The sequence below is a fragment of the Agromyces sp. NSFZ genome, assembly GCF_056156205.1.
In genome coordinates, this window is sequence record NZ_CM149585.1 from 3485395 (window position 1) to 3712453 (window position 227059).

At 70.5% G+C, this 227059-nt stretch carries 202 protein-coding genes (2 of these 202 running past the window's edge); 101 read left to right on the forward strand and 101 right to left on the reverse strand.

What is annotated here, in order from left to right; translation table 11 throughout:
• The 5 genes from ACVFI9_RS16585 to ACVFI9_RS16605 form a co-directional block, all read right to left on the reverse strand.
• Positions 1–554: the start of an acyl-CoA dehydrogenase family protein gene (locus tag ACVFI9_RS16585; protein ID WP_474763279.1), read on the reverse strand. It extends 1576 nt beyond the left edge of the window; only the first 554 of its 2130 coding nucleotides appear in the window; it begins with the start codon at positions 552–554; the stop codon falls past the left edge of the window.
• A gap of 207 nt (positions 555–761) precedes the next feature.
• Entirely contained in the window at positions 762–1157 is a 396-nt protein-coding gene (locus ACVFI9_RS16590; protein ID WP_474763280.1) for a DUF7144 family membrane protein, read from the reverse strand.
• Between the two features lie 46 nt (positions 1158–1203).
• Positions 1204–1623, reverse strand: a complete 420-nt coding sequence (locus ACVFI9_RS16595) for a hypothetical protein (RefSeq protein WP_474763281.1) — start codon at positions 1621–1623, stop codon at positions 1204–1206.
• A gap of 144 nt (positions 1624–1767) precedes the next feature.
• Entirely contained in the window at positions 1768–3771 is a 2004-nt protein-coding gene (gene recQ, locus ACVFI9_RS16600; protein WP_474763282.1) for a DNA helicase RecQ, read from the reverse strand.
• A 145-nt stretch (positions 3772–3916) separates the two neighbouring features.
• Positions 3917–5917 carry a bifunctional metallophosphatase/5'-nucleotidase gene (locus ACVFI9_RS16605; protein WP_474763283.1) on the reverse strand — a complete coding sequence of 667 codons (2001 nt, stop codon included), beginning with the start codon at positions 5915–5917 and terminating at the stop codon, positions 3917–3919.
• A gap of 170 nt (positions 5918–6087) precedes the next feature.
• On the opposite strand from ACVFI9_RS16605, the gene ACVFI9_RS16610 reads away from it, so the two are divergent.
• Positions 6088–7047, forward strand: a complete 960-nt coding sequence (locus ACVFI9_RS16610; RefSeq protein WP_474763284.1) for a DMT family transporter — start codon at positions 6088–6090, stop codon at positions 7045–7047.
• A 42-nt stretch (positions 7048–7089) separates the two neighbouring features.
• Here the strand turns inward: ACVFI9_RS16610 and ACVFI9_RS16615 are convergent, their stop codons facing one another.
• The 3 genes from ACVFI9_RS16615 to ACVFI9_RS16625 all read right to left on the reverse strand — a co-directional run bounded on the left by ACVFI9_RS16615 (position 7090) and on the right by ACVFI9_RS16625 (position 11242).
• Positions 7090–9636, reverse strand: a complete 2547-nt coding sequence (locus ACVFI9_RS16615) for a DEAD/DEAH box helicase (protein ID WP_474763285.1) — start codon at positions 9634–9636, stop codon at positions 7090–7092.
• Between the two features lie 52 nt (positions 9637–9688).
• On the reverse strand, positions 9689–10420 hold the full coding sequence (locus tag ACVFI9_RS16620; protein ID WP_474763286.1) for an LGFP repeat-containing protein: 732 nt from the start codon (positions 10418–10420) through the stop codon (positions 9689–9691).
• 231 nt (positions 10421–10651) lie between these two features.
• Entirely contained in the window at positions 10652–11242 is a 591-nt protein-coding gene (locus ACVFI9_RS16625) for a TetR/AcrR family transcriptional regulator (protein WP_474763287.1), read from the reverse strand.
• A 159-nt stretch (positions 11243–11401) separates the two neighbouring features.
• Here ACVFI9_RS16625 and ACVFI9_RS16630 point away from each other — a divergent pair, with 159 nt between their 5' ends.
• Both ACVFI9_RS16630 and ACVFI9_RS16635 read left to right on the forward strand, forming a co-directional pair.
• Complete coding sequence (locus ACVFI9_RS16630; protein ID WP_474763288.1) at positions 11402–11668, forward strand: hypothetical protein; 267 nt, start codon at positions 11402–11404, stop codon at positions 11666–11668.
• Positions 11669–11742: 74 nt separating this feature from the next.
• Positions 11743–13863: a hypothetical protein gene (locus tag ACVFI9_RS16635; RefSeq protein WP_474763289.1), complete on the forward strand. Its 2121-nt coding sequence runs from the start codon at positions 11743–11745 to the stop codon at positions 13861–13863.
• A 48-nt stretch (positions 13864–13911) separates the two neighbouring features.
• Here the strand turns inward: ACVFI9_RS16635 and ACVFI9_RS16640 are convergent, their stop codons facing one another.
• Positions 13912–14625 (reverse strand): DUF1353 domain-containing protein, encoded by a 714-nt coding sequence (locus tag ACVFI9_RS16640; protein ID WP_474763290.1) that lies wholly within the window; start codon positions 14623–14625, stop codon positions 13912–13914.
• A gap of 152 nt (positions 14626–14777) precedes the next feature.
• Here ACVFI9_RS16640 and ACVFI9_RS16645 point away from each other — a divergent pair, with 152 nt between their 5' ends.
• Positions 14778–17216 (forward strand): phosphoketolase family protein, encoded by a 2439-nt coding sequence (locus tag ACVFI9_RS16645; protein WP_474763291.1) that lies wholly within the window; start codon positions 14778–14780, stop codon positions 17214–17216.
• Positions 17217–17222: 6 nt separating this feature from the next.
• Here ACVFI9_RS16645 and ACVFI9_RS16650 read toward each other — a convergent pair whose 3' ends face one another.
• The 6 genes from ACVFI9_RS16650 to ACVFI9_RS16675 form a co-directional block, all read right to left on the reverse strand.
• Entirely contained in the window at positions 17223–18212 is a 990-nt protein-coding gene (locus tag ACVFI9_RS16650; RefSeq protein ID WP_474763292.1) for an aldo/keto reductase, read from the reverse strand.
• Positions 18213–18222: 10 nt separating this feature from the next.
• Positions 18223–19089, reverse strand: coding sequence for a PhzF family phenazine biosynthesis protein (locus ACVFI9_RS16655; protein WP_474763293.1), 867 nt, complete (start codon positions 19087–19089; stop codon positions 18223–18225).
• Between the two features lie 4 nt (positions 19090–19093).
• Positions 19094–19696, reverse strand: coding sequence for a hypothetical protein (locus ACVFI9_RS16660; protein WP_474763294.1), 603 nt, complete (start codon positions 19694–19696; stop codon positions 19094–19096).
• Positions 19697–19875: 179 nt separating this feature from the next.
• Positions 19876–20316: a VOC family protein gene (locus ACVFI9_RS16665; protein WP_474763295.1), complete on the reverse strand. Its 441-nt coding sequence runs from the start codon at positions 20314–20316 to the stop codon at positions 19876–19878.
• Positions 20317–20346: 30 nt separating this feature from the next.
• Positions 20347–20829 (reverse strand): SRPBCC family protein, encoded by a 483-nt coding sequence (locus ACVFI9_RS16670; protein ID WP_474763296.1) that lies wholly within the window; start codon positions 20827–20829, stop codon positions 20347–20349.
• Positions 20826–21224 (reverse strand): ArsR/SmtB family transcription factor, encoded by a 399-nt coding sequence (locus ACVFI9_RS16675; protein WP_474763297.1) that lies wholly within the window; start codon positions 21222–21224, stop codon positions 20826–20828. Before ACVFI9_RS16675 ends, ACVFI9_RS16670 begins: the two co-directional genes overlap by 4 nt.
• 166 nt (positions 21225–21390) lie before the next feature.
• Between ACVFI9_RS16675 and ACVFI9_RS16680 the strand changes: the two genes are divergently transcribed.
• The 3 genes from ACVFI9_RS16680 (at position 21391) to ACVFI9_RS16690 (ending at position 25093) form a co-directional block, all read left to right on the forward strand.
• Positions 21391–21807, forward strand: coding sequence for a VOC family protein (locus ACVFI9_RS16680; RefSeq protein ID WP_474763298.1), 417 nt, complete (start codon positions 21391–21393; stop codon positions 21805–21807).
• 101 nt (positions 21808–21908) lie between these two features.
• Positions 21909–24053: an amylo-alpha-1,6-glucosidase gene (locus tag ACVFI9_RS16685; RefSeq protein ID WP_474763299.1), complete on the forward strand. Its 2145-nt coding sequence runs from the start codon at positions 21909–21911 to the stop codon at positions 24051–24053.
• Positions 24050–25093 (forward strand): glycosyltransferase family 4 protein, encoded by a 1044-nt coding sequence (locus tag ACVFI9_RS16690; protein WP_474763300.1) that lies wholly within the window; start codon positions 24050–24052, stop codon positions 25091–25093. The genes ACVFI9_RS16685 and ACVFI9_RS16690 overlap by 4 nt, the downstream gene beginning before the upstream one ends.
• 13 nt (positions 25094–25106) lie before the next feature.
• On the opposite strand, the gene ACVFI9_RS16695 is transcribed toward ACVFI9_RS16690, so the two are convergent.
• The 4 genes from ACVFI9_RS16695 to ACVFI9_RS16710 all read right to left on the reverse strand — a co-directional run bounded on the left by ACVFI9_RS16695 (position 25107) and on the right by ACVFI9_RS16710 (position 27813).
• Positions 25107–25430 (reverse strand): TFIIB-type zinc ribbon-containing protein, encoded by a 324-nt coding sequence (locus tag ACVFI9_RS16695; protein ID WP_474763301.1) that lies wholly within the window; start codon positions 25428–25430, stop codon positions 25107–25109.
• A gap of 169 nt (positions 25431–25599) precedes the next feature.
• Entirely contained in the window at positions 25600–25806 is a 207-nt protein-coding gene (locus tag ACVFI9_RS16700; RefSeq protein WP_142138881.1) for a cold-shock protein, read from the reverse strand.
• 141 nt (positions 25807–25947) lie between these two features.
• A complete protein-coding gene (locus ACVFI9_RS16705; protein ID WP_474766293.1) occupies positions 25948–27042 on the reverse strand; it encodes a fatty acid desaturase family protein in 1095 nt (364 codons plus the stop codon).
• 114 nt (positions 27043–27156) lie between these two features.
• On the reverse strand, positions 27157–27813 hold the full coding sequence (locus tag ACVFI9_RS16710) for a UdgX family uracil-DNA binding protein (RefSeq protein ID WP_474763302.1): 657 nt from the start codon (positions 27811–27813) through the stop codon (positions 27157–27159).
• A 130-nt stretch (positions 27814–27943) separates the two neighbouring features.
• Here ACVFI9_RS16710 and ACVFI9_RS16715 point away from each other — a divergent pair, with 130 nt between their 5' ends.
• Positions 27944–28798, forward strand: coding sequence for an NAD-dependent epimerase/dehydratase family protein (locus tag ACVFI9_RS16715; protein ID WP_474763303.1), 855 nt, complete (start codon positions 27944–27946; stop codon positions 28796–28798).
• 103 nt (positions 28799–28901) lie between these two features.
• Here the strand turns inward: ACVFI9_RS16715 and ACVFI9_RS16720 are convergent, their stop codons facing one another.
• Positions 28902–29105, reverse strand: a complete 204-nt coding sequence (locus ACVFI9_RS16720) for a cold-shock protein (protein WP_136709507.1) — start codon at positions 29103–29105, stop codon at positions 28902–28904.
• Positions 29106–29502: 397 nt separating this feature from the next.
• Between ACVFI9_RS16720 and ACVFI9_RS16725 the strand changes: the two genes are divergently transcribed.
• The 3 genes from ACVFI9_RS16725 to ACVFI9_RS16735 are packed head-to-tail and all read left to right on the forward strand — an operon-like array spanning position 29503 to position 31225.
• Positions 29503–30075 (forward strand): VanZ family protein, encoded by a 573-nt coding sequence (locus ACVFI9_RS16725; RefSeq protein ID WP_474763304.1) that lies wholly within the window; start codon positions 29503–29505, stop codon positions 30073–30075.
• A 36-nt stretch (positions 30076–30111) separates the two neighbouring features.
• Positions 30112–30939: a sulfite exporter TauE/SafE family protein gene (locus ACVFI9_RS16730; RefSeq protein ID WP_474763305.1), complete on the forward strand. Its 828-nt coding sequence runs from the start codon at positions 30112–30114 to the stop codon at positions 30937–30939.
• The gene (locus ACVFI9_RS16735) at positions 30929–31225 is read left to right on the forward strand and encodes a DUF2510 domain-containing protein (protein ID WP_474763306.1); all 297 of its coding nucleotides are present in this window, start codon (positions 30929–30931) and stop codon (positions 31223–31225) included. Before ACVFI9_RS16730 ends, ACVFI9_RS16735 begins: the two co-directional genes overlap by 11 nt.
• A 44-nt stretch (positions 31226–31269) precedes the next feature.
• On the opposite strand, the gene ACVFI9_RS16740 is transcribed toward ACVFI9_RS16735, so the two are convergent.
• Genes ACVFI9_RS16740 through ACVFI9_RS16750 form a run of 3 tightly spaced genes read right to left on the reverse strand, consistent with a single transcriptional unit; the run spans position 31270 to position 34481 of the window.
• Positions 31270–32712: a hypothetical protein gene (locus tag ACVFI9_RS16740; protein WP_474763307.1), complete on the reverse strand. Its 1443-nt coding sequence runs from the start codon at positions 32710–32712 to the stop codon at positions 31270–31272.
• A 1-nt stretch (position 32713) separates the two neighbouring features.
• On the reverse strand, positions 32714–33454 hold the full coding sequence (locus ACVFI9_RS16745) for a TIGR03943 family putative permease subunit (RefSeq protein WP_474763308.1): 741 nt from the start codon (positions 33452–33454) through the stop codon (positions 32714–32716).
• Complete coding sequence (locus ACVFI9_RS16750) at positions 33447–34481, reverse strand: permease (protein ID WP_474763309.1); 1035 nt, start codon at positions 34479–34481, stop codon at positions 33447–33449. The genes ACVFI9_RS16745 and ACVFI9_RS16750 overlap by 8 nt, the downstream gene beginning before the upstream one ends.
• Positions 34482–34553: 72 nt before the next feature.
• Here ACVFI9_RS16750 and ACVFI9_RS16755 point away from each other — a divergent pair, with 72 nt between their 5' ends.
• Both ACVFI9_RS16755 and ACVFI9_RS16760 read left to right on the forward strand, forming a co-directional pair.
• Positions 34554–34847: a DUF1905 domain-containing protein gene (locus tag ACVFI9_RS16755; protein ID WP_474763310.1), complete on the forward strand. Its 294-nt coding sequence runs from the start codon at positions 34554–34556 to the stop codon at positions 34845–34847.
• A gap of 131 nt (positions 34848–34978) precedes the next feature.
• The gene (locus ACVFI9_RS16760) at positions 34979–36118 is read left to right on the forward strand and encodes a carboxylate-amine ligase (RefSeq protein WP_474763311.1); all 1140 of its coding nucleotides are present in this window, start codon (positions 34979–34981) and stop codon (positions 36116–36118) included.
• A gap of 150 nt (positions 36119–36268) precedes the next feature.
• Here the strand turns inward: ACVFI9_RS16760 and ACVFI9_RS16765 are convergent, their stop codons facing one another.
• The 4 genes from ACVFI9_RS16765 to ACVFI9_RS16780 all read right to left on the reverse strand — a co-directional run bounded on the left by ACVFI9_RS16765 (position 36269) and on the right by ACVFI9_RS16780 (position 41267).
• Complete coding sequence (locus ACVFI9_RS16765) at positions 36269–39406, reverse strand: M14 family metallopeptidase (protein WP_474763312.1); 3138 nt, start codon at positions 39404–39406, stop codon at positions 36269–36271.
• Between the two features lie 158 nt (positions 39407–39564).
• On the reverse strand, positions 39565–40047 hold the full coding sequence (locus ACVFI9_RS16770; RefSeq protein WP_474763313.1) for a PKD domain-containing protein: 483 nt from the start codon (positions 40045–40047) through the stop codon (positions 39565–39567).
• A gap of 359 nt (positions 40048–40406) precedes the next feature.
• Complete coding sequence (locus ACVFI9_RS16775; RefSeq protein WP_474763314.1) at positions 40407–40976, reverse strand: hypothetical protein; 570 nt, start codon at positions 40974–40976, stop codon at positions 40407–40409.
• Positions 40977–41039: 63 nt separating this feature from the next.
• Positions 41040–41267 carry a hypothetical protein gene (locus tag ACVFI9_RS16780; RefSeq protein WP_474763315.1) on the reverse strand — a complete coding sequence of 76 codons (228 nt, stop codon included), beginning with the start codon at positions 41265–41267 and terminating at the stop codon, positions 41040–41042.
• Between the two features lie 264 nt (positions 41268–41531).
• Between ACVFI9_RS16780 and ACVFI9_RS16785 the strand changes: the two genes are divergently transcribed.
• Both ACVFI9_RS16785 and ACVFI9_RS16790 read left to right on the forward strand, forming a co-directional pair.
• Positions 41532–42539: a BadF/BadG/BcrA/BcrD ATPase family protein gene (locus ACVFI9_RS16785; RefSeq protein ID WP_474763316.1), complete on the forward strand. Its 1008-nt coding sequence runs from the start codon at positions 41532–41534 to the stop codon at positions 42537–42539.
• Positions 42532–42990 carry an NUDIX hydrolase gene (locus tag ACVFI9_RS16790; RefSeq protein WP_474763317.1) on the forward strand — a complete coding sequence of 153 codons (459 nt, stop codon included), beginning with the start codon at positions 42532–42534 and terminating at the stop codon, positions 42988–42990. Before ACVFI9_RS16785 ends, ACVFI9_RS16790 begins: the two co-directional genes overlap by 8 nt.
• Positions 42991–43024: 34 nt before the next feature.
• On the opposite strand, the gene ACVFI9_RS16795 is transcribed toward ACVFI9_RS16790, so the two are convergent.
• The gene (locus tag ACVFI9_RS16795) at positions 43025–44746 is read right to left on the reverse strand and encodes an acyl-CoA dehydrogenase family protein (protein WP_474763318.1); all 1722 of its coding nucleotides are present in this window, start codon (positions 44744–44746) and stop codon (positions 43025–43027) included.
• A gap of 205 nt (positions 44747–44951) precedes the next feature.
• Between ACVFI9_RS16795 and ACVFI9_RS16800 the strand changes: the two genes are divergently transcribed.
• The 3 genes from ACVFI9_RS16800 to ACVFI9_RS16810 all read left to right on the forward strand — a co-directional run bounded on the left by ACVFI9_RS16800 (position 44952) and on the right by ACVFI9_RS16810 (position 50343).
• Positions 44952–46685, forward strand: coding sequence for an ABC transporter ATP-binding protein (locus ACVFI9_RS16800; protein WP_474763319.1), 1734 nt, complete (start codon positions 44952–44954; stop codon positions 46683–46685).
• Positions 46686–46804: 119 nt separating this feature from the next.
• Positions 46805–48859, forward strand: coding sequence for an ABC transporter ATP-binding protein (locus ACVFI9_RS16805; protein ID WP_474766295.1), 2055 nt, complete (start codon positions 46805–46807; stop codon positions 48857–48859).
• 140 nt (positions 48860–48999) lie between these two features.
• A complete protein-coding gene (locus ACVFI9_RS16810; RefSeq protein ID WP_474763320.1) occupies positions 49000–50343 on the forward strand; it encodes an MFS transporter in 1344 nt (447 codons plus the stop codon).
• A 401-nt stretch (positions 50344–50744) separates the two neighbouring features.
• On the opposite strand, the gene ACVFI9_RS16815 is transcribed toward ACVFI9_RS16810, so the two are convergent.
• From ACVFI9_RS16815 to ACVFI9_RS16835, 5 genes are all read right to left on the reverse strand, one after another.
• Positions 50745–53720 (reverse strand): DEAD/DEAH box helicase, encoded by a 2976-nt coding sequence (locus ACVFI9_RS16815; RefSeq protein ID WP_474763321.1) that lies wholly within the window; start codon positions 53718–53720, stop codon positions 50745–50747.
• 93 nt (positions 53721–53813) lie between these two features.
• Entirely contained in the window at positions 53814–55331 is a 1518-nt protein-coding gene (locus ACVFI9_RS16820) for a DUF3482 domain-containing protein (RefSeq protein WP_474763322.1), read from the reverse strand.
• The gene (locus ACVFI9_RS16825) at positions 55328–56845 is read right to left on the reverse strand and encodes a DUF2868 domain-containing protein (protein WP_474763323.1); all 1518 of its coding nucleotides are present in this window, start codon (positions 56843–56845) and stop codon (positions 55328–55330) included. Before ACVFI9_RS16825 ends, ACVFI9_RS16820 begins: the two co-directional genes overlap by 4 nt.
• Before the next feature lie 132 nt (positions 56846–56977).
• On the reverse strand, positions 56978–58387 hold the full coding sequence (locus ACVFI9_RS16830; RefSeq protein WP_474763324.1) for an HNH endonuclease signature motif containing protein: 1410 nt from the start codon (positions 58385–58387) through the stop codon (positions 56978–56980).
• Between the two features lie 200 nt (positions 58388–58587).
• Positions 58588–62514 (reverse strand): S8 family serine peptidase, encoded by a 3927-nt coding sequence (locus tag ACVFI9_RS16835; RefSeq protein WP_474763325.1) that lies wholly within the window; start codon positions 62512–62514, stop codon positions 58588–58590.
• 83 nt (positions 62515–62597) lie between these two features.
• On the opposite strand from ACVFI9_RS16835, the gene ACVFI9_RS16840 reads away from it, so the two are divergent.
• Positions 62598–63623, forward strand: a complete 1026-nt coding sequence (locus ACVFI9_RS16840; RefSeq protein WP_474763326.1) for a TrmB family transcriptional regulator — start codon at positions 62598–62600, stop codon at positions 63621–63623.
• Positions 63624–63672: 49 nt separating this feature from the next.
• Here ACVFI9_RS16840 and ACVFI9_RS16845 read toward each other — a convergent pair whose 3' ends face one another.
• Complete coding sequence (locus ACVFI9_RS16845) at positions 63673–64146, reverse strand: GyrI-like domain-containing protein (RefSeq protein WP_474763327.1); 474 nt, start codon at positions 64144–64146, stop codon at positions 63673–63675.
• 109 nt (positions 64147–64255) lie between these two features.
• Between ACVFI9_RS16845 and ACVFI9_RS16850 the strand changes: the two genes are divergently transcribed.
• A complete protein-coding gene (locus ACVFI9_RS16850; RefSeq protein ID WP_474763328.1) occupies positions 64256–65662 on the forward strand; it encodes a maltokinase N-terminal cap-like domain-containing protein in 1407 nt (468 codons plus the stop codon).
• A 33-nt stretch (positions 65663–65695) separates the two neighbouring features.
• Entirely contained in the window at positions 65696–66091 is a 396-nt protein-coding gene (locus ACVFI9_RS16855) for a nitroreductase family deazaflavin-dependent oxidoreductase (protein ID WP_474763329.1), read from the forward strand.
• Between the two features lie 6 nt (positions 66092–66097).
• Here the strand turns inward: ACVFI9_RS16855 and ACVFI9_RS16860 are convergent, their stop codons facing one another.
• Positions 66098–66574 (reverse strand): methyltransferase family protein, encoded by a 477-nt coding sequence (locus ACVFI9_RS16860; protein ID WP_474763330.1) that lies wholly within the window; start codon positions 66572–66574, stop codon positions 66098–66100.
• A 391-nt stretch (positions 66575–66965) separates the two neighbouring features.
• Here ACVFI9_RS16860 and ACVFI9_RS16865 point away from each other — a divergent pair, with 391 nt between their 5' ends.
• Positions 66966–67589 (forward strand): TetR/AcrR family transcriptional regulator, encoded by a 624-nt coding sequence (locus ACVFI9_RS16865; protein WP_474763331.1) that lies wholly within the window; start codon positions 66966–66968, stop codon positions 67587–67589.
• Positions 67590–67661: 72 nt separating this feature from the next.
• Positions 67662–68264: a DUF4232 domain-containing protein gene (locus tag ACVFI9_RS16870; protein ID WP_474763332.1), complete on the forward strand. Its 603-nt coding sequence runs from the start codon at positions 67662–67664 to the stop codon at positions 68262–68264.
• 29 nt (positions 68265–68293) lie between these two features.
• Here the strand turns inward: ACVFI9_RS16870 and ACVFI9_RS16875 are convergent, their stop codons facing one another.
• Together ACVFI9_RS16875 and ACVFI9_RS16880 are read right to left on the reverse strand one after the other, a co-directional pair.
• Positions 68294–69001: a hemerythrin domain-containing protein gene (locus ACVFI9_RS16875; RefSeq protein ID WP_474763333.1), complete on the reverse strand. Its 708-nt coding sequence runs from the start codon at positions 68999–69001 to the stop codon at positions 68294–68296.
• 166 nt (positions 69002–69167) lie between these two features.
• Positions 69168–69383, reverse strand: a complete 216-nt coding sequence (locus ACVFI9_RS16880) for a hypothetical protein (RefSeq protein WP_474763334.1) — start codon at positions 69381–69383, stop codon at positions 69168–69170.
• Positions 69384–69553: 170 nt separating this feature from the next.
• On the opposite strand from ACVFI9_RS16880, the gene ACVFI9_RS16885 reads away from it, so the two are divergent.
• Together ACVFI9_RS16885 and ACVFI9_RS16890 are read left to right on the forward strand one after the other, a co-directional pair.
• Positions 69554–71128, forward strand: coding sequence for an ATP-binding protein (locus tag ACVFI9_RS16885; RefSeq protein ID WP_474763335.1), 1575 nt, complete (start codon positions 69554–69556; stop codon positions 71126–71128).
• Between the two features lie 1063 nt (positions 71129–72191).
• Positions 72192–72539 (forward strand): response regulator transcription factor, encoded by a 348-nt coding sequence (locus ACVFI9_RS16890; protein ID WP_474766297.1) that lies wholly within the window; start codon positions 72192–72194, stop codon positions 72537–72539.
• A gap of 51 nt (positions 72540–72590) precedes the next feature.
• Here ACVFI9_RS16890 and ACVFI9_RS16895 read toward each other — a convergent pair whose 3' ends face one another.
• The gene (locus ACVFI9_RS16895; protein WP_474763336.1) at positions 72591–72863 is read right to left on the reverse strand and encodes a DUF4242 domain-containing protein; all 273 of its coding nucleotides are present in this window, start codon (positions 72861–72863) and stop codon (positions 72591–72593) included.
• A gap of 23 nt (positions 72864–72886) precedes the next feature.
• Complete coding sequence (locus tag ACVFI9_RS16900) at positions 72887–73597, reverse strand: nucleoside/nucleotide kinase family protein (protein WP_474763337.1); 711 nt, start codon at positions 73595–73597, stop codon at positions 72887–72889.
• A gap of 85 nt (positions 73598–73682) precedes the next feature.
• Between ACVFI9_RS16900 and ACVFI9_RS16905 the strand changes: the two genes are divergently transcribed.
• The 5 genes from ACVFI9_RS16905 (at position 73683) to ACVFI9_RS16925 (ending at position 79207) form a co-directional block, all read left to right on the forward strand.
• On the forward strand, positions 73683–73886 hold the full coding sequence (locus tag ACVFI9_RS16905) for a hypothetical protein (protein ID WP_474763338.1): 204 nt from the start codon (positions 73683–73685) through the stop codon (positions 73884–73886).
• A 216-nt stretch (positions 73887–74102) separates the two neighbouring features.
• Entirely contained in the window at positions 74103–76394 is a 2292-nt protein-coding gene (locus tag ACVFI9_RS16910) for an immune inhibitor A domain-containing protein (protein WP_474763339.1), read from the forward strand.
• A gap of 117 nt (positions 76395–76511) precedes the next feature.
• A complete protein-coding gene (locus ACVFI9_RS16915) occupies positions 76512–77456 on the forward strand; it encodes a DUF1254 domain-containing protein (RefSeq protein WP_474763340.1) in 945 nt (314 codons plus the stop codon).
• A gap of 69 nt (positions 77457–77525) precedes the next feature.
• Positions 77526–78638, forward strand: a complete 1113-nt coding sequence (locus ACVFI9_RS16920) for an epoxide hydrolase family protein (RefSeq protein WP_474763341.1) — start codon at positions 77526–77528, stop codon at positions 78636–78638.
• 152 nt (positions 78639–78790) lie between these two features.
• The gene (locus tag ACVFI9_RS16925; protein ID WP_474763342.1) at positions 78791–79207 is read left to right on the forward strand and encodes a CBS domain-containing protein; all 417 of its coding nucleotides are present in this window, start codon (positions 78791–78793) and stop codon (positions 79205–79207) included.
• A gap of 211 nt (positions 79208–79418) precedes the next feature.
• Here the strand turns inward: ACVFI9_RS16925 and ACVFI9_RS16930 are convergent, their stop codons facing one another.
• A complete protein-coding gene (locus ACVFI9_RS16930) occupies positions 79419–80843 on the reverse strand; it encodes an HNH endonuclease signature motif containing protein (RefSeq protein ID WP_474763343.1) in 1425 nt (474 codons plus the stop codon).
• Between the two features lie 414 nt (positions 80844–81257).
• On the opposite strand from ACVFI9_RS16930, the gene ACVFI9_RS16935 reads away from it, so the two are divergent.
• The 5 genes from ACVFI9_RS16935 to ACVFI9_RS16955 all read left to right on the forward strand — a co-directional run bounded on the left by ACVFI9_RS16935 (position 81258) and on the right by ACVFI9_RS16955 (position 86495).
• Complete coding sequence (locus tag ACVFI9_RS16935) at positions 81258–82853, forward strand: glycosyltransferase family 39 protein (protein WP_474763344.1); 1596 nt, start codon at positions 81258–81260, stop codon at positions 82851–82853.
• Positions 82854–82924: 71 nt separating this feature from the next.
• Complete coding sequence (locus ACVFI9_RS16940; protein ID WP_474763345.1) at positions 82925–84925, forward strand: esterase/lipase family protein; 2001 nt, start codon at positions 82925–82927, stop codon at positions 84923–84925.
• 307 nt (positions 84926–85232) lie between these two features.
• The gene (locus ACVFI9_RS16945) at positions 85233–85394 is read left to right on the forward strand and encodes a YciI family protein (RefSeq protein ID WP_474763346.1); all 162 of its coding nucleotides are present in this window, start codon (positions 85233–85235) and stop codon (positions 85392–85394) included.
• 139 nt (positions 85395–85533) lie between these two features.
• A complete protein-coding gene (locus ACVFI9_RS16950; protein ID WP_474763347.1) occupies positions 85534–85803 on the forward strand; it encodes a DUF1876 domain-containing protein in 270 nt (89 codons plus the stop codon).
• 203 nt (positions 85804–86006) lie between these two features.
• Positions 86007–86495 (forward strand): GNAT family N-acetyltransferase, encoded by a 489-nt coding sequence (locus ACVFI9_RS16955; RefSeq protein WP_474763348.1) that lies wholly within the window; start codon positions 86007–86009, stop codon positions 86493–86495.
• 154 nt (positions 86496–86649) lie between these two features.
• On the opposite strand, the gene ACVFI9_RS16960 is transcribed toward ACVFI9_RS16955, so the two are convergent.
• The 15 genes from ACVFI9_RS16960 to ACVFI9_RS17030 form a co-directional block, all read right to left on the reverse strand.
• Positions 86650–89262, reverse strand: a complete 2613-nt coding sequence (locus ACVFI9_RS16960; RefSeq protein ID WP_474763349.1) for a choice-of-anchor Q domain-containing protein — start codon at positions 89260–89262, stop codon at positions 86650–86652.
• A 261-nt stretch (positions 89263–89523) separates the two neighbouring features.
• Positions 89524–89853 (reverse strand): ribbon-helix-helix protein, CopG family, encoded by a 330-nt coding sequence (locus tag ACVFI9_RS16965; RefSeq protein ID WP_474763350.1) that lies wholly within the window; start codon positions 89851–89853, stop codon positions 89524–89526.
• Positions 89850–90023, reverse strand: coding sequence for a hypothetical protein (locus tag ACVFI9_RS16970; RefSeq protein ID WP_474763351.1), 174 nt, complete (start codon positions 90021–90023; stop codon positions 89850–89852). The genes ACVFI9_RS16965 and ACVFI9_RS16970 overlap by 4 nt, the downstream gene beginning before the upstream one ends.
• 361 nt (positions 90024–90384) lie before the next feature.
• Entirely contained in the window at positions 90385–91419 is a 1035-nt protein-coding gene (locus tag ACVFI9_RS16975) for a hypothetical protein (protein ID WP_474763352.1), read from the reverse strand.
• 117 nt (positions 91420–91536) lie between these two features.
• Entirely contained in the window at positions 91537–91761 is a 225-nt protein-coding gene (locus tag ACVFI9_RS16980) for a hypothetical protein (protein WP_474763353.1), read from the reverse strand.
• 772 nt (positions 91762–92533) lie between these two features.
• Positions 92534–93187, reverse strand: a complete 654-nt coding sequence (locus tag ACVFI9_RS16985; RefSeq protein WP_474763354.1) for a DUF6998 domain-containing protein — start codon at positions 93185–93187, stop codon at positions 92534–92536.
• Positions 93184–94224 (reverse strand): restriction endonuclease, encoded by a 1041-nt coding sequence (locus ACVFI9_RS16990; protein WP_474763355.1) that lies wholly within the window; start codon positions 94222–94224, stop codon positions 93184–93186. Before ACVFI9_RS16990 ends, ACVFI9_RS16985 begins: the two co-directional genes overlap by 4 nt.
• A gap of 105 nt (positions 94225–94329) precedes the next feature.
• A complete protein-coding gene (locus ACVFI9_RS16995) occupies positions 94330–94707 on the reverse strand; it encodes a hypothetical protein (RefSeq protein WP_474763356.1) in 378 nt (125 codons plus the stop codon).
• A complete protein-coding gene (locus ACVFI9_RS17000; protein WP_474763357.1) occupies positions 94704–97895 on the reverse strand; it encodes a type I restriction endonuclease subunit R in 3192 nt (1063 codons plus the stop codon). The genes ACVFI9_RS16995 and ACVFI9_RS17000 overlap by 4 nt, the downstream gene beginning before the upstream one ends.
• An 85-nt stretch (positions 97896–97980) precedes the next feature.
• The gene (locus tag ACVFI9_RS17005) at positions 97981–98580 is read right to left on the reverse strand and encodes a DUF4230 domain-containing protein (RefSeq protein WP_474763358.1); all 600 of its coding nucleotides are present in this window, start codon (positions 98578–98580) and stop codon (positions 97981–97983) included.
• On the reverse strand, positions 98577–99830 hold the full coding sequence (locus ACVFI9_RS17010) for a hypothetical protein (RefSeq protein WP_474763359.1): 1254 nt from the start codon (positions 99828–99830) through the stop codon (positions 98577–98579). Before ACVFI9_RS17010 ends, ACVFI9_RS17005 begins: the two co-directional genes overlap by 4 nt.
• Positions 99831–100054: 224 nt before the next feature.
• Positions 100055–101404 (reverse strand): ApeA N-terminal domain 1-containing protein, encoded by a 1350-nt coding sequence (locus ACVFI9_RS17015; RefSeq protein WP_474763360.1) that lies wholly within the window; start codon positions 101402–101404, stop codon positions 100055–100057.
• 36 nt (positions 101405–101440) lie between these two features.
• Positions 101441–102622 carry a restriction endonuclease subunit S gene (locus tag ACVFI9_RS17020; protein WP_474763361.1) on the reverse strand — a complete coding sequence of 394 codons (1182 nt, stop codon included), beginning with the start codon at positions 102620–102622 and terminating at the stop codon, positions 101441–101443.
• Positions 102615–104240, reverse strand: coding sequence for a class I SAM-dependent DNA methyltransferase (locus ACVFI9_RS17025; protein WP_474763362.1), 1626 nt, complete (start codon positions 104238–104240; stop codon positions 102615–102617). Before ACVFI9_RS17025 ends, ACVFI9_RS17020 begins: the two co-directional genes overlap by 8 nt.
• Positions 104224–106233, reverse strand: a complete 2010-nt coding sequence (locus tag ACVFI9_RS17030; protein ID WP_474763363.1) for a hypothetical protein — start codon at positions 106231–106233, stop codon at positions 104224–104226. The genes ACVFI9_RS17025 and ACVFI9_RS17030 overlap by 17 nt, the downstream gene beginning before the upstream one ends.
• Before the next feature lie 233 nt (positions 106234–106466).
• Here ACVFI9_RS17030 and ACVFI9_RS17035 point away from each other — a divergent pair, with 233 nt between their 5' ends.
• The 8 genes from ACVFI9_RS17035 to ACVFI9_RS17070 all read left to right on the forward strand — a co-directional run bounded on the left by ACVFI9_RS17035 (position 106467) and on the right by ACVFI9_RS17070 (position 115933).
• Entirely contained in the window at positions 106467–106748 is a 282-nt protein-coding gene (locus ACVFI9_RS17035) for a DUF3892 domain-containing protein (RefSeq protein ID WP_474763364.1), read from the forward strand.
• Between the two features lie 7 nt (positions 106749–106755).
• Complete coding sequence (locus ACVFI9_RS17040) at positions 106756–107262, forward strand: hypothetical protein (protein ID WP_474763365.1); 507 nt, start codon at positions 106756–106758, stop codon at positions 107260–107262.
• Positions 107263–107568: 306 nt separating this feature from the next.
• Entirely contained in the window at positions 107569–107850 is a 282-nt protein-coding gene (locus tag ACVFI9_RS17045; RefSeq protein WP_474763366.1) for a hypothetical protein, read from the forward strand.
• Between the two features lie 255 nt (positions 107851–108105).
• A complete protein-coding gene (locus tag ACVFI9_RS17050) occupies positions 108106–109515 on the forward strand; it encodes an ATP-binding protein (RefSeq protein WP_474763367.1) in 1410 nt (469 codons plus the stop codon).
• A 71-nt stretch (positions 109516–109586) separates the two neighbouring features.
• Positions 109587–112028: an AAA family ATPase gene (locus ACVFI9_RS17055; protein WP_474763368.1), complete on the forward strand. Its 2442-nt coding sequence runs from the start codon at positions 109587–109589 to the stop codon at positions 112026–112028.
• Positions 112025–112423, forward strand: coding sequence for a hypothetical protein (locus tag ACVFI9_RS17060; protein WP_474763369.1), 399 nt, complete (start codon positions 112025–112027; stop codon positions 112421–112423). The genes ACVFI9_RS17055 and ACVFI9_RS17060 overlap by 4 nt, the downstream gene beginning before the upstream one ends.
• Positions 112420–112848 (forward strand): (deoxy)nucleoside triphosphate pyrophosphohydrolase, encoded by a 429-nt coding sequence (locus tag ACVFI9_RS17065; RefSeq protein ID WP_474763370.1) that lies wholly within the window; start codon positions 112420–112422, stop codon positions 112846–112848. Before ACVFI9_RS17060 ends, ACVFI9_RS17065 begins: the two co-directional genes overlap by 4 nt.
• The gene (locus ACVFI9_RS17070; RefSeq protein ID WP_474763371.1) at positions 112841–115933 is read left to right on the forward strand and encodes a DEAD/DEAH box helicase; all 3093 of its coding nucleotides are present in this window, start codon (positions 112841–112843) and stop codon (positions 115931–115933) included. The genes ACVFI9_RS17065 and ACVFI9_RS17070 overlap by 8 nt, the downstream gene beginning before the upstream one ends.
• Positions 115934–116060: 127 nt before the next feature.
• Here ACVFI9_RS17070 and ACVFI9_RS17075 read toward each other — a convergent pair whose 3' ends face one another.
• Positions 116061–116549, reverse strand: a complete 489-nt coding sequence (locus tag ACVFI9_RS17075; RefSeq protein ID WP_474763372.1) for a hypothetical protein — start codon at positions 116547–116549, stop codon at positions 116061–116063.
• 266 nt (positions 116550–116815) lie between these two features.
• Between ACVFI9_RS17075 and ACVFI9_RS17080 the strand changes: the two genes are divergently transcribed.
• The 5 genes from ACVFI9_RS17080 (at position 116816) to ACVFI9_RS17100 (ending at position 120334) form a co-directional block, all read left to right on the forward strand.
• Positions 116816–117553, forward strand: coding sequence for a nuclease-related domain-containing protein (locus ACVFI9_RS17080; RefSeq protein ID WP_474763373.1), 738 nt, complete (start codon positions 116816–116818; stop codon positions 117551–117553).
• A gap of 222 nt (positions 117554–117775) precedes the next feature.
• Positions 117776–119026, forward strand: coding sequence for a DDE-type integrase/transposase/recombinase (locus ACVFI9_RS17085; protein WP_474763374.1), 1251 nt, complete (start codon positions 117776–117778; stop codon positions 119024–119026).
• 124 nt (positions 119027–119150) lie between these two features.
• A complete protein-coding gene (locus ACVFI9_RS17090) occupies positions 119151–119390 on the forward strand; it encodes a type II toxin-antitoxin system Phd/YefM family antitoxin (RefSeq protein ID WP_474763375.1) in 240 nt (79 codons plus the stop codon).
• The gene (locus ACVFI9_RS17095; RefSeq protein ID WP_474763376.1) at positions 119387–119788 is read left to right on the forward strand and encodes a type II toxin-antitoxin system VapC family toxin; all 402 of its coding nucleotides are present in this window, start codon (positions 119387–119389) and stop codon (positions 119786–119788) included. Before ACVFI9_RS17090 ends, ACVFI9_RS17095 begins: the two co-directional genes overlap by 4 nt.
• 180 nt (positions 119789–119968) lie before the next feature.
• Entirely contained in the window at positions 119969–120334 is a 366-nt protein-coding gene (locus tag ACVFI9_RS17100) for a nucleotidyltransferase family protein (RefSeq protein ID WP_474763377.1), read from the forward strand.
• A gap of 28 nt (positions 120335–120362) precedes the next feature.
• Here the strand turns inward: ACVFI9_RS17100 and ACVFI9_RS17105 are convergent, their stop codons facing one another.
• Complete coding sequence (locus ACVFI9_RS17105; protein ID WP_474763378.1) at positions 120363–121085, reverse strand: DUF6880 family protein; 723 nt, start codon at positions 121083–121085, stop codon at positions 120363–120365.
• Positions 121086–121254: 169 nt separating this feature from the next.
• Between ACVFI9_RS17105 and ACVFI9_RS17110 the strand changes: the two genes are divergently transcribed.
• The 4 genes from ACVFI9_RS17110 to ACVFI9_RS17125 all read left to right on the forward strand — a co-directional run bounded on the left by ACVFI9_RS17110 (position 121255) and on the right by ACVFI9_RS17125 (position 125917).
• The gene (locus ACVFI9_RS17110) at positions 121255–122652 is read left to right on the forward strand and encodes an HNH endonuclease signature motif containing protein (RefSeq protein WP_474763379.1); all 1398 of its coding nucleotides are present in this window, start codon (positions 121255–121257) and stop codon (positions 122650–122652) included.
• 213 nt (positions 122653–122865) lie between these two features.
• Positions 122866–123429 (forward strand): RNA polymerase sigma factor, encoded by a 564-nt coding sequence (locus ACVFI9_RS17115; protein WP_474763380.1) that lies wholly within the window; start codon positions 122866–122868, stop codon positions 123427–123429.
• The gene (locus tag ACVFI9_RS17120) at positions 123419–124681 is read left to right on the forward strand and encodes a hypothetical protein (protein WP_474763381.1); all 1263 of its coding nucleotides are present in this window, start codon (positions 123419–123421) and stop codon (positions 124679–124681) included. Before ACVFI9_RS17115 ends, ACVFI9_RS17120 begins: the two co-directional genes overlap by 11 nt.
• 87 nt (positions 124682–124768) lie before the next feature.
• A complete protein-coding gene (locus ACVFI9_RS17125; RefSeq protein ID WP_474763382.1) occupies positions 124769–125917 on the forward strand; it encodes a DUF2510 domain-containing protein in 1149 nt (382 codons plus the stop codon).
• Positions 125918–125992: 75 nt separating this feature from the next.
• On the opposite strand, the gene ACVFI9_RS17130 is transcribed toward ACVFI9_RS17125, so the two are convergent.
• A complete protein-coding gene (locus ACVFI9_RS17130; protein WP_474763383.1) occupies positions 125993–127348 on the reverse strand; it encodes a coiled-coil domain-containing protein in 1356 nt (451 codons plus the stop codon).
• A gap of 100 nt (positions 127349–127448) precedes the next feature.
• Positions 127449–127910 carry a pyridoxamine 5'-phosphate oxidase family protein gene (locus ACVFI9_RS17135; RefSeq protein ID WP_474763384.1) on the reverse strand — a complete coding sequence of 154 codons (462 nt, stop codon included), beginning with the start codon at positions 127908–127910 and terminating at the stop codon, positions 127449–127451.
• A 310-nt stretch (positions 127911–128220) separates the two neighbouring features.
• On the opposite strand from ACVFI9_RS17135, the gene ACVFI9_RS17140 reads away from it, so the two are divergent.
• Entirely contained in the window at positions 128221–129630 is a 1410-nt protein-coding gene (locus ACVFI9_RS17140; RefSeq protein ID WP_474763385.1) for an HNH endonuclease signature motif containing protein, read from the forward strand.
• A 103-nt stretch (positions 129631–129733) separates the two neighbouring features.
• Here ACVFI9_RS17140 and ACVFI9_RS17145 read toward each other — a convergent pair whose 3' ends face one another.
• Entirely contained in the window at positions 129734–131161 is a 1428-nt protein-coding gene (locus ACVFI9_RS17145) for an MFS transporter (RefSeq protein ID WP_474763386.1), read from the reverse strand.
• A gap of 221 nt (positions 131162–131382) precedes the next feature.
• On the opposite strand from ACVFI9_RS17145, the gene ACVFI9_RS17150 reads away from it, so the two are divergent.
• Positions 131383–132714, forward strand: a complete 1332-nt coding sequence (locus ACVFI9_RS17150; protein WP_474763387.1) for a plasmid pRiA4b ORF-3 family protein — start codon at positions 131383–131385, stop codon at positions 132712–132714.
• Between the two features lie 182 nt (positions 132715–132896).
• On the opposite strand, the gene ACVFI9_RS17155 is transcribed toward ACVFI9_RS17150, so the two are convergent.
• Entirely contained in the window at positions 132897–134201 is a 1305-nt protein-coding gene (locus ACVFI9_RS17155) for an RNA polymerase sigma factor (protein ID WP_474763388.1), read from the reverse strand.
• Entirely contained in the window at positions 134198–134581 is a 384-nt protein-coding gene (locus ACVFI9_RS17160) for a YciI family protein (protein WP_474763389.1), read from the reverse strand. Before ACVFI9_RS17160 ends, ACVFI9_RS17155 begins: the two co-directional genes overlap by 4 nt.
• A gap of 205 nt (positions 134582–134786) precedes the next feature.
• Here ACVFI9_RS17160 and ACVFI9_RS17165 point away from each other — a divergent pair, with 205 nt between their 5' ends.
• Together ACVFI9_RS17165 and ACVFI9_RS17170 are read left to right on the forward strand one after the other, a co-directional pair.
• Entirely contained in the window at positions 134787–135275 is a 489-nt protein-coding gene (locus ACVFI9_RS17165; RefSeq protein WP_474763390.1) for a PaaI family thioesterase, read from the forward strand.
• Positions 135276–135396: 121 nt separating this feature from the next.
• Positions 135397–135810, forward strand: a complete 414-nt coding sequence (locus tag ACVFI9_RS17170; RefSeq protein WP_474763391.1) for a hypothetical protein — start codon at positions 135397–135399, stop codon at positions 135808–135810.
• Between the two features lie 7 nt (positions 135811–135817).
• Here the strand turns inward: ACVFI9_RS17170 and ACVFI9_RS17175 are convergent, their stop codons facing one another.
• From ACVFI9_RS17175 to panD, 3 genes are all read right to left on the reverse strand, one after another.
• Complete coding sequence (locus ACVFI9_RS17175) at positions 135818–136261, reverse strand: DUF4190 domain-containing protein (protein WP_474763392.1); 444 nt, start codon at positions 136259–136261, stop codon at positions 135818–135820.
• A 130-nt stretch (positions 136262–136391) separates the two neighbouring features.
• Positions 136392–137552, reverse strand: coding sequence for a hypothetical protein (locus tag ACVFI9_RS17180; protein WP_474763393.1), 1161 nt, complete (start codon positions 137550–137552; stop codon positions 136392–136394).
• A 102-nt stretch (positions 137553–137654) separates the two neighbouring features.
• On the reverse strand, positions 137655–138080 hold the full coding sequence (gene panD / locus ACVFI9_RS17185; protein ID WP_474763394.1) for an aspartate 1-decarboxylase: 426 nt from the start codon (positions 138078–138080) through the stop codon (positions 137655–137657).
• A 213-nt stretch (positions 138081–138293) separates the two neighbouring features.
• On the opposite strand from panD, the gene ACVFI9_RS17190 reads away from it, so the two are divergent.
• The gene (locus ACVFI9_RS17190) at positions 138294–140090 is read left to right on the forward strand and encodes an acyl-CoA dehydrogenase (RefSeq protein WP_474763395.1); all 1797 of its coding nucleotides are present in this window, start codon (positions 138294–138296) and stop codon (positions 140088–140090) included.
• 91 nt (positions 140091–140181) lie between these two features.
• On the opposite strand, the gene ACVFI9_RS17195 is transcribed toward ACVFI9_RS17190, so the two are convergent.
• The 6 genes from ACVFI9_RS17195 to ACVFI9_RS17220 form a co-directional block, all read right to left on the reverse strand.
• Positions 140182–140811, reverse strand: a complete 630-nt coding sequence (locus ACVFI9_RS17195) for a PadR family transcriptional regulator (protein ID WP_474763396.1) — start codon at positions 140809–140811, stop codon at positions 140182–140184.
• Between the two features lie 89 nt (positions 140812–140900).
• On the reverse strand, positions 140901–142331 hold the full coding sequence (gene ligM, locus ACVFI9_RS17200; RefSeq protein ID WP_474763397.1) for a vanillate/3-O-methylgallate O-demethylase: 1431 nt from the start codon (positions 142329–142331) through the stop codon (positions 140901–140903).
• An 82-nt stretch (positions 142332–142413) separates the two neighbouring features.
• Positions 142414–143286, reverse strand: coding sequence for a formyltetrahydrofolate deformylase (gene purU, locus ACVFI9_RS17205; RefSeq protein WP_474763398.1), 873 nt, complete (start codon positions 143284–143286; stop codon positions 142414–142416).
• Positions 143287–143296: 10 nt separating this feature from the next.
• Complete coding sequence (locus tag ACVFI9_RS17210) at positions 143297–144103, reverse strand: methylenetetrahydrofolate reductase (protein ID WP_474766298.1); 807 nt, start codon at positions 144101–144103, stop codon at positions 143297–143299.
• Positions 144104–144319: 216 nt separating this feature from the next.
• Positions 144320–144859, reverse strand: a complete 540-nt coding sequence (locus tag ACVFI9_RS17215; RefSeq protein WP_474763399.1) for a MarR family winged helix-turn-helix transcriptional regulator — start codon at positions 144857–144859, stop codon at positions 144320–144322.
• Positions 144860–144970: 111 nt separating this feature from the next.
• Complete coding sequence (locus ACVFI9_RS17220) at positions 144971–146470, reverse strand: aldehyde dehydrogenase family protein (protein WP_474763400.1); 1500 nt, start codon at positions 146468–146470, stop codon at positions 144971–144973.
• A gap of 227 nt (positions 146471–146697) precedes the next feature.
• On the opposite strand from ACVFI9_RS17220, the gene ACVFI9_RS17225 reads away from it, so the two are divergent.
• From ACVFI9_RS17225 to ACVFI9_RS17260, 8 genes are all read left to right on the forward strand, one after another.
• Complete coding sequence (locus ACVFI9_RS17225; protein WP_474763401.1) at positions 146698–147579, forward strand: transketolase; 882 nt, start codon at positions 146698–146700, stop codon at positions 147577–147579.
• Complete coding sequence (locus ACVFI9_RS17230) at positions 147579–148544, forward strand: transketolase family protein (RefSeq protein WP_474763402.1); 966 nt, start codon at positions 147579–147581, stop codon at positions 148542–148544. The genes ACVFI9_RS17225 and ACVFI9_RS17230 overlap by 1 nt, the downstream gene beginning before the upstream one ends.
• 32 nt (positions 148545–148576) lie before the next feature.
• The gene (locus ACVFI9_RS17235) at positions 148577–149644 is read left to right on the forward strand and encodes a zinc-dependent alcohol dehydrogenase (RefSeq protein ID WP_474763403.1); all 1068 of its coding nucleotides are present in this window, start codon (positions 148577–148579) and stop codon (positions 149642–149644) included.
• Positions 149641–151170, forward strand: a complete 1530-nt coding sequence (locus tag ACVFI9_RS17240) for a sugar ABC transporter ATP-binding protein (RefSeq protein WP_474763404.1) — start codon at positions 149641–149643, stop codon at positions 151168–151170. Before ACVFI9_RS17235 ends, ACVFI9_RS17240 begins: the two co-directional genes overlap by 4 nt.
• On the forward strand, positions 151154–152149 hold the full coding sequence (locus ACVFI9_RS17245; RefSeq protein WP_474763405.1) for an ABC transporter permease: 996 nt from the start codon (positions 151154–151156) through the stop codon (positions 152147–152149). Before ACVFI9_RS17240 ends, ACVFI9_RS17245 begins: the two co-directional genes overlap by 17 nt.
• 131 nt (positions 152150–152280) lie before the next feature.
• Positions 152281–153270 (forward strand): sugar ABC transporter substrate-binding protein, encoded by a 990-nt coding sequence (locus ACVFI9_RS17250; RefSeq protein ID WP_474763406.1) that lies wholly within the window; start codon positions 152281–152283, stop codon positions 153268–153270.
• Between the two features lie 83 nt (positions 153271–153353).
• Complete coding sequence (locus ACVFI9_RS17255) at positions 153354–154136, forward strand: SDR family NAD(P)-dependent oxidoreductase (RefSeq protein ID WP_474763407.1); 783 nt, start codon at positions 153354–153356, stop codon at positions 154134–154136.
• Between the two features lie 6 nt (positions 154137–154142).
• Complete coding sequence (locus ACVFI9_RS17260) at positions 154143–155027, forward strand: sugar phosphate isomerase/epimerase family protein (protein ID WP_474763408.1); 885 nt, start codon at positions 154143–154145, stop codon at positions 155025–155027.
• 3 nt (positions 155028–155030) lie between these two features.
• Here the strand turns inward: ACVFI9_RS17260 and ACVFI9_RS17265 are convergent, their stop codons facing one another.
• From ACVFI9_RS17265 to ACVFI9_RS17290, 6 genes are all read right to left on the reverse strand, one after another.
• Positions 155031–156269 carry an MFS transporter gene (locus tag ACVFI9_RS17265; protein ID WP_474763409.1) on the reverse strand — a complete coding sequence of 413 codons (1239 nt, stop codon included), beginning with the start codon at positions 156267–156269 and terminating at the stop codon, positions 155031–155033.
• Positions 156270–156328: 59 nt separating this feature from the next.
• Positions 156329–157894, reverse strand: coding sequence for an aldehyde dehydrogenase family protein (locus ACVFI9_RS17270; protein WP_474763410.1), 1566 nt, complete (start codon positions 157892–157894; stop codon positions 156329–156331).
• A gap of 94 nt (positions 157895–157988) precedes the next feature.
• Positions 157989–158942, reverse strand: coding sequence for a VOC family protein (locus ACVFI9_RS17275; RefSeq protein ID WP_474763411.1), 954 nt, complete (start codon positions 158940–158942; stop codon positions 157989–157991).
• Positions 158943–159015: 73 nt separating this feature from the next.
• Positions 159016–160095 carry a 4-oxalomesaconate tautomerase gene (locus tag ACVFI9_RS17280; protein ID WP_474763412.1) on the reverse strand — a complete coding sequence of 360 codons (1080 nt, stop codon included), beginning with the start codon at positions 160093–160095 and terminating at the stop codon, positions 159016–159018.
• Positions 160082–160786, reverse strand: coding sequence for a 4-carboxy-4-hydroxy-2-oxoadipate aldolase/oxaloacetate decarboxylase (locus tag ACVFI9_RS17285; RefSeq protein WP_474763413.1), 705 nt, complete (start codon positions 160784–160786; stop codon positions 160082–160084). Before ACVFI9_RS17285 ends, ACVFI9_RS17280 begins: the two co-directional genes overlap by 14 nt.
• A complete protein-coding gene (locus tag ACVFI9_RS17290; protein ID WP_474763414.1) occupies positions 160783–161532 on the reverse strand; it encodes a PIG-L deacetylase family protein in 750 nt (249 codons plus the stop codon). Before ACVFI9_RS17290 ends, ACVFI9_RS17285 begins: the two co-directional genes overlap by 4 nt.
• 158 nt (positions 161533–161690) lie before the next feature.
• Here ACVFI9_RS17290 and ligM (ACVFI9_RS17295) point away from each other — a divergent pair, with 158 nt between their 5' ends.
• Positions 161691–163094 (forward strand): vanillate/3-O-methylgallate O-demethylase, encoded by a 1404-nt coding sequence (ligM, locus tag ACVFI9_RS17295; RefSeq protein WP_474763415.1) that lies wholly within the window; start codon positions 161691–161693, stop codon positions 163092–163094.
• A gap of 131 nt (positions 163095–163225) precedes the next feature.
• The gene (gene folE, locus ACVFI9_RS17300) at positions 163226–163930 is read left to right on the forward strand and encodes a GTP cyclohydrolase I (RefSeq protein WP_474763416.1); all 705 of its coding nucleotides are present in this window, start codon (positions 163226–163228) and stop codon (positions 163928–163930) included.
• Here folE and ACVFI9_RS17305 read toward each other — a convergent pair.
• Entirely contained in the window at positions 163899–164588 is a 690-nt protein-coding gene (locus ACVFI9_RS17305; protein WP_474763417.1) for a GntR family transcriptional regulator, read from the reverse strand. The genes folE and ACVFI9_RS17305 overlap by 32 nt on opposite strands.
• Positions 164589–164718: 130 nt before the next feature.
• Here ACVFI9_RS17305 and ACVFI9_RS17310 point away from each other — a divergent pair, with 130 nt between their 5' ends.
• The gene (locus ACVFI9_RS17310) at positions 164719–165519 is read left to right on the forward strand and encodes an NAD(P)-dependent oxidoreductase (RefSeq protein ID WP_474763418.1); all 801 of its coding nucleotides are present in this window, start codon (positions 164719–164721) and stop codon (positions 165517–165519) included.
• Between the two features lie 6 nt (positions 165520–165525).
• Here the strand turns inward: ACVFI9_RS17310 and ACVFI9_RS17315 are convergent, their stop codons facing one another.
• Both ACVFI9_RS17315 and ACVFI9_RS17320 read right to left on the reverse strand, forming a co-directional pair.
• Positions 165526–166644, reverse strand: a complete 1119-nt coding sequence (locus tag ACVFI9_RS17315) for a 5-methyltetrahydropteroyltriglutamate--homocysteine S-methyltransferase (RefSeq protein ID WP_474763419.1) — start codon at positions 166642–166644, stop codon at positions 165526–165528.
• Between the two features lie 50 nt (positions 166645–166694).
• Positions 166695–167570 (reverse strand): IclR family transcriptional regulator, encoded by an 876-nt coding sequence (locus ACVFI9_RS17320; protein ID WP_474763420.1) that lies wholly within the window; start codon positions 167568–167570, stop codon positions 166695–166697.
• A gap of 320 nt (positions 167571–167890) precedes the next feature.
• Between ACVFI9_RS17320 and ACVFI9_RS17325 the strand changes: the two genes are divergently transcribed.
• From ACVFI9_RS17325 to ACVFI9_RS17345, 5 genes are read left to right on the forward strand one after another with little or no spacing between them, the layout of a single operon-like run.
• Entirely contained in the window at positions 167891–168673 is a 783-nt protein-coding gene (locus ACVFI9_RS17325) for an ABC transporter ATP-binding protein (RefSeq protein ID WP_474763421.1), read from the forward strand.
• The gene (locus tag ACVFI9_RS17330) at positions 168660–169370 is read left to right on the forward strand and encodes an ABC transporter ATP-binding protein (protein ID WP_474763422.1); all 711 of its coding nucleotides are present in this window, start codon (positions 168660–168662) and stop codon (positions 169368–169370) included. Before ACVFI9_RS17325 ends, ACVFI9_RS17330 begins: the two co-directional genes overlap by 14 nt.
• Before the next feature lie 4 nt (positions 169371–169374).
• On the forward strand, positions 169375–170256 hold the full coding sequence (locus ACVFI9_RS17335) for a branched-chain amino acid ABC transporter permease (protein ID WP_474763423.1): 882 nt from the start codon (positions 169375–169377) through the stop codon (positions 170254–170256).
• Complete coding sequence (locus tag ACVFI9_RS17340; protein ID WP_474763424.1) at positions 170256–171329, forward strand: branched-chain amino acid ABC transporter permease; 1074 nt, start codon at positions 170256–170258, stop codon at positions 171327–171329. The genes ACVFI9_RS17335 and ACVFI9_RS17340 overlap by 1 nt, the downstream gene beginning before the upstream one ends.
• Complete coding sequence (locus ACVFI9_RS17345; RefSeq protein WP_474763425.1) at positions 171326–172594, forward strand: ABC transporter substrate-binding protein; 1269 nt, start codon at positions 171326–171328, stop codon at positions 172592–172594. Before ACVFI9_RS17340 ends, ACVFI9_RS17345 begins: the two co-directional genes overlap by 4 nt.
• Positions 172595–172776: 182 nt before the next feature.
• Here the strand turns inward: ACVFI9_RS17345 and ACVFI9_RS17350 are convergent, their stop codons facing one another.
• Positions 172777–174003 (reverse strand): alpha/beta fold hydrolase, encoded by a 1227-nt coding sequence (locus ACVFI9_RS17350; protein ID WP_474763426.1) that lies wholly within the window; start codon positions 174001–174003, stop codon positions 172777–172779.
• A gap of 107 nt (positions 174004–174110) precedes the next feature.
• Here ACVFI9_RS17350 and ACVFI9_RS17355 point away from each other — a divergent pair, with 107 nt between their 5' ends.
• On the forward strand, positions 174111–175220 hold the full coding sequence (locus tag ACVFI9_RS17355; protein ID WP_474763427.1) for a hypothetical protein: 1110 nt from the start codon (positions 174111–174113) through the stop codon (positions 175218–175220).
• Here ACVFI9_RS17355 and ACVFI9_RS17360 read toward each other — a convergent pair.
• Positions 175213–175740 carry a methylated-DNA--[protein]-cysteine S-methyltransferase gene (locus tag ACVFI9_RS17360; RefSeq protein ID WP_474763428.1) on the reverse strand — a complete coding sequence of 176 codons (528 nt, stop codon included), beginning with the start codon at positions 175738–175740 and terminating at the stop codon, positions 175213–175215. The genes ACVFI9_RS17355 and ACVFI9_RS17360 overlap by 8 nt on opposite strands.
• A 140-nt stretch (positions 175741–175880) precedes the next feature.
• Between ACVFI9_RS17360 and ACVFI9_RS17365 the strand changes: the two genes are divergently transcribed.
• Entirely contained in the window at positions 175881–176189 is a 309-nt protein-coding gene (locus tag ACVFI9_RS17365) for a hypothetical protein (protein ID WP_474763429.1), read from the forward strand.
• Between the two features lie 35 nt (positions 176190–176224).
• Here ACVFI9_RS17365 and ACVFI9_RS17370 read toward each other — a convergent pair whose 3' ends face one another.
• Positions 176225–176779, reverse strand: coding sequence for a dihydrofolate reductase family protein (locus ACVFI9_RS17370; RefSeq protein ID WP_474763430.1), 555 nt, complete (start codon positions 176777–176779; stop codon positions 176225–176227).
• Positions 176780–176950: 171 nt separating this feature from the next.
• On the opposite strand from ACVFI9_RS17370, the gene ACVFI9_RS17375 reads away from it, so the two are divergent.
• The gene (locus tag ACVFI9_RS17375) at positions 176951–178165 is read left to right on the forward strand and encodes an IS30 family transposase (protein WP_474762373.1); all 1215 of its coding nucleotides are present in this window, start codon (positions 176951–176953) and stop codon (positions 178163–178165) included.
• A 93-nt stretch (positions 178166–178258) separates the two neighbouring features.
• The gene (locus ACVFI9_RS17380; RefSeq protein ID WP_474763431.1) at positions 178259–178585 is read left to right on the forward strand and encodes a hypothetical protein; all 327 of its coding nucleotides are present in this window, start codon (positions 178259–178261) and stop codon (positions 178583–178585) included.
• Between the two features lie 13 nt (positions 178586–178598).
• On the opposite strand, the gene ACVFI9_RS17385 is transcribed toward ACVFI9_RS17380, so the two are convergent.
• From ACVFI9_RS17385 to ACVFI9_RS17395, 3 genes are all read right to left on the reverse strand, one after another.
• Entirely contained in the window at positions 178599–179522 is a 924-nt protein-coding gene (locus tag ACVFI9_RS17385; protein ID WP_474763432.1) for a DMT family transporter, read from the reverse strand.
• Between the two features lie 218 nt (positions 179523–179740).
• Positions 179741–180739 (reverse strand): type I glyceraldehyde-3-phosphate dehydrogenase, encoded by a 999-nt coding sequence (gap, locus tag ACVFI9_RS17390; RefSeq protein ID WP_474763433.1) that lies wholly within the window; start codon positions 180737–180739, stop codon positions 179741–179743.
• Positions 180740–180859: 120 nt separating this feature from the next.
• Positions 180860–181363, reverse strand: a complete 504-nt coding sequence (locus ACVFI9_RS17395) for a metallophosphoesterase family protein (protein ID WP_474763434.1) — start codon at positions 181361–181363, stop codon at positions 180860–180862.
• Here ACVFI9_RS17395 and ACVFI9_RS17400 point away from each other — a divergent pair.
• Positions 181362–181826, forward strand: a complete 465-nt coding sequence (locus ACVFI9_RS17400) for a hypothetical protein (RefSeq protein ID WP_474763435.1) — start codon at positions 181362–181364, stop codon at positions 181824–181826. The two genes, ACVFI9_RS17395 and ACVFI9_RS17400, sit on opposite strands and share 2 nt — an antisense overlap.
• A gap of 108 nt (positions 181827–181934) precedes the next feature.
• Here the strand turns inward: ACVFI9_RS17400 and ACVFI9_RS17405 are convergent, their stop codons facing one another.
• Positions 181935–182906 (reverse strand): GlxA family transcriptional regulator, encoded by a 972-nt coding sequence (locus ACVFI9_RS17405; RefSeq protein WP_474763436.1) that lies wholly within the window; start codon positions 182904–182906, stop codon positions 181935–181937.
• Positions 182907–183041: 135 nt separating this feature from the next.
• Between ACVFI9_RS17405 and ACVFI9_RS17410 the strand changes: the two genes are divergently transcribed.
• From ACVFI9_RS17410 to ACVFI9_RS17420, 3 genes are all read left to right on the forward strand, one after another.
• Positions 183042–184064 carry an SDR family oxidoreductase gene (locus tag ACVFI9_RS17410; RefSeq protein WP_474763437.1) on the forward strand — a complete coding sequence of 341 codons (1023 nt, stop codon included), beginning with the start codon at positions 183042–183044 and terminating at the stop codon, positions 184062–184064.
• Positions 184065–184119: 55 nt separating this feature from the next.
• Positions 184120–184473 carry a heavy-metal-associated domain-containing protein gene (locus ACVFI9_RS17415; RefSeq protein WP_474763438.1) on the forward strand — a complete coding sequence of 118 codons (354 nt, stop codon included), beginning with the start codon at positions 184120–184122 and terminating at the stop codon, positions 184471–184473.
• A 65-nt stretch (positions 184474–184538) separates the two neighbouring features.
• Positions 184539–186776, forward strand: coding sequence for a heavy metal translocating P-type ATPase (locus ACVFI9_RS17420; protein WP_474766299.1), 2238 nt, complete (start codon positions 184539–184541; stop codon positions 186774–186776).
• 21 nt (positions 186777–186797) lie between these two features.
• Here ACVFI9_RS17420 and ACVFI9_RS17425 read toward each other — a convergent pair whose 3' ends face one another.
• From ACVFI9_RS17425 to ACVFI9_RS17445, 5 genes are all read right to left on the reverse strand, one after another.
• Positions 186798–188099, reverse strand: coding sequence for an ABC transporter permease (locus tag ACVFI9_RS17425; protein WP_474763439.1), 1302 nt, complete (start codon positions 188097–188099; stop codon positions 186798–186800).
• Positions 188096–188860 (reverse strand): ABC transporter ATP-binding protein, encoded by a 765-nt coding sequence (locus ACVFI9_RS17430; RefSeq protein WP_474763440.1) that lies wholly within the window; start codon positions 188858–188860, stop codon positions 188096–188098. Before ACVFI9_RS17430 ends, ACVFI9_RS17425 begins: the two co-directional genes overlap by 4 nt.
• Before the next feature lie 167 nt (positions 188861–189027).
• On the reverse strand, positions 189028–190497 hold the full coding sequence (locus ACVFI9_RS17435) for an MFS transporter (protein ID WP_474763441.1): 1470 nt from the start codon (positions 190495–190497) through the stop codon (positions 189028–189030).
• Between the two features lie 188 nt (positions 190498–190685).
• Positions 190686–192365 (reverse strand): DUF885 family protein, encoded by a 1680-nt coding sequence (locus tag ACVFI9_RS17440; protein ID WP_474763442.1) that lies wholly within the window; start codon positions 192363–192365, stop codon positions 190686–190688.
• A gap of 85 nt (positions 192366–192450) precedes the next feature.
• Positions 192451–192894, reverse strand: a complete 444-nt coding sequence (locus ACVFI9_RS17445) for an Hsp20/alpha crystallin family protein (RefSeq protein ID WP_474763443.1) — start codon at positions 192892–192894, stop codon at positions 192451–192453.
• 169 nt (positions 192895–193063) lie between these two features.
• On the opposite strand from ACVFI9_RS17445, the gene ACVFI9_RS17450 reads away from it, so the two are divergent.
• From ACVFI9_RS17450 to ACVFI9_RS17495, 10 genes are all read left to right on the forward strand, one after another.
• Positions 193064–193723 (forward strand): NAD(P)-binding oxidoreductase, encoded by a 660-nt coding sequence (locus ACVFI9_RS17450; RefSeq protein ID WP_474763444.1) that lies wholly within the window; start codon positions 193064–193066, stop codon positions 193721–193723.
• 90 nt (positions 193724–193813) lie between these two features.
• Positions 193814–195175 (forward strand): MFS transporter, encoded by a 1362-nt coding sequence (locus tag ACVFI9_RS17455; RefSeq protein ID WP_474763445.1) that lies wholly within the window; start codon positions 193814–193816, stop codon positions 195173–195175.
• Between the two features lie 9 nt (positions 195176–195184).
• Positions 195185–196213, forward strand: a complete 1029-nt coding sequence (locus ACVFI9_RS17460; RefSeq protein ID WP_474763446.1) for an FUSC family protein — start codon at positions 195185–195187, stop codon at positions 196211–196213.
• A gap of 77 nt (positions 196214–196290) precedes the next feature.
• The gene (locus ACVFI9_RS17465; RefSeq protein ID WP_474763447.1) at positions 196291–197136 is read left to right on the forward strand and encodes a tryptophan-rich sensory protein; all 846 of its coding nucleotides are present in this window, start codon (positions 196291–196293) and stop codon (positions 197134–197136) included.
• Positions 197137–197568: 432 nt separating this feature from the next.
• Entirely contained in the window at positions 197569–198099 is a 531-nt protein-coding gene (locus ACVFI9_RS17470) for a hypothetical protein (protein ID WP_474763448.1), read from the forward strand.
• Positions 198100–198198: 99 nt separating this feature from the next.
• Complete coding sequence (locus ACVFI9_RS17475; protein ID WP_474763449.1) at positions 198199–201129, forward strand: aminotransferase class III-fold pyridoxal phosphate-dependent enzyme; 2931 nt, start codon at positions 198199–198201, stop codon at positions 201127–201129.
• Positions 201130–201349: 220 nt separating this feature from the next.
• Positions 201350–202459: a DUF2207 family protein gene (locus ACVFI9_RS17480; protein WP_474763450.1), complete on the forward strand. Its 1110-nt coding sequence runs from the start codon at positions 201350–201352 to the stop codon at positions 202457–202459.
• On the forward strand, positions 202456–203163 hold the full coding sequence (locus tag ACVFI9_RS17485) for an alpha/beta hydrolase family protein (protein ID WP_474763451.1): 708 nt from the start codon (positions 202456–202458) through the stop codon (positions 203161–203163). Before ACVFI9_RS17480 ends, ACVFI9_RS17485 begins: the two co-directional genes overlap by 4 nt.
• Before the next feature lie 89 nt (positions 203164–203252).
• Positions 203253–204869, forward strand: coding sequence for a molybdopterin-dependent oxidoreductase (locus ACVFI9_RS17490; RefSeq protein WP_474763452.1), 1617 nt, complete (start codon positions 203253–203255; stop codon positions 204867–204869).
• An 81-nt stretch (positions 204870–204950) separates the two neighbouring features.
• Positions 204951–205412, forward strand: coding sequence for a TM2 domain-containing protein (locus ACVFI9_RS17495; RefSeq protein ID WP_474763453.1), 462 nt, complete (start codon positions 204951–204953; stop codon positions 205410–205412).
• Between the two features lie 6 nt (positions 205413–205418).
• On the opposite strand, the gene ACVFI9_RS17500 is transcribed toward ACVFI9_RS17495, so the two are convergent.
• Together ACVFI9_RS17500 and ACVFI9_RS17505 are read right to left on the reverse strand one after the other, a co-directional pair.
• A complete protein-coding gene (locus tag ACVFI9_RS17500; protein ID WP_474763454.1) occupies positions 205419–207176 on the reverse strand; it encodes an amidase in 1758 nt (585 codons plus the stop codon).
• Positions 207173–208207: an agmatine deiminase family protein gene (locus tag ACVFI9_RS17505; RefSeq protein ID WP_474763455.1), complete on the reverse strand. Its 1035-nt coding sequence runs from the start codon at positions 208205–208207 to the stop codon at positions 207173–207175. Before ACVFI9_RS17505 ends, ACVFI9_RS17500 begins: the two co-directional genes overlap by 4 nt.
• Before the next feature lie 99 nt (positions 208208–208306).
• Between ACVFI9_RS17505 and ACVFI9_RS17510 the strand changes: the two genes are divergently transcribed.
• Positions 208307–208966 carry a TetR/AcrR family transcriptional regulator gene (locus tag ACVFI9_RS17510; RefSeq protein ID WP_474763456.1) on the forward strand — a complete coding sequence of 220 codons (660 nt, stop codon included), beginning with the start codon at positions 208307–208309 and terminating at the stop codon, positions 208964–208966.
• Positions 208967–209018: 52 nt separating this feature from the next.
• Entirely contained in the window at positions 209019–212648 is a 3630-nt protein-coding gene (locus ACVFI9_RS17515) for a TM0106 family RecB-like putative nuclease (protein ID WP_474763457.1), read from the forward strand.
• On the opposite strand, the gene ACVFI9_RS17520 is transcribed toward ACVFI9_RS17515, so the two are convergent.
• Positions 212638–213072, reverse strand: coding sequence for a YdeI/OmpD-associated family protein (locus ACVFI9_RS17520; RefSeq protein WP_474763458.1), 435 nt, complete (start codon positions 213070–213072; stop codon positions 212638–212640). The genes ACVFI9_RS17515 and ACVFI9_RS17520 overlap by 11 nt on opposite strands.
• A gap of 69 nt (positions 213073–213141) precedes the next feature.
• Here ACVFI9_RS17520 and ACVFI9_RS17525 point away from each other — a divergent pair, with 69 nt between their 5' ends.
• The gene (locus ACVFI9_RS17525) at positions 213142–213417 is read left to right on the forward strand and encodes a glutaredoxin family protein (protein WP_474763459.1); all 276 of its coding nucleotides are present in this window, start codon (positions 213142–213144) and stop codon (positions 213415–213417) included.
• A 36-nt stretch (positions 213418–213453) separates the two neighbouring features.
• Here the strand turns inward: ACVFI9_RS17525 and ACVFI9_RS17530 are convergent, their stop codons facing one another.
• Positions 213454–214455 (reverse strand): LLM class F420-dependent oxidoreductase, encoded by a 1002-nt coding sequence (locus ACVFI9_RS17530; protein WP_474763460.1) that lies wholly within the window; start codon positions 214453–214455, stop codon positions 213454–213456.
• A gap of 157 nt (positions 214456–214612) precedes the next feature.
• Here ACVFI9_RS17530 and ACVFI9_RS17535 point away from each other — a divergent pair, with 157 nt between their 5' ends.
• Entirely contained in the window at positions 214613–215023 is a 411-nt protein-coding gene (locus ACVFI9_RS17535; protein WP_474763461.1) for a hypothetical protein, read from the forward strand.
• A gap of 3 nt (positions 215024–215026) precedes the next feature.
• On the opposite strand, the gene ACVFI9_RS17540 is transcribed toward ACVFI9_RS17535, so the two are convergent.
• Positions 215027–216211: a baeRF11 domain-containing protein gene (locus tag ACVFI9_RS17540; protein ID WP_474763462.1), complete on the reverse strand. Its 1185-nt coding sequence runs from the start codon at positions 216209–216211 to the stop codon at positions 215027–215029.
• 83 nt (positions 216212–216294) lie between these two features.
• Positions 216295–217824 (reverse strand): FAD-binding oxidoreductase, encoded by a 1530-nt coding sequence (locus ACVFI9_RS17545; protein ID WP_474763463.1) that lies wholly within the window; start codon positions 217822–217824, stop codon positions 216295–216297.
• Positions 217825–218035: 211 nt separating this feature from the next.
• Here ACVFI9_RS17545 and ACVFI9_RS17550 point away from each other — a divergent pair, with 211 nt between their 5' ends.
• A complete protein-coding gene (locus ACVFI9_RS17550) occupies positions 218036–219085 on the forward strand; it encodes an LLM class flavin-dependent oxidoreductase (RefSeq protein ID WP_474763464.1) in 1050 nt (349 codons plus the stop codon).
• 55 nt (positions 219086–219140) lie between these two features.
• On the opposite strand, the gene ACVFI9_RS17555 is transcribed toward ACVFI9_RS17550, so the two are convergent.
• Positions 219141–219557, reverse strand: a complete 417-nt coding sequence (locus ACVFI9_RS17555) for a transferase (RefSeq protein WP_474763465.1) — start codon at positions 219555–219557, stop codon at positions 219141–219143.
• Positions 219558–219761: 204 nt separating this feature from the next.
• Between ACVFI9_RS17555 and ACVFI9_RS17560 the strand changes: the two genes are divergently transcribed.
• From ACVFI9_RS17560 to ACVFI9_RS17570, 3 genes are all read left to right on the forward strand, one after another.
• On the forward strand, positions 219762–221063 hold the full coding sequence (locus tag ACVFI9_RS17560) for a glycosyltransferase (RefSeq protein ID WP_474763466.1): 1302 nt from the start codon (positions 219762–219764) through the stop codon (positions 221061–221063).
• An 85-nt stretch (positions 221064–221148) separates the two neighbouring features.
• Positions 221149–222885 carry an ABC transporter ATP-binding protein gene (locus tag ACVFI9_RS17565; protein ID WP_474763467.1) on the forward strand — a complete coding sequence of 579 codons (1737 nt, stop codon included), beginning with the start codon at positions 221149–221151 and terminating at the stop codon, positions 222883–222885.
• A complete protein-coding gene (locus ACVFI9_RS17570) occupies positions 222882–223727 on the forward strand; it encodes an energy-coupling factor transporter transmembrane component T (protein WP_474763468.1) in 846 nt (281 codons plus the stop codon). The genes ACVFI9_RS17565 and ACVFI9_RS17570 overlap by 4 nt, the downstream gene beginning before the upstream one ends.
• Before the next feature lie 95 nt (positions 223728–223822).
• Here ACVFI9_RS17570 and ACVFI9_RS17575 read toward each other — a convergent pair whose 3' ends face one another.
• Entirely contained in the window at positions 223823–224782 is a 960-nt protein-coding gene (locus ACVFI9_RS17575; protein ID WP_474763469.1) for an FKBP-type peptidyl-prolyl cis-trans isomerase, read from the reverse strand.
• 109 nt (positions 224783–224891) lie between these two features.
• On the opposite strand from ACVFI9_RS17575, the gene ACVFI9_RS17580 reads away from it, so the two are divergent.
• Positions 224892–225716 (forward strand): class I SAM-dependent methyltransferase, encoded by an 825-nt coding sequence (locus ACVFI9_RS17580; RefSeq protein WP_474763470.1) that lies wholly within the window; start codon positions 224892–224894, stop codon positions 225714–225716.
• 21 nt (positions 225717–225737) lie between these two features.
• Here ACVFI9_RS17580 and ACVFI9_RS17585 read toward each other — a convergent pair whose 3' ends face one another.
• Complete coding sequence (locus ACVFI9_RS17585; protein ID WP_474763471.1) at positions 225738–226586, reverse strand: sulfurtransferase; 849 nt, start codon at positions 226584–226586, stop codon at positions 225738–225740.
• A 185-nt stretch (positions 226587–226771) separates the two neighbouring features.
• Here ACVFI9_RS17585 and ACVFI9_RS17590 point away from each other — a divergent pair, with 185 nt between their 5' ends.
• Positions 226772–227059: the 5' portion of an ABC transporter substrate-binding protein gene (locus ACVFI9_RS17590; RefSeq protein ID WP_474763472.1), read on the forward strand. The gene runs 909 nt beyond the window's last position; only the first 288 of its 1197 coding nucleotides appear in the window; the start codon lies at positions 226772–226774; the stop codon falls past the right edge of the window.

Below are 227059 nucleotides of genomic sequence, written 5' to 3' on the forward strand. Positions count from 1 at the left end.
TCCGACCCGTGACCGGTCTCGGTCATGGCGAACGCGCCCGGCACCTCGAGCGACATGATGCCCGGAAGCCACGTGCGGTGGTGGTGCTCGGTGCCGAGGTGCAGCACGGCGGCGCCGAAGAGGCCCCACTGCACGCCGGACTTGATCTGCAGGCTCGGGTCGGCGATGACGAGCTCCTCGAACCCGGCGATGTTGCCGCCGTGGTCGTCCATGCCGCCGACGGACTCGGGGAAGGCGCGATGCACGGCGCCCTGCTCGACGAGGATCTTGAGCTGCTTCAGCACACGCTCGCGATGCTCGGCCATGGACTGGCCCTCGATGCGCTGCAGGTCGGGATGCGCGGCGCGTTCGCGCGCGGCGAGGCGGATGTCGGCCCAGGTGCCGAGGAGCTGGCGCTCGAGCGCCGCGACGTCGACCTCGGGCGTCGCCGGCGCCTCGGCGGCCGGCGGCGCCGGGATCGGGGCTGCGACCTCGTCCTTCGCGGGCTTGGCGGGCACGGTGGCGGGGCGCTCGCCAGAGGTCTTCGTGGTGGTGCGGTGTGCCGTGTCGACCATCGTCGGTTCTCGTCCTTCGTGTGCGGCGGTCTGCTTCCACCACGGTAGGACGACCCTCCCGCGGCCGAAAACAGGGCGTCCGGCCCCTACAAGCCGTGAGCGCGACGCTTCGAGAGCGCCTGTGGAGACTCTACAATCGGCCCCCGGTTCGCCGCAGCAGTATGCACAACCCATTGCCGCGGCATCCGGCCCATGACGTGCCGTCGGTCAGTGCCGGAAGAACTCGTTCGCGCGAGGAGTCCAGAGCAGCACGAGGATGAGGGCGGCGAAGACGATGCCGATGTACTCGCCGATGGCGCCCGCCGGATACGCGATCGCCAGGAACACGGAGAGCACGATCGACAGCGCCTCGACGATCGTGACGACGATGCGCGCGCCGTTGTTGCCGCGGAACAGCCCAACGGCCACGAGGATCACGACGACGCCGATCAGGATGCCCGCGAGCGCGGCGATGATGAGCTGGCTCGCTCCGCCGAACTGTTCGACGGTCGCGGCGATGCTCGTCTGGAACAGTAGGATGGTGCCGTTGAGGATGTCGAGCGCTCCCGAGATCACGGTCAGCACGGCGACGAACGTCACGCCGCCGGGTCGTCGAATGGCCATGAACGCCCCCTGTTCGCGCCGCCGCAGTGGGCGGCCTGTCGCGATACTAGCGCGCGGCGACCTCACTGTCCCGGAAGTAGGCGCTCGCAGGTCGCGTCCAGAGCAGGATCAGCACGATCGCCGAGACGAAGACGCTGGCCCACTCGCCCACCGGGTTGCCGAGGTAGGCGACCGCCATGAACAACGAGCCGATGAGCGAGAAGACCTGCAGGACCGTGACGATCATGCGAGAGATCCAGCGCCCCAGCCAGACGCCGAACGAGAGGATCACGACGATGAAGCCGAGGACGATCGAGCCGATCGCCGCAGCGAACAGCCCGCCGGATCCCCCGAAGGATGCGGTCACGTCGGGGTCACCCGCCTGGAAGATCAGGAGCGTGCCCGTGATGATGTCGATGACGCCGGACACGAACGCCAGGACCGCTACGATGGCGACTCCGATCGGCCGGCTCGCTGCTTCCGCCATGATGCGCTCCCCCACTGGTCCCGCGCCGTGCAGCCCCGCACGACGACCCTTGGGCTGATGCTAGCGCGACGGCGACGGCGTGGCGACGGATGTCTCGGACCATCGTCCGTGGCCGCGGCCGCCGCGCCGGTGATCCGGCGTGCCTCACCCGTGCTCGGCGACGACCGCGAGGAGCTTGTCGCCGTATGCCTCGAGCTTCTTGGCGCCGATGCCGCTGATGCCGTCGAGATCGGCGAGGCGGCTGGGCCTGGCCTGCGCGATGCCGCGCAGGGTGGCGTCGCCGAACACGATGTATGCCGGCACGCCCTGCTCGCGGGCCTCGCCGGCGCGCCACGCGCGAAGCGCCTGGAAGAGCTCGGCCTGGGCGGGCTCGAGGTCGGCGGCGGGTGACGCGGCCTTCGAGCTCTGGGAGCGCACGGCTCGGTCGGGTTCGGTGCGGAGCATCACGGTGCGTGCCCCGGAGAGCACGGCGGCCGAGGCATCCGTCAGCGCGAGCGTGCCGTACTCGCCGTGCGTCGCGAGGAGACCCTGGGCGAGGAGCTGGCGCACCACCCCGCGCCACTGCTGCTCGCCGAGGTCGGCGCCGATGCCCCACGTCGCGAGGGAATCGTGGCCGTACTGGCGCACACGAGGCGTCTCCTTCCCGCGAAGGATGTCGATGAGGTGGCCGGCGCCGAACTGCTGTCGACGTTCGCGCTGCAGGCGCACGATCGTCGACATGAACTTCTGGGCGGGAATCGTACCGTCCCACGCGGCGGGCGGCTCGAGACAGGTGTCGCAGTTGCCGCATGGTTCGCTCGCCTCGCCGAAGTAGGCGAGCAGGTTCTGCCGGCGGCACTGCACGGTCTCGCAGAGCGCGAGCATGGCATCGAGATGCTGGGCCAGGCGGCGACGGTGGGCGAGGTCGCCCGGGCTCTCGTCGATCATGCGGCGCTGCTGCACGACGTCTTGCAGGCCGTACGCGAGCCACGCGGTGGCGGGCAGGCCGTCGCGGCCGGCTCGCCCGGTCTCCTGGTAGTAGCCCTCGACCGACTTCGGCAGGTCGACGTGGGCGACGAAGCGCACGTCGGGCTTGTCGATGCCCATGCCGAATGCGATCGTGGCGACGATCACGACCCCGTCTTCTCGGAGGAAGCGCTCCTGCGTGCGGCGGCGGACGTGCGCGTCGAGGCCGGCGTGGTACGGCATGGCGTCGACGCCGTTCGCCGCGAGGAACGCGGCGAGCTTCTCGGTGGACGCACGGGACAGCGCGTAGACGATGCCCGAGACGGGGTTGCCCACCGCATCGCGGCCCTCGCTGCGCACGACGTCGAGCAACTGCCGGCGCACGTCGACCTTCGGCGCGATGCGGTACTGGATGTTGGGCCGATCGAAGCTCGACACGAAGTGGCGAGCGTCCTCGAGAGAGAGGCGGGCGGTGATCTCGCGGTGGGTCGCCTCGGTCGCGGTGGCGGTGAGCGCGATGCGCGGCACATCGGGCCAGCGCTCGGCGAGCTCGGAGAGCGCGAGGTAGTCGGGGCGGAAGTCGTGGCCCCACTGCGCGACGCAGTGCGCCTCGTCGATCGCGAAGAGGGCCACGTGGCCCTCTTCGAGGAACCGCTTGACCGGTTCGGCGTTGAGCCGCTCGGGCGCGATGTACAGCAGGTCGAGCTCGCCGGCGAGGTACGCGCGCTCGACCGCGGCGCGCTCGGCGGGCTGCTGGCTCGAGTTGAGGTAGGCAGCGCGCACGCCGTTGCGCACGAGCGCGTCGACCTGGTCGTGCATGAGCGCGATGAGCGGCGACACCACGACACCCGTGCCTTCGCGCAGGAGCGCGGGGATCTGGTAGCACAGGCTCTTGCCGCCGCCCGTGGGCATGAGCACGACCGCGTCGCCGCCGCCCGCGACCTGCGCGATGATTTCGGCCTGTTCGCCGCGGAAGGCGTCGTAGCCGAAGACCGTGTGCAGGGCCTCGGCGGCGCTGGCGAAGCGGGCGGGAGCGGTCCCGGTCGCCGAGGCCCTCGGAGCGCGCCGGTCGGCGAAGTCCCCGTCGACGGGCTCGACGAACCGGACGTCGGCGGGCGGGGCCCACTCGTCGTCGGGGGGCTGGAGCTCATCAGGATCCCACGGGACCTCCTCGGTCCAGTGGGGTTCCGCGTTCCGGCTCACCCGTCGAGTGTAACGAGCACCGCCGACGGCTCGGCCGGCCGTCCCCAGGTCGAGCGCGTCGTGCGTCGCCGAGCACGAGGAACGGCCCCGGACGAGCGTCCGAGGCCGTTCCGTCGTGGATTCGCCGAGACTCAGCTCACGCGGCTCACAGTGGAAGCGTGAACGAGCTCGACGTGCCGGTCGGGGTCGTGACGACGAATCGCGAGGTCGCGGTGGCGTCCGCGGGGATGTCGAACGTCACGGTCGCCCGGCCGATCTCATCGAAGGTCGACGGGTCGGGGAACGACGGGTCGACCGCAGTGGTCGCGAGCTCGACGCCGTCGAGCGAGACGGTGACGGTGCCCGCCTTCGGCTCGGTCGTGCTGAAGTCGAGCGACGACAGGTTGACCGTCGCCTGGCCGCTGCCGACGCCGACGACGTCCACGCCGACCGCGCGCTGCGCGTAGTCGGGCGTGGCACTGCCGAACGTCTGGAAGTAGTCGACCATCGCCTCGAGGTCGATCTTGCCGCTGTCGGCCTTGGTCGCCTTCACGGCGTCGAGCGCGAAGGTGGCGAAGTTGTCACCGCCGCCGCCGAGGAACGAGTTGGCGCCGACCGTGTACATCGCTGCCGGGTCGATCGGCACGCCGCCGAGGAGGATCTCGGTGATGTGCGACCCCTGCGCCGCAGTCGGGTCGTAGGTGTAGGTGAGCGCCTCGTTCACGCCGAGCTTCAGGAACGGACGTGAGGCACCGGCCGGCTGCCACTGCTCCTCGAGCACCGCCTTGACCTGCGCCCCGGTCATCTCGACCGTCACGAGCGTGTTCGCGAACGACTGCACGTTCGCCGCCTCGCGATACGTCGTGTCGCCGGCGTCGATGTCGGCGCGCAGCCCACCCGGGTTCATGAACGTGATGTCCACGCTGCGCGTGCCATCCTCGTTCAGCGCCCAGAGCTGCACGTCGGCGACGAAGTTGCCGAGCGTCGACTCCCCGCCCCGGTTCTCTACGAGCGCGGGCTGGCCATTCACGACGCCGGGCCGCTGCGCGCGGTTGAATGCGCCCTCGGCCTGGCCGATGACCACGTTGCCGAGTTCGTCGGCGACGGCGGTGGCCTCGGCGACGATCGGAACGATCCTGGGGTCGGGCTCGTACAGCCACTCCGTCACGTTGCCGTTGGCGTCGCGCGTCACGGCCATCGTGTAGAGGGTGTTCTCCATGCTCAGGAGCGTGTCGGTCTTGCGGTCGTAGCGGATCTCCATGTTGCTGAACCGCTCGCCGTACTGGCCGCTCGAGATGACGGGGCGACCGTCGATCACGTGGTTGTACGGCAGGTGGGTGTGACCTGAGACGATCGCGTCGATGTTGTCGTTCGCGTTCAGCACGATGTCGCCGAACCGGGTGGTCGGGTCGATCGCGGACGCGATGTCGGTCGTCGCCGCACCCTCGTGCACGAGCATGATGATGATGTCGGCCTCGCCGTTGTGCTTCTGGCCGTCGCTGAGCTGATCGGCGACGCGGTTGGCCGCCTCGACGGGCGAGCCGACCTCGATCTCCTCGATGCCGGTCGGGCTCACGAGCGACGGCAGCTCGTCGGTCACCGCGCCGACGAATCCGACGGTCACGCCCTGGAACCTCGCCAGCCAGTACTCGGGCAGCGCGGGGTCATCGGTGCCGTCGTGGTAGACGTTCGCGCCGAGGTACTCCCAATCGGCGGCCGGCATCACCCGGTCGGTGAGATCGGCGAAGCCCTGGTCGAACTCGTGGTTGCCGACGGCGCTGACGTCGAGACCGGCGGCATTGAGGGCCTCGATCGTGGGCATGTCCTGCTGGATGAACGACGTGAACGTCGAGGCGCCGATCATGTCGCCGGCGGCGGCGAATACCGTGTTCCGGTTCGCGTCACGGAACGAGTCCACCGCCGTCGCGAGTCGGGCGATGCCGGCGGCGGTGCCGGACTGCTCGATGCGACCGTGGAAGTCGTTGACCGTGACGAGGTTGATGTCCACGACGTGGGGATCTTCGGGCGGCGCGGCCTGTGCCGGCGCCATCGCTCCGAGCGTGAGACCGACGGCCGTGGCCGCGGTGAGCGCTCCGGCGGCGACCCATCTGCGTGAACGTCGGGTGCCTCTGGTGCGGAGGCCCGCACCGTTGGAATGTGGCTGCATTCCGTTGTCTCCTCTGCGAATCGCGCCGAGGAGTTCGATCAGCGGTCCCCGGCCGTGCGCCCCCGCACGGCACGGGGACTCTCGCAGCATATGTTCACGCCACGACCGAGGGAAGACTTCGAGGGCTTTCCTCGCCCTCTGGATGCCGATCGTTCACGGATCCTGCTCACATGAGCAGCAACACCCGGCCCGTCAGCGCGGATGAGCGTCGCACCGGACCGACGCTAGGCTGGCCGCCGATGCTCACCGCCGTCTTCTCCCTCAGCGGCGCCCTCCTGTTCGGCGCGGCCGACTTCCTCGGCGGCCTCGCCGCCAAGCGGATCAACGCCATGCTCGCGACGGCGGTCGCCGGGCTCACGGGCTTCGTGCTGCTCGTCGCCGTCGCACCGTTCCTCGGCGGAGCGTGGACCGCCCACGACGCGCTGTGGGGCATCCTCTCGGGCGTGGCCGGCGCCGTTGCGATCACCCTCCTCTACGCCGCCCTCGCGATCGGCCCGATGAGCATCCTCTCGCCGCTCACCGCCGTCATCTCCGCGGTCGTGCCCATGGCCTGGGGCCTCGTCGTGAGCGGCGAGCGGCTCGCCGCGGTCGGATACTGGGCACTCGGCCTCGCCCTCGTCGCCGTCGTGCTCGTCGGCTTCGTGCCCGAGCGCGGCGCCGTGCGCCCCAGCCTGCGGGGGCTCGTCATGGCGATCGGCTCCGGGCTCGCCATCGGCACGTTCTTCATCACCATCGACCAGACGAGCGACGAGAGCGGCATCACCCCGCTGATCCTGAACCGCGGCGTCACTGCCGCGATCATCTTCACGGTGCTCGGCGTGCTCGCCGCGGCACATGCGCTGCGTCGGCGGGACGCCGGCGTTGACGTCGACGTCGAGCGGATGCCGCGCCGCGCCGCAGGCGGACTGCGCCTCGCCGTCGCGTGCGGCGTCGTCGACGTGACCGCCAACGTGCTCCTCCTGTTCGGCATCCGCGCCGGCGACCTCTCGGTCCCCGCGGTGCTCGGTGCGATGTACCCCGCCGGCACCATCCTCCTCGCGGCCCTCGTGCTGAAGGAGCGCATCGCGCCCGTGCAGTGGGTCGGGCTCGGACTCGCGCTCGCGGCGGCGGGGATGCTCGCGCTCGCATAGGGTTCTCGAGACGCGGCGGCGCCGCGCCTCGACCAGCAGCCGCTACAGCCGCACGATCTCGGTGATCCGCACGACGGCCGTGCCCACCTCGGCGGACGCCTCGAGGTCGACCTCGCCGCGGATCCGCCAGTCGTGGTCGCCCGCGGGGTCGTCGATCACCTGTTCCACGCGCCACAGGCCGGCCGCGGCATCCGCCTCGTCGATGGTGACGAGCTTCGGCGAGCGCGCCGGGCCGCCCGTGCCGATCGCGTCGTGCTCGGCGTAGTAGCGGTCCAGCGCGCCGGGCCAGTCGACGTCGGGATCGAGCTCGGCGAGCTCCTCGTCGCGCTCGAGGGCGGCCAGCTGCACCCGACGGAAGAGCTCGTTGCGCACGAGCACCGTGAACGCGCGGCGGTTGGTGACCACCGAGGGCGGCGCGGGCGGCACGACGGGGGCCTCGTCCTCCGGCAGGTGCGCGGTGGGGTCGACGAGCTCGTTCCACTCGTCGACGAGGCTCGAGTCGACCTGGCGCACGAGCTCGCCGAGCCACTCGATGAGGTCGAGCAGCTCCTCGTCCTTCGCCTCGGAGGGCACGGTCTGCCGGATGGCCCGGAACGCGTCGGACAGGTAGCGCAGCACCAGGCCCTCGCTGCGGGCGAGCTGGTAGAACGCGACGTACTCGCCGAACGACATCGAGCGCTCGAACATGTCCCGCACGACGGATTTCGGCGACAGCTCGAAGTCGCGCACCCACGGCTGGCTCGAGGCGAACGTCTCGAACGCCTGGGCGAGCAGGTCGGCCAGGGGCATCGGCCACGTGACCTCCTCGAGCAGCGCCATGCGCTCCTCGTACTCGACGCCGTCCTGCTTCATCGCGGCGACGGCCTCGCCCCTGGCCTTGAACTGCTGCTGCGACAGGATCGGCCGCGGGTCGTCGAGCGTCGACTCGATGATCGAGACCACGTCGAGCGAATAGTGTCCGGTGCCGACCCCGACGGTCCCTGAGCCTGCCGAAGGGTCCGGGTCGAGCAGCTCGATCGCGGCGAGCGCGAACGGCGACAGCGGCTGGTTGAGTGCGAAGTTCGGCTGCAGGTCGACCATGAGCCGGAGGTCGGCGAGCCGGTCCGGCGCCGACGCGGGCAGGAGCTCGACGACGCCCGCGTCGCGCAGCGTGCGCAGCAGCTCGAGCGCGCGGCGCGCGAGCTCGTACTGCCGGGCGCGCGACTCGTGGTTGTCGAAGGCGAGCGACCGGATGCCGCGTGCCACGTCACCGCCGCGTCCGATCACGTTGATCAGCATCGCCGCCGTGAGCTTCAGCTGCGGCACGAGCGGCTCGGGCTCGGCCGCGACGAGCCGGTCGTACGAGCCCTCGCCCCAGGTGACCTGACCGGACGGCGCCTTCTTGCGCACGACCTTCTTGAGCTTCTTCGGGTCGTCGCCCGCCTTGCGGAACGCGGCCTCGTTCTCGATCTCGTGCTCGGGCGCGAGCACGACGACGGTTCCGGCCGTGTCGTACCCGGCTCGTCCGGCGCGCCCGGCGATCTGGTGGAACTCCCGGGCGCTCAGCTGCCGCATCCGCTGCCCGTCGAACTTCGCGAGCGCCGTGATGAGCACCGACCGGATCGGCACGTTGATGCCGACGCCGAGCGTGTCGGTGCCGCAGATCACCCGCAGCAGCCCGCGCTGCGCGAGCGTCTCGACGAGGCGCCGGTAGCGGGGCAGCATGCCGGCGTGATGCACGCCGATGCCCGCGCGCACGAGTCGCGAGAGCGTCTTGCCGAACGCGGTGGTGAACCGGAACCCGCCGATGGCGTCTGCGATCTCGTCGCGCTGCTCGCGTGTGACGACCCGGATCGACGACAGCGCCTGCGCCCGCTCCATCGCGGCGGCCTGCGAGAAGTGCACGATGTAGACGGGCGCCTGCCGGGTCTCGATGAGCTCCTCGACGGTCTCCTGCACGGGGGTCTTCGCATAGGAGAAGTGCAGCGGCACGGGCCGGTCGACTCCGGTCACGCGCGCGGTCTCGCGACCGGTGCGGCGGGTGAGGTCGTCGGCGATCGCGGTGACGTCGCCGAGCGTCGCCGACATGAGGATGAACTGCGCGCGCGGCAGCGTGATGAGCGGCACCTGCCACGCCCAGCCCCGATCCGGGTCGCCGTAGTAGTGGAACTCGTCCATGACGACCTGGTCGACCGCGGCATCCGCCCCGTGTCGCAGGGCCAGGTTGGCGAGGATCTCGGCGGTGCAGCAGATGATCGGGGCATCCGGATTGACCGAACTGTCGCCCGTGACCATGCCGACGTTGCGGGCGCCGAAGATCTCGACGAGCTGGAAGAACTTCTCGCTCACGAGTGCCTTGATGGGCGCCGTGTAGTAGCTGCGGCCCCCCTGGGCGACGGATGCCGCATGCGCGGCGACCGCGACGAGCGACTTGCCGGTGCCCGTCGGCGTCGACAGGATGACGTTGGAGCCCGAGACGATCTCGATGACCGCCTCGTCCTGCGCGGGGTAGAGCGCGAAGCCGCGCTCGTCGGCCCATTCGACGAACGCCTCGTACATCGCGTCGGCGTCGTACGGGCGCGGAGCGCGGTCGAGGAGCGGCTGGGTCATCCGTCCGAGTCTGTCACGCGCGGGGCTCGCGACGCGCCGCCGCAGCCCGGTGTCAGGCGGCGCGGGGGGCGAAGTCGGCGGCGAGGCGGCCGAGGGTGTCGCACTCGTCGATGTCGAGTCCTCCGGCGGAGGCGTCGGATGCCCCCGACTCGCGGGCTCCGACGAGGGTGATCTCGGGACCGCCGGCCGGCGACCACGTGATGGTGCCCTGCTCGAAGCATCCGCTGAACTCGCCCGCCTCGTACCGCACGTCGGCAACGGGGAGGCCGAGCGTCGACCGCTCCCAGCCGAGGAGCGACCAGATGTCCCGCACCATGCCGTGCACCACGGCGGCGCCGTGTCGGGCGGTCCAGTAGATCGAGCCGCCCTCGAAGTGCGCGTAGCCGCCGTCGACCCCCGCGAGCGGCTGCTCGTCGGTGGTCGGCAGGCCGAGGAACGACGACTCGCCGCCGAGGTCCCGCCACCGCGCGGCGATCTCGCCGTGCACCTCGTGGGCCCCGGTGCGCTCCGACCAGAAGACGGTGCCGTGCTCGTAGTCGCGGCGGTACACCTCGGCTTCGCCGACGCGGGTGTGCGGCGCCTTCGCCTCGCCGAGCCACGCGTGCTGCGCCCGCTTCTCGCTGATCGCCGGCACCGCGAGGAGCAGTCGGCTCGACGGGTCGAAGCGCACCGCCGTGCGGAAGTCCGACCAGCTCACGGCGCGCTCGCGGCGGCTCGTGCGGTGCTCGGGTCGTGCGTGGTGGGTGGGCGACGGTCGCTGCGGTCGCGTCATCCGCTGGTCCATGGTGGTGCTCCGCTCATCGGCCCGGCGATGCCGGGGAGGGGCCCGGTGATCCGGGTGAGACAGGTGAAGCCGGCCGGCACCCCACGTCGAGAGGAGGTGCCCGGCCGGCTATCGGATCGCCTGGCCGTGGAGACAGTTCCCCCTGCGGCCCACGGCCCGACGATCGACTCCCACGCTACGAGCGCGGCGGACTCGGTGGATCAGGGGTACCCCTGAACTTCGGATGCCCCGTCAGCCCACGCGCTCGAGGGCCGCACGGGCGGCCGCGGTGACGGTGTCCACGATCGACGCCCGCCGCGCCGCCGCGCGGTCGGGGCCGCTGCCCAGGAGGAAGCCGTCGAGCTGGCCGAGCACGGGCCAGGCGTTCACGAGCAAGACGATGGTGAGGAGCAGTTCGCCCGCGGTCTCGCGGTCGACGCCGGGCAGGAGTTGCCGGAAGCCGGCGAGCTTCTCCTCGTGGTACGAGGCGCGAGTGGCGTCCGCCGTGGGAGCGGTGCCGCGTTCGAGTCCCTCCCAGAAGACGAGTCGCGGGATGACGCCGTCGGCGAGGTGGTGCTCGAAGAGGCGTCCGGCGTAGTCGCCGACGGCCTCGGCTCCGACGCCGGTCATGGGCACGTCGTCCATCGAGGCGCGGAGCCTGGTGCCGAGCACGGCGGCGAACAGGTCGTCCTTCTTGCCGAAGTACTGGTAGATGCGCTCCTTGTTCACGCCGGCGGCCTGGGCGATGCGATCCACGCGGGCTCCGGCGAGTCCGTGCTCGGCGAACTCGGCGGTCGCGGCGTCGAGGAGTCGCCGCCGCGTGCGCTCGGTATCCCAGGCCATGCGTGCAGTCTACAATTCCCAACTGGATAGTTGCGGATGTCCCGCCCGCGTGCTTCAATTACAACCATTCAGTTGGAAATGACCACAGGAGCACGAATGCCCAGCGATTCCATGACCTCGACCGCCCAAGGCTCTTCGCCCGCGCCGGCCACTTCGCCCATGCCCCCCGCCCCGCCCATGCCTCCGGCCCCGCCCTCGGTGCACGTGCGCGCCGTCGTGACGTGGATCGCGATCTTCCCGCTCGTCGCGGTCGGCCTCGTCGCCCTCGCCCCGTTCGCGGGGTCGTGGCATCCGGTGTTCCGCGCCTTCGTGCTCACGATCGTCATCGTGCCGCTCGCGGTGTACCTCGTCGTGCCGCAGCTCCTTCGCGGATACGTCGCGCTCCGTCGCCGGCGCGCCGCCCGCGTTCGGGGGGTCGACGCTTGATCCGGCCGATCCCGGGCCACTAGCGTTCGGACAGGCCGACATCCGCCGGCGCGTGATCGTCGCAGGAGGACCGCATGCTCATCTCGACCGCATCAGACGAGCACGATCAGCCCGCTCCGAAGCCCGGCGAGTTCGACGTCGCCCTCGTGGTCGTGCACGGGATGGGCGACGCGTTCACGAGCCAGGTCCTCCTGGAATGGGCGGAGCCCCTCCTCGGACGTCTCGACTGGCTCGCGCGCGATCCGCTGATCGGCGGCGGCGCGGACGGGCACGGCGTGAAGGTGCACGAGTCGACGCTCGTCGGCGACACCCCGCAGATCACCGCGACGGTCACGTTCCCACGTCGAACCGGGGAACAGGGGACCGCGAGGCTCCTGCCGCCGGCCACCGACGCGGAGCCCGCACGACGGCACCTCGCGCTCCTCGAGGCGAGGTGGTCGGAGTCGTTCGTGCCGATGACTCGCGGGCAGGTCTTCAAGTGGGCGATGCCGTTCCTGTGGCGTGCCATCGTGCGGATGCTGCGACTCTTCGTCGGCACGATGGTGCTGGTCCCGTGGTACACGATGCGCCAGCACCTCAAGGCGCCCGCAGAGAACCTCCTGCTCTGGCGCTGGCTGAACTTCATCGTCGACTGGGTTCGGATCATCGTGGGAACCGCCTTCTTCGTCGTCGTGACGCTCTTCGTCGTCGCCCTCGGCGCGGTGGCCACGGTGCTCCTGCCGCTCCTGAGCCCGTTGCTGCTCATCCCGTGGTTCAAGGACCTCGCGCAGGGCGCGATCGACGGCATCGTGGAGTCGATCGGCGACGTCGCCACCTGGAAGGAGCGGCCGGTGCGGGCGTCCGCGATGCGACTGGTCGTCCGCGACGCCCTCACGCGCGCGCGCGAACTCGTCGGCGACCGAGGCGAGGTGCACGTGCTCGCGCACTCCCAGGGTGCCGCCGTGGCGACGTACACGATCCTCGAGGAGTTGAAGCCCGCCGATTTCCGGCTCCGACGGCTGACGACGGTCGGTGCGGCGGTGGTGCTGCTCGGGCGCGAGAACTGGCCCGGCCGGAGCACGCCGTACCACCCGGTGGACACCTGGCTGCGCATGAACCGGGAGGCACCCGAAGGGGAGCGCCTGGCCTGGGAGAACCACTGGGCGACCTGGGACCCGTTCTCCGCCGGACCGATCGCCGATCGCGGTAGGGACGCTCGTGCGCGGTGGCGCACCGCGTACTTCCCCGAGGGCGCCGCCCCGCCCGACGGACCGGAGGAGCACGCCGTGCACAACACGAGCCAGCCGTTCCTCGACCACTCCCTGTACTACGACAACGTGCCCCAGGTCATCGAGCCGACGGCGCTGCACCTGCTCGGCGACGACTACCCCCGACCTCCCGCCACGGTCGCCGCCCTCGAGGACCGGCTCTCGGTGATCGGGAAGAAGTCCTCCACGGTGAACGCGTTGGCGGCACTCGTGATCGCAGCGATCGTCCCGGGTCTGCCCGCCGTGTCCGCGTTGCTGGCGAACCTCGTCGGCTCGATCACCTCGTTCATCACCGGGATCATCGGGGCCGTGACCGGCTTCTTCACCGGCACCGCGCCGGAACCCGACACCACGGAGGGGTCGTGGCTCCTGGCTCCCGACGGCGAGAGCCTGTCGACCGCCGGGTGGGTGCTCGCCTCGATCCTGCTGTTCGCCCTGCTCGTGTGGGTCGGCCAGCGCATCCAGCGCTGGATCTACCGTTCGCGGGTTTGGGAGCGGTGCCCGTACGATGCGAAGGTCTGGCTGACGCTCACGACCATCCCGAGGGCCGCCTACGTCCTCGGCGCCGCAACGGCGATCTGGTTCGCGATCCTCGTGTGGTGGACCGACGACGTCCGGACACTGCTCATCAGTGCGGCGATCCTGCTCATCGTCAGTGCGTTCGTCGTCGTCGAGCCCAGGTTCTCACCGGCCCCTGTCGTGGTGCCCGGCCCCGAGTTCGGGCCGAGCGGCACGCCCGCCCATGCGCCTCAGCGCCCACCCCTCATCCGTCCCACGATCGGGAACATGATCGAGGACACGGACTACCAGGGTGAGCGGGACGCGCGAGCCAGGCTCATGCGCCACCCGACGACCTGGTGGTCGAGGTACTGGGCGCACGCCTTCTACCGGTGGAGCGAACCCGGGACTCCCACGGAGTCGCCGACGACGGGTGCTGCCACGACCTGAGCGCGGCGAGGTCGCGACACGACGGGCCGGCGACGGGCCGCCGCCGCATCAGCGATCCGCTCGCACCGTGGGCCGCAGCACACCCGCGGGGTCGCCACCGGTCAGCAGTTCGACGACCGCCTCGACGAGCCGGAACGGCACCAGAGCCGCGAGGTGCACCACGATGAGCGGGCCGAGCACCCCGCTCGCGAAGTTCAGCAGGAGCATGAGCGACGCCAGCCGCCACCACGGCACCGCCGCGAGCGCCGGCAGGAGCACGAGTGCGAGCCAGGCCGGGTTCCAGAACGCGGCGACGGATGCCCCGGCCACGACGAGCGCGCCGAGCACCGCCTGCACGAGGAAGAGCACGCCTACGGCGCCGCCGAACGCGCGCTCCCGGTCGGCCGAAACCCACGCCCACATCAGCCACGCCCGCAGGAGCGGCACGCCCTGCTCACGAAGGGCGGTGCGGAACACGCGATCGTCCTCGCGACGGAGGGTGAGCGCGGCCCGTCGGTCGCCGAGCTCATCGGCCACCCCGGAACGGTCGTCGTGGAGGAGCGCCGGCGCCGACTGTCGGCCGTAGCTCGCGATGAAGCTCCACAGCCAGTGCGGCACCGACGCGAGGTCGCTCGTGCGCCCGGCGCGGATGGCGTACCGCCGCCCCGACACCGGGTCCTCGTAGCCGAAGCCCTGCCGCACCTCGAAGCGGGAGCCGTCGGCCGGACGCTGTGCGAGCAGCAGCTCCTCGAGTGTTCGACCCTCGTCGGTGCGGAACGGCATGCGGCCTCCTTCGCTCGCGACCCATCATGCCGCGCTGCGCCGACCCTGCCCGCGCGGGCGCGCGGTCGGCGCGGTCGGCGCCCACGATGCTGGCCGCCGGGCGGCTGCGCGACCTAGGCTCGGGAATGCAGCCGAGTCGAACGGGGGAAGCGATGGCCGGAGCGCACGAGCAGGGCGTGGCATCCGAGACCGGCGCGCCCGGGGCATCCGTCGACCTGGCGATCGTCGACGCGTGGTGGCGCGCGGCGAACTACCTCAGCGTCGGGCAGATCTACCTCATGGACAACCCGCTCCTCGACGAGGCGCTCGAGCCCCGGCACCTCAAGCCGCGCCTGCTCGGCCACTGGGGCACCTCCCCCGGGCTCAACCTCGTCTACGCCCACCTGAATCGCGCGATCGTCGAGCGCGGGACGCCCGCGCTGTACGTCTGCGGCCCCGGACACGGCGGCCCCGCCATGGTCGCGAACACCTGGCTCGATGGCACCTACTCCGAGCTGTTCCCGGCCGTCACGGCCGACCGTGACGGCATGCGGCGCCTGTTCCGCCAGTTCTCGTTCCCCGGAGGCATCCCGTCGCACGCGGCGCCCGAGACGCCCGGCTCGATCAACGAGGGCGGCGAGCTCGGCTACTCGCTCATGCACGCCTACGGCGCCGCGCTCGACAACCCCGGGCTCGTGGTCGCGTGCGTCATCGGCGACGGCGAGGCCGAGACCGGGCCGCTCGCCGCCAGCTGGCGCGGACACGCGTTCCTCAACCCGGTGACCGACGGCGCGGTCCTGCCGATCCTGCACCTCAACGGCTACAAGATCGCGAACCCGACGCTGCTCGCACGCATCCCCGAGGCGGAGCTCGTCGAGTTCCTCCGCGGCAACGGCTACGAGCCGCTGCTCGTCACCGGCGGCTTCGACGGCGAGGACCCGATGGCCGTTCACGCGCGCATGGCCGACGCGATCGACGTCGCCTTCGAGCGCCTGGCCGACATCCGAGCGGATGCCGCGACCGGCGCCTTCGCCGAGCGGCCGCCGGGCTGGCCGGCCATCGTGCTGCGCACCCCCAAGGGCTGGACGGGGCCCGGTGTCGTCGACGGGGTTCAGGTCGAGGGCACGTTCCACGCGCACCAGGTGCCCCTGAACGAGGTGCGCGAGAACCCCGAGCACCTCGCCATGCTCGAGGCGTGGTTGCGCTCGTACCGCCCCGAGGAGCTCTTCGACGACGGCGGGCGCCCGATGCCCGCGCTCGACGCGCTGCGCCCGCGCGGCGAGCTGCGCATGAGCGCGACCCCCGTGGCGAACGGCGGCCTCCTGCGGCGCCTCGACCTTCCCGCGACCGAACCGTTCGCGGTCGACGTCGCGGCCGAGGCGCGCGGATCGACCGGTGAGGCCACGAGCGTCTTCGGCGAATGGCTCGCCGAGCTCATGCGCCGGAACCCCGACGACGTGCGGCTGTTCGGGCCCGACGAGGTGCTCTCGAATCGGCTGGGCGCGGTGTTCGAGGTCACCGATCGGGTGTGGGCCGAGTCGATGCATCCGCTCGACGAGCACCTCGCCCGGTCGGGGCGCGTCATCGAGGCGCTCAGCGAGCACCTCATGCAGGGCCTGCTCGAGGGATACCTGCTCACCGGCCGGCACGGGCTCATCACGAGCTACGAGGCATTCATCCACATCGTCGACTCGATGTTCAACCAGCACGCGAAGTGGCTCGAGTCGGCGAACGACGTGCCGTGGCGGGGCGACGTCGCATCGCTCAACTACCTGCTCTCCTCGCACGTGTGGCGGCAGGACCACAACGGGTTCTCGCATCAGGACCCCGGCTTCCTCAACGTCGTGGTGAACAAGCAGGCCGACGTCGTGCGCGTCTACCTGCCGCCCGACGCGAACACCCTGCTCGCGACCATGCGGCACGTGTTCGACACGCAGAACCGCGTCAACGTCGTGGTCGCCGGCAAGCAGCCGCAGCCGCAGTGGCTGTCGGCCGAGGAGGCCGGGGCGCACGTGACGGCCGGGCTCGGGGTGTGGGCGTGGGCGGGCAACGAGCCCGACTTCGACATCGACGACCCCGGGGCATCCGTGCCGGACGTCGTGCTCGCGTGCGCCGGCGACGTGCCGACGCTCGAAACGGTGGCGGCCGCCCAGCTGCTGCGCGACCGCCTGCCCGGGCTCGCCGTGCGCGTCGTGAACGTCCTCGACCTGATGCGCCTGCAGGATCCCTCGCACCATCCGCACGGCCTGCCCGACCTCGCGTTCGACGGGATCTTCACCCGCGAGTCGCCCGTGATCTTCGCGTTCCACGGGTATCCGTCACTCGTGCACCAGCTCGCCTACCGGCGCACCAACCACGAGAACCTGCACGTGCGCGGATTCGTCGAGCGGGGCACCACGACGACGCCGTTCGACATGGTGCACCTCAACGACCTCGACCGGTACCGGCTCGCCCTCGACGTGCTGCGCCGGGTGCCCGGCCTCGCGGGGCGGCCGGGGATCGCCGAGATCGCCGACGAGTGGCACGCCGCGCGAGCCGCCGCCCGCGACTACGCGTACGAGCACGGGGAGGACCCCGCCTGGCTCACTGGGTGGGAGTTCCGCGCCGGCTGAGCTCCCCTACCAGCGAGCGTGCACCTGCGCGCTGATCTCTCGGTCGTAGAGGTCGTGCACCTTCGCGTCGAAGCCCTCGGGCAGCTCGAGCGAGCCCGCCGCGGCGTTGGCGCGCGCCTGCTCGGGGCTGCGCGCACCGGGGATCACCGAACTCACGCTGTCCTGCGCCGCGACCCAGGCGAGCGCGACCTGCGCGGCCGTGGCGTCGGGCGCGGCTGCGCGCGCGAGCTCCGAGAACTCCGCCGCAGCACGCACGCCCGTCTCGTAATCGACGCCCGAGAAGGTCTCGCCCACGTCGAACGACTCTCCGTGCCGGTTGAAGCTGCGGTGGTCGTTCGCCGCGAACTGCGTGTCGAGCGTGTACCGGCCCGACAGCAGCCCGCTCGCGAGGGGCACACGCGCGATGATGCCGACGCCGGCGGCCCGGGCGGCGGGCAGCACCTCGTCGAGCGGCTTCAGCCGGAACGCGTTGAGGATGATCTGCACGCTCGCGACATTCGGTCGGGCGATGGCCGTGAGCGCCTCCTCGACCCGCTCGACGCTGACCCCGTACGCGGCGATCGCGCCCTCGTCGACGAGCGTGTCGAGCGCGTCGAACACGCGATCGTCGGAGTACACGGAGGTCGGCGGGCAGTGCAGCTGCACGAGGTCGAGCGTGTCGACGCCGAGGTTGGCCCGTGACCGATCGGTCCAGGAGCGGAAATGCTCCATCGAGTAGTTCGCGTGCTCCTGGGGCATCCGGCGGCCCATCTTGGTGGCGACCGTCACGCCCGAGTCGGGGTGCTCGCGCAACCAGCGTCCGATGAGCGACTCGCTTCGGCCGTCGCCGTAGACGTCGGCGGTGTCGAAGAACGTGACCCCGGCGTCGTGGGCCGCGTCGAGCACGGCGAGCGCGTCGGCCTCGTCGACCTCGCCCCAGTCGGCGCCGAGCTGCCAGGTGCCGAGTCCGATGATCGAGACGGTGCGGCCGGTGCGGCCGAGCGTGCGGGTCTGCATGGGGTCGAGCCTAGCCCGCGGGAATCGCCACGGCGCGGCCGCTCACCACGATGCCGCCGCGCTCGGGGATGTCGACGAGGAGCTCGCTCGGCCGGCCCACGTGGCGGCCCTGCTCGACCTCGACCCGGGCGGGCGGCCTGACGGCGCCGAGGTGCCGGAGGTACGCGCCGACGGCTGCCGCCGCAGCGCCGGTCGCCGGATCCTCGGTGATGCGCCCCACCGGGAACGGGTTGCGGGCCTCGAATCGCAGGCCGCCGCCCGAGGCATCCGGAAGGCGGTGCAGCACGATGATCGTCGCCGGCCAGCCCTGCGCATCCATGAGCTTCCGGGCCGCCGCCGGATCGAACCGGAAGCCGTCGAAGGCCTCGGCGTCGCGCAGCACGAGCACGGGGTGCCGGTTGCCGGCGAACGCGACGAGGGGCGGATACCGGTCGTCGAGGTCGTCGCGTGACAGGCCGAAGAGGTCGAGCAGCAACGCGAGCACCTCGTGGGGCAGCGGTTCGACCTCGGGGTCGACGCTCGTGAACGCGGCCCGCAGCACGCCGTCGTCCTCGCTCGTCTCGATGGCGACCTCGCCGACCGGGGTCGCGAACCGGATCGTCCCCGCCCCCTCGCGCTCCGCGATCGCGACGGCCGTTGCGACGGTGGCGTGGCCGCAGAACGGCACCTCGGCGACGGGCGAGAAGTAGCGCACCACGCGGGCGCCGCCCGACTCGCCCGTGATGAAGGCCGTCTCGGCGTAGTCGACGTCGGCGGCGATGCGCTGCATGGCGGCATCGTCGAGCGCGGTTGCGTCGAGCACGACCCCGGCGGGGTTTCCGCCGTTCGGATCGTCGGTGAATGCGGTGTAGCGGAGGATCTCGGGTGCGGACGTCATCCTGTCATGATGCCCTGACCGGCGAGTACCGTGTCGCCGACCACAGGTCGCCCACCGCGCTCGACTTCGTGTCACGCCATCCGGCCGCCCGCATCACCGACCGCACGGCGTTGTCGCCTGGAGCCTCGGAGCCGCGACCCTTGCCGTGCACGATCCAGACGTGCGTGTCGACCCCGCACTCCCCGAACCACACCGGCAGCAGCCGGAGCTCGGCGTCGCTGCGCACGACCACGACGACGAGCTCCGCCTCCCACGGCGTGGCGCGCGGGGCATCCGCCAGCGCCTCTTCGAGCTCGGGCAGCGGCAGCTCGCCCCGCACGGCGACGGGGGTGCCGTGCGTCACGCCGAGCTTCTCGCCGAGCGTCGGCGGCGGTTTCGCGAGGGCATCGGCCCATGCGGATGCCGCGGGCCCGAGCCGGAACCGGTAGATATCGCCGTCGGCCTCGAACGACACGATCCCGTCGGCGGCCTGCACATGCCGCCACGCGGTGCGCGGCACGCGCGCGCGACGTTCGCCCGAGATGTGCAACCCCGTCGACTCCAAGTGAAGTGTCACGGCGGCAGCCCCCTGCTCGCCGATCCAGGTCGCCTTCGCCTGCCTCCCCATGCTTCAACCCCCCGGAACATGATCGTCGCCGTCGCGTCGCGATGCAATGCCCCCATGGGGTGTCATGGCGCGTGCCCTACCTCGGCTCGTGCAGGAGAATGGGCGCCATCCCGCCTGTGGGACGGGGATGGCGCCCAGTCTCCTTCACGAGCTCAGGGGCGGCGCTCAGGGGCCGGCGCTCAGGCCTCCTGCTCGGCGCCGAAGCGCTGCCGGGCCTCGACCGGGATGAGCGGATGCTCCGCCCGCGCCCTGATCTGCTGCACCGCCCACGAGTTCCCGTCGGGGTCGGAGAAGCCGAAGAACGTGCCGCCGTCTCGAGGGTCGATGACCTGGATCTCTCCGCACTCGACGCCGCGTTCGACGAGCTCGACGCGCGCCGCCTCGGCGTCGGCGACGACGAGCTGCACGCCCTTCAGCGATCCGGGCACCATCTCCCGCTGCGCGGGCAGGGTGCCCATGACGATCGAGCAGCCAGACCCGCGCGGGGTCAGCTGCGCGAAGCGCATGTCGCCCATGACGGTGTCGTGGTCGAGCTCGAAGCCGACACGATCGCGGTAGAACTCGATCGCGCGCTGCAGGTCGCTGACCGGGACGATGACGACCTCCAGGGTCCAGTCCATGGGGAGGCTCCCTCCTTCGCCGCCGGCGCCTCAGGCCGCCAGCACACGGTCGAGACGCTGGTAGCCCTCGCGCATGCCCTGCTCCATGTTGCTCTGCACCATGCCGTCGCGGGACTCGACGCTCGGGTACACGGAGTGGATGCGGACGCGCGAGCGGCCGTCGCCGAGGTCCTCGAAGGTCAGCGTCTCGATGCTCACGACATCGGGGAAGCCCTCGAACTCGAAGGTCTGGATCGCGAGCTCGTTCTCGCGGACCGTGTGGAAGGTGCCGTTGAACGCGTACGCCTCACCCGCTGAGTTCGTGTGCACGTAGCGGTAGCCGCCGTGGCTCACGAAGTCCCAGCGGTCGACGGCCATCTCGTAGCCGTTGGGGCCGAGCCACTGCTTCACGAGCTCGGGGTCGCGGTGCGCGTTGAACACGGCGGCCACGGGCGCGTCGAACTCGCGCTCGATCTCGATGAACGGCAGGCCCTCGGGGGCGCTGATGGTGACGGGGTTGGTCGTGGTGGTCATGATGGATCCTTCTTGGTGGCGCCGGGCGTGGGCCCGGCATCGGATGCTGCGGCGTTCGTGCCGCGGTCGGTGGCGAGCAGCGCGTCCAATGCGCGGAACTGCTGCTCGTGGATCAACCGGTAGCGGTCGATCCACGCGGTGAGGGCCTCGAGCTGCGCGGCGTCCAGGTGCACGGGACGGCGTTGCGCGTCGCGACTGCGAGTCACGAGGCCGGCCTGCTCGAGCACCTGGATGTGCTTCGAGACGGCCTGCTTGGTGATCTGGAACGGCTCGGCGAGTTCGTTCACCGTGGCCGGACCACGGCTCAGGCGGGCGATGATGCCGCGCCGCACCGGATCGGCGAGGGCCATGAAGGCGCGGTCGAGACGGTCGTCGGCGCTCGGGTCGACGATCATCTCAGCCTCCTCTCGTAATCAACTACTTGCTTGATCAATCACTTCGTTGATTAACGTAGAGCCCCGATCACCGATCGTCAAGTGGGTTCTTCCGGGGACTCGCGCGGCCGACGCATCCGGAGCAGAATCGGGCGCAGGAACGACGACCGACGATCTGGAGGCGACGATGCCCGTCACGCTCAATCCGTACCTGAACTTCCGCGACGACGCCCGCGAAGCGCTGGAGTTCTACCGCTCCGTGTTCGGCGGCGAACTCCGGATCTCGACGTTCGCCGACTTCCAGGCGGCCCAGGACCCCGCAGAGAACGACCTCGTCATGCACGGCCAACTCGACGGCGAGCACGGGGTGACCCTGATGTGCGCCGACACGCCGAAGCACCTCGAGTTCCGTGGCCACGAGGGATTCTCGGTATCCCTTTCGGGCGACGATGAAGCGACGCTGCGCGGCTACTGGGAGCGGCTCACCGAGGGCGGTCGGGTGGTGGAGCCGCTCGAAACGGCGCCATGGGGCGACAGCTTCGGCATGCTCGTCGACCGGTTCGGCGTCAGCTGGCTGGTGAACATCGCCGGTTCTCCCGCGTAGGGGCTGTCAACCCCTCGCCGCGTGCGCGCGCCCCGCCTAGCGTGGGCACCGCGGCGGCGCTGCACCGTGCGCGCCATCCGCACGACCAGGAGGCCGATGCGATGACGGGATGGAACACCGACACACTCGCGCAGACTGCGGGGACCGGCGCGATCACGATCGTCGAGGGGTCGTCGTTCTGCGTCTCCGCGGCGAACGGCGACATCGTCCCCGAACTCCCCCATGGGGTCTTCCACCGGGACACGAGAGTCATCTCACGGTGGAGCCTGCTCGTCGACGGCGCACCGGTGGAGGCGCTGTCGTCGACGACGCCCCAGCCCTTCCAGGCGGTGATGATCGGCCGCGCCGGCCACGTGCCCGGGCGGGCGGATACGCCGCTGATCGTGGAACGGGACCGCCGGGTGGACAACGGCCTGCGCGAGACCCTGACCCTCAGGAGCTATTCCCGCGAGCCCACGGTCTACCGGGTCGAGTTGATCGCCGAATCCGACTTCGCCGACATCTTCGAGGTGAAGGAGGGCCGGGCCACCGGCGAGCCGCGCCCGCCCAGCGACGAATCGCCCGGGCGACTGCGAATCGACTCCACCCGAAGCGGCGCCGACGGACGTGGCGTCGTGATCTCGGCGCCCGGCGCCGGCACCTCGGGCGACCGGCTGTCGTTCGACGTGATCCTCGGGCCGCGCGGCACCTGGTCGGAGGAGGTGCGTGTCGCGCCGATCGTGGACGGCCGCGAGGTGGCGATGGGCGTCGACACCGGGCCGCTCCCGGCCCTCGAGCCGTCGCGCCGGTTCCTCGCGTGGCAGTCCGGCATTCCGGAGCCCTCGCTCGAGGACGTCGAGATCGAACGCGTCGTGCTGCAGAGCCAGCGCGACCTCGGATCGCTGCGCATCTTCGATCCCCGGCACCCCGACCGGGCGGTCGTCGCCGCCGGAGTCCCGTGGTTCATGGCGCTCTTCGGACGCGACTCGCTGCTCACCGCGTTCATGTCGCTGCCGCTCGACCCCACGCTCGCGGTCGGAACGCTGCAGACGCTCGCCGACCTGCAGGGCACACGCTCCGATCCGTCGTCCGAGGAGCAAGCCGGACGCATCCTGCACGAGGTGCGTCTCGGCGCGACGACGAACCTCGCGCTCGGCGGTGGCTCGGTGTACTACGGCACCGTCGACGCGACACCGCTGTTCGTCGTGGTGCTCGGCGAGCTCGCCCGATGGGGTGCGCTTCCCGACGACGCATCCGACCTGATCGCGGCCGCCGACCGGGCGCTCGACTGGATCGCCCGAGACGGCGATCGCGACGGTGACGGCTTCGTCGAGTACGGCCGCCTGAATGAGCAGGGCCTCGTCAACCAGGGCTGGAAGGATTCGTGGGACGGCATCTCGTTCGCGGACGGCACCCTCGCCGAGGGCCCCATCGCGCTGTGCGAGGTGCAGGGCTACGTGTATGCCGCGTACGAGGCGCGCGCGGCCCTCGCGGCCATGCACGGCGATGAGACGACCGCCGAGGAGTGGACCGAGCGGGCACAGCAGTTGAAGCGCGAGTTCAACGAGCGGTTCTGGCTGCCCGACCGCGGATACTTCGCGATCGCCCTCGACGGGGAGAAGCGCCCGGTCGATGCCTGCGCGTCGAACATGGGGCACTGTCTGTGGAGCGGCATCGTCGACGACGACAAGGGCGCCGCCGTCGCGCAGCACCTGCTCTCCGAGGAGATGTTCACGGGGTGGGGCGTCCGCACCCTCGCCTCCGACATGGGTGCGTACAACCCCGCCAGTTACCACAACGGCTCCGTCTGGCCGCACGACAACGCGATCATCGCGGCCGGGCTCATGCGATACGGCTTCGTCGAGGAGGCGAATCGCATCGTGTTCGGGCTCTTCGAGGCGGCGAGCCACTACGGCGGCCGCCTGCCCGAGCTCTTCTGCGGATTCGACCGCGCCGAGTACCCCGAGCCGGTGTCGTATCCGGCGTCGTGCTCACCGCAGGCGTGGGCGGCGGCGACGCCCTTCTCGCTGCTGCGGACGACGCTGCGCTTCGATCCCTCGGTCCCCACCGGCGACCTGTGGCTCGCACCGACGTCGACGAACGACCTCGGCGACATCCACCTCCGCAACGTGCCGTTCGCGGGCGCCCGCATCTCGGTGGACGCGTCGCGCAAGGGCGCGTCCGTCGCGGGCCTCCCCCCGGGAGTGACGTTCCACTCGACGCCGCGCTGGTCGTCCACCGTCTCGACCCGAAAGGACCGCTCATGAGGATCGGCATCGTCGCCCCGCCGTGGATTCCCATCCCACCCCCGGCGTACGGGGGCATCGAGTCCTTCATCGACACCCTGGCTCGGGAGCTCCTGGACGCCGGCCACGACGTGGTGCTCGCGGCATCCGGCGACAGCGAGTCCGCAGTGCCGACGCTGGAGGGCTTCCCGCCGTCCGACCACGAGACGATGGGCGTGACCACGCACGAACTGCGCCATCTGATCCGCGCCTACACCGCGTTCGAGGGCGCCGACGTCGTCGTGGACAACACGCTGGCCGGGCCGATCGTCGCCCGCAGCCTGCGCACGGGACCCACGGTCACCGTCGCGCACGGCCCGTTCATCCCCCTGGTGCAGGAGCTCTACGCCGTCGCGTCGCCCGAGATGGCGTTCGTCGCCATCTCGCACCATCAGGCCTCGACGGCGGGCGACATCCCGATCGCGCGAGTGATCCACCACGGCATCGACGTCGACCCCATTCCCATGGGACCGGGCGGCGACGCGGCGTGCTTCGTCGGCCGGATGAATCCGTCGAAGGGCCTGCCCGAGGCGATCGCGGTCGCCGAGCGTTCGGGCATCCCGCTTCGCATCGCGGCGAAGATGCGCGAACCCGCCGAACAGGAGTACTTCGAGGAGGCCATTCGCCCGTCACTCGGCTCGAGGATCGAGTACCTCGGCGAGCTCGATGTCGAGGAGAAGTACGAGCTCATGGGCTCGTCCCTCGCCCTGCTCAACCCGATCCAGTGGGACGAGCCGTTCGGGCTCGTGATGATCGAGGCGATGTCGACGGGTTCGCCCGTCGTCGCGACCAGCCGGGGCTCGGTGCCCGAGATCGTCGACGAGGGACGCACCGGATTCATCCGCGACGACCTCGACGAACTCGCCGAGGCGCTCGGCCGAGCCACCGAGCTCGATCGCGCCGCCTGCCGCGCGAGCGTCGAGGCCAGGTTCACCGCACGCCGGATGGCCGCCGACTACATCACGCTCTTCGAGGATCTCGTCGATCACCCGTGGGGGCAGTCGACACCGAAGTCCGCGTAGCCCGGCCGCAGCCTCAGTCGAAGAGCTCCGAGAGCCAGTTGTCCTTCTTCTTCCTGCGGTAGCCCTGGTCGTACCCGCGATCGTACGGCTGCTGGTAGTCCGGCTGCCGGTAGCCGGGCTGCTGCCCGTATGCGGGCGGCTGCGGTTGCGCGGGCGGCTGCGGTGCCGCCGGCGGCGCGACGGAGGACGGTGCCGCGAACTCGCGGGCCGCGCGCTCGATGATCTTGTCGAGCTCGCCGCGGTCGAGCCACACACCGCGGCAGGTGGGGCAGTAGTCGATCTCGATGCCGCTGCGCTCGCTCATCACGAGCACGGATCCGTCACTGGGGCACTGCATGGGGCTCCTCCTTCGGGGTCTCAGGCGAGACTATGGCGCGAAGCTCGGAAGACGCTCCGGACATGCGCGAGCGGATGCCACGCCCGCGCCTCACTGGGAGGCGCCGGCTGCGGCATCCGCTCGTCGACCGGCCCTTCGACAGGCTCAGGGACCGGTGGGGGTGCGAGAACTACGCGATGACGCGGATGTTCTCGGCCTGCAGGCCCTTGGGGCCGCGGGCGGTCTCGAATTCGACCTTCTGGTTCTCCTCCAGCGAGCGGTATCCGCCCGACGCGATCGCGCTGAAGTGCGCGAAGACGTCGGCAGTGCCGTCATCGGGGGCGATGAAGCCGAAGCCCTTGTCGGCGTTGAACCACTTGACGGTTCCGGTTGCCATATTTCTTTTCCTTCTGTAAAGCCGAGCCGCTGGGCGGCTGCGACGTGCACGACTCGAGGTCGTGCTGGGTTCCGACGGCGACGTCCGCCGCCGGAAGTGCGGGTGCCGGGCCCTTCGACGAGCTCAGGGACCGGTGGTCGATCAGGCCCGACGGAACTGGTTCACCATCGGGCAGTCGAACGGGTCGCGCGCGGCGAGGCCGACGCGATTGAGGTAACGCACCACGATGGCGTACGACTGCAGCATCGTGGTCTCGGTGTAGGGCACGTCGAGCGTGCGGCAGTACTCGCGCACGATCTCGCGCGCCTTCGCCAGGTGCGGGCGAGGCATGTTCGGGAACAGGTGGTGCTCGATCTGGTAGTTGAGCCCGCCGTAGAGCGCGTTCGCCCACCAGCCTCCCGAGATGTTGCGCGAGGTCAGCACCTGCTTCGAGAGGAAGTCGAGCTTCGCATCCTTCGGGATGATCGGCATGCCCTTGTGGTTGGGCGCGAACGAGGCGCCCATGTAGATGCCGAACACGGCCAGCTGCACGCCGATGAAGGCGAACGCCATACCGAGCGGCAGCACCCAGAAGATCGCCCCGAGGTACACGGTGAACCGCGCGGCGATGAGGCCGAGCTCGATCCAGCGGCCCTTGACGGGTCCGCGCTCGAAGAGCGTGCGGATGGAGCGGTAGTGCAGGTTCAGACCTTCGAGCGTGAGCAACGGGAAGAACAGCCAGCCCTGCTTGCGCGTGATGAGCGCCATCAGGCCGCGTTGCTTCGCGGCATCCGCCTCGACGAACGAGATCGTGTCGAACTCGATGTCGGGGTCCTTGCCGACCTTGTTCGGGTTCGCGTGGTGGCGCGTGTGCTTCGTCATCCACCACGAGTAGCTGATGCCCACCACGCCGGCCGCCAGGATGCGCCCGACGCGGTCGTTCGCGGGCCCGGACTCGAGCACCGCGCGGTGCGAGGCCTCATGGGCGAGGAATGCGAACTGCGTGAAGATGAGGCCAAGCGCGCCCGCGATGAGGAGCTGGAACCAGGAGTCGCCGAGCAGGATGAACCCGGTGATCGCTCCGCCGAGCGCGATCGCGAGCGCCGAGACGAGTGCGAGGTAGAACCAGCGCGTGCGGTTCAGGAGGCCGGATTCGCGAACGACCCGGGAAAGTGCCGTATAGCTCCGCGTGATGTCCAGGGAGCCGGTGCGGGGCTTCGTCGCCCGGATCGCACCGAGGGTTTCGGTGTGAGAGATGTGGTGTTCCCAGCTGGTCGTCGACTTCCCAGCCGGGGTTCGCGGGAAGATCGCCCGCTGCAGATGTCCTGAGTCTATGGCCTGCGCGTGGGAAGGTGCTGTGAGGGTTGCGCTTCATTGCGCCGCGTCGGCCGCCGTGCGCAGCTCATCGACGAACGTCTCGTACGCCGCCCGCCGGTCGGCGGGGTCCTCGATGCGCAGCAGTGCCGACGGATGCGTCGTCACGAGCACCGGAACCGGGAAGACGGATGCCGCGCCCGCGACATCCGGCGGGAGCACCTTGCCGCGCACCTCCCCGATGCGCACCGTGCGCCCGAGCACCGCCCGGGCCGCGGTGGCGCCGAGCGCCACGATGATGCCGGGCCCGACGGCCTCGAACTCCGCTTCGAGCCACGGCCGGCACGCGACGATGTGGGCGACGGCCGGCTTCTCGTGGATGCGCCGCTTGCCGCGGCGCTCGAAGCGGAAGTGCTTCACCGCGTTCGTGACGTACACCTGGTCGCGCGGGATGCCAGCCGCGTCCACGGCGTCGGCGAGCAACCGCCCGGCCGGCCCGACGAACGGCTTGCCCTCGAGGTCCTCGCGATCGCCCGGCTGTTCGCCGACGAGCATCAGCGGAGCACCCGGCCGACCGCTCGAGAACACGACCTGCGTGGCATCCCGCCACAGCTCGCACCCTCGGCACTCGTGCGCGGCCCGGCGCAGGTCCTCGACGGCGGCGCCGGGCGGCACCCACTCCTCGGCGCCGGGGCGCTCCGGGTCATCGGCCATGCCAGGAGACTACGGCGGGCCGGCGCGCGCGGGGAGGGGGTTGCGGAGCCGCTCACTTCCACGGGCTCGGCGAACGAAGCGGCCCCCGAGCCCGTCGATTCCCGAGCCCGTCGAAGGGCAGACTGGACGCATGCGCATCATCGTGACCGGGGGAACCGGCAAACTCGGCCGCACCGTCGTTCGCACGCTCCGCGAGGAGGGGCACGAGGTGTGGAACCTCGACCTGCACGGCAAGCGCGGTGGATTCATCCGCGTCGAGCTGACCGACTACGGACAGGTGATCGACGCCATCGCGGGCGTCGACGACCGTCACTCGGGGGTGGACGCCGTCGTGCATCTCGCGGCGATCCCGGCGCCCGGCCTCGAGAGCGACGCGGCGACGTTCCACAACAACATGCTCGTCACCTACAACGTCTTCCAGGCCGCTCGCCGTCTCGGCATCCGGCGGATCGTGTACGCGTCGAGCGAGACCGTGCTCGGCCTGCCCTTCGACACGCCGCCGCCCTACATCCCGGTCGACGAGGAGTACCCCGCCCGGCCCGAGAGCACCTACTCGCTCGTCAAGCACCTCGAAGAGCAGCTGGCGATCGAGCTGGTGCGCTGGGACCCCGGGCTGTCGATCACGGCGCTTCGCTTCTCGAACGTCATGGATCCCGAGGACTACGAGGCGTTCGACGCCTTCGACGCCGACGCGACGCTGCGCAAGTGGAACCTGTGGGGATACATCGATGCGCGCGATGGCGCGCAGGCGGTGAGCCTCGCGCTCGCCAAGGGGCAGCCCGGATTCGAGCGGTTCATCATCGCGGCCGCCGACACCGTGATGAGCCGGCCGAACGCCGAGCTCGTCGCAGAGGTGTTCCCGGATGTCCCGGTGCGCGGCGAACTCGGCGTGAACGACACGCTGCTCTCCATCGGGAAGGCGCGCCGGGTGCTCGGCTACGAGCCGCGACACTCATGGCGTGACGGCCGCGACGCCGCGGGTTGAGGAGCGACGCCGGAGCGTCTCGAAACCCGCGGCGTGACAGCCCGCGTCGACGCCGAACGCCGCCGCAGCCCGTGAGCTGCGACGGCGTTCGACGTGTTGCGACCTAGAGGGCGCGGATGTTCTCGGCCTGGAGGCCCTTGGGGCCCTGCGCGACCTCGAATTCGACCTTCTGGCCCTCATCGAGCGAACGGTAGCCGCTGCCCGTGATGGCGCTGAAGTGCGCGAAGACGTCGGCCGAGCCGTCGTCGGGGGCGATGAAGCCGAAGCCCTTTTCGGCGTTGAACCACTTGACGGTTCCGGTTGCCATACTGCTGTCCTTCTGTCCTGCGGGCCGCATTCGCGACCCCGATTGCGATCGACGGTCGATCGCGTCCCCGACGGCCCGGTGCCGCCGAAGCAAGGGGGCGAGGGGCGGGAGTGCGCTCAGGCATCCGCCGTCTCGTATCGGGTCATGCCACGCGGATCGGTCCGCCTCCGGGCAATCAGGTGGAGGCGCGGGCGAGTGCCCGCTTGATGGAGGAATCGTTGAAGGCCACCATAGCGGCATCCTGCCCGGCTGCACAGGGTCCGCGACCGGATCGTGACCATGCGTGACCATGACGAGCGTGTCCCTCGCACGAGGGACACGCCGAGACGGGGGGCCCGGGCGCCGACTTGCGGCAGGAAACCAGCGGACTCCGAGCGAACGGGTGCAGAATCGTGGGATGAACCGCCGCCCCCTGCGATTCTTCGCCGTCGCCTACGCCGTGGGCGTGCTGTGGCTGACCGTCGGCCCGGCGCCGTGGCGCGCCACCGGGAACCAGCTCGTCGGCGGCATCCTGAACCCCGAGGCCTGGATCGCGAGCGTGACCTGGACGACCGGGTACCTCGCCGAGATGGCGTTCAACGTGGCCATGTTCGTGCCCGTCGGTGTCTTCGCCGCGCTGCTCATTCCACGCCGTCGCTGGCCGCTCGCGGTCGTGGCGGGCTTCGGGTTCACGGCGCTCATCGAACTCATCCAGGTGCCCCTCGAGCGCATCTCCGATCCGCGCGACCTCGTCATGAACGCGAGCGGCGCGGTGTTCGGCGTGCTGCTCGTGGTCGTCGCGCGCGGCGTGCGGCGCGTGGCCGAGGTCACCGCACAACCGCCCAGGCCCGCGGATGCCGCGACCGCACCCTCCCGGTCGGCGCCCGCCGGCGCCGTCGGCCACGCGTCGCATGTCGACCCCCGCCACAGGCCCGCCCTCGTCGCTGCGAACGCCTCCGCGGCGCCCGCGACCGACCGCTCCGCCGACTGACCCTCGCCCGCGGTCGCCCGCCGCTACAGTGATCGGGTGACCTCCCCCGCCGCGCCCGCCCATTCGTCGCGGCTGCCGTGGGTGCGCCTCGCCCTCGTCGGCGCGGCAGGCGGCCTGCTCTCGGGTGCGTTCGGCGTCGGCGGCGGCATCCTCATGGTGCCGCTCCTCATGACGTTCGCGGGCATGGACCAGCGCCGCGCCGCGGCCACCTCGCTCGCGGCGATCGTGCCCGCCGCGGTCGCCGGTTCGATCACGTACCTCCTCAACGGCCAGATCGACCTGCTGTCGGCACTGTTCGTCGCGATCGGCGGCATCGCCGGCTCCTGGGTCGGGTCGTGGCTGCTGCGCCACCTCTCACTCGGGTGGCTGCGCTGGCTGTTCATCGCGCTGCTCGTCGCGGTGGCCGTGCGCCTGCTGCTGATCACGCCGGCACGCGCCGACGGCGTGCTCGAGTTCGATGTCGTCTCCGTCGTGAGCATGCTCGCGCTCGGCGTGGCCATCGGCGTCGCGTCGGGCCTCTTCGGCATCGGCGGCGGCATCATCATGGTGCCCGCGTTCATCGCCCTGTTCGGAATGAGCGACCTCGTGGCCAAGGGCACGTCGCTCGCCGTCATGATCCCGACTGCGGTGAGCGGCACGGTCGCGAACACTCGCGGCGGCATCGTCGACCTCAAGGCCGCCTTCATCGTGGGCGTCGCGGCCACCGCGGCGTCGTTCGCCGGGGTCGCGGTGGCGTTCCTGCTCTCGCCCGAATGGTCGGTGCGCCTCTTCGCGGCGCTCGTCATCGTCGCCGCGGTGCAGCTCACGGTCCGAGCCGTCCGGGCCACCCGGCAGGACCGGAAGGATCGCGGTCGTGACGACTGACGCTGCGCGCCCGGCCGGCTGGTACGACGACGAGGCGGATGTCGCGTTGTTGCGCTACTGGGACGGCCGCAGATGGAGCCCGCACACGGCGCCGAAGACGTCACCCCGATCCGACGAGATCGCGGGACACACCGTGCGCCTCCGCTCGCCTGATGAGCACACCACGGTGCCGCTCCCCGACGAGCACGGCGCGGCCGGGGCATCCCGGCCCTGGGTCGCCCGTGCCCTTGCCGCGGCCGGTCGGGCGCGATCCGGGCGGCGAGCCGGCGAGGGGCGCCACAGATAAGCCGAGGGGCGCCGGTGAGCGGCCGAGCGACGCCTGCGGGCTCGTCAGTGCAGGCACCAGTCGGAGAAGCCGCCCTGCAGGCTGAGCGCGATGCGTCCGGTGTCGATCTCGACGATCGTGGTCATCGTCTCGGTGTATCCGGGGTGGCCCGAGTACCCGTCGGGACGGCTGTCACCGGGTGACTCCGAGACGGCGACCCAGCGCCCGTTCGGTGCGACGCAGTGCTCGCGGATGAGGCTCGTCGGCAGCGCCGGCGCGTACAGCTTCGAGAGTTCCCCGTCGGCGCCGACGGCGGCGAGCATCGCCGAGCGCACGTTCCGGCCGGCTTCGACCCGCGCCTGCACGAGCGAGACGAGGTACCGGCCCTCGCCGTCGAGCACGGCGATACGGTCGGCGTAGACGTTGTCGGCGAGCTCGGGAGTCTGGAGCTCGAGCGCCGTCGTGGTGCCGTCGGCGAGGTCGAGCACGGTTCCGCCATCGGGGTCGGCGACGAGGAGATCGCTCGTGCCCGCGATGAAGCCGCGGATCTCGGCGTGCACGCCGAGTGGGGTGGGAGGTCGACCCCCGACCGTGTCGACGAGGTACAGGCCCTGATCGAAGTCCTGGGCCACGAGCGACGTCGTGCCCGGCACGAAGGCCCACGACATGACGCGCATCGGCGTGCCGTCGAGCGCGAGCACGGGCTGCGGCACGGCGGGCGCGGCCGTCTCCGCCGTCGCCGTCAGGTCGAGCGTCATCAGTTCCGCCTCGTGCTGCCGCACCCCGCCGACCGCGTCCGTGTCGACCACGAAGCCGACGAGCGGATGGGTCGTGGACGCTGCGAGGTCGCGGACCGAGGCACCCTCGGGGAGCGGAAGCTCGGCGGGATCGGGTTGCGCGTCCTGCGACAGCGCGATCTCGTTCCGCCCGTCGTCGTCGACGGTCACGACGACGAGCACGTCGCCAGCGTGCGCGAACTCCTGGATGCGCGGCGCGGTGAACACGACCTCGGGCTGGGGCTTCGCGAACGAGCTGCGCTGGACGAGGTCGGCTTCACCCCGGTGGCTGCGGCGGTGCAGGGAGTAGACGTCCTCGTCGGGCGTGGCGAAGCGATGCTCGACGACGGCCGGCGCCGGCTGGTAGGCGCCCACCACGCCCGGTACCCGCACGGTGTACTCGGCGGCGTAGTCGAGCGGCTGCTCGAAGGTGATCACGATGTCGCGGTCGTCGGCCGTCGCACTGACGGATGCCGCGGGCTCGATCTCGATGGCGTCGGCGTCGAACTCGACCACGGGCTGGTTGAGCGAGAGCGTCAGCTGCTCCCCCGCGAGCCGAGTCGCGCGCACGACGTCGAGTTCCGCGGCATCCAGTCGCGGCCCCTGCACCAGGCCGGCGAACCCGAACCCGGCGACGGCGACGACGAGCACCGAGACGGTGCCGATCAGGCGACGCCGGAAGGTGTGGTGCCGGCCGCCGGCCGGCCGGCCGGTGGGCGGGGTCGCGGACACGTCAGAAGACATAGGGCTGGGCGGGTTGGTCGGTCACGGCGAGCTCGTCGGGCGTGAGGAGCAGCGTCTCGGCGCTGCTCGTGCCGACGTTCTCCTCGAGCATCCCGGTCGCCGTCACCCATTGGTCGGGTTCGAATCGCTCCCGCCATCCCGGGAGATGCACCGGCACGCCGACCGGCTGGGCGTCGACGGCGCAGCACGTCACCGTGAATCGGGCGACGTAGAAGACGTTCTCCGGGTCGTCGGGCGAAGCCATGACGAATCCGGTGACCTCGATGGTGCGACCCGCGAAGAAGCCGGGGTCGGGGTCCTGCGCGAGCAGCACGGCCCAGTCCTTGACCGTGAACTGCGACGTGTCGCCACCGACGAGGTCGGGGCTGTCGGTGCCTGCGGAGACGGCCGACGTGTTGATGCTCCGCTGGGTCGCGGTCGCCGAGGTGAGGGTGGCCGGCGGCAGTGCGAGGAGCGCGGCCGCCGCGGCCACCACCACGATGCCGCCGAGCGCCGCGCGGAGCCGCGCGCGCGGCCCCGCGTGGCGCTCGTGGTCGTCGGGAAGCGGTGCCACCGCGAACGCCGCCAGCGTCAGCACCGCGGCGATGACCGCCATGATGACCGTGAACTCGAAGTACCGCGGATGGATGTAGAGGCCGAGCCGGCCGGTGGCGGCCAGCCAACCGGTGGCGACGATGCCGATGAGCGAGAGCAGGATCCCCTGCCACCGGGCGATGAGTCGTTCACGCAAGGGCGTTCACCGCCAGTCCGAGGGCGGCCGCGGCGAGGCCGACGAGCAGGGACAGCTGCAGCAGGGTTCGTGCCGTGAACGTGGTGCGCATCAGGGCGAGCATCTTGATGTCGATGATGGGTCCGAAGACGAGGAAGGCGACGATCGCGCCCGGCATGAAGGTCGAGCCGAAGGCGAGGATGAAGAACGCGTCGACGTTCGAGCAGATGGCGATCACGAACGCGAGCGCCATGAGCGCGAACACCGAGAGCACGGGGTTCTGGCCGAGCGTGATGAGCAGGTCGCGCGAGATGCCGACCTGGATGATCCCGGCGACCGCCGAGCCGACGAAGAGCGCGGGCAGCATCGCCGAGGTCTCGGTTCGGAACATGTCGACGCTCCGCCGCGTCCGCGTGGTGGGTGCGTCATGGCCCGCGTGTGCGCAACTGGCCTGGAAGCCCGTCGTGAGCAGGCGCATCGGTTCCGGATGGCGGCTGTAGATCCAGCCCACGAGGTTCGCGATGACGAAGCCGCCGAGGATGCGGCTCACGAGGATGACGTCGTCCCATCCGAAGGCCTGGTACGTCGTGATGATCGTCACGGGATTCAGGATCGGCGCCGCGAGGAGGAACGTCATCGCCTCGCCGACGGTGAGCCCGCGCAGGATGAGCCCTCGTGCGAGGGGGACGTTGCCGCACTCGCAGACCGGCAGGAGCACGCCGAGCAGCGAGATGGTGACGCGACGGACGACCGGATGCCTCGGCAGCCGCCGGAGGAGGAACCCCTCGGGCAGCCACACCTGCACGCCGATCGAGAGCAGGATGCCGAGGAAGACGAACGGGAGGCTCTCGATGACGACGCTGATCGAGAGCGTGAAGAAGTCGCGCACCGAGTTCGAGAGCAGGTCGCCGATGCCCTCCGGCGCGAACGCCCGGATCCCGATGAAGAGCAGCACGAGCGCGACCCCGAGCGACAGGCCCACCCACGTCGGGGACCGTTGCATGAGCTTGGGCGGGCCCGGAAGCAGGGTGACAGGCGTCCGACTCACGGGCTCCAGCGTAGGGGACCCCGTCCGACCACGAGGTGTCGTGATATCGGTGGGCGCCGGTAGCATCCGGGCATGCGATTCCGGTTCACCGCACCGCTCTGGGAGTGGGACGCACAGGGCGGCTGGTTCTTCGTGACCCTTCCCGAAGAGACCGCCGCCGACATCCGGGAAGTGCCGCGGATGCCCCGGGGCTTCGGTTCGGTGCGCGTGCGCGTCACGGTGGGTTCGACCACCTGGGCGACGTCGGTCTTCCCCGACTCGAAGCTCGGCAGCTACGTGCTGCCCGTGAAGAAGGCGGTGCGCACCGCCGAGGGGCTCGACGCCGGTGGCGACGTGCGCGTGGAGCTCGAGGTGGTCGACCTGTAGCCGACCGGGGTGTGGCGGGCGTGACATCCGTCGACTAGCGTCTGATGACCCCGTGACGCAGGGGCTTGACACGGGGCCACCCTCGCACCGAACCTTCGATTGCGGGGATTCACGCGGCGAGAGGGGGCGTGGTGACGACCTTCGGTGTCGAAGAGGAGTTCCAGTTCCTGGATTCCGTGACGTTGCGGCCCGCGGATGTCGGAGCCTACGTCTTCGGTGCGCTGACGAGTTCGCCCGAGTGGCGTGACGTCACGCACAAGGAGTTCCTCGCCTCGCAGGTTGAGCACTCCTCGGCGGTGTTCGCCGATCTCGAGGAGTCACGCACTGCGCTCGTCGGATTCCGTAGGTTCGTGGCCGATCGCGCGGCCGAGCTCGGGGTGGTCGCGGCGAGCACGGGCACGCCGCCCGACACCACGCCGTTCCCCTCGATCACGAACGTCGAGCGCTACCACCGCATCGTGCGCGACATGGGCGGCGTCATCGCCGACCACCAGCTCAGCGGCCTGCACGTGCACGTCGGCGTGCCCGACCGGGAGGCCGGCGTGATCGCACTCAACGCCGCCCGCCCGTGGATGCCGTTGCTCACGGCCATCTCGACGAACTCACCGCTGTGGCGCGGCACCGACACGGGGTACGACAGCTGGCGCACGATCCTGCTGCGCCGGTGGACCACGTCGGGCTGTCCGCCGTCGTTCCTCGATGCCGCCGACTACGACCGCCGCATCGCTCGACTGCTCGGCATCGGCGGCACGAAGGACCTCGGGCTCATCTCATGGGACCTGCGCCTGTCGCAGCACGTGCCCACGATCGAGTTCCGTATGGGTGACGCGCAGCTCGACGCCGAGACGACGCTGCTCGTGGCGGCCCTCGCGCGTGCACTCGTGACGCGTTCGCTCGAGCACCCCGAGGCGACGGATGCGGCAGCCGACGCATCGGCGGAGGTGCCGCCAGAGCTCCTCTCCGCCGCGTTGCTGCACTCGGCGCACTACGGGATGCGGGCCGACGTGTTCGACCCTGCCGTCGGCGGGCTGGCACCCGCGGGTGAGGCGCTGACGCGGTTCGTGCGGATCCTCGAGCGCGAGCTCACCGAGGCCGGCGACCTGGAGGCGGTGTCCGAGGCGGTGGCGCGGATGCTCCACGAGGGCACCGGGGCCGAGCGCCAGCGGTCGGCGTTCGCCCGCGAGGGCATGGCCGGAGTGCGGCGGCTGATGGAGTCATCCGTGGTCGCACTCCACGGCCGCCGAGGCGAGCCGACGGCGACGAGCCGGTAGTCGCTCGGGCCCGCCCGGCCCGCCCTGCACGCCCCGACGCCCCGACGGGCCGGCGGCCGGCCGCCGAGTGTTACCGTTCGCGCCGAGTGTTACCGTTCCGGCGGCATCATCCGGCGGGTACGGTAACACTCGGCGCTCAGCGGAACGCGGTCAGTAGAGCAGGTGCTCGAGCGCCTTGCCCATCCAGGCGTTCCGGGTCGCAGGACCCGTGATGCCCTCGAATCCGAAGCCCGTCATGAGCGAACCGGGCGTCGCCACCACTGCGGCCTCGGGGAAGCCCGCCGCCGTCGTGATGATGAAGTTGTTCGGGTTCGGCGCGCTGCCCTCGGCGGGGCCGGTGACCTCCCAGCCGCCGGTGTCCGAGCCCTCGAACGACGTGGACCCGATGCCCGTCGACACGGTGATGTCGTCGACGAACATGCCGAGCCCCTGGGTGGCCCAGTCGCTGATGTACGCGATGGATACCTCGACCTGACCGCCGGCGTAGGCCGAGAGGTCGACCGACCACTCCTGCCAGCCGCCCGAATTGCCGGACGCGGCGTGCCATTCGCCATCGCCGACGCTGCCGGTCGGATCGCAGGCCGTGTCGTCGATGAAGGTCTGGTAGTGGTCGAGATGCGGGTGCAGGTCGCGCCAGCCGGCCGGGCAGCTCGCCCCGGTGTTCTGGCTCGTGTGCGCGTTGACGTCGGGCAGCGTGGTCCAGTCGTCCCCGCCGGCCGTGCGTGCCTCGACGGCCACGAAGTCCCAGTCGGCTTCGGTGTCGTACGAGGTCCAGAAGGACATCGTGGCACCGCCGGCCGGAACGTCGATCGTGTTCGTCAGGCGCTTGTACGACACGTCGCCGATCTGCGAGTAGGCGTACGCCTCGCCGCTGTGCGGCTCGAACGGGCCGCCCTCACGGTCCCACCTGCCCGCGACCCAGCTTTCGAACTGGGGGTACACGGCCGGGTCGAGGATGCCGCTCGTCGTGATGAACGAGTTGCTGTGGTGCTGGTTCTCGGCGCTGTCGGCTCCGTTGAAGCCCCAGTCGAGCCCGGAGAACGGAGTGTCCACGCCGAGCACGTCGAGGATGCTTCCGTCCTCCGTGGTCCCGGCGTCGTCGACCACCAGGTAGGCGCCGAGCCAGTACTGCAGCATGTCGTTCGTGAAGTCGCCGGAGCCGCCGAGCGCGCGACACCGCTCCAGCACGTCGGGGTTGGCGCGGCACTCGGCGTTCTCGGCCGTCGGGTCGTAGAACTGCGTGCCGACGTTCGGCGTGTACTGGCTGCCGGCCCACGAGCCGGTGTACAGCACGCGGCCGCCCTCGTTCATGAAGTCGCGGACCTCGAGGATCTCGTCCATCGCCAGCCGGGACGCGTTGCCGCCGCCCCAGCCCGCCTCACGCGTCACGACGTCGTCGCCGGTGTACCAGATGACGGCGTCGTAGTGCGAGAGGACGCCGAGCGCGTCCGGTGCGACCCGGCCACGTGCGTCGACGTCGTAGACGTCGTAGCCGGTGCCGTTGGCGTCGAGCGCCGCGGTGTAGGAGTCGAGGTAGTGCGGCCCGGGAGCCTGCCCCGGCGAGGCGCCGGTGTAGTCCTCGGCAGCGAGGATCAGCACGTCGTCCGCGGATTCCTCGACGGCCTGGTAGGTGAAGGAGTCGCTCACCGCGCCGCCGCCCTCGAACCAGACCTCGACGCTGTCACCCGGGCTGGTGCCCGTGACGACGCCGCTCATGATGGCGTAGTGCACGCCGGTCTGCCCGCCGTAGCGGTCACCGCCGGTCCACTCCTCGGTCGTCGCGCTGACGGGGTCGTCGCCGTTGATGGAGTACTTCAGCGTGACCTCGCCGAGGTTGCGTCGCGCGATGACGCGCACCTCCTGCGGGTCGCCGTAGGAGTAGTCGAACGTGAAGTTCGCGAGCGGCAGCCCGGTCTTGTAGGTGTCGTCGCTCTCCAGGTAGAACGGCTTCGTCTCGAGGCCGAGGTGCGACACCGGCTCCGCCGGGTTCGCCGCCGACTTCGCGACGTCCAGGGCGAACGGCAGGGCCCGTTCGAACTCGGCCTGCACCTGCTCCTCGTCGTCGGGGAACACGAAGCCGCCTTCCTCGTCGCCCTCACCGAGTTCGGGCGTCCAGCCGAGCGTTCCCCGCTCGGCGTGCGCGTAGTCGGTGGTCTCGCCGTTGGTCACGTACAGCACGTCGGACGAGAGGCCGGGCTCGAAGTCCGGGATCGTCGGCTCGTCGCGGTTGCCCGAAAGTGCGTAGTAGATCCCGTCATCGGCCGTGGGGGTGCCGATCTGCCAGCCTTCCGCGTAAAGCAGCCATTCGCCGAAGGAGTGGTAGTTCACGTGGAACGCGAAGTCGACCGTGTCGTACAGCGCGATCATGGCCTGGGTCTCGGGCTCGGATGCCGCCGATGGGCCGCGGTAGGTCTCGCTCGAGATCTGCGACGACGACCCCTCTTCGTCGTAGCCGAAGTGCTCGGGGAAGTTGCGGTTCGGGTCGACGCCGTCGGCCCGGGTGATCTGCCCGTCGCCGTCGTTGTCGCGCAGGTTCTTCCGCCAGAGGCGCTCGTGGTCGAAGGTGTACTCGTAACCGTCGGGGTTGGCGACGAGGACGAACCAGAGCTCGTTGTGCTTGAGGAGTTCCTTCGTATCCTTGTCGTTGGCGCGCCAGCCGTCGATGAACGAGTTCAGCAGTCGCCGGTTCACCTCGGTGGAGATCCACTCGCGTGCGTGCTGGGTCGAGCTGTACAGCACGGCCGGCCGTTCCCCGTCGGGCGTTCCCCTGGCCCCCTGGGTCAACTTGACCGCGATGAGTTCGCGCCCCTGGTGGGTCTCGCCGAGCACTACGAGCTTGACGAGCTGCGGGTTGTCTTTCGCCAGTTGGTACAGTTCGTCGCGGATGCCGCCGGCCTCGTCCCAGGATCGCCACACCTCGTAGCCCGACTCCGCCTGCTCGGCCGCCAGCTGCCTGGCGGACTTGCCGTCCTTGTTCTTCTTGACCTTCACATCGACGCCGCGGTCGCGAAGGCTCCCGGCCTCCTCCTCGGTGAGCACGAGGTCGACGTTGACGCCGGACTCGCTGTACAGGGCTTCGGAGAGGTCGTATCCGGACTTGGCGAGTTCAGCAGCCTGAGCAGCGGTCACCTCCGCCGTGTACATGTCGAGGGCGTTGTCGTCGTCGACGGCGCTTGCGCCGATCGGACCGAGCATCGAGAGCGCCAGCGCGAGCGTGGCCGCGCCGACGATGCCGTTGCGGATGGAGCGGTTTGTGCGGGTGGAGCGGGTGGAGCGGATGCCAGCCATTACGAACCCCTTCAGTCCGTCTCCCCGACACCAGACGTGAGTGACGTCGTCGTCGAGCGATCCCCATGGTCGCCACGTCTCGGTGCTTCCTGCGGACTCTAGGGGTTAGCGTCCTCCTCCCGCGCGTCGCCTGTCAAGGACGATCTGCCGCCGACGGGTCAGCAGCCGGGACCCGCAGGGTTCTCGTTGCAGTTGCCTCGTGTGAGGACGGTGTCGACCTTGCCGACCAGGACCCGCTGCGGTTCGCCGGCGACGGTGAGCGTCCCGGCGATCGCCCGCCATGCCGAGCCCGCGAACCGGTACTCGGCCCGCAACACCACCTCGAGCTCGACCGTGTAGACCCCCGACGCAGCGTACGAGTGGCTCGTCGCGGTCTCGCTGAACTCGCGCTGCCCGAGGGTCGCCCACGTCGCGCCTGGGGTCGAGGCCTCGACCACGGCGCCGTCGCTGTGCGCCCACCGGTACCCGATCGGCGTGAACCGCACGTCGGCGGGCTGCCCGAGCAGGGTGCCGGACACGACCTCGACGGATGCCGCGGCCACGAAATTCGCCGGAAGCCCCTCGATGGCCCAGCCGGCGGGTTCCATCCCGTTGCCGGGCGTCGCGGGCCGGAACGACGCGATGTCCCGCAACGTCACCACGACTGGAGCGACGGGCTCTTCGGCGGGGTCGGCGGGTTCGACCGCGCACAGGGCCGGGTTGGTCGGCCTGCAGTCGTTGTCCTGCGGTGTTGTCGCCGGAGGCTCAGATTGCTCCGCGGTGCCGCTGCTCGGCGGCTGGTTATGCACTTCGTCGCCACCATTGGCGTCGGCCGTGTCGCCCTCAAGCACACCGAGGAGCTCCGCGGTGTCCCCGCTACTGCCGATTAGTCCTTCCGCACGACAAGTACCCGTGTCGATCTGGACCTCGCTGCACCCGTCTTCTGCCCACGCGTCGGAGTTGTACGTGCCGGCCAGGAGCGTTAGGAGAGTGAGCACCACGGTAACGCCAATCCCTCCGGCTAAACGCAGAAGTTCTCGCGGTCCCACAGATCCTTCTCGCTCACCTTAAGCTCGTTGCCCTTCCCCTCAATCACCACGAGATAGGGCACGTCCACGACCCTGTCGGGCGCAACAACTGATGTCCCTTCCGCATCGAGTACGTCCAGCCCACGAAGGTCATCGCAGACGTAGAACGCCACTGTGACGTCATTCGAATCGGAGGTGTGGGACTGAAGCTTGAACGTCGTGAAGACCCGCCGGCCGGTTGAGCGGATGCCTTCTTCGGCATAGTTGGCCGCAGTATCGAGTTGAGATCGGTACGCCTGACCTGTGGCGACCTGACCCAGATTTGCCGTTGCTTGACCGCCACTTCCCGTGATCTCAGAGGAGACGACGAGGAACCTTTCGTACACCGCCTCGGCAGCCGCCAGCGCCTCCTCGTCGGACGCGAAGATGGGCGCTGGGGACTCGGACGGGGACGGCGTCGGCGTGATGGCCGGAGCGCCGACGCAACCACTGATCGAAAGTGCCACGACGCCGGCGATCGCGAGAGCGAGACTGCGTCGAGGGCGACGGCGGGGACTCGGCATGGCGACGAGCCTAGTGAGCAGCACCACGCAGACGGCCGTTATCCACAGCCGAATGCAGCTCCACTACCGCATCAGATCGCGGATGAGCTCGCCCCACTCGAAGCCGCACTCACGACAGTCGAAGAGCGGACCATCGACGTCGAAGGGGTCGGCTGTGACATCGGTCGGCTCGATCGCGCCCTGGATGGAGCCGGCGTGGACGACCGCACGCACCGTGGTCGACCCGCAGCGCGGGCACGGCTCGTCGAGCACGTCGTGCTCGACGGTGATCTGCACCTGATTCGTCGTCATGCGGTCACGGTACCTCTGCCCGGCCGGATCGCCGGTCGCACACGCTGACGACTTCTCTTCCGAGAGAGGCGATGATTTCCTTCGCGAATGGGCGGCACTTCGGCACTCCGGCACTCCGGCACTCCGGCACTCCGGCACTTCGGCACCGGCTTGCGAATCGGGAAACATACTTCGGAGAGCACGGCAAGATCGGGAAACACACTTCAGAGAGCACGACAAGACAGAACGGCCACGAACGGATGTCGCAGCCCTAGAGTCGGAGTCGTGGACACTGTCGCTGCCGGCAACGGATCGCCGGGCCTCAACTCCGACCACTGGGTCCTCGGCGTGGACGTCGGCGGCACGGGCTCGAGGGCGGCCCTGGAACCGCTCACGCGTAGCGAAGGCGCCGAGCCCGAGCGCCGATCGCTCGAGTGCGGACGCGCGGCCGTGGCATCCGGCGGCTCCACCGCGGTCGAGGTGGCCGCCGAGCTCATCGAGGCGGTGCGCACGGAGTGGCCGGACGCCCCGATCGCGGCAGTCGGCATCGGCGCCACCGGTCTCGCCTCGCTCGTCACGACCCCCGGGGCGGCCCTCCAACGACTCGAACGTGCTGCGGGTGGCGCGCCGCTCGCGCTGGCGATCGACGCCGTCACCGCACACCTCGGCGCACTCGAGGGTCGACCCGGTGCCGTCATCGCCGTTGGCACGGGCGCCATCGCGATCGGCACCGACCTGCGCACGCACTGGCGCCGGGTCGGCGGCTGGGGCCACCTCTGGGACGACCGCGGCTCGGCCGCCTGGATCGGCATCGAGGCACTGAAGGCGGCCATCCAGACGTACGACGGCATCACCGACGACGCGCAGGCGCTCCTCGACGCCGCGGTCGACCGGTTCGGCCCCGCGCACGGCTGGCCCGGCCACCTGCTCACCCGCGAGGACCGCGCCGGCCTGCTCGCAGGCTTCGCGACGGATGTCGCCCTGCTCGCGACATCCGGCGACGACGTGTCGACCGACATCATGCGCCGCGCCGGCGCCGCGGCGGCGGCCACGCTCGCGGCCGCGCTCGACCCAGCGCTGCCGCAGCTCGCCTCGGGCGTCGGCGGCGTGTTCGCCGCGGGCGGCGCATTCACGGCGTCGTTCGAGCAGGAGTTCGCGCTCCTCGCGCCGGGCGCCGAGCTCGTCGCTCCCGCGGGGACGCCCCTCGATGGGGCCGTGCGGTTGGCGCGGCTCGTGGCGGCGGGCGACATGCCGGCGGGGCATCCGCCGTTCCTCTGGACCTCGCATGGCTGAGACCAGCGCGGGCCTGCTGCTCTACCGGCGGATGCCGCGGCTCGAGGTGTTCCTCGGACACATGGGCGGCCCGTTCTGGCGGGGCAAGGATGCCTCGGCGTGGTCGATCCCGAAGGGCACGTACACCGACGAGGAGCCCCTCGCGGCCGCGCTCCGGGAGTTCGAGGAGGAGGTCGGTCACCCGGCGCCCGACGTCGAGTACCGGGAGCTCGGGGCGTTCCGGTACTCGTCGGGCAAGCGCGTCTGGGTGTTCGCGGGCGAGAGCGACTTCGACGCCTCCGACATCCGGAGCAACTCGTTCGAGCTGGAGTGGCCGCCGCGGTCGGGGCGGCGGCAGTCGTTCCCCGAGCTCGACGCGGCTGGATGGTTCTCGCTCGACGACGCGCACGAGCGCCTCGTGAAGGGACAGCGGCCGGCGCTCGACGCGCTGGCGCGGCTCGTCGGGGAGTGACCCGCCGCCGCTGCGGCGTGTGCTGCGGCGAGGCTCAGGCCCGCGCGAGGATCGCGGCCGTGTCAACGCCCGGCGGCAGCGTGCCGTAGAGCATCCCGCCCCCGCCCTCGAGCCTCGTGCGCACGAACGCGTCGGCCACGGCGCCGGGCGAGTGCTCGACGAGCAACGCCGCCTGCAGCACGAGCGCGAGCCGCTCGGTGAGCTCACGGGCCCGGGATGTCGCGGCCGCGACATCCGTCGACACCTCCCGCACGACCGCCTGCGCCTCGGCGAGCGCGAGGTCGAAGCCCGCGTGCGCACCGCCCACCGCACCGACGACGTCGAAGAACGCGTCGAACGCCTCGGGCTCGCGGGCGAGCACGCGCAGCACGTCGAGCGCGATGACGTTGCCCGACCCCTCCCAGATCGCGAGGAGCGGCTGCTCGCGGTAGCGCCGCGCGAGCGGGAACGACTCGGTGTAGCCGTTGCCGCCGAGGCACTCGAGCGCCTCGTACGCGTGCCCCGGCCCGCGCTTGCACACCCAGTACTTCGCGACGGCGGTGGCGAGGCGGCGGAACGCCTGCTCCGCGCCGGGGTCGCGGTCCCTGAGCTCCGTCGAAGGGTCGTCGTGGGCACGCGCGAGCCGCATCGCGGTGAGCGTCGCCGCCTCGGACTCGAGCGCGAGGTCGGCGACGACCGCCGCCATCGCGGGCTGGTCGACGAGGAGCGCCCCGAACGCGCTGCGGTGCCGCACGTGCCACGCCGCCTCGGCGACCGACTGGCGCATCCCGGCGGCCGTGCCGATGACGCAGTCGAGCCGCGTGCGCGCGACCATCTGCACGATCGTGGCGACACCGCGTCCCTCCTCGCCGACCAGCCACGCGGTCGTGCCGTCGAACTCGACCTCGCTGGACGCGTTCGAGTGGTTGCCGAGCTTGTCCTTCAGCCGCTGAATGCGGAACACGTTGCGCGAGCCATCGGGCAGCACCCGGGGCAGGAAGAAGCAGCTCAGCCCGCCCGGCGCCTGTGCGAGCACGAGGAACGCGTCGCTCATGGGCGCGCTGCAGAACCACTTGTGGCCGGTCAGTCGGAACGCGCGCCCCCACGGGCCGTCGTCGCCGGTCGGCTCGGCGCGCGTCGTGTTGGCGCGCACGTCGGATCCGCCCTGCTTCTCGGTCATGGCCATGCCGACGAGGGCGGAGCGCTTGGCCGCCCCCGCGGGTCGGGGAGTGCCCTCGGGGTGCGTCTCGAGTCCCACCCCACCCAGCTCGGGCTCGTACTCGCGGCTCAGCAGTCGTGGCATCCATTGGTCTCGAAGTCCGGATGCCGCGAGCTCGAGCACCGGCACCGCGGCGTGCGTCATCGACACCGGGCATGCGTGCCCCGGCTCGACCTGCGCGAACAGGAGGAACGCCGCGGCGCGCTCGACGTTCGCGCCCGCAACGGGATCGGCCCACGCCGACGTGTGCGCTCCGGCGCCCACCGCGGCCGCCATGATGCGGTGATACGCGTCGTCGTACTCCACCTCGTCGACGCGGTTCCCCCACCGGTCGTGCGTGCGCAGCACCGGCGAATGCGTGTTCGCACGCTCGGCGTCGCGCTGGAACATCGCCGAGCCGACGAGCGTGCCGATCTTCGAGAGCGCGGATGTCGCGGCATCCGCCCCGCCGTTCCTCCCCCACCGGGCGACGGCCTCGACGAGCGGCACGTTCGCCGCGTACTCGTCGACCCCCTCGCGGGGCGGTGCCTGGTTGAGGACCTCGTGCGTGCTCGTCATCGTCGACCTCCGCGAGCCATTCTCGTCCGCGGGTGCCTGTAGCGGATTCCGCCCTCAGCGATATCCGCCACAGGGAGGATGTCGGCGGCACCCGCTTGGATGCAGACTGAGCGGGTGCATCGCCGCGCCCGGCGCTCCTCGCCCTCGCTCGGTCGACCTTCCCCCGCACGCCATCCTTCATACGGCTCCCCTCATTCGGAGAAACATGCTCGGCAGACTCCTCATCCGTTACCTGAAGCCCTACCGGTGGTTACTGCTCGGCGTGCTGGTGTTCCAGTTCGCCTCGGCGCTCGCCTCGCTGTACCTGCCGAGCCTCAACGCCGACATCATCGACGAGGGCGTCGCCAAGGGCGACACCGCCTACATCTGGTCGACGGGCGGGTTCATGCTCGCGATCTCGCTCGCGCAGATCACTGCGGCCATCATCGCCACGTACTTCGCGGCCAAGGCCGCCATGCGGGTCGGCCGCGACATCCGCAACGACGTGTTCGACAAGGTGAGCGCGTTCTCCGAGCGGGAGGTGTCGACGTTCGGCCCGGGCTCGCTCATCACCCGCAACACGAACGACGTGCAGCAGGTGCAGATGGTCGCCATGACCGGAGCGACCATGCTCGTGAGCGCGCCGCTGCTCGCGATCGGCGGCATCATCATGGCGCTCCGGCAGGATGTCGGCCTGAGCTGGCTGATCTGGGTGTCGGTGGGCTCGATCCTCGTGGTGGCGCTGATCGTCGTGTCCCGCATGGTGCCGCTGTTCCGCACCTACCAGAAGAAGCTCGACGCGGTGAACCGCATCCTGCGCGAGCAGCTCACGGGCATCCGCGTGGTGCGTGCGTTCGTTCGCGAGAACATCGAGGAGGAGCGCTTCCGTGAGGCGAACACCGACATCATGGACGTCGGGCGCCGCGTGGGCACGCTCTTCATCACGCTGTTCCCGCTGTTCATGCTCGTGCTCAACCTCACGATCATCGGCGTGATCTGGTTCGGCGCCATCGAGGTCGACGAGGGCGGCGTGCAGATCGGCACGCTGTTCGCCTTCATGCAGTACGTGGGCATCATCCTCGGCGGCGTGCTGATGGCCGCGTTCATGACGATCATGATCCCGCGCGCGGCGGTGTCGGCCGAGCGCATCGGCGAGGTGCTCGCCAGCGAGTCGACCCTCACGCGGCCGGCGAAGCCGGTCACCGAGTTCCCCGAGGTCGGCACCGTCGAGTTCCGGGATGCCGCGTTCGCCTACCCCGGCGCCGAGCACGCCGTGCTCTCGGGCATCTCGTTCCGCGCCGAGCGCGGCGAGACCGTCGCCATCGTCGGCTCGACGGGTGCGGGCAAGACGACGCTCGTCTCGCTCATCCCGCGACTGTTCGACGTCACCGGCGGCGCCACGCTCGTCAACGGCGTCGACGTGCGCGAAGCCGATCTCGACCGGCTCTGGAAGACCATCGGCCTCGTGCCGCAGCGTCCGTTCCTGTTCGCCGGCACCGTGGCCTCCAACCTGCGGTTCGGCCGCGAGGAGGCCGCCGACGCCGAGCTCTGGCAGGCCCTCGAGATCGCGCAGGGCCGCGACTTCGTCGCCGAGATGGAGGGCGGCCTGAACGCGCGCATCGCCCAGGGCGGCACCAACGTCTCGGGCGGTCAGCGCCAGCGCCTCGCGATCGCACGGGCCATCGTGCACCAGCCCGACATCCTCGTCTTCGACGACTCGTTCTCGGCGCTCGACCTCACCACCGACGCGAGGCTCAGGCAGGCGTTGTGGCGGGAGTTGCCCGACGTGACGAAGATCGTCGTCGCCCAGCGCGTCTCGACGATCACCGATGCCGACCGCATCATCGTGCTCGACGACGGCGGCATGGTCGGCGTCGGCACGCACGCGGAGCTGCTCGAGACGAGCAGCACCTACCGCGAGATCGTCGAATCGCAGCTCGGAGTGGAGGCAACGGCATGAGCGCCGACATCGAGAACCCGGAGCAGGGCGGCGGCCGGCCGCGCGGTCGCGGGCGAGGCAACGGTGCAGGCCGACGTGACGCTCGTCGCGGCCGCGCCGGGGTCATCGACCCCAGCCAGATGACCGAAGAGGAGCGCATCGAGCACGAGCTCGCCGAGGAGGCGCGCATCAACTCGGGCGACTGGAACGCCGTCGCGCCCGGCAAGGCGAAGGACTTCGGCGCCAGCTTCCGGCGCCTGCTCGGGCTCCTCGCGCCCTACAAGTGGCCGTTCGCGTTCGCGTCGCTGCTCGGCGCGCTCGGAGTGGTGCTCACGGTCATCGCGCCGAAGGTGCTCGCCGAGGCGACGAACATCATCTTCGAGGGTTTCATCTCGGCGCAGCTGCCCGCCGGCGTCACCCAGGCGCAGATCGTCGAGGGACTTCGCGCCCAGGGTCAGAACGATCTCGCGAACATCGTCGAGGCGGCCACGCTCGTTCCGGGCGAGGGCATCGACTTCGTGCGGCTCAGCCAGGTCGTGATCATCGTCATGCTCCTGTATGTCGTGGCCTCCGTGCTCTCGTGGATCCAGGGCTACGTGATCAACGTCATCATGGTGCGGGCGATGTGGCGCCTGCGCGAAGACGTCGAGGCGAAGGTGCACCGCCTTCCGCTCCGGTACTTCGACCGGGTGCAGCGCGGCGAACTCATCTCGCGGGTCACGAACGACATCGACAACATCACCCAGACGATGCAGCAGTCGCTCTCGAGCGCGCTCACGAGCGTGCTCACCGTGGTCGGCGTGCTCATCATGATGTTCTCGATCTCGTGGCAGCTGGCGCTCGTCACGCTCGTCTCGCTGCCGCTCATGGGCGTGATCTTCGGGCTGATCGGGCCGAAGTCGCAGGCCGCGTTCGGCGTGCAGTGGCGCAAGGTGGGTCGCCTCAACGCTCGCGTCGAGGAGTCGTTCTCGGGCCACGCGCTCGTGAAGGTGTTCGGTCGCGAGCGCGACGCGAGCGAGAAGTTCCGAGCCGAGAACGAGGAGCTCTACGAGGCCGCGTTCAAGGCGCAGTTCCTGGCCGGCGTCATCATGCCGGGCATGATGTTCATCGGGAACCTCACCTACGTGGGCATCGCGGTGCTCGGTGGCCTCATGGTCGCGGGCGGCCAGCTGCGTCTCGGCGACGTGCAGGCGTTCATCCAGTACTCGCAGCAGTTCACGCAGCCGCTCGCGCAGCTCGGCGGCATGGCCGCGGTCGTGCAGTCGGGCACCGCCTCGGCCGAGCGGGTCTTCGAACTCCTGGACGAGGACGAGCAGGAGGAGGATGCCGCGGACGCCGTCGAGCCCGTGCAGGGCACCGGCACGATCGAGTTCCAGAACGTCTCGTTCTCGTACACGCCCGAACGGCCACTCATCCGCGACCTCTCGTTCCGGGTCGAGCCCGGGCAGACGGTCGCGATCGTGGGTCCGACCGGTGCCGGCAAGACGACGCTCGTGAACCTCATCATGCGGTTCTACGAGCTCGACGGCGGACGCATCCTGCTCGATGGGCAGGACATCGCGACGCTCACGCGGCACGATGTGCGCGCCCGCACCGGCATGGTGCTGCAGGATCCGTGGCTGTTCGCCGGCACGATCCGCGAGAACATCCGCTACGGACGCCAGACGGCGACCGACGACGAGATCCGCGAGGCCGCTCGGGCGACGTACGTCGACCGGTTCGTGCACTCGCTGCCCGACGGGTACGACACCGTGCTCGACGAGGAGGCGTCGAACGTCTCGGCCGGCGAGAAGCAGCTCATCACGATCGCGCGCGCGTTCGTGTCGCAGCCTTCGGTGCTCATCCTCGATGAGGCGACGTCCTCGGTCGACACCCGCACCGAGCTGCTGCTGCAGCACGCGATGGCCGCACTTCGCGAGGGCCGCACGTCGTTCGTGATCGCGCACCGCCTCTCGACGATCCGCGACGCCGACCTCATCCTCGTGATGGAGCACGGCGACATCGTCGAGCAGGGCACGCACGAGCAGCTCATCGCGGCGAAGGGCGCGTACTACCGCCTCTACAACTCGCAGTTCGAGCAGGCGGCGTACGACGTCGACGCCGAGCTGGCAGCCGAGCAGGGCGAGGTCATGACCGGGCCGACGAAGACGCTCGAAGACGTCGTCGAGGAGGCGGCCGAGGCCGAGTTGAGCTGAGGCCGGCGGCCGCCGGTTCCACCAGAGCGAGCGGATGTCCCTGTTCGGGGCATCCGCTCGCTCCGTTTCGAACGTCGCCTAGGCTGGAGCAGGTCGGGCGCGGCTCGCGGCCGTCTCGCTCTTCGACAAGGCCTTCCCCCGTGACGACTGCTCTTCCGCCCGTGCGCCCGTGGCGCCTGTGGCTGGTCTGGGGCATCAGCGTGGCTGCGTACGTGCTCTCGGTCACGAACCGCACCTCGCTCTCGGCCGTCGGCGTCGACGCCGCGGTGCGGTTCGAGGCGGATGCCTCGACGCTGTCGATGTTCGCCGTGATCCAGTTGTTCGTGTACGGCGCGATGCAGATCCCGGTCGGGCTGCTGCTCGACAAGTTCGGCGCGCGACCCATGATCACGGTCGGCATGTTCCTGATGGCGATCGGACAGCTGGTCATGGCGTTCGCGCCCGACGTGGCGACCGCGATCGTCGCTCGTATGCTCGTCGGCGCGGGGGACGCCATGATCTTCCCGAGCGTGCTGCGAGTGGTCGCCGTCTGGTTCCCCGAGCGGCAGGCCCCGCTGCTCGTGCAGTTGACCGGCATCGTCGGGCAGACGGGCCAGTTGCTCGCGATCCTGCCGATGGCGGCGATCCTGCATGCGACGACGTGGAGCGTCGCGTTCGGAAGCCTGGCCGGGCTCGGCGCACTGTTCACGGTGCTCACGTTCGCCGTGATCCGGAACCATCCACTCGATCGCACCGCGGATGTCTCGGTCGACACCACGACCGGCGCGATGCACGTGGTGACCTCGGCCGCCGACCTGCGGGTCGGGTTCCGCGAGTCGTGGGCACATCCGGCGACGCGCCTCGCGTTCTGGTCGCACTTCACGACGCCGTTCTCGGGGACCGCGTTCATCCTGCTCTGGGGGTTCCCGTTCCTCACCGTCGGCCAGGGGCTGTCGCCGGCGACGGCGTCGCTCGTCTTCAGTGTCTACGTGGTATGCGCCATGGTCATCGGGCCGGTGATCGGCATGCTCTCCAGTCGACATCCCATGCGCCGGTCGCGGATGCTCGTCCTGCCCATCATCGGCATACAGATGCTCGCGTGGTTCGTGGTGATCGCCTGGCCCGGGCAGGCGCCGCTGTGGCTCCTGCTGCTGCTTGCGCTCGCCCTCAGCGTCGGGGGTCCGGCGTCGATGATCGGGTTCGACCACGCCCGCACGTTCAACCCGAGCCACCGCCTGAGCACGGCGACGGGCATCGTGAACGTCGGCGGATTCCTCGCGGCGCTGCTTGCGATCCTCTTCATCGGCATCGCGATGGACATGCAGGGTGCCGGAACACCCGAGACCTACAGCCTCGACGCCTTCCGCGTCGCCTTCCTCACGCAGGTCCCGCTGTGGCTGCTGGGCGCGGGCTTCATCGTGTTCGAGCGCAAGCGCACGCGCGTGCACATCGGGCTGGAGGAGCCTCGCGCGCGCCGCCGGGCCCGCCCGCTCCGCGAGGACTGAGCAGCCGGCTCCGTCTCGCGATTCAGGACGACCGTTTCCTCGCCGAACCCCCGGCACTCCGGCACTCCGGCACTCCGGCACTCCGGCACTCCGGCACTCCGGCACTCCGGCACCCCGGCACCCCGGCATTTCGGCACCCCGGCACCCCGGCACCCCGGCACCCCGGCACCCCGGCACCCCGGCACTCCGACACTTCGGCACCCCGGCACCCCGGCACTCCGGCACTTCGGCACTCCGGCACTTCGGCACTCCGGCACTTCGGCACTTCGGCACTTCGGCACTCCGGCACTTCGGCACTTCGGCACCCCGGCACCGACATGCGAAACGGGAAACGTTCTTCGGCGAGCGGAGCGGAGCGGACACGACCGAGTCGGCGGCGGTCGGCGACCAGCGGCGAGCGCTCAGTGCTCGAGCAATCCGCGCAGGTCGTCGGCCGTGAGGGCAGCATCGGTCAGCCCCTCGTCGTCGAGGAGCGACGCGACGAGCTCGCCCTTGCGCGCCTTCAGCTCCATGACCTTCTCCTCGATCGTGCCCGCGGCGACGAGTCGGTACACCATCACCTGCTTCGCCTGGCCGATGCGGTGGGTGCGGTCGACGGCCTGCGCCTCGCTCGCCGGGTTCCACCATGGGTCGAGGAGGAACACGTAGTCGGCCTCGGTGAGGTTCAGCCCGAATCCCCCCGCCTTCAGGCTGATGAGGAACACGGACGCCTCACCCGAGCGGAACTGCCGGATCACCGCGTCGCGCCGGCGCGTCGGCGTCGACCCGTCGAGGTACGCGTACGGCACGCCCGCGGCATCCAACCTCGACGCCACCCGACCGAGGAACGAGGTGAACTGGCTGAACACGAGCGCGCGATGCCCCTCGCCGAGCACGTCGTCGAGCTGCTCGAAGAGCGCGTCGAGCTTCGCCGACGGGTAACCCGCATAGCGGGAATCGTCGATGAGCGTCGCGTCGAGCGCGAGCATCCGCAACAGCGTGAGCGAGCGGTACACGATGAAGCGATTGCGGTCCAGGTCGTCGATGAGACCGAGCAGCTTCTGTCGTTCGCGCTGCAACATCGTGTCGTACAGCCGTCGATGCCGCGGATGCAGCTCGACCTGCAGCACCTGCTCCTGCTTCGGCGGCAGCTCGGGCGCGACGAGCTCCTTCGTGCGGCGCAGCATCAGCGGCCGGATTCGCCGCCGCAGCCGCTCGAGCCGCTCGGTGTTGCGGTCGTTCTCGATCGGACGCCGATACCGCTCGTCGAACGCCCGACGCGAGGGGAAGAGCCCCGGCGCCACGAGGTCGAGCAGCGCCCACAGCTCACCGAGGTTGTTCTCGACGGGCGTTCCGGTGACGGCGAGCGTGAACGGCGCCCGGATGCCGCGGGCCGCCTGGTGCACCTTCGTCGCCGCGTTCTTCACGAACTGGGCCTCGTCGAGCACCAGCCCACTCCACTCGAGCGCGGCGAACCCGTCGGCTTCGAGGCGCAGCACGGCGTACGTGGTCACCACGACATCGGCGTCGGCAGCGGCATCCGCGATCCGGCCGCGCCGCTTCGCCTCGGTCGCCGTCACCGTCGCCACACGCAGTCCGGGCGTGAAGCGGGCGGCCTCGCTCACCCAGTTCGACGCCACCGAGGTCGGCGCGACGACGAGGAACGGCGCCGCGCTGCCGGGAGGCGCGTGGCTCCCGGTCGACTCGACCGCGTGCGCGATCAGCGCCAGCGTCTGCGCCGTCTTGCCGAGCCCCATGTCGTCGGCGAGGATGCCTCCCAGCCGATGCCGCCACAGGAACGCGAGCCAGCGGAACCCCTCGAGCTGATAGGGCCGAAGCGGCAACGCGAGCCCCGCAGGCGGCGGGACCTCCTCGACGGCGCCGTGCTCCAACCCCGCGATGGTCGCACGCCACGCGAGCGCAGGCTCCGAGACATCCGCCAGATCCTCGAAGTCGGCCCACAGGCTCGTCTGGCTGCGGTGGATGCGCAACCCGGTCTCCCACTCGGCGAGCGTGCCTGCCTCCTCGATGAGGTCGCGCAGCTCGTCGAACACGGGCAGGTTGAGGTTCAGGTAGCTCTTGTCGACGAGCAGCAGCCGACGCTGCCCCTTCGCGAGCGCGCGGAACAGCGGCATGAACGGAACAGGCTTGCCGTCGACGGTGAGCTGCACCCCGAGGTCGAACCAGTCGCGCTTCTGCGATTCCACCGTCGTCACCCGCAGCGACGGCGCCGCGGTCACCTCGCGGTAGTCGGGGCGATCGCCCATGACGTCGATGCGCAGCCCGCCGCGTTCGGCGAGGCATTCGAGCCGGGGCATCCGCTCGACCGTGAACTCGGCGGCATCGAGCCCACGGAGGATCACCGCATCGAGCGGCACCCATCCGAGCTCGTCGGCGACCCGGGCGAGCAGGTCGTCGTCGAGGTCGGGGTCGTCGGATGCCGCGGCGACGGATGCCTCGACCGCACTCGTGCGACCGTCGGCGTGCTCCCAGCGCCACGCGAGGCGCAGCACGTCGTCGGGCTCGAACTCGGCCTCGAGCACGAGCGTCGCGGGTGGAACGTCGGGAGCCTCGAAGCTGCCGTCGCGACTCACGACCGGAAGCGACCGGGCGAGCGCGTGGAAGTGCCCGCGCAGGAAGAGCGGCACGTCGGCCGCCGGCACTCGGATCGCCCCGGGCGGTGACGCGAGCAGCGCGCGCTGCGCCTCCGAGAGCTCACCGCCCACGGCGGGGGCGAGCCGGATGACGCCCGCGTCGAAGTCGGCGCGATACACCCCATGGCGTGAGATCGGCTGCACTTCGTCGACCGGCACCGCCTCGTCGTCGAACACGGCGGTGGGCTCGAGGGCGAGGGCGCCGCTCGTGAGCCTCGCGTCGAGTCCGACCACGGCGCTTCCGGACAGCACGACGTCGGGCGTGACATCGGAACCGACCAATGCCACCCCGAGGCGCCCGGCCTCGGCGAGCAGCGCCCACAGCAGCGGGCTCTCGAACTCGTCGAGCGTGATCCACTCTGAGCCGTACTGGTAGACCGCTGGCGTCGTGCCCTTGAGCATCGCGAACTGCGCGAACCAGCGCGACTGCGCGGGGTCGACGCCCGCGGCGCTCGCCTGGAATGCGATGTTCTGCCACGTCAGGCCGTCTTTCACCCAGGCGCCGCGGCGGCCCTGCGTGACCGGGCGCACCGCGAGCCGGTCGACGGATGCCGCGCGCCGGGCCGGTTCGTCGCGTGGACCGCGCCACTCGCCGCTGCGACGTTCGACGCGCCGACGCAACTCGAACTGCAGCCCGAGCGGACGCAGCCTCGACTCCGCCGTCTCGGACACGGATGCGTCGGCTCCGCCCCCGAGCCCGGCGAGCGCCGCCCGCCAGTCGTGCGGCGGCGGGGCTTCTGACATGCCCACCATGCTCGCACGACGCGCCGACAGGCCCGCGTGCGAGCGCCCGCGCGGGGCGGGCCCCGCGTGCGCGGGCCGCCCGAGCGACGGCGCTCACCCCGCCGAGGTGCGCAGCGCCCCGGGATACAGCTCGTCGAGCAGGCCGAGCGCCAGTTCGCGCAACTCCTCGCGGAGCTCGCGCTCGAGCCGCTCGCAGCCGTCGCCCGCCGCGCGCAGCTCCCACACCGCATCGAGGCGCTCGCGCCTCGCGACCACCGCGTCGACGACGAGTCGCCGCCAGAACGGCGGATACTCGCTCGCCTTCCATGCGCCGCGGCCGCGGCCGTAGTGCGCGATCGCGAGGTAGCGCAGCAGCGCCGAGGTGACGAGCCCGTCGAGGAACGCGGCCTCCCAGCGCAGGCTCCACTCGGTGCGCCCGCGCACGACGTTGACGCCGCGCGCGATGCCCGCGCCGCCGAGCGCGCCGATGACCGCCCCGGCCAGCATGCCGGCGCCGAACGTGAGCCCGCCCGCCATGAGGTCGGCGCCGAGCCCGGTGAGCGCGCCCGACACGACCCCCGAGAGCATGCCCGTGCGGCCCTCGTCGAGCGGTGCCTCGACGTGGATGTCGCTCGCCACCCGCTCGAGCACCTCCCCTACGGCGCGGCCCTCGAGCTCGTGGATCACGATGAGCCGCTCGGTGCTCGCCACGAGCCCCGACTCGAGCCGTTCGCCGAGCGCGCGCATGGCCTCCTCGTGCGCCTGCGATCGCGCCGTGTTCGGCAGGCCGATCGATCCGCCGAGGCGTGCCGCGAGCGGCTGCTCGGGCAGGATCTCGCGGTCGCACGCGGCCCTCGCGATGGGCTCGGCGAGCGTGGCCATCGCCTCCTCGAACTGGCCCATCCGGCGAGCGCGCCACTCCTGCGAGAGGCGCTCGAACGCGGGCTGCTTCGTGCCGGGGAGCACGCGCCCGATGGCGTCGAAGAGCGTGAACTCCTGCACCCAGCAGCGCGCGAACGCGTCGAGCGCGAGCACCTCGCTCACGTCGAGGGCGCCGGCGACCGCCGACCGCCATCGGGCCTCGTCGGCGGCCTCGGCGGCGCGCTCGCGCGGTCGCCCGGTCTGGTTGAGCAGCACGAGCACGGGCTTGCCGATCCAGTCCAGCACCTCGAGCTCCGGCCGCAGATAGCCCGCATCACCGGGCTCCTCGGCAGCGTTGACGAGGTAGAGCACGACATCCGCGTCGTCGGCGACGTTGCGCACGGCGAGCTGGGTGAGCCAGAACGGCTCGTCTCGGTAGCGGTCCCAGACCTGCGAGAGGAACCACCCGATCGGGTTCCCCGACTGCCGTAGGCGCCGTACGAGCCGCACGCTGTCGCCGAACCCCGGTGTGTCCCAGAGCGTGAGCAGGTCGCCCTCGGCGGTCTGCACGAGCGGGAACGGCGTCGCCTCGAGCGTCACGTGCGGGGCGTCCCGCACCTCGCCGACGTCACGCCCGAGCAGGGTGCGCGCGAGGGTGGTCTTGCCGGCATTCGTGTGCGAGACGAGCGAGAGGGCGATGGCGCCCGGCTCGACCGCGAGCTCCGAACCCGGCTCGGCCGGTTCCCCGGCGTCCACCGGACCGCCGGTCACGGCACCCTCCCGCGCGGCGGCGCTTCCGTGTCGAGGGCGGATGCCGCGAGCGCCGCCTCGGCGGCCGAGACGTCGGGCGACGCGAGATCGACGAAGACCGGGGTGGCGCCGTGCGCGACGAGGAGTTCGCGCCAGGCAACTCGGCGCGCCTCGAGGCGCTCGTGGTCATCGGGCCAGCGCGCTCGGAACCCCGACTCGTCGACGAGCGCGGTGAGCGGATGCCGCGCGCCCACCGGCCGACTCCCGCCGGCACCGGGCGCGAGGGCATCGAGGAACGCGCCGTGCACCTGGGGTTCGGGCGTCGCGGCCAGGCCGAACAGCGGCAGCACGATCTCATCGGCGGCCGCCCGCCGCGCGAACGCCAGGTTCGCGAGCGCGTCGTCGTCGCCCCAGGGGACGGGCGCCTCGACGGTGACCGACGCTCCGCCGTACGCCCTGGCGAGCACGGCGTCGAGGCCGTTCCGCACCTCGGGGGTGACGGTGTGGCTGTACGGAACGAGCCGGATCCGGCCGGTGCGACCGAGGTAGCCCGACACGAGCCGCTGGAAGTACGGATCCGCGAGCGGCACGTCGATGCGTGCCGCGCGACGGCGCTCGACGAGACCGGCGATGAGCGCCAGCACGAGCCGCGGGATGACGACCACGGCGACGACGCTGCCGGCGAGCAGGTGCATCCAGGTGGCGGCGTTCTCGCTCCCGGGCGCACGGATGGCGGCGACCTCCGCGACATCCGGAATCGGGATGCCGGTCAGCCAGGAGCCGGACGCGAGCGTCACGGCGAGCAGCCCGTGCACCTGGTCTGCGTCGAGGAACGTGCTCTCCCAGGTCGCGCGGTACTCGAAGGCGAGGCCGCGCAGGTACAGGCCGACGATCACGCCGAGCGCGGTGGCGGCCGCCGCGAGGTGCAGCACGCGGGCGGCGCGCGCACCGTAGAGGGGAGCGGCCAGCCGCGCCCACTCGCCGGGGAGCGTCTCGAGGATGGTGCGCCGGGCGGTGCCGGCGTCGCCGTCACGTGCACGTGCTCGCGCTCGAGCGCCGGCGCGCGCGCCCGTCGGCGTGCGCAGGGCGGCGAACTCGATGAGCAGGGTTCGCAAGGGCCCCGGCCGACCGCGGAACGCAACCAGCCGAACCAGCAGCGCGACGTAGACGACGAGGTTCCAGACGAGCAGCACGAACACGGGCGGGGCGAGCAGGTTGATGCTCGTGCCGCCGCCGATGCGGTCGACGACGAGGCCGAGCAGGAACGCGGCCCCCACGACGACGGCGCCCACCCACGGCCGCCAGCACAGCGCGCGCACCATGCGCGTCACGGCGGGCTGTCGCGGCCCGATGCGCTCGAGCACGAGCCGAGCGCGCCGGGTCAGGAACGCCTCGACGCTGGCGCCCTCGCCGACGACCTGCGCGGCAGCGCGGCTCGCCCAGTCGCGGTCGGCGTCGGTCCAGAGCAGGCGATCGCGATCCCCCGTCTCGACGGCCCGGGCCGCGGTGACCTCGAGGGCGGCTGACTCGTCCATTGCGCGCATTCTATGTCCGCGCCTGTCGCGACCCACGGGTTGAGTGCCGCGACCGCGGGTTCGGGAGCGATGAAGGAGCGTCTCGAAACGCCTCACCGACGCGCGCTCGTCTCCACCCGCGCGTGCCCGCGATCATGCGGCCGACCGCGATGTGGGCAGCGTGAAGCGGGCGCGTCCGCCGAGTCGTGGTGCTTGGTCAGGGTCGACGTGCGGTGGTGGGGTGAGCCACACTTCCGATCGGGTGGCGCGGATGCCCCATCCTTCGCGGTGGATGCGGTGGTGGCAGAAGGAGCAGAGCATGACCCCGTTCGAGAAGTCGGTCGGGCCGGTGTCGCGTTCCCACCAGTCGATGTGGTGCGCGTCGACGTAGGCGATGTTCTGACCGCATGAGGCGCATCCGCCGTCGCGTTCTGCGAGTGCGATTCGCTGCGCTTTGCTGAAGAGCCGGGCCGAGCGGCCGAGGTCGAGCGGCACGCCCTCGCCGCCGAACACGGCGGGGATGAGTTCGGCGTCGGCGGCCATGCGCCGGGCGGTGCCGGCCGAGATCGGCTGGTCGATTCCGTCGATGCGCGCGATTCCGAGGCCCTCGACGAGGGCGTCATGGTCGAGGCGCACCACGACGGTGGCTTTCGCGAGTGGCGCGAGGGTCTCACCGCAGCCGAGCGCGTGGCGGCAGATCGCGGCGAGCGCGTCGGCCTGGAGCTGCGGAATCGAACGCGCGTCATCGACGACCGGGCCCGAATCCGACGCCGAACCGGAGCTCCCCGCACCCGGCTCGCGGCGACGCAGAGTGTCGCTGACGAGTGCCTCGATCGCGGTCTTGATGGGGGCTGCCGTTTCGGGGTCGAGGCGGGCGTGCAGGTGCACCATGCCCGCCGAGTCTTCGCGCATCGTGAGCGAACGCGCTCCGCGCAACTGCTCCTCACGCGGCTCGATGCCGTCGCGGTCGAGCCGGGCCTCCGCCTCGCGGACCCCGCGCATGAGGAGGTCGAGCGGCACCCGCGCAGCAAGGTCGACGAGGGCCGCTTCGGTGGTGTCGGCCAGCTCGGGGTCGGCACGCAGCCGCACCCGGTCGAGCATGGAGGTGATCGCGGATGCCGCGTCGACGCCGATGCGGGCGGATTCGAGTGCTGCGGCGACGTGCGGATGCCGCGATGGCAGTCGTTCGCCGCCGAACGACTGCCGCTCGGCGGTGGCGGTGCCGACCGCGATGAGCTTCGCCGCCTCGCTCCGGGATGCCCCGGTCGAGGCGGCGATCAGTCGCACCGGGTTGTGGAAGCCCTGCGCCCTGGCGAGGCTGGACTCGCCGAGCTCGGTGCTGGACCGCTTCGACACCTCGGCCGCAACCCGGGCGAGCAGCGCGTCGGCGTCGCGGCGGACCCGGGCGAGCGCGTCGGTCACCCGCACCAGCCCGGCGTCGCTCATCTGCCCGACCTCCACCTGCACCGCCCCGCTGATCGCCCCGAACGCGGGCAACGCGCCGCTCCACGCCGCGCGCAACGCCTCGACGTCACGCTCGAGGGTGTGCAGCGGCTGATCCATGACTTCATCCTGCAGCCACCCACCGACTTTCGAATGAGCACGGAAATCGCCACTGATCAGGCAAATATCATGTGGAGAACTTTGCACGCAACCCGCTTGTGGAGGACAAGTCCAGTACGAGGTCGACAAGGGGGCTTCGAGATGCGCGCACACGCGCACGACGGGCCCGGGCGTCGCCGCCCGGGCCCCGCGCGGACCGCCTAGGGAAGCAGTCCGCTCGTGCCGCCGACCGGCCGGACGACGGCGCTCTTGGCCGGGGCAGCCTCGAACGCCCGCACGATCTCCTGCGAGAACGTGCTGCCTGCGGCATCCGTCGCCGTCACCCGAAGGTCCACCCAAGAGCCTGCATCGGGAACGGCGAGGTCGGCCGCGTACGTCGTCACGAAGTCGCGGCCGGTCGGGAAGGTGGCGAACGGGGTGATCCCGGTCCCGCCCGCGGCATCCGTCGCCGAGAGCTCGACCGACTGCCAGTCGCCACCGGCGACCCGCACCTCGAGCGTGGCGCCGCTGAGCGCCGCGCTTCCGGATGCCCCGGCGACGTGCCCGAGCTCGAGCCCGAGCGCGACCGGCGTGCCCGCCTTGCGACCCGAGCCGGCGAGGGCCGACGCGTCGAGCTCGACGTCGTACCAGGCCTGGATCATCGGCAGGAGCTGCTCGGTCCAGTCATCGGCCGTTCCGGTCGACCGGAAGGTCCACTCGGTCACGGTCTCGGTCGAGGACGCGAACGCGGAACCGTCGTGCGTCGCCCGGTTCACGATGCGCCAGTCGGTCTCGCCGTCGGCCACGTTCCGCACGTACGTCGCCTGGTACTTCGACGAACCGGCGAGCGTGCCATCGACGTACACCTCGGTGAGCTGCGCGCGATCGTCGGTGCCCGACCACAGGTCGAACGCACCCGTGCGCTCGGGGTTCGCCCCGTCGGCCCACGACGGGAGGTTCACCTGAGCGATCGATCCCGAGCGGTGGGGCGCCCAGTAGCCCGGACCGACGTAGGGGCGCACCACTGGGCCGAAGAAGCTCGACTCGGCGACCTGGTCGGGTGCGTAGGCACGGCGGATGTCGCGCACGTTCCATCCGACATCCACCAACTCGACGTCCTGGTACCAGTCCACCTGGTCGGTGCTCACCCACTCGGTGCGCTCGATGCCGCGCGTGGTGCGCATCGGGTAGCCCGACCCGTACAGCGTGCCCGGCACGAAGTCGAACCGGAACTCGCCGACGGTGCCGCCGTCGCCGTAATAGGTGGTGTCGATGCGGGCGAGACCATCGGGGCGGTAGTCCAGGTCCTCGGGGATCTCACCGTCGGTGAAGCGCACGAGGTCGTAGACCTCGGTCGCGTTCGCGACGCCGGAGCCCTTCAGGGTGACCGTCTTCCCGCCCATGGCACCGAGGATCTCACGCCCCTGGATGCCGCTGACGGAGGCGACCGGGATCGGCACCGGCGTGCGGTAGTCGTCGGCACCCACCCATTCGCTGAGCTCGCCGTCGGCGTCGTTCACGACGAGGAGCAGTGCCGCACCGGCGGCGGCGGCATTCGCCGCGCGCTCCGACGGCGACACCGCGTCGGACCGGGTGGCGACCGCGACGAGCCCGGCGGCGTCGGCCGCCGCGAACTCCTCGGCGCTGCCGGCGCCGACGTCGACGGCGCGAGCGCGCAGGCTGCCGTCGAGCGGCGTGGAGCCGGCCTGCTCGATGACGTCGAGGCGTTCTCCGTCGGCCGTGAGCGAGAGCGTCTGCTGCAGGCGCCAGCGCGTCGTGAAGTCGAAGCTCTCTGCATCGGACGCGTCGATCGGCTGCGCGTACAGGGTGTCCGTCCAGACCGGGGCGATCATGCTCCCCCGGAACCCGTCGACCTGGAAGTCGACGCGGCGGAAGACCGGCGAGACCGTGTCGTCACCGACGTCGACCGTGAGCGGCACGGCCGCGCGGGCATCGAACGTCACCGTGGCGTCGCCGTCGAGCACGACGTGCGGGTCGCCGACCAGCGCGGTCCCGAGCGCGTCCGCCGCCTCCGCCACGTCCATGAAGGACATGAGCGAATAGGTGCCGGCCGGCAGCCGCAGTGTCGTCTCCCCCGCGACGGGGACCACTCCGATGTCGCCGGTCTCGCCGTTCCACAGCCAGCCGTACGCCTCGGCGGGCGCGCCATCGAGGCCGGTGGCCGTGACGGTGAGGTCGTAGCGCTCGGCCTCGGCGATGATGCCGAGCGCGGTGCGGGTGACCGGCTCGCCGTCTATCGACGCCACGAGCGCGCCCGAGAACTGGGCGCCGGTGGGCACCTGTGCGGGGTCGGCCGTGAGGGTGACCGATCGAGTCTGGCCCGGCGGGATCGTGAGCTGGTCGGCGTCCATGGCGAGCACGCCGGTCGGCGCGTCGACCGAGAGCGGCTCCACGCCGCCGCCGCCCGACCCGGGCGTCGTGTCGTGGAGCGTCGCCGCGAGGTCGAGCACGACCTCGGCATCGCTTCGGTTGGTGAACTCGATGGTGCGCTCGACGGCGTCGGCGGTTTCGCCCCACGAGAGCATGCCGAAGTCGCCGGGTCCGGCGGCGAGGACCGGTGCGTCGAGTGCCTGGTCGATGTCGACCACGCCCGAGCCCGCTTGGTACGGCGTCAGGCCGACGTCGGTCGTCGTGCTCAGGAGCGCCGCGCGCAACTGGTCGGCCGTGTAGTCGGGATGCTGCTGCTTCACGATCGCGGCGGCGCCCGACACGTGCGGGGTCGCCATCGACGTGCCGTTCATCGCGACGTACGAGCCGGAGCCCAGGCGGTCGGCCGAGCGGGCGGCCGTGACGTTGCTGCCGGGACCGACGAGCTCGGGCTTCAGCGCGCCCGAGCGCACGAGCGGGCCCTGGCTCGAGAACCACGACAGCTCACCGGTCGGATCGTCGACGGAGCCGACCGTGAGCGCGCTCGCCGCCGCCCCCGGCGACCCGATGGTCTCGGGCGACGACGAGTTGCCGGCCGCGACCACGAACAGCGCGCCGGTTTCCTCGGCGATCCGGTCGAGCGCCTCCGACATGATGTCGGTGCCGTCCGAACCCTGGGAGGTGCCGAGGCTCATCGACACGATGTCGGCCCGTTCGCCGGCCCACTGCATTCCGGCGATGATCCACGACTCCAGGCCGTAGCCCTGGGCGCTGAGCACCTTGCCGATGAGCAGGTCGGCGCCGTCGGCGACGCCCCGCTGGACGCCCCCGCTCGCGGCACCCGTGCCTGCGACCGTGGATGCCACGTGGGTTCCGTGCCCGTTGGGGTCGTCGCCGACCTCCTCGTCGGGTACGAAGCTCGTCGACTCGGGCAGCACCGCGCCAGCGAGGTCGGGGTGGGTGTCGTCATAGCCCGAGTCGAGCACGGCGACGGTGACGCCCTCGCCGGTGTAGCCGGCGGCCCACGCTTCGGGCGCCCCGATCCATGGCGTGCTCGAGTCGAGCGTCGCCTGCACCTTGCCGTCGAGGTGGATCGCCTCGATTCCGCCGCCGAGCTCGACGGCGGCGGTGCCGTCGGGTGCCTCGGGCGCGGCGCCGAACGTGCGGGCCGATGCCGCGGCACCCGTCAGGGCCGCCCAGGTCGACTCGGCGCTCGCGTGCTCAGCAGCCGCGGCCGCGCCGTCGATGCTCGCCAGCGGCGCGCCGACCGCGAGACCAGGAACGGGCGCTGCACGTCGGGTGGCCCGGCCCTCCTCGAACTCGAGGATGACGGGGGTGGCGTCGACCGACGCGTCGTCGTAGCCGAACTCGATGAGCTGCGACACGTTGAAGAGGTCGGCATCGACGACCCCCGCCGCGACGTACGGCATGGCCGATCGCGGCATGACGTGGAGGTCGCCGTCGACCTCGGCGGTCTGGATGCCGTCGCCGGGCCCGGCCGGCTCGATCTCGACGGCGTGCGTGCCATCGGCGAGGTCGGTGACCGTGACTCGGTCGCCCGTGATGAGCGTGACCGAATGCGAGCCGCCGGCGGTGGCGGGCGCCGTCGCGGCCGGCGGATCACCGGCTGGAGCGTCGGGCGCGGCGGCCGCGGGAAGCGCGGCCGCGCCGACGCCGGCGACGCCGATCGCGAGGCCGCTCAGGGCGGCCGCGATCGCGCGTCGCCGACGCGGCCTCGAGGGATGGATGGATGGTGGCATAGGGAGCACCTCTCGCACTTGCTGACTGGCTTGCCATGCAACCTCTCACGCCGGATTGGCTAGGGTGATGGCGAAGAGATGCCATGGCCGCGATCCGCCACACGGCCCCCGAGCCGGCGGATCGGTCGAGGGGAACGGAGCTTCGCGTGCTCGAGGCGATCGGACTGGACGACGAGCACACCTCCGTGTACCGGCTGATCCTGGAGGCTCCGTCGGCGAGCATCGACGAGATCATCGCGTCGGCTGCGTTACCGGCCGGGCGGGTGCGCGAGGTGCTGGTCGAGCTCGAGCGTCTCGGGCTGCTCGCGCGCCAGGCATCCGCCCCCGACCGAGTGGTCGCCTCACCGCCGTCGCTCGCCCTGCGCCCGATGCTGCTCGAACGCGAGCGCAGCCTGACCCAGGCGCACGAGGCCCTCGTGCAGTTGAGCGAGCTCTACCGCTCGGGAGCCTCCCGACGCGAGGCTCCCGACGTCGTCGACGTGGTGCTCGGGGCCGATGCCGTGCGCCAGCGGTTCGCGCAGCTGCAGGCCTCGGCCACGCAGCAGGTGCGGGTGTTCGTGCTGAGCGACGTGGCCTTCCTCGACGCCGACGAGAACCGTGCCGAGGACGACGCGCTCGCCAGAGGCGTGCGGTACCGCGTGATCGTCGAGAAGCCGGTGCTCGAACGCCCGGGTTTCATCGACGCGGCACGAGAGGCGGCGACGTTCGGCGAGGAGGTGCGCGTGCTGCCGACGCTGCCGACCCGGCTCATCATCGCCGACGAAGCCATGGCGCTCCTGCCCATGCGGTCTCGCGGCGAGGAGCGTTCGTCGGGTGCGCTGCTGGTGCATCCGAGCGGGCTCCTCGACCTGGTGGCCTCGATCTTCGAGGAGTTCTGGGCGAGCTCGACCGAGTTCATCTCCACAGGCGAGTTGACGGGCACGCACGACGCGGTCGATCGTGACCTGCTGAAGCTGCTCCTGCTGGGCCTGACGGATGCCGCGGCCGGCGCTCAGCTCGGCATCTCGGTGCGCACCGTGCAACGGCGCGTGGCCGAGCTCATGGAGACGGCGGGCGTGACGACCCGCATGCAACTCGGCGCCGAGGCCGTGCGCCGCGCGTGGGTGTGACAGCGGGCTTCGAGGCGCTCCTTCGTCGCTCCGCAACCCGCGGAGCAGGTCAGGCCGCGGCCTTCAGCGGGCAGTAGACGACCGTCTTGGTCTGGTCGTCGGGGGTGCCGGGCGGGCTCCAGTACTCCTCCCACATGGTGGTCTCGTCGAGCTCGCGGCCCTGCACGGCCATCGCCTTCGCGATCGCGTCGTAGGCCTCCGAGACGTTCGAGTAGGAGCCGAGGTGCGTCGTCGTGGCGACCTCGCACGCGGGCGTCTCGTCGGCCACGACGGTGCCGTCGCCCTCGATCGGCTGCGACACCACGAACCCCGCGGCGACCACGACCTCGCCCGTCGTCATGTCCATCTCGGTGTATCGTCCGACCGCCGGCCCCGGGCCGAGCAGGTCCTGCTTGCCGAGGTAGCCCGCGACGGTCTGGAATGCCGACCGCATGAACGTCGGGATCTCGCTGAACGTCGTGCGGTGACGCACGACCGCGAGATCTTGCCGCGGATGCTGGGTGATGCGTACCTCGTAGGCCATCGTCGACCTCCCCCTGAGTCGTCCCGCCTCCAGTATGGCCCGCGACACGCGTCGATGGACCCCTGGTCGGGTCCTCGACTTCGGATGCCGCCCGCCCTACTGTTCAGGCATGGACAGCGCCGTGGCCGCGATCGCCGCCTGGATGCCGCGGCAGCGCTGGTGCGGCGGGAAGTCGCACGCGCCGCAGCTGCGCCTGATCGGCGCGTTCGAGCTGTCGACGGTCGACCCGCAGGCCCGGGTTCGCACGCTGCTCCTCATGGACGATGCCGCGACGCCCCCGATCCTGTACCAGCTGCCGGTGGTCGAGCGACGGCTGCGGCTGCGTTCGCCCGAGGCATCCGGCCATCTCATCGGGCGGCTGCCCGACGACGGGTTCCTCTACGACGGACCGTACGACCGCGCCTACACCGACGCGCTGCTGGCGCTCATCGTGGGCGAGGGGCGTGCGGTGTCCGATGGGGCGGAGGCGCGGGGGCGGTACTCGGGGGCGGATGCCCCGGATGCCCCGCGCCCGCCGTTGAGCGCGCCCGCGACCGTCGTCGGCGGCGAGCAGTCGAACACGTCGATCGTGTACCGCCCTGCCGATTCGGCGCCGATCATCTGCAAGGTGTACCGGCAGCTGCATCACGGCGAGAACCCCGATGTCACGCTGCAGACGGCGCTCGCGGCATCCGGTTCCCGGCACGTTCCCGCGAGCATCGGGCACGTGGAGGGGGCGTGGGACGACGTGGGCCGACCCGACGGACGCGCGCGTGGGCACCTCGCGTTCGCGCAGGAGTTCCTGCCCGGCGTGGAGGACGCCTGGCGCGTCGCCCTCGCGGCCGCTGCGACCGACACGCCGTTCACGCAGGAGGCGCGCGAGCTCGGCGCAGCGGTGGCGGCACTGCACGTCTCGCTCGGTGAGCTGTTCCCCAGCGAGGCGCCCTCGCCCGAGCTCATCGGCATGATCACGGGCGCTTGGGCGCGGCGACTCGGGATCGCCGTCGCCGAGGTGCCGTCGCTCGCTCCGGCTCGCGAGGACATCGAGGCCTTCTACGAGCACGCACGCGCGGGCGCGTGGCCGCAGCTGCAGCGGATCCACGGCGACCTGCACCTCGGGCAGGTGATCCTCGCGCCCGAGCGGGGCTGGGTGATCCTCGACTTCGAGGGCGAGCCGATGCGCCCGATGGACGACCGCACCCGACCCGACCTGCCGGTGCGCGACGTCGCGGGTATGCTCCGCTCGTTCGACTACGTCGCGGGTTCGACGGCGATCGCCGAACCCGATCGAACGTCGGCGGCGGCGCAGTGGGCGGATGCCGCGCGGCGGGCGTTCCTCGACGGCTACGTCGCGGCATCCGGCGTCGACCTCAGCCCCTATCGAGACCTGCTCGCCGCGTTCGAGCTCGACAAGGCCGTGTACGAGGCGATCTACGAGACCCGCAACCGCCCGACGTGGGCGGCGATCCCGCTGGGCGCGATCACGAAGCTGCTCGAATCGGGGCCGTTGCGTGCGACGACGGATGCCGCGTCGTGATGGGTGCCGCGTCGTGATGGGTGCCGCGTCGTGATGGGTGCCGTCAAGCGCGCGTGGCTCACCACGATCAAGCACACGCTCAACCCGCTCGTGCTGAGGATGGCTCGACGCGGGATCGGTCCGGTCTCGCTCGTGCGCCACGTCGGACGGAAGAGCGGCGCGAGCTACGAGACGCCGCTCATCCTCGCGCGGGTGCCCGGAGGGTTCGTCGCCGAGCTGACGTATGGTCCTCGGGTGAACTGGTACCGCAACATCGTGGCCGCGGGCCGATGCGAGGTGGTGTGGCGGGGGCGCGAGTACGCGATCGACGGCATCGAGCCGTTCCCGACGGAGGCGGGCCGCCGTGCGTTCGGTGTCCCGGCGTCGTGGCTGCTCGGCCTGCTGCGGCGGCGGGAGTTCCGGTTGCTGCGCGAGGTGCCCTCGGCCTGAGGCCGGTCAGCGGATGCCGCGGGCGAACACGAGCAGCGGTGTGCGTTCCGCGTATGCACGGTACTCGTCGCCGTAGGCGTCGATGAGTCGCCGCTGCTCGACGTGCGCCTTCGTGACGAGCACTGCCGCGAGCAGGACCCAGACGACGATGAGCTCGATGCGTCCGCGCCAGAGCACCCAGCCGGCGGCACCGACGAGGATGCCGAGGTAGATCGGGTTGCGGGTCAGCCGGTAGATCCCGCCGGTGCGCAGCGGTGCACCGGGCTTCGGCGCGACCCACGGCACGAGGTCGCGGCCGAGCGCGGCGACACCCGCGACCGCGAGACCGGCGCCGACGACGCCGAGGATGACCGCGACGACCGTGATCCCGGTCTCGCTCCAGAGCGGATCGCCCGGCAGGAGCAGCAGCGCGAGCAGCACGAACTGGGCCCACACCAGTAGGTTCGCGCGGTCCTTCACGGTCGCCTCCCTCGTCGTTCCCATCTTCCTCCGCGCGTGCCCACGCCGGAGAATCAGTTTCGCTCCCAAACCCAGGCCACTCCGCCACTCCGGCACTTCGGTACTCCGGCACTTCGGCACCCCTGCACCTCGGCACTCCGGTACTTCGGCACCCCTGCACCTCGGCACTCCGGTACTTCGGCACCCCGGCACTCCGGCACTCCGGCACTCCGGCACTCCGGTACTCCGGCACTCCGGCACCCCGGCACTTCGGAACCCCGGCACTCCGGCACTCCGGTACTTCGGCACCGATTGCAGGAACGGGAACGTTCGTTCGGCGACGGCTCGCGGTGGCGCCTCTGCGACAGCACCGGGCGGCGGCGCCGGCGGCGGGCTGCTACGGTGAGTGAACGCTCACGAGATCCAGGGAAGTGACATGACCTCGTCGTCCACCGCTCGCGAGCGCATCCTCGATGCCGCCGCCAGGGTGCTGAGCGAGCGCGGCGTGGCCGGGGCGACCACCCGAGAGCTCGCCCGCGCGGCCGGATATTCCGAGGGCATGCTCTACAAGTACTTCTCCGACAAGCAGGAGCTCTTCCTCGCCGTACTCGGCGAGCGGATGCCTCGCATCGAGTTGCCCGAGGCATCCGATCGCTCCGACCTGCCGTCCTCACTGGCGAGTGTCGTCTCGGCGCTCCTCGCGTACTTCACCAGGACCTTCCCGCTGTCGGTGTCGATCTTCAGCGCGCCCGACCTGCTCGCCGAGCATCGCGACGGAGTTCGCGGCCACGGCGCGGGGCCGGAGGGTGTCGTGCCGCTCGTCGTCGACATCCTTGCCGAGGAGCAGGCGGCCGGCCGCATCCGCGCCGACGCCGACCTCGAGGCGGCAGCCCACCTGCTCGTCGGGCACGCGTTCCACCGGGCGTACCTCGCCGCCTACGAGGGCGAGATGGAGGTCAGGGATGCCGCGGACTTCGCGGGCCGAGGCATCCGTCTCCTCGTACCGGCGCTCGAGCCCACCGGCTCGGCGAGGGGCGCCGCGGCCACCGAACCCCGGTAGAGGACCCGGTCGGCGCGGCCGGGCTGGCCGCGCTTCGCCAGTCGGCGTATCGTCGGCGATGTGGGGGGTCGCATGGCGAGACTCGCGGTCACGACGGCTGCGCTGGTCGTGCTCGCCGCCGGTTGTGCCGGCGGAACGGCTCCTCCCTCGAGCCCGCCCGCGACGTCGGCACCCGCGACCACGTCGAGCACACCCACGACCACGCCGGCGCCGAACGGCGGCCAGGTCGATCCGAACGCTCCCGCCGGCCAGTGCGCCGACGACGCGCTCGAGGTGCGCATCGAGTACCTCGATGCGGCAGCGGGCTCCATCTACTCCGACATCGTCTTCACCAACACGGGTGACGACGCCTGCGAGCTGCGCGGCGCCCCGGGCGTCTCGGTCGTCGACGCCTCAGGGACCCAGCTCGGCGAAGCCGCCGACCGCATCGACGACGACGCGCCGCCGACCCTCACCATCGAGCCCGGGGCATCCGTCACCGCGACCCTGCAGGCGACGAACATCGACCCCGACGGCGGACCCCTCGAGAACTGCCCCGTCGTCTACGGCACGGGCTACCTCGTGTATCCGCCGCACAGCTTCACCGGGGTGCTCGTCGAGCTGAGCGATCCGGTTCCGGCGTGCGACAGCTCGACGGTGTTCCTCCACGTGGAGTCCGTGCAGCAGCCGAGCTGACGGCGGCCGCCACCCGGCGGGACCGGCGCCTACGCGGGCTCGCGCCCCAGCAGCGCCGCGCGGTTCGCCTCGTAGTCGCGCCGGCCGATGAGCTTCCAGACGAGGCGGAACGGCGCAGGCAGGTGCTCGTGCATCCACTCGTCGCCGCCGTCGGGCTGCGCCGCGAGGATCGCACCGAGCTGCGCCCAGGTCTTGCCCTTCGGCGTGGCCTTGCGTCCGTGAACGGATGCCGCGTCGACCTCCTTCTGGGTGAGCACCGTCTCCATGACGGGCACGATGCTCGTCTCCTCGTCGGGCAGGTGCACGGCGAGCGCCGCGTTGATGCCCTCGAGCGCGGCGAGCACCGGCGCGGCATCCGCCGATCGACCGCTCGCCCGCCACGCAGGGAGCGCGGCATCCATCGCCTGCAGGTGCACGAGCATCGCCGCGTGCTGCTGCTTCATGCGCTCGACGTGACCCGTGCACCGGGGCGCACGATCTTCCAGCGTGTCCCACAGGTTCTCGTCCTCGAACTCGTGGTGGGCGTGCAGGCTCACCGAGAGCATCGAGAGGTGATCGCCGACCACGTCGGCATGGGCCGCGCCGCCTTCGGCGACACCCGTCACGAGTGACGGAGCCTCGCCGAAGGCGGCGCGGTACATCCGGTGGATCTCGATCATGCCGCGTGCATCGCACGTCTTCGCCGCGGGCGAATCGCCCGGACGATCGCCGCTCGAGGGAAGCGCGGTCGCGGACATGCGGGCTCCGATCGTCGGTGACGGAAGCTGTCGATCGCGACCATACGACGCGTCGGATGCCTCGGCAAGACCCCGATTCAGGGGCAGAGACCGTGCGAAAGCGGGCGCAGCCCGAGCGGACACAGCCCCCGGCTGACGGGGCGGAGTCCGGTGCTGATCACCGCGCTCACCGTCCGCTCAGCGGCGAGAGGTCGTCGTCGACGACGTCGTCGGTGCAGACGCCCCGGGGCGCCTGGTCGCGGATGTAGTCGGGCGCACTGCAGACGGCCGTCGATGGCATGCGGACCTGAGCCGATCCCGCGCCCGTCAGTCCCTGGCCGCATCCGGCCAGGACCGCCACGGCCAGCGCGGCCGGGACGATGAGGAACGTGCGTGCGTTCATGGTGGGGTGTTCCCTTCCGTGGTGATGCGAGCCCGGTCGAGCGTCGCCGTGTTCACGGTAGGAAGACGGCCCGCGCGCCACATGACGAGGACTGGTCATCTTCGGCGACCGGCCAGAGTAGTCAATTCGGACCATCGCCGCGGAGCGCATCCCCGCACTATCGTGAGCAGATGCGGGAATGGTCCGCTCCGGCGCTGCCGGCAGGCTGGACGACCTCCGGCCAGCCGCCGTTCGTCGCTCGACACGAGGAGGTCGCAGCGCTCGAGGCGGCGTGGGCCGATGCCGTCGGCGGTGCCGGCCGCGCGGTGTTCCTCAGCGGCGAGCCCGGCTCCGGCAAGTCGCGGATCGTGAGCGAGGTCTGCGCGCGGCTCCGCGCGAACGGCGCCGCCGTGCTCGTGGGCTCCTGCATCGAGGAGCTGGATGCCCCGTTCGAACCGTTCGTCGAACCGCTCCGCGTGCTGTTGCCCGCGTACCGCGAGGACGCTTCGAACCCGTCGAGCACCGAGTCGGCCGAGCTCATCGAGCGCGTGCTCGAGCGCTCGGGGCACGACGCCGCCGAGCGCGCGAGGGGCCAGGAGCCCGTCTTCGCGGCGATCGTCGACGTGCTGCGGGCCGCGGCGGCGCGGCGTCCCCTCGTGCTCGCGCTCGAGGACCTGCACTGGGCAGGACCGGCGGCCGTGCGCCTGCTGAGCCGCGTCGTCGAGGGCACGACCGATGCCCGGGTGCTCGTCATCGGCACGCTCCGCGGCACGCAGCCCGACCGGTCGGACGTGCTCGCCGACGCCCTCGCCTCGCTCGCCCGGCTGGCCGGCGTGCTGCGGCTCGACGTCGCACCGTTCACCGCAGACGAGATCACCGACTACGTGGTCGCCCGCGCGCAGGTCGCCCGCGCCGGCGCCCTGGAGACGGCCGGCCTCCTCGGCGAGCTCACGGGCGGCAACCCGTTCCTCCTCCGCGCGATGTGGCGACCGGTCATGGAGGCCGAGCGACGCGACCACCGGCGCCTCGTCGAACTGCCCGACTCCGTCGGCGACCTCGTGCGATCCCGCATCGGTGCCCTCGAGCCCGAGCAGCGCTCGGTGCTGCAACTGGCGGCGGTGCTCGGCCAGGAGGTCGAGCTCACCGAGCTCGTCGGCACCAGCGAGGCATCCGTCGATGTCACCCTCTCGGCGATGGATGCCGCGGCGCACGCCCGGCTCATCGACCCGCCCCGCGAGGCGGGCGACCGCTACCGGTTCCCGCACGCCATCGCACGGCAGGCGATCATCGACCTCATGCCGAGCGCGGAGGTGCTGCGCGCCCATGCCCGGATCGCGCAGACGCTCGAGGCGCGCTTCCCGGCGGCTCCGCGGCTCATCCAGCGGCTCGCCTACCACTACGCGGCCGCGCGGGCCCTGGGCTTCGGCGATCGCGCGGTCACCTACCTGTCCCCGCGCGGCGCAACTCGCCGAGGACCGCTTCGCCTACGAGGACGCCGGGCGCCTGTTCGAGCGCGCCGCCGAGATCTCCCCCGATCCCGACGAGCAGGCCGAGCTGCTGCTGCGCGCGGCCGGCAGCTGGAAGCTCGCGGCCGATACGTCGCGGGCGCGCGAGATGTTCACGCGCGTGATCGAGACCGTGGGCGACCCGCGTCTGCGGCTGCGGGCCGCGATCGGGTTCGAGGATGCCTCGTGGCGGCCCGGCCTGCCCGGGCACGAGGCCGTCGACCTGCTGTCGTCGGGACTCGCGTCGCTGCCCCGCGATGACGACGATCCGCTCTTCATCGAGGCGCTCGCCTCGCTGGCGCGGGCGACGGCCTTCACCGGCGCCATCGACGAGGCCGAGCGCCTCGGCGATCGCGCGGTCGAGCTCGCCCGCGCGCACGGCGACCCGCAGGTGCTCGCGACCGCGCTCCGCACGACCACCTCGATGACCCTGCGCCCGCGCGGGGTGACCGAGCGCCTCGAGCGCACCACCGAGCTGCTCCGCCTCACCCGATCGCCCGACGACGAGTGGTTCGGCGTGGCCGCACTGCATCGCGCGGCGAACTGCTACCTCGTCGGCGACCGGCTCGGCATGGACGAGTCGGAGCGCGACCTCGTCGCGATGAGCCGGCAGTGGGGGCGCCACTGGGAGTACTGGGTCGAATGCGTGCGGTTCGTGCGGGCCCTCGTCGCGGGCCGCCTGGACGACGCGGCCGAGGCCTGCCGCCGCGCGGAGCGCGACGAGAGCGTGTTCCGATCGGACGCCACGTCGAGCGCGAACGCCCTGCAGAGCTACCTGGTGCGCCGCGAGACCGGCCAGCTCGAGCGGGTGCGGAACCTCATCCGCGGCGACGAGTCGCCGGCCGGCAGCTGGGCACCGGGCCTGCTCGCGATCGCGACCGAGCTCGGGCTCGAGGACCTCGGCCGGCGCACGCTCGCCTGGCTCGTCGAGCACAGCGATCCGGCCGCCCGCGACTCGAGCGACTGGCCGGCGCGCCTCGCGTTCATGACCGAGGCGGCCACGTGGCTCGGCGACGCGGTGACGGCGCAACGCCTCCACCACTGGCTCGAGGAGTACTCGGGCCTCAACCTCATGTCGGGGCTCTTCGTCGCGCCGTTCGGCCCGGCCGACACGTACCTCGGCGAGCTCGAGTCGCTCCTCGGCACGGGCTCCCCGCTCGAGCGCTTCGGGGCGGCACTCGAGCTCGCCGAGCGCACCGACGCACCGCTGCATGTCGCGCGGACCCTCGCCGCGACCGCGGCGCACCTGCGACGAGCCGATCCCGCCTCGGCCGAGGCGGCCGGGCTCGCCGAACGGGCGCGCGCCATCGCCGAGCCGCTCGGCATGGCGCGGGTGCTGCGCGCGCTGGGCGTCGAACACGTCGGCGCCGCATCCGGCGTCGGCGCCGCGTCCGGCGTCGGCGCCGCATCCGGCGTCGGCGCCGCATCCGGCGTCGGCGCCGCGTCCGGTGTTGCGGCGGCATCCGCCCCCGAGCCCCCCGACGGACTCACCGCACGCGAACTCGAGGTCATCGCGCTCATCGCCGAGGGCCGCAGCAACCGCGACATCGCGTCACGGCTCGTGATCAGCGAGCACACGGTCGCGAACCACGTGCGCAACATCCTCACGAAGATCGGCGCCGAGAACCGCACGCAGGCGGCGCGGTTCGCCCACGAGCACGGGCTCGCGTGAGGGCGTGGCCCGTGCGGCTCGCGCGGCTCGCACGGCCGAGCGACGCGTCGCTCAGCTCACCGCGGCGAACGCGCCGTTCGGCATCACGCGTCCGTCGACCTCGGTGATGACGTCGGCGGGAAGTCCCGCCCGCACCGCGGCCACCCGGATGGCCTCCATCGACGGCGCCTCGTAGAGGCAGTACGTCTTGCGGCGATCGACGGAGAGGAAGGAGAAGAGCCAGCGCACGTCCTCCTCGTCGTTGACGAGGTTGATGTCGGGGGCGGACTCGAGCGGCACCGGGAGCTCCTCGGCGAAGTTCCGCTCGATGATGAAGTACGGCATGCGCGTGTCCCCCTCGAACTGCGTTACTGCAAGGGTACGCCCGCGTCGACGACGACCGCCCAGGTGACGCCCGACACGACGACGTCGGCGCGCTCGCGGCCGGGTGCGATGCGCCGCGCGTTCGCGCCGTCGACGTCGCGTGCCCAAGCGGCCGCCGCCTCCGGCGATCGACCGGACGCCGTGTGCCGTCGCACGAGTCGCGGCATCCGCTCGTCGTCGTCGGCGTCGCAGAACCACGTTTCATCGAGGAGGCCGCGGACACTCCGCCACGGCTCGGACTCGTCGAGCAGGTAGTTGCCCTCGACGACCACGATGCGAGCGGATGCCTCGATCGCGATCTCTCCCGCGACGGGCTCGTCGACGGCCCGCTCGAAGGCCGGCGCGTACACGACATGGTCGGTCTCGCGCCGCACGCGTTCGAGCAGCGCGACGAAGCCCCAACCGTCGAACGTCTCGATCGCGCCCTTGCGGTCGTGCAGTCCCAGCCGGTCGAGGGTCGCGTTCGCGAGGTGGAAGCCGTCCATGGGCAGGTGCACGGCCGACCCGCCGGCGCTCGCGTTCAGCGCGTCGACGAGAGCTCGCGCGAGGGTCGTCTTGCCCGAGCCGGGGCTCCCGGCGATGCCGAGCACGATCCGGGCGCCGGATGCCTCGAGCCGACGCCGCACCCGAGCGGCGAGCGCCGCGAGCGCGGCAGTCGTGCCGGGTGAGACATCCGCGGACATGTCCTCAAGCATGCCGCAGCCGCCCGCGACGACGCGTCAACCCCTCGCCCTCGCGGGCGCGGCGCGGGAGGCTGGTACGAAGACGAAGGAGCGAGCGATGACCGACGAGATCAGGCCCGACGACCCGATCGACGTACCAGAGGGCGGAACGCCACGCGGCACGCAGGGCGGCACCCAGCAGCCGGCTGCCGACGACGAGAAGACCTCCGAGGAGACTCCGGGCTCGCCCACGAGCGACGCCCCGCTGACCGACTCCACCGAGGGCGGCCTCGAGGGCGGCGACCCGGGCGTCGAAGAGTAGGCGGGCGGCCCGAGCGCGCAGCGCCGCGCGCTCGGGTCGTCGAGCCGGTTCCCGCCGGCCCGGGGCATCCGCGGGCCGTGCAGAAGCCCGTCGAAGAACCTGCGAGAACCTCACGAAATTGACTGCGGTCAACATCTTCCGCTGCCCCGAACGGGGGTGCTAGCGTGACCGCACCGTGCCCGGCGATCCCGGGCGCTTTTCTGTGAAGGAGAACTCGTGAAACGACGCACGCGCGGCATCCTCGCCGTCGCTGCGGCGGGTGCCACGGTCATCGCGGGGGCGGCCTTCGGGCCGGCCGCGATCGCCGCGCCCGCCGAGAGCCCGACCTCGGACCAGGCGGCGCCCCAGCGGCCCGACAATCGTCCGGGCCCGCTCACCGCCCGCCAGGACGAACGTCGCAAGGCGGCGCAGGAGCTGATCCTCTCGGGCCAGGCCACGCTCGGCGACGACGGCGTGGTGCAGCTCGCCGAGGACAAGTACTTCGAGGCCGCTGTCGAAGGAACCGGCCGGCTGTTCACGATCCTCTCGGAGTTCGGCGACCAGGGCAGCGGCAAGCTCGGCACGACGCCCGGGCCGCTGCACGGCGAGATCCCCGAGCCCGACCGCAAGGTGAACAACAGCACGCACTGGGCGCCGAACTTCGACGCGGCGTACTACGAGGAGCTGTTCTTCGGCGACGGCGAATCGTTCGCGGACTTCTACTTCAAGCAGTCGTCGGGCAACTACACGGTCGACGGCGAGGTGAGCGATTGGGTGAAGGTGCCCGGCAACGCCTCGACCTACGGCGACAACAGCGTCGAGGACTACGGCGGCGCGTGGCAGTTCATCGAGGACACCGGCAACGCCTGGTACGACGCGCAGGTCGCGGCGAACCGGTCGATCGACGACATCAAGGACGAGCTCGCGACGTTCGATGTCTGGGACCGCTACGACCACGACAGCGACGGCGACTTCGACGAGCCCGACGGCTACCTCGACCACTTCCAGGCGGTGCACGCCGGTGAGGGCGAGGACGCGGGCGGCGGCGCACAGGGCGAGGACGCCATCTGGTCGCACCGCTGGTACGTGAACTCCACCGACTACGGCGTGACGGGCCCCGACGGCGCGCTCTTCGGCGGCGCGCAGATCGGCGACACCGGGTTCTGGATCGGGGACTACACGGTCGAGGCCGAGAACGGCGGGCTCGGCGTGTTCGCGCACGAGTACGCCCACGACCTGGGCCTGCCCGACTTCTACGACACGAACGGCGGCGAGAACTCGACCGCCTTCTGGACGCTCATGTCGAGCGGGTCGTGGCTGAACAACGGCGGCGACGACATCGGCACGACGCCGAACTACATGGGTCCGTGGGAGAAGCTGCAGCTCGGATGGCTCGACTACGCGGTCGTCAACCAGGGCGACGAGGGTTCCTACACGCTGAGCCCGGCCGCGCTGCAGACCGACGGCCAGGAGCAGGCGCTCGTCATCGACGTGCCCGACCAGGGCATCGAGACCACCTACACGACGCCCGCCTCGGGCTCCAAGGCGTGGTGGACCTCGAGCGCCGACGACCTCAACACCACGCTCACACGCACGCTCGACCTCACGGGCGTCAAGTCGGCGACGGTCACGGCGAAGGCCTGGTACGACATCGAGGCCGGCTACGACTACCTGTACGCCGAGTACAAGGATGCCTCGGGCAAGTGGATCCAGATCGGCCAGCCGATCGACGGCTCGACGAACGGCCGCTGGTCCACGTTGCGCTTCTCCGTGCCCGGCGGCGGGCCGGTCGACTTCCGGTTCCGCTACCAGAGCGACGGCGGCGTGCACCTTGCCGGCGCGTTCATCGACGACATCGTCGTGAAGAGCGGCGGCACGACGATCCTCAGTGACGACGTCGAGACCGACGCGACCGACGCCTGGACCGCCGACGGCGGCTTCACGATCAGCACCGGCACCGAGACCTCCGTAGGCGACCGGTACTACCTCGTCGAGAACCGCACCTACGTCGGCTACGACGCCACGCTCGAGACGGGGCCGTACCAGTTCAGCAAGGGCCTCACGGCTCCCGACTGGGTGGAGCGCTTCCCCTACCAGGACGGCATGCTCGTGTGGGCGGTCGACGAGACCTACACCGACAACAACACGATCGACCACCAGGGGCACGGGCTCGCCCTGCCGGTGGACGCGCGTCCGGCGAAGTTCACGTACCCCGACGGCACGGCGCCGAGCAACCGTCGCCAGCCGTTCGACGCGACCTTCGGGCTCGACCCGCTCGATGGCGTGGCACTCCACAAGGAGGTCCTCGTCGGCAAGGGCAAGAGCCAGACAGTCGGGACGTTGGAGGCAGTCGGTTCACTCGAGGGCGAGCTGCCCGCGGCGACGTTCACGGACGCCGTGACGGACGCGTACTTCAGCTCGACCAACCCGCTCGGCGGCGTCTACGTCGCGGGGCACGGCGTGACCGTCACGGTGACCGGCCAGAACAGCGGCGGCATCATGACGGTGGACGTGGTGAACCCCGACTAGTCCGCGGCGTTCTGCACGCACCCACGGTGGGCCCGTCTCCTCGGAGGCGGGCCCACTCGCGTCCGCTCAGCCAATAGGCTCGGCTCAGCACCGTCGGATTGGGGATGAGGGGACCGAATGGCCGAGCACGTGAACGTCGACAACTTCGCGCACGCCGAGACGAGCCGCATGTTCGCGGCGATCGCCGCGCAGGCTGGCGGGGCGGGGCGGTGGTCGCACAACCGCACGCCGACGCCGCTCGACAACCAGCCGGTGATCCGCCAGAACCGCGACACGCTCTACAGCGCCGTGATCGTCGACGTGTCCGAGGGTGCGACGCTCACCATTCCCGAGGCCGGCGACCGCTACCTCTCGGTCATGGTCGTGAATCACGACCACTACGTCCCGGTCGTGCTGCACGAGCCGGGCGAGCACCGCCTGCACGCCGACGAACTCGGGTCCCGCTTCGTGCTGCTCGCCGCGCGCATCCTCGTGGACCCTGACGATGCGGCGGATGTCGCGGCCGTGAACGCGCTGCAGGACGAGTTCGCCGTGGCTGCGGCATCCGATGCGCCGTTCGTCGCACCCGAGTACGACCAGGCTTCGCTCGACGAGACTCGCGACGCACTGCTCACGCTCTCGCGGGGGCTCAGCGGGTTCGGCGGCGCGTTCGGGCGACGCGAGGACGTCGAGCCGGTGCACCATCTGATCGGCACCGCCGCGGGGTGGGGCGGCCTGCCCGAGTCGGAGGCGTTCTACGCGAACGTCGACCCGCGTCTGCCCATGGGCGAGTACGCAGTCACCGTTGGCGACGTGCCGGTGGACGCGTTCTGGTCGGTGTCGCTGTACAACGCCGCCGGCTATTTCGAGCAGGCCGACGGCGGCCTCGTGAGCGTGAACAGCGTCACCGCTGCGCGGAACGACGACGGCACGGTCACCATCCACTTCGGCGGGCCCGACGATGGCCGCCCGAACCGGCTCGGGCTTGTCGAGGGATGGAACTACCTCGTGCGGTTCTACCAGCCGCGACCCGAGGTGATCGACGGTTCGTGGCGGTTCCCCGAGGTGGCGCCGGCGGGGTAGACGGGGGAGCGTCGGCTGTGTCGGCGGTCGCCTGTCGGCGGTGTCGGCGGTCGCGCGTAGCGTCGGCGCATGGCCGATGTGCAGCCCTTCCACCTCCAGGTGCCCGACGACACGCTCGACGATCTCCGATCGCGCCTTGCGCGCACCCGGCTCCTCCCCGACTCGCCTCGGCGACCCGCCTCGGGCCTGAACGCGGCGTACCTGCGTGAGCTGGTCGAGACGTGGGCGGGGTGGGACTGGCGCTCGCGCGAGGCCTGGCTCAACGGGCATCCGCAGTTCATCGCGCAGGTGGGCGACACCGCGCTGCACTTCGCCCACCTGCGCTCCGAGCGGGCGGATGCCCCGGCGCTCCTCGTGATGCACGGCTGGCCGCACACGTTCGCGCTGCAGCTCGACTTCGCCGACCGGCTGCCCGACTTCGACGTCGTCGTCGCGAGCATGCCGGGGTTCGCGTTCTCGTCGCCCTACGCCGAGGGGCCCATGACCGAGACCCGCATCGCCGCCACCATGCACGCGCTCATGACCGAGGTGCTCGGCTACGAGCGGTACGTCACCTACGGCGAGGATGTCACCGCGAACGTCAGCGACCTCATCGCCGCGAGCTACCCCGAGCGGGTCTCGGGCATCGTCGCGACGCACGCGCACTTCCCGACGAATGAGGAACGCGAGGCTTTGACGGATGCCTCCGAGCACGCGTTCTTCGTCGACCTGGCCGCCAGGCACGAGACCGACGGCGCCTACGGGCACGTGCAGTCCACGCGCCCAGACACGCTCGCCGCCGCGCTCAACGACTCGCCGGCGGGACTGCTCGCCTGGCTCGCCGAGAAGCTCGTCGAGTGGAGCGACACCCCGCCGGGCGATCCGTCGGCGGTCGAGCGACGCATCTCGCGTGACCGGATCCTCACCGAGGCGATGATCTACTGGGTCACGCAGAGCATCGGCTCGTCGTTCCGGCCGTACTACGAGGGCGCCGACCAGGCGGGGCCGATCCCGCCGACGTCGGTGCCGGCGGCGGTGTTCATCCAGCGTCATGAGGCGGAGTACCCCGAGTCCCTCGCCCGATCGCATTACCGCGGCCTCCGCGCGTTCGACCGGCTCGCGGAGGGCGGGCATTTCGCGGCGGCCGAGGTTCCTGACGAGCTGGCGGCGCGGGTGCGGGCGTTCGTGGGGTCGCTGGGCTGAGCGGCGCGCCGCGCCTGGTGGCCCGCCACGCCCCTCGGCTGGATCCTGGTCCGCGCCGCCGTGGCTGCATGGGCGATGCCACGGAGTCAACCCCCGCGCGGGTCGGTCGCGTGCAACATAGCCTGCCGACGGAACCGGAGAAAGGACCACCGATGACTGTTGCACGCGATCTGATGACTCCCGACCCGAAGTGCGTGAAGGAGGACCAGACCCTCCTCGAGGCCGCCCGAATGATGCGAGACCTCGACGTGGGGGCGATGCCGATCTGCGGCAATGACGACCGCCTGAAGGGAATGCTCACCGACCGCGACATCGTGGTGCGATGCATCGCCGAGGGTGGGGATCCGTCATCGGTGACGGCCGGAAGCCTGGCCGAGGGCAAGCCCGTGACGATCGGCGCCGACGACGACATCCGCGAGGCCCTCGAGGTGATGCAGGAGTACCAGGTGCGTCGCCTGCCGGTGATCGACGGGCACGACCTCGTCGGCATCATCAGCCAGGCCGACATCGCCCGCTCGCTGTCGGCGACCGCCACCGGCGAGACCGTGGCCGAGATCTCGGAGGACTGAAGGCCGGTTCTGCAGCCGAACCCGCGACGTGGGCCGGGCGCGCGAGCGCCCGGCCCGTTTCGCGCGTCGGGCATCGGGCATCGGGCATCGGGCATCGGGCATCGGGCATCGGGCATCGGGCATCGGGCATCGGGCATCGGGCATCGGGCATCGGGCATCGGGCATCGGGCATGTCTACACCCCGCGCGCGCTCAAGTGAACCGGCTTCCGCTCATGCCGCGGGTTCGACGCGTTGCTCCTCGCGCCGGTCGTGGCGGCGGAGCCGGTCGGCGTGTCGGGTGGGTGACTTGGTGACCGGCCGCCAGGTGCCGCCGGGGTCGAGCCACGCGGGCGGTCTGAGGTGCGGGACACCGCCGACCATCCGGATGCCCCACCCGGAGGTGTCGATGGTGCGGTGGTGGAACCAGCAGAGCATCACGCCGTTGTCGGGGTGCGTGGGGCCGCCGTCGCGGTCGGGGATGACGTGGTGGATCTCGGTCCACGCCGCCGGCACCGAGCAGCCCGGGATGACGCAGCCGCCGTCGCGGAGGGTGATCGCCCGCCGTTGGTGCGGGGTGAAGCAGCGCTCGGGCGAACCGAGTTGAAGGATCGCGCCGGCGTCGTCGACGACCATGGTCTGGATGCCGCCGGTGCAGATCAGGTGCCGCGCCGCCCGCAACGAGATCGGCACGTCGATGCCGTCGGCGTGCGCGACACCGTGCCGCGACTCGAGGTCGGACGCTCGGACGCTGACCAGCACGGTCGCTGCGGCGCCACCGATCGTGGGGTGCTCGCCCGAGCGTGCTGCGGTGTCGATGATGGCGGCGAGCACGTCGTGGCGTTGCTGGTCGGCGGTGCGGGTCTCGGCCTGCCGGGCGAGGTCGGCGCGTTCGGCGTCGGTCAGGAACCCGCCGCCCGAACGAGGTGCCAGGTGCGCGTCGAAGAGCCGCTGCAATCGCGCCGCCACCTCGGGCATCAGCTCCCCGGTGACCACGATGAGTCCGTCGCGGGCCCGGCCGAGCCGGAACCCGCGGCGCCGCATCGCGCGCTCGTCGTCGGGTTCGGGCCCGTCTTGGTCGAGGAACGTGGCCCACGCCTGCGCCTGCACCCGGAGCTCGTCGGCGGTGCACCGCACCGGTGCCCCGTCACCGGCGCCGAACGCTTCGGCGACGAGGGCGTGCTCGGCGGTCGCGAAGGCGGCCGGATCGGCGACCGCCGCGGCGCGGCCGAGTTCGCGGACGATCACGCCCGCGACATCGGCCCCCAGCTCACCGGCACCGAGGGCGGCGGCGACCGCCGGGGACTCCGCGTCGAGCGGCTCGCCGGTCAGCCCGGCGCGCGCCCGGGTCGCCGCACCGAGTGCAATGCGCCGGCGCGCCTCGGTGGTCGAGACCTGGGTCACTCGTTCGATCAGCTCGACCGCGGACCGGCAGCCCTTGCGCGTCGAGAGCCGTCCGTCGCCGAGCGCGACCCGGGACCGTTCGGCGACCTCGCCGGCCAATGCTGCACGCCGGGCATCGACCAACCGGCCGAGCCCTTCGAGGGCGCCCAGCACGGCGAGCAACTCATCGTCGCGCCAGCCCGACGCGGCGTCGAACGGCAGCGCCTCGGCGAACGCCGAGCCGAGCTGCTCGAGCGCGTCGCGGAGGTCGGTCATGGCTCCATTCTCACCGCACCCACCGACATTCGTGCACCGTGAAAACACCCGATCAGGCTGTGAATAACCTCAGCCAGGTGCCGCCTGTGGAGGACAAGTCGCGCGGCCCGCTGCTCAGCGAACGACGCTCGAAAGATTCGACTCGGCCACGCCACCCGGCGGCACCACCCGTCGCTCGCACACTCCGACGACCAGCGCAGCGGCAATCGCCGAGCCGGCGCTGCGGAGACTCGCGCGAGGAAGCGCGGGGTCTTCGACGAAGACTAGGGCAGTCGCATCGCGCGTGTACAGGCGCCGGGATCTCGGGTCTCCCTCCGCGAATCCGGCCGCACGGCACGCAGCGACCGCACTACTGTGGTCGGATGACGCCGGCTGACGCCGCACGGCACGCAGCGACCGCACTACTGTGGTCGGATGACGCCGGCTGACGCCGCACCGACCCCCGCGCCCGAGCGCGGGCAAGCGCCGCCGCTCGCGGAAGCCGCACCGCTCGCGACATCCGAACCGCTCGCGACATCCGAACCGCTCGCGACCTCCGCCCGGCCCGCGCCGCGCCCGCCGCTCGAGCCGCTCGCCCGCGGACCGGTCATCACCGCGATGCTCGCACTCGCCGCCCTGCTCGCCGCCACCAGCAACGCCTACGGCTACCACCGCGACGAGCTGTACTTCCGCATGCTCGATCCCGCCTGGGGGTACGTCGACCAGCCGCCGCTGACCCCGCTCATCGCCCGCACGCTCGCGTCGATCATCGACGAGCCGTGGTTCCAGCGGCTTCCGGCCATTCTGGCGGCGGTCGCCGCCGTGCTCGTCGCCGCGCTCATCGCGCGCGAGGTCGGCGGAGCGCGCCGCGCCCAGGCGCTCGCGGCGTGGACCGCCGCCGCGGCCGCGTTCCCGATGATCTTCGGGCACGTGCTGCTCACGGCGTCGATCGACCTCGTCGTGTGGCCACTCGTCTGCCTGTTCGCCATGCGCGCACTGATGCGCGGCGACGGCCGGTGGTGGCTCGCCGTCGGAGTCGTCGCGGGTCTCGGCAGTCACAACAAGCTCCTCATCGCCGTGCTGCTCACCGGGCTCGGCGTCGGACTCCTCGCGTTCGGGCCCCGGCGCGCTCTGCGATCGCCGTGGCTGTGGGGCGGCATCCTCATCGCGCTCGTGCTGGCGCTGCCGAACCTCGTGTACCAGGCGACGCACGACTGGCCGCAGCTCGCGATGGGCGCGGCCCTCGCCGAGGACAACGGCGGCGAGACGCGTTGGCTGATGTGGCCGATGCTGCTCCTGCTCACGGGTCCACTGATCGTGCCGATCTGGGTCACGGGCCTCGTGGCGCTGCTGCGACGGCGGCCCTGGCGCGACATCCGCCTGCTCGTCGGCGCCTTCGTCGTGGTCGTCGTGTTCACCTTCGTCGGCAGCTCGCAGTTCTACTACCCGCTCGGCGTCGTGCAGGTGCTGCTCGCGATCGGTTGCGTGCCGACCGCCGAGTGGATGCGCACCCGTGCCCGCCGCGTGCTCGTGTGGACGGCGGTCGCGCTGAACGGCGCCATCTCGGCCGTGATCGCGCTGCCGCTCGTGCCCGTCGACGTGCTCGGCGCCACTCCCCTCGCCTCGATCAACCAGGTCACCGCCGACAGCGTCGGCTGGCCGCGTTACGTCGAGCAGATCGCGGATGCCGCGGGCACGGTGCCAGGGGCACCGATCATCACATCGAACTACGGCGAGGCGGGCGCGGTGGCGCGACTCGGCCCGGCGGCGGGCCTCGACCCCGCCGACGTCTTCAGCGGACACAACGAGCTCTGGTTCCAGGGGCATCCGCCGGATGCCGCGGATGCCGCCGTGTTCGTGGGCTACGGGCCCCGGTTGCTCGATCCGCTGTTCGAGGGGTGCGAGGTGCACGGGCGGCTCGACAACGGGCGTGGGATCGACAACGAGGAGCAGGGACTTCCGGTCACGGTCTGCCGGGGCATCCGGATGCCGTGGAGTGAGGCGTGGCCGCGGTTCGCGCACCTGAGCTGATCATTCCGCTCACCCGTGTTGGGGGTGCGGCGTTGCCCGCTGCCTCCGGACCCCGTCATTAGGCTGCGCGCATGAGCGACGATGAGGCGTTCCGCGGCGTCGAACTCCGCGTACATGGGATCGGCGATCACGACGTCTACTCGGCGATCGGAAGTCCTCCCGTCATCGAGGATTCCGATCGGGCGACGAGTACCGCCGAGCTCCCGCACCTTCCGCGGCATCCGGTGCAGTTCCTCAATTGGTCGCGCACGTCGCGCCGGCTCGCGCGTGTCCTCTGGTATCTCGCGCTTCCGTTCTCGCTGGTGAACACCGCGGGGCACATGGTTCCGCCGCGCGAGCAGGGTGGGCATGCACCGGTGCGATGGCTCGCCGGATGCGTCATCCTGGTGTCGCTCGTCGCCACGGCCGTCGCCTACCTGTGGGTCATTGCCATCGGCGAGACAGTGCTGCGGATGCTCCGCCTCGGTCCGGGTACCGACGCGGGCCTCATCCTGGTGGTCGCGGTGGCGGTCGTGGGTGCGGCCACGGTGACCATCCGCTGCATCCACCTCGTCGGGATGAATGATTCGTCACTCGAGACGCTCGCAGACGGCACGCGTCATGCAGCAGAACGCATGCCACGGGCACTGACGGTCGCACTCGGCGCGGCCCACGTCGCCGTGATCGGGATCGCCGCCGCGTTGCTGGTGATCATCCGTCCTTCCCAGGTGATCGCACCCTCGTGGCTGTCCAGCACCCCGATATTCACGACGTTCCATCCGCTCGACGATTCCGAGCGGGCGGCCGCGTGCGCCGACCTGCGCGCCCGGGGCGTGGAGGTCGATTGTGAGAACGCGCCGTTCTGGAGCGCCGACCCCGACTTGAACGCATTGAACCTGGTCGTCGTCGTGAGCACCGCATTGGTCGTGCTCGTGAGCCTCATCATCCTGCTCGCGTCGATCCACCGTCCGTACCGCAACCTCGGCGGCCTCGCCTTGGCCCTTGTGGCATCGCTGCTGCTGCTGCACTCGTTCGGCAGCGCGATCCGCGTCGGCATCAGCTGGATTCTCGACTACCTCGACGGATTTCCGTCGATGTCCGCGATCGAGCGGAACGCCGGCCTCGATTGGAGCGAGCGGTACTTCCTGCCGTATCAGCCGGGCGATGGTGGCCTGTTCACGTACTTCTACGACACCGTCCCGTTCCTCTCGATCCTTGCGTTGGTCGCACTGCTGCTCGGCATCGCCGCAGCAACTGCCGCCCGACCGAACCGCCCTCGCTTTACCGATATGTTGCGAGGCAGGACCCGTCGCGCCCGCTATATCCATCGTGCGATCACCGAGCTGGGGCCGCAGCTCGGACTGGGCCTGTTCATCGGGATGGTCATCTGGGCGCTCGCCGTCGGTTGGGTCATCGCGACGATCGCCGACCGCGACCCCGGACGTTTCGACGCGATCGTGCTGGATCTCCTCGTCATCGCGACCAATGTGATCGCGATCGTCTCGGCGTTGTTCGTCCTCACCGGCGGCCGGATCGGGCTGTTGCGCCGCACATTCGCGATCGTCGCCGACATCATCGGCTTCTGGTCGGTGACGTGGCATCCGCTCGCCGGCCGCTCGTATCGCCGGCCGGTCGTCGACGGTCTCGCGGCCGACGTCGAGACCCTTCGGCAGACGTCGGAGCGGATCGTGCTCGTCGGGCATTCGCAGGGATCGGTGCTCAGCGTCTGGTACCTCGCTCACCACCACCCCGGCGCCGGAGTGGTGACGCTGATCACCTGCGGGTCACCGGTGAGTTCGTTGTACTGCACGTTCTTCCCGCGGTTCTTCGACACGGCGCTCATGACGTCTGCGCGGGCATCGGTGCACAAGTGGTCGAACTTCTGGCGCGGCACGGACCCCATCGCCACACCGCTTCAGTCTGAGCTCGGCAGCACAGTACGAACGATCGATGACCAGCAACTTCCCGATCCCCGGAGCGGCCGCGATGCTGACACCCCGAAAGGCCATGGCGACTACTGGAACGAGTCCGAGCTCAAGGCCGTGAGCGAGCCCTGGTTGGAGCTGGCCCGCGACGGCGCGGCCGGTACCTGATCGGGCCGATGTCGATCGGAGAGCGTGCTCGTTCGACGCAGGAGTGAGGGGCGCCGCCGGCGCCCACGACGAGAGGGACCACCCATGACGCAGTACTTCCTGACCATGCCCCACGACTCGGCGACCGAGCCCACCATGGCGTCGATGCAGGAGTTCGACCCCGCCGAGCTGGCCGCGGTGATGGCCGCGGTCGACGCGTTCAACACGGCCCTCAAGGACTCGGGCGCGTGGCTGTTCGCCGGGCGGACTCCACCCGCCGTCGACCGCGAAGACCGTCGACGCCACGTCGGGCTCGGGCGAGACACGGGTGCTCGACGAGCCGTTCGTCGAGGCGCCGTCGTACGTCGGCGGCTTCTGGGTGATCGAGGCGGCCGACGAGGCATCCGCCATCGAATGGGCGACCAGGGCGTCTGCCGCCGTGCAGACCCGCATCGAGGTGCGGGCGCTGCAGGAAGCGCCCGGCGAGTAGCCGGCGCGCCACAACGCCACGCCACGACACGCCACGAGCAGCACTGCGTCGCGGTGGGCGTCGCGTCCTGACCCCTCGCCGCACGTGCGGCAGGTCGGTACGCTGAAGGTGGAACCAGACCGGAGAGGTGGCGAGTTCCATGGATGCGACGAAGCACTGGAGCATCACCGTCGACGTCGACGAGGAAGAGAACACCACACTGGCGCACGCCAGCCTGCGCACGCCCACGGGTCAGGATGTGACCGGCGTCGGCAAGGCAGAGCGCAATCCGCTCGATCCGAGCGTGCCCGAGATCGGCGACGAGCTCGCGGTCGCGCGAGCGTTGCGCAACCTGGCCGAGCGACTGCTGCACGCGACGGAGAAGGACATCACGAACGTCACCGGGCAACCGTCGCACGTGCACCGGTAGCACCGAGCGTCCGTGAGCACCGAGCGCCCGACGGGTTGCCATGCCGATTGCCATGCCGCGCGCACGTGTCACGCGGCCGTGGTGGCGCGCATGCCGCGGGTCCTCGCCGGTGAGTGGTAGCTGTTCGTGTACGGACGTAGCCCGCGCGTAATCCGCCCGGATCGCGCGCCCGGCGGTCGGGCGGAACACGCCAGTATGTTCCCATGACCGACACCACCGATTCCCGCACCTGGCTCCCCGAGGGCTTCGCGCACCCCGAGCGCGTCGAGCTGGTCGACGGGTTCCACCTGCGGCCGATCCGCGCCGACGACGTCGACATCGACTACCCCGCCGTCATGGGATCCCGCGAACGCCTGTGGAGCATCTATGGCGAGAGCTGGGGCTGGCCGCCCGCGACGATGTCGTTCGAGGCCGACCGCGACGACCTCGCCCGACACGAGCGCGAGATCGCGGCGCACGAGACCTTCAATTACGCGATCCTCGACGGCGACGAGACCCGGCTCGTCGGCTGCGTCTACATCGACCCGCACGACACCCACGACGCCGAGTCGTCGTGGTGGGTCGTCGACGAACTGGTGGGGTCGGCGCTCGAGAAGGAGCTCGACGCGTTCGTGCCCTACTGGCTGCGCACGACATGGGGCTTCGGCGACGTGCACTTCCCCTTCAACGCGGTGGAGCGTGCGGTGGAGTAGGACGAGAGGATGTCTCGGCGGCGCGCACTGCGCGCGGGGCGCGCCGTCGCAACCCAGCCGACGCGGAAAGAACACATGAGAATCCGCGTCAGAGGCGCCCACGGGGACGGATGACCCGGATCCTCATGTGTTCTTCGGGCGCGACATCCTGCCCCTACCGCAGCAGCACCTCGATCCCGTCGCTGTTCACGACGTCGCCGTCGGCCGTGGTCACGAGGATTCCGATCGTGTGCATCCCCGCGCTGAGCGCCTTCGTCGTCTTCACGTCGACCTGGAAGGTGTCGGAGGTCGCGTCGTACCTCGCGCAGCCCTTGACCTGTCCGTCGAGCGCGACGAACACGAGGCAGGTCGGCGAGAGGAGGGCCGCGGCATCCGCATCGCCCAGCGTGCCGCTCGCGTCGCCGAGCTGGAACCGGATCGGGATGGTCGAGCCGCGCTTGTACGACGACAGCGGAATCGGCTGCAGGAACCCGCCGAACGCGTAGGCCACGACGTACTCGCAGTCGACGGTCGTGGTGTTGCCCGCGACATCCGCCCCCGTCAGCGGCTTGCTGAAGACTCCAGGCGCCGCGGTGTCATCGGCGATCAGCGACGCGGTGACCGGCGATGCCACCGGGCCGGAGAGGGCGTCGGTGACGGATGCCTCGAGCCCCGACTCCGGGGTGCCGCCGATGACGTACGTGGGCGTCGCCGCACACGTCACCGTGGGTGCGGTGGCGTCGACCTTCACCGCGGCGTTCGCCGACCCGACGTTGCCCGCGAGGTCGGCGCACGTCGCCGAGAGCGCGAGCGCCGCGCCCTCGCCGCTCGAGGTCGAGCTCGTCGTGCAGTTCGTCGGGTCGATGCCCGAGCCGCCGGTCTCGTCGGCCCAGTTCCACGTGACGGTGACGTCGGCGGTGTTCCAACCGGCCCCGTTCGCCGCGGGCGCCTGCGTCGGCGACGCCGTGGGCGCCGTCGTGTCGGCGGGCGCGACGTACTCGTACGCGCCGATGTCGGCTCCGTGGCCCTGCGGTCGGGCGACGCCCCGTTGGTCGTCGAGCGGCGCGAAGGCGAGGTTGCCCGTGTCGATCGCGGGACTTCCGGCCGCGAGGGCCATGGTCGGCGTGCGACCCGGCTCGTTGAGCGCGAGCACGCCGAGTTGCGGGTCGCCCGTCTGCGTGACGGTCGGGCACGGCGTGGCGCTGTCGGTGTCGTGCGGGGTGACGAGGTTGTCAGTGCCGGATGTCGCGACGCCGCCGAGCACGTAGCACTCGTCGCGTCCGGTGTTGACCGCGACGATGGTGTTGCGCAGCACGAGCGAGGTCGCCTCGCCGGTGGTCGGCTTGTAGACCACGAGGCCCGCGCCGGCACCGGTGGACTCGTTGCCGGCGATCGTGGAGTTGGTGACCGTGAGCGCGCCGCCGACGGTGAAGATCGCGCCACCGGCATCCGACCCGTTCTCTGCGACACCGCCGCCCGTGAAGCTGCTGCTGCCGGCGACGCCCCGCACCGCCCAGTTGCGCGTGAAGGTGCTGTTGCTCACGGTGATCGTCGCGCTGTGGCCGAAGATCGCGCCGCCGAGGCCCGCACCCCCGCCGCCGACGAGCTCGCTCGCGTCGCCGCCGAACGTGCCGCCCGACCCCGGGTCGCCGAAGACGAAGCCGCCGGGGCCCGCGCCGCCACCGCCGCCGAAGCCCGCGTCTCCGCCGGTGCCGCCGCAGTAGCCGCATCCGTCGATGATGTCGACCGTCGTGCCGCCGCCACCACCGCCGAACCCGCCGTGGCCGCCGTCGCCGTCGTCGGAAGCGCCGCCACCGCCCCCACCGCCGTAGCCGCCGTACCCGCCGTCGCCGCTCGTGAACGTGAGGTCGGCGCCACCGCCTCCGCCGCCGCCGTCGCACCCTGCGTCGTCGCCGTTCGCCCCGACGATCGAGTCGAGGGTCGTAGCGTCGCCGCCGCATCGGTAGCCGCCGTCAGAGAACGCACTGCCCGCGTAGACGGTGCCGCCACCGCCGCCGCCTTCAGCCGCGAAGAAGCCGTGGCCGCCGTTGCCGCGTGACCCGCCACCGCCACCGCCGCCACCGCCGCCACCGGTGCCGTGTCCGCCGAGGCCGCCGCCACCGCCACCGCCGGGGCCGCCGATGCCCGTGCGGTCGCCGCCGTCGCCGCCGGTCGCCGAGTTGGCCTCGAACGTGCTCCATTGCACGATGAGCGAGCCCGCGTGCACGTAGATCGCACCGCCGGCGCCGAGTCCACCGCCGCCACCGCCGTTGCCGCCGTTGCCGCCCCGGGCCGCGAAGTCCTTCACGTGCACCTCGCGCAGGTCGAGCAGTCCGCCGCTCTGCACCGCGAAGGCGCGCATGAGCGTCGAGCCGGTGCGCAGGATGACCGCGCCTCGACCCTCGATAATGAGATGGCTCGTGACCACCGGGGTCGCCGTGAGGCCGACGTGGTTGTCGTCCTCGTCGATGATCGAGCCGAACGCGTACGTCGCGCCGCCGAGTTCGATCACGTCGACGCCGCTGCCGGCCGCGCACCCGGTGTCGATGGTGGTGCCGTTGCCGACCGGGTCGGGCACTACGGTCGCATCATGATTCGCCGCGAGGATCGCCTCGGGCAACGTGCATCCTGCTGCGCCGAGCCCCTGCGACGTCGAGTCGACGACGATGACGGAATCGGCGCGCGCCGCGATCGGCGGCGCGGTGACGGCGCTCAACAGGCCGACCGCCAACCCGGCGATGGCGATCGGAACGGTGAAGGGCGCGACTCGGGAATGTGCAGGCAGCACGACGGCCTCCTCGATCGACGTTGATCTTGCTCGAATCGTCCTCCTGGCAGGGGTGCGCCACAAGCGAGGGAACGTCATTCCCGGGCTCGGTGCACCCCCAGTGCAGGGGTGGCGGCGCCTCGGAGCCTGCCGCCGCGTTCACCGGTCGCGCGCTCCCCGGGCTCCGGCCGCGGCGTACTCCGGGCGCCCGGCTGGCCGGACGACCCGCGTTATCACGCCCTTCGAGTCGACCCGCTACTCGACGAGGTCGAGCGCGTTCGGTCAGCCCGACTTCGCTCGGCGCCGCTCCGCCCATTCCTCGAGCACTGCCCGGGTGAGCTTGGACACGCTGACGTGCGCCTCGTCGGCGGCATTCTCAAGCGTCTCGTACAACTCATCCTGCACGCGCAGCGAGAGTCGACGGGCGTGCGATCCGTCCTGATTCAACGACTTCCCGCCCGGGACGAGGTTCGCGCGTCGCACGTCTTCGACGATCTGCTGTACGCGCTCGTCGGTGAGGGGCGCGCCGTGGTACGTCACATCTTCGGTCTCGACGAACTCCACCTCCGGGCTCGCCGGCAACTCGAAGCGACGACGCTCTCTGGTGGTCATCGGTTCCTCCTGTAACTCGTCGGCATCGCGTGGATGATCGTCCAGCCGTTTCGGCGGTCGTCGGGAACCAGCACAAGCTCGAGGTCCACGCCCCGGTCGTCGGTGCCGATGACCCGTACGGCATCGCCGACCTCCGCGCGAGCGACTTCATTCCTCAGCGCCGCGAGCATGTGTTCAACACCGATCCGGTGCTTCCGAGCCGACCTCGCGACCCTCAGGGGTTCATCCCCTGTTCGAGTATGTCTGACACCACCGACGTTACTCCGATCGTCCGCGATCGCAAGCGCGTGCGCGTCCCGGCGAGGCGCTGAGCGAGATGGCTGGCGGCGTCGCCGGTGATCAGTGCACTACTCCCGCGCCTGGATCACGTACGCGATCGCCCTCAGCGCATCGCATCAGGTCCAGCGCATCGCATCACGTCCAGATGCGGACGTCCCGACGCACCCGCTCCTCAGACGACTCGGTCGGCCTCGTCGCCCTCAGCAACCACCCCGTCGTCGGCCGACTTCCTGCCGCGCGTGAAGATCCCGGTCACCGCCCCGGCCGCACTCGCAGCGACATTGCCGACCGCCTTCGCTCCCCCACCGACGGCACCTCCGACCGCCGTCGCGGCGCCCTTCGCAGCGGTGAGCGCCTTCGGCTCGTCTGGGACGCCGTCACCATCGAGGTCGACGCTTCGGAACGCCTCAGTCGCGTCCACCACCCGCCCCCAGACGCCTTCACCGAATCCTTGGCAGACGCCGAGGCGGAACGCATCGCGAGGACCGCCCTCGGCGGGTCGGGCACTCCGTCACCGTCGCTGTCGGTGAGCTCGAGCCACGTGGGCCACGTCTCGACCGGTTCGTCGAATCCGGCACGGCAGGACTTCACCACGCCGCTCCCGAAGTAGAAGCTGGTGAACCCGCCCGCGGCCGCGCCGATGACCGGGATGGCCTTCGAACTGATCTTGACGGTTCCCATCACGGCGCCTTGGGCGATCGCCTGCCGCGCCAGGACGATGGAGATCGGCACGAGCGCCGACTCGGGCAGTTGCTCGGCGAGCAGTTGTCCCCATTTCGGAGTTGCGCTCGAGAGTGCCGTGCCGGCAACCGCGCGGGCTCCCGCGACGCCTGCGCCCGCCGGCAGGGCCCCCAGTATCAGTGCGGAGATGTTGCTCTTCCGCTTCTCGCCGAGCAGCGCGCCGAGGACGATGACCTTGGCACGCTCCGGGTCCTCGATCGGGATGCCCCGCAGTTCGGCCATGCAGAGCGCGAACAGCGCCGTCGTCTCGTAGAAGAAGAGCAGGTCGGCGACACCGAGCCCGATCGCGACGGGAACACCCACGGCAGGGATGGCGGCGGATGCCCCGACGGCGATGCTCGCAGCCGTGGTGGTCGCCACGTACTGCGCTTCGATCGTCTTCATCACGTCGGCCGGGGTCGCGGAGTGCTTCTTCCGTCGGACCTCCTTGATGTACGCGGTCACCGCAGGTCGCTGAACCGCGATCGCCTTGAAGACCCGCTCCTGGAAGTCGTCGGGCAAGGCGGTCGCCTTCGGCGCAGCGACCGAGGACATCTGCTCGCTCACGCTGATCGGTCGCTCATGTGGCCCATTCCTCTTGTGTCGGCGGATGCATCGCGGTGTGGCACGGAGGCGACGGCTGCCCAAATGCTTTGCTTGGCGCCATCAGCCCGGAGGCGGATGTCAGCCGATGACGCTGAGCAGTTCATCAACAGCCGCGGAGCCGCCGGGGACGAGACGTGGTCTGGCGTAGACGGCTGGGGCGAATGGCTTCAGCTTGTTCAACACATCCACAAAGACTTTGTCTCCCGTTACGAACTCGTCGAGATCGAATAGGTATGTCGAGATTTGCCAGTCGACCGGGGTTCCGTCCGACTGCTTCCGCGTGGCAGAGGCCCAAGCCATCATCGTTCGCATCCATTCGCGAGGGACCTCCGCGGCGGTGACTCTTGGTCCAGAAGCGGAGCCAATCTTCGCGCGATCTTTGGGGAATGCGAGGTACGAGCCACGGAGTAAGCCACTCGGCAAGAGCCCTGTCGGCTGGGCCGAGAAGCACATCTGCCCAGATATTGACGGCGTCCGTCCGCCATGCCTCCCAGGTTGTGCGTTCGAGGCCAGGTTCCTTTGCCTCAACGATCGATACGAGCCGGTCCGGTTGAAAGGACTCCAGCGTGGTCTGCGATGACCGAACAAACTCTCTGAGCCTCGTCGCCTCGCTACGAGCCGCTTCGAGCCGATTCGCGTCCGCGGATCCCAGCAGCGCGGCGAACGCGGACGCGTCAGACCGGGCTCGCCGCCAAGTGCCTTCCGCCCAATCGGCCCGGAGATGGTGCCACCACCGCAGATCAGGGTTATCTACGAGCCACTGAGGGCGATGGCGGGCGATGGCTACCCTGACATCCTCAGCCTCTAGATATGCCTCAGGCATATTGCGATGCCATGCTCGACGACGGATCGCCCGAATTCTCTCATCTCGGATCCGGGATGGCTTCCCCGTATGGCCTCGTACAGTACCGCTGGAATGGCCACGATCGTGACATCCGACTTTCGGCTCGCTCGGTACAGGTCTTCGACCCGATTCGAATCAACGAGATAGCGCCAGACATTGGAGTCGAGACCAATCAAGCGACTCAAGATCGCCCACCCGCTGTTTGGACGAGTAGCAGGGAATTGATTCCGGTCACCCCGTATTGCCTAGCCCGTCAAATCGAGCAGTCACGTCGACTCCAAGCTCTCGCGCCTGCCGAATGCCGAGGAGGTGGCCGTTTACATGCGAAGACCACCGTGCGTTCGCTTGGATCGACTCGGGTCCGAGTTCCGCTGCCCACAGGAGTTCATACGTTGCCTGATCAAACACGAGTAGCAACGCGATGTCGAAATCGAAGGTCCGGAACACCGAGAACACGGCGCTCGGACTCGTTCCCGCGGAAATCGTCCTTGCCTTGACCTGCACCCTTCGCCCAGGCGAGTCGATCAAATCATAGGACTTCGCCGAGTTCGCAGCCAGCTCTCCGCCATAGACCGACTGCGCGAGGTACTCGGCGTAGTCGCCGAGCGGAGCATTCCCCGTTCGGCAGACACCTCGGACGCGAAGTTCAGCCAGGATCTCCGCGTACTGGCTGAGGAGATCGGGGACTTCGACTTCGGCAAGCGGCCGCTTCGCTGCCTCGGCGCGGAATTCTTTCCTTACAGCCGACACCTGCTGGTCGGTGAGCTGCCATCGCGTCGGCCAGCTGTCGAGCGTTCCCCAGCCTGACCTGAGAAACGCACGAATCCGCTTCTGCGTGACCCCGAGCTCGCGAGCCAGGTCTGCGGGGGTGACGACGTCAGTCATCCTGCCTCCTCGTCAAGTACCCATGCCTGCTTCAGCGGCACCAGACGACGAGTCTCCTCGGGCAGCTCGTCGTAGACGGCGAAGAACTGGTCGAGGAACTCTTCGGCATCCCAGACCCGAATCTTGAACCGATCGGTCCGCATCTCACGTCGGGCGTCCTTGGTGATTCCACCCCACGCGACCAGCAACCCCTGATCGGAGGCGTGCGATGAGATGGCGCCATGCAGGCCACGGACAACGGGTGCCGAGACCTGCCCACCCTCGGACTTCACCTCGACGATGAGCGTCGGACTGTCGAGGCCAAGAGCCCCGGATCCGGCAAGGATGTCAACACCCTGGTCCGGACCGGGCGGCGATACCTCGCACACGAAGCCTCGTGCGCGCAGGACCTCAGCCACCAGCTCCGTGAATCGATGGCCCTTGAAGTTCTCGGAGACGAATGAGCGAACGCGATCGCGTATGGTCTCGAGCGTCGGCGCAACCACCGGGTCGGTGAGATCGACATTGTCGTCTTGAGGTGACGGTTGTGGCGCCGGCGCTGGTCGGACCCCGGTCGAACCCGGGTCAATACCCGTCTCCAACACGGCCTTGAATCGCTCAGTCGCGTTGTTTCGACTCGCTCGGAAGATGGTCATGATCGCCCCGAGCGTGAAGAGCAGGTCGTCCTTGATCGCTGAACGCGGGACGTCGTCTCGCCTCCAGTCGACCGAGATCGTATGCTTCAGCGGCGCATCCGCTCGGTACTGGTAGCCCTTCGTGCAGACGCCGATTGCGATGGCCTTCTTCGACTTGAGGGGAAGGATGATGAGATCCCCCGGCTCGATGTTGCGGAGCGCCCAGAGCTGGCCTGCGTGATTCGAAACGAGGCCAGAAGTGGCATTCGGCATGGCGGCCTCAAGCAGCCCGCGAACATCGTCGCGCCCGGAAACCGAAGCGAGGTCGCCGACCTCGTCCCAGCCGCCACCCGCGATGCCATTCTCAAGGCACCACTGCTCGCGCTCGCCGTGTCGACCCGCGCGGATGACCCATACCGTCATGACACTCCTCACCTCTGAATCGAACCGTACCGACAACAGCCGTCATCGCTCAGACGCGCGACCCGGCTTCGTCGATCCGGGCGGCATGGGTATGAGAAAGCGCCGCTACTCGTGGTCGTCTGGAACCCACTGTCCTCGCCTCCGTGCCTCGAGCACCTGAATGACGTGAATGGCGTTGATGCGACGTTCGATCTCCACACCGCCGAGAACCGAGAGGTCGTCCGGCACGTCGACCAACAGGCGGAGATCGAGCAGCCGATCGCGTAGCTCAGCGTCATCGTCGGTGAGCACCCGCGGGTCGTGTCCATCACGCTCAGTGTCTTCCGCGATGCGCTCGCGCATCGCGATGAGCTGACTGTCGATCATGCCGACGGAGGGGAGTTGACCCAGCAGCTCCTCAAGACGCTCGGCAACTGCCCAGATCTCCTCGACGGGGTCCCACCCCTCAAACACGAGACCCTTCTGACTCTTCGGTTCTGTCATGCTGCGCCTCCCTGCCCCTTCTCCGAGTACCGCGGTGCCATCGACTCCATCTGCTCCATGACGAGCTTGATCGCCTCGGGCTGCTTGTCCGGCGGATATCCCTTGAGTACGAGCAGCCGCTTGATCGACGACCGCAGCTTGGCCTTCACGTCGGCACGAACCGTCCAGTCCGTCCGGACATCCCGGCGCATGATCGCGACCAGCTCGCGAGCGATCTCAGCGAGCACACCCTCGCCTTGGATCTCGACCGCCGACTCGTTCTGCGCAACCGCGTCGTAGAACGCCAGCTCGTCGTCGTTCAGCGGCGGCGAGAAATGCTGCCCACGGTTGCCCTCGGCCGCGACCTCCCGAGCGAGCTCGACGAGTTCGGCGATCACCTCGGCCGAGGTCAGTTGCTGATTGGTGTACTTGTTCATGAGCTCGGCGATCCGCGCCGAGAACGCCCGCTCGCGCACGAGGTTCCCGCGCGAGACGGCCGTGGACTCCTCCATGAGGAGGTCGCGCAGCGCCTCGATCGCGAGTTGCGGGTGGCTCGCGTTCTGGGCGCGGCGGGCGAACTCGGGCGTGAGTTCCGAGAGCGACGGTCGCGGTATCCCCGCCGCCTCGTAGATGTCGACGACGTCGCCGGCATCCGTCGCCTGGGCGATGAGGCTGCCGAGTAGGCGCTGGATGTCCTCGGGGATGGGCTGGCCGGACGCCTTGCGCTCGGCGGCGTCGTACTTCGCCATCCAGATGCGGACCTCTTCGTAGAAGCCGATCTCCTCGCGGTACTCCAGCATCGTCTTCTGCCCGGATGCGAGAGCCCAAGCACGCGCGAGCTGCCCGGAGAACCGGCGGTACTGCGCGGCGAGGGTCTCACCCTCGAGCTTTGGATCGTTGAGCGGATTCTGCAGATCGCGCAGGTACGCCACGGTGCCGCTCACTGCGTTGAGATAGGCCTTCGGCCCTCCCTCGGCGAGCCGCGCTCGCCAGTTCGAACCAGCGGCCAGCCCGCGCACCCGCTCTACGAGCTGCACGGCAAGCGACACCGCCTCATCGATGTCGCGACCGACAGGCTTGGTCTTCTGGTCGGTAACGGTGTACTCGGCGAGCGCGGCACTCAGGTTCTCGGCGATCGGCGCGTACCCGACGAGCAGGCCGTCCTCCTTGCCGCGGAACGTCCGGTTCACGCGGGCGAGCGTCTGCATCAGCAGCGCGCCCTTGAGCGGGCGGTCGAGGTAGAGCGTGTGCAGCGGCGGCGCGTCGAAACCGGTGAGCATCATGTCCTTGACGATCACGAGTTCGAGTTCGTCGTCGATGTCGCGCAGGCGCTCCTTGATGGCGGCGTTCTCGCTGTCGCGTCGGACGTGCTCGACGATCGGCGACGGGTCGCTCGGCACGCCCGAGTACACGACCTTGATGCGACCGCCGGTGAGGTCGTCGCTGTGCCAGTCGGGGCGAATGGCGATGATCTGCTCGTAGAGCCGCGCGCAGATCTCGCGCGTGCCGCCGACGATCAGCGCCTTGCCCGGTCCGCCGATGAACGGCCGCATGCGCTTGCGACGTTCCTCCCAGTGCTTGACGAGGTCGGCGGCAAGCGCCTCGAGCCGCTCCGGCGCACCATAGACGGCGTTGACGACGGCGACGGATGCCTCGAGCCGAGCCCGCTCCACGTCAGAGAGCCCGACCGTCGCCTCGTCAGCCGCGAGGTCGATCTCCTCCTCGCTGAGCTCGTCGGCCCGCCGCACCTTGATGAGGCGCGGCTCGAAGTAGACCGGCACAGTCGCGCCATCCGCCACGGCCCGGCTGAGGTCGTAGATGTCGATGTACTCGCCGAACACCTCCTGGGTGTTGCGTTCGTCAAACGAGATCGGCGTGCCGGTGAACGCGATGAGCGTCGCGTTCGGCAGGGCGTCGCGCAGGTGGCGGGCGTATCCGTCGAGGTCGTCGTAGTGGCTTCGGTGGGCTTCGTCGACGACCACGATGATGTTGCGCCGGTTCGAGAGCAGCGGATGTTCGACACCAGCCTGCTTCTCGGCTTGGCTGAGCCCGAACTTCTGCAGCGTCGTGAAGTAGATGCCGCCGGTCGTGCGGTTCGACAGCTCGTCGCGCAGTTCGCGGCGAAGACGGATCTGCTTCGGCTTCTCGGGCAGCAGCAGGCTGCGGTCGAAGCCGGCGAAGAGCTGTCCATCGAGCTCATTGCGGTCGGTGATGACGACCACCGTGGGGTTCTTCAGCGCCGGCTCGCGCATCACAAGGGCGGTGTAAAGCTCCATCTCCATGGACTTGCCGGAGCCCTGTGTGTGCCAGACGACACCGGCCTTGCCGTTGGATGCCACGGCCTGCCGTGTGGCACCGACCGCCTTCGACACGGCGAAGTACTGGTGCGGCTTCGCGATCCGCTTGACCAGCCCGCCGTCGCCTTCGTCGAACGCGGTGTAGTCGCGCATGAGCTGCAGGAAGCGCTCCTGGTTGTAGAGGCCGTTCAGCGCGTCCTCGAGCGCGGGGATCGTCTCACCGTCGACCTGCCGGTTCGCCTCAACGGGGGTACCGTCGTCGTCCACGTTCCACGGCGAGAAGTGGTTGAGCGGCGTGAACGGCGTGCCATACAGTGCCTCGAGCCCGTCGCTCGCGAGCACGAAGATGCAGAAACGGAACGCCATCGGGAACTCGCGCAGGTAGGTAACGAGCTGCGCGTGCGCCGACGTGGCATCCGCTCGGTCGGTGCCGGCCTTCTTCAGCTCGATGATGCTCACGGGCATGCCGTTGAGGTAGAGCACGAGGTCGAAGCGCCGGGTGCGGTCGCCCTGACGGATGGTGACCTGGTTGACGGCGAGCCAGTCGTTCTCGTCGGGGTCGTGGCTGACGAGCCGGATGGTCGGGTTGTGCTCGGTGCCGTCGGCGTCCAGGTAGCTCAGACGGTAACCGCCGACGAGGATGTCGTGGATGCGGTGGTTCTCCGCGATCGGGTCCTGCGACTTCGGCGCGATGATCTCGGCGAGCGCCTGCTGGAGGTACGTCGCAGGAACGGCGGGGTTGAGCCGCTGCATCGCGGCGAGCAGGCGCGGCCGGATCAGCAGCTCGCCCCACGACTCGCGCTCGTCGGTGCCGGGCGCGATGGCCTCCCCAGCGGCGGGCCGCCAGAGCAGAGGCTCGGCGAGCGTGTCGAGTGCGAGCTGCTCCCACTCGGCTTCTGAGATTCCGGTCACGTGTGCGTTCCCCCTGTCGGCGATGTGACGCCAGCGTATGAGCGGATGTCGCAGGGCGACGGGTACACGCTGATAACCCCGTTCATCACTCGAAGGTGGCCTGGATTCCGAGCGAGCCGAACATGCCGGTGAGCATGGTCCGGGTGTTCTCGGCCGCACGATCTCGGAGTTCCGATTCCTCGGCTGCGTCAGCAAGCTTCGTCTCAGCGAGCGAGTAGAACTGCGACTGTTGAGGCACATCGACTGCGTCGGCGATTCGCGCCAGCACGCCACGTTCCTGCGTGAATACGTACGAGCGGTCGCTGTCTAGGTTGGGCTCAGCCAACTGCGGCTCGGGCAGCCGAACGGTCACGGACTTCTCGTCTTCGGATAGCGTGAGGTCGTCGCCGGAGAGACCGGAGAGGTCGACGTAGGCATTGACAGTGCCAGCCGCGACGAAGATGGTGCGACGTCCGGCGATGGCGTCGGGCAGCCATTCGACGTCATCCTCGACGTCGACCACGATCTCGAAGTTGCCGACGGCGGCGTGATACTGGCTGATCTCTTGGATCGACTTCAGGAGGGCGGGTTGGCTCCGATCCGTGTGACGCAGCTGCAACGGGTTGAACCCCATCACGTTTGCGGCGCCGAGCCCGACGAGGGCAAGAATCGCGCCGACCACGACCAGCACGATGCGCGTGATCATGATTTCTCGCGCTGTTCGCTGTCGCCGCGTCGCCGCAGGGCTCCCTCAGCAACCTTCAAGGCCACCTTGTCCGAGAGCGAACGGGCCTTGACGATGCCCTCGCTGCCGAAGCGGCCGATGACGCCGACACCTTCGGCCCCGGTCTCAACGGCCTTGTCGCGCACGTCAACGATCGCGGACTTCCAACCTTTGGCTTCGACCGTCTCGCGCTCGCTCTCGATCCCGAGCCGGCCCTGGAAGTCGAGGACGCCGATCGCGATCTGGTTGCCCGTCGTCACGACCTTGCGTGAGTTGAACGGGTTGAGGAGCACCTGGTTGCTCGTGTTGGCGGTGGCCGTGGCGGCATCCATGCGTGCCAGCAGCTGCCGCGTGGTGGTCGCGATGACGGTCAACCGGTTCTGGCGAGCGGTCTTGAGGGCGATCCGATGCCGGTCCAGCTCGTCGGGAGCGGCATCCAGCACTCGATCCAGCTCGAGGATGCCGAGTCCGTCCTGCAGCCGGAAGCACTGCGCGAGGACGGCGAGCCACTCCCGCACGGACGGCTCGGCTGCAGCGATCGCCTCGGCCAGATCGTCGACCTTGGACGTCTTCTCGAGCTTCTCGGCGATCGCGTCGAGTGCACGCAGCGCGTACGCTTGGGTGCGAGCGATCGTCATGGACGTCGCTTGGACCTTCGACCAGGTCACCTCGGAGACCCGCCCGACCTGTTCGCGGATCGTGAGGGCCTCCTCGATGGCGAGATCGACACCGATCATGTCGGCGAGTACCGCGTCCTTCTGCGCACGAAGCACGTCGTCGAGCTTCTCGTCGATCCTGGCGAGGTAGTCGGTGATCTCGTCCATCGCCTGCTGCATTGCGAGCTGAGCCATGATCCCGGCGGCGCCGGTGAGGATCGCCGGATTCGTCAGCAGTGCGCCGGGTCCCTTGACGATCTCAAGGATGCCGGTGATCTTGCCGTTCTTCGTGAGCACTGCGCGGCCGACGCCAGATGAGGAGCCCTTCATCAGCTCGCCGGCCTTGAGTGCCTTCGCGGATTTCTCGGTCAGCTTCACCCAACGTCCCGCGTTCGCCGCGATCTCTGCGCCGGCCTGGGTGGCAGCGGCCGCATTGCCGACTGCCGGGCTGAGCCGCGCCAGCCCGATTTCTCGCGATGGCAGTCCCTCGGAGGCGAGGAAGCGCTCGACCACCTTCGGTTCGCCGATGACGGCGACACCGTCGCCGTCACTGATCAGCTGGATCTCGTCGGTCATCGTCGGGCTCCTGTCGGGTCGGGACTACGTGGCAAGGATTGGGGGCTTGGCCTCGGCGTCCGGGCCTACTGTATGCGAGCAGCCGAATGCTGGGGCCGCGATACTTTCTCGGCGCTTACCCCCAAACGGGGTGGAGACGGCGTTGGCCCGCATCAGGTGGGTCGTACCTGGTCGCTGCAGCCGTCGCCGGCCCTTATGCGGATCGGACCGGTAGGTCGCCGAGATCATGAACCGCCGACGAACTCACCGCGCTCGTCCACTCGAGCGCCGTTCTGCTCAAAGACATCGAGCACCCCTTGGATTCCCGGGTTCTTGAGCGGCGCGGCGGCCGCTTCGGAGACGATCAAGCTGACAAGGAAGAGCCGTCCGATCGTCAGCGCAGTGATCCCCGCAAGGTACGCATGCCAAGGCGTGGGCGCATCGTGCTCTGGGTGCTTGAGCGCTCGGTAGATCTTCGATACCGCTGAGGCGAGCCCGTGCTGCGACTCGGCGATGTTCGACCACGGGAATCCAGAGGCTGAGATCGATCGATAAACGTGAGTTGTGAAGCTTGGACCCGCCCCCGAGCGCTTGGTGACTTCCTCACCGGCAACGCTTCCGATCAGGCGACCGGCGGCCTCGAGGGCCACGGCCGCGTTGACGAGGGTGTCGTCGGCGTTGAGCTTCCGCTGAATGACCCCGGCAATCGGGGCAATGATCCGGGAACGCTCCGTGTACTTGACGGTCCAGTCAGTCAGGCCTTCGACGCCAATGTCCGTGAAATCGGCGAGCGGGAAGGAGTAGGCGTGCTCCTCGGGTGGTGCCGAGGCTTCCTCCCGGAGCGTGCGGCGATCGAAGAGTTCGACCTCCGGGCCGGGTTCCTCACTCGGCACGAGCGCGGCCCGCTCGAAGATGCGATCTTGCGCCTCATGGCCACGAAACCACGCTTCCCGGCCGTAGAGGATTGCGATCAGGTGCTGCACCTTGCGGTGTTCGGCGAGATGCGCTTCGACTGATCGCGGCTCTGGGAATGAGCTTCGAAGCACCGAGTCGTCATGGAGCGTCAGCGTCGGCCGGGCACTCGGCAACAGCCACGAAGTCGACACGCTCAATGTCGCGTCGCCGGCCGTCCATTGGAACCCCGGATTGACCTCGACTTCGATGGTCATGCGCGGGCCATTCCTGGGTGACGCACCGCGGGCGATGGATGTCTTCGTCGAGCGAAGCCTGGTCCACGCCTGCAGCCCGTCCATTCTCGATTCCAGCGATTGGACCAAGAGGTTCTCCTTGGCCCGCGCAACTCCAGAAACCACCGCTGACTCGGCGTGCACGACCCCAGAGGTGACCGCTCTGCCGACAACGATCGTTGGTGAGCCGTAGCGGCAGCCGAACAGAGTGATCTCGCGTCCGGCCATCGCCACGGTGAGCGTTGCGGGGCCCGTCTGGGTCTGGAACCACTTGCGGACTGCGCTGAACTGCGCCACATCAGGGTCCTGCACGAAGGGCAGTTCAAGTCGGATTCCACTTGCATCGATGGTGAGTGCTCCGGCGATCCATGGCGTATCGGGATCATGATCGATGATCACACCCGTCATGGTGTCGCCCAGTCGGACTCGTTGGCGAACAGTCACCTAGACCAGATCCTCGACGCTTTGCTCCGCGTGGAGCACGCGCAGCTGCCCAGCCATAAGGAGCGGCAAGAGCAGGTCACGAGTTGCTGCGAGCGTGCGATTCTCCGCGTCTGCGGCCATCGCGGTGGACGCAAGCGACTCGATAACGGACCGCGTGTGCGCTGACCATGCGCGGGGGTCACGGACACGGGCCTCGAGAATCTCGGCCGGTTTCACGCGCTGGTGGCTGCCAGACGTTCCAGCAACCTTCGACTCGAGATCTCGACCGAACGACGGCTGAGCAAGGACGCTCCAAAGGACGGAAGTTGACACCTCACGCGGTTCAAGCACGAGAAACTCCGTCGATGCCAGCGCTCGTCGCCCATTCAACCGTGCGAGGTCCCACACGCGAGGAAACCGGGGATTTAGCTTGGAGATCAACACGGATCGCTCCGACACGATGAACTTACTGCTCTTGATGTGGCGCGCCTCGATGAGTTCTGGGCCGTTGCCGGCGTCAAACGCCGGAAGGCTGTAGTGATCTACGGCCTCGTCTCCTAACGTTCCCGGATCGATCTGCGCCTTCCGAAGCATCGCGAGCTCGAGCACTGATACGCGGTCACCCGTTACGGGCGTCATCGCAATTGCGAGTTCACGCGCTGTTGTGGCGAGCTTGCGGTTGACGGCGGCCTTCTTGTCGAGAGCGGCAATCACTTCTGAAATTGCGCGCTGTACCGACGGCGAAGGAAGGGCAACGGTCATCTGCCGCAGATGGCTGGGCCCGAAGTGCTTCATGACACTTCCGACTCCCATGGCTTCGATCTGTGCCTTGAAGCCCGCCTCAGTCAGCGCTAGCGGCACGAATTCTCCAAGAATCCGCGAATCTCGTGGTCGAAACGAAATGATCCCGGTATAGGGAACTGCGCCGACCCCTTCGGCATCGACGCGGGCGACCTCACCCAGCGACGCTGAGGTGCTGAGGAGCGTGTCTCCCTCTCTCAGCTTGAACTGAGACCACTTCAAGTCGACGAGTGCTGGGTCTAGGAAGTTGCAGCCGGTCAGGAGCGATGTGCTCGACTTCAGCCCTGCAAGTCGAATCAGCGGAACGCCGGCCTGATGGAAGTCCTTGGCGAGGATGCCGGGGCCCTCGCGGAACTCCAAGACGTCCGCAAGCGGAACGCGGGGATACTCCGACTCAGACATCGACCCTGCCCAGCTGCTCCTTGACCGCAGCGGCAAGTCGTTCCGACTCGGCAAACTGTGAGAGCAGCATCTCTTGCAGGCGCGCAATTTTCTCGGAGATCGGTTCTCCATCATCGACGGCCTCGGATGCCCCCACGTATCGGCCTGGGGTCAGGGCATAGCCAGCCGCCTTGACCTCGTCAAGCGTCGCTGAGTAGCAGAACCCAGCTTCATCGTCATACGCCGGCAGCGCGTCATCCGTCGCCGACTTCGTGCCACGCCAAGCGTGGAACGTGTTCGCGATCTTCGCGATGGCGTCGTCGCTGAGCACACGCTCCGCGCGGTCGACCATGTGGCCGAGGTCGCGGGCGTCGATGAAGAGCACCTGGCCGGTGCGGTCTATCGAGCCGCCGGGGCCGGCGGTCTTGTCCTTCGCGAGGAACCACACGCACACCGGGATTCCGGTCGAGCGGAACAGCTGCGTCGGTAACGCAACCATGCACGAGACGAGGTCGGCCTCGACGATCTGCGCGCGGATCTGGCCCTCTCCGCCGGAGTTCGACGACATCGATCCGTTCGCCATCACCACGCCGGCCTGACCGCCGGGCGCAAGCTTGGAGAGGATGTGCTGGATCCACGCGTAGTTCGCGTTGCCGGTGGGCGGGACGCCGTAGCGCCAGCGCGGGTCCTGCTCGTTGCGAGCCCAGTCCTTGATGTTGAACGGCGGGTTCGCCATCACGTAGTCGGCCTGCAGGTCGGGGTGCAGGTCGCGCGCGAACGTGTCGTTCCAGCGCGGGCCGAGGTTGGCGTTGAGGCCGTGGATGGCGAGGTTCATCTTCGCCATCCGCCAGGTGCGCTCATTGAGCTCCTGCCCGTACACCGAGATGTCGCTGCCCTCGCGGTCGTGCGCCTCGAGGAACTTCTCGGCCTGCACGAACATGCCGCCCGAGCCGCAACAGGGGTCGTAGACGCGTCCGCTCGTCGGCTCGAGCATCTCGACCAGCACCCGGACGACACCGGCGGGCGTGTAGAACTCGCCGCCCCGCTTGCCCTCGGCCGCGGCGAACTTCTCGAGGAAGTACTCGTACACCTCGCCCAGCAGGTCACGGGCGCGCTTCGCCCGGTCTCCGGTGAATCGCGCCGAGTTGAGCAGGTCCATAAGCTCGCCGAGCCGGCGCTGGTCGACATTGTCTCGGTTGAAGATGCGCGGCAGCGTCGCAGCGAGCGACGGGTTCGCCGTCATGATCGCGTCCATCGCCTCGTCGATGAGCTGGCCTATCGACTTCGCCGGCCCGCCGCCCATCGCGGGCAGGCCCTTCGCGTTCTCGGCGAGGAAGCCCCAGCGCGCGGCATCCGGAACCCAGAACACCCCACGACCGGTGTACTCGTCGACGTCGTCGATGAGCTGCGCCACCTGCTCGTCGTTCATGCCGTCGGCTCGCAGCTCCGTCGCGATCTGGTCGCGCCGCTCCTCGAACGCGTCGCTGACGTACTTGAGGAACACCAGCCCGAGGATCACGTCCTTGTACTGCGACGCATCCATCGAGCCGCGCAGCTTGTCGGCCGCCTTCCAGAGCGTGTCCTTCAGCTCCTTCATCGTTGAGGGGGCCGCCGGTGCGGCCTTAGTCCTCGGGGGCATGCATGTCTCCTTCGGGTTCGGTGATCCTGAGCGTTCCGGCGGTGGTTCCCGCCACGATGAGGTGCTCGAGCTCGTCGAGCTTGGCCAGGCGTGCGCGCAGTCCAGCGCGGGTGTGACGGATGTCGGCGATCGCCTCGGCCACCGGCGCGCGGTGGGCGGTCGCGACGCGACGCGCGGTCCAGGTCCGCCACGGCGTGCCCGGGGCGCTGCGGGCGATGTCAGTGGCGAGGATGTCGGGGATGAGGCCGGCGTCGTCCTTGCGATTGATCCGCAGCACGCGGGCGGGCGCCCTGATCACCGACGATCCCTCCTCGTCGACCCACGCGGCGGTGTCGGGGCCGGTGACGAACACGACGTCGCCCGGCTCGGTGAGCCGCCCGGACGGATATGTCGCCGCGAACTGCAGTCGATCGATCCGGCGCTCACCCGGTATGCGCAAACCGCGCACCTCATCCGGCCCGATGACGGCGAAGCCCGATTCATACGCAATATCCGCTTCATCGAGGCGTACGCCGGCGACGTAGCGGACGTGTCGGTCTCGCGCGAGTTCCCCGAGCGTCGCAGCGGGCACGCGAGCCGGTTCCCTGGCCGGGGTGAATCGACGGATCGAGGCCGGGACCGTGTGGTCGCCGAGGTCGGCCATGAGGGCATCGAGGCGAGCGGATGCCGCGGCATCCGCTCGCGCGCGTTCCGGCGCGTGCTTCAGAGACGCGCCGTCATCGAACAGCGAACCCGAGCGAGCGAGCACCCGGCTCGTCAGCACGATGCGAGTGAACGTGAATCCGTGGGCGCGCAGTGAGTCGCGGTCCCCCATGGCCGCGGCGAGATCGCCGACCAGGTCGCCGCGCACGGTGGGCGAGAGGTCGAACGCCGACAGATCCGAGAGCATGGTCCATCGTTCGGCGATCGCGACTCGTTCATGTGCCGGGCCGAGCACCCAAAGCGCGAGGTGCTGGCGCGGCGCCGACGGCAGGAGCCCAGCGGGGAGCCGGACGATCGCGCGCACCCGTCCCGTGCGGAGCAGCCCCGAGCGGGCCGCCGCTGCATCGGCATCGAGGCCGCCGTCGACGAGCACCGCCGCCGGCCCGAGCACGACCGCCCGCTGCGCGTCATCCATCTGCACCGCGATCTGGTCGATCAACGAGAGGATGTCGCTCGGCGCAAGGTTGGTCGCCTCCGGTGACGGATACTGAGCGACGTTCACCGCCGGACCGGTCAGCTCGAAACCGCCCGCTTCGTCCACTGCCATCGCGGTCCGTGGCACTCCGTGCGCCAGCAGTCGGCGGCGCAGGAGGCGAGCCGCAGCAGTATCCCGGTCTGCGCTGTGGATGACCGGCTCCGCCATGTCGCTCAGCCGGTCGGCGATCTCCACGAGGCGATCGGCACACACACCGGTGGGGTCCGCGAACTCGGGGGCGGTGGCATCCGCGGACGGGTTCGTCAGAGCGAGCTCGATGGCGAGTTCGCTGAACAGAGATGCGGCGTCGGCGGCGAGCTCACCGCGCGCCGCGTCTCGGCGCGAACGGCGATGCGAGTCAAGAACGTGCTCGAACGCCGGAGCGACGCCGTACCCGGCCTCGACCAGGTCATCGACGTGGCGCGCCATCCGCTCTGCGTCGGAGCCGAGCGTCTCGACCTCGCCGAAGAGGGCCTCGTCGTCCGGGTCTGCCTCATCTGCCGCGTCGACGAGGGCCGCAGCGTCGAGTGTCGCGAGTGGAGCACCATGGGAGGCCCGCAGCGCGAGCAGCGAGGTGACCGCGTCACAGTATGAGCCGTCGAAGTCCGCCGGGCGGGCGAACAGGGCGACCTCCTTTGCGGCGGCCGGGTTCTTGCCGTGCGCGGTTTCAGTCAGCCAATCGACGATGTCGGTTGCGTCGAAAACCTCGGCTGCGCCGATCGAATCGATCGGGCGCGGGAAGGCGTGCGGTCCGGAGGCGAAACGCTTGCGCCAGACGGAGACCACAGGGCGCTGGACATGTGCGAGGCGGGCCACGTCAGACAGCGTGATTCGGAGGTCGGACGTCTGTGCAACAGTGGGCATCGGCACCTTCCTTCCTCCTCGCGTGTGAACGTTGTTTGGGCTCGAACCTCACGGTAGCGAGAATGTGCGCCCACTTGTGGTGAATTGCCGATAACCCTCCTTATCGAGGCCATCGTTCCTCTTGGATGCGTCTCTCCGTAACTTCGACGGCGTCACAGTCACGCCGATCGAAGGGGCACATTGTCATGCCGTTCATCCGTCGAGTCCGGGTCGAGTCCCCGGGCCTGCGCAGTGAGCACATCACCGCCGTCCAGTACTCGGGGAGCGCCTCTGGCCCGCTCACCGTCGCTTCAACCGAGGCGATCGCCCGGGTCATCGACGCCGGCACGACCATGTACACGCGTCACGACCAGACCGGGGAGCGCGCGCTCGTCATCACTCGCACGTCGCCGACCGGGCGACGCCACCTGACGACCGTCGCGAACGGTCGCGAGACCGACAACCTGCTCCGCCTCCCGCGGTTCTGAGGTCGTCATGGATGCCGAAGAGATCGAGCACGGCGACGAGTCCGGCGTCATCTCCGAGCCGCCTGACGACGCCGGCGCCGCACGCAACCGCACGCTCATCACCGTGATCGTGGCCACAGCGCTCGCGGGAGTCGCGGTCGGAGCGATCGCCACGACCGTCTTCATCCACGTCGTCGCTCCGGCGCTCGCATCCAGCGCTGGATCGCTCGGTCCCACCGTGATCGAGCGCGCTACCGCAGCCTGCGACGTTGAGTCGAACCCGTGGATCACCGTCGGCGACGAAGGTCGCAGCCTCAGCATGCAGAGCGAAGGCAGCGAGAGCGACGGCGCGGCAATCGAGGACATCGCCTGCGTACTGATCGAGCTCGAGACGCCCGACAGCGTCATCAGCCGCCTCGACAGCACCCGTGCACTCGACGGTCGCCAGGAAGCCGAATGGGACGACCTCGCCGCCTCGTGGGGCTACCACCCCGACAGCGGCCTCGACATCGTCATCGAGGCCACCTCCGAATAGTCACCGCTCCGTCTCCCACACCCACCCGAAAGGAACACACCATGAACGCCCGCAACTCCTTCCCCGCGCTCGCCGTCCTCGCCGCACTGACCCTCACTGGGTGCGCAGACCGGCGGAACAACCACATCGCTCGATGAGCCCGCGGCATCCGCACCCGCCGCCGAACCGGCAGCCGAAGCACCCGCCGCACCCGACGTCACCCTGCTCGGCGGAACCTTCACGTACGACGACGGAGTCGCGATCACGGTCGGCGCGCCCACCCCGTACACGCCCTCGCAGTACGCCGCTGCAACGCACCCGAACAACGTGACGATCACCTTCTCGGTCGCGAACAACAGCGCCGACACGCTCGAACTGCTGTCCATGCCCGAGGTCACCTCTGGTGGCGTCGCCGGTGAGTCGATCACCGATCTCAGCAACGACTCCGTCGCGCTTGAGCCGTTCGGTGGGAACGCGAACGTGCTGCCCGGCCAGACCTTCTCGTGGACGATGGCCTACTCGCTCGCCGACGCGTCGGACGTGACCGTGTCGATAGCGCCGACGGCATTCGAGCACGACACCGCCATCTTCTCCACGATCGCTGGCTGAGGCGACTGATCGGCCACCAGACTGTGTGATCCGCCTTATGCGGATGCCCCAGTTCGAGGGGCATCCGCCGATTACTCTGCCGAACCCGACGACCCACTTCTAACATCGGTCACGCCGCCACATTTGGCCCACGTCGAGCCGCACTCGCCTGAGACCCGGGACGGGCCCAACGAAGTACTTCCGTGATCGATCTCCACCGCAGCGAAGATCCGGTCGCGGAAATGACCCGAATCACTTCTACCCGACAGGAGCATTATGTCCGAGGAGAGCGCTCGCGCCTTCGACCTCAATGTAGGCACCGTACTGGAACACTGGACGCCGGAGTTCGCGCTCCGGGAGATCATCGCCAACGCCCTCGACGAGCAAGTGCTGACCAGCACATCGGCGCCCACGATCAACCAGGACGCCAACGGCTGGTGGCACATCCGCGATTATGGGCGCGGTCTGCGCCATGTCCACCTCACGCAGGACGAGTCTTCGGAGAAGCAGGACGACGATCGCGTGATCGGCCAGTTCGGGATGGGTCTGAAGGATGCTCTGGCCCTGTTTGATCGAACCGGGATCAAAGTCTTCATCCGATCACGTCACGGCGACATTACCCTCGGAAAACACACCAAGTCGGGCTTCAATGATGTCGTTACGCTGCATGCGCTTGTTTCACCACCATCTCACCCGGACATGCAGGGCACGGACTTCGCGATTCATGGCGTGACTGAGACCCATGTTCGACGAGCGAAGGACATGTTTCTCGCATATCGAAGCGACGAGGTACTCGAACAGGCCGCTGGGGGTGAGGTGATCGGAAGGTCCGCTAGCGAACCGGGCAGGGTTTACGTGCGGGGTTTGCTTGTCGCCACGGAGGAGAACTTCCTCTTCTCCTACAACATCACGGCGCTCAACGCGGCACTCAAAAAGGCTCTCAATCGAGAACGCTCCAACGTGGGCCGTACGGCATATGCCGACCGCATTAAGCGAATTCTTCTGGACTGCAAGTCCGAACGGGTAGCCGGGCCCCTCGCCCGGGACCTCTCTGGCTTCTCATCAGGAGACCTGCATGATGAGGTCGCCTGGACTGATGTTGCAGTCCACGCTACGCGGGTAATGCAGACAGCAGAGAAGGTCATCTTCGTCTCGACCACAGATTTCCAGCAGAGCGGCGCCCAACTCAATCATGCTCGTTCAGACGGTTATGAGATTATTCATGTCCCCGAGAAGGTCGTCGACAAGCTATCGAATCTGTCGGACTTCGAAGGTCGGCCGATGGTGAACGTTCGGCAGTACGCCAACGAATGGAACGATAGCTTCAGCTATTCGTTCGTGCCGGAGGCGAACCTCACGGGCGCCGAGCGGGACGTCCTGGCGACTGCGGCCGGACTCATGTCACTCCTCGAGCTCCCACCCGTTGGGCGCGGAGTCGTTCGTCAATTGCTCATTAGCGAGACCATGCGAATCGGACAGATTGGAGTGGATGCGAACGGCGTCTGGGAGCCAGCCGAACAGCGGATCATCATCGCTCGGCATCAGTTGTCTGACCGGGCCAAGTTTGCCGGGACGTTCCTCCACGAGTTGTGCCATGCGCGATACGGTCACTCTGACCTCAGCATCGCCTTCGAGAACGACCTGTCAAGCGCGCTCGGCAGCATTGCGCAGCACGCGCTGAGATAGCCCATTCGGAATCCCTGAGACCACACTCTGCTCGCCCTTTCAGGGCTGACGCTCCTCGGAAAGTATCACACATGCTCGACCTCGCCCACTGGATCGAAGAACGTCTCGAGTCCGACGCAGCCCTAACCGACGACGAGCGGCTGGTCATCTTGGCCGCGTTCGAGGGCGACGCCGCCCTCGCCGACCTCTCCAACTTCGAGCCGCCCACACGAGAACACCGCGGAGATTCCGGCGACGCTCCCGAGCCGGCCGGTGCGTTCCTCAAGCAGATCCGCGTCCAGGGCTTCCGCGGGATCGGACCCGCCGCCCAACTCGACCTCAGGCCCGCGCCGGGCCTCACGGTCGTCGCCGGGCGCAACGGCTCCGGCAAGAGCAGCTTCGCCGAAGCGCTCGAGTTCGCCTTGCTCGGCACGACGGCGCGCTGGCAGGAGAAAGGCAGCACGCAGTGGGGCGATGCGTGGCGCAACCTCCACGACGGCGACCCCGCTGCGATCGAAGTGACCCTCGCCCAAGAGCACGTCGGCACGACGAAGATCTCGGTCGCGTGGGCCGCCGATGCCGGGCGCGACGACCACGTCACGCACCTGCAGCGCCCGGGCGAGAAGCGCGAGGCCGGCGTCAGCTCGCTGGGCTGGGACATCCCGCTCGCCACCTATCGCCCGCTGCTGACCTACGACGAGCTCGGCGCCATCCTCACCGCCGGACCCAGCAAGCTCTACGACAAGCTCGCGAGCGTGCTCGGCCTCGAAGACCTCGCCTACGCCGTCAAACGGCTCGAGGCTCACGCGAGCCAGCTCGGCGCCCCCGAGAAGGAAGCGACCAAGCGCAAGGGCGAGGTCACGCAGGCCCTACAGCAGCTCGACGACGAACGCGCGGCATCCGCTCTCGAGCTGCTCAAGAAGAAGGCTCCGGATGTCGCCGCGCTCCGCGCGCTCGCCACCGGGGTCGGCGAGGGCACCACGAGTCCGACGGATGCCGCGGCCCGCGACATCCGTCACCTGACCCTGCCGACCGCCGCCGACGTCAGCGCGGCGAGCGACGCACTCAGGACCGCGACCGAGCACGCCGCGAACGCAGGAACCGCTGCCGCCTCGGCGCTCCAGCTCCGCATGGAGGTGCTCGGCGCCGCGCTTCGCGTGCACGAGCATCAGGGCGACGGGCCCTGCCCTGTCTGCGCTACCGGAACCATCGATGAGGCATGGGCAACCCGTGCGCGCGAGGAGATCGCCGAGGCCGAGGCATCGCTCGCCGGCCTGCGCGCTGCGAGCGAGGCGCTGCGCACGGCCCGCGCCACCGCAAACGCCCTCATCTCGCCGCTGCCGGCTCCGATCACCCGTCTCGTGGGCGACGCGGAGCTCGGCGAGCTCGCCGAACTGGCCCGAGACGCATGGTCGGATTGGACCGCCGCACCTGACGGAAGCATCGAACTTGCGGAACACCTCGCGGCGAAGCATCCACTCGCCGTTGAAGCCCTGGACGCACTCAAGACGGCCGCCAAGCGCGTGATCGACGCGCGCGACGATGCGTGGGCGACCGTCGCGACCCAGCTCGGCGCCTACCTCGACGTGCTGGAACGTTCGATCGCCCAGAACCCAGAGTTCAAGCGCGCCAAGCGCGCCGTCAAGTGGCTGAAAGATCACGACAGCGAGCTCAAGAACGAGCGGCTCGCGCCGATCGCGAAGCAGGCACGCGAGATTTGGTCGCACCTGCGCCAGGAGAGCAATGTCGAGATCGCGAGCCTGAAGCTGAGCGGGTCGAACACGAGCCGGCGCGTGCTGATCGAGGCATCCGTCGACGACGCGGATGCCGCGGGCCTCACCGTGCTCAGCCAGGGCGAGTTGCACGCCCTCGCGCTCGCGCTCTTCCTGCCGCGTGCGACCCTGCCGGAGAGTCCGTCCCGGTTCGTGGTGCTCGATGACCCCGTGCAGGCGATGGACCCAGCCAAAGTCGACGGCCTCGTGCGCGTGCTCGCCGAGATCGCTGAGCAGCGGCAGGTTGTCGTGTTCTCGCATGACAACCGGTTCGCGGATGCGGTGCGGCGCGGGCACGTGGACGCGCAGATCCTCGAGGTGACGCGTGAGAGCGGGTCGCGGGTGAGGGTCGACGTCATGTTCGATCCGCCGAAGCGGTACCTCAACGACGCATACGCGATCTTGAAGGACGATGAGCTTCCGGATGACGCGATGCGGAAGGTGCTGCCCGGCCTGCTCCGCTTTGCGGTCGAGGCGCAGGCGCGGGACCGGTTCTTCGGCGAGGCGCTGGGCAAGGGGCGGCCGCATGCGGAGGTCGAGCGCGAATGGGCCGACGCGAAGAAGACGGGGCAGCGGGTTTCGCTGGCACTCTACGGCGAGGTTCGCCCTCTCGACGGCTGGCTCAACAAGCAGTCGCACTACCGGAAGCCGGCGCTCGGCATTTGCAGTTCGGGGGCCCATGAGCCGCTCGGCGGTGACCCATGGCACGCGCATGATGTCGTCACGAAGTTCGTCGCCGACCTGCGGGCCGGCGTGCGGTGAGCGACGAGATCTCGCTCGCCCGCCGCGCACTCGGCGGCGCTGCGCAGGTGCGCTCCCACTCGCTGCGCATGGCGTGCTGGCTGGCGCGGCTCGCGCTTGAACGCACCGTCGGCTCGCTGCTCGACGCAAAGGGCGTGTCGGCGCCACGTGCGACGATGGCGTCGCGCTTGGCGGCATTGGAGGTGCTGTACCGAGCGGATGATCCGACCATCGCCCAGCGCGCCGACTACGCGTGGTCGCGGCTCTCGAACGCGTCGCACTATCACGCGTTCGAGTTGACGCCGAGTGTGGCCGAGGTGCGTGGGCTCGTGGACCTCGTCGAGGAACTCGAGCTCGCCCAGTTCGGGGGTGGCGGCCCCATCCGTTTACAGAGCATGGATACGTTCGGAGCATGACAGTGGAGCTGGAGGTCGTCGCGGCCGCCATTCTTGATGACGGGCTAGTGCTCGCGTGCCGACGCGGCCCCGACAAAGCGGCCGCAGGTCGGTGGGAGTTCCCTGGCGGCAAGGTTGAAGCCGACGAGGATCCCGCCGTCGCCCTCAAGCGCGAGTTGCTCGAAGAGCTCGGCGTCGAAGTCGAAGTCGGCGAGCTCATCGACCGCTCACAGACGCGGGTCGGCGACCTCATCATCGATCTCGCGACTTATCACGCGCGCCTCATCGGCCCCCGACCACGTGAGAGCACCGACCACGATCGGCTCGAGTGGCTGCCAGTGAGTGAGCTGCCAAGCCTAAAGTGGGCCGACCCCGACCTACCGGCCGTGGCCGCGCTGACCAACATGACTCACGCGACGAACGGCGGGGATCACAACCGTGTTTGACGGGCTCTACGAAAGCGCTCTGACCGTTCGACTGAGCCAGCAGCTCCAGGCGATGACCGGAATGCAGCAAAAGGTCGGTGACGTCCCCGAGTCCGAGCAGGCCGAGTTCCTCGCGCAGCATTTGACGGGTGCGACGCAGCGCATTCTTGCTGACATTCACACCGAGGCAGACCGGGTGCGCATCGTCAATCAGGTGCTTCAAAAGCTGGGTGCCTTCGATGATGTGCTCGAGCCTGGGTTGCGACGGCTGGAGCGTCTCGCCCGGCCGGCAGGGCCTGGCGTGGTGACCTTTCCCGATGCCCGGCCATCGATTCCGCTCGGCGAAACGGCGCTCCTCACCAACGCGCGCGACGAGCCCCAGCTGGGGCACGAACTGCGAGCGGAGATGGATACCTCCGACAGGGTCGACCTCCTCTGCGCATTTGTGAAATGGCAGGGACTGCGCGTGCTTGAAGAGCAGCTCACGCGCCTCCGCGAGCGGGCGGCTCCGCTCCGAGTCGTGACCACGACGTACATCGGCGCCACCGACCCTCACGCACTGCGACGCCTCGTTGAGCAGTTCGGCGCAGAGGTCAAGGTTCAGTACGACATTCGGCGAACCCGGCTGCACGCCAAAGCATGGCTGTTCCGGCGAAACACCGGCTTTGATACCGCCTATGTCGGCTCATCGAACCTGTCACGCGCCGCCCTGCTCGAAGGTTTGGAGTGGAACGTTCGGCTGTCAGGAGTGGCGACTCCTGCGCTCATCTCGAAGTTCCGCGCAACGTTTGACAGTTACTGGGCAGACGAGACGTTCGAACCCTACGTGCCTGAGCGTGACGAGGAACGACTCAAGGCTGCACTCGCTGAGGCCTCGGGTCGGCATACGCCCGATCGGGTCACCGTGTCGCTCTCAGGATTGGAGGTTCGGCCGTATCCGCATCAGATCGAGATGCTGGAAGCGCTCGAAGCGGAGCGGGAGGTGCACGACCGCCACCGGAACCTCCTGGTCGCCGCAACGGGAACCGGCAAGACAGTCGTCGCCGCGCTCGATTATCGACAGCTGCTCAAGAAGGCCGATGGCGAGGACCTGAGCCTCCTGTTCATCGCGCACCGCGGCGAGATCCTGAGACAGTCGCTGCGGACCTACCGGGAGGTGTTGTCCGACGGTTCCTTTGGCGAGTCGCACCACAGCGGCGAGATCCCCGCTCGTTGGAAGCAGGTGTTCGCGTCGATCCAGTCACTCTCACGGCTCGACCCCGCGAAGCTCCCGCCACATGCGTACGACATCGTCGTTGTCGACGAGTTCCACCACGCCGAGGCTCCGACCTACAGTCGGCTGCTTGAGCACCTCCGCCCGAAAGAGCTCCTGGGATTGACGGCGACACCGGAGCGCTCGGACGGCAAGGACATCAGGCGATTCTTCGACGACCGGACTGCGTTCGAGCTGCGGCTTTGGGATGCGCTCGACGCTGATCTCCTGGCTCCGTTCCATTACTTCGGCATCGCGGATGACACGGATCTGAGCCGGATCGAGTGGAAGCGGGGTCGCTACGACGACACTCAGCTCAGCAACCTCTACACCGGCAATGACGCGCGCGCTCGCATCGTGCTGAATCAGCTCCGCGACAAGGTGGGAGACCTCAGTCAGATGAGAGCCGTAGGCTTCTGCGTGAGTGTAGAGCACGCCCACTATATGGCCCGGGTGTTCCGCGAAGCGGGCGTTCCCGCCGAGGCCGTGACCGGAAACACACCGTCTGATGAACGCGCGAACACGTTGCAGGGTCTACGTTCCGGCGCCATCAACGCGGTGTTCGCGGTGGACGTGCTCAACGAAGGTGTCGACATTCCGGAGATCGATACCGTGCTGTTCCTCCGCCCCACCGAGAGCGCGACCGTCTTCATCCAGCAGTTGGGACGAGGGCTTCGCCACAGTGAGACGAAGGCCGTGCTGACGGCGCTCGACTTCGTTGGAATGCAGCGGAAGGAATTCCGTTTCGACAAACGATTCAGGGCACTCACCGGTGCAAGTCGATCCGGTGTTCGTCGTCAGCTGGAGGCCGGCTTCCCATTTCTGCCCGCAGGCTCGCAAATCATTCTCGACAAGGTCAGCCGCGACGTCGTTCTTCAGAGCATTCGCAGCCAGCTTTCGTTGTCGACGAAGGAACTCATCTCCGACGCACGGTCATTGAGTACCGCGTCGCTGCGCACCTATCTTGACGAACACGGTCTCGAGCTCAGCGACCTCCTTCGTTCCGGCTCGCCGCCACGCACCTGGACGACGGTAAAGCGGGAGGCCGGGATTCCAACGCCCGCGCCCGGGCCACTGGAGGCAGGCCTGCTCAAACGCATTCGGGCGCTCGCTCACGTCGACGACCTCGAGCGCGCTGGTACCTACGCTCGGCTCTTGCGCGTCGAGCTTTCGATGGAGGAGCTCACCCCACTGCAGCGGATGCATGCGGAGATGATGTTCTACTCGCTCTGGCCCAACGGTGGCGGCCATGGGAGCGTCGAGGCCGGCATCCGTTCCCTCCGCAACGAACCGGCCGTGTGCCAGGAGATGGCTGAGGTCATCGACCTCAGCATGGACAGAACGACTCGTCTCGCCCGGGTCCCGGCCGAGTTGCCTGGATCGCCGCTGCGCGTGCACGCGCAGTACCAGCGCGAAGAAATCCTTGCGGCCCTCGGCTGGACCAAATCGGGGCGCACACCGAACAACTTCCGCGAGGGCGTCGTGTGGCTCGAGGAGTTGCAGGCGGATGCGTTCTTCGTCACCTTGAACAAGTCCGAAACGGAGTACTCGGCCACCACCCGCTATCGCGACTACGCGCTGAGCCCAACGCTGTTCCACTGGCAGTCGCAGTCGACGACCTCTGAGCAGTCAAAGACGGGCCAGCGATACATCCACCACCGAGCGCGGGGCACGAACATCTTGATGTTTGTGCGAGACGCCAAGGAGAACGATCTCGGGACAGCTCCGTATGTCTTCCTCGGGCCGGCCCAGTACGTTTCGCACGAAGGGGACCGTCCGATCTCCTTCACGTGGCGGCTCAACTACGCGATGCCCATGGATCTGTACCTCGCGGCGAGCGCTGTCGCCGCATGACGTCGGAGCTGGCGCTCGCGCAGACGCTGACTGTTGCGACATCCAAGATCTGACCGACCGGAGGAGACCCGCGTTGATACGGTTTCGACCGCAGCGACCTGAGCCCAGAACTGCGCAGTGATCGCCGCTAAAGGATGTTGTACCCCGGCTTGTAATCGGTCCAGAGCCGCCGCTTCAGCTCGCGCGCCGCGTCGGGTGTTGCGCACTCGATCCAGGCGACCCGGAAACCTGCAACGGCTTCGTTGACTTGCTCGACCATGCTCTCGAGCAGCACGCTCGGCCGCTGCCTCGCCGTCCACCGACTGACGCCCAGCACGTCGACGGCGGCGCTCGCTCGAAGCGTCGACGAGCTGAGGTCAGTCCCAGTCGCGCAACGCTGCTGAAGGCGGCCACGCAGGCCACGCTTGCCGACACCTTCTCCGACGTAGACCGGCACGACACCGTCGAAGAAGACGACCACGCCGGGGCCGAGCGGGATCTCAGAAGTTGCCACGCCTCCGAGTACTCGGCGCGGAAGCGCCATAACCGGTTCCCACGAGTTGCCCGGGGTCAGCCACGGGTCCACACGGCCTTCGGCCCGTTCGAGCGCATCCAAGATGCCGATCAGCTCCTGCATGTCTTCAGCGCCCGTAGGTACGGATGTCGTCTTGTGTGAGCCCTCTGGCCTCAGCCATCCGCTCGAAGTACATGGGGCGAGCGTATTGGACGCGGACGTCGCCACGGCAACCCCGTTTACGGGGACTCCCCTCGTCATCCCACGGCTGTGAGGATCAGGGAAACCTGTCGCCGACCGGAGACGAGACCCTGAACGACCACGCCACGACGATTGCTTCCCTCGCAGAGCGCCGCCCCGCGACATCCGTCATCGCCGAATGCCTGCGCGTGCAGGCGGCCGTACCGCCCAACACCGCCCTGCAGCGGTTCTTCGGTGTCTCGCCGCTCGGGCGTGAGGCCGAACCCTGGTACGTGGGCGCACTCGGAGAGCTCGAGGTCGCGCGCCGGCTTGCCGCGCTCGGGCCCGGATGGTACGTGCTCCACTCCGTGCCGGTCGGCACCGGGGCGAGCGACCTCGACCATGTCGTGATCGGCCCGGCCGGGGTGTTCACGATCAACACGAAGCACCATCGCGGGCAGAACGTGTGGGTGGGCGCGAAGCGCATCCTCGTGAACGGGCAGCGCACCGACCATCTGCGCAACGCCGCGTACGAGGGGAAGCACACCTCGAAGCTGCTCTCGGTCAGTGCGCGCATGCTCGTCGACGTAACGCCGATCATCGCGATCGTCGGAGCGAAGCGGATGACGGTGCGCGAGCGTCCGACCGATGTGGCCGTGCTGCGCGAGTTCGGGCTCGTCGGGTGGCTTCGGCGGCATCCGGTCACGCTCACGCCCGAGCAGGTGCGGCGGATCGCGGCGCTCGCCGCGCAGCCTGCGACCTGGAAGCGGATGCCCGAGGCCGAGGCCGTCGATCACGCCGCGTTCGATCGACTGCGACGCGACATCGACCGAGCGCGACGGCGGCGGGGGCTGTGGGTGATGGTCGCCATTGCGGCGCTTCCGTTCGGCGTGATCGCCGCGCTCGCGATGTACTCCGCCACGCTGAGCGCGGTCGCGTTGCGCTGAACGCATGCTCCCGACACCGGCCCGACACTTTGCGCCGCGTCTCTAGCGATCGCGAGCGCGATCGCGTCGCGCTGATCGAGGGCACGGTTGTCGGCCATGAGCTGAGACCCCTCGAGATTCGATGTTGTCATGTCGCAGGACATCGGTGACAGTTCTGAATCATTAGATCGGTGACGGTTCGGAGCGGTTTGGTGGTGACAGTTCCCCTCAGATGTTTGAGGGATGAGCCGCAATGAGCCTGTCGATCCTCGTGTCCGCCTCGCGATCTCGCAGTGGCCGCCGGATGCGCCACGTGGGGCGGTGTCGACGTTCTGCCTGGAGCACGGGATCTCGCGGAAGACGTTCTACGAGATCCGCAGGCGGGTCGCGGTTGACGGGCCGGCCGCGGCGCTCGAGCCGCGGAGCCGACGGCCGAGGACGAGCCCGACGGTCATCGCGGACGAGCTCAAGGCGCAGGCGGTCGGGGTGCGGGCCGCGTTGGAGCGGTCGGGGTTGGATCACGGGCCGATCAGCGTGCACGAGAAGATGCGCTCGCTCGGGATGATCGCACCGTCACCGGCGTCGCTGGCGCGGATCTTCCGCGACGCCGGCGTCGCGAAGCTCGAGCCGCGGAAGAAGCCGCGGGCGGCGTTTCGCCGGTTCGTGTATCCGGCGCCGAACGCGTGCTGGCAGTTGGACGCGACCGAGTACGTCCTGGCGGGTGGGCGCAAGTGCGTGATCTTCCAGCTCATCGATGACCACTCGCGGTACGCGGTCGCGTCTCTGGTGGCGGACGCGGAGACCTCGGACGCAGCGATCGCGGTCGTGGACAAGGGCATCGCCGCGCACGGGGTGCCGCAACGGCTGCTCACGGACAACGGGTCTGCGTTGAACCCGTCCCGGCGCGGCCACGACGGCCAGCTCGTCGCGCACGTGCGAGCGCTCGGCGTGCAGCCGATCACCGGGAAGCCGTACCGGCCGACGACGCAGGGGAAGAACGAGCGGTTCCACCAGACCCTGTTCCGGTTCCTCGACAAGCAGCCCATCGCCGGCACCCTCGCGCAGCTGCAGGAGCAGGTCGACCGGTTCGACGCGATCTACAACACCGAACGGCCGCACCAGGGACTGCCCGGCCGGATCACCCCACAGCAGGCGTGGGACGCGACCCCGAAAGCCGACCCTCCGAAGCCCGGCCCACCGCCGCCACGCACGCCGATCGCGTTCCGCACCGACGGCCGCGACGACCAGGTGCGAGTCGTGAAGGTCGCCGGGAACGGAACCGCGTACGCCCGCGGGATCTGCTTCCAGACCAGCCGCGACCACGTCGGCCAGCACGTGTACGTCGTCTACGAGCCCGACGGCGTCATGATCTTCGACGACCGAGGCACCCTCATCGTCGAGCACCCCTGGCCGGCACCCGGCACCCGGTACGTCGGCAGTGGGAAGCCCCGCGGCCGACGAGCCAAGACCCTCCCACCGTCACCGATGTCCTGAGACATCAACTGTTACCGATGTCCTGAGGCAGAACAGTCACCGATGTCATGAGACATCACACTCGAGATTCGATGTTTAGTCCAGTACACTTAGTCCACCGTCTCGCGGCGGACTCGGAGGCGACATGGACCCCGTCAACATCCACGATGCGAAGACGCACTTCTCGCGGCTGGTCGACATGGCCGCGGCCGGCGAAACGGTCATCATCGCGAAGTCCGGCACCCCCGTTGCGAAGCTGACGCGTCTGGACCAGGTCGAGACTCGGCGCCGTATCGGGTTTCTCGAAGGCGAGACATCCGTGCCCGCGGACTTCGATGAGATCGCGGCGGACGAGATCGCGGAGATGTTCGGACATCCCACGTGAACCTGCTGCTCGACAGCCACTTGTTGCTCTGGGCCGCGTACGAGCCCGATCTCGTGCCGCGGGAGGCGCGTGAGCTCATCGAAGACGATGCCAGCCGCCTCTGGTTCAGCGCCGCCAGCATCTGGGAGATCGGGATCAAGGCTTCGGTCGGCCGCGACGATTTGACCGTCGATGCCCGAATCCTCCGGCGGGGGCTCGTCGAGAACGGCTACGTCGAGCTCCCGATCTCATCCGCGCACGCCGTCGAGGCGGCGGCCTTGCCCGCAATCCACCGGGATCCGTTCGATCGACTGCTCGTCGCACAGGCACGCGCCGAGGGATTCGCGCTGCTGACATCCGACGCCAGAGTCGCGGAGTACGGTGCACCCACGCGGCTCGTCGACCGGGTGCGGCGCTGAACTGTGGACCGAGGCCGTGCAGCCGTGCTGATAATGGCGACGGGTTGAGCGCCCGGATATCCTGCCCGACATGACCACCGGCAGAGGCACTGGCTACGGCACCGAACTCCGTGCACGCCGGATCGCTGCGCGACTCACGCAGCGTGAACTGGCGAACTCGCGGGCGTGACGCGGCCGAGCGTGTCGGCATACGAGGCGGGCCGGCGTGTGCCGAACGCCGGCACGATCGAAAGGCTGGATCGCGCGCTGCGCACGCCACGACTGTCGATGGACCGCGCGGTGGGCGCCGCCCTCGTCGCGGTTGCTGCGCGTCGAGGGCTCTCGAACGTCCGGGTGTTCGGCTCTGTCGTTCGTGGCGAGGCCGACGAGAAGTCCGACATCGATCTCCTCGTGCATCCCGGCCCCGAGACATCCCTCATCGACCTCGCCGGGTTCATGCTCGACGCCGAGGCGTTGCTCGGCACCTCGGTCGACGTCGTACCCGATCGGAGCGAGGGCCCCAGTCCGGTGCTCGATCGGATCCTCGCCGAGTCGGTGCCGCTGTAAACGGGACGAAGCTGCGGGCTGCTTCGTGCTAGCCGCCAGCTCGCCGATCTCGGCGAGCGCCTTCGCGACATGCTCCGATGATCGCCTCCACATCCCGGTCGGCGACCGCCAGCCGACGCCGCGCCTGCTCGACGACCGAGCGCACGTTGCGGGCGTGCGACATCCGCCCGTACTCCGGCGAACTCGCCGAGAACTCCTGCAACGACGCGATGACGTCGTCGTGCGAGACGTCCGGAACCGACGCCTCGATTCTGTCGAGCTCGGCGCGGTACCGAGCCACGCCGCGCGGCCCGAGCGCGTCGACGTACCGGGCGATGTCGACGTGGAAGTATTCGACCTCCTCGTCGAAGTCGAACGCGACGATCCACTGCACGAACTTCGCGGGCGGCGGCGGCGCGCGCGTCGCGAGCTCGGCGTGCAACTCGAGCAGCCGGTACACCACGTCGCCGATGACGCCGTTCGAGTCATCCGCCCAACTGATCGCGCGCTTCGTGCTTGCGATCGCCTTCTGCACGTACGGCAGCACGAGGGCTGGGCCAGCGGATGCCGCGGCCGCACGCAGCTCGTCGACGCCGCCGTGCGCCTCGCTGCCGTATGTGTCCGCCTGCCAGTAGTCCAGGTAGCGCGAGCGCGAGCGGAACAGCGGGAGGATGTCGCGCTTGAGGCCCTCTTCGATGTCGGGGCGAGCGGGTCGGGGCCGATGTCTCGGGGCACGGGTCCACTTCGCGTTTCGCCGCGCCGACTGAACCACGCTCGTCTGCGGGGATCGTTGGCGACGGATGCCGCGAGCAGGTCACGAGCCGTCGTGGACTCGTCCTCCACAGGCACGCCTCGGCCGCGGTTCTCCACAGGGGAATTGTCCTGATCAAGCGCTGTTTCGGGGGCGCTCGAATGTCGGTGGGTCGGTGCAGGATGGAGTCATGGAACAGCCCCTGCACACCCTCGAGCGAGACGTCGAGGAGCTGCGTCTCGCCTGGGCGGGCGCGATGCCGGCGTTCGGCACAATTGGTGGTGGGGCGGCGCTGGTCGAGGTCGGGCAGATGAGCGATGCCGGACTGGTGCGGGTGACCGACGCGCTCGCCCGGGTGCGGCGCGACGCCGAGGCGTTGCTCGCCCGGGTCGCGGCCGAGGTGTCGAAGCGGTCGAGCCGGGAGCTCGGCGAAGCCAGCCTCGCCAGGGCGCAGGGGTTCCACAACCCGGTCCGGATGATCGCCGCGTCGACCGGGACGTCCCGAAGCGACGCGGCGAAGCTGATCGCGGTCGGCACCGCCACCGCCGAACGGCAGACGTTCGGCGGTGAACGGCTGCCGGCGCGACATCGGCACGTCGCCGCGGCACTCGAAACCGGTCGCATCGGCGTCGATGCGGCATCCGCGATCACGGCGATGCTCGACCGCGTGCGGTTGCGTGCCGACCCCGAGCTGGCCGACACCACCGAAGCGGTCCTCGCCGATCTCGCCGCCCAGGTGCCGCTCGAGCTGCTCATGCGCGGGGTCCGCGAGGCCGAAGCGAGGCTCGACCACGACGGCGTCGAACCCCGCGAAGAGCAACTCCGCAGCGAACGTTCCCTCACGATGCGTGAAGACGCGGCGGGCATGGTGCACCTGCACGCCCGCCTCGACCCCGAGACCGCCGCGCCCATCAAGACCGCGATCGAAGCGCTCGTCGGCGACGTGCTCCGGCGACGCGAACCGAGCGGTTCCGATGCGGGCCCGGTGGTCGACGACGCGCGTTCGATTCCGCAGATCCAGGCCGATGCGCTTGCCGCGATCGCGCGCCACTCGTTGGGGTGCGAACAGACGCTCGCACCGCTGGCGAAGGCCACCGTCGTCGTGCGCCTCGATCACGAGGCCCTCGTCGAGGGTCTCGGACTCGCCCGCATCGACGGCATCGACCAGCCGATCTCCGCCACCACCGCCCGGCGGATGTCGGCCGACGCCCAGCTCATCCCCGCGGTCTTCGGCGGCGAAGGTGTGCCGCTCGACCTGGGCCGCTCGGCCCGGCTCTTCAGCAAGGCCCAACGCCTCGCCCTCGCCGAGCGCGACGGCGGGTGCGCGTCCTGCGGCCAGAACATCGCCTACGTCGACGCACACCACATCAGATGGTGGGAACGCGACGCCGGCCCGACCGACCTCTCGAACGGGGTGATGCTCTGCTCGTTCTGCCACCACCGCATACATCGCGAAGGATGGGACATCCGCGCCACCCGGACGGAGGTGTGGTTCATCCCACCGCCACACGTCGACCCCGCACAGACACCCCGACTCGGCGGACGCGCCCGCTTCGCGCTACCCACGCCATCCCGGGCGGCCGCGTGAGGACGCCCGCAGTCGGGCGGTCGCGTCGGGTGAGCCCGGCAAGCCCGGCAATCCCGCCAAACCCGGCGAGCCCGCCAAACCCGGCAAGCCCGCTGAACCCAGCGAGCCCGGGTGAGCCGGCAACGCCACGGATCCGCCCGACGACCAACGAACTTCCCGTCCAGGCGTGACCTTCCGCCATCCCGAGACATCTCTACAGTGAAGGGGGTGCGCGTGGACGAGAGCGGAACCGACGCCGAGCTGCTGCAACGGGTGGCCGTCGGCGATCAGCGAGCGCTGTCGGTCGTGTTCGATCGGCATGCGCCGGCGGTCACGAGATATGCGTGGGCGATCGCCGGGAGCCGCATGGACGTCGAGGAGATCGTGCAGGACACGTTCGTCACGATGTGGCGCAAGTCGTCCGAGATCACGATCGCCGAGGCATCCCTGCTGCCCTGGCTGCTCGTCACCTGCCGCAACCTCGGACGCAACGCCGCACGCAAGGCGGCGCGGCATCAGGCCGACGAGCTCGACGAGACCTCGACGAACCGCAACCACGCCGACGCGCTGCGCGACCATCACGACGCCGAGTCGGCACGAGACGACCTGCGGTGGGTGCTCGACGAGATCGAGCGCCTCGAGCCGATCGACCGCCGCGTCTGCGAGCTGTGCCTGGTCGACGGCGTGCCCTATGCGGACGCGGCGGGGCAACTTGGCCTCAGCATCGGTGCGGTGAAGCAACGCGTGTCCCGAAGCCGGGCCCGATTGAAGAAGGCGGTGACCCTCGATGAGATCTGAACCCCCCACGGGAGACGAACTGACGCGCATGCTCGTGTCGATGAAGCGCAACGTGCTCGAGCAGGTCGCGAAGGAGCCGACACCCGCCAGGCGCGCATCGCGCGCAGACCGGATCGTCGGCGGCGTGCTCGCGGCAGCCCTGCTCACCGGCGTCGCCGCCGGGGCCGCGTTCGTCTTCGGTGTCGCGCCGCTCGGCCAGTACTCGATGGACCCCGCTGCGACGACGACACCGAAGCCGGAGGCCACCCCGTCTGCCACCCCGCTTCCGACGCCGACGCCGCCTCCCACCGAGGAGCCGGCGCGACCCGGAATGCCCGAATCGCGCTACGGACTCACGTGCGAGTCGCTGGTCGACCCCGCGCTGGTATCCGACCTCTTCAGCACGGATGTCGCGCCGGCCGACCCGATCGTCACCGCATCGGGTGTCGGCATCGCGATCCCGCGGATCACCTCGATCCTCTCGGTCGGCGGCACCGTCTGCGAGTGGTCGAACGGAGTCGCCGAGAACGACCAATACGGATGGGTGACCGAGTACGTCGGCGTCACGGTCTCGATCGTGCCGCAACCGGTGGCCGGGTGGAGCGAACGGGCGACACAGTACGGCATGCCCGACGATCGAAGCCGCTGCGATGTCCCCGCAGACACGGCCGTACTCTGCGCCGGGTCGCAGGTCGTCGGCGACGCCTGGGTGACCGTCGTCGCGCACGGCGAGACGAGCGCCATCGAGCCGGCCGGTTGGCAGCCGTTCTACGACGCGATCATCGAAGCCGTGGTCGCGGCCGGCCCGGCAGCCGCCCCCACCACCCCCGAGCAGGTGGGCGCGCCGCCGCTGGAGGAGTGCGAGGGTGTGCTTCCGCTCGACACGGTCCGCTCCGTCACCGCCTCGCCCGACGCCGAACCGGGACGCGCCGGCGACGGCGGTTGGAGCGAGTGGGCCGAGGCCCGCCAGACCGCCGGCAACGTCGGATGCAGGTGGTCAGTCTCGGATGCCGACACTGCGGCGAGCGTGGACTGGGTGATCGACGGCCGCTGGGCATTCGAGCGGATGCTGCGGGCCGGCACCGCATCAGCGGTCGAGTTGGCCGGGCTGGGCGCCGACGACGCAGCGGTCATCCGCTGCAACACCGAGCCGTACGGCGACAGCTGCGCGATCGACCTCGCGGTCGGCGACGACTGGTACAACGTGGCGGGCACCGATCGCGAGACCGCGATCGCGCTCGCTGAGGCGCTGATGGCGCAGCTCGGGCGCTAGGAAGTGCGCCGCCGGGGCGGCCCGGCCGGCTGGTCACGATTCGGTCAACGAGACCTCACGACGCGCCCGCTCTGTCACCATCGAAGTATGAGCGACCCGACGAGGGCGCCCGCCGGGTGGTACGAAGACGGCTCCGGGGCGCGGCGGTACTGGGACGGCGACGCCTGGACGCAGTACGTGGCGCCCGGCTCGGGCTCAGCGCCCGAGACGGCGGCGACGGCGCTACTGCCGACCGAGGACGAGCGTCCGACCATCCCCTTCGTCTGGGGAACACGGGGGTCGGATGCCGCGGGGTCCGTGCCATACCCGCCGACCACCCCGTACGCGGCGACCACGCCGTACGCAGCGACCACGCCGTACGCGGCGACCACGCCCCTCGAACCGCCGCCACCGGCGCCCAGCTACGCTGCACCCGCCTCGGACATGCTGCCGGGGCATCCGTTCACCGAGCCGTCGAACCCCGGACCGCACGTCGTGAGCATCATCGCGCTCGTGGTCGCGGTCGTGGGACTCGTGGCCGCGTTCATCCCGCCGGTGAGCGGCGTCGCGTGGATCCTCGTGCCCGTCGCCGTCGTGCTCTCGATCATCGGGCTGTCCCTGCGCGGCGCGAAGTGGCCGGCGGTCATCGGCCTCGTCGTGTCGGTCATGGCCGCGATCGTCGGCATCGTGATGCTCGTCACGTTCCTCATCGCGTCGGTCGGCACCGTGGTCGACGACGTGATCCCGGATGTCCCGGCGTTGCCGCTCCCCGGTGACGAAGCCCCCGGTGCCGACCCCGACGCCGGGGAGCCCGGGCTCCCGGTCCTGCCGGGGCAACCGACGTTGCCCGATACCGGCGCACTCCCGTTCGGAGCGACAGCGACCTGGGACGATGACGTCGCCATCACGGTGTCGGCGCCCGAGCCGTACACGCCGAGCGAGTTTGCGGTCGGCGCGACGCAGTCGAACCACGTCGTGTTCACCTTCACGCTCGCGAACAATTCGACCGAGGACGTCCAGCCGGTGCCGCTGCCGACCCTCTCGTCGGGCGATCAGGAGGTGAGCCAGATCTTCGACCTGGGCACCGACCTGCTCGGGCCCGGCGACGACGTGGGCATCCCGCCGACCGAGGTGGTCGCACCGGGCGGGTCGGTGAGCTGGCGGGAGGCGTGGTCGCTCGACGATCCGAGCTCGCTCGAGCTGCAGGTGGCGCCGAGCGTGGTGTATCCGGGCACGACATTCACCGGCGGGCTATAGGGCATCCGGTCCCGCAGCCTGTCGAAGGCCGGTCACTGAGCCTGTCGAAGGGCGGTCCCTGAGCCTGTCGAAGGGTCAGTCGAACATGCCGTCGAAGATGCTGCCGATGACCAGGCCGCCGAGGATGCCGCCCATGATGTCGGACCCACCGCCGCGCCGCCCGCCACCCCACTGCTGGCCGCCCCACTGGTCGTAGCCCTGCGGGCGCGACGCATCGATGTCGCGCCGCGCGTAGTTCAGGGCCTCGGCCGCGAGGTACGCGACGCGTCGGGCCATCGCCATGGCCTGCTCGCGATGGTCCTCGTCGATCACGGTGGCCGTCGCCGCCGGCATGCCGAGGAAGTGGTCGAGATCGACGCGGATGCGCTCCGCCTCGGCGAGGCGCGTGCGGGCGTCGGCGCCGATCCAGCCGCGGTGGCCGGCGATGACGTCGCGGGCGACGGCGAGCTGCCGGTCGGCGTCGTCGATGGCATGGTGCACGTGCTCGAGCGGTGGGATCGGGCGCGCCGCGCGTTCGCGAGCGGCGGCGATCGCGGCATCCAGCCCCGCGTTCGCTTCGCGGAGCCGGTCGAGCTGCGTGAACGGGTCGGTGTTGATGCCGGCCGGCGGCAGCGCGGAGAGCGCCCGCTGCAGCTCGGCGATCGCCCGGCCGACGGCGGGCGACTGCGGCTCCTTGAGCGCCGCCACGAGGTCGCCGCGGGAGTCCTCGACGATCGCGGCCAGTGTCGACTCCGCCCGCAACGCCTCGACCTCGAACGTCTCGACCGCGTCGAGGAGCGTCGCCGCCCGGCGCACCGACTCCGTCGACGCCTCGAGCGCGAGGTTCGCCTGCTCGCGCTGTCCGGCCTCGCGACGGCGTTCGGCGACACCGGCGCTGTGCTCGGCGAATCCGAGGAGCTGCTCCGCCTCCGCCGGGTTCGACTCGACCTGCGCGAGCGCCTCGGGCGCGTAGCGCGCGGCGAGCCGTTCGACGGTCTCGCGGGCGTGGGGCACGCGAACACGCAGCCTCGCGGCATCCGCCCGAACGCCGGCGATGATCTCGGGAGCCCGCCGCGCCCGCGCGACCTTCTCGGCGAGCGCCGAGGTGCGCTCGTCGAGCACGTCCTCGGCCCAGTCGCAGAGCTGCACGATGCGCGCGTTGCGGGTGCGCAGCTCCTCGGCCGTGTCGGGGATCTCGTCGTGATTGAGCTGGTTCAGCCGGAACGCCTCGCCCAGGTGCTGCCGCACCGCCGTGAGCGCGACGCTGAGTTCCGCGGTCGCGTCGTGCCCCAGCTCGGCCTCGGCGAAGACGAGCTCGTCGGCGGTGACGCGGAGTCGCTCGTCGGCGGCGACCAGCGCGGTGCCGGCCCGCTTCGCCAGGTCGGCGTCGTGGGCCTGCAGTTCCTGCTGCTCCTGCTCGTCGCGCTTGCGCTTGCCCCAGAACCCGGCCATGCCTTCGATCCTATTGGCGCGGCATCCGGTCGGGGTCCGGTGGGGTGGTTGGGTGCGGATCCTGCCCGGCGGCTGCGCGCCCGGTCGGGGCGCCCCGACCTCACTCGACCCGGATGCGCTGCTCCTCGTCATCGAGGACGTACGCCAGCTGCACTTCGGCCCGGTACAGGCGCAACGGCGCGGGGCCCGAGACATCCGTCGCCGTCCATGAGCGGATGCCCCGAGCCACCGAGCGCGCGCTGTACAACTCGATCGCCGCGGCGACCTCGTCGGGCGGAACCTCGCTCGCGATCGCCTCGACGTAGAGGCAGTCGGCGTCGCCGACCGCGACGGTCGAGTCGAACACGACGAGCGCGACCTCGGGACGCCGGGCGAGGTTCTGCGAGTGGCGCCGGCCCGGTCGCGAGACCCAGAGGAACTCGCGCAACCCGCGCTCGGCGAACCACACCGGCGTCGCCCACGGATTGCCATCGGGGTCGGATGTCGCGAGCGTCAGGTAGTCGTTGGCGTCGATGATGCGGCGAGCGACGTCGGCCGGGTTCTCGCCAGAGGTCAGAGGCATGGGTCCTTGGGTATCAGGTTTCGGACGCGGCCGACAGGGGTGCGGATGGGGGTGGCCCTCCCGGGGCGGATGCTCCGTGCGCTCCGACTCGTGACGCATCCCCTCCACGGCTGCAGGTATCCGCGCTTCATATCCCCGGCCGCACCGCCCCACGCCCCCACCTGCCCGGCTGCACCGCCCACTCTCCACGACCCCGTCGACTCGTCCTCCACAGCAGCACATCGCGCGAAGTTCTCCACAGGCAATTTCCCAGATCAACCCACCTTTCGTCCGCCGAACGAATGTCGGTGGGTCCATGCATGATGGAGTCATGGAACAGCCGTTGCACACCCTCGAGCGTGACGTCGAGGCGTTGCGTACGGCGTGGAGCGGCGCGTTGCCCGCGTTCGGGGCGATCAGCGGGGCGGTGCAGGTGGAGGTCGGGCAGATGACCGATGCCGGGCTGGTGCGGGTGACCGACGCACTCGCCCAGGTGCGACGTGACGCCGAGGCGCTCCTCTCCCGCGTCGCGGCCGAGGTGTCGAAGCGGTCCAGCAACGAGTTGGGTGAGTCCAGCCTCGCCAGGGCGCAGGGGTTCCACAACCCGGTGCGACTGATCGCCGCCTCCACCGGGGCATCCCGGAGTGAAGCGGCGAAGCTGATCGCGGTCGGCACCGCCACCGCCGAGCGGCAGTCCTTCGGCGGCGAACGACTGCCGGCGCGGCATCCGCACGTCGCCGCAGCACTCGAGTCCGCCCGCATCGGTGTCGACGCGGCATCCGCGATCACCTCCATGCTCGACCGGGTGCGGTTGCGTGCCGATCTCGGGCTGGCCGACGCCACCGAAGCGGCCCTCGTCGACCTTGCTGCGCGGGTGCCGCTCGACCTCCTCATGCGTGGAGTGCGCGAGGCGGAGGCCCGGCTCGACCGCGACGGCATCGAGCCGCGTGAGGAGCAACTCCGCAGCGAGCGTTCGCTCACGATGCGCGAAGACTCGGCGGGCATGGTGCACCTGCACGCCCGCCTCGACCCCGAAACGGCAGCGCCCATCAAGACCGCGATCGAGGCGATCGTCAGCGATGCCCTACGTCGCCGAGAGCCGGGTGCGGCGGGCTCCGGTTCGGCGTCGGATTCGGGCCCGGTCGTCGATGACGCGCGTTCGATTCCGCAGATCCAGGCCGATGCGCTCGCCGCGATCGCGCGCCACTCGTTGGGGTGCCGCGAGACGCTCGCCCCGTTGGCGAAGGCCACCATCGTGGTGCGCCTCGACCATGACACGCTCGTCGAGGGCCTCGGAATCGCGCGCATCGACGGCATCGACCAACCCATCTCCGCCGGCACCGCCCGGCGCATGTCGGCCGACGCCGAACTCATCCCCGCCGTGTTCGGCGGCGAGGGCGTGCCGCTCGACCTCGGCCGCTCGGCCCGGCTCTTCAGCAAAGCGCAGCGAATCGCACTCGCAGAACGCGACGGCGGATGCGCCTCATGCGGCCAGAACATCGCCTACGTCGACGCGCACCACATCGACTGGTGGGAACGCGACACCGGCCCCACCGACCTGTCGAACGGAGTCATGCTCTGCTCCTTCTGCCACCACCGCATCCACCGCGAAGGATGGGGCATCCGCGCGAGCCGATCGGAGGTGTGGTTCACCCCGCCACCGCACGTCGACCCCGCCCAGGCGCCCCGGCTCGGCGGGCGAGCGCGCTTCACGCTGCCCGTGCCTGAGGTCGCCGCGTGAGCGCGAGCACGCGTGGGCGTCGCGGTCCGAAGGTGTGTCCTGCCGCCGACGGCACGCGCGGGGTCGCCATCCGACTGTGCTTGGACTCCGCCGGGGCAGCGATTCAGGCGACGCTCGCCGCGAGTGCGCCTGCCGAGCCCGCCGACGCGCGAGCAGGGCCAGCAACGTCCGCGTGCAGCAGTGCGGCCTCGTCGGCCGACGCCTCATCGGTAGATCCCTCGGCGACGTCGATCGGGTGCGCGATCTCGTCCCGCCGCATCCGCGCCGCGACGATCGCCACCACGCCGATGACCATCGGCGCCACCCCAGCGAGGAGGAACACCACCGGCAGCCCCAGCGACTCCGCCGCCGGGCCGGCGAACGCCATCGACACCGGCATGAACGCGAGCGACACGAAGAAGTCGAGGCTCGATACGCGTCCGAGCATCTCGGCCGGCACCCGGCGCTGCAGGAGCGTGCCCCAGATCACGACGCCGCCGTTGAACGCCGCACCCACCAGGAACGCGGCGAGCACCATCACCCAGATCCGGTCGGTCAGTCCGAACACCGCGAGGGGGAGGCATCCGATCGCCCAGAGCAGGTTCATCACGGTCAGATAGCGCCGCGGCATCCGCAGCGACGCCACGACCATCGACCCCGCCGCACCGCCGATGCCGAACGCCGCCAGCACCAGCGCGTGCTCCTCGGGGCCGCCGCCGGCGACGTCCTTGATCACGAACGGCACGAGCACCTCGAACGGGCCCATGATCAGCAGGATCAGCAGCGACGCGAACGTGAGCGTGCCGAGCAGCCACGGCGTGCGCACCATGTAGCGGAAGCCGTCGCGTACGTCGAGGAGCAGGGCGACCGCCGGATGCCGCGTGCCGCCCGTCTGCTCGAACGACGCGTCTTGCTCGGCCGACTCGTCCCGCTCGGCCGACTCGTCCGGCTCGCCGCGGAGTGGCATCGCGGGAACCCGCAGCAGGCACGCTGCGGCCGCGACACCGGTCAAGGCGGTCACGGCGAGCGCGGCGCCCGGCGACGAGATCGCGATGAGTCCGCTCGCGAGCGCCGGACCTCCGGCCTGCATGAGCACCGGCCTGGCCATGCCCTCGAAGCCGTTCGCGGCCATCAACTCGTCCTCGGGCACGACGCTCGGCAGCAGCGCCGAGTACGCCGGGTAGTACAGTCCGGCCATCACGCCGCCGACGAACGCGACCGCGACGAGTTGCCACACCGCCAGGCCGCCGGCGAGCGAGAGCATCGCGACGAGGCCGACGCTCGCGGCCCGCACGACCTCGACGACGAGCAGGATGCGTCGCTGCGGAATGCGGTCGGCGAGCGCGCCGCCGAGCAGGGTCGTCAGCAGCATCCCGACCGCCGTCGCGCCCGCCACCGCCGAGAGATCGGCCGCACCGCCGCCGATCGCGACGATCTGCCAGACGAGCGCGACCATCCAGATGCCGGCGCCGACCATCGACGCAACGAGCGCCGCAGCCAACCATCGGTATGCGCGGTGACGCAGCGGCCGAAGGGCCCGGGGTGTTGACATGACCTTCTCCTCGCGGTTCGTGGAAGCGGATGCCTCGTGAGGCGGGTGCCTCGTGAGGCGGTCGCCTCGACGGATGCTTCTACTCACGCGTCGAACGAGGAATCGCGAGATCGACAGCCGACGTCAGGCAGCCGTCCTCAACAGCCCGCCGCCTCCGCAGGCGCTGCACAGATCCGGCCTGCATCGGCGCGCGGCGACGCGCGCGCGGCGACGATGTCCCCATGTCCAGTCGAACGAGCGCGACGAGCGCACACCTCACCCTCCGCATCGATCTCGACGGCGTCGAGGTTCCGACCTGGCGCTCGCTGATCGTCGATCCGACGCACGGACTGTCGGCCGTCGCCGAAGCGATCGTGCTCGCGTTCGGCTGGACGGGCACCGGCACCTGGCGCTTCGGCACCTCGCACACGCCCTGGTGGGGGCGGGAGGCCGACGCATGGGGATGCGGCGTGCTCACCCCGGCGCGCCCCCGCGATGAGCGCCCGTGGTACGACACCGGACTCCCCGGTCACGACCACGGGTACCGCCACGATCCGCCGTACGGATACGCCGACGGGTGGCGTGAACCCGAGGAAGACCGCGCCTGCCCGAGGGAATGGAGCATCGGCCAGGTCACCGACCGCTTCGACGGGCAGCTCGAGTTCGAGTACCGACAGCTCGCGCTCGACGGCGAGCGCGGCGAGGCCGGTCCCACCTGGCGGCATCACGTCACGGTCACCGGTCGGGATGTCGCATCTTCACGAGCGTCGATGCCGCGGGTCGCCCTGCTCGGCGGCGCCGGCCTCGTGCCGCGCGTCGGCACCGAGGCGGCGTACGGCGAACTGGGCGACCCCGCGTGGCGCGAGGCCATGGCGCACGAGTTCGAACTGGCCTTCCGGGCGCCGAACCTCCCCCTCGGCTCCACCGATCGCAGGTGGGGTTCACTCGACGCCGCCATCGCGGGTGCCGGCGATGCCGCTCGGCGCGCCCTGCGCATCGATCTCGTCCGCCTCGGCGCGCTCGCCCCGGTGCCGGTCGATCCCGAGCACGTGAGGACGGCGACCGAGCCGATCCGGGAGATGCTCCGTGCCGCGTCGGCACCTGACGGGGTCGATGTCGCATCCGTCGGACCGCTCGGCGAGGACCTCAAGGTGCTCCGCTTCGCCCGCGCGCAGAAGGGGCGGCTGCTCACCTTCGCGACCGTCCGGAACACGCTGCTCGACGACCCCGTCGCCCTCTGGGTCGAGCTGGCCGATCGCCTCCTCAGCCCGGGGTACGCGCCCTCGTACCAGCGGCAGTCGGAGGTCGCGGAACTCGCAGTCGACCTCGCATGCCACGGTCACGCGGGACTCGCGCCCGGGCACGCAGGCCATGCGGAAGCGGGTGAGGCCGGCGTGTGCGAGGTGCGACGCTTCGCGTTCGACGAAGCACACCGCAGCGGTCGAGCCCGAACAGGCGACGCCGACGTGAACCGGGTGAAGCGGATCCTCTCCACGATGGGCCTGACGGACGCCGACGGGTGCGCCATCCACCCGGCCGCTCGCGCGTTCGGCCTCGCGATGCTTCGAAGCTGAGACGTCGATATGGGCGACACGTGTCGGGACGCGCCGTTTCGCACCGCGCCGCCGCGCGATGGCGCGATGCCGCGACCGCGCGACCGCGCGACCGGCCGATGATGCACGCCACGTGGCTCGTGTGAAAGCCGCCTCATGTGAGGGCCGATCGACACGAGCGAGAGGGAAGACGTCTCCGGCCGTTAGATGCGGAGCCGCTCCCGGCGGGCGAGCAGGTACGCGCTCACGGCCGGGTCGTCGGCCAGTTCGGCGGCACGGGCGAACGCCTCGGAGGCCTCGCCAGGTCGACCGGCCCGCAGCAGCAGGTCGGCCCGGGTCGCCCACCAGGGCTGGAAGCCCGTCGCGACCTCGGCCAGCGGCAGCGTGGCCAGACCCGCTTCCGCGCCCTCGAGGCGGCCGATGACCGCGGCGAGCGCGACCTTCGAGCCGAGGCTCGGCGCGACGCCGTCGAGCGCGAGGTACAGCGTGCGCAGCGCCGCCCAGTCGGTCGTGCCCGTCCGTCGGCGTTCGCAGTGCACCGCCTCGATGGCGGCCTCGAGCTGGAACCGCCCCGGCGGACGTCCCGAACCCGAGGCGCGGCGCAGGTACTCCTCGCCCTCGGTGATGAGCGCGGCATCCCACGTCGACGCATCCTGCTCGTCGAGCGGCACGAACGGTCGCGGTCGCGGTCCGGCGACGCCTCTCGGGCGCCGCGCGAGCGACAGCGTCACGAGGGCCGCGAGTCCCCACGCCTCGGTCTCGTGCTCGAGCAGCGCGGCCAGGGTCACCGCGAGGTACTGGGCCTCCCCCGCCATGGAGTCGGCGGCGTCGGGCGAAGCCCGCCACGCGATGGCGTGGCATCCGTAGACCGCCTCGAGCACGGCGGGCAGCCGTTCGGGCATCGAGCGCCGATCGGGCACCGCGAAGCCGATGCGCGCATCGCGGATGCGGCGCTTCGCCCGCACGAGGCGCTGCGCCATCGCGCCCGGCGGCACCGCGAACGCCGTAGCGATCTGCGCCGCCTCGAAGCCGAGCACCACCTGCAGCATGAGCGGAGTCCGCACAGCGGCGTCGATCGCCGGGTGCGCGCACACGAACAGCAGCTCGAGCCGCTTGTCGGGGATCGCGAACGGGTCGAGGTCGGCCAGCGGGTCGACGGATGCCGCGGCGCCGACGGATGCCGAGGCGCCGACGGATGCCGCGGCGCGCACGCCGTCGGTGGCGCCGTCGGCATCCGAGCCGCCATCCTCGAGCGGCGTCGTGAGCCGCCGCGCCGCCGACTTCCACGCATCGCGCTGGCGATTGCGGGCCACGGTCAACAGCCACCCCTCGGGATTGTCGGGCACACCGGCATCCGACCACGTCTTCAGCGCCTGTTCGAAGGCGCCCGAGAGCGCGTCCTCGGCGAGCGCGAGGTCGCCGGTCGGTGCCGCGAGCAATGCGACCAGCCGACCGTAGGACGTGCGGGCGGCACGCTCGGCGGCCGCCCGCGCGTTGCGGGTGCTCACGCGTTCGGCGTCCATACGCCGTCCACCGTGTACACGGCGCCCGGCCGAACCTCGACGCCGCCGGCGCCGTAGTCCATCGAGGGCGCCTGCTTCGCCCACTCGATGGCGGAATCGAGGTCGGGCACGTCGATCACGAACGTGCCGCCGAGCTGGTCCTTCGTGTCGGCGAACGGGCCGTCCTGCACCTGCACGGCACCGTCGACCGCACGGAGCGTCGTCGTGCTCGACGAGTGCTGCAGCACCTCGGCGCCGATCAGCACACCCGCCGAATGCAGCGTGGCCGCGTAGCTCGTGAAAGCCTGCTGGCCCTGCTCGAGCGCCTCGGCGCCCAGCTCCTCGGCCGTCATCTCGGGGTAGTGCAGCAGCAGCGTGTAACGCATGATGTTCCTTCCTCGGCCCGATCCAGCGTCAGGGTACTCGCGTACCGTCGGCGCCGCCTCGGCCTTCGTCGTCTCTGATCTCGGCGACCGGCGGGACTGCCGGCCTCATGGTGATGACGACCGCGTCTCGGTTCGATCGACAGATTGCTGGAGGCATCCGACAACGCACTCGTCGTGTGCGGGGCATCCGGCCATGATCGAAGCCATGCGCATGACACCACGCCGCCTCGCGATCGGCATGAGCCTGTGGGCCCCGAACCTGTTCAGCGGCATCCGCGTACGGCGGTTCGCCGACGACTGGACGAGCGCGACCGTCGAACTGCACGTCAACGCGTTCACCCGCAACTACGTGAAGACCGCGTTCGGCGGATCGATGTCGGCCATGACCGACCCGTACTTCTTCATGCTCGTGAAGCACCAGCTCGGGCGCGACCACGTCGTATGGGACACGCGCGGCGAGATCGAGTTCCTGAAGCCCGGCCGCGGTACCCTCACCGCGCACTTCGAGGTGCCGCACGCGAAGGTCGACGAGTTGCGAGCGCGCGCCCGCGGCGGCGCGAAGGTGCTCGAGTGGTTCGAGACCGACATCACCGACCGCCACGGCGACGTCGTCGCGCGCGTGCGCCGCGAGGTTTACGTGCGCGAGAAGCGGCGCGTGACCGAAGCGGCCGCTTCGCTCGAGACGCGGCAGTGAGTGGATGACGCTCCACTCCTGACATCGCGGCGGCGCGGCATCCGCAACGCATCTCCACGCGTCGATTCCGGTAGCGTTCATGCTCGCGAGCCCGGCGTCGTCGGCCGCGGGAGGGGGCGACATGTGGACCGATGAGGACGCCGAACTGCACGAGGAGCCCGTCGCCTGGCGCGAGACCGCCGCGGCGGACCGCGTGCAGGCGATGATCGAGCGGCTGCCCGAAGACGCGCGCGACCGGTACTCCGACTGGATGGACGAGGAGCTGAAGGTGCTCGGCGCCTACGCGCGCGAACTCGTCGAGGGCGGACTCGTCGAGGAGGACGACTACCGCAATCGGCCGATCCCTGCGGTCGAGCTGCAACGCATCTCGTGGGCGTCGATCCACGACAGCGACGGACTCGAGGCGGCGCTGCGATCGGTGCCCCCGAGGTGGCGGCTCGACGCGATGTTCGTCGTCGAGGACGCCTTCGACGCCAACCGTCCGCCGAAGCCGACGTTCCGGCTGCGTGATCTCTGGGATGCGCTGAGCTTCTGAGCCCGCGCTACCAGATCGTGCCGGCGCCCAGGAAGATCGAGCAGAACGCGAGCCCGCCGAACACGAGCCCGACGACGGACATCGCCAGCCCACGGCCGCCGTTCGCATTCGCGCGCACGATCCCGAGGATGCCGAACACGATGGCGAGCACGTCGGGCACCCCGCCGACGAACAGCCCGATGAAGAACGGGATCCACGTCGTCAGGAATCCCCAGATGCCGAGCACGAGCGCTGCGACGGCGAATCCGTTCGCGCCGGCGATCGTTCCGGAGCCAGCGCCGACGCCCGCCCAGGCGCCCGCCTGCACCGCCGGGGCGACGTAGCCCGCCGGCATCTGGTCGTGGTACACGCCCCAGTTGGTGCCGTCCCACCAGCGGTAGCGGTTCGTCGCGGGCTCGAGGTGCCAGCCCGCGGCGACCGTCGGCTGGTAGGGGTTCTGCGGGAAGGTCATCGGATGCCTCTCAGGGCCGGGGGTGTGGCGGGGGTCGGCCACAGGCTATCGCCGACGAGCGCGCGGAGGCACGCGGCATCCGCTCGCGTCCGGACGCCGGCGGGACCCGACGCCGATCAGTCGACGCCGATCAGTCGGCGCCGAGCGCCTGGCGCGCGATCCGGTACTTCTCGACGAGCCGGAGCTGCGTCTCGTACTCGAGTCGACGCAGCCGCCATCGCGCGGTGTTGTCGTCGATGTCGGCGAGCTTCACGCGACGCGCGACCGGACTGCGGCGGATGCGGGCGTAGTACTCCTCGTCGGAGACGTCGGGCGTGCGCGTGAGCAACTGCACGACCTCGAGGACCGCCGGGGTCACCCCGGCCTCGAACAGCTCCTGCGCCGTGACCGGGGACTCCTCGAGCACGTCGTGCAGCCACGCCGTCGCGGCCTCGACCGTCTCGGTGATCGGATCGAACCGCTCGGCGATCCGCCCGGGGTGATCGATGTAGGGTGCCCCGCTCCGGTCGAGCCGACCGCGGTGCGCGATGAACGCGATGCCCTTCGCGAGCGCGACCTGCTCGATCGCCTCGGTCGCCGACGCATCGGAAGCACGGCCTCCGACGCGGCGATCGACCGGCTCGCTCGTCTCGCTCGACGCCGTCAGCTCCGCCTCGAACTCCTCGATCACGTCATCCTCGGTCACGTCATCCTCGATCACGTCGTCTCCCGTCTCATCCGCCGCCGTCGCGACCTCCGTCACCTGGTCCTCCGCCGCCTCTGCCGCCTCCGCGACATCCGCCGCATCCGCGACATGCGCCGCGTCCGCGACGTCCTCCGCCGCGTCATCCGCGCCCGCGACATCCGCCGCCTCCGCGACGTCCGCCGCCTCCGCGACCGGATCCCGCCCGCGAACCGGACGCACGAACTGCAGCTCCGCCTCGAGCTCGCCCACCTCGCGCTCGTCGAGCTCGAGCAGCGACCGGGCTCCGCCTTCGCCGCGCCAGACGAAGGAGTCCTCGTCGACCTCGACGAACCGGGAACCGTCGCGGGTCGCGAAATAACGTCGCCGCCCGGCATCCGTGACCGCGACGATGACCTCGTCGAAGTCGCCGCTCGGTTCGAGGCAGCACAGGTAGTACCGCACGCGGTCGGGCACCGGATGCCGCGGGTCCTCGATCGGCGGCACCTCCAACGGCAGCGCATGCGCGCCGCCCGCCGAGCCGTCACCGCGATCGGCGGCCCGCCGGTCGAGCTCCGCCGAGGGCGCACCGAAGCCGGTCGGGTGCTCATCGGCGGGAAGGGGGTTCAACCGGGCTCCAATGTGCGGGGGCGCATTCGATGCTACGGCGACACCCCGCACCGCGCGGCGTTGTCGCTCGGGGCGTCGCCGAACGGCACCGCCCGCCGCTTGTCAGCCGACGAACGCGTGCGGCGGCGCGACGAGGCCGTCGACGACCGCGGCCGCCGGGTCGGCGCCGAGCTCGACGATGCGGTTCGCCGCATCGACGTGCACGACCCGTGGCGCGAAGGCCGCGGCATGCGTCGACTCCACCGACGCCCACGAGATGACGATCACGAGGTCGCCGGCCGCTGCCAGGCGGGCGGCGGCGCCGTTCACGCCGATGACGCCCGAGCCGCGCTCGCCCGCGATCGTGTAGGTCTCGAATCGGTCGCCGGTGTTGATGTTCACCACACTCACGAGCTCGCCGGGCAGGAGGTCGGCCGCTTCGAGCAGGTCGAGGTCGACGGTGAGCGAACCGACGTAGTGCAGATCGGCGTGCGTGACGGTCGCGCGGTGGATCTTGGACTTGAGCATCGTGCGGCGGAAGCTGGCCATGCTTCGATCGTCGCCGGTTCGCGGCCTGGGGCCGAACCGACCGCGTAACACTCCGTCCCTCAGCCGAGCCGCCGACAGGCCCCGAGGGGCGACTTCGAGACATCCGACGCCCTTGTGGGATGGCACAAACGGCGGGCGGAAAGAGCCTGATCGCATCGTCGAATCGGCACACATGGCCGCCCCGGCGACAGGCCTCGGAGTTACGCTGCCGACATGAGCGAATTCCGTCCGCCCGTTGCTGATCTGACCTATGCGCTGAAGCACGTCGTCGGCTACGACGACATCGCCCGCCTGCCGGGCTTCGAGCACGCCGACTTCGACACCGTCTCCGACATCATCGACGAGGTCGGCAACTTCATGGCCGACGTCGTGGCCCCCACGAACCGCGCCGGCGACGTCGAGGGCTCGCGCCTGAACCCCGACGGCACCGTGACCACGGCCACGGGCTTCAAGGAGGCCTATGCCGCGTACGTCGACGCCGGCTGGGGCTCCGTGCCGCTGCCCGAGGAGTACGGCGGCGGCGGGTTCCCCCGCACCATCGGCCTCGCGCTCCAGGAGCTCGCCGCGACCGCGAACATGGCGTTCGCGCTCGCGCCGCTGCTCACGCAGGGCGCCATCGAGGCGCTCCTCCACTACGGCACCGACGAGCAGAAGCAGGCCTGGCTGCCCAAGATGGTGACCGGCGAGTGGGCCGGCACCATGAACCTCACCGAGCCGCACGCCGGCTCCGACGTGGGCGCGCTCACCACCAAGGCCGTGAAGCGCCCCGACGGCACCTACGGCATCACCGGCCAGAAGATCTTCATCACGTTCGGCGACCACGACCTCAGCGAGCAGATCGTGCACCTCGTGCTCGCCCGAACGCCCGGCGCGCCGGCCGGCACCAAGGGCATCTCGATCTTCATCGTGCCGAAGTTCCTCGTGAACGAGGACGGCTCGCTCGGCGAGCGCAACGGCGTGAAGACCGTGGGCGTGGAGCACAAGATGGGCATCCACGGCTCGCCCACGTGCGTGCTGTCGTACGAGGATGCCACGGGCTACCTCGTCGGCGAGGAGAACATCGGCATGCGCATCATGTTCGTCATGATGAACAGCGCCCGGCTCTCGGTCGGCATGCAGGGCCTCGCCGTCGCCGAGCGCGCCTACCAGCAGTCGCTCGACTACGCGCGGGAGCGCATCCAGGGTCGCGCGATCGGCGCCACCGAGGACTCGCCCATCATCGACTTCCCCGACGTGCGCCGCATGCTCATGACGCAGAAGTCGTATATCGCCGCGATGCGCCGCATGATGCTGATGAACGCCGCCTACGTCGACGTCTCGACCCACCACCCCGATGCCGCGACCCGCGCCCGCGCGAACGAGATCGTGGGACTGCTCACCCCGATCTGCAAGGCGTTCGGCACCGACCTCGGCAACGAGCTCACGTCGCTCGCGCTGCAGATCCACGGCGGCATGGGGTTCATCGAGGAGACGGGCGTCGCCCAGCACTACCGCGACGTGCGCATCGCCGCGATCTACGAGGGCACCAACGGCATCCAGGCCGCCGACCTCGTCGGCCGCAAGCTGCCGGTGCGCGACGGCGCGTCGGCGCTCGAGTTCATCGCCACGATGCGTGAGCTCGATGCCGAGCTCGAGGCGGCCGGCGAGGACTTCGCGTCGATCCGCGCGCAGCTGAAGGCGCAGCTCGACACGCTCGAGCAGACGACGGTGTGGATGCTCCGCACCGGCGCCTCCGACCCGAACGCGATGCTCGCCGGCTCGACCCCGTACCTGCGCATCTGGGGCCTCGTGCTCGGCGGATGGCTGATGGCGAAGTCGGCGCTCGCGGCCCGCGGCCTCGACGACGACCCCATCGCCCCGTCGCAGCTGCCGCTGGCCCGCTTCTACGCCGAGCAGCTGCTGCCGCAGGCGGCCGGGCTGGTCTCCGCCGCGACGGCCGGCACGCGCGACCTGTTCGCGCTCGACGCCGACACGCTCGCCGACGCGGCTCGTCGCGGCGCTCGGGTCTGAGGCTCGCCGCCGTCGGAATCACTCGTTCCCGTCGCTGAGGACCTGGGCGTCCTCGGCGGCGGGAACGGCTGTTCGTGCGACGAACCCGCGGTCACTCGGAGCCGGAGGTCGCGGCGCGCGCCCCGCTCCAGGTGCCGTCGGCCTCCGCGAGGGAGTCGACGAGGTCGAGCCCGCGCTTCGCCCAGCCGATCTCGACGCGGGCTCGCTCGACGAGGCCCTCGTACGCGAACCGCTTGAACGCGATCGTGCGCTCGTGTGCTTCGGCCGGGGCGGCAGCGAGGCGACGGATGAGCATCGGATTGTCGACCGCGTCGATGCGCCGCAGCTCGCCCTCCCACTGCTCGAGTTCGCTCTCCCATGCGGCGATGTGCGCGTGCAGCACCTCGCGAGCCACCTCGGGCGACGTCGCCTCGAGGTACGCCGCCTTGAGGTGCGCAGGATCGCGCACCCGCGAATAGTCGAGCGGGGCCGCCATCCAGTCGAGGAACGACCGGTCTCCGGCATCCGTCACGTGGTAGACGCGCCGGGTGCCGCGCTCGCCGCGCACCTGCTCCTCGCCCTCGATGAGGCCAGCGGCCTCCATCTTGCGGAGCTCGGGATAGATCTGCGAGTCGGGTGCGTGCCAGACATGCCCGACCGACAGCGAGAACTGCTTCTGCAGGTCGTAGCCCGAGAGGGGCCCGACGCGCAGCAGCGCCAGGAGGGCGTTTCGCAGGCTCATGTGACTCCTCGAGGGCGGGGAACGGGCGGGGAATGGGACGAGAGGGCCAGGGCGGAAGCCCTGACCCCCTCGGGTTTCAGCGTACCAACCTAGACCTGGGCGGCCTCGGGCTGGTCCTGGTAGCCCGTGCGCCATCCACCGTGGTAGGTGGCACGAGCGACCGTCGAGTACGGCACGGGGCTGACCACGGCGCGGATCTCGGTCTGCTCGTGCGGCTCCACCGACGCCTTCGAGGTGCCGCCGTTCGGCTCGCCCCAGACGACCTTGAGCTCGGTGCCCTCCGGCACGTTCGCGTCGACCGTCGCGAGCGAGAGGCCGCGGCGCTCGTTGGCGCTGTACCCGGTGAACATCGAGTATCCGACGACGGTGCCGTCGGCGTCGACGACCGCGTCGTAGTTCGCCGAACCGTAGTTCGCGAGCGGCAGGTCGAAGAACTTGTAGTTCGGCCCGTCTACGTTCAGGAGCGACGTGAACACCTTGCCGAGGTCCTCGGCGTCCCACGCGAGGGTGACCTTCTTGCGCTGCGACGCCGGGTCGACCTGCTCGAGCGCGTCGCGTCCGATGAAGTCGTGGTCGAACTTCACGAACGAGCCGTAGCCGAGCTCCCACGGGGTGAGGTAGTAGTCCTCGATGTTCTCCGATACGAACGATCCGGCGAGCGTGCCGGTCGCCTCGTAGCTGTCGGCGGGGAGCCACTCGCGGTAGGCGCGCTCCGCCTCTCCGGTGTAGATGGCGGGCAGCGGCGACGGGATCCAGCCCGACTCGAGCGTGTTCGACGGGTAGGCACGCGAACCCACCGGCACGAGGCCGAACTCGGCGCCCGCCTCGACGATCGCGTCGCGGATGCGGTGGTGGTCGGCGTAGGGACCCCAGATCTCGAGGCCCGGCGCACCGGCCATGCCGTGACGAAGCGTGCGCACCGTGGTCCCGTCGATCGTCATGGTGGACATGTTGAAGAACTTCAGCTGCTCGAGCGGTCCGCCGTTGAGCTTCTCGATGACCTGCCAGGCGTTCGGGCCCTGGATCTGGAACCGGTAGTACTTGCGGCTGACCGCGTCGCCGTAGGGGCGCGAGGGCGAACGACGGTCGACGGTGATGTCGAGGTTCTGGTAGCCGCCGGTCTCGCCGTGGAAGAGCAGCCAGTTGGCCGCCGGTGCGCGGCCGACGTACACGTACTCGTCCTCGGCCTCGCGGAACAGGATGCCGTCGCCGATGACGTGACCCGACGCGGTGGTGGGCACGTACTGCTTCGCCTTGTCGACCGGGAAGTTCGCGACCGAGTTGATGGCGGTCGCCTCGATCAGCTTGATGGCGTCGGACCCCTTGAGGAAGAGGTTGTCCATGTGGTGCGACTGGTCGTAGAGCACGGCGGTCTCACGCCACGCCTTCTGCTCCTTGATCCAGTTCTGGAAGTCGGCCGGCACCACCGGGTAGATGTACGAGCCGATCTGGGAGTTGCGGAGCAGGTCGACGGCGCTACCCGACGCGTCGAGGACTTCCTGCAGATTCTTGGGTGCCACGATGTGAACCTCTCTGTTCTTGCTTTCTTGCTGGGATCTGGATTTTCGTGCGCCGGATGCCTCGGGCTGAGGCATCCGCGGTCTAGAAGACGATGGTGTGGTTGCCGTGTCGGATGACGCGGTCCTGGGCGTGCCACTCGACGGCGCGCGAGAGCACCGCGCGCTCGACGTACGCGCCGCGCTTGGCGAGGTCGGCCGCCGAGTGCGCGTGCGTGACGCGGGCGACGTCCTGCTCGATGATGGGGCCCTCGTCGAGGTCCTTCGTCACGTAGTGCGAGGTCGCGCCGATCAGCTTCACGCCGCGCTCCCTGGCCTTCTTGTACGGTGCGGCACCGATGAAGGCCGGCAGGAACGAGTGGTGGATGTTGATCACCGGCACGCCGACCTGCTCGAGGAACCCGTCGGAGAGGATCTGCATGTACCTCGCCAGCACCACGAAGTCGACGTTGCCCTGCAGGAGCTTCAGGATCTCGGCCTCGGCCTCGCTCTTGTCGGGCCCCTGCGACGGGATGTGGAAGAACGGGATCCCGAACGAGCGCACGTCCTCGGCGGTGTTGGTGTGGTTCGAGATCACCATCGGGATGGTCACCGGGAGCTCACCGCGCCGGTGCCGCCAGAGCAGTTCGAGGAGGCAGTGATCCGAGGTCGACGCGAGGATCGCCATGCGCTTCGGGATGGACTGGTCGGTGAGCTTCCACTCCAGCCCGAGCGGCGCCAGGGTCTTCTCGAGGTCGGCCTCGATGTCGGGCGCGGCGACCGAGAAGTCCTTGCGGTGGAACACCACGCGCTGGAAGAAGGCACCGCCCGAGGGGTCGTCGGTGTACTGGTCGAGGGTGATGATGTTGCCCTTGTTGCGGGTGACCAGCGCCGCGACCGCCGCGACGATGCCGGGCTGGTCGGGGCCGTGCACGATCAGGCACGCCTGGTCCCGCTGGGGTTGGATGTGCAGCGTCATGCGGCGCCCCTTACGACTGCGCGGCGCGGTACTCGGCCGCCCAGTTCGAGGTCGCGAGCAGCCCGCCGAACGTGTAGAAGTGCAGGCCCACCCGGCCGGCGCCGGGGTCCTCGGCGAGCAGCGCGGCGAGGTCGGTGACGAACCGGTCGGGGCCGGCGGTGCCCATCAGGTTGGTGAGCGAGAAGCCGTACTTCTTCACGATCATCGCGTTCGCCCCGACGCCGAACCGGCGTGCGAAGGCGAGGAGCCGCTTGATTCCGGCCGGGCCCGGCGTGCCGATGCGGATCTGGGTGTCGATGCCCTTGGCGCGCACCTGGTCGATCCAGTTGATCACCGGGTCGGTGTCGAACGCGAACTGGGTGAGGATGACCGCGTCGAGGCCGGCCTCCTTCAGTGCCGCCGACTTCGCCTCGAGGTGCTGCCAGAGCACGTCGTCGTCGATGTCGGGGTGACCCTCGGGGTAGCCCGCGATCGACACCTCGCGCACCCCGTACTGCTGCAGCACGCCGGAGCGGATCACCGACAGCGAGTCGGGGTAGGGGCCTTCGGGCTTGGCCGGGTCGCCGCCGACCGCGAACACGTGCTCGGTCGCGCCGACCTCCTGCAGGGCGGCGAGGAACTCCTCGAGCTGCGCCTGCGACTGCAGCCGGCGAGCCGAGATGTGCGGAACGGGCACGAACCCGAGTTCCTTCACGGCCTTGGCCGCCGACACGCGCATCTCGAGGTCTTCATTGCCGAGGAACGTGACGTTGATCTTCGTGCCTGCGGGGATGCTGTCCTTCGCCTCGATGAGCCCGGGCACGTCCTTGCCGGTCATCTCCAGCGAGAAGTCGTTCACCAGTTCGAGCGATGCCGCGCGATTGGGCGCGGGGGTGGTTCTGGTCACTGATCGTGGTCCTTTCCAGGTTCAGCGGGCGCCTCGTTGCGCGCTTGTCCTCTACTATACCTATGTCAATAGGGACTGTCGATAGGTATTCGATAGACGTTCCACTGGATGGAAGGGTCGCCGATGATCCGGGTGCGCGGGGCGGTGTCAGGCCGTGGCCGCGGCCGCGTGCACCCCGTTCTCGAGGATCTGCAGCTCTCGGGTCTTCTCGAGCATGCGCCGCAGCAGGCTGTTGAGGCGTTCGATGTCGTCGGCCGAGAGGTCGGCGAGGATGATCTCCTGCCCGCGCATCGAGATCGGCAGCATCTGGTCGTGCATCTCGCGGCCGGCTCCCGTGAGGTACATCGGACGCGAGCCGCGGGGGCCGTCGACGAGCAGCACGAGGCCGTGCTCGACGAGCTTGGTGACGGCCTTGGAGATGACCGCCTTGTTGAGGCCCAGGAACTCCGACACCTCGGTCGCCGAGAACCCCGGGCGGATCGCCAGCGCCGAGATGATGCGCCAGTCGTTCGTGCCGAAGCCGAAGCGCCGGCGCAGCTCGTGGGACTCCCGCCAGACCAGGGCGTTCGAGAGCAGCGCGAGCAGGCGCGGCGTGAAGTTGTCGGGGTCGATGATCTCGGCCAGGGGCTCCGTCACGGCATCGGATGGCACCGCCGGGCGTGCCCGCGGCTCCGTGTCGCTGTCCATGGCGTTCCTTCCGATCCGGTCGCGGCATCCGTCGTCGCGGCGTTGATTCGAGTGTCCCAGACGCAGGGATCCGGCCCCGCGAGCGGAGCCGGATCCCGTGTCGGTCCGTGGTCAGTGCGCCATCGCGGCGAGCGCCTCGGGATCGATGGTGGCGATCGACCGGGTGTCCTGGAACGCCCGGATGCCCTCGATGCCCTGCTCGCGGCCGAATCCCGACTGCTTCATGCCGCCGAACGGGGCACGCAGGTCGAGCCGGGTGGCGCCGTGGTCGTTCACCCAGACGTAGCCGCAGACGAGCTGAGATCCGATGCGCTCTGCCGTGGCGGGGTCGGCCGTCCAGACGCTGCCGCACAGGCCGCCCCACGTGTCGTTGGCGAGGCGCACGGCCTCCTCCTCGGTCGAGAACGGGATGATCGGGATGACCGGTCCGAACTGCTCTTGCGTGACGACGCGCAGCGACGGGTCGGGGTCCACGACGATCGCCGGCCGGAGGAAGTTGCCTCCCGCGAGGTCGCCGCCCGGGAGCTCGCCGTACTCGCGCACGTCGGCGCCGGCATCCTTCGCCTCCTGGATGAGCTCCTCCACGAATGCCTTCTGGGCGGCCTGGTGGAGGGGGCCCATCGTGGTGCCCTCGTCGAGCCCGTAGCCGAGGACGACCCGGTTCAGCCGCACCTCGAGGCCGGCGACGAGCTCGTCGATGCGCGACTCGTGCACGAAGACGCGCTTGGCGTTCATGCAGATCTGGCCGGTGGTGTCGTAGATCGCCGCGAAGAGCCGGTCGAGGTGGACGTCGTCGATGACGGCGTCCTCGGCGAAGACCGCCGCGTCGTTGCCGCCGAGCTCGAGCGTGACCCGGGTGAGCGTCTTGGACGCCATCTCCATGATGCGCTTGCCGCCGTTGACGCTGCCGGTGAAGCAGACCTTCGCGACATCGGGGTTCTGGATCAGCGCGCCCATGTTCTCGTCGCGGCCGGTCACGACGTTGAGCACGCCGGGCGGCAGCTTCTCCGCCACGCGCTGCACGACGCGGGTCGTCGCGAGCGGTGCCGAGGGCGGCGACTTCACGATCGCGGTGTTGCCGGCGAGCAGGGCGTGCGGCAGGGAGGCCCCGAGGATGGCGATCGGCCAGTTGAACGGCACGATCACGGTGACCACGCCGAGCGGCTGGTACGAGACCTCCGTCGTCACGGGGATGTGACCGGGAACGACCGGGAGCGTCTTGCCCGTGTCGACCTCGTCGGCGAGCATGAGCGCGAGATTCCACCGGATCTCGAAGACGAGGGCATCGATGACGCCCTCGAAGCGGACCTTGCCGTTCTCCTGCGACAGGATCGCCGCATCGGCGTCGCGTTCGTCGGCGATTCCGGCGATCGCCTCGGCCATCAGCGCCGCGCGCTCGGTCGCGCTCATCGCCGACCAGGCCGGGAAGGCCGCCTTCGCTGCGGCGACGGCATCGGACACGTCCTGCGGCGATGCGGACGCGGCCTCGCCGACGATCACGCCGGGCTTGGCCGGATCCGCGACCGTGAGCGTCTCCTCGGTGTGCCGCGCTTCGCCTCCGATGAACAGCCCGGTGCGCACGGCGGTTTCGGTACTCGTTGTGTCGGTCATTCCCGAACACCCACCTCTCTGTGTGTGTTGCCCATCACCGATGCCGGCGGCACCCGGTGCGGCAGTAAACGAGTTTATGTGCATTCTTGTTTACTTGTAAAGACGATCCTGCTAACGTCACTCTCCATCGCCCCACCCACGACCGGGGCGATCGAAGAGCGAGAGTCGATGACGACGCAGGCGCGAAGCCGTCGACCTCGGTGCATGAGTCAACGAGGAGGCATGCGATGGCCCGAACGACGCGGTTGAGGTCCGAGGAGGATCGACCCACGGTCGAGGAGCTGGAAGACCTGGCGTTCGAGCTGCGGTCGAAGCTCCTGCACCTGTGCGGCACGTACGAGGGAGCCGTGCACATCGGCGGCGACCTGTCGGCCGCCGACATCTTCACCGCCCTGTTCCAGTACGGCCTGGACGTCGATCCGTCCGACATCCGGAACCCCGAGCGCGACCGGTTCGTGCTCAGCAAGGGGCACGCGGCGGTCTGCATGTACATCGCCATGGCGATCCGCGGGTTCTTCTCCTACGACGGCATCGTCGAGACGTACGGCAAACTCGGCAGCGCCTACGGCATGCACCCGTGCAAGGTGCAGCTGCCCGGCGTGGAGGCGTCCACCGGTTCGCTCGGACACGGCCTCCCCCTCGCTGTGGGCATGGCCCTCGGCGCACGGCACCGCGGCGAGGACCACCGTGTGGTGTGCCTCCTGGGCGACGGCGAGACCGGCGAGGGCTCGGTGTGGGAGGCCGCGATGGCGGCTCGGAGCAACGAGCTCGGCAACCTCGTCGCGTTCATCGATCGCAACCGCCAGCTCATGACGAGCTTCGCCGAGGAGCGCGTGGTGTTCGAGCCCTATCCCGACAAGTGGCGCGCGTTCGGCTGGAACGTCATCGAGACCGACGGCCACGACATGGCGAAGCTCGTCGCCGCCATCGATGCCCTCCCGGCATCCGACTCCGATCGTCCGACCGTCGTCATCGCCGAGACCGTCAAGGGCAAGGGCGTCGACTTCATGGAGCACAACCTGGCCTGGCACGCGGGTTCCCTCGGCGCCGCCGACCTCGAGCGCGCAATGGCGTCGCTCGAAGCCAACCGGAAGAAGGAGACGGTCTGATGCCGGTCACGTTCACGTTCGGAGAGATGCTCTCGGCTCGCTCCGTCATCGGCACCACGCTCGCCGAGCTCGGTGCGGAGCACAAGAACCTCTGGGTGCTCACGCCCGACATCGGCGCGACGCTCGTGGAGTTCCGCGACGCCTACCCCGACCGGTTCCTCGACGTCGGCCTCGCCGAGCAAGCCTGCGTCGGCATCGCCGCCGGGCTCGCCTACGACGGGAACATCCCGGTCGTCTCGGGCATGCTGCCGTTCCTCAGCATGCGGGCCCTCGAGCAGGTGCGCACGGATGTCTGCTATCCCAACCTGCCGGTGAAGATCATCGGCACCCACGGCGGACTCGTCGGCAACGGCGGATCCACCCACTACGCGGTCGAGGACCTCGCGCTCATGTGCGCGCTCACCAACATGACGGTCACCTCGATCGGCGACCCGCTCATGGTGGGCGAGGTCATCCGGCAGTCCATGTCGATGCCCGGGCCGATCTACATCCGGCTGGCCGTCGGCAAGAAGGACATGGTGCTCTACGAGCCGGGGCAGCACGACGTGCGCATCGGCAAGGGCATCGTGGCCCGCGAGGGCACGGATGCCACGATCTTCACGCACGGGACCACGGTCGCCCAGGCGCTCCAGGCCGCCGACACGCTCGCCGAGGACGGCCGCTCGGTGCGCGTCGTCGACATGTTCACCCTGAAGCCCATCGACGAGGAGCTCATCGTGCAGAGCGCCGAGGAGACCGGCGGACGGTTCGTCGTGCTCGAGGATCACCTCGCCTACGGCGGCCTCGCCACGCGCATCGCCGACGTGCTCGCCGACCGGGGCATCCACCTCGACGCCTTCGAGCGCCTCGGCATCCCGCAGGTGTACGCGGGCTTCGGCGAGGACGAGGAACTCCGCGACAAGTACGGCTATGGACTCGACGCCACCATCGCGGCGACCCGCCGGGTCATCGCCGCCCAGCCCTGAATCCATCGACCACGAGCTCAACGGAGAGACGAATGAGAACGGTCGCCGTCACGAAGATCGGCAGCCTGCGCGACCCCGACGAAGGCGCTCGCGGCCGGATCGGCGTGGTCGACTTCCCCGACCAGCCGCTCGGACCCGAGGACGTGCGCATCCGCGTGGCCTACGCCGCCATCTGCGGATCCGACCCGCACCTCGCCGAGGGCTACTTCGGCACGGAGGTGCCGATCGGCCTCGGTCACGAGATCTCGGGCGTGATCGAAGCGCTCGGCGCTGCCGCGAACCGCAACGGCCTGCGCGTCGGCGACCGCGTCGCCGGCAACTTCCTCCGCTTCTGCGGCACCTGCCGCGCGTGCCAGGAGGGGAAGCAGCAGTTCTGCGAGTACATCCAGGAGTACAACCGGCCCGGCATGGCCGAGACGGTCACCTGGCACGAGTCGCAGGTGTACCGCCTGCCCGATGAGGTCTCGCTGCTGAAGGGATGCCTCCTCGAGCCGACCTCGGTCGCCGTGCGCATCGCCGACAAGACGCACATGAGGGTCGGCGACCGGGTCGCGGTCTGCGGCGGCGGCCCCATCGGGCAGCTCGCCGTGCAGGTGCTGCGGATGCACGGCGCGACCTCGCTCACGATGATCGAACCGATCGCCGAACGACGCGAGATGGCGCTGCGCCACGGCGCCGAGCACGCGATCGACCCGGTCGGCGAGGACCAGGCGGCGCGCGCCGCCGAGATCACGGGAGGGCGCGGGTACGACGTCGTGATCGATGCATCCGGGTCGACCCGTGCCGTGCTCGGGCTGCTCGATATCGCCGCGAAGGGCGCGACCGTCGTCTACGGCGCCATGTACCCGGCCGACTTCGCGATGCCGCTCAACCTGTCGGACTTCCTGTACCTCAAGGAGCTGACCCTCACCGGTGTCTTCATCTCGCCGTATGCGTTCCCCCGGGCCCTCCAGGTGCTCCCGCACCTCGACGTCGACGAGCTCACGAGGGCCGTCTTCGAGCTGGAGGACGCCGTGCCGGCGTTCGCCGCACACGTGAGCGGGGAGCATCCGAAGGTCGTCATCCGCTGCAACGACCTCGACGAGGAGGGCGCGTCATGACCGACCGGACCGGCACGATCGTGCCCGCGCTCGAGGCGCGCGACATCGTCAAGCGCTTCGACGGCGTGCACGCGTTGAACGGCGCGCGGCTCTCGGTGCGGCCCGGTGAGATCCACGCGCTGCTCGGCGAGAACGGCGCGGGCAAGTCGACCTTGATCAAGGTGCTCACCGGCGTCTACGCGCCGGACGCCGGAACCCTCTGGCGCGATGGCGAAGCGGTCGAGTTCCACAACGTGCGCGTGGCCAATCGCGCCGGCATCGTCGCGCTGTACCAGGAACTGTCGATCGTCCCGACGATCAGCGTCGCCGAGAACATCCTGCTCGGCGAGCAGATCCCGTCACGCGGCGGCGTCGTGCAGTGGCGGGCTCTGCGCCGCCGCGCGCGCCAGCAGCTGGACCGCCTCCACCAGAAGATCTCGCTGGGCAGGCTCGCGGGTGAACTGTCCCCCGTGCAGCAGACCATGGTCGCGTTCGCGCGCGCGCTGGCCACCGACGCGCGCGTGCTCATCCTCGACGAGCCGACCGCGTCGCTGACCGACACGGAGATCACCGAGCTCTTCACGGTGCTCCGCGGCCTGCGCGACGAGGGCGTCGCGATCCTCTATGTGTCGCATCGCCTCGAGGAGGTGTTCGAGCTCTGCGATCGCCTCACGGTCATGCGCAACGGCGAGACCATCGTCACGAAGGATGTCGCCGACTCCCACATCGACGAGGTGATCTCGAGCATGGTCGGCCGCTCCGCCGGGGAGCTGTACCCCGACCGCGACACGGTCACCACGGAGGTGGCCCTCACGGTGGCCGACCTCGACGGTCGGCGCGTGAAGGACGTCTCGTTCACCGCGTACCGGGGCGAGGTGCTCGGCATCGGGGGCCTGGCCGGCTCCGGGCGCAGCGAGCTGCTGCGAATCCTCTCGGGAGCCCAGAAGCACACCGCCGGGACGATCATGGTGGGCGACACGACGCTTCCGCATTCACCGGGCGTCGGCCGGGCACTGGATGCCGGGATCGCCCTGGTTCCGGAGGAACGCCGCACGCAGGGCGTGATCCTCGGCTCGACGATCCGCGACAACATCGCCCTGGCGAACATCCCGGCCGTCAGTTCGTTCGGGGTCGTCGACGGCGCGCGCATCTCCGACATCGTCCGCAAGGGCATGGCCGACCTGAAGATCAAGGCGCGGAGCCAGCGGCAACCCGTCGGCGAGCTCTCCGGCGGCAATCAGCAGAAGGTCGTGCTGGCCAAGATGCTGGCCCGGAAGCCGAAGATCCTGCTCATGGACGAGCCGACGCGGGGCATCGATGTCGGCACCAAGGCGGAGATCTACCGATTGATCCGCGAGCTCGCGGCGAACGGCACCACCGTGATCGCCGTCAGCTCCGAACTGCCCGAGCTCATCGGCATGAGCGACCGGGTGCTCATCATGCACGAAGGGCGGATCTCGGGCGAAGTCCGCGCCGACGAGGCGGACGAAGAAGTGCTGCTGGCGTACTGCTACGGAAAGGCTGAATCAGATGACCACGACGCGTAACCCCGGGCTGGAGGACACCTCCGACGTTCGGGCCATTCCTCGCCGGTCGATGGGGCAGACGCTCCTGGCGTCGGGCACGGTGCTGGCCCTGGTCGCCCTGATCGTCTTCTTCTTCGCGATGCGCCCCGACGTCTTCCTCGGGTTCACCAACGTGCGGAACATCCTGTACCAGGTCGCCATCCTCGCGATCATCTCGGGGGCCCAGACGATCGTCATGGTCGTCGGCGACTTCGACCTGTCGCTCGCGGCGACCTCGGCCCTCGCCGGCGCAGTGGCCTCGTCCATGATGCTCGGCGGCATTCCCGTGCCGACGGCGATCCTCGTGGGGCTCGCCGTCGGGCTGCTCATCGGACTCGTGAACGGCGTGCTCGTCGCCTACCTCAACCTGTCCGCCTTCGTGGCGACCCTGGCGACCCTGACTTCGGTGACCGGTCTCGCCTTCATCGTGACCGACGGCACGACCCTGTTCAAGATGCCCGAGGAGTTCAACAACCTCGGGCAGGGGCGGTTCCTGCAGATCCCCCTTCCCGTGTTCATCGCCACCGCCATCTCGCTGATCCTCTGGGCGCTGCTCAGGTACACGACGCTCGGTCGCCGGTGGTACGCCACTGGTGGCAACGCCGAGGTCTCGCGGCTCTCGGGCGTGAACGTGCGGCTCGCCCGACTGCTGGCGTTCACCGTGGCGGGGCTCGTCGCCGCCATCGGCGGCATCCTGCTGGCGGCACGACTCGGCAGCGCGAGCGCGGTGCAGGGCGAGGACAATCTCCTGTTCTCGGTCGCCGCCGTGTTCCTGGGGATGACCGTCGTCCGGTCGGGCGCGGCGAACATCGTCGGAACCCTGGTGGGCGTCGCGATCATCGGCGTCATGAGCAACGGCCTGAACATCCTCGGCGTCAACTCGTACGTCCAGCAGGTGGTGACCGGATTGATCATCATCGCCGCGGTGACGCTGTCGTCGCTCAAGACCCGCGAGCGATAGCGGCTCGCCACGAACGCCCGGGTGCGCATCGCACCCGCCCGGACCACCCGAATCACGCAATCACGCAATCACGCAACCACGCAATTCCGACCACCCACTCACACAACGCAATCACGACAAGGGAGTTACTCATGCGAAAGACATTCAAGGCGGCGGTGGTGCTCGCCGCGGCCGCAGCGCTTGCACTGACCGGATGCTCCACCGGTGGCGGCTCGGGCGACGGCGGCGACGGCGACGAGCCGTTCCGGGTCATCGCGTTCACGTCGGGCAACCAGACCCCGATCGGCGCGTGGTGGGTCAAGGCCGTCGAGGCGAAGGCCGACGAGCTCGGCTGGGATCTCACGATGATCCAGGGCGACTTCGACTTCCAGAAGATGAACCCCGCGGTCGAGAGCGCGATCGGCCAGGGCGCCGACGCCATCTTCAACGGCTACACCGACGAGGCGTCGATCCAGTCGATCGTGACCGCCGCGCGTGATGCCGAGATCCCGATGTTCGCGATGGACGCGGGCACCGAGCCGACCGACGCGTACGTCCTCAACGTCACGACCGACCAGCAGGGCATCGTCGACCAGACCATCGGCGCGCTCGATGAGGCGCTCGGGGGCCTGGACGGCAAGACGGTGATGGTCATCGGACACGACCCGCACGCGGGCATCCGGATGCGTTCCGGCCTCGCGGTGGAGGCCTTGGAGGAGGCCGGCGCCACCATCGCCGGCGGCGACATGCAGAAGGTCCAGTCGCCGGCGACCGGCCGCACCGAGACGCTGGCATTCGTCGCCGACTTCATGTCGGCGAACCCCGGCGTCCTCAACGGTGTGTGGGCCGGCTGGGACGACGCGGCGCTCGGTGCCGCGCAGGCGATCACCGAGGCCGGTGAGGCGGGCAAGGTGACCGGCGTCGACGCCGTGAGCGAGGCCATCGCGCAGATCCAGGCCGGCGGTTCGATGCTGGCGACCGTCGAGCAGCCCTGGCCGGCCATCCTCGACCAGGTGATCGCGGCCATGGTGGCCTACCAGGAGGACGGCACGCTGCCCGACGAGAACTTCGAGGCCGTCGCGACCACGCTCGTCACCGCGGAGAACGCGGCGAGCATCACCCCCTCGGACAAGTTGGAGTAGTCCGAGTCGAGTCCTCCGGTTGTGGGGCGGGGCGTTCCCTCGCCCCACAGCACCGATCGTCAACCCCAGAAGGAAGTCAGCTCATGCGTTTGGAAGGCAAAGTCGCGCTCATCACCGGGGGCGCCAGCGGCATCGGACGGGCGACCGTCGAGAAGTTCGTGCGTGAGGGAGCGAAGGTCCTCATCGTCGATATCGACCTCGACCGCGCCGAGCAGGCGGTCGCCGAGATCGAGGAGCTCGGCTTCGCGGGGGCCACGGCCGCAGCGCAGGCGGATGTCTCGGTCTACGCCGAGGTGGAAGCCGCCGTGCAGCGCGCCGTCGACGTGTTCGGCAAGCTCGACGTGATCTTCAACAACGCGGGCATCGCGGGCGGCAAGCCGCTGCTCGAGCACGACCCCGAGGTCGACTACGCCCCGATGATCCGCGTCGACCAGGACGGCGTCTACTACGGCATCCTCGCCGCGGGGCGGCAGTTCCGCGCCCAGGGCACTCCCGGCGTCATCATCAGCACGTCGTCGATCTACGGCGAGCAGGCCGCCGAACTCGCGTTCACCTACAGTGCGGCCAAGGCGGCGGTGATCTCGTTCACCCGTTCGGCCGCGTACGAGCTCGCCGAGTACGGCATTCGCGCCGTGGCCATCACGCCGGGCCGGGTCGGCACCGCGATCATCAACCAGTTCAGCGACGACCTGAAGGCGACCTTCGCCTCGGAGCAACTGCGCAACACGATGACCGCGCCCTCCGAGATCGCGGACGTCGTGGCCTTCCTCGCCTCCGACGAGGCGAACGTGATCAACGGCACCGTCGTGCACGTTGACGACGGCTACTCCGTGTTCAAGCAGCGTCTCGACCTGCCGGTCTTCTAGGCCACGGTGAACACCGTGCACGCCGATCTCGACGTCGCCTGCCACCTCAACGTGCTGGTGGCGGATGCCGCGCCCGCACGCCTCGGCCCGGCCCTCGATGCGCTGGCGGGCGCCGGGTACCGACGCGTCGTGCTGCCGCCGCTCGACCCCGGCACCACGGATGCGGTGGCGCTCGCCCGGCTGTTCGCCGAACGGAGTCTCGCGCCGATCACGATCGCCGGCCAGATGCCCGACGCAGACGTCTCGTCGCCCGATCCCGGGGTGCGAGCCGCGGGAGCCGCGATGCTGCGCGCCGCCCTCGACCTGACGGTCGCGCTCGGCGGCGACCAGATGAACGGCGTACCGTACGGCCCGTTCGGCGGCCCAACGGCGCCCGTCGGGCGGGAGGCGTTCGAGCGCGCCGCGGTCGAGGTCGGGCGCGTCGCCGACGAGGCGCACGAGCGCGGCGTCACGATGACGTTCGAGGTGCTCAACCGGTACGAGACGGCGGTCGTCAACACCGCCGAGCAGGCGATGGACTTCGTCGTCGCGAGCGGCTCGGATCACCTGCGGATCCACCTCGACACCTTCCACATGGCCGTCGAGGAGGCCGACCTGTCCGCGGCGATCCGCACCGCCCTGCCGAAGCTCGCGTACCTCGAGCTCGGCCAGTCCGGACGGGGCCCGCTGTCGAGCGGTGCAGTCGACGTCGTCGACGTGGTCCGACGGGCGCTCGACGACGGCTACCGGGGCCGGTGGGGCATCGAGGCCTTCTCGCGGTCGGTGCTCGCCCCGCCGGTCGCCGACCTGCTCGCGATCTGGCGCGAGCCCTACGACGACGGCCTCGCGCTCGCCGTCGACGCGCTCCGCGTGATCGACGAGGGGCGCGCGGCGAGCGCCGTGCGTCGCTGAGTCCTACGCGTCGATCCTCGCCGGCTCCGCCTCCGCGTGCCGGTCACGTCCCACGAAGACGCCGACGATCAGCTGTGCGACGAGCGTGAGCGCGACGAGCAGGAGCGGCACGAGCCATCCGCCGGTCAGGCTCAGCAGCCCGCCGAACGCCACCGGTCCGACGGCCGCGATCGCGTAGCCGCCCGACTGCGCCATGCCCGAGAGCCGGCCGGCCGCGATGGCGGAGCGGGCGCGCAGGCTGAACAGGGTGAACGTCATCGAGAGTGACGCGCCGCTGCCGAGGCCCGAGACGACGACCCAGCCGAGGATGAGGTCGGGCGCGGTGATGAGCCCCGTGACGCCGACGATGCCGAACAGCGGGATGAGCGCCGGCGTCCAGCGGGCGCGCCGGGGCGCACGCAGCAGGAACGGGACGATGAGCGACCCGATGAGCGAGCACACCTGCAGCACCATCACGTCGATGCCCGCGACGACCTCCGAGCGCCCGAGCGAGATCGCGAACGGCGCGAGCCAGGTGATGAGCATGTAGAACCACATCGCCTGGAGGCCCATGTACGCGAGCACCAGCCAGGCCACGGGGTCGGCCCACATGCCGGCCCGTCGGTTCCGGGGCTCGGCGGCCCGATGTTCGGGGTGCGGGCCTCGTTCGCGCTGGCGGTCGGCGATTCCGCGCCGGGTCACGAGGTGCGCGCCCCATGCGGCGATGGCGAGGGTGACGAGCGATCCCGACCAGACGAGCGCCCACCGCCAGCCGATCTCCTCGCCGTCGACCACGATGTGCGAGATGGGCACGACCACGCCGGAGGCCAGCGCCCCGGTGCCGGCGAGGAACGCCGTGAACAGCCCGGTCATGCCCGCGACCCGGTCGGGGAAGTCGCGCCGGATGACCGCGGGCAACAGCACGTTCACGACCGCGAGGGATGCCCCGATCAGCGCGGTGCCGACCCAGAGGTTGGCGGGCGATCCGGGCAGCGATCGCCACACGGTGCCCGCCGCCAGGGCGCCGAGCGACCACAGCACGGTCTGCGACATCCCGAGCCTCGTGCTCAGGCCGTGCGCGAGCGGCGAGACGACCGCGAACGCGATCAGCGGGATGGCCGCGAGGAGGCCCAGTGCGGCCTCGGTGGTGCCGAGGTCCTCGGCGATCTGCGCGAGGAGCGGGCCGACGCCCGCGATCGAGGCGCGCAGGTTCGCCGCGATGACGAGCACCGCGACGGCGAGGAGAAGGCGCGGACGCCGCACCGCTGACGGTGCCGGCGTCCGCGCCTCCCGGCTCAGGCGTTGTTCGTCGATCGGGTGCCTCAGTGGGCCATTGCGGCGAGGGCGTCGGGATCGATGGTGGCGATCGACCGAGTGTCCTGGAATGCCCGGATGCCCTCGATGCCCTGCTCGCGCCCGAATCCCGACTGCTTCATGCCGCCGAACGGCGCACGCAGGTCGAGACGCGTGGCGCCGTGGTCGTTCACCCACACGTAGCCGCAGACGAGCTGCGAGCCGACCCGCTGGGCGGCGTCGGCGTCGGCCGTCCAGACGCTGCCGCAGAGACCGGCCCAGGTGTCGTTCGCGGCGGCGACCGCCTCCTCCTCGGTGTCGAAGGGGATGACCGGGATGACCGGCCCGAACTGCTCCTGGGTCACGACGCGCAGCGACGGGTCGGGGTCGACGACGATCGCCGGGCGCAGGAAGTTGCCGCCCTGCAGCTCGGGGTCGCTCGGCAGCTCGCCGAACTCCCGCACGTCGGCGCCGGCATCCTTCGCCTCCTGGATGATCTCCTCGACGAACGCCTTCTGCGCCGACTGGTGCAGCGGGCCCATGGTCGTGCCCTCGTCGAGCCCGTAACCGAGCTTCGCCCGCTCCAGCCGGGCGGACAACCCGGCCACGAGCTCGTCCATGCGCGACCGGTGCACGTAGACGCGCTTGGCGTTCATGCAGATCTGGCCGGTCGTGTCGAAGATCGCCGCGTACAGGCGGTCGAGGTGGGTGTCGTCGAGGATCGCGTCCTCGAGGAACACGGCCGCGTCGTTGCCGCCCAGTTCGAGCGTCACCCGCGTGAGCGACTTCGAGGCCATCTCCATGATCCGCTTGCCGCCGTTGACGCTGCCGGTGAAGCAGACCTTCGCGATGTCCTGGCTCGAGATCAGCGCCGACATGTTCGCGTCCTTGCCGGTCACGACGTTGAGCACGCCGGGCGGCAGCTTCTCGGCGACGCGCTGCACCACGCGGGTGGTGGCCAGCGGCGTCGAGGGCGGCGGCTTCACGATGGCCGTGTTGCCCGCGAGCAGGGCATGCGGCAGCGACGCGCCGAGGATCGCGATCGGCCAGTTGAACGGCACGATGATGGTCACCGGACCGATCGACTGGTACGTCACCTCGGTCGTCACGGGGATGTTCCCGGGAACGACGGGCAGGGTCGTGCCGCGGTCGACCTCGTCGGCGAGCATCAACGCGAGGTTCCAGCGGATCTCGAACACGAGGGCGTCGATCCACCCCTCCATGCGGATCTTGCCGTTCTCCTGCGAGAGGATCGCGGCGTCGGTGTCGCGGTCGTCGGCGATGCCCGCGATCGCCTCGGCCATCTTCGCGGCGCGCTCCTGCGCGGTCAGCGCGGACCACGCCGGGTAGGCGGCCTTGGCGGCGGCGATGGCGTCGGCGACATCCGCCTCGGAGGCGGACGCGGCCTCGCCGACGGTCACTCCGGGCTTGCCGGGGTCGGCGACGGTCAGCACCTCGTCGGTGAACCGCTCCTCGCCGCCGATGTACAGGCCGGTGCGGACGCCCGTGGCCACGTCACCGCGCTCGGCGGTGCCGGTGTCGGACGCCCCGTTCGCGGCATCCGTGCTGACCACGGCGTTCTCGGTGTCGGTCATGACTCTCCACTCCTCTGTGTTCGAATCCTTCGTCAGTCCAGTCCATCACCGAATGCATATGAATGCACTGGGGATCCGGACGATCGTGCCGACGTCATTCCTTGACGATCGGCGTGCCGTGCGTGTGGAACGTCTCGATGGTCTTCATGCCCCACGCCTGGCCCTTCTTGCGCTCCTCCGCGGTCCACTCCACGACGGGCGAGTCGGGGTCGAGCAGCAGCCGCGCACCCGCGTTCGCGAACTCGATGCGGTTGCCGCCCGGCTCCCACACGTAGAGGAAGAAGGTCTGGTTGATGGCGTGCTTGTGCGGGCCCGACTCGATGTGGATGCCGTTCTCGAGGAAGATGTCGGCGGCCTTGAGGATGTCCTCGCGCGTGTCGGGGGCGAAGGCGATGTGGTGCAGGCGGTTGCCGTGCTTCAGCCAGTCGTCGGAGTAGACGATGTCGTACGACTTGTTGTTGAAGTGGAACCACCACGCGGCGAAGCCGCCCTCGTCGAGCGCGATGCGCTCGCTCTCGCGGCCGCGCAGCGCCCGCTCCACGAACTCGCCGTTGGCCACGACGTCCTTGGCCAGGTAGTTGATGTGGTCGAGGCGGCGCGCGTTCACGCCACGACCGGGGAACGCCGAGGCCTGGTTCTTCAGCGCCGGCTTGTCGTCGGTCGCGACGTACCGCTCGGTCTCGTAGTAGATGCCCATCGTGTGACCGTCGGGGTCGCGGAACATGTAGGTCGGGCCGACCCCGACCTCGCCGTCGACCCAGCCCTCGCCAAGGCCCATCTCCTCGATGGCGGCGACCCGACGCTCGAGCGCCTCCTGGCTCGTCGTGCGGAACGTGGTGCGACCCACGCCGGCGTCGTCGGATGCCGTGAGCTTGATCGTGTAGAGCTGGTACTCGTCCCACGTGCGGAGGAAGACCGAGTCGCCCTCCTCGGCGACCACGCGCATGGCGAGCAGGTCGCGGAAGAACCAGAGGCTCTTCTCGAACGTCGGGGTGAGCAGCTCGACGTTGCCGAGGTGGGCGACGTCGAACGAGGTGTACTCGGTCATTTCAGGTGTCCTCTCTGAGAGACGGGTCGGATTCGGCGTCAGCGCCGGGTCGGGGTCACTGCCGGGGTCTGAGTCACAGCCGGGGTCTGGGGAAGACGGTGCCGTCGAAGATCTTGCGGGCGGTGCGGAGCGAGGTCGAGGTGCCGCGCCACACGCCGTCGTCACCCCGCTCGACACGGATGCGTGCGGGGAAGGAACCGGTCGGATGCTCGATGTCGAGGGGACGGCCGGCATCTGGGAGGTTCGCGAACTCGGATCCGACGGCACCGGGCATGCTCACACCCGCGGCGACGGATGCCGCCATCAGCACGCCGATCGAGGAGTGCACGCGCGCCGGGATGAAGCCCCGGGTGCCCACCACCCCGCCGTGTCGCGGCGGGGAGAGCAGGAACATCTTCGGCACCGTCTGGTCGGTCACGTCGCCGAGACCCATGATGCGGCCCGCCTCGAGCCGGACCTCCTCGACCGCCCGGCGGAGGTCGGCGCGGGACTCGAGTTCGTCGGGCGACTCGTCGCCGTCGACCCCGAACTCGTCGGCCCGCAGCAGCACCACCGGCATGCCGTTGTCGACCAGCGTGACGCGGTGTCCGACGAGCTCGTCGACGACGTTGCCCGTCGGCAGCAGCGGCTTGTCGCCCGCCGCCATCTCGAGGTCGATGGCGCACGCGGTGCCCGGAACACCGTCGATCGCGGCCTCGCCGTCGTAGTCGGGGCGTCCGCCAGGGGTCGCGAAGACGGCGGTCGCGACATCCCCCGTGTTGACCAGCCGGATGCGGACCGTCGTCGTCGGGTCGCCCGCCGGAACGACGCCGCGTTCGACCGCGAACGGGCCCACGCCCGCGAGCAGGTTGCCGCAGGTCTGCGCGGTGCTCACCGTCGGCTGGTCGACGACCACCTGAAGGAACAGGTAGTCGATGTCGATGTCGGGATGCTCCGAGCGCGAGATCACCGCGACCTTGCTCGTGAGCGGATGCGCCCCGCCGAGGCCATCGATCTGCTTCGGGTCGGGGCTCCCCATGATGCGGAGCATCAGGTCGTCGCGCTCGAGCGGATCGGCTGGGACATCCGTCGCCAGGAAGTACGCACCCTTCGAGGTGCCCCCGCGCATGAGCATGCACGGGATGCCGTCGCGCACCGGGTCAGCGGCGACCATCGTGGTACTCCGCCTGCGTGACGTAGCGCACGCCCAGGCCCTCGAGCACGGGTCGGAGGTCGTTGACGTCCATGGAGATCTCGCCCGCCTCGTACTTCGCGCGGTTCCCGGCCTCTTTCGCGGTGCGCGCCCGAGACGCCTCGAGGGCTTCGGCGGCTCGCTCGCGCGGGACGATGGTGACGCCGTCGTCGTCGGCGACGACCACGTCGCCCGGGTTCACGACGACGTCGCCGAGGATGACGGGCACGTTCACCGAGCCTGCCGTGTCCTTCACGGTGCCCTGCGCGCTGACATGCGCGGTCCACACCGGGAAGGCCATCTCGCGCAGCTCGGCCGTGTCGCGCACGCCGCCGCTCGTCACGTAGGCGCGGACGCCGCGCACCTGCATCTGGGTCGCCATGAGCTCGCCGATGAACCCGAACGCCGAGTCCGTCGTGGGCACGACGACGATGACATCGCCCGCCTCGGCCTGTTCGATGGCCACGTGCACCATGAGGTTGTCACCAGGCGCCGTCCGCACCGTCACCGCGGAACCGGCGATCGCGGCACCCTGCTGGATCGGGCGGATGCGGGGGCCTGCGTAGCCGATGCGACCGAGCGCCTCGTGCACCGTGGCCGAGCCGAACCCGGCGAGCGCGTCGACGACGTCGCGGTCGGCCCGCACGATGTCGGTGACGACGACGCCGCTCATTCGAGGACGCTCGTCACCTGGGGGAAGAACCGCATGTAGGCCTCGCCCATCGTCTCGTGGGGCAGGCCGAGGTTCGGGCCGGCGTTGCGCTTGACCTGCACGCCCCGGCGCACCGCGAGGTCGGTGTAGTACGACCACATGTGCTTCTGCGCGGGCAGGCACTCCATGGCCTTGCGCTTGAGCGGGAACGCATCGGTGATGTCGAGGAGCACGTCGGGCTTGAAGTCGCACTGCTCGGGCTGGTGCGGCTCGAAGAAGAAGACGGGCGGCGCCCCGATGATGTCGTCCTTCGAGGGGAAGGTGCCGTCGGAGTTGGCGACGCCGATCGCCTGGGCGAGCACGCGCGCCTCGAGCGCCATGCGCGCGGCGGCGGGGTGGTCGCCGTTGTACGGGTCGGCGAGCGTGTGGGTGAGCACGACCGTGGGCTGCACGCGCCGGTAGACGTCGACGAGCTTGGCGACCGCTTCGGGGCTCTCGCGCAGCGGGTAGTCGCCGAGGTCGAGGAACTCGATCTCGGCACCCAGGGCGGCTGCGGCCGCTTCGGCCTCGTCGCGTCGGATCTGCTTGATCTCATCGAGGTCCTTGCCCTGGAGCCACTGGCTCGCCGACTCGCCCCGTTCACCGTAGGAGAGGCACGCGACGACCGCGCGCTCGCCGCGCTGCGTCGCCGCGGCGATCGCGCCGCCGGCCCGCCAGACGAAGTCTCCCGCATGAGCACTGATGACCAGAAGGGTGTTCGCTGCCATAGGGACTCCTACTCTCGATGCGCCATCAGTGAACCACAGCCCTGGCGGAATGGTCAACATTATGTCTACAATCTTGGCGACCGGATAACTCTGGACATAGGGAAATTCCCCCCGTACGATCGCGGACAACGCAGGACAAGGAAGTCGAGGACCACGAAATGGCCAGCAATCTTCAGGAGCTGCTCGACGAGAAGGGCAACGTCGTCGAGATGCTGCGCGACTCCCAGCTCGGCACGTACATCTACCCCGTCGTGCCCTCGGAGTTCACCAACTGGCGTCGTGAGCAGAAGGCCTGGCGCGAGACGGCCGTGCTCTACGACCAGTCGCACCACATGGTGAACTTCTTCGTGAAGGGCCCCGACGCCCTGAAGCTCCTCGCCGAGACGGGCATCAACGGCTTCCAGAACTTCCCCGTGAACACCGCGAAGCAGTTCGTGCCCACGGCGTCCAACGGCGGCGTGATCGGCGACGGCATCCTGTTCCACGAGGCCGAGAGCGAGTACGTCTACGTCGGCCGCGCCCCCGGTGCGAACTGGCTGCAGTTCCACGCCGAGACGGGCGGCTACGACGTCGAGTTCACCTACGACGACCGCTCGCCGTCGCGCCCGTACGGCCATGCCGTGAACCGCAGGTACTACCGGTTCCAGATCCAGGGCCCGAACGCGTGGCAGATCATCGAGAAGCTGGCCGGCGGCCCCGTGGAGCAGGTCAAGTTCTTCCACATGGGGTACCTCACCATCGCGGGCGAGCAGGTGCGCACGCTCCGCCACGGCATGGCCGGCGCCCCCGGCCTCGAGATCTGGGGACCCTACGAGCAGCACGGCAAGATCCGCGACGCCGTGCTCGAGGCGGGCGCCGAGTTCGGCATCGAGCCCTGCGGTTCGCGTGCCTACTCGTCGAACACCCTCGAGTCGGGCTGGATCCCCTCGCCGCTGCCCGCCATCTACTCGAGCGAGGCCGAGCGCGCCTACCGCGAGTGGCTCCCGGCCAACAGCTACGAGGCCATCAACGCGCTCGCGGGTTCGTTCGTGTCGGGGAACATCGAGGACTACTACCTCAACCCGTGGGAGCTCGGCTACGGCTCGTTCGTGAAGTTCGACCACGACTTCATCGGACGCGACGCGCTCGAGCAGATCGACCCCTCGCAGCAGCGCAAGAAGGTCACCCTCGCCTGGAACGACGAGGACCTCGCCGCCATCTGGGCCTCGTTCCTCGACCGCGACCGGCCGGGCGCGCAGTTCTTCGACCTGCCGAACGCGAACTACGGCTCGTCGAACTACGACGCCGTGGTCGACGCCGACGGGACCACGGTGGGCCTCTCGCTCTTCACGGGCGTCACGGCGAACGAGCGCCGGGGACTGTCGCTCGCCACGGTCGACGCGAACGTCGAGATCGGCACCGAACTGCGCGTCATCTGGGGCGAGCCCGACGGCGGCAGCAGGAAGACCACCGTGGAGCCGCACGAGCAGTACACCGTGCGTGCGGTCGTGAGCCCGGTGCCCTACGCGGTCACCGCGCGCACCGAGTACCACGGCGGCTGGCGCACCGCCGGCGTCGCCTGAGCGCCGACGTCGCCCGACGACCCCGCGGCCCCTGCCGATCCGTCGGCGGGGGCCGCGGGGCATCCGAGACCACGCTGCGGCGGAGGGACATCCGGCCCGCGGCATCCGAACCGCCACCATGGAGGCAGACCGTGAATCCAGACGCCGTGCGTCAGGCGGTGCGCGACCTGCTTCGTGCGCTGGGCGAGGACCCCGACCGGCCCGAGTTGGCCGAGACGCCCCGACGCGTCACCGAGAGCTTCGCCGAACTGCTCTCGGGCACGGGCGCCGACGCATCCGGGCTGCTGCAGGCGCTTCCCGGCGAGGGCATCGCCGACGGCGAGGCGATCGTGGTGTCTCGCCTGTCCTTCCGCTCGATGTGCGAGCACCACCTGCTCCCCTTCCGCGGCGCGGCCCACGTCATCTATGCGCCCGACGAGCGGGTGGCCGGCTTCGGGTCGTTCGCGCGCGTGCTCGACGTGCTGGCGGCGCGGCTGCAGGTGCAGGAACGCCTCACGGGCCAGTTCGCCGATGCGGTCGAGTCGAGCCTCCGGCCGCGCGGCGTCCTCGTGGTCGTCGAGGCGTCACACGGATGCCTCAGCGATCGCGGTGCCCAGCAGGCCGACGCCCGGGCCGTCACGATGGCGAGCCGCGGCATCTACCGCGACCCGGGCCTTCGCGGCGAGGCGCTGCGCCTCCTCCCGATGCAGGACGCCGACCAGCTGCCCGCCCATCGCTGGATCACGGATGCCGCGGGCCCGGGGGCCGCGGGCAGCGTGCTCTCCGGCGGCGGCCGGCGCGCTCCGGAGTCCAATCCGCGCAGCCCTAGGACCCGAGTTCGCGCAACGCGTCGATGACGCTGCGCAGGTGGCTGCGCACGGCCGCTTCGGCCGCGTCGGCGTCGCGGGCCACGACGGCGTCGATGATGGCGGCGTGCTGCAGCACCGAGACCTTCGCCCGCTGCAGACGCGAGGACAGCTTGAACTGATGACGCACGCTCTGCGCGTGCAGCCGGGCGAGGACGTCGGAGGCGGTGGCATGGCGGCTGAGCTCGCGGATCCGCACGTCGAGGTACTGGTTCAGGCGCGAGTACTCGAGCAGGTCGCCGTCGGCGACCGCCTGGATCATCTCGTCGCGCAGACGCTCGAGGGCCGCGGCATCGTCGTCGGTGAGGTGCTGCGCCGCCTTCGCGGCGCAGAGGCCCTCCACGCCCATGCGCACCTCGATGATCTCGACGGCCTCGTCGAGCGAGATGGCCCGCACCCGGGAACCCCGGTTCGGCAGGCGCTCCACGAGCCCCTCGCTCGCGAGTTCCAGGAGGGCCGTGCGCACGGTCGCGCGGCTCGCCTCGAACGTCGCGCTGAGATCGGCCTCGATCAGCCGCTGGTTGGGTGCGTACTCGCCACGGATGATCGCGTCGCGGATGAGGTCGGCCACGCGCGGGTCCTCGACCGCGCCGTCGGCTGCGACGCCGCCGACGCCGGCAGCCGGTGATTCCTGAACGGTCATCGACATGCGCACACACTCTCTCCCGAATCGCCGGCCCGAATCGCCGGCCCGAATCGCCGGACCTCGAATTCGGGTCTGGGCGCGAACCACTATTGTCTACAATATTACGAGCAGTCGCCGGTCAGGGGAGATCCACATGCGCGTCGCGGTGCTGGGCCTCGGTGAGGCAGGACGCATCTACGCCACCGACCTGGCCGAGCTCGGTTCCGACGTCACCGCGACCGACCCGCTCGCGACGTCCGCCCCACCCGGCGTGACGCTGGCCGCCGACGTGGCCACGGCCGTGCACGAAGCCGAGATCGTGCTGAGCCTGGTCGGCGGCGGCGCCGCGGCATCCGCGCTCGAGACCGCCCTGCCCGCGATGGCGCCAGACAGCCTCTACGCCGACCTCAACACGCTCGGCCCCGACGAGAAGCGGCGCCTCGCCGCACGCGCCGCCGAGCGGGACATCCGCTTCGTCGACGTCGCCGTGCTCGCGCCGGTTCCGCGCGCGCGGCTGCGGACCCCGCTCGCACTGAGCGGCACGGGAGCTGCGCGGCTGCAGGCGTTCCTCGGTGGCCTGCAGGTGCCGACGACCGACGCCGGGCCCGACGCCGGCGGCGCGGCCGGCCTCAAGCTCCTGCGCAGCGTGTTCATGAAGGGGCTCGCCGCACTCGTCTTCGAAGCGGTCACCGCGGCCCGCGCCGTCGGCGCCGAGGAGTGGGTGACCGAGCAGATCGCCTCGGAACTCGGCCCAGACGGCCGTGCCCTCGTGCAGCGCCTGCTCGAGGGCACGCCGGCGCACGCCGTGCGGCGCGAGGCGGAGATGCGCGATGCGCTGGCCTTCCTCGAGACGCTCGGGGCGGCGCATCCGATGACCGACGGCACCGTCGCGTGGTTGGAGGCGCTCGCCGACGGGCGCGACACTCCGCGCCCCGCGGCCACCGACCGCCCGTAGCGCGGTCTACGCGTCGGCCCAGACCTCGTTCGCCAGCCCGACCACGGCGTCGATCTTCGCCCACTGCTCGTCTTCGGAGAGCACGTTGCCCTCTTCGGTCGAGGCGAAGCCGCACTGCGGGCTGAGTGCGAGCTGCGCGATCGGCACGATCGTCGCCGCCTCGTCGATGCGGCGACGGATCTCGTCGTGGTCCTCGAGGGTGCCGGTCTTCGTCGTGATGAGGCCGAGCTCGACGACCTTCTCGCCCTCGGGGAGGAACCGCAGGGGCTCGAAGCCGCCCGCCCGCTCGCTGTCGTACTCGAGGAAGTAGCCGTCGAAGTCGCACTCGCCGAGGAGCTGCTCGGCGACGGGCTCGTACCCGCCCGACGAGATCCACGTCGACCGGAAGTTGCCACGGCAGACGTGCGTGGTGATCACGAGGTCGTCGGGCTTGTCGCGCAGCGACGCGTTGATGAGCGCCGCGTAGCGCTCGGCGAGGTGATCGGTGCGGATGCCGCGGTCGGCGGCCTTGGCGAGCTCCTCCTCCGAACACAGGTACGCCCAGGCGGTGTCGTCGAACTGGAGGTAGCGGCATCCGGCGTCGTAGAACGCCTGCACCGCGTCGCGGTAGGTCTGCGCGAGGTCCTCGAAGATGTCCTCGTGGCCCGAGTACTGCGAGCCCTCGAGCGCGTCGCGCTCGAGCCGGAAGTCGAGCACGGTCGGCGCGGGGATGCTGAACTTCGGCACGACCCCCGCCCGCTCGGCGACGGGCTTGAGGAAGCGGAAGTGCTCGAGCATGGGGTGGTCGGCCGGGAACCCGACCGGCCCGTCGATGTGCAGCCCGCGCGGGCGCGTCTGCACGCCCTGGAACTGGATGCCGTGATCGAGCTCGACGACGTTCACGCCGTCGAGCATGCCGAAGAAGTCGAAGTGCCACCACGACCGGCGGAACTCGCCGTCGGTCGCGAGCTTCAGTCCTGCTGCCGCCTCGCGCTCGACGAGTCGCTCGATGGCGGCGTCCTCGACCGCCCGCAGTCCTGCGTCGTCGAGCTCACCCGCGGCGTGACGCGCTCTGGCGTCCTTGACCTCCTCGGGCCGGAGGAAGCTGCCGACGATGTCGGCGCGGAACGGAGGGTTCACAGACATGACCCCACCCTAATCCGCATGCCACCGATGTCCACGGGGGTTTCGCCGGGTTACGGGTCCGAGGCCGGAGCGCCCGCCGGGAGCGATTCGAGGTACTCCATCGACCGCACCGACGACGCGACGAGCGGGCGGAACCGGCCGCCCGGGGTCGCGGCCGGGTGCCCCGTCGGCAGGTAGGCGGCCCGCATGGCGCTCGAGATCTCGCGCGCGGCGTGGGTGAGCAGCTCGACGTAGCCGAGCGCCGACGTGCCGTCGTTCGGCACGACCACGGACAGCGCCGCGATGACGTCGTGATGGGCGCCGAGCACCGGCACCGCGATGCCCCGCGATTCGGCGTGGATGTGCCCCTCGGTGACCGCCCAGCCGTCGGCACGCACGCGACGCAGCGCCTCCCGGAGCTGCTCGGGCGTCTGGATGGTGCGTTCGTTGTAGCGCACGAGCGGAGCCCGGAGCACCTGCTCGAGCAGCTCGGGTCCGGCGTGCGCGAGCAGCACCAGCCCGCTCGACGAGACGGTCAGCGGCAGCCGACCGCCGATGAGGGTCGCGTTGATGACGGCGTCGCGCGCCGAGAGGCGGTCGAGGAAGACGACCTCGGTGCCGCTCAGCACCGCGAGCTGCACGTGCTGACGTACGCGCGCGTGCACCTGCTGCAGCCATGGGCGCGCGATCTCGCGCAGCCCCAGTGCCCCCGGCGTGCGGCACGCCAGCTCCCAGAGGCGCACCCCGAGTCGGTAGGTGAGGTCGGGCATGCGCTCGAGCAGACCCTCGCGCTCGAGCTCGGAGACCAGGCGATGGGCGGTCGAGAGCGCGAGGCCGGCTCGCTGCGCGAGCTCGGAGAGGGTGAGGAACGGGTCGGATGCCTCGAACGCGCCGAGCACTCGAAGATGCTTGCTGAGCACCGACTCACCGTTGGACGAACGCGCCATCGCGGAACCCTCCCGAATCATCTTCGGCTCCGATGCCGGCCATGCTACGCGGCTGTTCCGTTGAACGGAATGTCGTCGGCGGATGCTTCGGCGACATGCCTACCGTAGGCATCTGCCGCGGGACAAGGGCGTTGATTCGCCTGCACGATGGGGCGATCCTGTCAATAAGGGTTTCCGCCACGTGAGTGTCTCGATTCGATATCGACGCCCTGAGTCGTTTCCAAAATCGTTGACAATCTCGTTTTCGATCCGTAGCGTCGGTCTCGTGCGGTCGTGAGATCGCGTCAGACCCGAGCAATGATGCGACAGGAAGGTGCACGATGGCCGCACGCCTGAGCCTCCACGACGTGAGCCTCCACTTCGGCGGCGTCAAGGTGCTCCAGGAGGTCAGCTTCGATGTGGAGCCCGGCGTGATCTTCGGGCTCGTCGGCCCGAACGGTGCCGGCAAGACCTCGCTGTTCAACTGCATCAGCGGCCATTACAAGCCGAGCTCGGGCTCGATCACCATCGACGAGACCGAGGTCGTCGGCCTCGCGCCGTCCCGGCTCGCCCGCCTCGGGCTGGCCCGCACCTTCCAGCATCCGGCCCTCCGGCTCGAGGCGACCGTTCTGCAGAACGTGCTCCTCGGCGGCCACACGCGACTGCCGGGCGACCCCGTCTCGTGGTCGCTGCACCTGCCGTTCACCGCCAGGTCCGAGCGCGACATCCGTGCAGAGGCCCTCGAGCTCCTCGAACGCGCCGGGCTCGGCTGGGCCGCCCATCTTCCCGCCGATGAACTCTCGCACGGCCTGCACAAGGGCGTCGAGCTCTGCCGCGCACTGCTCATGAAGCCCGCACTCCTGCTGCTCGACGAGCCCGCGGCGGGTCTGTCGCACGGCGAGGTGGAGCAGCTCATCGAGACCGTGCGGCGCATCCGCACCGAGGAGGACATCACGGTCGTGATCGTGGAACACCACATGGGGCTCATCTCGGCCCTCACCGAGCGGGTCGTCGTGCTCGACCACGGCGCCAAGCTCATGGAGGGCACGGCGGCCGAGGCGCAGTCCGACCGGCGTGTGATCGAGGCCTACATCGGAAAGGACGCCGCCGATGACGCTGCTTGAGCTCACCGACGTCACCGCGTCGTACGGACCCGTCCGAGTGCTGGAGGGCGTCTCGCTCAGCGTTCCCGAGGGCGGCGCGGTCGGCATCCTGGGCGCGAACGGTGCCGGCAAGACCACCACGCTCCGCGCGATCAGCGGCACTGTGCGCACCGGCGGACGCATCACGTTCGACGGCCGCGACATCCGCGGCTCCCGCCCCGACAAGGTGGCCTCGCTCGGCATCGCGCACGTTCCCGAGGGGCGCGGCACGCTCGCCCAGCTGAGCGTGCGCGAGAACCTCCGGGTCGGCGCCTACCTGCGCAAGGATCGGAAGGCGATCTCGACCGATCTCGACTACTGCCTCGACCTCTTCCCCCAGCTGAAGGACCGCATCAACTCGCGAGCGGCGGCGCTCTCGGGCGGCGAGCAGCAGATGCTCGCGGTCGGCCGGGCGTTCATGGCCAAGCCCCGTCTGCTGCTGCTCGACGAGGCCTCGCTCGGGCTCGCGCCGAGCACTGCCAAGGCGGTGTACGCCGCGATCCGCCGGCTCCGGCTGGAATCGGGCATCGCCATGCTCGTGGTCGAGCAGAACGCCAACCTCGCCTTCACCCTCGTCGACACGGCGACCGTCCTCGAGACCGGGCGCAACGTCCTGACCGGCTCCTCCGACGAGCTCAAGGGCATGGACGAGATCCGACGCGCCTACCTGGGGGGCTGAGCACATGGACACCTTCATCCAGCTCGTCGTCGACGGCCTCTCCACCGGCTCGATCTACGCCGCCCTCGCCCTGGCGATCGTGCTCGTGAACCAGGCGACCGGGCTCATCAACTTCGCCCAGGGCGCGATGGCGGTGCTGTCGGCGTACATCGCCTACGCGTTCACGCAGGCGGGGCTGCCCATCCTGCTCTCGATCCTCATCGCGATCGTGATCTCCTTCGTCATCGGGGCCCTGGTGGAGCGGTTCCTGATGCGCCGCTTCGAGCGCGGCGATCCCGACACGGCCGTCGTCGTGACCATCGGCCTGCTGACGCTCATCACCGGCATCGTGGCGTGGATCTGGGGCTACAACAACCGGCAGTTCGAGTCGCTGTTCCCGCTGTCGAGCGTGAACATCCTCGGTGCGGTCGTGAGCGTCCGTTCGATCGCCACGACGCTGACGATCATCGCGATCATGGTCGTGCTGCAACTGCTGTTCCTGCGCACCAAACTCGGGCTCGCCCTCCGCGCGGTCGCCGACAACCCCTCGTCCGCGGCGTTCTCGGGCCTCCCGGTCGGGCGCCTGCTGATGGTCGGCTGGGGCCTCGCCGCGAGCCTCGGCGCGATCGCCGGTTCGCTCGTCGCCCCGCAGCTCACCCTCACCCCCGGGATGATGGACACCGCGCTCGTCTACGCGCTGGCGGCGGTGATCCTCGGCGGACTCTCGAGTCCGATCGGCACGGTCGTCGCCGCGTGGATGATCGGCATCCTCGAGAACCTCGCGGCGGTCTACGTGCCCTTCATCGGATACGACCTGAAGGTCGCGGTGCCGTTCATCCTGATCTTCGTGATCCTCGTCATCCGTCCCCAAGGCCTCTTCGGGCGAAAGGTCGTGGTGCGCGTCTGATGAACAGGTTCTCCGCACTCATGCGCAACCGGTGGGTCCGGCTCGCCCTCGTGGTCGTGGTCGCCGCGCTGCTGCTCTACCTGCCCCTCGTGCTCCCCGTCTTCGCCAACCAGACGCTCATCCGCATCGGCGTGTACGCAGTCGCCGTGCTGGGGCTGAACATCATCATGGGCTACGCCGGCCAGGTGAACCTCGGGCAGATCTTCTTCCTCGGCCTCGGCGCCTATGTGGCCGCCTACGGCGTCAACCAGGAGTGGAACATCCTCGTGGTGTTCGTCGCCTCGCTGGTGATCCCCGGCATCGTCGGCCTGCTCATCGCGCTCGCGGCCGCGCGGCTCGGCGGCCTCGCGATCGCCATGGTCACGATCGCGCTCCCCATCGTCGGCGTGCCGCTCGCGAAGCGACTGTCCGATCTCACGGGCGGATCGCAGGGCACCTCCGCGCGGTTCTCGAGCGCGCCGGACTGGACCGGGCTCTACAACGACCAGTGGCAGTACTACATCGTCCTCGTCGTCGTCGCCGCGGCCTTCATCCTCGCCCGCAACCTCGTTCACGGGAAGTTCGGCCGTGCGTTCACCATCGTGCGCGAGAACGAGGCCGTCGCCTCCTCGATGGGCATCTCACCGTACCGCTACAAGGTGCTCGCGTTCACCATCGCCTCGATCTTCGGCGGCGCGAGCGGCTTCCTCTACCTCGCCGCCGTGCAGTACACGTCGCCCGAGACGCTGAGCTTCGGGCACTCCATCGGGCTCGTCATCGCCATGGTCATCGGCGGCGCCGGCAGCATCGCCGGCTCGCTCATCGGCGGCGCGTACTACGTGCTCGTGCCGCAGCTGACGAACGCCATCGACCCGAGCTTCACGTCCATCAGCCAGGGCGTGATCCTCCTCGCGGTCCTGTTCCTGCTGCCCGGTGGACTCGTCAGCCTTCCGCGGGTCGTCCGTCGCCTCACCCGACGGCGGACCACTCGTTCCTCGCAGGGAGACTCCCCGCAGACCACTCCGGCGCAGCCGCCGTCCGCGGATGCCGCGTCGGAGGGACCCGAAAACACAGAGAGGCAGATTCGACCATGAACATTCGAAAGAGGGCAGGTGGGGTCGTCGGCGTCGTGGCGATGGCCTCGATCGTCGCACTCGCCGTCTCGGGCTGCAGCACCCGAGGTACTGGTGGCGGCGAAGGCGACGGCGATGGCGCCGCAGCGAGCCCCGGCATCACCGACGACGCGATCACGCTCGGCGTCACCACGCCGCTCAGCGGCCCCACGGCCGGTCCGGGAACCTGCACCGTCGCGGGCCTCGAGGCCTACATGGGTGCGGCGAACGCCGACGGCGGCATCGAGTTCGGCGACGGCAAGACCCGCACCGTCGAGATCAAGACCTACGACGACCAGTACGACCCGCAGAAGGCGCTGGCCAACTTCCAGCAGATGGTCTCCGACAACGTCTTCGCGGCCACGTCGGGTCTCGGCACCCCGACCAACCGTGCCTACCGCGAGGCGGCCATCGACGAGGAGTTCCCGCAGGTGCTCGTCATGACGGGCGACCCGCTGTTCAGCGACCAGGAGGAGAGCCCCTGGCAGCTCGGCTTCGTGCCGATCTACCAGAACGAGGGCGCCGCCTTCGGTGAGCTGCTCGCCGCATCGGGCGCCGACCACAAGGTCGCGATCCTGTCGCAGAACGACGACTACGGCGCCGGTTACGTCGAGGGGTTCAAGGACGCCATCGAGGGCGCCGACAACATCGAGATCGTCGGCGAGCTGACCTACGAGGCCACCGACACCTCGGTCGATGCGCAGCTCACCGAGCTCGCGTCCTCGGGAGCCGACGTGTTCTTCAACGCGATGTCGATCACGCCGCTCGTGATCTCGTCGCTGCAGAAGGCGCAGCAGATCGGCTGGCTGCCGAGCTGGTTCCTTCCGTCGAACACCTCGAGCCCGACCGCGATCCTCGAGCCCGGTGGCGCGGCGGCCTTCCCCGGCATCTACTCGGTGTCGTTCTCGAAGGCGCCGCAGAGCCCGGCGTTCGCCGAGGACGAGGACGTCGTGAAGTTCCTCTCCGACCTCAAGGAGTACGGCAACTACCCCGACATGCCCGCCTTCCCGCACTGCATGTGGAGCTACATGGTGGGCGCCACGCTGCAGCAGGCCTTCGAGAACATGGAGGAGCCGACGCGTGAGAGCTTCATGGAGTCGCTGCGCAACATCTCCGACCTCCAGGCGCCGCTCATGCTCGAAGGCACCGCGGTGAACACCACCGAAGACGGCCAGCCGGCGGTCTCGACGGTCATCGTGCAGAAGTACAACGGCAAGGGCTACGCCACGGCCGAGACCTTCGGCTGATCGCCGGTCGTCCACACCTCGCAGTACCGTCGCCCCGGGTCACCGACCCGGGGCGACGTGCGTCCCGGCGGCCTGCCGACCGCTCCGTCCCCGATGCGTCCGCTCCTCCACGGTTCCCGCGTCGTTTCCGTTCCCGCGCGGCGTGCCCCTCGGGGCGTGCACGTGGCGCGGGAACGGAAACGTCAGCGCGCGTCGAGGAAGTCGCGGATCGCCGCGACGACCACGTCGGGCTGCTCCTCCAACATGGAATGGCCCGAGTCCGCGACATCCGTCACCCGTGCCAGCGGGAGTTCACGCGCGTACTCGTCGGCGATGCCCGCGTCGAGGTAGTCGCACTCGGGACGGAGGATGAGCACCGGATGCTGCGACAGGCGCCCGAGCGTCGACTCGGTCACGCCCGTGCGGTGTCCGGGCTCGACACCCGGACCGTGGTTCGCGTAGTGACCGAGCCGCGCGGGGGCATCGGGAACCTCGTGGCCCGCGCATACGAGACCGGCCGCGGCCCCGAGGTACAGCTCGCGGTAGCGGGCGTCGGCCTCGGCGTCGGGCATGAAGCGGTGCGCGACCACCGGATCCATCACCGTCAGCGCGTAGCCGAAGAGGTTGCGCGGCTGCAGGGCGAGCGCGTACAGGGCGGCCTGTCCGGACGGCGACAGGCGGCTCTGCGGCGACCCGGGCGGCAGGCCGACGCCGTCCCACGGCACCGCACCGGGCGTGAGGAACACGAGCCCCGCCACCCGTTCGGGATGCCGCACGGCGTACCCCACGGCGACCTGCGCCCCCCAGGAGTGGCCGAGCAGTGTCACCCGGGCGGCGCCCGTGGCCTCCACGACCGCCTCGAGGTCGCGCACCGCGCGCTCGAAGGTGTAGCCCGTCGGGTCGTCGAGCCGCGCCGAGGCGCCCGTGCCGATCTGGTCGTAGACGACGACGCCGCGGTCGGTCGCGAGGCGTGCGAGCACGTCGTGCTCGCGGGCGTTCCACGGCACGCCCGGGCCGCCGTGCACGGCGACGACCGGGGCGGCGTCGGTGGCGGCATCCGCCTCGATCGAGCGCACCGCCAGGAAGGTGCCGTCCCGCAGCTGCAGTGCGCTGGGCGGCCGGGTAGTCGCCACTGGGGCCGACGGGAACACGACGAGCAGGGTCATGGCGGCGGCGATCACCACGGTGCCCGCGGCGAGCGCGAGTCGGTGCCGGATGTCGCGGCCCTTCCGCGCTCGCAGCCACGTCCACCCGAGCGCGACGGCACCGGATGTCGCGATGGCGACGGCGATGGCGGTCGCCGGCGTCGGCATCACCACGGCGGCGGCGAGCACGAGCGCGATCTGCACCGCGACGAGGAGCATCACCACGAGGATGCGCCGGATCCACCGCCAGGCCCCCGCGGCCCGTGGATTGTCGGATGCGACCATGCGCCCATGTTGCCTGCCTCGTCCGGCATGCACCTCACCCGGTCGAGCGAGGCGATGCCCTCGGTCGGGTGATGCGGCGAGCCGCGCCGTGTCGAGAGAGTCGGTGCATGCGACAACTCCTCCGACGAGAGGCCACGCGGGTGCGCACGAGCTGGCCCGCATGGACGACGTGGGGTGCCCTGATCTGGTCCGTCGGGTACGGCATGCTCGGCGTGTTCTGGTGGACCGGAGTCGGCGACTACCCGTTCGGGCCGGTTCCGCTGGATCGGCGGAGCCTGTCCATTCTCGAGGGCCTGCCGGTCGAGGTGTTCGGCCCGGCGATGACCGTCGTCGCACTGGCGGGCGTCGCGTGCGCCGTGGTCATGCTCCACGGCGCCGGCTCTCCGGGCGCGCGACGACTCGTCACGGCGTTCGGCGCGAGCATCGCGGTCGTGGCGACGGCCATCGTTCCCGACTACACGCTGCTCGCCGTCGCCGCGCTCTGGCCGCTCCTCGTCGGGTTCGCGCTCTTCGGCGTACCGGGCGCCCAGGACGGGATCTGGGACATCCTCTACTGGCACCGGATGAACCTCGTACTCGTCTTCGCGGGCGGATTGCTCTGGGCCGCCGCGACGCTCGCCTTCGCGCGTCGCAGTCGCGGGGCGTGCCCGAACTGCGGCCGACGCCACGGCCTCGTGGCGCACGCGACGGCGCGCATGGCGCGGCGCTCGTGGGCGCGCGCGTGGGTCTGGCTCGCCATCGCGGCGACCCTCCCCTACGAGGCGACCCGCATCGCCTGGTTCGCCGGCTGGCCGCTCGGGCTCACCGACGACATGTACGCGAGCCTGCAGGACCCGCCCGAGTTGCTCGGCGTCGGGCTGCTCCTCGCCACGCTCTCCACCGGCGGAGCCGTGCTCACCCACGGGCTCGTGGCTCGCTGGGGCGAACGCTTCCCAGGTTGGCTGGGGCCCCTGGCCGGTCGCCGAGTACCCGCCCTGCTCGCCGTCATCCCGGCAGCGGCGGTCACGGTGACGATCCCACCGGCGGCGCTCATGTCGCTCGGTCCGGCCGGGAGCGGCGGCTACGACTGGCCGAACTGGGGCACCTGGCTGCCGGGGGTGCTGCTCGTCGTCTGGGCGGTCGGCCTCGGAATGGCGACGCGGTCGTACCACCTGCGGCGACGGGGCCGCTGTCCGGTGTGCGGGGCATCCGGAGTGCGGGAACCGGTGCTCACCTGACGGGGTCGGCGAACAGGCGCGGCTGCGCCACGACCGGCGCGCCCTCGAGCTCGAGGAGGAGGCGTTTGCGCTCGAGGCCGCCGGCATAGCCCGTGAGCGAGCCGCTCGCCCCGACCACGCGGTGGCACGGCACGAGGATGCTGAGCGGGTTGCGTCCCACGGCCTGGCCGACGCGTCGCGCCAGGTTGCGATCGCCGAGCCCGGCGGCCAGCTCGCCATACGTCGTCGTCTCGCCGTAGGGGATGTCGCGGAGCATGCGCCAGACCGACTCCTGGAACGCTCCGCCCGACGTGGCGATCGGCAGGTCGAAGCGCATTCGCATCCCGGCGAGGTACTCGTCGAGCTGCCGGCCCAGCCGCGCGATGAGCGGGTCGCCTCGCGCGTCGACCTCGACCCCGACGGCGTCGTCGGCCGGCGGGTACCAGTGGCCCGGGAAGTAGAGGCCGCGCAGCGCATCGCCGTCGGCGACCACGAGCAGCCGACCGAGCGAGGTCGGGAGCGTGGTGTGGCGGCGGGTCATGCCTCCATCCTGACGCGTCCGGGGCATCCGCTCGCCGTGGACCTCGGCGGGATTCGGACATGAAGGTCGGACGCGACGATCGGAGCATCCGTCCTCGGTGTCAACCCCGCGCGCACGACCTCCCCGTCGACGAAGGTGGGATGACCGCGGAAGGAGCGACCATGGGCAAGGCGAACGACGACGAGGCCGTGCGGGCCGGCGACGCCGGCACGATTCCCACCGACACGAGGGGTGACGGCGGCATCGGCACCGCCGACGGCGTCTCGGGAGTGGGCCTCGTCGGCACCGACTTCGGCGTCGCGGGCAACGTGCCGGAGCCGCCCGGCGTCGACGAGGAACCCGTCACCGTCGAGGACGAGGACGACCCCGACGCGATCGCGCACGGCGACGAGCACCGCCGACGGATCGCGCCCGACGGGGTCGGACCGGAGGCGCGTCCACCGAGCTGAGCCTCGCCTGACGGAACGGCCGAGGTTCGCGAGCGTCAGTGCTCGACGTCGAAGACGGCCTTGACCACGCCGTTCGAGTACGCCTCGTGCTCGACGAGGTGGAGCTTGCCGGTCTCGCGGCCGCTGAACAGCCGCTTGCCATCGCCGAGGGCGACGGGGAAGACGAGCAGGTGGTACCGGTCGACGAGACCGGCCTCCGCCAGGCCCTGCGCCAGGGTCGGGCTGCCGTGCACGAGGATGGTGCCCTCGCCCGCACCCTGCTTGAGCGCGGCGACCTCGTCGAGCGAGCGCAGCACCGAGGTGTTGTTCCACTCGGGGTCGGTGAGCGTCGACGACACCACGTACTTCGGCATCGCGTTGTACTCGGCGAACTCCTCCATCTTCGGCCAGACGGGCGCGAACTCGTCGTAGCTGACCCGGCCGATCAACATCGCGCCGGCCTCCTCCTGCTCGCGCCCCTTGATCTCGTAGGCCTCCTCGACGAAGGGGACCTCCTTGAACGTCCATCCGGCGCGGGGGTGGTCTCCGCCACCGGGCGAGTCGACGACTCCGTCGAGGGTGATGAACTCGGTGACGATGAGCGTGCGCATGGCGACTCCTTCTCGATGCGTGCGAGGCGGGCGGTCCGTCTCATTCTGGACGTCGAACGACGGTGCCGCGAGATCGACAACCGCCCGAAAGCTCGTGCAGGAGAATTGCGGCGAGCCGCCCGCTCAGAGAGGGGCGGATTCTTACGGTCGTTGCAACATGGGAGGTGTTGCGTGGGTGGCCGGAGGTTGTATCCGGATGCGGTCCGGGAGCGGTTCGTGTCCTTGGTGCTGGGTGGGGAGTCGGTCTCGTCCGCGGCACGGTTGCTCGGCGTGCCGGTGCCGACGGTGGAGCGGTGGTGGAAGGCTGCCAGCGTGGGTGTGCCGTTGCGGAAGGGGCGTCGGGGCGGGCTGGTCGAACCGTTGCCGCCGCCGCATGGGAAGTCGGGCCGGTACCTGTCGGACGCGGATCGGGCGGTGATCCAGGCAGGGCTGGCGTGGAAACTGACCCTTGCCCAGATCGGCGCGATGATCGGCCGGGACAAGTCCGTGGTCAGCCGGGAGGTGACCCGGAACCGGGGCGCGGACGGGGTGTACCGGGCCGCGTTGGCTGATCGGGCCGCGGCCGCGAAGCGGCGCCGCCCGAAACGCGTCAAGCTCGCCGGGAATCCGCGGCTGCGGCGGCAGGTCGAGGAGTGGATGGATGATGGCTGGAGTCCGGGGCTGATCGCGCGGATGCTCGCCGCCGACCCCGACCGGGATCAGACTGGACGGGTGAGTCACGAGACGATCTACCGGGCCCTGTACGTGCAGGGGCGCGGCGTGTTGCGGCAGGACCTGGCGCGGAAGCTGTCCACTGGCCGCACCCGTCGCAAGCCTCGGGGCAGCGTGGATCGACGCGGTCGGGCGATCTACGAGGACGCGTTCACGATCAGCGACCGACCGGCCGAGGTCGCGGACCGGGCGGTGCCCGGGCACTGGGAGGGTGACCTGATCATGGGCGCCGGGAACCGGTCCGCGATCGGGACGCTGGTGGAACGCTCGACCCGGTTCGTGATCCTGCTGCACCTGCCGGACCGGCATACCGCGGACGAGGTCGCGGGCGCGATGATCGAGCGGATGGGTGAACTGCCTGACCATCTTCGCCGGTCGATCACGTGGGACCGTGGTGTCGAGCTGGCCGGCTACGAACGGATCCAGCTCGCCCTGCGGGCGCCGGTGTACTTCTGCGACCCCCACTCACCATGGCAGCGTGGGTCGAACGAGAACACCAACCGGCTCCTCAGGTTCTGGTTCACCAAGGGCACCGACCTGAACGCCTGGGACGCCGACGCGCTACGCCGCGTCCAGGACACCCTCAACCGGCGCCCCCGACCCACCCTCGACTACCGCACCCCAGCCCAAGCCCTCAACGAGCTCCTCACCCGACAAGTTGCAACGACCACTTGACATCGCCAGGGATACCTCCCGACTTCCTGCACAAGCCAAGGCGCCGGGCGCCGGTTCCTGCACAAGCCAAGGCGCCGGGCGTACCGTGGCAGCATGCGCGACGCCGTGGACTTCGCGACGCTCTTCGAGCGGCCGCTCGAGCAGTGGGGCCTGCGCGGCGATCCACCGCTGTGGCGCGAGATCGCGCACCGGCTCGAGGGGCAGCCGCTGCCGACCGCGTTCTGGGACGTGCGCAGCGCCGTCGAGCGCGAGTACGAGAACGTGACGGGGCATCGGCTCGTCGAGACCTCCGAGCCGTTGCGCGTCGCCGCGTTCGTCACCGGAAGCGGCATGAGCGACGGACATGTGCTGCCGGCGTTCTGGGTGCGCACGGCGATTCCGATCCTCATCGATCGGTGGGCGGCGCTGCGCGAAGCCTGATGCGGCGCGCGACCTACAGCCGGAGTTCGGCGGTCGCCTCCTCGGGCCCCTCGGGCGCGATCGCCTCGAGCTCCTCCGGCGGTCTGCGCCGGGTGACCAGGTAGGAGCCGAGGAGCACGAGCACGAAGCCGACGACGGTCCACACGGTGATCCGCTCGCCGAGCACCAGCACGCCGGCGGCCACGGCGACGGCCGGATTGACGTAGGTGATCGCCGTCATCTTCACCGGCCCGATCTCGGCGACGAGCGCGATCATGAGCAGGAACGCGAGGGCGCTGCAGATCACGGCCAGCACGATGATCGACCAGATGGCCGCGGCCGACGGCATCGCGGTCGGCCATGCACCCGTCGCCAGCACGAACGGCACGTACACGACGGCCGTGGCGCCGAGGGACACCGCGACGACGCCGACGCCCGGCAGGTCGGACATCCATCGCGAGAGGATCGCCGGCCCGAGCGCGTAGCCGACGACCACGATGGCGATCTCGCCCACGGCGACGAGGTCGGATCCGGCGATGTCGAGGCCGACGAGCGCCGCGACCCCGAGCATGCCGGCGAGGATGCCGAGCCAGTTCAGGCGCGACAACCGCTCGGGCCGACCCATCAGGAACGCGACGCCGACGCCCACCAGCGGCACGGTGGCGAGCAGGAGCCCCGCGGTCGAGCTCGGCAGGCGCTGCTCGGCGGAGCTGAGGAAGTACCACGGGATGATGATCTCGACGACGGTGTAGGCGAGCATCGGCTTCCATCGGCGCACGACCTGCAGCACCTCGCGCCGGAAGAACGCGAGCGGCAGCAGCAGGATGGCCGCGAGCGCCGATCGCCCCAGGACCACCATGGCGGGGTCGAGCTCGGTCACCGCGACCTTGATGAACAGGTAGGGGATGCCCCAGGCGATGCCGAGCGCTGCGAAGAGGATCAGGCCACGACGTGTCACCCGCCCATTCTGGACCTGCGCGCCGACATCGACACGACCATCTCTGCCGACCCAGCGCGAAATCCTGCCGTCGGCACTCGGTCACCACCAGCGGCGGCCGCTCCTCGCCGCGGCGGTCGGAACTCCGGCCGCCGCAGCGAGAACGACCCGCCACGGATCCTCAGCGGGGCGATGTGGGCGCTCGGCGCTGAAGGTCGGGCGAGCGGATGCTCCGGGCCTCAGCCCTTGGCGAGCAGCTCGAGCGTGTCGATGACGCGGTTCGAGAAGCCCCACTCGTTGTCGTACCAGGCGACGACCTTGACGTGCTTGCCGTCGACGCGGGTGAGCGCCGCGTCGAAGATCGACGAGTGCGGGTTGCCCGTGATGTCGCTCGAGACGAGCGGGTCCTCGGAGTACTCGAGGATGCCGGCGAGCTTGCCCGCTGCGGCCTCGCGGTACGCGGCCAGCACCTCGTCACGCGTCACCTCGCGCGAAACGGTCGTGTTGAGCTCGACGATCGAGCCGACCGGAACGGGCACGCGGATCGAGTCGCCCGAGAGCTTCCCCTCGAGCTGCGGCAGCACGAGGCCGATGGCCTTGGCGGCGCCCGTCGAGGTCGGCACGATGTTCACGGCGGCGGCGCGGGCGCGACGCGGGTCGCGATGCGGGCCGTCCTGCAGGTTCTGCTCCTGCGTGTAGGCGTGCACGGTGGTCATGAAGCCGTGCTCGATGCCGGCGAGCTCATCGAGCACCGCGGCGAGCGGCGCGAGCGCGTTCGTCGTGCATGACGCGTTGGAGACGATCGTGTGGCTCGTGGCCTCGTAGGCGTCGGTGTTCACGCCGTAGGCGAGGGTCACGTCGGCGCCGTCGGACGGGGCGCTCACGAGCACCTTGCGGGCGCCCGCATCGAGGTGTGCCTTCGCGGCCTCGGCGGAGGTGAAGCGACCGGTGGACTCGAGCACGACGTCGACGCCGAGCTCCTTCCACGGGAGGTTCGCGGGCTCGCGCTCGGCGAGGACCTTGATGCGGCGCCCGTCGACGACGAGCGTGTCACCGTCGACCTCGACCGTGCGGCCGAGGCGACCGAGGGAGCTGTCGTAACGGAGGAGCTGGGCGAGCGCCTTCGGCTCGGTGAGGTCGTTGACCGCGACGACCTCGAGGTCGGAGTCGCGCTCGAGGAGGGCGCGGAGGGTGTTGCGGCCGATACGTCCGAAGCCGTTCACGGCGATGCGGGTCATGCGTGTGGGTTCCTTTCGTTCCCGAGTACCCGGTAACTCTGGTCGCCCCGGATCGTCCGGGGAAGTGGCCGGACAGACATGTGTCGAAAGGATCGCGCCAGCTCGTGGCATCCGGCGCCGTCAGCGCGCGACCGGGACGAGTTCCACGTCCCGGAGCGAGCCGTCGTCGGCCACGGCCGTCATCATGGTGCAGACCGGCTGGCGTCGGCGATCGGTGGGCGAGCCGGGATTCAGCAGCCGGATGCCCCGTGGTGTCACGCTGTCCCATGGGATGTGGCTGTGTCCGAACACGAGCACGTCGACGCCCTCGTGCTCGATGTCCATGCGCTCCTCCCGCCCCTTCGCGGGGCCGGTCTCGTGCACCACGCCGAACCGGACTCCGTCGAGTTCGACCCTGGCGACCTCGGGGAGGCCGGCCCGCAGCGCCGGGCCGTCGTTGTTGCCCCAGACGCCGACGAGCCGCGCCGCCCTGGCCTCGAGCGCGTCGAGGGTCGCGACGTCGATCCAGTCGCCCGCGTGGATGACGACGTCGGCCGCGTCGACCGCCCGCCACACCTGGTCGGGCAGCCGCTTCGCCCGCGCGGGGATGTGCGTGTCGGAGAGGAGCAGGAGGCGGGTGGCCATGGTCCATCATCGCGCTCGACCTCGCGGCGACATCGCGCTCGACCTCGCGGCGGCACGGCAGAATCGGGGGATGATCCCGTTCGAGCATTCCCGCGGCGTCGGCTGGGCCCGCTTCTTCGCGTGGACGTCGATGGGACTCGGACTCGCGGCGCTCATCGTGTCGGTGACCGTGCCGCTCGCCCTGCAGCTCGAGCGGGTGACGTGGGTCGTGCTGTTCGCCACGTTCGCGATCTGGGCGGCGTTCATGGCCGTGCCCCGTTATCGCGAGGCACATCGGCGGGTGCCGTGGATGGTCGCGGTCGGGGCCGCGCTCGGCATCCTGACGTTCGCCCTCATGGTGTACGCGGCCGTCGCGTTCATCCTCGCGGGCTACTACGACACGGTCATCCCGATGCTGCCGAACTGGACCGACGGCGGCGGCGACCCGTCGGCGCCCGGCATCGTCGCGGCACCGTCGGACTGACTCCTCCACCCGATGTTTCCGTTCCCGCCGGATGTCTCCGCTGCAGCGGGCACGCTGCGCGGGAACGGACACACCGGCCGGATTCCCTGACTCAGCCGACGCGCCCCCTCAACCCGCGGCCGCGGCGACGGTCGGCGCGAACGTGTGCCGGTACTCGGTCGGCGAGGTGCCGAGGATGCGGTGGAAGTGCAGCCGGAGGTTGGCACCCGTGCCCAGCCCGACGCGGTCGGCGACCTGCTCGACCCCGAGGTCGGTGCGCTCGAGCAGCTCGCGGGCGAGGTCGACACGGGCACGCAGGATCCACTGCATGGGCGTGTAGCCCGTGTCCTCGACGAAGCGGCGCGAGAACGTGCGCGGCGAGACGTTCGCGTGCCGCGCGAGGTCGGCGAGCGTGAGCGGCTCCTCGAGCCGCGCGAGGGCCCACTGCCGCGTGGCGGCGAACAGCTCGCCGAGCGGCTCGGGCACGCTGCGCGGCACGTACTGCGCCTGCCCGCCGCTGCGGTACGGCGCCGCCACGAGCCGTCGGGCGACGTGGTTCGAGAGCCCGACGCCGTGGTCGCGACGCACGAGGTGCAGGCAGAGGTCGATGCCCGACGCCGCGCCCGCCGAGGTGAGCACGCGGCCCTCGTCGACGAACAGCACGTTCTCGTCGACCATGACGAGGGGATGCTTCCGCGCGAGCGCGTGCGAGTAGTGCCAGTGCGTGGTCGCTCGCCTGCCGTCGAGCAGCCCCGTCGCGGCGAGCGCGAACGCGCCCGTCGAGATCGCCGCGAGCCGCGCCCCGCGGGCGTGCGCCGCGAGCAGCGCCTCGACGACGGCCGCCGGCGCCTCCTCGGTGTCGGGGTGCCGGTAGCCCGGCACGAACACGGTGTCGGCCCACTCGAGCGCCTCGAGTCCGTCGGCGACGTGGTACGAGAGCCCGTCGCCGCCGGTGACGAGCCCGGGCGACGCGCCGCAGACCCGCACCTCGTAGGGCATGCTCGCGCGATGCGTGAAGACCTGGGCCGGGATGCCCACGTCTAGCGGCTTGGCCCCCTCGAGCACGAGCACGGCGATGCGGTGATTGCGCTGCCGCGACATCCGGCCTCCCTGAAGCCGGTCATGGAAGAAGGACTGGCTCGATGCCCACCATACGCAATGTTCGCGCCAATCTCGCCGGTCAACCCCCATTGCGACCCCGAGCATCGCGGGTAGCATCCGTCGCGGGAGGCCCTCGTGAGCGACGAACTGGTCCTGGTCACCGGAGGCACCGGCTTCATCGGCGGCCACTGCATCGTGCGCCTGCTCGAGGGCGGTTACCGAGTGCGTACCACGCTGCGCTCGCTCGGCCGAGCCGACGACGTGCGGGCCCTCGTGCGCGCGGGCGGCGCCGATCCCTCGCGGATCGAGTACGCCCAGGCCGACCTGCTGCACGACGACGGATGGCACGCCGCGACCGCCGGGGCCACCCATGTGCTGCACGTGGCCTCGCCGTTCCCGGTGCGGCAGCCGGATGACGAGAACGAGCTCGTCGCCCCGGCCCGCGACGGCGCGCTGCGGGTGCTGCGTGCCGCGCGCGACACCGGCGTGCAGCGCGTGGTGCTCACCTCGTCGTTCGCGGCCGTCGGCTACTCGACCCGGCCCGACCGCCCCTTCACCGAGGCGGACTGGACCGATCCGGATGCTCCGGGCCTCACGCCGTACGCGAAGTCGAAGACCGTCGCCGAGCTCGCCGCCTGGGACTTCATCGACCGCGAGGGCGGCGAGCTCGAGCTCGCGGTCGTGAATCCCGTCGGCGTGTTCGGCCCCGCCCTGGGCGCCGACCTCTCGAGCTCCGTCGCGTTGCTGCTCGTGCTCATGCAGGGAAAGGTGCCCGCGGTGCCGAACGGCGAGACCTCGGCCGTCGACGTGCGCGACGTCGCCGACCTGCACGTGCGGGCGATGACGCATCCGGATGCCGAAGGCGAACGCTTCCTCGCCGTGTCGGGCGAGCCGATCAGCTACCCCGACCTCGCACGACTCCTGCGGGAGGAGCTCGGGGATCGAGCGGGGCGCGTGCCGCGATTCGCGATCCCCGACTGGCTCGTTCGGCTCGGGGCACGGTTCAACAGCGACCTGCGGGCGGTGCTTCCCGAGCTCGGCCGGTCACGCCATGCGTCGAGCGAGAAGGCGCGGCGGATGCTCGGATGGCAGCCGCGACCTCGCGACGAGGCCATCCTCGCCTCGGCGGAGAGCCTCATCCGCCTCGGACTCGTGTAGTGTTGGAGTACCCCAGAGGGGTATCTCGCGAACACCACACCACGAAGGGACGGCCATGACCGGCTTCCAGCGCATCGACCTCGGACTCACCGACGCGAACGCCTCGTGCAGCTGTTGCGCCACCGATGGCTCGCACGGAGCTGCCTCCGACGTCGCGATCGCGTCCGCGCCGGCCTCCGCGCACGCGCTCAGCTCCGAGTTCCTCGTCGAGGGCATGACCTGCTCGCACTGCGTGTCGAGCGTCACCGAGGAGCTCTCCGAGGTCGAGGGCGTGCAGCAGGTCGCCGTCGACCTGCGCCCGGGAGCGGCATCCGTCGTCACCGTGACGAGCTCGGGCCCGATCAGCGACGACGCCGTGCGCGCCGCGGTCGAGGAGGCCGGCTACACGCTGGCCGCGTCGCGCGCGTGAGCACGGCAGCGTCGACGCCGCTGCCGGCGGCATCACCCGCGCCCGTCGAGCTCGAGATCGAGGGCATGACGTGCGCGTCGTGCGCCACGCGCATCGAGCGCAAGCTCAACAAGCTCCCGGGCGTCGAGGCCTCCGTCAACTACGCCACCGAGAAGGCCCAGGTGCGCTGGGCCACCGACGACGTGCTCGACCCGGCCGAGCTCATCGCCGCCGTCGAGGCGGCCGGCTACCGGGCGACACTGCCGCCGCCGCCGATCGACCGCTCGACGGGCCCTTCGACGGGCTCAGGGACGGGGGCCCGCGAACGCGACGAGGTGCGCGAACTCGGCCGCCGCGTGCTCGTCTCGGCGGCACTCACGCTGCCGGTGCTCCTCATGTCGATGATCCCGGCGCTGCAGTTCACGAACTGGCAGTGGCTGGCGCTCACGCTCGCCGCACCGGTCGCGGTGTGGGGCGCCTACCCCTTCCACCGCGCCGCGGCGATCAACGCCCGGCACGGCGCGGCCACCATGGACACGCTCATCAGCGTGGGCGTCCTCGCCGCGTTCGGCTGGTCGCTCTACGCGCTGTTCCTCGGCGACGCCGGCATGCCCGGCATGCACATGACGTTCACGCTGATCGGGTCGCCCGAGACCGGCGCGAGCGAGATCTACCTCGAGGTCGCCGCCGCGGTCACGGTCTTCGTGCTCGCCGGGCGCTACGCCGAGGCGCGCGCCAAGCGCGAGTCGGGGGCCGCGCTGCGGGCCCTCCTCGAGCTCGGGGCGAAGGATGCCTCGCTCCTCCGCGACGGCCGCGAGACGCGCGTGCCCGTCGACACGCTGGTGCCGGGCGACCGGGTCGTCGTGCGGCCGGGCGAGACGATCCCCTCCGACGGGCTCGTCGTCGACGGGGCATCCGCGGTCGACGCCAGCATGCTCACGGGCGAGTCGGTGCCCGTCGAGGTGGGCGAGGGCTCCCGCGTGGTCGGTGCGACCGTCAACGTCGGCGGGCGCCTGGTCGTCGAGATCACCCGCGTCGGCGCCGACACCGAGCTCGCGCGCCTCGGCCGGCTCGTCGAGGAGGCGCAGACCGGCAAGGCGCCCGTGCAACGGCTCGCCGACCGCGTCTCGGCGATCTTCGTGCCGGTCGTGATCGGGCTGTCGATCCTCGCGTTCGCCGGGTGGCTGCTCGCCGGCGCGTCGCTCGAGGTCGCCTTCACCGCCGCGGTCGCGACGCTCATCATCGCGTGTCCATGCGCGCTCGGACTCGCCACCCCGACGGCACTCCTCGTCGGCACGGGCCGCGGCTCGCAGCTCGGCATCCTCATCCGCGGACCGCAGGTGCTCGAGCAGACCCGACGCATCGACACGGTCGTGCTCGACAAGACCGGCACCGTGACGAGCGGCCGCATGCGCGTGGCGCTCGTCGAGGCGGTCGACGGATGCCCCGAGCCCGAGCTGCTCCGCTACGCGGCCGCCGTCGAGGACGGCTCGGAGCACCCCGTCGCGCGCGCGATCGTGGCCGCGGCCACGGAGGGCGACGCGGAGCATCCCGCCACCGCCGTCCCGACCGCCGAGCAGTTCGCCGCGCACGCCGGCCTCGGCGTGCAGGCCGTCGTCGAGGGGCGACTCATCGTGGCGGGAAAGCCCGACTGGCTCGCGTCCGAGTGGTCGCTCGAACTGCCCGCCTCGCTGGCCGAAGCGCGAGACGAGGCCGAGGCACGCGGCATCACGACGGTCGTCGTGGCGTGGGACGGCGCCGTGCGCGGACTCATCGGCGTCGCCGACACGGTGAAGCCGACGAGCGCCGAGGCCGTCGCGCGACTCCGGCGACTGGGTCTGCGGCCCGTGCTGCTGACGGGCGACCACGAGGGCGCCGCCCGTGCGGTCGCCGCCGAGGTCGGCATCGACGACGTCCGGGCGGGCGTCACGCCCGCGGGGAAGCTCGAGGCGATCCGCGACCTGCAGGCCGGCGGGCACGTCGTCGCGATGGTCGGCGACGGCGTCAACGACTCGGCGGCGCTCGCGGCATCCGATCTGGGCATCGCCATGGGCGGGGGAACCGACGCGGCCATCGCGGCGAGCGACCTCACGGTCGTCTCGGGCGACCTGCTGCTCGTGCCCGACGCCATCCGCCTGGCGCGGCGCACCCTCGGCACGATCAAGGGCAACCTGTTCTGGGCCTTCGCCTACAACGTGGCCGCGATCCCCGTCGCGATGCTGGGCCTGCTGAACCCGCTCGTCGCGGGCGCGGCAATGGCGTTCTCGTCGGTGTTCGTGGTGACGAACAGCCTGCGACTGCGGAGGTTCCGCCCCGAGGCGTGACGCCGCGGGGCGCTCCCTGCGTCACTCGTAGCGCAGGGACTCCACGGGGTCGGCGCGCGCCGCGCGCACCGCGGGCAGCGTGCCCGCGAGGAACGCGACGCCCATCACCACGACGACGGTGAGCGCGACCGCCACCGGGTCGAACGCGATGAGCGTGAGCCCGGGCAGGTCGGCGAGGAGCCGTTCCCCGAGCGTCGAACTGATCGCGCTGCCCGCCAGCATGCCGAGGCCTGCGCCGATCGCGCTGCCGAGGAATCCGATGAACACGGCCTCGAGGCTGAACAGCCCGAACACCTTGCCGCTGCCCATGCCCATGGCCTTCATGAGGCCGATCTCGCGCGTGCGCTCCTGCACCGACATGAACAGCGTGTTCACGATGCCGAAGCTCGCGGCGAGCAGCGCGATGACCGCGAATGCGTTCAGCACGAGCACGATGCCGTCGATGACGCTCTTGAAGGCGCCGAGGCGCTCGGCGACGGTGGTCGCGTCGTATCCGGCGTCGGTGAGCCGATCCTGCAGGGCGGCCGCCTCCTCGTCGGTCGCGGCGCCGTCGAACCAGACGGTCGCCTGGCTGAAGACGTCGCGCTGACTCGCGTCGAGGCCCGTCGACTGGGCTTCGAAGAGCGCGTCGTTCAGGGCGTCGTTCGGCACCGCCGAGCTCGTCGTGCCGAGGCTCGCCTGGGTGATCCCGACGACCGTGGCCTCGAGCTCGTGCCTGGCGCGCGCCGCGTCCGTCACGGCGAGCGTGACGGTCTCGCCGAGAGCGGCCTCCGCATCGTCGAAACCGAGCACGTCGAGGTAGGAATCGGGGATGACGACCTGGTACCCGGATGCCGCGGCATCCGGTTGCTCACCGGCGACCAGCGGGAGCCGCATGCCGTTCACGAACCCGCCGACGCCGATCTCGTACTCGGTGCCGCCGTCACGGGCGACGGAGTCGACGTCGACGCTCTTCACGGGTTCGACGCGCAGGACGCCGTCGATCGCCGCGAGTTCGTCGAGCTCCACGGAGCCGATCGGCGCGACGACGCTCGTCGTTCCCGGCGGACCGTTCTCGGGGCGCACGATCGCGTCGGGGTCGTATTCACGTGGGCCGTCCGAGGCATCCGTCGCATTCTCGGCGACCTTCGTGACGGTCATCGAGTCGTCGGTGCCGATCGCGGCGACCGTATCGTCGATGTACCGGTTGATGCCCGTGCCGAGGCCGTTGGTGATGGTCAGGGTGAAGGCGCCGACGAAGATCGCGAGGATCGTCAGGATCGTGCGGGTCTTCGAGCGGAAGGTGTTGCCGATCGCCGAGGCGACGAGGTCGATGGGGTTCACGCGGCCCTCCCCTCCGCGTCGGCGCGTACGGCGTCGTCGACGCGCTCGCTGGGCTCGACGCTCTCGACGCTCTCGCCGTGCTCGACGTCGAGGATGCGCCCGTCGCGGATGTGCACGCGCCGATCGCACCGGGCGGCGAGCTCCTCGTCGTGGGTGACGACGATGAGCGTGATGCCGTGCTCGCGATTGAGGTCGAAGAGGATGTCCTCGACCACGCCTCCCGTGGCCGTGTCGAGGTTGCCGGTGGGCTCATCGGCGAAGATCACCCGGGGGTTGTTCACGAGCGCGCGGGCGATGACGGTGCGCTGCTTCTGTCCGCCCGAGAGGTTCACGGCCCGGTTCTTGGCCTTGTCGGCGAGCTCGAGCTGCTCGAGCGCAGCGAGGGCGCGACGCTTCCGTTCGGCGCGGCCGACGCCGGCGATCTTCAACGGGAGCATGACGTTCTCGAGGACCGTCGCGTTCGGGGTGAGGAAGAACTGCTGGAAGACGAACCCGAAGGTCCGGTTGCGCGTGCGATTCAGCGCCGCGCCGCCGAGCGCACGGGTGTCGGTGCCGGCGAGTTCGACGGTACCGTCGGTCGGCCGATCGAGCAGCGCGAGCACGTGCATGAGCGTCGACTTGCCCGAGCCGCTCTTGCCGATGATCGCGACGCTCTCCCCCTCGTGGATGTCGAGGCTCACACCCGTCAACGCGTCGAATCGGTTGGCTCCGCGACCGTACGACTTGCGTACGTCGCGTGCCGAGAGGATCGGGGTGGTCATCGCGTGCTGCTCCCTGTCGTGACGAGGTCTGCATCCAGCCTCGTCGGGAGCGGCGCCCGGCACATCCATCCAACGGATGCACCTCGGCTACTGCCGGGGCGGTACGCCGGGGGACGGCACGCGGCGCGGGTGGGGCGTCGACGGCCCCACCCGCGTGCTGCTTCCGTTCAGCGGCTCCGCTCGGCGGCGGCCTCCTCGCGGCCTGCGGCGTCCGCGTCGGCCGACGTGACCGGCGGGCGGTGCAGGAGGACGCTCGCGATGAGTGCGCCGACGACGGCGAGCGCGGCGGCTCCGAAGAACGCGGCGGAGTAACCGGATGTCGTGGCGGCGGCATCCGCCCCGCCTTGCGTGACGGCGCCCTGCGTGACGACGGCGGCGACCGCGGTCATCGCGGCGAGGCCCACCGCCGAGCCGATCTGGTAGCTCGTGTTCACGAGTCCGGATGCCACGCCGGTCTCCTCGGGGCGGGCTGCTCCGATCGCCGTGCCGAGCGACGGCACGAACGCGAGCGCCATGCCGAGCGCCGCCACGAGCGACGCGGGGAGGACGTCGACGACGTAGCTGCCGTCGGGCCGTGCGAAGCCGAGCCACGCGAGGCCTGCCGCGAGGAGGACGAAGCCGGACACGATGAGCGGCTTCGCCCCGAACCGGGCGAGCAGGCGAGGTGCGAGGAGCGTCATGCCGACGACGATGAGCACCGTCATCGGCAGGAGCGCCGCGCCCGACGCGAACGCGCCTGCGCCGAGGACGTGCTGCAGGTAGAGGTTCAGGAAGAACCACATCGGAACCCACGCGGCGCCGAGGAGGAGCTGCGCGAGGTTCGCCGCACCGAGCTGCGGTGTGCGGAAGATCCCGAGTCGCAGCAGCGGCTGGCGGCTCCGCGCCTGGATCGCGAAGAACCCGACGAGGAGCGCGGCGCCCGCGGAGAGCGCGACGAGCGTCTCGACCGACGCCCAGCCGGCCTCCGGCGCACGCACGACGCCGTAGACGACGGCGGCGAGGCCGAGCGTCGCCAAGACGGCGCCGCCGAGGTCGATGCGGCCTCGGCCGGATCGGACCCGCGGGAGGGCGAGCGGGGTGAGCGCGATGACGACGAGGGCGATCGGCACCGTCACGTAGAACACCCACGGCCAGCTCGCGTACTCGGTGAGCACGCCGCCGAGGAACACACCCGCGGTGCCGCCGATGGGGGCGGCCGCGCCGTAGACGGCGAACGCCTTGGGAAGGTCGGGGGTTCCGCCGAACAGCGTCATCAGGAGGGTGAGCGCTGCCGGGGCGATGAGCGCCGCGCCGGCGCCCTGCACGGCACGTCCGGCGATCTCCACGGCGGCGGTGCCGGCGGCGCCTGCGAGGACGGAGCCGAGCAGCAGCGTCACCCAGCCCGCGACGAACACGCGCCTGGCGCCGAACACGTCGGAGAGGCGACCGCCCAGGAGGAGCAGCCCGCCGAACGCGACGACGTAGGCGTTGAAGACCCACGACAGCGATTCGGGCGTGAAGCCCAGGGCGGCCTGGATGTCGGGCAGCGCCACGCCGATGATCGAGGTGTCCATGATGACGACGAACTGCGCGGCGGCGATCAGGGCGAGACCCAGCCAGCGGCGGGGCGCGGGCGGGCTCACGGATGGTGCTGGCATCAGAGGTGCTCCTTGTCTCGAGTGCGATGACGTTGGAGTTCGACAACGCAGTACCCGGGAGGGGTATTGCAGGCCTCTGTGGCGACGGCAGGATTCGACGCATCGATGGCAGGAATCCGTCGAGCGGACGCCGAACACGCGTCCTCGTTCCCCGCTCGGCCCCACTCCGCCGCCGATGGGCGGAACGCTCAGCCCAGCGACGCCTCCGAGTACCACGCGCCCGCTGCGTCCAGCAGATCGACGTCGGCACGATCGCCGAGGAGCTCCCAGCGCTGCAGCGACATCGGCACGTTGCCGTTGCGCCACACGAAGTCGTGGAACTCGCGCACCGAGAACTCGGCGCCGTCGAGCTGCGCGGCGACCGCGGCATCGGCGAGCATGCGCTGCACCTCGAGCTTGCCCACGTGGTACGCCATCGCGAGGCCCGGCGTCGCGACGTAGTACGACGTCTCCTCGGTCGCCGTCGCGACATCCATGGGCACCATCCGCACGAAGAAGTCGACCGCGTCGTGCAGCGAGAACTCGCCGGTCGCCAGGTTCACGTCGACCACGACCCGGAGGGCTCGCAGCCGCACGAAGTTGTGGACGATCGTTCGAGAGTGCGGGGCGTCCTCGAAGAGCCCCGCGGTGAGCATGAGCTCCTCGTTGTAGTGCGCGATGCCCTCGTTCGCGACCGAGTCGATGAAGTGCCGGCGCGCCGGATTCGGATGGGCCCACGACAACGCCAACTGCTGGGCGTGGGCGCCCTCGTGGATGATGCCGAGCCGTGGGTCGCGGGCGCTCGCGGCATCGAAGTACGGCAGGTCGGGAGAAGGCTCGGGCACGTACGACGTCGCGTCGTGCGCGACCCGTCGGATGCTCGTGAGATCGTCGGTGACGCCGAGGAACGCGACGGGCTCGAGGTACGCGGGCGTCGCCGCGAAGCGGTAGCGACGCAGCGACGCCAGCTGGCTCAGCAGGCCGGCGGCGTCGGAGAACGCGCGGACCTGCGCTTCGGCGGCCTCCTCGGCGGCGACCAGGGCCGCCGAATCGGCGGCGAGCGGCGCCTCGGGGAGGTCACGATGACGTGTACGCGACACGGCTTCGCCGACCACGCTGCGGTAAACGTCCTGCATGGCAGCCCGCACCAGCTCCTCGGGCTCGGCCGTGACGAGGGCGACGTGCCGCAGGTACCAGACGAACGCGTCGCGTCCGACGACCACGTCGGGCGCGAGGCGGTCGGCGGATGCCTCGAGCCACGTACGGTACCGCTCGAGCGCGTCGCTCGCGGCGGGTCGGGCTGCGGCGAGCGCCGCGGCGGTCGCGGCATCCGTCAGCGGCGAGAGCTCCTCGACCGAGTGCGCGAGCCGTGCTCCGATGCCCGCGAGCTCGGCGGCCGCGACGCGCGCGAGTGTGGCGACTCCTTGCCGCTCGAGGTTCGCGATCGCCCGGTCGACGGCCCCCGGAACCGCCTCGAGCACGCGCACGAGGTCGGCCTGCCGCGTCGCCTCGAACGGCGGCGGCGCGAGCAGCAGGTCGAACCAGGGACCCAGGATCTGCGACGTGAGGAACACGGCGTCTCGTTCCCAGTTGCGGAGCACGTCGAGCTCCCAGTGCACGCGGGCGAGCGCCGCGCCGAGCAGCCGGTGATCGACCTGAACTTCGACCGGAAGCGCCGCGAGCGCCTCGGCATCGATGTCGCGCCACCGCTCGGCGAATCCGCCGAGGGCGCTCCGGAACTCCTCGATCGCCGCCGGATCGAAGCGAGGCACCCACCCGGCGGGCCGTTCGACGCGAGGGATGTCGTCTGACGTGCGGAACGAGGTCGCGTCGCGCCACTCCCAGAAGTCGGTGGCGAGCTGGGCGAGGTTCGCGGCGGGCGACGTCATACGGGCCACGCTAGCCCCGCCCACCGACGCGTCACGGACGGATGCCGCGGGGCTCGGCCCGCGGCATCCGTTCGTGCTCGGTTCGTCAGCTCGACGCCGACGCCCCGGTCGTCACTTCCTTCTCGGCGTGCGGCGCACTCTGCACCTGCACCTTGCGCGGCTTGGCCTTCTCGCTCACCGGGATGACGACGCTCAGCACGCCGTTGTCGTAATGCGCGCTGATCGCGGAGGTGTCGAGGCCGTCGCCCAGGGTGAGCTGGCGCAGGAACGAACCGCTCGGGCGCTCGTGCGCGAGCCACTGCACGTCGGACTCGGAGCGCAGGGTGCGCTCGGCGCGGATCGTGAGCAACTGCCCGTCGACGTCCACGTCGATCGAGCCAGGGTCGACGCCCGGCAGGTCGGCCGAGAGCACGTAGTGGTCGCCGTCACGGTGCAGGTCGATCGGCATCATGCGCGGCGCCTGTCGGGTGTCCATCAGTCCCTGCGCGAGGCGGTCGAGGTCGCGGAACGGGTCCCAGTACACAGCCATGGCTTCTCCTCCTTGTTCGCTGCCGCGTTCGCGGCGGTGTGTCCAAGAGTTGAGTCCATCCGACTCAAGTAGGTTCAGATTAGCACTCTCGGGCAGAGAGTGCCAAGACCTGTTCGAGAGATTCCGGACGTCACTTGCGCCGCTCGGCCGGGCCGCGTTGACTGGGGCGATGCGCGTCGTCATCGCCGGAGGCCACGGCCAGATCGCCCTCATCCTCGAACGCCTGCTCGCCGACGCCGGGCACGAGCCGATCGCGATCATCCGCAACCCCGAGCACCGCCCCGACGTCGACGCGACGGGCGCTGCGGCGGTCGTGCTCGACCTGGAGGAGGCATCCGTCGACGAGGTCGGCCAGGTGCTGAAGAACGCGGATGCCGCGGTGTTCGCGGCCGGGGCCGGCCCGGGCAGTTCGGCCGCGCGCAAGTTCACCGTCGACCGGGACGCCGCCATCCTGCTCGCCGACGCGGCCGAGGCGGCCGGAGTCCCCCGGCTCCTCGTGATCTCGGCCATGAGCGCCGACCGGTTCGATCCCGACTCGCAGGACGTGTTCCAGCTCTACCTGCGTGCGAAGAGCGAAGCGGATGCCTCGGTGCGATCGCGCGACCTCGACTGGACGATCGTGCGACCGGGCCGCCTCACGAACGAGTCCGGCACCGCATCGGTGCGGGTCGGCGCCGCGCTGCCCGCGGGCTCGATCCCCCGAGCGGATGTCGCGGCGACGATCGCCGCGCTCCTCGAGACCGGCGCGGCGTCCCGCACGCAGTTCGACCTCGTGTCGGGCGATGAGTCGATCGCCGAGGCGCTCGCCGGGCTGACCCGCGGCGTCTGAGGCGTGGTCGGCGGCCGCCGACCGGATCCCGCGGGAGGATGACCGGATCCCACGGCACGGATGCCCCGCGCCATACGTGAGAATCGGGGGATGACCACGCGCACACCCCGGCACACGAGCTCCCTGCACCCGGCGTGGATCGTCGCCGCAGTCGCGTTCCTGGCGCTCGTGGGGGCGGCCGGCTTCCGCGCCGCGCCGGGCGTGCTCATGCTGCCGCTCGAGGCGGAGTTCGGCTGGACGCGCACCGAGCTCTCGACCGCGGTGACGGTGAATCTGCTGCTCTACGGGCTGATGGCCCCGTTCGCGGCCGCGCTCATGGCGCGGTTCGGCATGCGGGCCGTCACGAGCCTCGCCCTCGTGCTCGTCGGGGCCGGCGCCGCGCTCAGCATCTTCGCCACGGCGCCGTGGGTGCTCGTGCTCACGTGGGGCGTGATGATCGGCCTCGGCAGCGGATCGATGGCGCTCGTCTTCGCGGCCACGGTCGCCGACCAGTGGTTCGTCAGGCGCCGCGGCCTGGTGGTCGGCGTGCTCACGGCGGGCAGCGCGACGGGGCAGCTCGCGTTCCTGCCGCTCATCGCCATCCTCGTCGAGCAGCAGGGGTGGCGGCAGGCGTCGCTCCTCGTCGCCATCGCCGCGTTCGCGGTCGTGCCGCTTGTGCTCGTCTTCCTCCGGAATCGGCCGGCCGACCTCGGCACGACGCCGTTCGGCGCCGCCGACGACTGGACGGCACCGGCTCGCCCTCGCGGCAACGCCGCCCGGCTTGCCCTCACGACCCTCGCGCGGGCCGCGCGCAAGCGAACCTTCTGGGCGCTCGTGGCCGGCTTCGCCATCTGCGGGGCGACGACGAACGGGCTCGTCGGCACCCACTTCATCCCGGGCGCACACGATCACGGGATGCCGGAGACCACCGCGGCCGGCCTGCTCGCACTCGTCGGCATCTTCGACATCGTCGGCACCGTGGCATCCGGCTGGCTCACCGATCGCGTGAACCCGCGCATCCTGCTCGCGATCTACTACGCGGGACGCGGGGTCGGACTCGCCGTGCTGCCGTTCCTGCTCGGTGCGACCGTGCAGCCGCCGATCATCGTCTTCGTGGTCATCTACGGACTCGACTGGGTGGCGACCGTGCCGCCGACCGTCGCGCTCTGCCGCGAGGTGTTCGGGGCCGACGGCCCCATCGTCTTCGGCTGGGTGTTCGCGTCGCACCAGGTGGGCGCCGCGATCGCGGCCACCGCCGCGGGGCTCGTGCGCGACCACACGGGAGATTACACGATCGCGTGGTTCGGCGCGGCCGGGCTCTGTGCGGTCGCCGCCGTCGTGAGTGCGTCGATCCGGCGCGTCCCCCGGATCGAGCCGGTGGGCGAAGCGGCCGGGCCGATCGAGCGCGTGGCACCGAGCGAGCACGCCGGGCCGAGCGAGCCCGCCGAGCCGGTGGAGCCCGCGCGCGGCTAGCCTTGGCGCATGCGCATCACGGCCACCTTCCGGGCGACGACTCGGGTGCCGCTGCTGCAGGTGCTGAAGTCGGCCGTCGCGACCATAGCCGCCTGGCTCGTCGCGGGCTGGGTGGTGCAGGGCCAGTTGCCGGTGTTCGCGGCGATCGCGGCGCTGCTCGTGGTGCAGCCGAGCGTGAACCAATCGTTCGGCAAGGCCTTGGAGCGCTCGATCGGCGTCATCCTCGGAGTGCTCGTCGCGTCGGGGCTCTCGCTCCTGCTCGGGCAGAGCACGTGGGTCATCCTCGTCGCGATCGTCGTCGCGATGCTCGTCGCGTGGGCGCTGAAGATGACGCCCGTGACCAGCAACCAGGTGGCGATCAGCGCCATGCTCGTGCTCGCGCTCGGCGCGTCCTCGCCCGAGTACGCGCTCGACCGGGTGTTCGAGACGCTGATCGGCGCGGCGATCGGCATCATCGTGAACGCGCTCATCGTGCCGCCGGTGGCGGTGGCCCCGGCTCGGGAGCAGCTCGCGCGGCTCGGCGGCGAGCTCGCGGCATCCGTCGACCGTCTCGCCGACGCGCTCGGCGAGGCCCGCTCGCGCGCCGACCTCGAGGGGCTCATGATCGAGGCGCGACTGCTGCGCCCGATGCGGGATGCCGCGGATGCCGCGATCGTCGCCGGCGAGGAGTCGCTCACCCTGAACCCGCGTCGCTCCGCGCACCGCGGCGAGCTGCGCCGGTTGCGCGAGCTGCTCACGAAGCTGAGTCCGATCGTGACGCAGCTGATCGGGATGACGCGTGCGTTCGCCGACCACTACGACGAGACGCTGCACGACGAGCCGACGGTGCGCGCCATCGCCGAGCAGCTGCGCCGGGTGGCGCACGACGTTCGTCTTGCCGTGCGCGTCGCGGAGCCCGAGGCCGAGCCGCTCACGTCGGAGATGCCGGCGCTGACGTCGGCGCTCGTGGTCGCTCCGCCTGCGTCGGGGCACTGGATCCTCGTCGGGTCGCTCATGGAGGACCTGCGACGGATTCGCGAGGAACTCCGCGCGGACTGATGGGCACCGGGGCGCCCCCTGCATAGGCTGGCACTGCGACACGACCGGGGATCCACGAGACGACGGCAGGAGCGGTGATGACGACGTCAGCGGCGGAGGGACGGCGAACGGGCGGCGATCTGGCCCGGCAGCTCACGGTGGCGGTGAGTGCCGTGGTGGCCGTGGTGGGGGCCTTCATCGGGTCGGGCGCGGCCGGCGGCACGCCGATCCAGGATGCCGCGGGCGGCGCCCTCGCGGCCGATGCGACGCTCATCGCCCCGGGCGGCGCGGCGTTCGGCATCTGGTCGGTCATCTACTTCGGCTTGCTCACCTACGCCGTCTGGCAGTTCCTGCCGGCGCAGCGCGCCAACGTGCGGCACCGTCGGGTCGGCTACCCGATCGCGGCGTCGCTCGTGCTCAACGCGGCGTGGATCCTCAGCATCCAGTTCGACCTGCTCTGGCTCAGCGTGCCCGTGATCGTCGTGCTGCTCGTGGTGCTCGTCTACGCGTTCGCGCAGTGCCTGGAGTACCCGGCTCGGAATGTCGTCGATGCGATCGTGACCGACGGCACCGTCGGGCTCTACCTGGGGTGGGTGATCGTCGCGACGGCGGCGAATGTGACGGCGGCGCTCGTCGCGGCAGGCTTCGACGGCTGGGGCATCCCGCCCGAGACGTGGGCGGTGATCGTGGTCGCCGTCGCCGGGCTCGTGGGGGTGGCGCTCGCCGTCTGGGACGGCGGACGGATCGCACCCACGCTGTCGCTCTGCTGGGGACTCGCCTGGATCGCGATCGCCCGGCTGACGGATGCCCCGGCATCGACGGTGACCGGAGTGGCCGCGATCATCGCCGTGGTGGCCGTGCTCGTGACGACGGTCACCGTTCGCGTTGCCGCTGAGCTGCGCCGGCGCCGCGCCGCCGCGCCGCCTTCGACGCCCGCCGCCTGACCGGCGTCCGGCCGGGTAGACACGACGCCGCTGATCGCGGCTCGACGTCGGCGGCTCCGATCCGACTGTTTCGTCGGCGGGGGCGGTGCCTTCCGGCACCCCGGCACTCCGGCACTCCGGCACTTCGGCACTCCGGCACTCCGGCACCCCGGCACTCCGGCACTCCGGCACTCCGGCACTTCGGTACGTCGGCACTTCGAGACATCGGCACCTCGGCACCTCGGCACCTCGGCACCTCAGCACCCCGGCACCCCGGCACTCGGGCACTCGGGCACCGACGTTGGGAATGAAACGGTCGTTCGCGAGACGGCGTCCTCCACAGCAACGGGGCGCCGCGAATCCTCCACAGGTGAACGCGTGCACGTTCCGGGCACGCAATCCGATGAATATCGTGAGCGCGTCCCGTCCGTCGGAGAGAACAGGGGAGGCCACATGACCGAGCGCAGTGTGAAGGTCGACGTGTCGACCGGCCAGCTGGTCGCCGATCTCGCGCATTTCCTCGGCCGCACGAAGAAGGCCGTACTGCGCGATGCCGTCCTCGCCTTCACCGAGGTGCACGAGCCGACGATCGCCCACGGCGCCGCCGTCTCCACCGAACGCGCGGCCGAAGCATCCGGCTCCCTCGAGGGTGCGCGTCTGCTGGCCGACGCGGCCGGCGACTTCGCATCGCTGCCGCTCCGCGACCGGGTGACGGTGCGGCGCCGGCAACTCCTCGAGGTACTTCGCCGATACGACGCCCGCAACCCGCGCATCGTCGGCGACCTCGCGAACGGCATCGACACCGACATGCTCGAGCTCCTGGTGGAACGAGACCTCGTCTCGGCTCGCTGGGATCTCCTCGAGTGCATCCATGAGACCCAGCAGCTGCTCGGCGCCACCGTCCACTTCCACGACGTGACGGCACTGAAGCTGCTCGCATCCGACCGGCTCGAGCGGCTCGAGCGCGAGGCCGTTCCGCTCTGACCCGCAGCGCCGCGGCGAATCGCGGCAGCGCGAATCGACACGACGGAGATGGGGACGCATCCGACCGGGTGGCTATCGTCGAATCGGAAAGGGGCGCGGATGTCGCACGCGAACGCCGAGGACACGGGGCGCAGGACCGGATTCGACTTCTTCGGAACCGGCGAGCTGCCGGCGCCGAACCTCGCGGCGGGCGAGGTCGCCGCCATCGTGCGCGAACAGTGGGGCCTCGACGTCGAGCTCGAGCCGCTCGGCAGCCAGCAGGACCAGAACTTCCTCGCGACCGCCGACGGCACTCCGGCCGGTGTCGTCAAGGTCACGAATCCCGCGTTCAGCGCGACTGAGATCGCGGCGCAGGAGGCTGCGGCCGCGCGCATCGCGGCGAGCGCGCCCGACCTGCGCGTCGCCACGACGATGGTCGACGCCTCGGGCTCACCGCGTCACGTGGTCGCCGACACGAGCGAGGGGCCGCGGAGCATCCGACTCATCCGCCACCTGCCCGGCGGAACCCTGACCGGCGGCGCCCACCTCTCGGCGCGCTCCGTCGCCCGCATGGGCGAACTCTCCGCCCGCGCCAGTCTCGCGCTCGTCGACTTCGAGCACGACGGCCTCGACCGCGTGCTGCAGTGGGACCCTCGGCACGCCGATCGCGTCGTCGAACTGCTCGCACCGCATCATCCCGAGCCGGCGCGGCGGAAGCAGGTGACGGATGCCGCGGCCGCCGCCTGGGCGCGGCTCGACGCCGTCGCCGCCGACCTGCCGCAGCAGGCCGTGCACCTCGACCTCACCGACGACAACGTCGTCTGCTCGACCGACCACGGCATCCGCACGCCCGACGGGCTCATCGACTTCGGCGACGTCACCCGCAGTTGGGCGGTCGCCGAGCTCGCGATCACGATCTCCTCGGTGCTGCACCACGCGGGCGCCGAGCCGACGTCGGCGCTGCCGGCGGTGCGCGCCTTCCACGAGCGCCGGCCGCTGTCGCCGGCCGAGATCTCGGCGATCTGGCCCCTCGTCGTGCTGCGCGGCGCAGTACTCGTCGTCAGCGGCGAGCACCAGGTGCAGCTCGACGGCGGGACGAACGCCTACGCCGCGAGCGGCGTGGAGCGCGAGTGGCGCATCTTCGAGCAGGCCGTCTCGGTGCCGGTCGAGGTGATGACGGCGGTGATCGCCGATGCGCTGGACTTGGAGCGCGGTGATCGAGGCGCGGTGGCGGAGGCGACGACCGTCGACCTCAGCCCCGGCATCGACGTCACCCGCGCGGTGCGCCTCGACGTGTCCCTCACCTCCGACGACGTCGACTCGGGAGCTTGGCTCGACCCCGACCTCGAGGAGCGGCTGGCGCTCGCGGCGCTCGATGCCGGAGCATCCGTCGCCTGGCTCGAGCGCGGCACGCCGAGGCTCAGTGCGAGCCGCATCCGCTCGGCCTCGTCGGCGGCGACCGTGCCGACGGGCATCGACGTCTGGTTCGCCGAGCCGCAACGCCTGACCGCGCACGGAGGTGCACGGCTCGTCATCGAGATGGCCGACGGCGCCGTCATCCTCGACGGTGCCGTGCTCGCGCGCACGCGCGCCCGCGTCCGCCTCGAAGCGCCTGGAGCCCCGCGCGTCCCGCACCTCGTTCGGCCCGAGTACGCCCCCGGCTGGCTGGCCGTGACCGAGGACCCTGCGGGCGCGATGGGGCTGGACGGCGGGGGTCTCGAGACGCCGCTGCGCGGCTCCTCGACCACCGGGGCCACGGCGAGGAGCGACGCCGCAGCACTCATCGCCCGCCGCGACCGCACGTTCGCCGAGGTGCAGGAGCACTACTACGACGCACCGCCCCGCATCGAGCGCGGCTGGCGCGAGCACCTCGTCGGCACCGACGGGCGCGTGTACCTCGACATGGTGAACAACGTCACCCCGCTCGGACACGGACACCCGAAGCTCGCGGCGGCGGTCGCGAAGCAGCTGCGCACGCTGAACACCAACTCGCGCTTCAACTACGGCGCCGTCGTCGAGTTCTCCGAACGGCTCGCGGCACTCCTCCCCGACCCGCTCGACACCGTGTTCCTCGTGAACTCGGGCTCCGAGGCCACCGACCTCGCGATCCGCATCGCCCTGGCAGCGACAGGGCGACGCGACGTCGTCTCGCTCCTCGAGGCCTACCACGGCTGGACGTACGCCTCCGATGCCGTCAGCACCTCGACGGCCGACAACCCCAGCGCGCTCGCGACGCGCCCCGACTGGGTGCATGCACTCGATGCGCCGAACCCGTTCCGCGGCGTCCATCGGGGCTCGGATGCCACGCGCTACGCGCCGGAGGCCGCCGAGCGCATCCGGCGCCTCGCCTCCGACGACCGACCGCCGGCCGCCTTCATCGCCGAGACCTTCTCCGGCAACGCCGGCGGCATCCCCCTGCCCGACGGCTACCTCCCCGAGGTCTACACGGCCGTGCGCGAGGTCGGGGGCCTTGCCATCGCCGACGAGGTGCAGGCCGGATACGGACGCCTCGGCCACTGGTTCTGGGGCTTCGAGCAGCAGGGGGTCGTGCCCGACATCGTCGCCGTCGCGAAGGCCGCCGGCAACGGCTACCCGCTCGGCGCCGTCATCACGACGCGCGAGATCGCCGCCCGGTATCGCACGCAGGGCTACTTCTTCTCGTCGACGGGCGGCAGTCCCGCGTCGAGCGTCGCAGGACTCGCGGTGCTCGACGCGTTCCGCGAGGAACGGCTGCAGCAGAACGCCGCCGAGACCGGCACGTACCTCAAGCGCCGACTCGAGGAGCTTGCGATGCGACATCCGCTCATCGGCGCCGTGCACGGCCTCGGCCTCTACCTCGGCGTCGAGTTCGTGCGCGACCGCGCAACCCTCGAGCCGGCCACCGAGGAGACCGCCGCGATCTGCGACCGGCTCCTCGGGCTCGGGGTCATCATGCAGCCGACGGGCGATCACCAGAACGTGCTGAAGACGAAACCGCCGCTGTGCCTGTCGCGCGAGTCGGCGGACTTCTTCGTCGACATGCTCGAACGGGTCCTCGACGAGGGCTGGTAGTCCGCCGATCGATCCGCCGCAACGCGCTCGAGGTGAACATTGCCTGAGAATCGGCCGAGCGAGCCTGCGGCACCCGCCTCGGCTCCCTAGGCTGGGCGCCATCGATCCTGATGGGTCGAGATCGGCGGGTCCGTGAAGGGTGAGCCCACAGCCTCCACGGACCCGCTCTCGGTCTACCCGCCTCTCGTTCCCGTGCCGTGCGGACTCCTAGACTGGGCCCGTGCTCACCGCCGTCATCCTGATCGCGATCGTTCCGGCGTTCCTCATCCTCGGGCTCGGGACCGTGGCACGCGCCGTCGCCGCGCAGCGCGCGACCGCACTGGTCGTGCAGTACGCACCCGAGCGGGGTTCCACGGTGCTGCGCGACGCGCTGCTCGCGAACGCCGACCGGCGGGCGGCATCCGCTGCGCTGATCGACCTCGCGGTGAAACGCAAGGTGCGCCTCCTCGCCGGCGGTCGCTCGAGGCGCGAGCCCATCGGCGTGGAACTCGTGCCCGGCGCGACGTTCAGCCCCGAGGAGATCGACCTGCTCGACGCGCTGTTCGGCCCCGAGCACACGCACGGGCGCGTGCGCCGGTTCTCCTCCGACCGACGCGCGCTCGCCGCCCGGCTCCGCGCCGTGGTGTCCGACGCCGAGCACGCGCTCGCACGCGAGGGCCTCATCGCCGAACGTCGCGTGACGTGGCCGGGAATGACGCTCACGGTGCTCGCCTACCTCGGCATGTTCGTCGAGGCGCTGCTCATCGTCATCACCCTCGTGGGCGTCGACTGGCCGGCCCTCGTCGCGACCATCTTGGCCCTCGCTGCGACGATCGCGACCATCCTCGTCACGCCGCCGTCCTGGCGTCGGTTCCTGCCGGCGGCCCGCCCGCGACGCGAGCACCTCGACGGGCTCCGCCGATACCTTGCGCTCGCCGAGACCGACCGGATCCGCGTGCTCCAGTCGCCGACCGGGGCGGAGCTGAGATCGACGGATGCCTCGACGGATGCCTCGACGGACGCCTCGGCAGGACACCCGAGCGCGGACCCCGCGTCCTCCGGGTCGGAGCCGCTCGCCCGGTTCCACCTGCACGAGCGGCTGCTGCCGTACGCGGTGCTCTTCGGGCTCGAACGCGAGTGGATGGCGCAGCTCCGCCTCGAGCACGACGCGCTCGAGCGCACGAACCTCGACACGCTCATGGACGCCATCGACGTCACCGCCGACGTCGCCGTCGCCCTCGACGCGGCCGGCGGAGCGGTCGAGCTCGTCGCCGCCGTCGGCGACCTCGTCGACGCCGGCGGCACCGTGCTCGAGGGCGTCGGCAACCTCTTCGAGGCGTTGAGCTCATGACCGGGGAGCAGCGCCGGGCCGACGAGCAGCGCATCACGATCGACGTCGACGGCACGCCCGTCTCGGGGATCTTCCGTCGACCGGCGGATGCCGCGGCCACGATCGTCGTCGCGCACGGAGCGGGCGCCGGCATGGAGCATCCGTTCATGTCGGGCTTCACGCGGGCGATGGACGCGCTCGGCTTCGCCACGCTGCGCTTCAACTTCCCGTACCGGGAGGCGGGGCGGCGCTTCCCCGACCGGCCGCCCGTCGCGATCGCGACGTGGCGCGCGGCCATGGAGGCGGCCGCCGTTCGCGCCGCCGAGGCCGGCTCTCCCGGCCAACCGGTCTGGGCCTCCGGGAAGTCCTTCGGCGGGCGCATGGCCTCGATGGCCGTGGCCGAGGGGATGCCCGCTGCGGGTCTGGTCTACCTGGGGTACCCGTTGCATCCCCCCGGGAAGCCCGAGAAGGCGCGTGACGAGCACCTCGTGGGCATCACGGTGCCCATGCTCTTCCTGCAGGGACGCAACGACCCGTTCGCGATCCCGAACGAGCAGCTCGACGACGTCGTTGCACGCATCGGCCCGACGGCCACGCTGCAGTGGATCGAGAACGCGAACCACTCGTTCGAGGTGAAGGGCGCGAAGCGTCCGGCGGCGGAGGTGGGTGCCTCGCTCGCCGAGCCGGTCGCGGCGTTCCTCACCGCGCACGCGCCCGCGGGGTGAGGGCGGCCGGCCTCCGGAGAACATTACGGCCCGAGGAACTCCGCGCTCCAGCACCTGTGCGGTCCGCACCTCGCGCGTAGCCTGAGGGCATGACCGAGCCGAGCGGGCCCGCACGCGCCTGGGTGCTGCCCGCCGCGGCGGGCGTGGCATCCGTCGCCTTCGGCACCGGTGTCGGCGAACTCGCCGCCGCCCTGCTCGCGCCCGCGTCGAGTCCGTTCGTCGTCGTCGGGGCCCTCCTCATCGACCTTGCGCCGCCATGGGCGAAGGACGCCGCGATCGCGCTCTTCGGCACCGGCGACAAGGCCGCCCTGCTCGTGGGCATCGGCATCGTGCTCGTCGTGGTCGCGGGCGCGGCGGGCGTGCTCGAGGTGCGCCGTCCCCCGTTCGGGCGACTGCTCATCGGGCTCCTCGGCGCGGTCGGCGTCCTCGCGGCCGTGACACGTGCGAACGCGACGATGCTCGCCTTCGCGCCGCCGGCGATCGCGGCGATCGCCGCCGTGCTCGCGCTGCAGTTCCTCGTGCGTCGACTGCCGCGGGCGGCCGTGTCGAGTCGCAGGACGAATGACGCGACACGCGGATTCGACTCCGGCGTGGCGCCCGAATCATCCGTCGACTCGGAAGACGCAGCAACCGAGCCGCGGGTCGACCGACGCCGCTTCCTCGCCTGGACGGGCGGGGCCGCAGCCCTCGGGGCACTCGCCGCCTTGGGTGGTTACGCCCTGCAGGCGGGCTCACGCGCGGTCACGGCGATCCGTGACACGATCACGCTCCCCCGCCCCGGAGCGACCGCGCCGATCCCGCCGGGCGCCGAGCTCGACATCGACGGCCTGGCCCCCGTGATCACTCCGAACGCCCGGTTCTATCGCATCGACACGGCGCTCGCCGTCCCCGCGGTCGACCCCGAGAGCTGGAGCCTCCGCATCCACGGCATGGTCGAGCGCGAGGTCACCATCACCTGGGAGGAACTGCTGGCCCTCCCCCTCGACGAGAGCGTGACGACCCTCGCGTGCGTCTCGAACGAGGTCGGCGGCGGCCTCATCGGCAACGCCGTGTGGCTGGGCCATCCGATCCGCGAACTGCTCGCGCGCGCGGCGCCGACGGCCGACGCCGACATGGTGCTCTCCCGCAGTGTCGACGGCTTCACGGCGTCGACGCCGCTCGCGGTGCTCGAGGACGACCGCAACGCGATCCTCGCGATCGGCATGAACGGCGAACCGCTGCCCCCCGAGCACGGGTTCCCGGTGCGCATGGTGGTGCCCGGACTGTACGGTTACGTCTCGGCGACCAAGTGGGTCGTCGACCTGGAGGTCACGCGCTTCGATCGCGCGACCGCTTACTGGACCGACCGGGGATGGAGCGAGCGCGGGCCGATCAAGCTCCAGAGCCGCATCGACGTGCCGCGCCGCGGGCAATCGCTCGCGGCCGGCGCCGTCACGGTCGCGGGCGTGGCCTGGCACCAGCACGTCGGCATCGAGCGCGTCGAGGTGCAGGTCGACGACGGACCGTGGCAGGCCGCGACCCTCGCCACCGCGATCTCGATCGACACGTGGGTGCAGTGGCGCTTCGAGTGGGACGCGACCTCCGGCTCGCACACGCTCCGGGTGCGTACCGTGAACGCCGACGGCGAGGTGCAGACGTCCGAGGTGCAGGGCGTCGTGCCCGATGGCGCCACCGGCCTGCACGAGCGCACCGTCGAGGTGCGCTGAGCGGATGCCGCTACGGGACCTTCGACCCATCGCGCGCGCCCGCGCGGCGAGCACACTGGGCGCGTCGAGGAGGTAACCGTCATGACCGCGTACCCGCCCGAAGATCCGAACCGTCCGGCCGCCGCGTACCCGCCACCCGCCGCCCCGCCGGGCTCACGGCCGATGTCGACCGAGCCGTCGCCCCGCTCCTTCATCGCCACGTGGATGTTCGCCTGGCTCCTCGGATGGCTCGGGGTCGACCGCTTCTACCTGGGCAAGATCGGCACCGGCATCGTGAAGCTGCTCACGATCGGCGGCTTCGGCATCTGGTGGCTCATCGATCTCATCCTCACGCTCGCCGGCGTGCAGCGCGACAAGGAGGGGCGCCTGCTGCCCGACTACGAGCAGCACAAGATGATCGCGTGGATCATCACGGCGTCCATCTTCGCGCTCTCGCTCATCACGTCCGCGATCTCGAACGCCTTCACCGGGCTCTGGGACGGCGTCGGGCCGATGATGCCGTGGTGGGACTGGGAGGACTGGCAGAACTGGCGGAACGACTGACCGCGTTCACCCGAGCCGCGGCGTGCGCGGCGGCTCCGTGCGTCGCGCACCGGTCGTCTCGAACGCGGCCGCGAGCGCCAGCAGCGCCGTGTCGTCGTAGGCGCGTCCGGCGAACGTGAGGCCCACGGGCATCCGGATGTCCCGCATGAGCCCCATGGGCACGGTCACGGTCGGGATGCCGAGGTGCCGCGGCACGAGGTTGCCGTTCGCGACCCACACGCCGTTGCGCCAGCCGAGGTCGGCCGAGGCGGGGTTCACGTCCATGTCGGCCGGGCCCACGTCGGCGACCGCGGGGAAGACGACGGCGTCGAGTCCGAGCCCGTCCATCCACGCCTCGAGGTCGAGGCGGCGGGTCTCCTCGAGCCCGCGCAGCCCGGATTCGAGCTCGGGCATGTCGGCCCACGTGGCACCGGGGTGCGAGCGCACCCACTCGGGGTAGACGGCGATGTCGTCGTCGAACCCCGTGTAGCGGTCGACCACGCCCGGAGGCCGGGGGAAGATCCGGGCTCCGTCGACGTCGGCGAGCGAGTGCAGCGCGGGGTCGCCGTTCGCTCGCAGGAAGTCCTCCCATGCCCACGCTGAGAGGTCCAGGATCTCGCGTGCCAGGTACTCGGGGCTGACGAGACCGCGGGTGGCGATGGTCGGCGCTCCGGGCCGATCGCCCTCGTAGTTCGACACCGCCGGGAAGTCGACCTCGATCACCTCGGCGCCCGAGGCCTCGAGGTCGCGGCGCGCGGCCTCCCAGAGCTCGATGACGGAGGCGCGCGTCTCGATGCGCTGCCCGGTGGATCCGCCGATCCCCGGGGTGCGTCCCGGCTCGGCGGTACCGGCGTCGGGGTCCGCGTTGACGTACATCCGTGGCACGCCGAACCGCTTGCCGGCGAGGGTGGCGCGGGCGGCCTCACCGGCGCCCGCCCGACCGCCCGTGAGCAGCGCGGTGTACGAGACCGGACGCACGGCCGACGCGGCCGGGAGCTCGACCCACGGCTGCGTGCGCCAGAAGTCGCCGCGCGTCTCGAGGTCGTCGGCGACGATGACGTCGAGCACCTCGAACAGGTCGGCCATGGTGCGGGTGTGCGGCACGACGACGTCCATCGTCGGCACGAGCGGCCAGTTGCCGCGCACCGAGATGACACCCCTCGAGGGGGTGTACGCGCAGAGCGCGTTGTTCGAGGCCGGGGCGCGACCCGACGACCAGGTCTCCTCGCCGAGCCCGAACGCCGCGAACGACGCCGCGGTCGCGGTGCCCGAGCCGTTCGACGAGCCCGAGCCGAAGGCGGCCGTGAGGTAGTCGGCGTTGTACGGGCTCTCGGCGCGACCGTAGAGCCCGCGCTGCATGCCGCCGTTCGCCATGGGCGGCATGTTGGTGAGGCCGATGAGCACGGCGCCGGCGGCACGGAGGCGCTCGATCGTGAACGCGTCGCGCTGCGCGACGAGGTGCTCGAACGCGGGGGAGCCGGCCGCGGCGGTGAGGCCGCGAGCGAGGTAACTGTCCTTGGCGGTGTACGGGATGCCGTCGAGCGGACCGAGCGTCTCGCCCCGGGCGCGGCGCTCGTCGGAGGCGCGGGCGTCGGCGAGCGTGTCGGGGTTGCGCACGACGACGGCATTGAGTGCGGTCGGCGTGCCCGGGGCGTCGTAGGCGTCGATGCGCGCGAGGTACGCCTCGACGAGCCCGACCGCCGTCGTGCGGCCCTCCTCGAGCGCCCGCCGCAGCTCGGCGATGGAGGCCTCGACCACGTCGAACCGGCGGTCGTCCGCGCTCATCGCGTCACCGCCGGCTGCTGCTGGGTGATGCAGTGGATGCCGCCGCCGCGGGCGAGGATCGGCCGGGCGTCGACGGTCACGACCTCGCGCCCGGGGTAGGCGGCCGCGAGCAGGTCGCGCGCCGCGGCATCCGCCCGCTCATCGCCGTAGCCGCACGCGATCACGCCGCCGTTCACGACCAGGTGGTTCACGTAGTTCCAGTCGACGAAGCCCTCATCGTCGCGCAGCTGCGCGGGTGCGGGCAGGTCGATGATCTCGAAGCGGCGGCCCGCGGCATCCGTCGCCTGCGACAGGAACGCGCGCAGCTCGCGCATCACGACGTGATCGGGGTGCTCGGGGTTCGGCTGCTCGTGCAGGAGCAGCGTGCCGGGCGACGCGATGGTCGCGACCATGTCGACGTGCCCGCGCGTGCCGAGGTCCTCGTAGTCGCGGGTGAGGCCGCGCGGCAGCCAGACCACGTGCGTCGCGCCGATGGTGCGGGCGAGCTCGGCCTCGACGCGGGCCTTGTCGGCGTAGGGGTTGCGTCCGGGGTCGAGCTGCACGGTCTCGGTGACGAGCACCGTGCCCTCGCCGTCGACGTGGATGGCACCCCCCTCGTTCACGAGCATCGACGAGACGAGCTCGGCGCCCGCGGCATCCGTCACGAACCGGCCGATCTCGCGGTCGTTGGCCCAGGTCGCCCACTTCGGCGCACCCCAGCCGTTGAAGATCCAGTCCACGCCGCCGAGAACCCCCGGGCGTTCGTCGTCGAAGACGAACGTCGGACCCATGTCGCGCATCCAGTAGTCGTCGAGCGGCGCCTCGAGCTGCGCGATGTCGGCCGAGAGCATGCGGCGAGCCCGATCGCGCTCGACCGGGTCGACGACCATGGTCACGGGCTCGAACCGGGCGACCGCGTGCGCGACCGCGGTCCACGCGGCATACGCCTCCTCGGCCGACGCGGCGTCGTCGCCGAGGGTGAGGCCGGGGCGCGGGAACGCCATCCACGTGCGCTCGTGCGGCGCGGTCTCTGCGGGCATGCGCCACGACATGCGGCCACCTCCTGTGCGGGTTACGTCGGCTCACGATGGATCACGGACGCCGGGGCATCCGTCGACTACTATTGACCATACGATCAACAAGAGGTGCGGATGTCAAGAGCCCAGCGTCGCCCGTCGGCCCGCAAGTCGCCCGCCGAACGCGCCGCCGAGGTCGCGGACGCCGCGCGCGACCTCGCCCTCGACCACGGACTCACCGCCGTGACCCTGCGCGGCGTCGCCTCCCGCGTCGGCGTGACCCCGGCGCTCGTGGCGCACTACGAGCCCAGCATGGACGCCCTCGTCGCCACGACCTTCACGTCGATCGTCGCCGCCGAGATCGAGGAGGTCGAGCGACTCGTGGGCGACATGCCCACGCCGACGGCGCGGATCGCCGGGCTCATCGACACGCTCCTCGACGGCACGCGCGACGACGTCACCGTCGTCTGGGTCGAGGCATGGGCGCTCGGCCGGCGCAACGAGGTGCTCGCGGCAGCCGTCCGTTCGCAGATGGACGCCTGGCAGGCGATCGTGCAGGGCGTCGTCGAGGCGGGCATTGCGAGCGCGGAGTTCCGGGCGACGGATGCCGCGGCGGCGGCCTGGCAGGTCCTCGGCATGATCGACGGCCTCAACGCGCAGGCGCTCGTGCGCTGGGGCGATGCCGGAGCACGCGGGTCGCTCATCGGCGCGGCGATCGAGGGCATGCTCGGCCTCGAGCGCGATGCGCTCGGCGTGGCCGGAGCGCGCCGGGCGGGCGGGTCATCCGGCCGCTGATGTCGGACGCTCGGGTTACGGTGAAGAACCGAGACGACGGGAGGGAGATCGGATGTACCTGGTCGACGGCACCGTCGTCACGAGCGCGAGCGACCTGAAGAAGGCCAGCGACTGCGAGTTCGCGTTCCTGCGCGAGCTCGACGTGAAGCTCGGGCGCGACACGCTCTTCGAGCCCGTCGCCGACCCCATGCTCGAGCGGGCGGGGCGTCTCGGCGACGAGCACGAGCTCCGCGTGCTCGCCTCGTATCGCGAGCACTTCGGGGCGGGCGTGGTCGAGATCGACCGGCCCGACCTGCGCGACGCCGACCAGGTGGCCGCGGCCGTCGCCGAGACTCGGGCAGCCTTCGAGTCGGGTGCGCCCGTTGTCTTCCAGGCGACGTTCGTCGACGACGGCTTCGTGGGCTTCGCCGACTTCATCGTGCGAGAGTCCGACGGCCGGTACCTCGTGCAGGACTCGAAGCTCGCCCGTCGTGCCCGCGTCACCGCGCTGCTGCAGCTCGCCGCCTACGCGACGCAGCTCGACCGGCTCGGCATCCCCCGCGCCGACACCGTCGAACTGCTCCTCGGCGACGGCACCACGAGCTCGCACCGGCTCGACGACATCGAGCCCGTCTACCTGCTGCGGCGGGCGCGCCTCGAGCAGATCGTGGCCGATCGCATCGCCGACGACGCTCCGGTCGCCTGGGGCGACCCGCGCTACACGTTCGACGGCCGATGCCCGACGTGCGACCTCGAGGTGCAGGCGCACCGCGATCCGCTCCTCGTCGCCGGGCTCCGCGCCACCCAGCGGGTGCACCTCGTCGAGGCCGGTATCAGCACCATCGACGAGTTCGCCGTGTCCGAGGGTCCGATCGACGGCATCCTCGAGGCCACGCTCGACGGCCTGCGGCTGCAGGCGAAGCTCCAACTCGCCGCCGAGGCCGAGACCGCGTCCGCCGAGGCCGCCGGGCAACTGGCGCCCGACGATCCGCCGCTGCCGCCGCCCGTCGTGGTGCGCGAGCCGGGTGCCCTCGCCGCCATTCCCGCGCCCGACGCCGGCGACCTGTTCTTCGACTTCGAGGGCGATCCGCTCTACACCGAGGGACCGGCCACCGACTGGGGGCTCGACTACCTGTTCGGCATGATCGACACCGACGAGCAGTTCACGCCGCTCTGGGCGCACAGCTTCGCCGAGGAACGGGAGGCGCTCGTGCGCTTCCTCGAACTCGTGAAGCTGCGGCGGGCCGCGCACCCCGACATGCACATCTACCATTACGCGAGCTACGAACGCACGCATCTCACGTCGATCGCCGCGCGCCACGGCGTCGGCGAGTCCGAGGTCGACCAGCTCCTCGCCGACGGCGTGCTCGTCGACCTCTATCCGATCGTGAAGCGCGCGGTACGGGTCGGCAGCCGCTCGTACTCGATCAAGAAGCTCGAACCGCTCTACATGGGCAGCGAGTTGCGCCAGGCCGAGGTGAAGTCGGGCGGCGACTCGATCCTCGAGTACGTGCGGGCACGCGAGCTCCTCGCCACTGGCAGCGTCGACCCCGTCACGGGCCTGTCGGGTGCGGCCGCCGCCCAGCACGTGCTCGACGACCTCGCCGAGTACAACCGGTACGACTGCGTCTCGACGCTCCGGCTGCGCGACTGGCTCCTCGACCTCGCACGCCGCGAGCACATCGAGCCGGTGCCCGCGCTGCTCCTCGCCGAGCCCACCGGCAAGCAGTACGAGGCCAGCCCGCTCGCGGTGCAGCTGCAGCGGCTCGCGGGGCCGGCCGACGACCCCGAGCGCGACGCCGACCACACCGCCCTCGCCCTCGCGGCCGCCGCGATCGACTACCACGACCGCGAATCGAAGACGTTCTGGTGGGGCCACTTCTTCCGCGTCGAGCAGCCGCTGGAGGCCTGGGAGGACCACCGCGACGTGCTCGTCGTCGACCCCGCACGCACGGTCGTGCTCCACGATTGGTACCGCGAGGGCAGGCAGCAGTTCGACCGCCGCGAGCTCCTGCTGCGGGGCCGCATCGCGCCAGGCTCGAAGTTCAGCCCCGGAGCCGACGTCTTCGTGCTCTACGAGTGGCCCGCGCCGTTCCCCTCGAACTCGCGTCGGCCGGGTTCGCGCGCCTCGGCGAACGCGAGGGTCATCGAGGCGGCGCCCGACGGCGTGCGCATCGAGGAGCGCTCGGTCGCCGGTGAGACCTGGCGCGGCCTTCCCATGGCGCTCGTCCCAGGCACCCCGCCGCCCGCCGGGCGCCAGAAGGATGCGATCGCCGAGTGGGCCGCTCCCCTCGCCTCCGCGTACCCCGCGTGGCCGCGCGACCCGGCCGTCGACCTGCTGCGGCGCATCCCGCCGCGCACGCGCTCGGGCGCGCTCGCCCTGCTTCCCGACCACGAGTACGTGGGCGCGGTGGTGCGCTCGCTCGGCGATCTCGACCACTCGTACCTCGCCGTGCAGGGTCCTCCCGGCACGGGCAAGACCTACGTCGCCTCGCGGGTGATCGCGCGCCTCGTCGGTCATCACGGCTGGAAGATCGGCGTGGTCGCGCAGTCGCACGCCGTGGTCGAGCACCTGCTCGATGCCGTCGTCGCCGCCGGACTCGATCCTCGCCTCGTCGCGAAGGCGCCGAAGGACCTCGACGACCGGGTCGAACGCCGATGGACCGTCATCGAGAAGAACGGGGCATCCGCCTTCCTCGCGGCGAATCGGGCGACGGGCTTCGTCTACGGCGGCACCGCGTGGGACTTCGCGAACGCCGACCGGGTCGGCCGTCGCGCACTCGACCTCCTCGTCGTCGACGAGGCCGGTCAGTTCTCGATCGCCGCGACGATCGCGGCATCGGTCGCGGCGCGGCGCCTGCTCCTGCTCGGCGATCCGCAGCAGCTTCCGCAGGTGAGCCAGGGCACCCACCCCGAGCCGGTCGACTCCTCGGCGCTCGGCTGGATCGCCGACGGACACGACGTGCTGCCCGCCGAGTACGGCTACTTCCTCGCCGAGAGCCGGCGCATGCATCCGGCGCTCGCCGCGCCCGTCTCGCACCTCTCCTATGAGGGCGAACTGCGGTCGCACGACTGCGCGGCCCTGCGGAGCATCGCGGGCATCGCTCCGGGCCTCACGCCCGTCGCCGTCGCGCACGACGGCAACACCACGGAGTCCCTCGAGGAGGCACGTGAGGTGGTGCGTCTCGTGGGCGATCTGCTGGGCCGGCCGTACACCGGCACCCGGGAGTCGGCCGAGGGCGTCGTGGCGGCCGAGCCCCGACCACTGCGGCAGACCGACCTGATCGTCGTGACGCCGTACAACGCGCAGCTCGCGCTCGTGCGCGAACACCTCGACCGCGCCGGATACGCCGAGGTGCCGGTCGGCACCGTCGACAAGTTCCAGGGCCAGGAGGCCGCCGTCGCGATCGTCTCGCTCGCCGCCTCCTCGGCCGCCGTGGCGCCTCGCGGGGTGGAGTTCCTGCTCCTGAAGAACCGGCTCAACGTCGCGATCTCGCGCGCCAAGGTGGCCGCGTTCCTCCTCTACTCGCCGGGCCTGCTCGACGCGCTCCCCCGCACGCCGCAGGGTGTCGCGCAGCTCAGCGCGTTCGCCCGGCTCGTGGGCGTCGAGCTTCCGCGGTTCGGTCGGGCGGCGGCGGATGCCGCGAAGGTCGGATCCTCCACGTCGGACGATGCCGGCGAACCGATCGCGGTCACCCGGTGAGCTTGGCGACCGCGGCGGCGATGCGCCGCTTTCGCGTCTCCTCGGTCTTCGCGCCCTCGACGGCGGTGACGTGCGCCTTCCGATGGCTCGGGGCGAGCCGGTCCCACGCGCCTCGCGCTCCCGGCGTCGCGTTGAGCGCCGCCGCGAGATCGCCGGGCACCTCGACCGTGCGCGGCGCCGTGTCCACGTCGATATCGACCACGATGGCGTCGCCGCCCTGGATTCCCGTTGCCGCCCGCTTGTCCGAGCTGAACGGAATCAGGTAGCGCCCGCCCATGACGGCGACCGTGCTGCGGTACTCGTAGCCGTTGACCGTCACGATCACCGGCGGTTTGCGCCCCGCACCGAGGGCCTCGATCACCTCAGGAGGCACCTCGATGCCCGTGTTGTTGCCCGTCAGCGACATCGTCGTCTCGAACTGCATGGGGCCGAGTCTGCCACTGCCGGCACGGAGCTGGGAATACCGCTCAGACTCGGTACGTAGTCTCTCGATGTGACTTCCCCCACGACTGACCTGAACCCTGCCCGCATCACGATGTACGGTGCCGACTGGTGCGGCGACTGCCGCCGCTCGAAGGCCCTGCTCGACCACCGCGGCGTGGACTACGAGTACATCGACCTGGAGCGCGAGGTCGAAGCCGCCGCCCGCGCCCAGGCGATCTCGGGCCGCACGAACATCCCGGTGATCGTGTTCCCCGACGGCACGCACTTCACCGAGCCCACCGACGCCGAGCTCGGCGCGAAGCTCGACGAGGCCGCCGCGGCGTAGTCCGAGGGCGACCCCGGTCGCCGCGACCGCCCTGCCTCAGTCGGCGAGCGCCGGCATGACCTCGGACGCGAAGAGCTCCAGTCCCGAGCGGTCGTAGGCCGCCTCGGGGAAGTAGTGGATCGCGTACGAGAGCCCGAGCTCCCGGCGCTCGGCGAGCTTCGCCGCCACCTGCGCGGGCGTGCCGACCGCGGCGAGCGGACCGCGCAGCTCCGCCATGTATCCGGCCGTCTTCGCGGGGCCGAGGTACGGCGCGAGTCGTGCCTCGATCGCGTCGAGCCGTCGCGCGACATCCGCGTCGTCCGTGCCGATCACGGTGTTGAAGTTCGATGAGCGCACGATGGCGTCGAAGTCGGTGCCGAGGGCGTCGCAGTGCCCGCGCAGCACCTCGCTCTTGTGCGTGAACACCTCGGGGGTGCCGGTGAAGTTCGTGTACGACGCGTACTTCGCCGCGATGCGAAGCGTGACCTTCTCGCCGCCGCCTGCGATCCAGAACGGCAGGCCGCCTTCCTGCAGGGGCAGCGGCTGCACGATGGCGCCGTCGACCTGGTAGTGCCTGCCGTGGAGGGTGGCGGAGCCGGTGGTCCATGCCTGGCGCATGATCTCGACGCCCTCGCGCAGCATCGCGAGCCGGTCGGGCACCTCGGGGAAGCCGTAGCCGTAGGCGCGCCACTCGTGCTCGTACCATCCGCCGCCGATGCCCATCTCGACCCGACCGCCAGAGACGATGTCGACCGTGGCGGCGACCTTCGCGAGGTACGCCGGGTTGCGGTAGCCCATGCACGTGCACATCTGGCCCAGCCGCACCCGGGAGGTCGATGCCGCGAAGGCCGACATGAGCGACCAGGCCTCGTGCGTCGCCTCCGTCTCGCTCGGCACCGGCGTGGTGTGGAAGTGGTCGTAGACCCAGATGGACTCCCATCCGGATTCGGGAGCATCGGCGTACTGCGCAAGCGCGCGCATTGCCTCCCAGTGCTCGGCCGGCTCGATGCCGACGAGATCGTGACGCCAACCCTGGGGAACGAACATTCCGAATCGCATGCGCTCCAGCCTAGGGCCGTCGCGGGCTCGGGGAGAAAGCGCTTCCCGAGAGGAGGTCGCGGCGATGACGACGAGCGACGGCGACCGGCGAGGTCACCCGCGAAGATCAGCGTCAGCCCTGAGGACGCGGGCTCGGGACATCCGTAGCTTCTGTTGGATGACGACCCCCATGCACTGCGACTTCTCGCCGCACGATTTCAGCGCCACCGCCATCCGCACCTCCGACGGGCGGATCGTGCAGGTCAGTGGGTCCGGCCTCTGCCCGACGGGAGGCTGGGAGCTGCGGCTCGTCACCGCACGAGGCGGGCTGCCGCATCCGGGACGTCTGCGGCTGGAGCTCCGCGAGGTTCCGCCGCGGTCGGCGCCGCGCGTGTTCACGCACACCACGGTCGACGTCACGATCGAGGACACGCGGGCCGTGGAGGTCGAGATCCGGTTCGGCTGGCGCGAGGGCTTCCTCATCCCGGTGCGGGAGCGTGCGCCGAAACGCGCGCTCCGGCCCGCCCCCCACGGACGGGATCAGCGAGTGGACGCCGCGCCGGATGCGGTCGGGACGTCCGCTCGCTGAACCTCAGGCGAGCGCGTACCGCAACTCGGCCATCGCCGGCCCCGACCAGACCGCCCCGTCGAGGTCGTCGCCACGGACCGTGACCACCTTGCCGCCCTTCGCGATCACGAGCAGCGCGAGCTGCGGCAGCACGTCGCCCGCGACCGTGCCGTCGGCCAGGTGCTCGCCGCTGCCGTTGCCGGTGGCGAACTCGATGGCGCCGGACTCCTGGTCGAGCGTGCCGTTGACCGAGGTCGTGAAGTCGAACCAGAGCGTCTCCACGGCGCCGTCGGCCGCGAGCCGGCCGATCGCCGCGAGGTCGCGCTCGACGCGACCGGCGCTGCCGTCGGCGAGGCCGCGGAGCGTCTCGTGCGCCTCGTTGACGTTGAGCCGGGCGAGCTCCTCGCGGATCGCCTCGTCGATCTCCGCCGCTCCGAGACGGTCGGGTCCGCCGTGCACGGCGGCCATGCGGCGTCCGTTGTGCGCCCGATCCATGAACTGGCTCACCAAGGGCTCCGCGGCGAAGACGAAGAGGGGCACCCGCTCGTCGGGGTCGTGCTCCGCGAGTTCCTGCCGCACCGCGTCGGCGACCCGCTTGGCGTAGGTGTCGAGCGTCGTGGGCTTGCGGTCCTCCTCGTTCACGCCACGATCGCCGTGCCCGCTGCCGCGACGGCGGCCCGTGTACCCGGGGGCGCGGTTCGCGGCATCGTCGGCGTTCTTCGGCAGGGAGGGGTCGACCGGCATCTGCACGGCCCGGTCGGTGGGGGTGGCGTGCCACAGCGACCATTCGTTCCCCGAGATCGCGACCGCGAACGCCTCCTGGTCCTGGCTGGGCGCGCGCAGGAGCTGCCCGAGCGTGAAGTGGGTGCCCACGTGCACGGCGTCGTCGAGGCGGTTCGGCAGGACGTACACCTCGTTGAATCCGGGGGCGACGAAGATCGCCAGCGACCTCGAGAGTCGTCCCCAGAGCCTCTGGTCGAGCAGGACGGCGTCGCGTTCGCGTCGCAGCGCGTCGATCACGGGGCCCGGGGCATCCGTCGCCTTCACCTGCTCGATCGCGGTGTCGAACGCGCTCTTCACCGCGACCTCGGCGCGTTCGCGTTCACTCACCACCGGCGAGGTGGAGGCGTAGATCGTGACGGCGGGCTCGTGCGCGCCTGCCAGCGTCGCGAAGTCAGCGGTCGTGGGCAGTTCGTAGTGGAGCGTCATTCAGTCCCTCCCCCAGGATCACGCGACAGCGGTGTCGCTCGCTCCCCAGCCTATGAAGGCCCGGGCGCGAGCGACACCCCCCGTCAGCGAGCCACGGGGTGGTTCGACCGGATCGCGCCGGTGGGGTCGACCCGGCGCTTGATGTCGCGCAGGCGTTCGAGGTGCTCGCCGAAGAGCCGGCCCGCGGGTCGGGCGTGCTCGGCGAAGTTGCCGAAGTCGAGGTCGGCGCGCCACGGCTCGACTCGCGAGAGCAGCCGGCCGAGGGATGCCGCGAGCGCGTCCTCGGCGCCGGGAAGCGCGACGCCGACGCCGAACACGAGGTGCGAGCCGTCGAGGCCGGCCAGCGCGCCCGGCTCCGGCGTCCCACGACCGATGGCGGACGCGCGTGCGACCTCGGGCCGCAGGCCGCCGCCGAGGTGACGGATCTCAGCCGACAGCAGCGCGCACTCGGCATCGGGACCGACGGCCTCGACGAAGGCGCGCACCGTCGCCGGTGTCAGCTCGGCGAGCATCATGCCGTCGCCGTGGCCGGGGGTGGGGCCGGGCGGGTCCATGTGCAACTGGAGCAGCTCGGCGGTCGGCTGGGAATGCACGGAATCCATCTCGGGACCCAGGGCGCGGAGCGGGGCGAGCAGCTCGTCGGCCCGTTCGGGCGACTCCTGCACCACCGCCTCGACGACCACGAACGACTTCCCGGCGAGGAACGGCGGCAGGTCGGGGATCGGCGGGAAGCGCAGCACCCGGCCGACCGACGTGACGGTGTCGGGTACGGTCGCAGTCCACGCCGCCCAGGCCTGCAGGACCTCCTCGGCGCGCTCGAGCGGGAAGAACAGCGTTCCGGCCATGACCTCGGCGATGGGGTAGACGCGGAACTCCAACGCCGTGACGACGCCGAAGTCGCCGCCGCCGCCGCGGACGGCCCAGAACAGGTCGGCGTCGTGCTCGGCGTCGACACGACGACGGGCGCCGTCGGCCGTGATGAGCTCGACGGCGATCACCTGGTTGGCGGCGAGGCCGTGGGTCCGGCTCAGCCAGCTCACCCCGCCGCCGAGCGTGTAGCCGACGACGCCGACGTCGTGCGACGACCCGGCGAGCGCGGCGAGGCCGTGCGGCGCGACCGCGGCGACGACGTCGCCCCACTGGGCGCCGGCCTCGACGCGGACGGTGCGCTGCTCGGGGTCGACCTCTACGCCGCGCAGCTCCGAGGTGCGCAGGAGCACGGCGTCGGCCAGGCCGTCGCCGGCCGCCAGCGGACCGGCGTTGTGGCCGGTCGCCTGTGGCGCGACGGCGAGGCCGAGTGTCGTCGCCGCGCGGACGGTCTCCTCGATGTCCTCCACGGTCGCGGCGATGACGACGGCCGCGGGCTGCTGGTCGACGGCGAGGTTCCAGGCGGTGCGGGCACCGTCCCAGCCGGGATCGCCCGGGAGGTGGACGCGGCCGGTGATGCGGCCGTCGAGGAGGGCGAGCGCCTCGCGCAGCGAACGGGCGTCGGCCTCCCCGTGGTGGCTGCGAGCCTCGGCGAGGTCGGCGACGGGTGCGAGGCCCCGGGCGGACGGGTGGGCGGCGCGGGCGGCGTCTTGCGCAGCGGTGGCGCCGGGCACGGGGGAGTTCACGGGAAGGTTCCTTTCGATGTCGCGTCGTGGCTGGCCTCGGCGTTTCGCGGCGAGGCGTGCGGCCGCGGGGGATCCGACGGCGCACACGAGCGCGACCTCCATCCAACGACGCGACGGGAGCCCGGGCGACAGTGCGTGCCCTCCGATTACCTCAGGGTTACCCCGCGCACCGGGCGGAATACCGCCGACGCGATGCCGGTTGCCGTTGGGGATGGCTTCCTCGCTCCGACTCTCCGCGCTCGATCTCGTTCCCGTTCGCAGCGGCCAGCCCAGCGCGGGCGCCGTCGCGGCATCCGTTCGCCTCGCACAGCTGGCCGACCGGCTCGGGTACACGCGCTACTGGTTCGCCGAGCACCACAACATGCCCGCGGTCGCGTCGACGACGCCGCCGGTGCTCATCGCCGCCGCCGTGTCGCGCACCGAGCGCATCCGGGTCGGCTCGGGCGGCGTGATGCTGCCGAACCACGCACCGCTCGTCGTGGCCGAGCAGTTCGCGGCGCTCGAGGCCATCGCACCCGGCCGCATCGACCTCGGCATCGGTCGGGCGCCCGGCAGCGACCCCGTCATCACGCAGCTCCTGCGCATCACGGGGCCCACCGCCGAGGTCGACCGGTTCCCCGACCATGTCGGGGATATCCTGAGCCTGCTCTCGCCCGACGGCGCGACGCTGCGGCTCGCGAGCGGACGCGAGTACGCGATCACCGCGACGCCGGCGGCGACGGATGTCCCTACGCTGTGGCTTCTCGGCTCGAGCGACTACTCGGCGAAGCTCGCCGCCGAGCTCGGGCTCCCCTACGTGTTCGCGAACCACTTCTCGGGGGAGGGCCTCGAGCGGGCGCTCGAGCTCTACCGCACCGGGTACCGGCCGAGCGAGCGGCATCCGACGCCCGAGACGTTCCTGACCGTGAACGCCTCGGTGGCGCCCACGGTCGAGGAGGCCCGTGCCCGCGCGCTGCCGCAACTGCGGTCGATGGCGCGCCTGCGCACCAACCGGCCCATGCGACCGCTCGAGACCGTTGAGGAGGCGCAATCGGCACCGGCCGACTCGATGGCCGACGAGCTCATCGCGGGCATGGAGCGCCGCTGGATCATCGCCGACCCCGCCGGCGCCGCGAGCGAGGTGCGGACGCTCGCCGAGCGGCACGGCGTCGACGAGGTCATGGTGTCGCCGATCGCGGGTTCCTACGAGGCCGAGCCGACGGATGCCGTGCCTGGGCGCGAGCAGACGCTCGCGCTGCTCGCGCGGGAGCTGCTCGCCTGAATCGCGAGTTTCGAGACGGCGCTTCGCGCCTCCGCAACGCGCGGAGCGGCGAAGCTCAGGCGGCGAGGCCGAGCCGGCGCAGGTCCTCGGTCGACGCGCGGTACTCGTCGCCGTCGGCGACGGTGGTCTCGCGCGGCACCCGGGCGCCGTTCTGCACGCGCGCGTCGGTGCCGACCGTCGCGTAGGGGCCGATGACGGCGTTGCGGCCGACCACCGCGTGGCGGCCGACGTGCGCGTTCACTCCGATGACGGCGCGTTCGGCGACGATGGCGTCGCGGTCCACCCAGGCACGGGGTCCGATCTGCGCCCCGCGCTGCACTTCCGCACCGGGGTCGACGTAGGCCGTCGGGTCGACGAAGGCCGTGGGGTCGACCTTGGCGGTCGTGGCGACGAGGCCTCGACCGTTCACGTGCTTGCGGTAGCGACGCAGGACCCCGGCTTCGTCTTCGAACTCGACGTAACTGATGCCCACGTTCTCCTCCTTCCGACGTGGTGGCTCCACGTCCGGACATTGGTACAACACGCGGTGTGACCGGGGCATTCCCGGAACCCCTCGACGTCGAGAGACCGCGCGGACGCGCCGCTCGGTGCCAGCCCTGAAATCCGGCCGTGGCAGCACTGGATGACGCCGGAATGCCTTGTCGGGCGAATCGCGGACTGGATACCGTCGCACACCATGTCCACCTACCTCCTCTGCGCGAGCCCGATCCAGGGCCACGTCGCCCCCGTCATCGCCATCGCCCGGCATCTCGTGTCACGGGGGCACGACGTCACCGTCCTCACCGGCTCGCGCTTCCGCGACGCGGTGACCGCCGCCGGCGCCGAGCACCGCCCCCTCGCCGGCATCGCCGACTTCGACGACCGCGTGATGCAGGACCACCTGCCCGACCGTGACCGGTATCGCGGGATCGCGCAACTCCGCTACGACATCGAGACCATCTTCGTCAGGACGGTGCCCGAGCAGACACGCGCGGTCGAGCAGGCGATCGCCGAGTCCGCTCCCGACGCGGTGCTCGTCGACGCGGCCTTCGCGGGAATCCTCCCGATCCTCCTCGACGGCCCCGCGGGACGCCCGCCGGTGCTCGCCGTCGGCGTGATTCCGCTGAGCCAGTCGAGCACGGACGCCGCGCCCTACGGCCTCGGGCTCGCGCCGAGTGCGACGGCCATCGGCCGGATGCGCAATCGCGCGCTCAACGCCTTCGTGCAGAAGGTGGTGTTCCGCCGCACCCAGGAGCTCGCCGACGACATCATGACCCGCCTCGGCCGGCCGCGGCTCACGAACTTCGTGCTCGACCTCTCGCGCCTGTTCGACCGATTCCTGCAGCTCTCGCCCGCAGAGTTCGAGTACCCGCGTCGCGACCTCTCGTCGAATCTCGCCTTCGTCGGAACGGTGCTGCCGCCGGCGCCCGTGGCGGCTGACCTGCCCGAGTGGTGGCCCGAGCTCGACGGCGACCGTCCGGTGGTGCACGTCACGCAGGGCACGATCGACAACAAGGACTTCGGCCGTGTCGTGCATCCCACGATCGACGCCCTCGCCGACCGCGAGGTGCTGGTGGTGGTGTCGACGGGCGGTCGTCCGGTGGAGGAGCTCGGCGAGCTGCCGGCCAACGTCAGAGCGGCAGAGTTCCTCCCCTACGACCTGCTGATGCCGAAGACCGACGTGTTCGTCACGAACGCGGGCTACGGCGGCACGCAGTACGCGCTGAGCCATGGCGTCCCCCTCGTCACCGCGGGCGACACCGAGGACAAGCCCGAGGTCGCGCGACGGGCCGAATGGGCGGGCGTCGGTGTCAACCTCAGGACGGGCACGCCGACCGCGGCGGCCGTGCGACGCGCCGTGGATACGGTGCTCGCCGACCACCGCTTCCGCGGGCGAGCGCAGGTGCTGGCCGCGCAGATCCGCCGGTACGACACGTTCGCCCTCATCGAGGCGGAGCTCGAGGCGGTCTCGGCCACGGCCCGTCGGCACGTCGGCTGAGCCGGTTAGGCTGGCGGGAGCCGGCGCCACGCCGTCGGCGTCGTCTCCGCCGGCTCCCCGGGCCGGCCCGATCCGGGACCCGACCATGCCAGCCGCCCCGCTGCTCGAGCTCGATGCCGTGCGCATCCGCCACGAGGGTGCGACGCGTGCCACGCCCGACGGGGTGTCGCTCGCGATCCGCCCCGGCGAGGTGGTGCTGCTCCTCGGCCCGTCGGGCTGCGGCAAGTCGACGCTGACGCTCGCCCTCGACGGGCTCGTGCCGCATGCCATCGCCGCGCACCTCGACGGAACCGTGCGCGTCGCCGGACTCGACACGCGGGAGCATCCGGTGGCCCGGCTCAGCGAGCACGTGGCCATGGTCTTCCAGGACCCCGACGCGCAGGTCGTCACGGGGACCGTGCTCGACGAGGTCGCCTTCGGACCCGAGAACCTGCTGATTCCGGCCCAGACGGTGCTCGAGCGCACCGAACGCGCCCTGAAGCTCGTCGGCCTCTGGGACCGGCGCGGCGACAACCCCGACGTGCTCTCGGGCGGCGGCCGCCAGCGACTCGCCATCGCCTGCGCCCTCGCGCTCGCCTCCCCCGTGCTCGTGCTCGACGAACCCACCGCCAACCTCGACCCGGCCGGCATCGACGAGGTGTACGCCGTGCTCCGCGAGCTCGCGAACGAGCGCGACCACGCCATCGTGCTCGTGGAGCACAACCTCGATGCCGCCGTCGACCTCGTCGACCGCGTGGTCGTGCTCGACGCGGCGGGGCGCGTGGTCGCCGACGGTCCGGTCGGCCAGGTGCTCCGGACGCGCGCCGAGGAACTCGCCGCGCTCGGTGTGTGGCTGCCGGTCTCGACACTGGCGGGCATGCGACTCCGCGACGCCGGGGTGCCGATCGGGCCGTTGCCGCTCACGCCGTCGGAGCTCGCCGCCGCGTTGGAGTCGGTCGAGGCGCTGCCCGCCCCGGTCGTCGAGACCGCGCGCGATCCCTCGGCGGCGAGCACGTCGGGCTCGGGGAACGCGATCACCCTGCGCGGTTGCTCGGTGCGCCGTGGCGGGCGGCGGGGGCCGGTGGTCGTCGACGGGGTCGACCTCGACGTGGCATCCGGCGACTTCCTCGCCGTCGTCGGCACCAACGGGGCCGGCAAGACCACCCTTGTGCAGGCCATCGCCGGGGTGATCCCGGCGACCCCCGGCACGGTCGACGTGCTCGGCATGGACCCCTCGCGCGCCTCCGCGCGTGACCGGGCCCGCCGGATCGGCTTCGTCTTCCAGAACCCCGAGCACCAGTTCGTCGCGCACACCGTGGCCGAGGAGCTCGACCTCGGGTTCCGGCTGCAGGGCGTTCCCGACGACCGGCGTCCTGACGAGATCGAGCGGATGCTCCGCCGCTTCGGCCTCGAGGAGCTCCGCGATCGGCATCCGTTCCTCCTCTCGGGCGGGCAGAAGCGCCGGCTCTCGGTGGGCACCGCCCTCGTCGCGGGCGCCCCCGTGCTCGTGCTCGACGAGCCGACCTTCGGGCAGGACCGGGCCCGCGCCGCGGAGCTCCTCGACATCCTCGGCCGGCTGAACGCCGAGGGCACCACGGTGATCGTCGTCACCCACGACCTGCAACTCGTCGCCGAGCACGCGACCCACGTCGCCGTGATGCAGGGCGGGCGCGTGGTCGGGTCGGGTCCCACCGCCGAGGTGCTCGCTGGCCCGCTCGTCGAGGCGGCGGGCCTGCGGCACCCGCCGCTCGCGCGGGCGACCCGCAGCCTCGTGCGGCATCCCGACTGGCGGCAGGTGACCCGGATGTCGCAGCTGCCGCAGCCGGGCGGTGGCGACGCATGAGCACCGCCGCCTCGGCCGTGGCGACCGGGCCCGACCCGTACGCGGGACAGGCGCCTGCACCGCCCACGCGCTTCCTGCACGCACTCAATCCCATCGCGAAGCTCGTCGGGCCGCTCCCGGCGATGATCCTCGTCGTCTTCACGCGCGACCACGCCACCCCGGCCGCGTTCGCCGCGCTGGCCCTCGTGCTGCTCCTCGTCGGCGCCCGGCTGCGGGCTGCGGTCGCCGTGGCACTCGTCGCCGGCGCGGCCGCCGCGGTCGTGGTGCTCGGTGCGACCTTCGGCGTGTGGGTCGACCCGTCGCGCGTCGACGAGACGACGGCCGCGGCATCCGTCGTGCTCCTGCAGGTCGGCGACTGGCGCTTCACGCTCGCGGCCTACCTCATCGGCCTCGCCACGGCGCTCCGGGTCGTCGCGATCGTGCTGCTCTCGCTCGTCGCGGGCCTCACGACCACGGGTCCGGAGCTCGTACGCGCGCTCGTGCAGAACCTGCGGGTGCCCTACCGAGTGGGGTACACCGCGCTCGCGGCGCTTCGTTTCGTGCCCAGGTTCCGGCACGAGCTCGAGGTCATCCGGGCCGCGCACCGGGTGCGCGGCATCGACACGGGTCGCGGGCCGGTGGCGGCGGTGCGACGCTCGATCTCGTACGCGATCCCGCTGCTCGCGAGTGCGATCCGGCATGCCGAGCGCGTCGCCCTGGCGATGGACGCGCGCGCGTTCGGCGCGCACGAGACGCGGACCGAGCGCGTCCTGAGCCGCTGGCGCCTCCGGGACACGGTCTTCGTCGCCGCGTTCTGGTTCGTCACGGCCGCCATCGCGTGGTGGGGACTGCTCGTCGGCTGAGGCGCGACACGGCGGCCGTTCCTCGCGGCGGCGCACCGAGGTCGCGCCGCCGATGCGAGGAACCGCCGCCGTCGCGATCGCCCGGTCGGCGAGGGCTACTCCGCGGGCGCGGTGTCCTCGATCTCGACCAGGAACACGAGGGTCTGCCCGCCGAGCGGAACCTGCTCGCTCTGCTCGGTGCCGTAGGCGTACTGCGGCGGGATGGTCACGATGAGCTTCGTGCCGACCTTCTGTCCGACGAGTGCCGAGCCGAATCCCTGGATCACCTGGTCGGTGGAGAACTGCGCCGGCTCGCCGCCGTAGCTCTCGTCGAAGACCTCACCGGTGTCCCAGCTCGTGCCCTGGTAGTGCAGCGTGACGTTGTCGCCGGCCTGCACCTCGTCGCCGTCGCCCTCCTCGAGCACCTTCAGCTGGTACTCGGCCGGCGGCGGGGTGGCCGGAAGGGTCACGGTGGGCGACTCGCCGTCGGCGCCGAATTTCACCTCGGGCACATTCTCGGTCCACTCGGCGGGCTTCAGCGCCTCCTGCACCTCGACGACATCGACCACGATGACGACGGTCTCGCCGGGGGCCACGCCGATCGTCTCGTTGCCGGTCTCGCCGTAGAGGGTCGCGGCGGGCGCCACCGTGACGGTGCGCGTGCCGGTCGGCACGCAGTCGATGCCGGCGAGGAACGCCTCGAACACCGTGCTGTCACCGGCGGTGATGGTGGCGGGCTGCGAGAAGAGCTGCTCGCCGCTGAGGCCCGAGAAGGCGCTCACGATCGCGTTGACCGGGTCGCCGGCGGCCGTCTCGTCGCCATCGCCCTCGATGGCGATGGTGCGCTCGAGCTCCTCGGCCTCGAGCGGGGTCGTGAAGGTCGCGGTGGGAACCTGGGTGAACTCGCCCTCGACCGTCACGCCCTCGCTCAGCGAGCCGGAGGAGAGATCCATGCATTCCGCCGCGGCGGTCGTCTCGGGGGCTTCCGGCTCGGATCCCCCGGCGCAGCCGGCGAGGACGAGGGCGGATGCGGCGGCGAGTGCGACGGGCGCGGCGCGGCGCAGGGCACGATTCATGACGGGAGGTCTCGTTTCGATCGGGAAGGGCGGGAGTCCCAGTCTGCCCGCTCCGGCTTTCGATTGCCTGAGTCTTCGCGTTCTGCCAGATCAGGGCGAGAATGGGCAGATGGGGGACACGACGACCGTACCCGATTTCGCCGGGGAGTTCGCCCGCGGGGCGACGGCCTTCGCGGAGTTGGACGAGGTGCTCTGGAATCCGATCTCGACCGCTGCCGTGGCGCGCTCGCGCCCGCAGTTCGACGAACGCGTGCTCGACGCCTGCTGCGGCGACGGGGCATCCGCGCTGCCGACCGCCGAACTCGTCGGCGTGGGCGGCCTGGTCGACGCCGTCGACCTCTCGGAGCCGCTCATCGCCCTCGCACGCGAGCGGGCGGGCGAGCGGATGCCGCAGCTGCACCTCCACGTCGCGGACGCCACGACCTGGGAACCCACGGGCTACGACCTCGTGCAATGCGTGCTCGGCATCTTCTTCCTCCCCGATATCGAGTCCGACACGCGACGGCTCATCGAGCGCGCCCGGCCAGGTGGCCGCGTCGCCATCACGGTGTGGGCGCGTGGGGCCATCGAGCCGCTGCCGGAACTGCTCGTCGGCGCACTGCCCGAGGATGCGGCATCCGGCCTGGATCTCGAGGAGCTCAGCACGCCGACCATCGAGAACGCCGAGACCGCCGGAACGCTGGCGCACTGGCTCACGGGGCTCGGGCTCGTCGACGTGCGCGCCGAGGAGGTGAAGCGCCACCTCGAGCTGACACCGGAACTCGCCTGGGGGCTCGTGCGCGGCACCGGGCTCCGCGCCATCGTCACGGGACTCGACGACACGCAGCTCGACGGCGTGCGCGAGCGGTTCCTCGCCGCGATCGAGGCGCAGGACGTGCGCACGACCGACATCACGACGCTCATCGCGGTGGGGCATCGACCCGACGAGGCCTGAGGGCGGCGGGTTCCGAGACGCTCAACCCCCGGTCTCGACCGGACGATCCGGCTGGTTCGACCACTGGCTCCAGGAACCGGGATAGAGCGCCGCGTCGATGCCCGCGATCGCGAGAGCCGCGACCTCGTGCGCGGCGGTGACGCCCGACCCGCAGTAGGCGGCCACGGGCGTGCCGGGCATGGCGCCGAGGGCCGCGAACCGCTCGCGCAGCGTGTCCGCGGGCAGGAAGCGCCCGGTGCCGTCGAGGTTGCCGGCGCTCGGCGCCGATCGCGCACCCGGGATGTGCCCCGCCTTCGGGTCGACGGGCTCGACCTCGCCGCGGTATCGCTCGGCGGCTCTGGCGTCGAGGAGCACGCCCCGCAGTGGCAGGGTCGCGGCTGCGTCGGCGTCGATCACGGGCATGGCGCCGAAGTGCGCGGTCGCGTCACCCGGTCCGGGCACGGTGTCGCCGGTCTCGAGCGGATGACCCGCGCCGGTCCAGGCCTGCAACCCGCCGTCGAGCATGCGCACATCCTCGACGCCCGCATGGCGGAGCAGCCACCACGCGCGGGCCGACGACAGGTTGCCGACGTCGTCCATCACGACGACGGCGTCGCGGTCGCGGATGCCCCAGGACCGCATGGCGCGGGTGAGGTCCGCCTCCGTCGGCAGGGGATGCCGCCCCTGCCCACGAACGGCACGGTCGGAGAGCTCGTGTTCGAGGTCGACGTAGACGGCTCCCGGCACGTGGCCCTCACGGAATGCGGGTGCGCCGTCGGGCTCGGCCAGCGTCCAGCGCACGTCGAGCACGACGGTGCGCGTACCGATTCGCCCGGCGCGTTCGTCGTCGAGTCGGCGCGCGAGCTCGTCGGCGGTGATCGTGAGCGGCATGCCACCCATCCTGCCGTGCTGCGAGCGCGAGGATGTGTGTATCAGTTGCATCACGACGGCTTGCGACGGCCCTTCACGCAACGTATCGTCGTAGGAACCGAAATAGTGACCGAATGGTCGGTCATGAACTCGGAACCCTGCTCAGCGACGAGAACCCGGTCTCGGGCTCAAAGGAGAGTTCACCAATGCACCAGCGTGCGAAGCGCCGCCTGCTCATTCCCGCCGCGGTCGCGGCATCCATCGCCCTCGCCTTCACGGGCTGCTCGACGTCGAACTTCGGCGGCGACGACGGCGGCGACGGCGCCTCGGAAGAGGGCCCCATCAAGATCGGTGCCGTGCTCGACATCACGGGCGTCGGCGCCAACCTCGGCGTCCCCGAGCAGAACACCCTCAACATGCTCTCCGAGCAGCTCAACGAAGACGGCGGCATCAACGGCCGCGAGGTCGAGCTCATCATCAAGGACAACCAGTCC

Excerpts from the sequence above, each read along its gene's own strand:
- ACVFI9_RS16590 (WP_474763280.1), bottom strand. The coding sequence starts at position 1,157 with ATGGCCATTCGACGACCCGGCGGCGTGACGTTCGTCGCCGTGCTGACC.
- ACVFI9_RS16595 (WP_474763281.1), bottom strand. The coding sequence starts at position 1,623 with ATGGCGGAAGCAGCGAGCCGGCCGATCGGAGTCGCCATCGTAGCGGTC.
- ACVFI9_RS16605 (WP_474763283.1), bottom strand. The coding sequence starts at position 5,917 with ATGCAGCCACATTCCAACGGTGCGGGCCTCCGCACCAGAGGCACCCGA.
- ACVFI9_RS16610 (WP_474763284.1), top strand. The coding sequence starts at position 6,088 with ATGAGCAGCAACACCCGGCCCGTCAGCGCGGATGAGCGTCGCACCGGA.
- ACVFI9_RS16615 (WP_474763285.1), bottom strand. The coding sequence starts at position 9,636 with ATGACCCAGCCGCTCCTCGACCGCGCTCCGCGCCCGTACGACGCCGAC.
- ACVFI9_RS16620 (WP_474763286.1), bottom strand. The coding sequence starts at position 10,420 with ATGGACCAGCGGATGACGCGACCGCAGCGACCGTCGCCCACCCACCAC.
- ACVFI9_RS16625 (WP_474763287.1), bottom strand. The coding sequence starts at position 11,242 with ATGGCCTGGGATACCGAGCGCACGCGGCGGCGACTCCTCGACGCCGCG.
- ACVFI9_RS16630 (WP_474763288.1), top strand. The coding sequence starts at position 11,402 with ATGCCCCCCGCCCCGCCCATGCCTCCGGCCCCGCCCTCGGTGCACGTG.
- ACVFI9_RS16635 (WP_474763289.1), top strand. The coding sequence starts at position 11,743 with ATGCTCATCTCGACCGCATCAGACGAGCACGATCAGCCCGCTCCGAAG.
- ACVFI9_RS16640 (WP_474763290.1), bottom strand. The coding sequence starts at position 14,625 with ATGCCGTTCCGCACCGACGAGGGTCGAACACTCGAGGAGCTGCTGCTC.
- ACVFI9_RS16645 (WP_474763291.1), top strand. The coding sequence starts at position 14,778 with ATGGCCGGAGCGCACGAGCAGGGCGTGGCATCCGAGACCGGCGCGCCC.
- ACVFI9_RS16650 (WP_474763292.1), bottom strand. The coding sequence starts at position 18,212 with ATGCAGACCCGCACGCTCGGCCGCACCGGCCGCACCGTCTCGATCATC.
- ACVFI9_RS16655 (WP_474763293.1), bottom strand. The coding sequence starts at position 19,089 with ATGACGTCCGCACCCGAGATCCTCCGCTACACCGCATTCACCGACGAT.
- ACVFI9_RS16660 (WP_474763294.1), bottom strand. The coding sequence starts at position 19,696 with ATGGGGAGGCAGGCGAAGGCGACCTGGATCGGCGAGCAGGGGGCTGCC.
- ACVFI9_RS16665 (WP_474763295.1), bottom strand. The coding sequence starts at position 20,316 with ATGGACTGGACCCTGGAGGTCGTCATCGTCCCGGTCAGCGACCTGCAG.
- ACVFI9_RS16670 (WP_474763296.1), bottom strand. The coding sequence starts at position 20,829 with ATGACCACCACGACCAACCCCGTCACCATCAGCGCCCCCGAGGGCCTG.
- ACVFI9_RS16675 (WP_474763297.1), bottom strand. The coding sequence starts at position 21,224 with ATGATCGTCGACCCGAGCGCCGACGACCGTCTCGACCGCGCCTTCATG.
- ACVFI9_RS16680 (WP_474763298.1), top strand. The coding sequence starts at position 21,391 with ATGCCCGTCACGCTCAATCCGTACCTGAACTTCCGCGACGACGCCCGC.
- ACVFI9_RS16685 (WP_474763299.1), top strand. The coding sequence starts at position 21,909 with ATGACGGGATGGAACACCGACACACTCGCGCAGACTGCGGGGACCGGC.
- ACVFI9_RS16690 (WP_474763300.1), top strand. The coding sequence starts at position 24,050 with ATGAGGATCGGCATCGTCGCCCCGCCGTGGATTCCCATCCCACCCCCG.
- ACVFI9_RS16695 (WP_474763301.1), bottom strand. The coding sequence starts at position 25,430 with ATGCAGTGCCCCAGTGACGGATCCGTGCTCGTGATGAGCGAGCGCAGC.
- ACVFI9_RS16700 (WP_142138881.1), bottom strand. The coding sequence starts at position 25,806 with ATGGCAACCGGAACCGTCAAGTGGTTCAACGCCGACAAGGGCTTCGGC.
- ACVFI9_RS16710 (WP_474763302.1), bottom strand. The coding sequence starts at position 27,813 with ATGGCCGATGACCCGGAGCGCCCCGGCGCCGAGGAGTGGGTGCCGCCC.
- ACVFI9_RS16715 (WP_474763303.1), top strand. The coding sequence starts at position 27,944 with ATGCGCATCATCGTGACCGGGGGAACCGGCAAACTCGGCCGCACCGTC.
- ACVFI9_RS16720 (WP_136709507.1), bottom strand. The coding sequence starts at position 29,105 with ATGGCAACCGGAACCGTCAAGTGGTTCAACGCCGAAAAGGGCTTCGGC.
- ACVFI9_RS16725 (WP_474763304.1), top strand. The coding sequence starts at position 29,503 with ATGAACCGCCGCCCCCTGCGATTCTTCGCCGTCGCCTACGCCGTGGGC.
- ACVFI9_RS16755 (WP_474763310.1), top strand. The coding sequence starts at position 34,554 with ATGCGATTCCGGTTCACCGCACCGCTCTGGGAGTGGGACGCACAGGGC.
- ACVFI9_RS16765 (WP_474763312.1), bottom strand. The coding sequence starts at position 39,406 with ATGGCTGGCATCCGCTCCACCCGCTCCACCCGCACAAACCGCTCCATC.
- ACVFI9_RS16775 (WP_474763314.1), bottom strand. The coding sequence starts at position 40,976 with ATGCCGAGTCCCCGCCGTCGCCCTCGACGCAGTCTCGCTCTCGCGATC.
- ACVFI9_RS16780 (WP_474763315.1), bottom strand. The coding sequence starts at position 41,267 with ATGACGACGAATCAGGTGCAGATCACCGTCGAGCACGACGTGCTCGAC.
- ACVFI9_RS16790 (WP_474763317.1), top strand. The coding sequence starts at position 42,532 with ATGGCTGAGACCAGCGCGGGCCTGCTGCTCTACCGGCGGATGCCGCGG.
- ACVFI9_RS16795 (WP_474763318.1), bottom strand. The coding sequence starts at position 44,746 with ATGACGAGCACGCACGAGGTCCTCAACCAGGCACCGCCCCGCGAGGGG.
- ACVFI9_RS16800 (WP_474763319.1), top strand. The coding sequence starts at position 44,952 with ATGCTCGGCAGACTCCTCATCCGTTACCTGAAGCCCTACCGGTGGTTA.
- ACVFI9_RS16805 (WP_474766295.1), top strand. The coding sequence starts at position 46,805 with ATGACCGAAGAGGAGCGCATCGAGCACGAGCTCGCCGAGGAGGCGCGC.
- ACVFI9_RS16815 (WP_474763321.1), bottom strand. The coding sequence starts at position 53,720 with ATGTCAGAAGCCCCGCCGCCGCACGACTGGCGGGCGGCGCTCGCCGGG.
- ACVFI9_RS16825 (WP_474763323.1), bottom strand. The coding sequence starts at position 56,845 with ATGGACGAGTCAGCCGCCCTCGAGGTCACCGCGGCCCGGGCCGTCGAG.
- ACVFI9_RS16830 (WP_474763324.1), bottom strand. The coding sequence starts at position 58,387 with ATGGATCAGCCGCTGCACACCCTCGAGCGTGACGTCGAGGCGTTGCGC.
- ACVFI9_RS16835 (WP_474763325.1), bottom strand. The coding sequence starts at position 62,514 with ATGCCACCATCCATCCATCCCTCGAGGCCGCGTCGGCGACGCGCGATC.
- ACVFI9_RS16840 (WP_474763326.1), top strand. The coding sequence starts at position 62,598 with ATGGCCGCGATCCGCCACACGGCCCCCGAGCCGGCGGATCGGTCGAGG.
- ACVFI9_RS16845 (WP_474763327.1), bottom strand. The coding sequence starts at position 64,146 with ATGGCCTACGAGGTACGCATCACCCAGCATCCGCGGCAAGATCTCGCG.
- ACVFI9_RS16850 (WP_474763328.1), top strand. The coding sequence starts at position 64,256 with ATGGACAGCGCCGTGGCCGCGATCGCCGCCTGGATGCCGCGGCAGCGC.
- ACVFI9_RS16855 (WP_474763329.1), top strand. The coding sequence starts at position 65,696 with ATGGGTGCCGTCAAGCGCGCGTGGCTCACCACGATCAAGCACACGCTC.
- ACVFI9_RS16860 (WP_474763330.1), bottom strand. The coding sequence starts at position 66,574 with ATGGGAACGACGAGGGAGGCGACCGTGAAGGACCGCGCGAACCTACTG.
- ACVFI9_RS16865 (WP_474763331.1), top strand. The coding sequence starts at position 66,966 with ATGACCTCGTCGTCCACCGCTCGCGAGCGCATCCTCGATGCCGCCGCC.
- ACVFI9_RS16870 (WP_474763332.1), top strand. The coding sequence starts at position 67,662 with ATGGCGAGACTCGCGGTCACGACGGCTGCGCTGGTCGTGCTCGCCGCC.
- ACVFI9_RS16875 (WP_474763333.1), bottom strand. The coding sequence starts at position 69,001 with ATGTCCGCGACCGCGCTTCCCTCGAGCGGCGATCGTCCGGGCGATTCG.
- ACVFI9_RS16880 (WP_474763334.1), bottom strand. The coding sequence starts at position 69,383 with ATGAACGCACGCACGTTCCTCATCGTCCCGGCCGCGCTGGCCGTGGCG.
- ACVFI9_RS16885 (WP_474763335.1), top strand. The coding sequence starts at position 69,554 with ATGCGGGAATGGTCCGCTCCGGCGCTGCCGGCAGGCTGGACGACCTCC.
- ACVFI9_RS16890 (WP_474766297.1), top strand. The coding sequence starts at position 72,192 with ATGGCGCGGGTGCTGCGCGCGCTGGGCGTCGAACACGTCGGCGCCGCA.
- ACVFI9_RS16895 (WP_474763336.1), bottom strand. The coding sequence starts at position 72,863 with ATGCCGTACTTCATCATCGAGCGGAACTTCGCCGAGGAGCTCCCGGTG.
- ACVFI9_RS16900 (WP_474763337.1), bottom strand. The coding sequence starts at position 73,597 with ATGCTTGAGGACATGTCCGCGGATGTCTCACCCGGCACGACTGCCGCG.
- ACVFI9_RS16905 (WP_474763338.1), top strand. The coding sequence starts at position 73,683 with ATGACCGACGAGATCAGGCCCGACGACCCGATCGACGTACCAGAGGGC.
- ACVFI9_RS16915 (WP_474763340.1), top strand. The coding sequence starts at position 76,512 with ATGGCCGAGCACGTGAACGTCGACAACTTCGCGCACGCCGAGACGAGC.
- ACVFI9_RS16920 (WP_474763341.1), top strand. The coding sequence starts at position 77,526 with ATGGCCGATGTGCAGCCCTTCCACCTCCAGGTGCCCGACGACACGCTC.
- ACVFI9_RS16925 (WP_474763342.1), top strand. The coding sequence starts at position 78,791 with ATGACTGTTGCACGCGATCTGATGACTCCCGACCCGAAGTGCGTGAAG.
- ACVFI9_RS16930 (WP_474763343.1), bottom strand. The coding sequence starts at position 80,843 with ATGACCGACCTCCGCGACGCGCTCGAGCAGCTCGGCTCGGCGTTCGCC.
- ACVFI9_RS16935 (WP_474763344.1), top strand. The coding sequence starts at position 81,258 with ATGACGCCGGCTGACGCCGCACCGACCCCCGCGCCCGAGCGCGGGCAA.
- ACVFI9_RS16940 (WP_474763345.1), top strand. The coding sequence starts at position 82,925 with ATGAGCGACGATGAGGCGTTCCGCGGCGTCGAACTCCGCGTACATGGG.
- ACVFI9_RS16950 (WP_474763347.1), top strand. The coding sequence starts at position 85,534 with ATGGATGCGACGAAGCACTGGAGCATCACCGTCGACGTCGACGAGGAA.
- ACVFI9_RS16955 (WP_474763348.1), top strand. The coding sequence starts at position 86,007 with ATGACCGACACCACCGATTCCCGCACCTGGCTCCCCGAGGGCTTCGCG.
- ACVFI9_RS16965 (WP_474763350.1), bottom strand. The coding sequence starts at position 89,853 with ATGACCACCAGAGAGCGTCGTCGCTTCGAGTTGCCGGCGAGCCCGGAG.
- ACVFI9_RS16970 (WP_474763351.1), bottom strand. The coding sequence starts at position 90,023 with ATGCTCGCGGCGCTGAGGAATGAAGTCGCTCGCGCGGAGGTCGGCGAT.
- ACVFI9_RS16980 (WP_474763353.1), bottom strand. The coding sequence starts at position 91,761 with ATGATGGCTTGGGCCTCTGCCACGCGGAAGCAGTCGGACGGAACCCCG.
- ACVFI9_RS16985 (WP_474763354.1), bottom strand. The coding sequence starts at position 93,187 with ATGACTGACGTCGTCACCCCCGCAGACCTGGCTCGCGAGCTCGGGGTC.
- ACVFI9_RS16990 (WP_474763355.1), bottom strand. The coding sequence starts at position 94,224 with ATGACGGTATGGGTCATCCGCGCGGGTCGACACGGCGAGCGCGAGCAG.
- ACVFI9_RS16995 (WP_474763356.1), bottom strand. The coding sequence starts at position 94,707 with ATGACAGAACCGAAGAGTCAGAAGGGTCTCGTGTTTGAGGGGTGGGAC.
- ACVFI9_RS17005 (WP_474763358.1), bottom strand. The coding sequence starts at position 98,580 with ATGATCACGCGCATCGTGCTGGTCGTGGTCGGCGCGATTCTTGCCCTC.
- ACVFI9_RS17010 (WP_474763359.1), bottom strand. The coding sequence starts at position 99,830 with ATGACCGACGAGATCCAGCTGATCAGTGACGGCGACGGTGTCGCCGTC.
- ACVFI9_RS17015 (WP_474763360.1), bottom strand. The coding sequence starts at position 101,404 with ATGACGGGTGTGATCATCGATCATGATCCCGATACGCCATGGATCGCC.
- ACVFI9_RS17020 (WP_474763361.1), bottom strand. The coding sequence starts at position 102,622 with ATGTCTGAGTCGGAGTATCCCCGCGTTCCGCTTGCGGACGTCTTGGAG.
- ACVFI9_RS17025 (WP_474763362.1), bottom strand. The coding sequence starts at position 104,240 with ATGCCCCCGAGGACTAAGGCCGCACCGGCGGCCCCCTCAACGATGAAG.
- ACVFI9_RS17035 (WP_474763364.1), top strand. The coding sequence starts at position 106,467 with ATGCCGTTCATCCGTCGAGTCCGGGTCGAGTCCCCGGGCCTGCGCAGT.
- ACVFI9_RS17040 (WP_474763365.1), top strand. The coding sequence starts at position 106,756 with ATGGATGCCGAAGAGATCGAGCACGGCGACGAGTCCGGCGTCATCTCC.
- ACVFI9_RS17050 (WP_474763367.1), top strand. The coding sequence starts at position 108,106 with ATGTCCGAGGAGAGCGCTCGCGCCTTCGACCTCAATGTAGGCACCGTA.
- ACVFI9_RS17055 (WP_474763368.1), top strand. The coding sequence starts at position 109,587 with ATGCTCGACCTCGCCCACTGGATCGAAGAACGTCTCGAGTCCGACGCA.
- ACVFI9_RS17065 (WP_474763370.1), top strand. The coding sequence starts at position 112,420 with ATGACAGTGGAGCTGGAGGTCGTCGCGGCCGCCATTCTTGATGACGGG.
- ACVFI9_RS17075 (WP_474763372.1), bottom strand. The coding sequence starts at position 116,549 with ATGCAGGAGCTGATCGGCATCTTGGATGCGCTCGAACGGGCCGAAGGC.
- ACVFI9_RS17085 (WP_474763374.1), top strand. The coding sequence starts at position 117,776 with ATGAGCCGCAATGAGCCTGTCGATCCTCGTGTCCGCCTCGCGATCTCG.
- ACVFI9_RS17090 (WP_474763375.1), top strand. The coding sequence starts at position 119,151 with ATGGACCCCGTCAACATCCACGATGCGAAGACGCACTTCTCGCGGCTG.
- ACVFI9_RS17110 (WP_474763379.1), top strand. The coding sequence starts at position 121,255 with ATGGAACAGCCCCTGCACACCCTCGAGCGAGACGTCGAGGAGCTGCGT.
- ACVFI9_RS17120 (WP_474763381.1), top strand. The coding sequence starts at position 123,419 with ATGAGATCTGAACCCCCCACGGGAGACGAACTGACGCGCATGCTCGTG.
- ACVFI9_RS17125 (WP_474763382.1), top strand. The coding sequence starts at position 124,769 with ATGAGCGACCCGACGAGGGCGCCCGCCGGGTGGTACGAAGACGGCTCC.
- ACVFI9_RS17130 (WP_474763383.1), bottom strand. The coding sequence starts at position 127,348 with ATGGCCGGGTTCTGGGGCAAGCGCAAGCGCGACGAGCAGGAGCAGCAG.
- ACVFI9_RS17135 (WP_474763384.1), bottom strand. The coding sequence starts at position 127,910 with ATGCCTCTGACCTCTGGCGAGAACCCGGCCGACGTCGCTCGCCGCATC.
- ACVFI9_RS17140 (WP_474763385.1), top strand. The coding sequence starts at position 128,221 with ATGGAACAGCCGTTGCACACCCTCGAGCGTGACGTCGAGGCGTTGCGT.
- ACVFI9_RS17145 (WP_474763386.1), bottom strand. The coding sequence starts at position 131,161 with ATGTCAACACCCCGGGCCCTTCGGCCGCTGCGTCACCGCGCATACCGA.
- ACVFI9_RS17150 (WP_474763387.1), top strand. The coding sequence starts at position 131,383 with ATGTCCAGTCGAACGAGCGCGACGAGCGCACACCTCACCCTCCGCATC.
- ACVFI9_RS17160 (WP_474763389.1), bottom strand. The coding sequence starts at position 134,581 with ATGCGTTACACGCTGCTGCTGCACTACCCCGAGATGACGGCCGAGGAG.
- ACVFI9_RS17165 (WP_474763390.1), top strand. The coding sequence starts at position 134,787 with ATGCGCATGACACCACGCCGCCTCGCGATCGGCATGAGCCTGTGGGCC.
- ACVFI9_RS17170 (WP_474763391.1), top strand. The coding sequence starts at position 135,397 with ATGTGGACCGATGAGGACGCCGAACTGCACGAGGAGCCCGTCGCCTGG.
- ACVFI9_RS17175 (WP_474763392.1), bottom strand. The coding sequence starts at position 136,261 with ATGACCTTCCCGCAGAACCCCTACCAGCCGACGGTCGCCGCGGGCTGG.
- panD (WP_474763394.1), bottom strand. The coding sequence starts at position 138,080 with ATGGCCAGCTTCCGCCGCACGATGCTCAAGTCCAAGATCCACCGCGCG.
- ACVFI9_RS17190 (WP_474763395.1), top strand. The coding sequence starts at position 138,294 with ATGAGCGAATTCCGTCCGCCCGTTGCTGATCTGACCTATGCGCTGAAG.
- ACVFI9_RS17195 (WP_474763396.1), bottom strand. The coding sequence starts at position 140,811 with ATGAGCCTGCGAAACGCCCTCCTGGCGCTGCTGCGCGTCGGGCCCCTC.
- purU (WP_474763398.1), bottom strand. The coding sequence starts at position 143,286 with ATGACGCTGCACATCCAACCCCAGCGGGACCAGGCGTGCCTGATCGTG.
- ACVFI9_RS17210 (WP_474766298.1), bottom strand. The coding sequence starts at position 144,103 with ATGACCGGCAAGGACGTGCCCGGGCTCATCGAGGCGAAGGACAGCATC.
- ACVFI9_RS17215 (WP_474763399.1), bottom strand. The coding sequence starts at position 144,859 with ATGGACAGCGACACGGAGCCGCGGGCACGCCCGGCGGTGCCATCCGAT.
- ACVFI9_RS17220 (WP_474763400.1), bottom strand. The coding sequence starts at position 146,470 with ATGACCGACACAACGAGTACCGAAACCGCCGTGCGCACCGGGCTGTTC.
- ACVFI9_RS17225 (WP_474763401.1), top strand. The coding sequence starts at position 146,698 with ATGGCCCGAACGACGCGGTTGAGGTCCGAGGAGGATCGACCCACGGTC.
- ACVFI9_RS17230 (WP_474763402.1), top strand. The coding sequence starts at position 147,579 with ATGCCGGTCACGTTCACGTTCGGAGAGATGCTCTCGGCTCGCTCCGTC.
- ACVFI9_RS17235 (WP_474763403.1), top strand. The coding sequence starts at position 148,577 with ATGAGAACGGTCGCCGTCACGAAGATCGGCAGCCTGCGCGACCCCGAC.
- ACVFI9_RS17240 (WP_474763404.1), top strand. The coding sequence starts at position 149,641 with ATGACCGACCGGACCGGCACGATCGTGCCCGCGCTCGAGGCGCGCGAC.
- ACVFI9_RS17245 (WP_474763405.1), top strand. The coding sequence starts at position 151,154 with ATGACCACGACGCGTAACCCCGGGCTGGAGGACACCTCCGACGTTCGG.
- ACVFI9_RS17250 (WP_474763406.1), top strand. The coding sequence starts at position 152,281 with ATGCGAAAGACATTCAAGGCGGCGGTGGTGCTCGCCGCGGCCGCAGCG.
- ACVFI9_RS17255 (WP_474763407.1), top strand. The coding sequence starts at position 153,354 with ATGCGTTTGGAAGGCAAAGTCGCGCTCATCACCGGGGGCGCCAGCGGC.
- ACVFI9_RS17270 (WP_474763410.1), bottom strand. The coding sequence starts at position 157,894 with ATGACCGACACCGAGAACGCCGTGGTCAGCACGGATGCCGCGAACGGG.
- ACVFI9_RS17275 (WP_474763411.1), bottom strand. The coding sequence starts at position 158,942 with ATGACCGAGTACACCTCGTTCGACGTCGCCCACCTCGGCAACGTCGAG.
- ACVFI9_RS17280 (WP_474763412.1), bottom strand. The coding sequence starts at position 160,095 with ATGGTCGCCGCTGACCCGGTGCGCGACGGCATCCCGTGCATGCTCATG.
- ACVFI9_RS17285 (WP_474763413.1), bottom strand. The coding sequence starts at position 160,786 with ATGAGCGGCGTCGTCGTCACCGACATCGTGCGGGCCGACCGCGACGTC.
- ACVFI9_RS17290 (WP_474763414.1), bottom strand. The coding sequence starts at position 161,532 with ATGGCAGCGAACACCCTTCTGGTCATCAGTGCTCATGCGGGAGACTTC.
- ligM (WP_474763415.1), top strand. The coding sequence starts at position 161,691 with ATGGCCAGCAATCTTCAGGAGCTGCTCGACGAGAAGGGCAACGTCGTC.
- ACVFI9_RS17305 (WP_474763417.1), bottom strand. The coding sequence starts at position 164,588 with ATGTCGATGACCGTTCAGGAATCACCGGCTGCCGGCGTCGGCGGCGTC.
- ACVFI9_RS17310 (WP_474763418.1), top strand. The coding sequence starts at position 164,719 with ATGCGCGTCGCGGTGCTGGGCCTCGGTGAGGCAGGACGCATCTACGCC.
- ACVFI9_RS17315 (WP_474763419.1), bottom strand. The coding sequence starts at position 166,644 with ATGTCTGTGAACCCTCCGTTCCGCGCCGACATCGTCGGCAGCTTCCTC.
- ACVFI9_RS17320 (WP_474763420.1), bottom strand. The coding sequence starts at position 167,570 with ATGGCGCGTTCGTCCAACGGTGAGTCGGTGCTCAGCAAGCATCTTCGA.
- ACVFI9_RS17325 (WP_474763421.1), top strand. The coding sequence starts at position 167,891 with ATGGCCGCACGCCTGAGCCTCCACGACGTGAGCCTCCACTTCGGCGGC.
- ACVFI9_RS17330 (WP_474763422.1), top strand. The coding sequence starts at position 168,660 with ATGACGCTGCTTGAGCTCACCGACGTCACCGCGTCGTACGGACCCGTC.
- ACVFI9_RS17335 (WP_474763423.1), top strand. The coding sequence starts at position 169,375 with ATGGACACCTTCATCCAGCTCGTCGTCGACGGCCTCTCCACCGGCTCG.
- ACVFI9_RS17340 (WP_474763424.1), top strand. The coding sequence starts at position 170,256 with ATGAACAGGTTCTCCGCACTCATGCGCAACCGGTGGGTCCGGCTCGCC.
- ACVFI9_RS17345 (WP_474763425.1), top strand. The coding sequence starts at position 171,326 with ATGAACATTCGAAAGAGGGCAGGTGGGGTCGTCGGCGTCGTGGCGATG.
- ACVFI9_RS17350 (WP_474763426.1), bottom strand. The coding sequence starts at position 174,003 with ATGGTCGCATCCGACAATCCACGGGCCGCGGGGGCCTGGCGGTGGATC.
- ACVFI9_RS17355 (WP_474763427.1), top strand. The coding sequence starts at position 174,111 with ATGCGACAACTCCTCCGACGAGAGGCCACGCGGGTGCGCACGAGCTGG.
- ACVFI9_RS17360 (WP_474763428.1), bottom strand. The coding sequence starts at position 175,740 with ATGACCCGCCGCCACACCACGCTCCCGACCTCGCTCGGTCGGCTGCTC.
- ACVFI9_RS17365 (WP_474763429.1), top strand. The coding sequence starts at position 175,881 with ATGACCGCGGAAGGAGCGACCATGGGCAAGGCGAACGACGACGAGGCC.
- ACVFI9_RS17370 (WP_474763430.1), bottom strand. The coding sequence starts at position 176,779 with ATGCGCACGCTCATCGTCACCGAGTTCATCACCCTCGACGGAGTCGTC.
- ACVFI9_RS17380 (WP_474763431.1), top strand. The coding sequence starts at position 178,259 with ATGCGCGACGCCGTGGACTTCGCGACGCTCTTCGAGCGGCCGCTCGAG.
- gap (WP_474763433.1), bottom strand. The coding sequence starts at position 180,739 with ATGACCCGCATCGCCGTGAACGGCTTCGGACGTATCGGCCGCAACACC.
- ACVFI9_RS17400 (WP_474763435.1), top strand. The coding sequence starts at position 181,362 with ATGGTCCATCATCGCGCTCGACCTCGCGGCGACATCGCGCTCGACCTC.
- ACVFI9_RS17395 (WP_474763434.1), bottom strand. The coding sequence starts at position 181,363 with ATGGCCACCCGCCTCCTGCTCCTCTCCGACACGCACATCCCCGCGCGG.
- ACVFI9_RS17405 (WP_474763436.1), bottom strand. The coding sequence starts at position 182,906 with ATGTCGCGGCAGCGCAATCACCGCATCGCCGTGCTCGTGCTCGAGGGG.
- ACVFI9_RS17415 (WP_474763438.1), top strand. The coding sequence starts at position 184,120 with ATGACCGGCTTCCAGCGCATCGACCTCGGACTCACCGACGCGAACGCC.
- ACVFI9_RS17420 (WP_474766299.1), top strand. The coding sequence starts at position 184,539 with ATGACGTGCGCGTCGTGCGCCACGCGCATCGAGCGCAAGCTCAACAAG.
- ACVFI9_RS17430 (WP_474763440.1), bottom strand. The coding sequence starts at position 188,860 with ATGACCACCCCGATCCTCTCGGCACGCGACGTACGCAAGTCGTACGGT.
- ACVFI9_RS17435 (WP_474763441.1), bottom strand. The coding sequence starts at position 190,497 with ATGCCAGCACCATCCGTGAGCCCGCCCGCGCCCCGCCGCTGGCTGGGT.
- ACVFI9_RS17440 (WP_474763442.1), bottom strand. The coding sequence starts at position 192,365 with ATGACGTCGCCCGCCGCGAACCTCGCCCAGCTCGCCACCGACTTCTGG.
- ACVFI9_RS17445 (WP_474763443.1), bottom strand. The coding sequence starts at position 192,894 with ATGGCTGTGTACTGGGACCCGTTCCGCGACCTCGACCGCCTCGCGCAG.
- ACVFI9_RS17450 (WP_474763444.1), top strand. The coding sequence starts at position 193,064 with ATGCGCGTCGTCATCGCCGGAGGCCACGGCCAGATCGCCCTCATCCTC.
- ACVFI9_RS17455 (WP_474763445.1), top strand. The coding sequence starts at position 193,814 with ATGACCACGCGCACACCCCGGCACACGAGCTCCCTGCACCCGGCGTGG.
- ACVFI9_RS17460 (WP_474763446.1), top strand. The coding sequence starts at position 195,185 with ATGCGCATCACGGCCACCTTCCGGGCGACGACTCGGGTGCCGCTGCTG.
- ACVFI9_RS17465 (WP_474763447.1), top strand. The coding sequence starts at position 196,291 with ATGACGACGTCAGCGGCGGAGGGACGGCGAACGGGCGGCGATCTGGCC.
- ACVFI9_RS17470 (WP_474763448.1), top strand. The coding sequence starts at position 197,569 with ATGACCGAGCGCAGTGTGAAGGTCGACGTGTCGACCGGCCAGCTGGTC.
- ACVFI9_RS17475 (WP_474763449.1), top strand. The coding sequence starts at position 198,199 with ATGTCGCACGCGAACGCCGAGGACACGGGGCGCAGGACCGGATTCGAC.
- ACVFI9_RS17485 (WP_474763451.1), top strand. The coding sequence starts at position 202,456 with ATGACCGGGGAGCAGCGCCGGGCCGACGAGCAGCGCATCACGATCGAC.
- ACVFI9_RS17490 (WP_474763452.1), top strand. The coding sequence starts at position 203,253 with ATGACCGAGCCGAGCGGGCCCGCACGCGCCTGGGTGCTGCCCGCCGCG.
- ACVFI9_RS17495 (WP_474763453.1), top strand. The coding sequence starts at position 204,951 with ATGACCGCGTACCCGCCCGAAGATCCGAACCGTCCGGCCGCCGCGTAC.
- ACVFI9_RS17500 (WP_474763454.1), bottom strand. The coding sequence starts at position 207,176 with ATGAGCGCGGACGACCGCCGGTTCGACGTGGTCGAGGCCTCCATCGCC.
- ACVFI9_RS17505 (WP_474763455.1), bottom strand. The coding sequence starts at position 208,207 with ATGTCGTGGCGCATGCCCGCAGAGACCGCGCCGCACGAGCGCACGTGG.
- ACVFI9_RS17510 (WP_474763456.1), top strand. The coding sequence starts at position 208,307 with ATGTCAAGAGCCCAGCGTCGCCCGTCGGCCCGCAAGTCGCCCGCCGAA.
- ACVFI9_RS17515 (WP_474763457.1), top strand. The coding sequence starts at position 209,019 with ATGTACCTGGTCGACGGCACCGTCGTCACGAGCGCGAGCGACCTGAAG.
- ACVFI9_RS17520 (WP_474763458.1), bottom strand. The coding sequence starts at position 213,072 with ATGCAGTTCGAGACGACGATGTCGCTGACGGGCAACAACACGGGCATC.
- ACVFI9_RS17530 (WP_474763460.1), bottom strand. The coding sequence starts at position 214,455 with ATGCGATTCGGAATGTTCGTTCCCCAGGGTTGGCGTCACGATCTCGTC.
- ACVFI9_RS17535 (WP_474763461.1), top strand. The coding sequence starts at position 214,613 with ATGACGACCCCCATGCACTGCGACTTCTCGCCGCACGATTTCAGCGCC.
- ACVFI9_RS17540 (WP_474763462.1), bottom strand. The coding sequence starts at position 216,211 with ATGACGCTCCACTACGAACTGCCCACGACCGCTGACTTCGCGACGCTG.
- ACVFI9_RS17550 (WP_474763464.1), top strand. The coding sequence starts at position 218,036 with ATGGCTTCCTCGCTCCGACTCTCCGCGCTCGATCTCGTTCCCGTTCGC.
- ACVFI9_RS17560 (WP_474763466.1), top strand. The coding sequence starts at position 219,762 with ATGTCCACCTACCTCCTCTGCGCGAGCCCGATCCAGGGCCACGTCGCC.
- ACVFI9_RS17565 (WP_474763467.1), top strand. The coding sequence starts at position 221,149 with ATGCCAGCCGCCCCGCTGCTCGAGCTCGATGCCGTGCGCATCCGCCAC.
- ACVFI9_RS17570 (WP_474763468.1), top strand. The coding sequence starts at position 222,882 with ATGAGCACCGCCGCCTCGGCCGTGGCGACCGGGCCCGACCCGTACGCG.
- ACVFI9_RS17575 (WP_474763469.1), bottom strand. The coding sequence starts at position 224,782 with ATGAATCGTGCCCTGCGCCGCGCCGCGCCCGTCGCACTCGCCGCCGCA.
- ACVFI9_RS17580 (WP_474763470.1), top strand. The coding sequence starts at position 224,892 with ATGGGGGACACGACGACCGTACCCGATTTCGCCGGGGAGTTCGCCCGC.
- ACVFI9_RS17585 (WP_474763471.1), bottom strand. The coding sequence starts at position 226,586 with ATGCCGCTCACGATCACCGCCGACGAGCTCGCGCGCCGACTCGACGAC.